The organism is Corynebacterium aquilae DSM 44791 (genome assembly GCF_001941445.1).
GTDB classification, from domain to species: Bacteria; Actinomycetota; Actinomycetes; order Mycobacteriales; family Mycobacteriaceae; genus Corynebacterium; species Corynebacterium aquilae.
In genome coordinates, this window is sequence record NZ_CP009245.1 from 1,383,855 (window position 1) to 1,614,540 (window position 230,686).

At 60.7% G+C, this 230,686-nt stretch carries 191 protein-coding genes, 2 tRNA genes and 2 pseudogenes (2 of these 195 only partly in view); 67 read left to right on the forward strand and 128 right to left on the reverse strand.

From position 1 onward, the window contains the following. The 14 genes from recN to der form a co-directional block, all read left to right on the forward strand. On the forward strand, positions 1–969 hold the 3' portion of the coding sequence (recN, locus tag CAQU_RS05850) for a DNA repair protein RecN (protein ID WP_075726048.1). The gene continues 759 nt to the left of window position 1, outside the view; only the last 969 of its 1,728 coding nucleotides appear in the window; its start codon lies beyond the left edge, outside the window; the stop codon is at positions 967–969. A 93-nt stretch (positions 970–1,062) separates the two neighbouring features. Further along, the gene (gene steA / locus CAQU_RS05855; protein WP_075726050.1) at positions 1,063–2,250 is read left to right on the forward strand and encodes a putative cytokinetic ring protein SteA; all 1,188 of its coding nucleotides are present in this window, start codon (positions 1,063–1,065) and stop codon (positions 2,248–2,250) included. Positions 2,251–2,321: 71 nt separating this feature from the next. After that, the gene (locus CAQU_RS05860; RefSeq protein ID WP_075726052.1) at positions 2,322–3,263 is read left to right on the forward strand and encodes a copper transporter; all 942 of its coding nucleotides are present in this window, start codon (positions 2,322–2,324) and stop codon (positions 3,261–3,263) included. A 405-nt stretch (positions 3,264–3,668) separates the two neighbouring features. Continuing rightward, on the forward strand, positions 3,669–5,333 hold the full coding sequence (locus tag CAQU_RS05865; RefSeq protein ID WP_075726054.1) for a CTP synthase: 1,665 nt from the start codon (positions 3,669–3,671) through the stop codon (positions 5,331–5,333). Between the two features lie 131 nt (positions 5,334–5,464). Further along, the gene (locus tag CAQU_RS05870) at positions 5,465–6,148 is read left to right on the forward strand and encodes an NUDIX domain-containing protein (RefSeq protein WP_245797303.1); all 684 of its coding nucleotides are present in this window, start codon (positions 5,465–5,467) and stop codon (positions 6,146–6,148) included. Continuing rightward, positions 6,148–7,131: a site-specific tyrosine recombinase XerD gene (locus CAQU_RS05875; RefSeq protein ID WP_075726055.1), complete on the forward strand. Its 984-nt coding sequence runs from the start codon at positions 6,148–6,150 to the stop codon at positions 7,129–7,131. The genes CAQU_RS05870 and CAQU_RS05875 overlap by 1 nt, the downstream gene beginning before the upstream one ends. A 121-nt stretch (positions 7,132–7,252) precedes the next feature. Then, positions 7,253–8,122, forward strand: a complete 870-nt coding sequence (locus CAQU_RS05880; protein ID WP_075726057.1) for a ParA family protein — start codon at positions 7,253–7,255, stop codon at positions 8,120–8,122. A 53-nt stretch (positions 8,123–8,175) separates the two neighbouring features. Next, positions 8,176–9,009: a segregation and condensation protein A gene (locus CAQU_RS05885; protein ID WP_084563182.1), complete on the forward strand. Its 834-nt coding sequence runs from the start codon at positions 8,176–8,178 to the stop codon at positions 9,007–9,009. A gap of 60 nt (positions 9,010–9,069) precedes the next feature. Beyond that, positions 9,070–9,903 (forward strand): sulfurtransferase, encoded by an 834-nt coding sequence (locus CAQU_RS05890; protein ID WP_075726059.1) that lies wholly within the window; start codon positions 9,070–9,072, stop codon positions 9,901–9,903. A 59-nt stretch (positions 9,904–9,962) separates the two neighbouring features. Beyond that, on the forward strand, positions 9,963–10,610 hold the full coding sequence (scpB, locus tag CAQU_RS05895; RefSeq protein WP_084563184.1) for an SMC-Scp complex subunit ScpB: 648 nt from the start codon (positions 9,963–9,965) through the stop codon (positions 10,608–10,610). Positions 10,611–10,829: 219 nt separating this feature from the next. After that, positions 10,830–12,119, forward strand: a complete 1,290-nt coding sequence (locus tag CAQU_RS05900) for an adenosylmethionine--8-amino-7-oxononanoate transaminase (RefSeq protein WP_075726061.1) — start codon at positions 10,830–10,832, stop codon at positions 12,117–12,119. A gap of 27 nt (positions 12,120–12,146) precedes the next feature. Beyond that, entirely contained in the window at positions 12,147–12,824 is a 678-nt protein-coding gene (gene bioD, locus CAQU_RS05905; RefSeq protein ID WP_075726063.1) for a dethiobiotin synthase, read from the forward strand. Between the two features lie 309 nt (positions 12,825–13,133). Further along, complete coding sequence (locus CAQU_RS05910) at positions 13,134–14,009, forward strand: pseudouridine synthase (RefSeq protein ID WP_075726065.1); 876 nt, start codon at positions 13,134–13,136, stop codon at positions 14,007–14,009. Continuing rightward, on the forward strand, positions 14,006–16,198 hold the full coding sequence (gene der, locus CAQU_RS05915; protein WP_075726067.1) for a bifunctional cytidylate kinase/GTPase Der: 2,193 nt from the start codon (positions 14,006–14,008) through the stop codon (positions 16,196–16,198). Before CAQU_RS05910 ends, der begins: the two co-directional genes overlap by 4 nt. A gap of 112 nt (positions 16,199–16,310) precedes the next feature. On the opposite strand, the gene CAQU_RS05920 is transcribed toward der, so the two are convergent. Then, positions 16,311–17,534 (reverse strand): IS30 family transposase, encoded by a 1,224-nt coding sequence (locus CAQU_RS05920; RefSeq protein WP_157109042.1) that lies wholly within the window; start codon positions 17,532–17,534, stop codon positions 16,311–16,313. A 399-nt stretch (positions 17,535–17,933) separates the two neighbouring features. Between CAQU_RS05920 and CAQU_RS05925 the strand changes: the two genes are divergently transcribed. After that, a complete protein-coding gene (locus tag CAQU_RS05925) occupies positions 17,934–19,109 on the forward strand; it encodes an IS1249 family transposase (protein ID WP_075726069.1) in 1,176 nt (391 codons plus the stop codon). Between the two features lie 292 nt (positions 19,110–19,401). Here CAQU_RS05925 and CAQU_RS05930 read toward each other — a convergent pair. From CAQU_RS05930 to CAQU_RS05940, 3 genes and pseudogenes are all read right to left on the reverse strand, one after another. After that, positions 19,402–19,478 (reverse strand) — tRNA-Pro (locus tag CAQU_RS05930). 175 nt (positions 19,479–19,653) lie between these two features. Next, positions 19,654–20,088 (reverse strand): YchJ family protein, encoded by a 435-nt coding sequence (locus CAQU_RS05935; protein WP_075726071.1) that lies wholly within the window; start codon positions 20,086–20,088, stop codon positions 19,654–19,656. An 18-nt stretch (positions 20,089–20,106) separates the two neighbouring features. Further along, positions 20,107–20,862 (reverse strand): annotated as a pseudogene (locus CAQU_RS05940) (alpha/beta hydrolase family protein); the annotation flags it as partial. A gap of 442 nt (positions 20,863–21,304) precedes the next feature. On the opposite strand from CAQU_RS05940, the gene secA2 reads away from it, so the two are divergent. From secA2 to CAQU_RS05965, 5 genes are all read left to right on the forward strand, one after another. After that, positions 21,305–23,626: an accessory Sec system translocase SecA2 gene (gene secA2 / locus CAQU_RS05945; protein WP_075726073.1), complete on the forward strand. Its 2,322-nt coding sequence runs from the start codon at positions 21,305–21,307 to the stop codon at positions 23,624–23,626. 485 nt (positions 23,627–24,111) lie between these two features. Next, entirely contained in the window at positions 24,112–24,537 is a 426-nt protein-coding gene (gene odhI / locus CAQU_RS05950; protein WP_075726075.1) for an oxoglutarate dehydrogenase inhibitor Odhl, read from the forward strand. A 284-nt stretch (positions 24,538–24,821) separates the two neighbouring features. Next, positions 24,822–25,556, forward strand: coding sequence for a transcriptional regulator FtsR (gene ftsR, locus CAQU_RS05955; RefSeq protein ID WP_075726077.1), 735 nt, complete (start codon positions 24,822–24,824; stop codon positions 25,554–25,556). Next, positions 25,553–26,194 carry a bifunctional nuclease family protein gene (locus tag CAQU_RS05960; RefSeq protein ID WP_075726079.1) on the forward strand — a complete coding sequence of 214 codons (642 nt, stop codon included), beginning with the start codon at positions 25,553–25,555 and terminating at the stop codon, positions 26,192–26,194. The genes ftsR and CAQU_RS05960 overlap by 4 nt, the downstream gene beginning before the upstream one ends. 244 nt (positions 26,195–26,438) lie before the next feature. Beyond that, positions 26,439–26,996: a MerR family transcriptional regulator gene (locus CAQU_RS05965; RefSeq protein WP_075726081.1), complete on the forward strand. Its 558-nt coding sequence runs from the start codon at positions 26,439–26,441 to the stop codon at positions 26,994–26,996. Positions 26,997–27,044: 48 nt separating this feature from the next. Here the strand turns inward: CAQU_RS05965 and CAQU_RS05970 are convergent, their stop codons facing one another. The 6 genes from CAQU_RS05970 to gndA form a co-directional block, all read right to left on the reverse strand. After that, positions 27,045–28,187 (reverse strand): hypothetical protein, encoded by a 1,143-nt coding sequence (locus CAQU_RS05970; protein ID WP_075726083.1) that lies wholly within the window; start codon positions 28,185–28,187, stop codon positions 27,045–27,047. 250 nt (positions 28,188–28,437) lie between these two features. Beyond that, positions 28,438–29,313, reverse strand: coding sequence for a 3-methyladenine DNA glycosylase (locus CAQU_RS05975; RefSeq protein ID WP_075728453.1), 876 nt, complete (start codon positions 29,311–29,313; stop codon positions 28,438–28,440). A 92-nt stretch (positions 29,314–29,405) separates the two neighbouring features. Then, on the reverse strand, positions 29,406–30,485 hold the full coding sequence (locus CAQU_RS05980) for a hemolysin family protein (protein WP_075726085.1): 1,080 nt from the start codon (positions 30,483–30,485) through the stop codon (positions 29,406–29,408). A gap of 2 nt (positions 30,486–30,487) precedes the next feature. Beyond that, entirely contained in the window at positions 30,488–31,861 is a 1,374-nt protein-coding gene (locus tag CAQU_RS05985; protein WP_075726087.1) for a hemolysin family protein, read from the reverse strand. Between the two features lie 108 nt (positions 31,862–31,969). Then, positions 31,970–33,499: a DEAD/DEAH box helicase gene (locus CAQU_RS05990; RefSeq protein ID WP_075726089.1), complete on the reverse strand. Its 1,530-nt coding sequence runs from the start codon at positions 33,497–33,499 to the stop codon at positions 31,970–31,972. Next, positions 33,500–34,948, reverse strand: a complete 1,449-nt coding sequence (gene gndA, locus CAQU_RS05995; RefSeq protein ID WP_075726091.1) for an NADP-dependent phosphogluconate dehydrogenase — start codon at positions 34,946–34,948, stop codon at positions 33,500–33,502. 59 nt (positions 34,949–35,007) lie between these two features. On the opposite strand from gndA, the gene CAQU_RS06000 reads away from it, so the two are divergent. Continuing rightward, positions 35,008–35,442 carry a PaaI family thioesterase gene (locus CAQU_RS06000; RefSeq protein ID WP_245797306.1) on the forward strand — a complete coding sequence of 145 codons (435 nt, stop codon included), beginning with the start codon at positions 35,008–35,010 and terminating at the stop codon, positions 35,440–35,442. Between the two features lie 48 nt (positions 35,443–35,490). Here CAQU_RS06000 and CAQU_RS06005 read toward each other — a convergent pair whose 3' ends face one another. Further along, the gene (locus CAQU_RS06005; RefSeq protein ID WP_075728455.1) at positions 35,491–36,228 is read right to left on the reverse strand and encodes a YggS family pyridoxal phosphate-dependent enzyme; all 738 of its coding nucleotides are present in this window, start codon (positions 36,226–36,228) and stop codon (positions 35,491–35,493) included. 59 nt (positions 36,229–36,287) lie between these two features. Further along, positions 36,288–37,166, reverse strand: coding sequence for a bifunctional hydroxymethylpyrimidine kinase/phosphomethylpyrimidine kinase (gene thiD / locus CAQU_RS06010; RefSeq protein WP_075726095.1), 879 nt, complete (start codon positions 37,164–37,166; stop codon positions 36,288–36,290). A gap of 128 nt (positions 37,167–37,294) precedes the next feature. On the opposite strand from thiD, the gene CAQU_RS06015 reads away from it, so the two are divergent. Next, positions 37,295–37,879, forward strand: a complete 585-nt coding sequence (locus tag CAQU_RS06015; protein ID WP_075726097.1) for a class I SAM-dependent methyltransferase — start codon at positions 37,295–37,297, stop codon at positions 37,877–37,879. Positions 37,880–37,959: 80 nt separating this feature from the next. Here the strand turns inward: CAQU_RS06015 and CAQU_RS06020 are convergent, their stop codons facing one another. Both CAQU_RS06020 and CAQU_RS06025 read right to left on the reverse strand, forming a co-directional pair. Next, positions 37,960–39,174 (reverse strand): glycosyltransferase 87 family protein, encoded by a 1,215-nt coding sequence (locus CAQU_RS06020; RefSeq protein ID WP_075726099.1) that lies wholly within the window; start codon positions 39,172–39,174, stop codon positions 37,960–37,962. 158 nt (positions 39,175–39,332) lie between these two features. Further along, complete coding sequence (locus CAQU_RS06025; protein ID WP_075726101.1) at positions 39,333–40,730, reverse strand: NAD(P)/FAD-dependent oxidoreductase; 1,398 nt, start codon at positions 40,728–40,730, stop codon at positions 39,333–39,335. Between the two features lie 576 nt (positions 40,731–41,306). On the opposite strand from CAQU_RS06025, the gene CAQU_RS06030 reads away from it, so the two are divergent. Next, positions 41,307–42,620 (forward strand): class I SAM-dependent methyltransferase, encoded by a 1,314-nt coding sequence (locus CAQU_RS06030; protein ID WP_075726104.1) that lies wholly within the window; start codon positions 41,307–41,309, stop codon positions 42,618–42,620. 97 nt (positions 42,621–42,717) lie between these two features. On the opposite strand, the gene CAQU_RS06035 is transcribed toward CAQU_RS06030, so the two are convergent. Together CAQU_RS06035 and CAQU_RS06040 are read right to left on the reverse strand one after the other, a co-directional pair. After that, positions 42,718–43,371: a DedA family protein gene (locus tag CAQU_RS06035; protein WP_075726106.1), complete on the reverse strand. Its 654-nt coding sequence runs from the start codon at positions 43,369–43,371 to the stop codon at positions 42,718–42,720. 246 nt (positions 43,372–43,617) lie between these two features. Further along, on the reverse strand, positions 43,618–46,557 hold the full coding sequence (locus CAQU_RS06040; protein ID WP_075726108.1) for an FAD-binding and (Fe-S)-binding domain-containing protein: 2,940 nt from the start codon (positions 46,555–46,557) through the stop codon (positions 43,618–43,620). 366 nt (positions 46,558–46,923) lie between these two features. Between CAQU_RS06040 and CAQU_RS06045 the strand changes: the two genes are divergently transcribed. Beyond that, a complete protein-coding gene (locus CAQU_RS06045) occupies positions 46,924–47,898 on the forward strand; it encodes a bile acid:sodium symporter family protein (RefSeq protein WP_075726110.1) in 975 nt (324 codons plus the stop codon). A gap of 83 nt (positions 47,899–47,981) precedes the next feature. On the opposite strand, the gene CAQU_RS06050 is transcribed toward CAQU_RS06045, so the two are convergent. From CAQU_RS06050 to CAQU_RS06065, 4 genes are all read right to left on the reverse strand, one after another. After that, a complete protein-coding gene (locus tag CAQU_RS06050; RefSeq protein WP_075726112.1) occupies positions 47,982–49,466 on the reverse strand; it encodes an SDR family oxidoreductase in 1,485 nt (494 codons plus the stop codon). Between the two features lie 1,006 nt (positions 49,467–50,472). Then, positions 50,473–50,679, reverse strand: coding sequence for a hypothetical protein (locus CAQU_RS06055; RefSeq protein WP_075726114.1), 207 nt, complete (start codon positions 50,677–50,679; stop codon positions 50,473–50,475). Positions 50,680–50,691: 12 nt separating this feature from the next. Next, a complete protein-coding gene (locus CAQU_RS06060) occupies positions 50,692–51,375 on the reverse strand; it encodes a YceI family protein (RefSeq protein WP_075726116.1) in 684 nt (227 codons plus the stop codon). 124 nt (positions 51,376–51,499) lie between these two features. Beyond that, positions 51,500–51,844 (reverse strand): hypothetical protein, encoded by a 345-nt coding sequence (locus CAQU_RS06065; protein WP_075726118.1) that lies wholly within the window; start codon positions 51,842–51,844, stop codon positions 51,500–51,502. A gap of 379 nt (positions 51,845–52,223) precedes the next feature. Here CAQU_RS06065 and CAQU_RS06070 point away from each other — a divergent pair, with 379 nt between their 5' ends. Next, entirely contained in the window at positions 52,224–52,625 is a 402-nt protein-coding gene (locus CAQU_RS06070; RefSeq protein ID WP_075726120.1) for an RNA polymerase-binding protein RbpA, read from the forward strand. Positions 52,626–52,793: 168 nt separating this feature from the next. Here the strand turns inward: CAQU_RS06070 and CAQU_RS06075 are convergent, their stop codons facing one another. The 5 genes from CAQU_RS06075 to cobN form a co-directional block, all read right to left on the reverse strand. Beyond that, complete coding sequence (locus tag CAQU_RS06075; protein ID WP_075726122.1) at positions 52,794–53,408, reverse strand: GNAT family N-acetyltransferase; 615 nt, start codon at positions 53,406–53,408, stop codon at positions 52,794–52,796. A 205-nt stretch (positions 53,409–53,613) separates the two neighbouring features. After that, entirely contained in the window at positions 53,614–54,399 is a 786-nt protein-coding gene (locus CAQU_RS06080; RefSeq protein ID WP_075726124.1) for a polyprenol monophosphomannose synthase, read from the reverse strand. 55 nt (positions 54,400–54,454) lie between these two features. Continuing rightward, positions 54,455–56,005 carry an apolipoprotein N-acyltransferase gene (gene lnt, locus CAQU_RS06085; protein WP_075726126.1) on the reverse strand — a complete coding sequence of 517 codons (1,551 nt, stop codon included), beginning with the start codon at positions 56,003–56,005 and terminating at the stop codon, positions 54,455–54,457. Beyond that, entirely contained in the window at positions 56,005–56,538 is a 534-nt protein-coding gene (locus CAQU_RS06090; protein WP_075726128.1) for an FxsA family protein, read from the reverse strand. The genes lnt and CAQU_RS06090 overlap by 1 nt, the downstream gene beginning before the upstream one ends. A gap of 70 nt (positions 56,539–56,608) precedes the next feature. Beyond that, positions 56,609–60,226: a cobaltochelatase subunit CobN gene (gene cobN, locus CAQU_RS06095; RefSeq protein ID WP_075726130.1), complete on the reverse strand. Its 3,618-nt coding sequence runs from the start codon at positions 60,224–60,226 to the stop codon at positions 56,609–56,611. A 533-nt stretch (positions 60,227–60,759) separates the two neighbouring features. On the opposite strand from cobN, the gene CAQU_RS06100 reads away from it, so the two are divergent. The 4 genes from CAQU_RS06100 (at position 60,760) to CAQU_RS06115 (ending at position 64,990) form a co-directional block, all read left to right on the forward strand. Continuing rightward, on the forward strand, positions 60,760–62,130 hold the full coding sequence (locus CAQU_RS06100) for a precorrin-3B synthase (protein WP_157108929.1): 1,371 nt from the start codon (positions 60,760–60,762) through the stop codon (positions 62,128–62,130). Positions 62,131–62,183: 53 nt separating this feature from the next. Beyond that, complete coding sequence (locus CAQU_RS06105; protein ID WP_075726132.1) at positions 62,184–62,831, forward strand: precorrin-8X methylmutase; 648 nt, start codon at positions 62,184–62,186, stop codon at positions 62,829–62,831. Next, positions 62,828–64,399 carry a precorrin-3B C(17)-methyltransferase gene (gene cobJ, locus CAQU_RS06110; RefSeq protein ID WP_075726134.1) on the forward strand — a complete coding sequence of 524 codons (1,572 nt, stop codon included), beginning with the start codon at positions 62,828–62,830 and terminating at the stop codon, positions 64,397–64,399. Before CAQU_RS06105 ends, cobJ begins: the two co-directional genes overlap by 4 nt. A 171-nt stretch (positions 64,400–64,570) precedes the next feature. After that, the gene (locus CAQU_RS06115; RefSeq protein ID WP_075726136.1) at positions 64,571–64,990 is read left to right on the forward strand and encodes a hypothetical protein; all 420 of its coding nucleotides are present in this window, start codon (positions 64,571–64,573) and stop codon (positions 64,988–64,990) included. 102 nt (positions 64,991–65,092) lie between these two features. On the opposite strand, the gene CAQU_RS06120 is transcribed toward CAQU_RS06115, so the two are convergent. The 11 genes from CAQU_RS06120 to CAQU_RS06170 all read right to left on the reverse strand — a co-directional run bounded on the left by CAQU_RS06120 (position 65,093) and on the right by CAQU_RS06170 (position 78,843). Further along, on the reverse strand, positions 65,093–65,830 hold the full coding sequence (locus CAQU_RS06120) for a cobalt-precorrin-6A reductase (protein ID WP_075726138.1): 738 nt from the start codon (positions 65,828–65,830) through the stop codon (positions 65,093–65,095). Further along, positions 65,818–66,594, reverse strand: a complete 777-nt coding sequence (gene cobM / locus CAQU_RS06125; protein ID WP_075726140.1) for a precorrin-4 C(11)-methyltransferase — start codon at positions 66,592–66,594, stop codon at positions 65,818–65,820. The genes CAQU_RS06120 and cobM overlap by 13 nt, the downstream gene beginning before the upstream one ends. 181 nt (positions 66,595–66,775) lie before the next feature. After that, the gene (cbiE, locus tag CAQU_RS06130; protein WP_075726142.1) at positions 66,776–68,071 is read right to left on the reverse strand and encodes a precorrin-6y C5,15-methyltransferase (decarboxylating) subunit CbiE; all 1,296 of its coding nucleotides are present in this window, start codon (positions 68,069–68,071) and stop codon (positions 66,776–66,778) included. A gap of 45 nt (positions 68,072–68,116) precedes the next feature. Beyond that, the gene (locus CAQU_RS06135; RefSeq protein WP_075726144.1) at positions 68,117–68,902 is read right to left on the reverse strand and encodes an SDR family NAD(P)-dependent oxidoreductase; all 786 of its coding nucleotides are present in this window, start codon (positions 68,900–68,902) and stop codon (positions 68,117–68,119) included. Positions 68,903–68,984: 82 nt separating this feature from the next. Next, positions 68,985–70,106 (reverse strand): M24 family metallopeptidase, encoded by a 1,122-nt coding sequence (locus tag CAQU_RS06140; protein WP_075726146.1) that lies wholly within the window; start codon positions 70,104–70,106, stop codon positions 68,985–68,987. Positions 70,107–70,195: 89 nt separating this feature from the next. Beyond that, positions 70,196–73,120 carry a DEAD/DEAH box helicase gene (locus CAQU_RS06145; protein WP_075728459.1) on the reverse strand — a complete coding sequence of 975 codons (2,925 nt, stop codon included), beginning with the start codon at positions 73,118–73,120 and terminating at the stop codon, positions 70,196–70,198. Positions 73,121–73,327: 207 nt separating this feature from the next. Further along, positions 73,328–74,446: a twin-arginine translocase subunit TatC gene (tatC, locus tag CAQU_RS06150; protein WP_075726148.1), complete on the reverse strand. Its 1,119-nt coding sequence runs from the start codon at positions 74,444–74,446 to the stop codon at positions 73,328–73,330. Between the two features lie 149 nt (positions 74,447–74,595). After that, entirely contained in the window at positions 74,596–74,904 is a 309-nt protein-coding gene (gene tatA, locus CAQU_RS06155; protein ID WP_075726150.1) for a Sec-independent protein translocase subunit TatA, read from the reverse strand. A 116-nt stretch (positions 74,905–75,020) separates the two neighbouring features. Further along, positions 75,021–77,210: a helix-turn-helix transcriptional regulator gene (locus CAQU_RS06160; RefSeq protein ID WP_075726152.1), complete on the reverse strand. Its 2,190-nt coding sequence runs from the start codon at positions 77,208–77,210 to the stop codon at positions 75,021–75,023. 31 nt (positions 77,211–77,241) lie between these two features. Beyond that, a complete protein-coding gene (gene pafA / locus CAQU_RS06165) occupies positions 77,242–78,651 on the reverse strand; it encodes a Pup--protein ligase (protein WP_075726154.1) in 1,410 nt (469 codons plus the stop codon). Positions 78,652–78,654: 3 nt separating this feature from the next. Beyond that, positions 78,655–78,843, reverse strand: a complete 189-nt coding sequence (locus CAQU_RS06170; RefSeq protein WP_075726156.1) for a ubiquitin-like protein Pup — start codon at positions 78,841–78,843, stop codon at positions 78,655–78,657. 448 nt (positions 78,844–79,291) lie between these two features. On the opposite strand from CAQU_RS06170, the gene CAQU_RS13200 reads away from it, so the two are divergent. Continuing rightward, positions 79,292–81,526, forward strand: a complete 2,235-nt coding sequence (locus CAQU_RS13200) for an HtaA domain-containing protein (RefSeq protein ID WP_075726158.1) — start codon at positions 79,292–79,294, stop codon at positions 81,524–81,526. A gap of 79 nt (positions 81,527–81,605) precedes the next feature. Here the strand turns inward: CAQU_RS13200 and dop are convergent, their stop codons facing one another. From dop to CAQU_RS06195, 4 genes are all read right to left on the reverse strand, one after another. Continuing rightward, positions 81,606–83,150, reverse strand: a complete 1,545-nt coding sequence (gene dop / locus CAQU_RS06180; RefSeq protein ID WP_075726160.1) for a depupylase/deamidase Dop — start codon at positions 83,148–83,150, stop codon at positions 81,606–81,608. A gap of 30 nt (positions 83,151–83,180) precedes the next feature. Then, the gene (arc, locus tag CAQU_RS06185; RefSeq protein ID WP_084562838.1) at positions 83,181–84,737 is read right to left on the reverse strand and encodes a proteasome ATPase; all 1,557 of its coding nucleotides are present in this window, start codon (positions 84,735–84,737) and stop codon (positions 83,181–83,183) included. A gap of 57 nt (positions 84,738–84,794) precedes the next feature. Further along, positions 84,795–85,634 carry a tRNA (adenine-N1)-methyltransferase gene (locus CAQU_RS06190; protein ID WP_075726162.1) on the reverse strand — a complete coding sequence of 280 codons (840 nt, stop codon included), beginning with the start codon at positions 85,632–85,634 and terminating at the stop codon, positions 84,795–84,797. A 99-nt stretch (positions 85,635–85,733) separates the two neighbouring features. After that, positions 85,734–86,966 carry a M18 family aminopeptidase gene (locus CAQU_RS06195; RefSeq protein WP_075726164.1) on the reverse strand — a complete coding sequence of 411 codons (1,233 nt, stop codon included), beginning with the start codon at positions 86,964–86,966 and terminating at the stop codon, positions 85,734–85,736. 112 nt (positions 86,967–87,078) lie between these two features. On the opposite strand from CAQU_RS06195, the gene CAQU_RS06200 reads away from it, so the two are divergent. Continuing rightward, positions 87,079–87,933 carry a RecB family exonuclease gene (locus tag CAQU_RS06200; RefSeq protein ID WP_075726166.1) on the forward strand — a complete coding sequence of 285 codons (855 nt, stop codon included), beginning with the start codon at positions 87,079–87,081 and terminating at the stop codon, positions 87,931–87,933. A 94-nt stretch (positions 87,934–88,027) separates the two neighbouring features. Here CAQU_RS06200 and aspA read toward each other — a convergent pair whose 3' ends face one another. The 9 genes from aspA to CAQU_RS06240 all read right to left on the reverse strand — a co-directional run bounded on the left by aspA (position 88,028) and on the right by CAQU_RS06240 (position 99,373). Further along, entirely contained in the window at positions 88,028–89,680 is a 1,653-nt protein-coding gene (aspA, locus tag CAQU_RS06205; protein ID WP_157108930.1) for an aspartate ammonia-lyase, read from the reverse strand. A gap of 344 nt (positions 89,681–90,024) precedes the next feature. Further along, positions 90,025–90,870 carry an ATP phosphoribosyltransferase gene (gene hisG, locus CAQU_RS06210; RefSeq protein WP_075726168.1) on the reverse strand — a complete coding sequence of 282 codons (846 nt, stop codon included), beginning with the start codon at positions 90,868–90,870 and terminating at the stop codon, positions 90,025–90,027. Between the two features lie 88 nt (positions 90,871–90,958). Continuing rightward, positions 90,959–91,222, reverse strand: a complete 264-nt coding sequence (locus tag CAQU_RS12940) for a phosphoribosyl-ATP diphosphatase (protein WP_211276105.1) — start codon at positions 91,220–91,222, stop codon at positions 90,959–90,961. Positions 91,223–91,336: 114 nt separating this feature from the next. Continuing rightward, positions 91,337–92,014 carry an HAD family hydrolase gene (locus CAQU_RS12945; protein ID WP_211276106.1) on the reverse strand — a complete coding sequence of 226 codons (678 nt, stop codon included), beginning with the start codon at positions 92,012–92,014 and terminating at the stop codon, positions 91,337–91,339. 105 nt (positions 92,015–92,119) lie between these two features. Next, positions 92,120–95,812 carry a methionine synthase gene (gene metH, locus CAQU_RS06220; RefSeq protein WP_075726170.1) on the reverse strand — a complete coding sequence of 1,231 codons (3,693 nt, stop codon included), beginning with the start codon at positions 95,810–95,812 and terminating at the stop codon, positions 92,120–92,122. A 173-nt stretch (positions 95,813–95,985) separates the two neighbouring features. Further along, the gene (locus tag CAQU_RS13090) at positions 95,986–96,408 is read right to left on the reverse strand and encodes a rhodanese-like domain-containing protein (RefSeq protein ID WP_075726172.1); all 423 of its coding nucleotides are present in this window, start codon (positions 96,406–96,408) and stop codon (positions 95,986–95,988) included. A 175-nt stretch (positions 96,409–96,583) separates the two neighbouring features. After that, a complete protein-coding gene (locus tag CAQU_RS06230) occupies positions 96,584–97,027 on the reverse strand; it encodes a hypothetical protein (protein WP_075726174.1) in 444 nt (147 codons plus the stop codon). After that, positions 97,024–98,289: a cysteine--1-D-myo-inosityl 2-amino-2-deoxy-alpha-D-glucopyranoside ligase gene (mshC, locus tag CAQU_RS06235; protein ID WP_075726176.1), complete on the reverse strand. Its 1,266-nt coding sequence runs from the start codon at positions 98,287–98,289 to the stop codon at positions 97,024–97,026. The genes CAQU_RS06230 and mshC overlap by 4 nt, the downstream gene beginning before the upstream one ends. 211 nt (positions 98,290–98,500) lie before the next feature. Continuing rightward, positions 98,501–99,373, reverse strand: a complete 873-nt coding sequence (locus CAQU_RS06240) for an undecaprenyl-diphosphate phosphatase (protein WP_211276107.1) — start codon at positions 99,371–99,373, stop codon at positions 98,501–98,503. Positions 99,374–99,518: 145 nt separating this feature from the next. Here CAQU_RS06240 and CAQU_RS06245 point away from each other — a divergent pair, with 145 nt between their 5' ends. The 3 genes from CAQU_RS06245 (at position 99,519) to CAQU_RS06255 (ending at position 103,021) form a co-directional block, all read left to right on the forward strand. Next, on the forward strand, positions 99,519–100,469 hold the full coding sequence (locus CAQU_RS06245) for an aldo/keto reductase (protein WP_075728465.1): 951 nt from the start codon (positions 99,519–99,521) through the stop codon (positions 100,467–100,469). A gap of 89 nt (positions 100,470–100,558) precedes the next feature. Continuing rightward, positions 100,559–101,725: a YncE family protein gene (locus CAQU_RS06250; protein ID WP_157108931.1), complete on the forward strand. Its 1,167-nt coding sequence runs from the start codon at positions 100,559–100,561 to the stop codon at positions 101,723–101,725. Positions 101,726–101,917: 192 nt separating this feature from the next. Next, on the forward strand, positions 101,918–103,021 hold the full coding sequence (locus tag CAQU_RS06255) for a quinone-dependent dihydroorotate dehydrogenase (protein ID WP_075726182.1): 1,104 nt from the start codon (positions 101,918–101,920) through the stop codon (positions 103,019–103,021). Positions 103,022–103,123: 102 nt separating this feature from the next. On the opposite strand, the gene CAQU_RS06260 is transcribed toward CAQU_RS06255, so the two are convergent. From CAQU_RS06260 to CAQU_RS06275, 4 genes are all read right to left on the reverse strand, one after another. Further along, entirely contained in the window at positions 103,124–103,507 is a 384-nt protein-coding gene (locus CAQU_RS06260) for a hypothetical protein (protein ID WP_075726184.1), read from the reverse strand. Between the two features lie 129 nt (positions 103,508–103,636). Next, entirely contained in the window at positions 103,637–104,170 is a 534-nt protein-coding gene (locus tag CAQU_RS06265; RefSeq protein ID WP_075728467.1) for a YbhB/YbcL family Raf kinase inhibitor-like protein, read from the reverse strand. A 50-nt stretch (positions 104,171–104,220) separates the two neighbouring features. Continuing rightward, positions 104,221–106,005 carry an ABC transporter ATP-binding protein gene (locus CAQU_RS06270; RefSeq protein WP_245797213.1) on the reverse strand — a complete coding sequence of 595 codons (1,785 nt, stop codon included), beginning with the start codon at positions 106,003–106,005 and terminating at the stop codon, positions 104,221–104,223. Between the two features lie 78 nt (positions 106,006–106,083). Further along, positions 106,084–107,757: an ABC transporter transmembrane domain-containing protein gene (locus tag CAQU_RS06275; protein WP_084562840.1), complete on the reverse strand. Its 1,674-nt coding sequence runs from the start codon at positions 107,755–107,757 to the stop codon at positions 106,084–106,086. A gap of 128 nt (positions 107,758–107,885) precedes the next feature. Between CAQU_RS06275 and CAQU_RS06280 the strand changes: the two genes are divergently transcribed. Further along, positions 107,886–107,971 (forward strand) — tRNA-Leu (locus CAQU_RS06280). 169 nt (positions 107,972–108,140) lie between these two features. Here the strand turns inward: CAQU_RS06280 and CAQU_RS12635 are convergent. The 4 genes and pseudogenes from CAQU_RS12635 to CAQU_RS06300 all read right to left on the reverse strand — a co-directional run. Next, positions 108,141–108,353 (reverse strand): annotated as a pseudogene (locus CAQU_RS12635) (IS256 family transposase); the annotation flags it as partial. Positions 108,354–108,422: 69 nt separating this feature from the next. After that, a complete protein-coding gene (locus CAQU_RS06290; RefSeq protein ID WP_075726190.1) occupies positions 108,423–109,676 on the reverse strand; it encodes an IS1249 family transposase in 1,254 nt (417 codons plus the stop codon). A 56-nt stretch (positions 109,677–109,732) separates the two neighbouring features. Beyond that, positions 109,733–111,070, reverse strand: a complete 1,338-nt coding sequence (locus CAQU_RS06295) for an IS481 family transposase (protein WP_245797214.1) — start codon at positions 111,068–111,070, stop codon at positions 109,733–109,735. Between the two features lie 366 nt (positions 111,071–111,436). Then, positions 111,437–111,961, reverse strand: a complete 525-nt coding sequence (locus CAQU_RS06300) for a YceI family protein (protein ID WP_075726194.1) — start codon at positions 111,959–111,961, stop codon at positions 111,437–111,439. A 190-nt stretch (positions 111,962–112,151) separates the two neighbouring features. Here CAQU_RS06300 and CAQU_RS06305 point away from each other — a divergent pair, with 190 nt between their 5' ends. The 4 genes from CAQU_RS06305 to CAQU_RS06320 all read left to right on the forward strand — a co-directional run bounded on the left by CAQU_RS06305 (position 112,152) and on the right by CAQU_RS06320 (position 115,123). After that, on the forward strand, positions 112,152–112,619 hold the full coding sequence (locus CAQU_RS06305) for a MarR family winged helix-turn-helix transcriptional regulator (protein ID WP_075726196.1): 468 nt from the start codon (positions 112,152–112,154) through the stop codon (positions 112,617–112,619). A 67-nt stretch (positions 112,620–112,686) separates the two neighbouring features. Then, positions 112,687–113,238 (forward strand): DinB family protein, encoded by a 552-nt coding sequence (locus CAQU_RS06310; protein ID WP_084562844.1) that lies wholly within the window; start codon positions 112,687–112,689, stop codon positions 113,236–113,238. A 188-nt stretch (positions 113,239–113,426) separates the two neighbouring features. Next, complete coding sequence (locus tag CAQU_RS06315; protein WP_075726198.1) at positions 113,427–113,780, forward strand: hypothetical protein; 354 nt, start codon at positions 113,427–113,429, stop codon at positions 113,778–113,780. After that, positions 113,777–115,123, forward strand: a complete 1,347-nt coding sequence (locus tag CAQU_RS06320) for a DUF418 domain-containing protein (protein ID WP_075726200.1) — start codon at positions 113,777–113,779, stop codon at positions 115,121–115,123. The genes CAQU_RS06315 and CAQU_RS06320 overlap by 4 nt, the downstream gene beginning before the upstream one ends. A 58-nt stretch (positions 115,124–115,181) precedes the next feature. Here the strand turns inward: CAQU_RS06320 and meaB are convergent, their stop codons facing one another. The 3 genes from meaB to CAQU_RS06335 form a co-directional block, all read right to left on the reverse strand. Further along, positions 115,182–116,309: a methylmalonyl Co-A mutase-associated GTPase MeaB gene (gene meaB, locus CAQU_RS06325; protein ID WP_075726202.1), complete on the reverse strand. Its 1,128-nt coding sequence runs from the start codon at positions 116,307–116,309 to the stop codon at positions 115,182–115,184. 308 nt (positions 116,310–116,617) lie between these two features. Next, positions 116,618–118,843, reverse strand: a complete 2,226-nt coding sequence (gene scpA / locus CAQU_RS06330) for a methylmalonyl-CoA mutase (protein ID WP_075726204.1) — start codon at positions 118,841–118,843, stop codon at positions 116,618–116,620. A gap of 7 nt (positions 118,844–118,850) precedes the next feature. After that, the gene (locus CAQU_RS06335) at positions 118,851–120,716 is read right to left on the reverse strand and encodes a methylmalonyl-CoA mutase family protein (RefSeq protein WP_075726206.1); all 1,866 of its coding nucleotides are present in this window, start codon (positions 120,714–120,716) and stop codon (positions 118,851–118,853) included. Positions 120,717–121,242: 526 nt separating this feature from the next. Here CAQU_RS06335 and CAQU_RS06340 point away from each other — a divergent pair. Together CAQU_RS06340 and CAQU_RS06345 are read left to right on the forward strand one after the other, a co-directional pair. After that, positions 121,243–121,926, forward strand: a complete 684-nt coding sequence (locus CAQU_RS06340) for a TVP38/TMEM64 family protein (RefSeq protein ID WP_075728473.1) — start codon at positions 121,243–121,245, stop codon at positions 121,924–121,926. A 26-nt stretch (positions 121,927–121,952) separates the two neighbouring features. Beyond that, a complete protein-coding gene (locus CAQU_RS06345) occupies positions 121,953–122,549 on the forward strand; it encodes a hypothetical protein (protein WP_075726208.1) in 597 nt (198 codons plus the stop codon). A gap of 41 nt (positions 122,550–122,590) precedes the next feature. On the opposite strand, the gene CAQU_RS06350 is transcribed toward CAQU_RS06345, so the two are convergent. After that, a complete protein-coding gene (locus CAQU_RS06350; RefSeq protein WP_075728475.1) occupies positions 122,591–123,433 on the reverse strand; it encodes a DUF3097 domain-containing protein in 843 nt (280 codons plus the stop codon). Positions 123,434–123,594: 161 nt separating this feature from the next. On the opposite strand from CAQU_RS06350, the gene CAQU_RS06355 reads away from it, so the two are divergent. Next, complete coding sequence (locus CAQU_RS06355; RefSeq protein WP_075726210.1) at positions 123,595–124,308, forward strand: hypothetical protein; 714 nt, start codon at positions 123,595–123,597, stop codon at positions 124,306–124,308. A gap of 14 nt (positions 124,309–124,322) precedes the next feature. Here CAQU_RS06355 and CAQU_RS06360 read toward each other — a convergent pair whose 3' ends face one another. The 4 genes from CAQU_RS06360 to CAQU_RS06375 form a co-directional block, all read right to left on the reverse strand. After that, positions 124,323–125,330 (reverse strand): chymotrypsin family serine protease, encoded by a 1,008-nt coding sequence (locus CAQU_RS06360; RefSeq protein ID WP_075726212.1) that lies wholly within the window; start codon positions 125,328–125,330, stop codon positions 124,323–124,325. Between the two features lie 180 nt (positions 125,331–125,510). After that, positions 125,511–126,587 carry a ferrochelatase gene (locus CAQU_RS06365; protein ID WP_075726214.1) on the reverse strand — a complete coding sequence of 359 codons (1,077 nt, stop codon included), beginning with the start codon at positions 126,585–126,587 and terminating at the stop codon, positions 125,511–125,513. A 130-nt stretch (positions 126,588–126,717) separates the two neighbouring features. Further along, a complete protein-coding gene (locus CAQU_RS06370) occupies positions 126,718–128,736 on the reverse strand; it encodes a DIP1281 family NlpC/P60 protein (RefSeq protein WP_245797216.1) in 2,019 nt (672 codons plus the stop codon). A 904-nt stretch (positions 128,737–129,640) separates the two neighbouring features. Next, complete coding sequence (locus CAQU_RS06375; RefSeq protein WP_075726218.1) at positions 129,641–130,180, reverse strand: Rv1476 family membrane protein; 540 nt, start codon at positions 130,178–130,180, stop codon at positions 129,641–129,643. 1,035 nt (positions 130,181–131,215) lie between these two features. On the opposite strand from CAQU_RS06375, the gene acnA reads away from it, so the two are divergent. From acnA to CAQU_RS06395, 4 genes are all read left to right on the forward strand, one after another. Continuing rightward, entirely contained in the window at positions 131,216–134,029 is a 2,814-nt protein-coding gene (gene acnA / locus CAQU_RS06380; protein ID WP_075726220.1) for an aconitate hydratase AcnA, read from the forward strand. A 330-nt stretch (positions 134,030–134,359) separates the two neighbouring features. Beyond that, positions 134,360–134,926 (forward strand): TetR/AcrR family transcriptional regulator, encoded by a 567-nt coding sequence (locus tag CAQU_RS06385; protein ID WP_075726222.1) that lies wholly within the window; start codon positions 134,360–134,362, stop codon positions 134,924–134,926. A gap of 47 nt (positions 134,927–134,973) precedes the next feature. Continuing rightward, entirely contained in the window at positions 134,974–135,699 is a 726-nt protein-coding gene (locus tag CAQU_RS06390; protein ID WP_075726224.1) for a glutamine amidotransferase, read from the forward strand. A 73-nt stretch (positions 135,700–135,772) separates the two neighbouring features. Then, positions 135,773–136,552, forward strand: coding sequence for a glutamine amidotransferase (locus CAQU_RS06395; protein WP_075726226.1), 780 nt, complete (start codon positions 135,773–135,775; stop codon positions 136,550–136,552). Here CAQU_RS06395 and CAQU_RS06400 read toward each other — a convergent pair. From CAQU_RS06400 to CAQU_RS06415, 4 genes are all read right to left on the reverse strand, one after another. Beyond that, on the reverse strand, positions 136,525–137,055 hold the full coding sequence (locus tag CAQU_RS06400; protein ID WP_169836030.1) for a DUF1990 domain-containing protein: 531 nt from the start codon (positions 137,053–137,055) through the stop codon (positions 136,525–136,527). The genes CAQU_RS06395 and CAQU_RS06400 overlap by 28 nt on opposite strands. 120 nt (positions 137,056–137,175) lie before the next feature. After that, complete coding sequence (locus CAQU_RS06405) at positions 137,176–137,328, reverse strand: methionine/alanine import family NSS transporter small subunit (RefSeq protein WP_084562850.1); 153 nt, start codon at positions 137,326–137,328, stop codon at positions 137,176–137,178. Between the two features lie 42 nt (positions 137,329–137,370). Continuing rightward, the gene (locus CAQU_RS06410) at positions 137,371–139,020 is read right to left on the reverse strand and encodes a sodium-dependent transporter (protein WP_084562852.1); all 1,650 of its coding nucleotides are present in this window, start codon (positions 139,018–139,020) and stop codon (positions 137,371–137,373) included. Positions 139,021–139,335: 315 nt separating this feature from the next. Continuing rightward, positions 139,336–140,967 (reverse strand): ABC-F family ATP-binding cassette domain-containing protein, encoded by a 1,632-nt coding sequence (locus CAQU_RS06415; protein WP_075726230.1) that lies wholly within the window; start codon positions 140,965–140,967, stop codon positions 139,336–139,338. Positions 140,968–141,205: 238 nt separating this feature from the next. Between CAQU_RS06415 and ald the strand changes: the two genes are divergently transcribed. Both ald and CAQU_RS06425 read left to right on the forward strand, forming a co-directional pair. Next, positions 141,206–142,285, forward strand: a complete 1,080-nt coding sequence (ald, locus tag CAQU_RS06420; protein ID WP_075726232.1) for an alanine dehydrogenase — start codon at positions 141,206–141,208, stop codon at positions 142,283–142,285. 80 nt (positions 142,286–142,365) lie between these two features. Further along, positions 142,366–143,484, forward strand: coding sequence for a lycopene cyclase family protein (locus CAQU_RS06425; protein ID WP_075726234.1), 1,119 nt, complete (start codon positions 142,366–142,368; stop codon positions 143,482–143,484). Positions 143,485–143,592: 108 nt separating this feature from the next. On the opposite strand, the gene CAQU_RS06430 is transcribed toward CAQU_RS06425, so the two are convergent. The 13 genes from CAQU_RS06430 to CAQU_RS06490 all read right to left on the reverse strand — a co-directional run bounded on the left by CAQU_RS06430 (position 143,593) and on the right by CAQU_RS06490 (position 160,466). Continuing rightward, the gene (locus tag CAQU_RS06430; protein WP_075726236.1) at positions 143,593–147,261 is read right to left on the reverse strand and encodes a choice-of-anchor M domain-containing protein; all 3,669 of its coding nucleotides are present in this window, start codon (positions 147,259–147,261) and stop codon (positions 143,593–143,595) included. Between the two features lie 53 nt (positions 147,262–147,314). Then, a complete protein-coding gene (locus tag CAQU_RS06435; RefSeq protein ID WP_075726238.1) occupies positions 147,315–148,322 on the reverse strand; it encodes an anchored repeat-type ABC transporter permease subunit in 1,008 nt (335 codons plus the stop codon). Continuing rightward, positions 148,319–149,074 (reverse strand): anchored repeat-type ABC transporter ATP-binding subunit, encoded by a 756-nt coding sequence (locus CAQU_RS06440; protein ID WP_075726240.1) that lies wholly within the window; start codon positions 149,072–149,074, stop codon positions 148,319–148,321. Before CAQU_RS06440 ends, CAQU_RS06435 begins: the two co-directional genes overlap by 4 nt. Positions 149,075–149,079: 5 nt before the next feature. Further along, entirely contained in the window at positions 149,080–150,108 is a 1,029-nt protein-coding gene (locus tag CAQU_RS06445; protein WP_075726242.1) for a choice-of-anchor M domain-containing protein, read from the reverse strand. A 28-nt stretch (positions 150,109–150,136) separates the two neighbouring features. Next, complete coding sequence (locus CAQU_RS06450; RefSeq protein WP_157108933.1) at positions 150,137–151,870, reverse strand: metal ABC transporter solute-binding protein, Zn/Mn family; 1,734 nt, start codon at positions 151,868–151,870, stop codon at positions 150,137–150,139. Then, entirely contained in the window at positions 151,867–153,636 is a 1,770-nt protein-coding gene (locus CAQU_RS06455) for a TIGR03773 family transporter-associated surface protein (protein WP_075726244.1), read from the reverse strand. The genes CAQU_RS06450 and CAQU_RS06455 overlap by 4 nt, the downstream gene beginning before the upstream one ends. A 391-nt stretch (positions 153,637–154,027) precedes the next feature. After that, complete coding sequence (locus CAQU_RS06460; protein ID WP_075728479.1) at positions 154,028–154,411, reverse strand: metal-sulfur cluster assembly factor; 384 nt, start codon at positions 154,409–154,411, stop codon at positions 154,028–154,030. 111 nt (positions 154,412–154,522) lie between these two features. Next, positions 154,523–154,978, reverse strand: coding sequence for a Fe-S cluster assembly sulfur transfer protein SufU (gene sufU, locus CAQU_RS06465; protein WP_075726246.1), 456 nt, complete (start codon positions 154,976–154,978; stop codon positions 154,523–154,525). A 78-nt stretch (positions 154,979–155,056) separates the two neighbouring features. Beyond that, on the reverse strand, positions 155,057–156,310 hold the full coding sequence (locus CAQU_RS06470; RefSeq protein WP_075726248.1) for a cysteine desulfurase: 1,254 nt from the start codon (positions 156,308–156,310) through the stop codon (positions 155,057–155,059). Then, positions 156,310–157,065 (reverse strand): Fe-S cluster assembly ATPase SufC, encoded by a 756-nt coding sequence (gene sufC / locus CAQU_RS06475; RefSeq protein WP_075726250.1) that lies wholly within the window; start codon positions 157,063–157,065, stop codon positions 156,310–156,312. Before sufC ends, CAQU_RS06470 begins: the two co-directional genes overlap by 1 nt. Before the next feature lie 50 nt (positions 157,066–157,115). After that, entirely contained in the window at positions 157,116–158,300 is a 1,185-nt protein-coding gene (sufD, locus tag CAQU_RS06480; RefSeq protein ID WP_075726252.1) for a Fe-S cluster assembly protein SufD, read from the reverse strand. A 4-nt stretch (positions 158,301–158,304) separates the two neighbouring features. Beyond that, the gene (gene sufB, locus CAQU_RS06485; RefSeq protein ID WP_075726254.1) at positions 158,305–159,747 is read right to left on the reverse strand and encodes a Fe-S cluster assembly protein SufB; all 1,443 of its coding nucleotides are present in this window, start codon (positions 159,745–159,747) and stop codon (positions 158,305–158,307) included. Positions 159,748–159,764: 17 nt separating this feature from the next. After that, the gene (locus CAQU_RS06490) at positions 159,765–160,466 is read right to left on the reverse strand and encodes a helix-turn-helix transcriptional regulator (protein WP_075728481.1); all 702 of its coding nucleotides are present in this window, start codon (positions 160,464–160,466) and stop codon (positions 159,765–159,767) included. Positions 160,467–161,031: 565 nt separating this feature from the next. Between CAQU_RS06490 and mptB the strand changes: the two genes are divergently transcribed. The 5 genes from mptB to CAQU_RS06515 all read left to right on the forward strand — a co-directional run bounded on the left by mptB (position 161,032) and on the right by CAQU_RS06515 (position 166,902). Then, positions 161,032–162,855, forward strand: a complete 1,824-nt coding sequence (gene mptB, locus CAQU_RS06495) for a polyprenol phosphomannose-dependent alpha 1,6 mannosyltransferase MptB (RefSeq protein WP_075728483.1) — start codon at positions 161,032–161,034, stop codon at positions 162,853–162,855. 93 nt (positions 162,856–162,948) lie between these two features. Beyond that, positions 162,949–163,896 (forward strand): ABC transporter ATP-binding protein, encoded by a 948-nt coding sequence (locus CAQU_RS06500; protein ID WP_211276108.1) that lies wholly within the window; start codon positions 162,949–162,951, stop codon positions 163,894–163,896. Positions 163,897–163,902: 6 nt separating this feature from the next. Further along, positions 163,903–164,682: an ABC transporter permease gene (locus CAQU_RS06505; protein WP_075726256.1), complete on the forward strand. Its 780-nt coding sequence runs from the start codon at positions 163,903–163,905 to the stop codon at positions 164,680–164,682. Between the two features lie 146 nt (positions 164,683–164,828). After that, complete coding sequence (locus tag CAQU_RS06510) at positions 164,829–165,815, forward strand: COX15/CtaA family protein (RefSeq protein WP_075726258.1); 987 nt, start codon at positions 164,829–164,831, stop codon at positions 165,813–165,815. A gap of 115 nt (positions 165,816–165,930) precedes the next feature. Beyond that, positions 165,931–166,902, forward strand: coding sequence for a quinone oxidoreductase family protein (locus tag CAQU_RS06515; protein WP_075726260.1), 972 nt, complete (start codon positions 165,931–165,933; stop codon positions 166,900–166,902). An 83-nt stretch (positions 166,903–166,985) separates the two neighbouring features. Here the strand turns inward: CAQU_RS06515 and CAQU_RS06520 are convergent, their stop codons facing one another. Then, positions 166,986–167,921: a heme o synthase gene (locus tag CAQU_RS06520; protein ID WP_075726262.1), complete on the reverse strand. Its 936-nt coding sequence runs from the start codon at positions 167,919–167,921 to the stop codon at positions 166,986–166,988. 594 nt (positions 167,922–168,515) lie between these two features. On the opposite strand from CAQU_RS06520, the gene tkt reads away from it, so the two are divergent. The 5 genes from tkt to pgl all read left to right on the forward strand — a co-directional run bounded on the left by tkt (position 168,516) and on the right by pgl (position 175,494). Next, positions 168,516–170,615, forward strand: coding sequence for a transketolase (gene tkt / locus CAQU_RS06525; protein WP_075726264.1), 2,100 nt, complete (start codon positions 168,516–168,518; stop codon positions 170,613–170,615). 236 nt (positions 170,616–170,851) lie between these two features. Next, the gene (tal, locus tag CAQU_RS06530; RefSeq protein ID WP_075726266.1) at positions 170,852–171,949 is read left to right on the forward strand and encodes a transaldolase; all 1,098 of its coding nucleotides are present in this window, start codon (positions 170,852–170,854) and stop codon (positions 171,947–171,949) included. 162 nt (positions 171,950–172,111) lie between these two features. Next, a complete protein-coding gene (zwf, locus tag CAQU_RS06535) occupies positions 172,112–173,668 on the forward strand; it encodes a glucose-6-phosphate dehydrogenase (protein ID WP_245797218.1) in 1,557 nt (518 codons plus the stop codon). Positions 173,669–173,723: 55 nt separating this feature from the next. Then, positions 173,724–174,692 carry a glucose-6-phosphate dehydrogenase assembly protein OpcA gene (locus tag CAQU_RS06540; RefSeq protein ID WP_075726270.1) on the forward strand — a complete coding sequence of 323 codons (969 nt, stop codon included), beginning with the start codon at positions 173,724–173,726 and terminating at the stop codon, positions 174,690–174,692. 10 nt (positions 174,693–174,702) lie between these two features. Continuing rightward, complete coding sequence (gene pgl / locus CAQU_RS06545; RefSeq protein ID WP_245797219.1) at positions 174,703–175,494, forward strand: 6-phosphogluconolactonase; 792 nt, start codon at positions 174,703–174,705, stop codon at positions 175,492–175,494. 67 nt (positions 175,495–175,561) lie between these two features. Here pgl and CAQU_RS12830 read toward each other — a convergent pair whose 3' ends face one another. Both CAQU_RS12830 and secG read right to left on the reverse strand, forming a co-directional pair. Next, on the reverse strand, positions 175,562–176,197 hold the full coding sequence (locus CAQU_RS12830) for an endonuclease/exonuclease/phosphatase family protein (RefSeq protein WP_169836031.1): 636 nt from the start codon (positions 176,195–176,197) through the stop codon (positions 175,562–175,564). A gap of 750 nt (positions 176,198–176,947) precedes the next feature. Further along, on the reverse strand, positions 176,948–177,181 hold the full coding sequence (gene secG, locus CAQU_RS06555) for a preprotein translocase subunit SecG (RefSeq protein ID WP_075726274.1): 234 nt from the start codon (positions 177,179–177,181) through the stop codon (positions 176,948–176,950). Positions 177,182–177,286: 105 nt separating this feature from the next. On the opposite strand from secG, the gene CAQU_RS12640 reads away from it, so the two are divergent. Continuing rightward, complete coding sequence (locus CAQU_RS12640; RefSeq protein WP_157108935.1) at positions 177,287–177,427, forward strand: hypothetical protein; 141 nt, start codon at positions 177,287–177,289, stop codon at positions 177,425–177,427. Here the strand turns inward: CAQU_RS12640 and ppc are convergent. From ppc to mihF, 24 genes are all read right to left on the reverse strand, one after another. After that, the gene (gene ppc / locus CAQU_RS06560) at positions 177,410–180,160 is read right to left on the reverse strand and encodes a phosphoenolpyruvate carboxylase (RefSeq protein WP_075726276.1); all 2,751 of its coding nucleotides are present in this window, start codon (positions 180,158–180,160) and stop codon (positions 177,410–177,412) included. The genes CAQU_RS12640 and ppc overlap by 18 nt on opposite strands. A 162-nt stretch (positions 180,161–180,322) precedes the next feature. Continuing rightward, positions 180,323–181,102 carry a triose-phosphate isomerase gene (gene tpiA / locus CAQU_RS06565; protein ID WP_075726278.1) on the reverse strand — a complete coding sequence of 260 codons (780 nt, stop codon included), beginning with the start codon at positions 181,100–181,102 and terminating at the stop codon, positions 180,323–180,325. Positions 181,103–181,205: 103 nt separating this feature from the next. Next, entirely contained in the window at positions 181,206–182,420 is a 1,215-nt protein-coding gene (locus CAQU_RS06570) for a phosphoglycerate kinase (RefSeq protein WP_075726280.1), read from the reverse strand. A gap of 381 nt (positions 182,421–182,801) precedes the next feature. Next, a complete protein-coding gene (gap, locus tag CAQU_RS06575; protein WP_075726282.1) occupies positions 182,802–183,806 on the reverse strand; it encodes a type I glyceraldehyde-3-phosphate dehydrogenase in 1,005 nt (334 codons plus the stop codon). A gap of 601 nt (positions 183,807–184,407) precedes the next feature. Beyond that, positions 184,408–185,403: a DNA-binding protein WhiA gene (gene whiA / locus CAQU_RS06580; RefSeq protein ID WP_075726284.1), complete on the reverse strand. Its 996-nt coding sequence runs from the start codon at positions 185,401–185,403 to the stop codon at positions 184,408–184,410. Positions 185,404–185,511: 108 nt separating this feature from the next. Next, complete coding sequence (locus tag CAQU_RS06585; RefSeq protein ID WP_075726286.1) at positions 185,512–186,495, reverse strand: gluconeogenesis factor YvcK family protein; 984 nt, start codon at positions 186,493–186,495, stop codon at positions 185,512–185,514. A 23-nt stretch (positions 186,496–186,518) separates the two neighbouring features. Continuing rightward, entirely contained in the window at positions 186,519–187,424 is a 906-nt protein-coding gene (rapZ, locus tag CAQU_RS06590) for an RNase adapter RapZ (RefSeq protein ID WP_075726288.1), read from the reverse strand. 85 nt (positions 187,425–187,509) lie between these two features. Next, a complete protein-coding gene (gene uvrC / locus CAQU_RS06595; protein ID WP_075728489.1) occupies positions 187,510–189,684 on the reverse strand; it encodes an excinuclease ABC subunit UvrC in 2,175 nt (724 codons plus the stop codon). A gap of 74 nt (positions 189,685–189,758) precedes the next feature. Next, on the reverse strand, positions 189,759–190,274 hold the full coding sequence (locus CAQU_RS06600; RefSeq protein ID WP_084562860.1) for a PH domain-containing protein: 516 nt from the start codon (positions 190,272–190,274) through the stop codon (positions 189,759–189,761). 192 nt (positions 190,275–190,466) lie between these two features. Further along, positions 190,467–190,943 (reverse strand): 6,7-dimethyl-8-ribityllumazine synthase, encoded by a 477-nt coding sequence (gene ribH, locus CAQU_RS06605; RefSeq protein WP_075726290.1) that lies wholly within the window; start codon positions 190,941–190,943, stop codon positions 190,467–190,469. Positions 190,944–190,988: 45 nt separating this feature from the next. Beyond that, a complete protein-coding gene (locus CAQU_RS06610; protein ID WP_075726292.1) occupies positions 190,989–192,248 on the reverse strand; it encodes a bifunctional 3,4-dihydroxy-2-butanone-4-phosphate synthase/GTP cyclohydrolase II in 1,260 nt (419 codons plus the stop codon). Beyond that, positions 192,245–192,856: a riboflavin synthase gene (locus tag CAQU_RS06615; RefSeq protein ID WP_075726294.1), complete on the reverse strand. Its 612-nt coding sequence runs from the start codon at positions 192,854–192,856 to the stop codon at positions 192,245–192,247. The genes CAQU_RS06610 and CAQU_RS06615 overlap by 4 nt, the downstream gene beginning before the upstream one ends. A 7-nt stretch (positions 192,857–192,863) precedes the next feature. Beyond that, the gene (ribD, locus tag CAQU_RS06620) at positions 192,864–193,901 is read right to left on the reverse strand and encodes a bifunctional diaminohydroxyphosphoribosylaminopyrimidine deaminase/5-amino-6-(5-phosphoribosylamino)uracil reductase RibD (RefSeq protein WP_075726296.1); all 1,038 of its coding nucleotides are present in this window, start codon (positions 193,899–193,901) and stop codon (positions 192,864–192,866) included. Next, complete coding sequence (gene rpe, locus CAQU_RS06625) at positions 193,898–194,596, reverse strand: ribulose-phosphate 3-epimerase (protein ID WP_075726298.1); 699 nt, start codon at positions 194,594–194,596, stop codon at positions 193,898–193,900. Before rpe ends, ribD begins: the two co-directional genes overlap by 4 nt. Positions 194,597–194,746: 150 nt before the next feature. Further along, positions 194,747–196,084 carry an RsmB/NOP family class I SAM-dependent RNA methyltransferase gene (locus tag CAQU_RS06630; protein ID WP_245797221.1) on the reverse strand — a complete coding sequence of 446 codons (1,338 nt, stop codon included), beginning with the start codon at positions 196,082–196,084 and terminating at the stop codon, positions 194,747–194,749. Then, positions 196,012–196,347, reverse strand: coding sequence for a hypothetical protein (locus CAQU_RS13095; RefSeq protein WP_245797222.1), 336 nt, complete (start codon positions 196,345–196,347; stop codon positions 196,012–196,014). Before CAQU_RS13095 ends, CAQU_RS06630 begins: the two co-directional genes overlap by 73 nt. 3 nt (positions 196,348–196,350) lie before the next feature. Continuing rightward, entirely contained in the window at positions 196,351–197,328 is a 978-nt protein-coding gene (fmt, locus tag CAQU_RS06635; RefSeq protein ID WP_075726302.1) for a methionyl-tRNA formyltransferase, read from the reverse strand. 57 nt (positions 197,329–197,385) lie between these two features. Beyond that, positions 197,386–197,910: a peptide deformylase gene (def, locus tag CAQU_RS06640; RefSeq protein WP_075726304.1), complete on the reverse strand. Its 525-nt coding sequence runs from the start codon at positions 197,908–197,910 to the stop codon at positions 197,386–197,388. Positions 197,911–198,043: 133 nt separating this feature from the next. Then, positions 198,044–200,116, reverse strand: a complete 2,073-nt coding sequence (locus CAQU_RS06645) for a primosomal protein N' (protein ID WP_075726306.1) — start codon at positions 200,114–200,116, stop codon at positions 198,044–198,046. Positions 200,117–200,256: 140 nt separating this feature from the next. Further along, on the reverse strand, positions 200,257–201,486 hold the full coding sequence (gene metK / locus CAQU_RS06650) for a methionine adenosyltransferase (RefSeq protein WP_075726308.1): 1,230 nt from the start codon (positions 201,484–201,486) through the stop codon (positions 200,257–200,259). 283 nt (positions 201,487–201,769) lie between these two features. Further along, on the reverse strand, positions 201,770–203,035 hold the full coding sequence (gene coaBC, locus CAQU_RS06655; RefSeq protein WP_075726310.1) for a bifunctional phosphopantothenoylcysteine decarboxylase/phosphopantothenate--cysteine ligase CoaBC: 1,266 nt from the start codon (positions 203,033–203,035) through the stop codon (positions 201,770–201,772). Between the two features lie 247 nt (positions 203,036–203,282). After that, positions 203,283–203,543, reverse strand: coding sequence for a DNA-directed RNA polymerase subunit omega (gene rpoZ / locus CAQU_RS06660; RefSeq protein WP_245797329.1), 261 nt, complete (start codon positions 203,541–203,543; stop codon positions 203,283–203,285). Between the two features lie 160 nt (positions 203,544–203,703). Then, entirely contained in the window at positions 203,704–204,279 is a 576-nt protein-coding gene (gene gmk, locus CAQU_RS06665; protein ID WP_075726312.1) for a guanylate kinase, read from the reverse strand. 2 nt (positions 204,280–204,281) lie between these two features. Then, positions 204,282–204,608 (reverse strand): integration host factor, actinobacterial type, encoded by a 327-nt coding sequence (mihF, locus tag CAQU_RS06670; RefSeq protein ID WP_075726314.1) that lies wholly within the window; start codon positions 204,606–204,608, stop codon positions 204,282–204,284. A 599-nt stretch (positions 204,609–205,207) separates the two neighbouring features. Here mihF and CAQU_RS06675 point away from each other — a divergent pair. The 5 genes from CAQU_RS06675 (at position 205,208) to CAQU_RS06695 (ending at position 208,444) form a co-directional block, all read left to right on the forward strand. Continuing rightward, complete coding sequence (locus tag CAQU_RS06675) at positions 205,208–206,116, forward strand: AEC family transporter (RefSeq protein ID WP_075726316.1); 909 nt, start codon at positions 205,208–205,210, stop codon at positions 206,114–206,116. Positions 206,117–206,199: 83 nt separating this feature from the next. Beyond that, entirely contained in the window at positions 206,200–206,571 is a 372-nt protein-coding gene (locus CAQU_RS06680) for a PH domain-containing protein (protein ID WP_075726318.1), read from the forward strand. A 100-nt stretch (positions 206,572–206,671) separates the two neighbouring features. Continuing rightward, entirely contained in the window at positions 206,672–207,181 is a 510-nt protein-coding gene (locus CAQU_RS06685) for an ArsR/SmtB family transcription factor (RefSeq protein WP_211276109.1), read from the forward strand. Continuing rightward, positions 207,178–208,176, forward strand: coding sequence for a serine hydrolase domain-containing protein (locus CAQU_RS06690; RefSeq protein ID WP_075726322.1), 999 nt, complete (start codon positions 207,178–207,180; stop codon positions 208,174–208,176). The genes CAQU_RS06685 and CAQU_RS06690 overlap by 4 nt, the downstream gene beginning before the upstream one ends. Positions 208,177–208,180: 4 nt before the next feature. Further along, positions 208,181–208,444: a hypothetical protein gene (locus CAQU_RS06695; RefSeq protein ID WP_075726324.1), complete on the forward strand. Its 264-nt coding sequence runs from the start codon at positions 208,181–208,183 to the stop codon at positions 208,442–208,444. A 76-nt stretch (positions 208,445–208,520) separates the two neighbouring features. Here the strand turns inward: CAQU_RS06695 and pyrF are convergent, their stop codons facing one another. From pyrF to pyrR, 6 genes are read right to left on the reverse strand one after another with little or no spacing between them, the layout of a single operon-like run. Next, positions 208,521–209,363: an orotidine-5'-phosphate decarboxylase gene (pyrF, locus tag CAQU_RS06700; RefSeq protein WP_075726326.1), complete on the reverse strand. Its 843-nt coding sequence runs from the start codon at positions 209,361–209,363 to the stop codon at positions 208,521–208,523. Next, entirely contained in the window at positions 209,363–212,746 is a 3,384-nt protein-coding gene (carB, locus tag CAQU_RS06705; protein ID WP_075726328.1) for a carbamoyl-phosphate synthase large subunit, read from the reverse strand. Before carB ends, pyrF begins: the two co-directional genes overlap by 1 nt. Further along, complete coding sequence (gene carA, locus CAQU_RS06710; RefSeq protein ID WP_075726330.1) at positions 212,747–213,877, reverse strand: glutamine-hydrolyzing carbamoyl-phosphate synthase small subunit; 1,131 nt, start codon at positions 213,875–213,877, stop codon at positions 212,747–212,749. 30 nt (positions 213,878–213,907) lie between these two features. Continuing rightward, positions 213,908–215,314, reverse strand: a complete 1,407-nt coding sequence (locus CAQU_RS06715; RefSeq protein WP_084562866.1) for a dihydroorotase — start codon at positions 215,312–215,314, stop codon at positions 213,908–213,910. Positions 215,315–215,325: 11 nt separating this feature from the next. Then, positions 215,326–216,249 carry an aspartate carbamoyltransferase catalytic subunit gene (locus CAQU_RS06720; protein WP_075726332.1) on the reverse strand — a complete coding sequence of 308 codons (924 nt, stop codon included), beginning with the start codon at positions 216,247–216,249 and terminating at the stop codon, positions 215,326–215,328. 4 nt (positions 216,250–216,253) lie between these two features. Then, complete coding sequence (gene pyrR, locus CAQU_RS06725; protein WP_075726334.1) at positions 216,254–216,823, reverse strand: bifunctional pyr operon transcriptional regulator/uracil phosphoribosyltransferase PyrR; 570 nt, start codon at positions 216,821–216,823, stop codon at positions 216,254–216,256. A gap of 267 nt (positions 216,824–217,090) precedes the next feature. Here pyrR and CAQU_RS06730 point away from each other — a divergent pair, with 267 nt between their 5' ends. From CAQU_RS06730 to CAQU_RS06740, 3 genes are read left to right on the forward strand one after another with little or no spacing between them, the layout of a single operon-like run. After that, positions 217,091–218,479 carry a TIGR01777 family oxidoreductase gene (locus CAQU_RS06730; RefSeq protein ID WP_075726336.1) on the forward strand — a complete coding sequence of 463 codons (1,389 nt, stop codon included), beginning with the start codon at positions 217,091–217,093 and terminating at the stop codon, positions 218,477–218,479. Next, entirely contained in the window at positions 218,476–218,991 is a 516-nt protein-coding gene (locus CAQU_RS06735; RefSeq protein ID WP_075726338.1) for a type III secretion system chaperone family protein, read from the forward strand. The genes CAQU_RS06730 and CAQU_RS06735 overlap by 4 nt, the downstream gene beginning before the upstream one ends. A gap of 3 nt (positions 218,992–218,994) precedes the next feature. Next, the gene (locus CAQU_RS06740) at positions 218,995–219,441 is read left to right on the forward strand and encodes a hypothetical protein (RefSeq protein WP_075726340.1); all 447 of its coding nucleotides are present in this window, start codon (positions 218,995–218,997) and stop codon (positions 219,439–219,441) included. A gap of 161 nt (positions 219,442–219,602) precedes the next feature. Here CAQU_RS06740 and CAQU_RS06745 read toward each other — a convergent pair whose 3' ends face one another. The 13 genes from CAQU_RS06745 to alaS all read right to left on the reverse strand — a co-directional run. Beyond that, positions 219,603–220,454, reverse strand: coding sequence for a PPK2 family polyphosphate kinase (locus tag CAQU_RS06745; protein WP_075728497.1), 852 nt, complete (start codon positions 220,452–220,454; stop codon positions 219,603–219,605). A 120-nt stretch (positions 220,455–220,574) separates the two neighbouring features. Continuing rightward, a complete protein-coding gene (nusB, locus tag CAQU_RS06750) occupies positions 220,575–221,204 on the reverse strand; it encodes a transcription antitermination factor NusB (RefSeq protein WP_075726342.1) in 630 nt (209 codons plus the stop codon). Continuing rightward, positions 221,204–221,767, reverse strand: coding sequence for an elongation factor P (gene efp, locus CAQU_RS06755; RefSeq protein ID WP_075726344.1), 564 nt, complete (start codon positions 221,765–221,767; stop codon positions 221,204–221,206). The genes nusB and efp overlap by 1 nt, the downstream gene beginning before the upstream one ends. 41 nt (positions 221,768–221,808) lie before the next feature. Then, positions 221,809–222,897, reverse strand: coding sequence for an aminopeptidase P family protein (locus CAQU_RS06760; RefSeq protein ID WP_157108937.1), 1,089 nt, complete (start codon positions 222,895–222,897; stop codon positions 221,809–221,811). A 242-nt stretch (positions 222,898–223,139) separates the two neighbouring features. Further along, positions 223,140–223,577 (reverse strand): type II 3-dehydroquinate dehydratase, encoded by a 438-nt coding sequence (gene aroQ / locus CAQU_RS06765; RefSeq protein WP_075728499.1) that lies wholly within the window; start codon positions 223,575–223,577, stop codon positions 223,140–223,142. 66 nt (positions 223,578–223,643) lie between these two features. Beyond that, complete coding sequence (gene aroB, locus CAQU_RS06770; RefSeq protein WP_075726348.1) at positions 223,644–224,711, reverse strand: 3-dehydroquinate synthase; 1,068 nt, start codon at positions 224,709–224,711, stop codon at positions 223,644–223,646. Between the two features lie 111 nt (positions 224,712–224,822). Continuing rightward, complete coding sequence (locus CAQU_RS06775) at positions 224,823–225,338, reverse strand: shikimate kinase (protein WP_157109046.1); 516 nt, start codon at positions 225,336–225,338, stop codon at positions 224,823–224,825. Continuing rightward, positions 225,338–226,549 carry a chorismate synthase gene (aroC, locus tag CAQU_RS06780; protein WP_075726352.1) on the reverse strand — a complete coding sequence of 404 codons (1,212 nt, stop codon included), beginning with the start codon at positions 226,547–226,549 and terminating at the stop codon, positions 225,338–225,340. Before aroC ends, CAQU_RS06775 begins: the two co-directional genes overlap by 1 nt. Before the next feature lie 106 nt (positions 226,550–226,655). Continuing rightward, the gene (locus tag CAQU_RS06785) at positions 226,656–227,102 is read right to left on the reverse strand and encodes a prepilin peptidase (protein WP_084562868.1); all 447 of its coding nucleotides are present in this window, start codon (positions 227,100–227,102) and stop codon (positions 226,656–226,658) included. A 216-nt stretch (positions 227,103–227,318) separates the two neighbouring features. Then, positions 227,319–228,146, reverse strand: a complete 828-nt coding sequence (locus tag CAQU_RS06790; protein WP_075726354.1) for a shikimate dehydrogenase — start codon at positions 228,144–228,146, stop codon at positions 227,319–227,321. 475 nt (positions 228,147–228,621) lie between these two features. Next, positions 228,622–229,770, reverse strand: coding sequence for an endolytic transglycosylase MltG (mltG, locus tag CAQU_RS06795; protein ID WP_075726356.1), 1,149 nt, complete (start codon positions 229,768–229,770; stop codon positions 228,622–228,624). 29 nt (positions 229,771–229,799) lie between these two features. Further along, complete coding sequence (gene ruvX / locus CAQU_RS06800) at positions 229,800–230,384, reverse strand: Holliday junction resolvase RuvX (RefSeq protein ID WP_084562870.1); 585 nt, start codon at positions 230,382–230,384, stop codon at positions 229,800–229,802. A gap of 116 nt (positions 230,385–230,500) precedes the next feature. Beyond that, positions 230,501–230,686: the 3' portion of an alanine--tRNA ligase gene (gene alaS / locus CAQU_RS06805; RefSeq protein WP_075726358.1), read on the reverse strand. The gene runs 2,481 nt beyond the window's last position; the window shows 186 of its 2,667 coding nt (coding positions 2,482–2,667); its start codon lies beyond the right edge, outside the window; its stop codon occupies positions 230,501–230,503.

Below are 230,686 nucleotides of genomic sequence, written 5' to 3' on the forward strand. Positions count from 1 at the left end.
CTCTCCGGGGCCAACGACCTACTCGGCCAAGCACTCGGCAGCCTCACCGGCGTCAATGACGAAGCACTCGCACAAATCGCCGACAGAATTGGCTCCATCACCGTCGCCCTGTCAGACATCTCCGCAGAACTCGGCAGCTTCTTGTCCAAACTGCCCAGCGACCCCGATGCGCTGGAAAAAATGCTCACCCGCCAACAGGCGCTGAAAAACCTCACCCGCAAATACGCCCCCGATGTGGCGGGCGTGAACGCCTGGCGTGAAAAAGCAGAGAAAAAACTCGCCCGTATCGACGTGTCACCTACCGCCATCGAAGAGCTGAAAAAACAGGTCGTCGCCGCGGAGAAAACGCTGCACACCGCAGCAAAGAAGCTCTCACAGGCCCGCGCCCGCGCCGCACAAGAACTAGGGGAGAAAGTCACCGAGGAACTCCACGGCCTGGCCATGCCCAAAGCCGTATTCACCGTCGCGATCACCCCCACCGAGCCCGGCCCACACGGTGCCGACATCATCGACTTCCGGCTCGCACCCGCCCCGAAACTCGAAGCCAAACCGCTAGCGACCTCCGCATCCGGCGGCGAGCTGTCCCGTGTCATGCTCGCCCTCGAAGTCATCGTCTCCGCCACCCACTCCGGAACCACCCTCGTTTTCGACGAAGTCGATGCCGGCGTCGGTGGCCGCGCCGCCGTGGAAATCGGTCGCCGGCTCGCGCGGCTGGCCCGGCACAACCAAGTCATCGTCGTCACCCACCTGCCGCAAGTCGCGGCCTTCGCCGACACCCACATCCACGTCTCCAAAGACGTCGGCGACGAATCAGTGACCTCAGCAGTGCAACAACTCAGCGACCAGCAACGCGTAGAAGAACTCGCCCGCATGCTGGCTGGCCTCGACGACACCGACACCGGTCGCGCCCACGCCAAAGAACTCCTCGCCACAGCACAAGCGGAGAAAAACACCACCGACCGGGCCTGAGCGGCCCATTGGGGGGCACAAACCTCGCTCTAACATCTCGGTTTGGCGTGTCATTACCGCCGTTTAGCTTACGAAGACAGCACACTAAGCGGCATGAGTCTGTTCTCCCGCAATAATGACCTGCCCGGCCTGCAGGCGCCCGTCCGTGACTGCACACCGATGGGTAAAGGAATGCGCAAACTTGGCGCCGGCGACATCGCCCTGATCGACGCCACCAACATCAACCGCGCATTCGCCCAGCAGCTCATCGACGCCGGCGTCGCCGCCGTGCTCAACATCGCCCGCGCGGGAGCCGCCACGGTGCCCAGCTTCGGCCCCCAACTGCTCATCGACGCGGGCATCACCCTCGTCGATGACCTCGGCCCAGAAGTTCGCACCCACTTCAAAGACGGCAAAAAAGGCCGCCTCACCGACGAGGGTGAGTTGTTCTACGGCGACAAATTGCTGGCCAGCGGCACGGTGCTGTCGGCCGCTGCAGTCGACGCGCAATGGGAATCCGCCCAACAGCAGCTGCTGGACCACATGGAGGCCTTCTTCGGTAACACCACCGAGTTCATCCGCTCCGAGGCGCCCCTGCTGGTCGATGGTTTAGGTATTCCCGCCACCGGCGTCGAACTCGACAACCGCAAAGTCGTCGTCGTCAGCCCCGCCGTCGACCTGGACGCCCAGCTGAAATCCTTGCGGAACTTCCTGCGCGAATACTCTCCCGCAATTATCGCCGTTAACGAAGCCGCCGACACTCTCGTCAAGGCCGGCTACAGCCCCGACATCATTATCGGCGACCCCGCCCGCATCGAGGTCGAAACCATGCGCGGTGGTGCGTTAATGGTTCTTCCCGCCGACACAAGCGGCCACGCCATCGGCATGGAGCGCATCCAGGATCTCGGGATCGGGGCAATGACCTTCCCCTCCGCCATCACTGACGCCACCGATCTGGCCATTCTGCTGGCGGAATACCACGGGGCGAGCTTGATCGTGAATGTGGGCGCCCCCATTGACCTCAACGGGGTTTTCGCCGACGCTGCCGGCGCACAACCCTCCGGGCTGCTGGCCCGCCTGAAAGCCGGCACCAAGCTGGTTGATGGTAAAGCCATCGTCGAGCTGTACACTGTGCGCTCCAACTTCAGCTTCCACTGGCTGTGGGCGCTACTCGGAGTGCTGGTGCTCATCGCAACCATCGTCGCCATCGCAGGTTTCAATGGGGATGGTAGCTTCGTCGACAACCTCATCGACACCTGGAATAACATCGCCGTCGAGGTGCGTTCCTGGGTAGGTATGTAAAGCCCATCCGGGCATGACCCCACCCCAGAATCACCACTGATCGCTTCTCAACAGAAAGACTGCCCACGCAAATGTCTTCCACCCGCCCCGGAAATGTCATCGCCGGCCTCACGCTGGGATTGGCCGCAGGTGTCGCGGCAGGCGCCCTGTTGCTCGCCCCCAACCTGGCTGACGGTGGTAACTCCCAACTGCGCAGCACCTCCACCGAACTCGATGACCTCAAAGTCGCCAACGAGCTCACCGTGGCGGAAGCGGACGCCGCAGACAGCTACATTGCATCGACAGCGCCCGCAACCGTGGCCGGCATTTTGGACAACACCCCCGTCATGGTGATCACCACTGCCACCGCAGAACAAGACGATGTCGACGCCGTGGAGGCGTTGTTGCGCGATGCCAAAGCTATCGATGCTGGACATATCGCCCTCACGGACAAGTTCTTCTCCAAGGATTCTGCTGATCGCCTCAAGTCGATCGTTGCCACCACCCTGCCCGCAGGTGCCCAGTTGTCCGTAGACAAACTGGACCCCGGTACCCATGCCGGTCAAGCACTCGGTGCTGCCCTGTATGCGCCGGCCGAAGGCAAACCGGAAACGCCACAAGAAGATCGAGCCTTGCTGCTCAATGCTCTTTCTGGTGCCGGCATGATCCAGGTGGATCCGGCAGCGATCAAGCCGGCTAAGGCCATCGTGATTATTACCGGGGGTGAAGACGGCACCGGCAAGGATGAGTTCGAGGCGCACAACCTGGCGTCTTTCGCGATGGCGTTGGGTGGCTTTGACGGTGGATCCATCCTGGCTGGCCGGATCACCGCTGCCACCTCGACTGGGCCCATTGGTCAGGTGCGATCCGATGGGGGAGATGGCTTGAAGGTGTCCACCATCGACTCGGTATCGATGGCTTATGGTCGCTTGGCGACGGTTTTGGCCACTCGGGAACAAATCGATGGCGGTTCCGGCGCGTATGGGGCGGCTTCTTCGGCGGAAGCTGCCAGCCCGGCGCCTCCGCGACGCTAAGTCTTTTGCCCTCTTAACACAGCCCCAACCCCACGGCTTCACCTTTGCGGTAGCGTCGTGGGGTTGGTGCTGTGTTAAGCTGAACTCCCGTGGGTTCTTCGATTGCAACCCGTTTCAGTTAATTTTCTGCACCATATCAGTGTGGGGATGATACTTAAACGCCATGAACTTTTCAGTGCAATCGAAAGGTTAGCCTGCGGGTTTTGCTTTCTAAGACCTTGCTGCACGCGTTCCTGCCGCCCGAGTCAAAGAAGTTTTTGGCTAGCGTGGTGGATCCACAGTATTGCTACATAATTTCAGTTGCTTGGCGTCTGACCAGCCTTGTCTGGGCGAGAATCCACCGTGTTTTTCTCCCTTTGAGCAGTGGTTGGATGCGGGGCATCTCTAAGGATCCAGGAGTGTGGATTGTCTCCGAAGCGCGGTTCAAACACCGAAACCAAGTACATTTTCGTCACAGGCGGTGTTGCCTCCTCCCTGGGTAAGGGACTGACGGCCTCCAGCCTGGGGCAGCTGCTGACTGCTCGCGGCTTGAAAGTCACGATGCAGAAGCTGGATCCCTACCTCAACGTCGATCCTGGCACCATGAATCCCTTCGAGCACGGCGAAGTGTTCGTCACTGAGGATGGCGCGGAAACCGACCTGGACTTGGGTCACTATGAGCGCTTCTTGGATCGCAACCTAACCGCGAACGCGAACGTCACCACCGGCCAGGTGTACTCCACCGTGATCGCCAAGGAACGTCGAGGCGAATTCCTGGGACACACCGTGCAGGTTATCCCGCACATCACGGATGAGATTAAGCGTCGCGTATTGTCCATGGGTGAGCCGGACGAGCAGGGGGAGCGCCCCGATATTGTGATCACCGAAATCGGTGGCACCGTCGGCGACATCGAGTCGCAGCCCTTCCTGGAGGCAGCCCGCCAAGCCCGCCACGATGTGGGACGCGACAACATTTTCTTCATCCACGTCTCTCTGGTTCCCTATTTGGCTCCGTCAGGTGAGCTGAAGACTAAGCCGACCCAGCACTCGGTGGCTGCCTTGCGTTCGATTGGTATCGTGCCGGACGCGCTGGTGTTGCGTTGTGATCGGGAGGTTCCGGAGGCGCTGAAATCGAAGATCGCGTTGATGTGCGATGTCGACCAAGAGGGCGTGATTTCCTGTGCGGATGCCGCCAGCATTTACGACATCCCGAAGGTGCTGCACCGCGAGCACCTGGATTCTTTCCTGATTCGTCGTCTGGACTTGCCTTTCCGTGATGTGGATTGGTCTGTGTGGGGAGATTTGCTTGAGCGCGTCCACCAGCCCGTCGATGAGGTCAATATCGCTTTGGTGGGTAAGTACATTGATTTGCCCGACGCCTACCTGTCGGTGACTGAGGCTATTCGCGCGGGTGCTTTCGGTAACAAGGTGCGCGCCAACATCAGCTGGGTTCCCTCTGACTCTTGTGAAACCCCGGAGGGCGCCCGGGAGGCGCTCGCCGGGATTCACGGTGTGGTCGTCCCCGGTGGTTTCGGCATCCGTGGCATCGAGGGCAAGATTGGCGCGGTGCGGTTCTGCCGCGAAAATAAAATCCCCATGTTGGGCCTTTGCTTGGGCATGCAGATGACGGTGATTGAGGCTGCCCGCGCTGCCGGTATCGAGGGTGCTTCCTCGACCGAGTTCGATCCGAATACTCCCGCACCGGTGATTTCGACGATGGCGGAGCAGCAGGCCGCCGTCAGTGGTTCCGCCGACCTGGGTGGCACCATGCGCCTGGGTGCTTACCCGGCAACCCTTCAGGAGGGCTCCGTGGTGGCAGCTACTTATGGCAGCACCGAAGTTTCCGAGCGTCACCGCCACCGCTATGAGGTCAATAACGACTACAAGGACGCCATTACGCAAGGTTCCGGTCTGGTGTTCTCCGGTACTTCCCCGGATGGGCAGCTGGTGGAGTTCGTGGAGTACCCCAAGCAGATGCACCCCTACCTGGTTGCAACCCAGGGCCACCCCGAGTACAAGTCCCGTCCCACCCGCCCGCACCCGCTGTTTGCCGGTTTGATTTCCGCGGCGTTGGATTTTAAACGCAACTAGCCGGTGGGATTTCGGCGTACGGGAGTGCGCCGTATCGGCGGTAGAGTAGAACGCATCTTCCACGCTCACGTTGTGAGTTGGTGGGAGGTGCGTTTTGCTGTCGTAGTGTTGTGCACAGGGAGTGTTTGGCCGTGAAAGATGAGTCGTCAAAGGGCGAATCGGTGGATGTGAGCTCGGGGCGTCATCAGTTCGAGGTTGTTGATTCTGAAGTGCTGGTTGATGCCGCGATCATCGCGGTGCGGCGCGACACGGTGAAGATGCCTCAGGGGCGTCAAGCCTTCCGCGAAGTGGTGGAACACTTTGGGGCTGTCGCGGTGGTGGCGGTCAACGATCAGGGGCAGGTGGCGTTAATCAATCAGTATCGCCGCCCGGTGGATGCTCATTTGTGGGAGCTGCCCGCGGGATTGATGGATGTGCCGGGGGAGGATCCTGTGCGGTGCGCGCAACGCGAGTTGGCGGAGGAAGCCGGATTGGTTGCTGCCCGGTGGGATTTGGTGACCGATATTTACACCACGCCTGGGATTATGGATGAGGCGGTGCGTATTTTTCTTGCCTCTGAGTTGGGGGAGATCCCAGCGGAGGCCCGCGAGGAGGCTGTCGATGAGGAGGCTGATGTGCGGGTGCAGTGGGTCGATTTTGATGAGGCAGTCGGCTGGGTGTGTAGCGGAAAAGTGCGTAACGCTATTGCAGCAACCGGTTTGATGGTGGCGCACCGGATGTGGTCTGCACAGGCGCCGTTGCGGTCGGTGGATGAGCCTTTTACTTCCCGCCCCACCGCTTTGGCGCGTCGTCGCGCTCAGGAAAGTCGCTCGTGATGGGGGCGGATGTGCGGGATTTGCCGCCCGATCATGTTGATGTGGTGGCCGCTGAGTTTGTGCAGTTTTTGGTGGTGGAAAAGCAGTCGTCGAGGCATACGGTGTCTAATTATCGGCGTGATGTTCAACGGTATGCATCGTGGTTGAAGGAGGTAGTGGGGCAGCCACGTCTGGGCGCGGTTACTGATGCGATGGTGGAGGATTATGTGGGGTATGTGCGTACTGGGGATCCTGCCCGCAACGTGGCTCCGTTGGCGCTGAGTTCGGCGAATAGGGCGTTGGTGGTGGTTCGCCAGCTGCATGCGTTTGGGGTGCGAGAGCAGGTGTTGTCCCAGAATGTGGCTAAGGGGGTGCAGCCGGCGAAAACTCCGCAGCATTTTCCGGATACGTTGACGGTGGAGCAGGTGATGGGGCTGATCGATGCGATTCCTAGTGGTGAGGCTGCTAGTGCGACGGATTTGCGGGATCGGGCCTTGTTGGAGGTTTTGTATGGGACGGGGGCTCGGATTTCTGAGGTGTTGGCGCTTTCGGTGCAGCATGTGCGGGGGGATGGTGATTTTTTGACGTTGACTGGTAAGGGCAATAAGCAGCGGCAGGTTCCGGTGGGGGAGTATGCACGGCATGCGGTTGATGCGTATGTGGTGCGGGCGCGGCCGAGTTTTGCTCAAAAGGCTGGTTCTGGCAGTACGGATGCGTTGTTTTTGAATCAGCGTGGTGGCCCGTTGTCGCGGCAGAGTGCGTGGGCGATCATTCAGGATCGGGCGCATCGGGCGGGGATTGAGGAGCAGATTTCTCCGCACACGTTTCGGCATTCTTATGCGACTCATTTGGTGCAGCGGGGCGTGGATGTGCGGACGGTGCAGGAGCTGTTGGGGCATTCTGCGGTGACGACGACGCAGCTGTATATGCATATGAATGCCGAGGGTGTGGCACAGAAATGGGCTAAGGCTCACCCGCGCTCTGGTGGTGTTGGTAGTCTGTAATAGTTGTTACGCATGGCAGGCGTGCTACGCCCCGGCGCTGTGTTTGAGTGTTTGGGGTTTATGAGTCCAGCGAAGCCCACGGGTATGAAAAACTGTGGTTGTCAAGGGAGATTGATTGACTGTGAATGGTCCGGGGTTGTTTGACAAGCCGGAGTCCCAGTATGGGCTGACCGGGCGTCCTCTGCGCGCCATTCCGGAACCGAAGCCTGTGGATCGTCATGGGCCGGCGACGATTTTGTCGATGTGTAATCAAAAGGGCGGGGTGGGTAAGACCACGTCGACGATTAATCTTGGCGCGTGCTTGGCTGAGGCTGGGCGCAAGGTGCTGTTGGTGGATTTGGATCCACAGGGCGCGTTGTCTGCTGGGTTGGGGATTCCTCATGAGGAGTTGGACCTGACTGTTTATAACTTGTTGGTCGATAATGAGACCTCAATTTTGAATGCGATTCATTCGACCCCGGTGGCGGGGTTGGATTTGGTGCCGGCCAATATTGATCTGTCGGCTGCTGAGATTCAGTTGGTCAATGAGGTGGGGCGTGAGCAGGCGTTGGCGCGTGCGTTGCGGCCGGTGATGAAGGATTATGACTACATTTTGTTGGATTGTCAGCCTTCGTTGGGCTTGTTGACGGTGAATGCGTTGGCGTGTTCGCAGGGTGTGATTATTCCGATGGAGTGCGAGTATTTCTCTTTGCGTGGGTTGGCGCTGTTGACTGACACGGTGGAGAAGGTGCGGGATCGGTTGAATTTCAACTTGGATATCGTGGGTATTTTGGTCACGATGTTTGATCGCCGCACTTCCCATGCGCGTGAGGTGATGAGCCGTGTGGTTGAGGTGTTTGGGGAGCAGGTGTTTGACACGGTGATTACGCGGACGGTGCGTTTCCCGGAGACGTCGGTGGCGGGTGAGCCGATTATTACGTGGGCGCCGAGTTCGCAGGGGGCGGAGCAGTACCGGAATTTGGCGCGTGAAGTGATTGAGCGCACCTCTTAAGGGGGCTATGGTGCTTGCGGTGGCGGGTGTGGTTGTGATTGTTGGGCGGTGCTGTGGCTGATCGGGCTCGTTTGGAGGCAGCTGCGCCTGGGGAGCAGTTAACGCTGCCTGGGTTCAGTGTGGCTTTGGGCAATTTTGAGGGGCCTTTCGATCTGTTGTTGCAGTTGATTGGGGCGAAGAAGCTTGATGTGACCGAGATTGCTTTGTCTGAGGTTACGGATGAGTTCATCGCGTATACCCGGCATTTGGGGGAGCAGAGTTCGTTGGATGAGGTCACTGAGTTTTTGGTGATTGCTGCGACGTTGTTGGATGTGAAGACGGCGCGGCTGTTGCCGCGGGGCGAAGTGGATGATGAAGAGGATCTGGCGTTGCTGGAGTCTCGGGATATTTTGTTTGCGAAGCTGTTGCAGTATCAGGCGTATAAGAAGGCTGCGGAGTTGTTTGGGCGGTGGCAGACGCAGGCGCAGCGGCGGTATCCGCGGGCGGTGTCTTTGGAGCCGCGTTTTGCGGATTTGTTGCCGCCGGTGCAGTTGGGGATGGATAAGGATCAGTTTGCGCAGTTTGCGGCGAGTGTGTTTCGTCCGAAGCCGCCGGAGGAGGTGGCGACGGGGCATATTCATCAGGTGGCGGTGTCGGTGCCGGAGCAGGCGGGTAAGTTGTTGGATGCGTTGCGTTTGGCGGGTGCGGATACGTGGGTGGCGTTTGGGCGGTTGACCAGTGATTGTCGGCTGAATATGGAGGTTGTGGGGCGTTTTTTGGCGCTGTTGGAGTTGTTTAAGGCTCGTGCGGTCAGTTTGGATCAGCCGGAACCTTTGGGGGATTTGGCGGTGAGTTGGACTGGGGTGGATGTTGATCCTGCGGTGGTGGCTGCCGCGAATTGGCAGTAGTTGGGGATTTTTTCGCCAAAGTGTGTTCTGCTTCACCGTTTTGTTGTTAGTGTTGCGGGCATGAATAGTGCTTGCTTGTCTTTGCCGACTCCTGTTGTTGATGTTGAGTGGCTTTTGGCCCATCGGGATGATCCGCGGGTGGTGGTGTTGTGCGCGTCGATGGGTAATCCTGCTAAATCGCTAGCGCGTGGTATTCCGGGGGCGGTGTTGGCTGATATTGAGGGGCCTTTCAGCCAGGCGGGGGCCGAGTTTCCGCATACTGTGCCTGATGATGTGCAGGCCCCGTTTGAGGCTTGTGGGGTCAGTGATGATTCTTTGGTGGTGGTTTATGACCGTCATGGCATGATGTGTGCGCCGCGGGTGTGGTGGTTGGCGCGGGTGGCGGGGTTGCGTTCGGTGGCGGTGTTGGATGGTGGTTTGCCTGCTTGGGAGGCTGCGGGTGGCCAGGTGGTGGAGATTTCTTCCCCGCCGGTAGCTATGGGGTCGATTACGGCTGCGTCTCGGCCGGAGTTGTTGGTGGGGGCGCGCGAGGTGGCCCAGTGGTCGCGTGATGGCGGGCGCCGCATTGTGGATGCGCGGAGTGCGCAGCGTTTTGCGGGTACTGCCCCGGAGCCGCGCCCGGGGATGAAGGCCGGGCATATTCCGTCGAGTGTGAGTCTTCCTTTCGAGTCTTTGTTGACGGAGGACAAAAAGCTGTTGTCGCCTGAGCGTTTGCGGGCGCTGATTGGTGATGTGGTGGGGCCGGGGCCTGTGGTGACCTCGTGTGGTTCGGGGGTGACGGCGTGCGTGGACGCGTTGGCGATGATGTATGCCGGTCATGAGGATGTGGTGGTCTATGACGGGTCGTGGTCGCAGTGGGGAAGTGAGAAGGAGAACTTCCCGTTCGAAAGGTAGCTGCCGGTGGGGGAGGGTGGCCGTGGTGGGCGGGGATGCGGTTAGACTGGCAGGCTGTGATGACCTCTGCTGACGATGCTGCTTTTTCCGACTCCTCTGCTTCTCACCCGACCGGGCGGGAGGGGGCCGTGCCTGCTGGCGCGGGGGTGGATGCTGGCGGGTATGGGCGGATCTCGCGGCTGCGTTCGCAGGTGGAGTCGGTGCTGTTGGTGACGGATTCACCGGTGACGGTGAAGGCGTTGGCGCAGGCCACCGAGGTGCCGGAGGCGACGGTTGCGGGGGTGTTGCGGGAGATTGCCCAGGAGTTTGACCAGCGGGGAAGTGGTTTTTGTCTGTCGGAGTCTGCTGAGGGGTGGCGGCTGTATACCCGTCGTGACAATGCGGGGGTGGTGGAGCGGTTGTTGTTGGGTTCTTCGCAGACGAAGTTGACTCGGGCGGCCCTGGAGACGCTGGCGGTGGTGGCCTATCGTCAGCCGGTGACCAGGGCGCAGGTGGCGGCGATTCGTGGGGTGAATGTGGATGGGGTGATGCGCACGCTGGTGTTGCGTGGTTTGGTGCGGGAGGACCATACGGATCCGGCGACGGGGGCGCATGTGTATGTGACCACGGAGCTGTTTTTGGAGCAGTTGGGCATTGAGGACTTGTCGGTGTTGCCGAACTTGGCGCCGTTGTTGCCGGATGTGGATGCGATTGAAGAGTTTGATTAGCGTGCGAGGTTAGGCGACGAGCAGGTGGTGGGGGAATTGGGCTGGCGGTCGGTGTGGCGGTGTGGTGGGCGATTGTGGGGGCTAAAGGTGTGACAGGTGCGGTGCCAGGAATATGATTGAACACTGTACAAGTCGGTGCTGGTGCTGGGAGCTGACCTACCGCCACCGGCGATGACTCAACCCCACACCAGTGACTCCCCACCCCCAAAGCCCTTAAAGATGAACACCCACGACATCATCACCTTCGACCAACGCCACCTCTGGCACCCCTACAGCCCCACCCCAGCGGCCATGGACCCCATCCCCATCGCCACCGCCCGCGGGGTACTCCTCACCACCACCGACGGGCAGGAACTCATCGACGGGATGAGTTCCTGGTGGGCCGCCGCACACGGACACAGCCACCCCCACCTGGTGCAGGCGGCCCGCGATCAAATCGACAAGATGAGCCACGTCATGTTCGGCGGGCTTACCCACCAGCCGGCCGTCGACGCTGCCCGCAAGCTCCTCGCGCTCACCGACGAGTCGCTCACCAAAGTCTTTTTCGCCGACTCGGGCTCCGTCAGCGTCGAAGTCGCCATCAAAATGGCGCTCCAATACCAGCGCGGCCACGGACACCCCGAACGCACCAAGCTGTTGACCTGGCGTTCCGGATACCACGGCGACACCTTCGGGCCGATGAGCGTGTGCGACCCCGACGGCGGGATGCACTCCCTGTGGAAAGGCGCCCTCAGCGAACAAATATTTGCCCCCGCACCCCCGGTACGGGGCAGCAGCCCCGCGGTGATCGCCGACTACCTCGCAACCGTCGAATCCCTCATCACCGACAGCGTCGCCGCCATCATCATCGAACCCGTCGTCCAAGGCGCCGGTGGAATGCGCTTCCACGACCCGGAAACCGTGGCCGGAATCCGTGCCCTGTGCGACGCCCATGACCTAGTGATGATTGCCGACGAAATCGCCACCGGATTCGGGCGCACCGGGGATGTTTTTACCACCCAAGCCGCCGGCATCACCCCCGACATTCTCTGCGTCGGCAAAGCGCTGACCGGTGGATTCATGACACTGGCCGCCACGCTAGCCACCGACGATATTGCCGCCGCCATCGACACCGACGACGGCGGAGGGGCCCTCATGCACGGGCCCACCTTCATGGCCAACCCCCTGGCCTGCGCTGTCGCCAGCGCCGCACTCGACCTCATCCAGGACGGCTACTGGAAAACCGCCGTCGCGCGCATCGAAAAAGAACTCGAGCAAAACCTCGCCCCACTACGCGATGACCCCCGCGTTGCCGACGTGCGCGTCCTCGGGGCCATCGGGGTCGTCGAACTCATCCAGCCCTGCGACATGAAAACCGCCACCCGCGCCGCCACCGACCACGGTGTGTGGCTGCGCCCCTTCGGCAAACTCATCTACACCATGCCGCCCTACATCGCCACCACCGAAGACGTCGCCACCATCTGCACCGCCATCCACGCCGCCGTCGACGCCCAACCACACCCCGCCTAAACCCCCACCTCACCCAAGGAGCCCACCATGCCCATCATCGTCATCACCGGCACCAACACCGATGTCGGAAAAACCATCGCCACCGCCGCCCTGGCCACCAACCTGCACAAGCACGGCAAAAAAGTCCACGTCATCAAACCCGCACAAACCGGCGAACCCGACGGTCATGGCGATCGCTACACCGTCGAAAAACTCCTCGGAGAACCCATCACTACCTCCGAATACGCCCGCTACCCGGAACCACTGGCCCCCAACCTCTCAGCCCGGCGCGCCGGAATGCCCCAACTCGACCTGAATGATGTGGCCACGCGCATCCGCACGGCCGACAGCCCCGACACCTTCGTCCTCGTCGAAGGCGCCGGTGGCCTCCTGGTCCGTATCGCTGACGACTGGACCATTTGCGACCTGGCACACGAGCTTGAGGCTCCGTTGATCGTGGTGACCTCCACCCAATTGGGCAGCCTGAACCTGGCTGAGCTCACCGTGAAAACCGCCGAAAGGAAGGGCGTGCGCACCCTGGGGCTAATTGGTGGTAGCCTGCCGCAGCACCCGGATCTAGCCACCGAACTTAATGTGACGGAACTGCCTGTCGTTACTGGAGTGCCGCTGCTGGGCTGTTTGCCCGAAGGTGCGGGCAAGCTTTCGCCGGAAGAATTCGCCGCGGCCTGCCCGCTCGAGGTGACACCGCTGCTTGATCTGGGCTAAGCTGGTGAAACGATTCATTTCTGCGTTCCCTTATGAGGGGGCAGTGAAGGAATCACCCCAACTTTCGCCCCGCAGTGGTGCGGCGTGAGCACAACAACCCCCCACCACAGGGTCACGGTTGTTGCCTTGACTTTCTAAGGCCAGGTGCTGCGCACGAGACGCGGCACCTGGCCTTTTTCGGCCCCCACTGGTGTTGCCCACGCCCCATCGCCCACTACACCCAGCCGAGGTGGCAGCCACCGTTGCCGCCTGGGTGCGTGCGTTTACTGCGGAGCATTCACACACCCTGATATGTAAGGACACGGCATCGTGACCCCACCCGCTCGCCGAGACGGCACACCGGATAAGCGCCCCGAGCGCAGCAAACAAAAAGCAGCAGACATCTACGTCTCCAAAGCGAAACCCGCCCGCCACCAGCACGTTGACCGCGACCGGTCCGTGCAGCCTTCGGGCGAAGGCATCCGCCTGCAAAAAGTCCTCGCCCAAGCGGGCGTGGCTTCTCGCCGCATGGCGGAAAAACTCATTGATGACGGCCGCGTCGAAGTAGACGGCAACATCGTCACCACCCAGGGCATGCGCATCGACCCCAACACCGCCGTTGTCCGCGTCGATGGCGCCCGCGTGCGCATCAACGAGGACATGGTGTACTTCGTGCTGAACAAGCCGCGGGGCATTCACTCCACCATGAGCGATGACATGGGTCGTCCCTGCGTGGGCGACATCGTTGGCGAAAAACTCGATGCGGGACAGCGCCTGTTCCACGTCGGCCGACTCGACGCCGCCACCGAAGGTCTGCTCCTTTTGACCAACGACGGCGGACTAGCCAACCGGCTGATGCACCCGCGCTACGAGGTGTCCAAAACCTATCTCGCCACCGTCGTTGGTGAAGCAGACCGCGAACTGATCCGCACCCTGAAAGCCGGCGTCGAACTCGACGACGGCCCCGCCAAGGCCGACTACGTGCAAATCGTCGACACCTGGCAAGGCAAATCCATCGTGCGGGTCGAACTGCACGAAGGGCGCAAACACATTGTGCGTCGCATGCTCAAAGCGGCGGGTTTCCCCGTCGAACGCCTCGTGCGCACCAAAATCCACACTGTTCAGCTGGGTGAACAAACACCCGGCACCATCCGAGCTCTCAACAGTGCTGAGCTCACAAGCTTGTACAAGGCGGTGGGAATGTGATTTCCAACATCGATAACCAAGGTCTCCTCGTCGCCGTCGACGGGCCCAGCGGCGCCGGCAAGTCCACCGCCTGCCGAGCGGTCGCCCGCGCCCTTGACGCAAAATACCTCGACACTGGTGCCATGTACCGCGTCGCCACCCTGCACGTGCTCAACCAGGGCATTGACCCGGCGGACACCCAGGCAGTTATTGCGGCGACCGCCCAACTGCCGCTGACCGTCAACGATGATCCCGACTCCCGGGAAGTGCTACTCGGTGGGGTAGATGTCTCCGCTGACATCCGCACCCCCGAGGTCACCACCGCAGTGTCCGCGGTGTCCGCAATTCCGGCAGTCCGCGAAAACCTCGTCGCCGCCCAGCGCGACCTCGCCGCCCGGGCCGGACGCTGCGTGCTCGACGGCCGCGATATCGGCACCAACGTCTTCCCCGACGCGCCTGCAAAAATCTTCCTCACCGCCTCCGCGCAGGTGCGCGCCCGCCGCCGCCACAATGAGCTCGAACAAGCCGGCCATGCCATCACTTTCGAGGAGGTCCTCGCCGACGTGGAGCGCCGCGATCACCTGGACTCCACCCGCGCGACCAACCCGCTGGCGCCGGCCGACGATGCCTACCTGCTCGACAGCAGCGACATGAGCCTTGATGAGGTCATCGCAACCATGCTGGCCATCATCGAGGACTCCTGCGAGGAGTACGCCGACAACGGTGCCGACGATGATTACGAGGAGCTCAGCGACACCGAGTACACCATCCTCGACGAATCCGACTTCGACGAGTCCGAATTCGGCGACGCCGACTTCGGTGAAGACTTCACCGAAGAGCAATGGCAGGAGATGGAAAAAGCCTTCGGCATCAACCCCGACGGCCACGTACAGGAAAACCTGTGCACCGTCGCCATCGTCGGCCGCCCCAACGTTGGTAAATCCTCCCTCGTCAACCGCTTCCTCGGACGCCGCGAAGCCGTCGTAGAGGACTTCCCCGGCGTGACCCGCGACCGCATCTCCTACATTGCAGACTGGGGCGGGCGCCGCTTCTGGGTGCAAGACACCGGCGGCTGGGACCCCGACGCCAAAGGCATCCACGGTGCAATCGCCCGCCAGGCAGAAACCGCCATGGCCACCGCAGACGTCATCGTCTTCGTGGTCGACACCAAAGTCGGCATCACCGAAACCGACGAAGTCATGGCGCGCAAACTGCAGCGCAGCGACGTGCCCGTCATCCTCGTGGCCAACAAGTTCGACTCCGACAGCCAATACGGCGATATGGCCGAGTTCTACGCCCTCGGCCTCGGTGACCCGTACCCCGTGTCCGCACAGCACGGCCGCGGTGGCGCAGACGTGCTGGACCAGATTCTCAAGGAATTCCCCGACAGCCCCCGCCACCCCTCCATCGTCGACGGCCCGCGCCGTGTCGCCCTGGTCGGAAAGCCCAACGTCGGCAAGTCCTCCCTGCTCAACAAGATCTCCGGTGAGGAACGTTCCGTCGTCGACAACGTCGCCGGCACCACCGTCGACCCGGTGGACTCCCTGGTTCAACTCGACCAGCAGTTGTGGAAGTTCATCGACACCGCCGGACTGCGCCGCAAGGTGAAAAACGCCCAAGGCCACGAGTACTACGCGTCGCTGCGCACCAAGAGCGCCATTGATGCCGCCGAGGTTTGCGTGTTCATGCTCGACGCCTCAGAGCCCGTCAGTGAACAAGACCAAAAAGTCCTCAACATGATCGTCGAATCCGGCCGCGCGCTGGTCATTGCGTTCAACAAGTGGGACCTGATGGACGAAGACCGACGAGAGCTTCTCGACCGCGAAATCGACCTGCAGCTCGCCCACATCCCCTGGGCCCGCCGCATCAACATTTCCGCCAAGACAGGGCGTGCTCTCCAGCGTCTGGAGCCCGCCATGATTGAAGCACTCGAATCCTGGGATCAGCGCGTCACCACCGGCCAGCTCAACAACTGGTTGCGCCAAACCATCGCGCAGAACCCGCCGCCCATGCGAGGCGGCCGCCTGCCCCGAGTGCTGTTCGCAACCCAGGCATCCACCCGCCCGCCAGTGATCGTGCTGTTCACCACCGGCTTCCTGGAGGCCGGATACCGCCGCTACCTGGAGCGTCGATTCCGTGAAACCTTCGGCTTTGAAGGCTCCCCGGTGCGTATCGCCGTGCGCGTCCGTGAAAAGCGCAAGCGGAAGTAACGCACAGTAAGCGAAGAAGGGCTCATTTTCCGGCGATGACACCGGAAAATGAGCCCTTCTTGCGTTGAATAGCCTGTGCGGTGAAAGCCGAAGCCAAAGCTGTGGGCGGATTCTAGCGGTCGTTGCAACAATCGTCCTGGATTAGTTTAGCCAGGCATCGTGATGGTTTTTGGTAACCGAGTGTTTTTCTGGGCCGGTCGTTGAGTTCATGAGCAACCGCGTCGAGCTCTTCTGGACCATATACGGACAGATCAGTGCCCTTCGGGAAATACTGCCGTAGCAGCCCATTGGTGTTTTCGTTCGTACCCCGCTGCCATGGCGAACCAGGGTTACAGAAATACACCGGGCAGTCAGTTGCCACGGTGAACGCTTTATGACCTGCCATTTCACTGCCTTGATCCCAGGTCAATGACTGCCGCAAATGTTGTGGTAACTGCCGAATCTTTGCAATAAGTGCGTCACGGACAGCTTCAGCACTATGCCCATCTGGCAGGTGCAACAGCATGGTATACCGCGTGGTGCGTTCAACCAGTGTGCCGATAGCTGTTTTATTACCTGCCCCCAGGATGAGATCGCCTTCCCAGTGGCCTGGTATAGCACGGTCATCAACTTCGGCAGGCCGATCAGCAATCATCACCATGTCATCGACGAACCGTTTGCGTGGCTTGCGTTGCCCTCTTGTGACACGATGGGCTCTGCCTTGGCGCAGTGCTTGTGTAATTTCTTTGCGAAGACTGCCTCGGGCTTGGAAGTAGAGCATCTGATAGATCGTTTCATGGCACACATGCATAGTGTCATCGTCTGGATACTCCAGACGCAATTCACCAGCGATTTGTTCCGGCGAATAGCACTTGGCCAGACGCTGGTAAATCGCTTCTGCAAGCTGCGGATTGGCATCAACTTTGCGTTGTTTCGGACGCAGTCGCTTCGCCACACTTTTTCGGTGAGCATAATGCGGGCGATATAACCCAAACTCGTCACTACCACGACTTAGTTCCCTGCTGATGGTAGAGACATTGCGCCCCATCTTCCGCGCAATTGCGCGCATTGAGTACCCCTGGCGATACAGGTCAGCGATGGTTTCGCGATCTTCAACGTGTAAAAACCTGTCGCTGATCGTCTTCTCAACTTTGTGCAACGGTAGCTGTTGCACCGCAACTGCGACCCGACCATCGACGTACTCCAACGATTGCATAAGTCTGTTATAAAGCCTGACATCAGGCCCTGCAGGCGCAAACGGAATCCGCTTTTTGCCGACTTTGAGTAATCCTTTATCAATATCCAGTGCGCAACGCACATTGATACCGACAGCACGGGCAGCATCAGTCCGGCCCATCGCTGAGACTCGAAGCAGCAAATACGCACACCGTCGACGTGTTGCCATTGCTCGTTTTGGCAGCGGTGCTTTCTGCCAACAACCATGCGCGATACCAACGCGATACACCGTGGACGGATTCACACCCACCAAACGAGAGATATCCATTGGTGCCTGGCCAGCACGAAACAGATCCACAATCGTGTCTACAACACCGGCAGTCGTACTGCGTTTGCTGCGGAGCGGTAAACCGAGCTCATGTGCGATCGCGGGGTAAGCCTCAAAAAGTGTGTGTGATTCCCTGATTTTTTGTGCCCTGTACTGGGGGAATAGTGATTTTATACGGTTGATGACCGTATAAAATGTGCTACCTGCTGAAATCCAACACTTTGGCATCAAGGTGTGCTATGCGCTATTTGCATGTCCAAAAACCGACCTCTTTGCCCCCTCTGTGCAGGCAAAATGATAAAAAATGGCACAACAACAGCGGGCACCACCAGATGGCGCTGCAAAACCTGCGGCATCTCAGACACAAAACGACGAACAGACGTCACTGACGCCAAATGGTTCGCCTTGTTCATCAACCATGTCACAGGCAACGCAACACGCGCTGACATCGCCAAACGCACCAACACAAGCCTGGCAACCGTTGACCGAAAATTTCTCCCCTATTGGCTGGTGCAAGTACCAGCCAATATCGACCATCAACGTATCTACGATCAAGTCTTTCTCGATGGCACCTACCTCGCCGGCGGATGCCTGTTGATCGTGTCGACCACCAAACACATCCTGAACTGGCGCTGGTGCAAACAAGAAACCAAACACGACTACACCGAACTGATCAAGCCACTGGCACCACCACTGATCGCCACCATCGACGGTGGTAGAGGCGCCTTTGGCGCCATCCGCGAAGTCTGGGGAACCAACACCGTCATCCAACGCTGCACCTTCCACGTCTTCAACCAAGTCAAGCGCCGAACAACCACCAGATCACGCACCCCGCAAGGCCGCCAACTCTACGCAATAGCCAAACAACTGCCCACCATCAAAAACAAAGAACAAACCGTCCGATGGCAATACCTCCTCCACGAATTCGGCACCGTACACAAACAATGGCTCAATGAAAAAAGCATCATCATCGATGCCAACGGCAACAAGAAAGAAGAATTCACCCACTACCGAGTCCGTAAAGGCTACACAGGCCTAGTGTCACTGATACAGCGAAACCTACTGTTTCACTACATCAACCAGCCCAAAGGCATCATCGACCCAAAAAACATCAAAGCCACCACCAACTGCCTTGAAGGTGGTTTCAACGCCCCCATCAAACGACTAGCAGACCACCACCGCGGAAGAACCGCCGAACGACAACGAACCATGATCGACTGGTGGCTCTACCTCCACACAGAACTGCCTGGCGATCCGAACAAGATCGCCAGGCAGCAACAATGGGGCCGTCACGTACTCGCCAAAGTCAAAACGGACACCCAAACAAAGCACACAGCCAACCACGACGATGGTCGACCAGCACTCTACGACAACGCAATCGACCGAGAATACAACCACTCAGTCGGAATACGTCAAGGCCAATTCTAAACAACCCAACAAACACACCACGACACAAACCACACCCCAAAAAAACACACTTTTTGAGGCTTAACCCGCGATCGCATACGCACGAGACTGTGCCAAACCCAATTTCAAGGCCGCTGCGCGCACAGATAATCCTTGGCCAACCGCCTGCGCCAATAACTGCGCTTGCTGATCAGTCCAGTAACCCAAAGCAAAACCTCCTGATAGGTAGGTGTTGCAACGATCACTAGAACTTAAGGTGGGGGAGAAGCAAAGAAAAACCCGGCGGTGTATTTCTACACCGCCGGGTTTATTGTGGTCGGACTGACAGGATTTGAACCTGCGACCCCTTGACCCCCAGTCAAGTGCGCTACCAAGCTGCGCCACAGTCCGTGAAATTATTGCCACAAGAACACCCGGATAACTTATCCGTTCGCTCTGTGCGACTGGTATAGGTTACAACATTGTGCTTGCTCGACCCTAATCGGCTGGTCACCGCCATGTTTGTCGCGAAAAAGGTGGCCTGGAAAGCCGTGCGAACTACATGGCGGTGGTTTATAACAGCGTTCTAGGCTTCGCCGATGTAGAACCAGCGTCCTGCAGCCTTGGCGAATTGGGAATGCTCCCTTTGGGAACCACGATGCTCCCCAACCCTGTAGAAGGCTTCAAAATCCACCGAGCCGCGATCGTCGAAAGGCCCTCCAGCCGTAGTGGAGTGAATGTCGAGGCGGTAGAACACCACACTGGGATCCAGATGCAGGGTTTCCGGTGCGGTCTCCCCGAGCCAGGTAGACAGCAAGTAGTCGCTGTTGCCAACGACGAAAGCGGAAAACCGAGACCGCATCAACGCTTCAGCGGTGGGAGCGACGCTGCTACCGCAGTGAAAACGCCCGCAACACTGGCCATAGGTGTCGCCGCTGGTGCACGGACACTTGTCGGAGTCGCCGACGACGGGAAAGCCGGCGGCGTTGAGCAGCTCGCTGGAGGAATCGGAGTCGGTCATGTTTTAGTTCGTTTTCTGCACGAAGTAGGGATCCGCCCAGGTGTGGATCAACTTTGCGACCCGCTGCGCGGTGCCCTGACGGGTCACCAAGTGGTCAACCTTGTCGATCGCGACCAAAGACTTCGGGTAGCGGGCGCACATGAAAATTTTCTGGGCGTTATCAATGCCGACGGTCTGGTCAGTAGGGGAGTGCAAAATCATCAGAGGGCGACGCAGCCGGTGGATGTATTCCTCCGGGTTGATCTCTGCGAGATCTTCCAGGTAGTGCCGGGAAATCTCGATGTCGCGGCCACCGAGTGTCAAGGTGACGGAGCCGTGCTCGTCGACATCGGAAATCCGGTCGGCGAAGTGAAGCACGGCGTGTGCCGGGTCGAAGGGGGCGCCGATGGTTGCTACAGCCTTGAGCTCAGGCATGTGTGCCGCTGCCTTCAGGGCGGCGGCACCGCCCAAAGAGTGTCCAATCAACAATTGGGGAGCCTCGTGATTGAAGCGCAGCCACTCGTAGGCGGCGACCAGATCACGGACGTTTTCATTGAAGGACGTTTCGGGGAAGTTGCCCTCGGATTGACCCAAGCCCGGGTAGTCGAAGCGTAGGCAGGCAATGCCTTCGCTGGCAAGGGTTTTGCAGACACGTGCCGCGGCCGGGGTGAAGCGGGAGCCGGTGAAGCAATGCGAAAACATTGCCCACGCTTTAGGCGTGTCATCGGGCATGTCAATGGTGGCGGCCATGTTGAGGCCGGTGCTGGAGGGAACCTTCGCGCTGATGGATCGCATTGCACCACAGTAAACCAGTGTGGCGGGCGCATGCGTAGGCCAGATTGTTAAGCTTGAGGAGGTTATCGTTTCACCCCTGCTTTCCCCACGCTTCATGCTTGGTGCGGGGGAGGAAACAATATTGACTTCAACACTGGCATTCCCCCAGGTTGTCGCCGGTTTTAGCAGGCGCTTTGGTGTTGGGTGCTCGTGGCTATGCATGGTTTGAAAAAGCCCAGATGCGTTGCCATCGTGTTAAGCCTTCAACAACCCCACGGTGGCTGTGATTTTTACCGCACATGCGGCGGGTGCGTTGTTTTTGCTGGGCATGGCGAGATGGTGTTGGAGTTTTCAAACGGGTGCCCAAGGGTATCGACTCGATGCAGCGGATGGTTTGCGCCTTAGCTGTGGCAAGAGCGCTGACGGATTCTTGCATTTTGTGAAAGGTGAGTAAACGCGGATTATGGCTGGTTTGAACTGGTTGTGGAAGGCCCTTGGAGATTCTTCGGGGCGGAACCAAAAGAGGAGCCAGGGCATTGTGGCGCAGGCTGAAAAGCAGTCTGCCCAGCTGCAAGCGTTGGATGATGCTGCATTGGCGGCCAAGGCCCGTGAGGTTACTGCCGGCGGAACAATGAAGGATCCGGCCGTCTTTTTGGCGGTGCTCGGGGAGGCTTCGCGCCGTACCTTGGGGTTGAGTCCTTTCAGTGTGCAGTCGCAGGCGACGCTGCGTTTGCTGGAGGGCGACGTCGTACACATGGCTACCGGTGAGGGCAAAACTCTGGTGGGGGCGATGGCGGCGACCGGTTTTGCATTGATGGGTAAAACTGTTCACTCGATCACGGTCAATGACTACCTTGCGCATCGTGATGCCGAGTGGATGCGCCCGCTGGTGGAGTTTTTCGGGCTGAGTGTCGGTTCAATCGGTGAAAAGCTCAACTCTGAGCAGCGTCGCGAGGTCTATCGTTGTGACATCGTGTATGGGCCGGTTGCGGAAATCGGTTTCGACGTGTTGCGCGACCAGCTGATCACTGATCGCAAGGATGCGGTTCAGCATGGTGCGGATGTCGCCATTGTGGATGAGGCTGACAGTGTGCTGGTCGATGAAGCACTGGTGCCGTTGGTGTTGGCAGGAAACGAGGAAAGCCAAGCGCCAACCGGGAAGATCACCGCTGTGGTTCGCCTGCTGAAAGAAGGGGAGCATTTTACAGCCGACGAGGACCGACGCAATGTCTTTCTCACTGATCGGGGTGCCCGTCGGGTGGAGGATCTCCTTGGCATCGACAGTTTGTATACCGAGGATATGGCTGATGTGCTCGTCCAGGTCAATCTGGCCCTGCACGCGAAGGAACTAGTACAGCGGGATGTGCACTACATCGTGCGTGATGGCAAGGTGCAGCTGATTGATGCTTCCCGTGGTCGCGTGGCGGATTTGCAGCGCTGGCCGGATGGGTTGCAGGCCGCGGTGGAGGCGAAGGAAGGCCTCGCCGTGAGCGATTCTGGGCGAATTTTGGACACCATCACGTTGCAGGCATTGATGGGGCGTTACCCGATGGTGTGCGGCATGACCGGTACCGCGGTGGAGGCAACGGATCAGCTGCGTCAGTTCTACGATCTGCGGGTGTCAGTGATTGATCGCAATCACGAGTTGCAGCGTTTTGATGAGCAGGATCGCGTGTACGCGACCCTGGATGAGAAGAATCGCGCCATCGTGGAGGAGATCGCGGTGCTGCATGCTGAGGGGCGCCCGGTGCTCGTCGGAACTCATGATGTTGCTGAGTCGGAGCAGTTGGCCGCGGAATTGCATGACCGGGGCATTGAGGTCAGCGTGTTGAACGCGAAAAATGACGCGGAGGAAGCCAAAATCATCGCCGAAGCCGGCGATCTTGGGCGGGTGACTGTGTCGACGCAGATGGCCGGCCGTGGCACTGATATCAAGTTGGGCGGTGCCGATGAGCGGGACCGGCAACAGGTAGTTGATCGTGGGGGTCTGGCGGTGATTGGCACCGGCCGGCACCGGACTTCACGTTTGGATAATCAGCTGCGTGGTCGTGCTGGCCGCCAGGGAGATCCCGGGTTGTCGCTATTTTTTGTGTCCCTTGAGGACGATGTGGTCTCCGTGGGTGGTGCGGGTGAATCCTTTGCCGCGCAGCCGGCTCCGGATGGTCGTATCGATAACAAGCGTGTCTACGACTTCGTCAATCACTGTCAGCGCGTCACCGAGGGGCAGTTGTTGGAGATCCACGCGCAGACGTGGAAGTACAACAAGCTGATTAGCGACCAGCGCAAAATTATTGATGAGCGGCGTGCTCGTCTGCTGGATACGGAGCAGGCGTGGGAAGAACTGAGTCAACGCTCGCCCCGTCGAGCTCAGGAGCTTCAAGCCTCCGTTGATCATGAGACGTTGGTGAAAGCTGCACGCGTCATCATGCTGTACCACCTCGATGAGGGGTGGAGTGAGCACCTGGGCATGCTTGACGATGTGCGTGAATCTATTCACCTGCGGGCTATTGCTCGAGAGACGCCGATCGACGAGTTCCACCGGATTGCGGTGTCGGAGTTTAAGCTACTGGCGCAACGCGCGGTCGATGATGCGGTCGAAACGTTTAATAGCGTCACCATTGATGCTGACGGCGCCCACATGGATGATCATGGGTTGCATCGGCCGTCGTCGACGTGGACCTATATGGTCAACGACAACCCGTTGAGTGGCAATGGGCAGAAGGCGTTGAAGAAGATTGCGAGTATGTTTGGTCGTCGCCGCGAAGACGACGAGGAGGAGAACTAGGCGAGCAAAGGGTGGATTGGCGGGGTTGGAAAGAGCTGTCACTTGCTTGAATTATTGGTTGAAGTTTCGACTTCAAGCTGAAGCTTTACCCCCGACCCCCACCGCGAAGACAAGTCTTTGCCCTTGATAGTGGTACTAAAGCGTCGCGACTTCGCGGGTTGGCGCTATGATAACCAAGTAATACGCAATAAGAAGTTCACTGAGGCGCGCGTGTGGTTCAGTTGTTCGTAGCGGGTTGCCCAACCCCCAAAAATGTTCGCCCAAGCGGGTGAGGGTGGGATCGGGGTTTCTCGCACGGCTGAACTGCCCATCGTGGCGTGATTAGACAGCTCGGGCTGGAGATCTCCCACGTGCATTCGGTGAACTGTTGCTGTGATTAACGTGAAGCACCCCAGCTTCAACGTCCGCATCCCGTGGGCACACTGACGTGTGCTTGCCGGAGGGGGACTTTGTTTCCGGAGTGCCCAATGTGAAAAGGAAGCGTAATGAGCGAAAACCAGAACCCCGCGCCGCAGATGGAGACCACTAGCGTCCTGCGTGCCGACCTGTTGAAGGAGATGGAGTCGGGCAACCAGGCGCCGGCTTCCACTGGGGCTGAGAATCTTCCAGAGGGTGCTGCGCTGCTGGTTGTTAAGCGTGGCCCGAACGCAGGTTCTCGCTTCCTGCTGGATCAGTCCACCACCACCGTGGGCCGTCACCCCGAGTCCGACATTTTCCTGGATGACGTGACCGTTTCGCGCCGTCACGCCGAGTTCCGTCTCAACGACGGTGAGTTCGAGGTGGTCGATGTGGGAAGCCTCAACGGCACCTACGTCAACCGTGAGCCTAAGGATGCTGAGACCCTGTCTACTGGTGACGAGGTTCAGATCGGTAAGTTCCGTCTGGTCTTTTTGGCCGGGCCGAAGGCTTAACGCCTTAGCGGTTCCCTCTTTTTCTTTCCGTCCACTGTGGTGCGGGAGGAGTTTCGGTGGCGCTGTGGCGGCACCGCAAACGACCTGGTTTGGCCAGTTGTGCTTGGAGCCTGGGTCGTGACTTTCGCTTTTCGCTCCATCTGGTTGCGAAAAAGGTGAGTGTCACTCGTTGCGATGCCTCGCTGGTTAACCCCACGAGGTTGTCGTAGCCGGAAAAACTTGTACCCCCAAAGTTTTTTTAAGTGTGGCGTAGGGGTTGATGACGTAATGGAAGGACAGCGAATATGGCAGCTGCAGCGCAGGGCGTAAATGCCCACGTTCAGCCGATCAAACGCCGTGAGAAAACGGTGTCGATCGGTAGCGCTTTGGAGACGATGAAACGAGAGTTTCCCGATCTCACCCTGTCTAAGATTCGCTTCCTGGAGTCCGAAGGCCTGCTGACTGTCAAGCGTTCGCCTTCTGGATACCGTCGCTTCGGTCAGGATGATTTGGCTCGTTTGCGTCGCGTGTTGTTGATGCAAAAAGAGCAGCACCTCCCGTTGAAGGTGATTCGCGAACGCTTGAATGCTGAAGACGATGCGGGGGTGACCCAGCTTCTGGGTGCGGGGGTCGAACCGCTCATCGATCCTGACAAGATGCGTCCGGTAGCTCCGGCGCTGCTGACTGACGTTGATGTCGCTCACGCGGCTAATGTCGACGTCGAGTTCGTTCGCGAAATGGCTGGCGTGGGGGTCGTTTCTTCCAACGCTTCGGGTTTCTTCAGCCAAGACGACGTCACCAATATTGTTACTGCAAAGCAGCTGACGGATCATGGTGTTGATGCCCGCATGCTGAAAACCTTGCGTCTGGCGGCGCAACGGCAGGCGGGCGTGATCTCCATGGTTGCGCACCCGCTTGCTCACGCCAAGGATGATTCCGCCAAGGAGCGCGCATTTGAATTCGCCACCGAGCTCAGCGCCATGGTTATTTCGCTGCATGCAGGAATGGTGAAAAAGGAACTGCGGGGCGAATTCGGATGAGTGAGGCCGATTCCGGCGCCAATGCCCCGGAAGAAGTGTTTTACGCCGGTGTGCATACGGCCGGACCGGAAAATTTTCCCTGCATCGTGCTGTTTAGTCAGACACGTCAAGTAATTTTCCCGGTGTGGGTGAGCCCGGAGGGTGCAGCCCAGGTGTTGGCGCATGAATCCGGCGGGGGCAATCGTCGACCTGACATGGTGGATGTGCTCAAAGATCTGGCTGAGCAAGTGGGGTGTGAGCCCCAAAACGTGCAGATCACTGACTATAACAAGGGCGTTGCATACGCCTATATCAGCCTCAGCCCAGATTATTTGGTCGATGCGCGACCCAGTGATGCGATTTCTTTCGCCCGCTTGGCTGATATTCCGATCTTGGTGACGCCTTCGTTGCTGAGCCAATATGGAATCCCGTTGGACACCTTTGCCGGTGATGTTCCTTTTGATATGTCCAATTGGATCGAGCCCGAGGATGTATACCCAGATTTGTCCGCTCGGCTTTCGGCAGTGGGGGATGAAGATGCTGATGCTTCTTTTGCTGAAATGATGAAAAATTTGGGTTTCGATGAGGATGATCTCATCGCCGAGATGTCCGATGAGCTGGGAGAAGATCCCCAGGGGGAGGATAGGAAGGACAGCTAGTTGCAGCTCACGCACCACCTGTTACGGGTGTGAATATTGGGGCTAGAGGTGACAATCGTTCCAATAAGGCTTAAGCTTCAACTTGAGGTTTAAGGTTTTGGGCGTGTCGCCCGCCTTAGCGTTGCCCGGCTCAGTAACCTAACCGGAGTAACGCAGCAGTAAAAATCCTATTCACAACCCGTGTAATTACAGCTAGGATTTTTCTCGATGCGCTTTCGCGCAACAACAAAAGGGAGAAAATACCGTGAGCACTGAACAGCCCGTACAGCAGTCTCTGTTCGACATCAGCGAACTTGCCGGCGGCGGTCCTGACGAAGAGGTCGGCTACCGCGTGCCGATTGCCTGCCAGGTCGCTGGCATCACCTACCGCCAGCTCGACTACTGGGCTCGCACAAAACTCGTGGTTCCCTCCATTCGCGGTGCGCGCGGATCCGGATCCCAGCGCCTGTACTCCTTCAAGGACATCCTTGTCCTCAAGATCGTCAAGGGACTGCTCGACACCGGCATCTCCCTGCAAAACATTCGCCAGGCCGTCGAAAGCCTACGCGATCGTGGCGTCCACGATTTGGCAACCATCACCTTGGTCTCTGACGGGAAAACCGTCTACGAGTGCCGCTCCAACGAAGAAGTCATTGACCTTCTCGGTGGCGGCCAAGGTGTGTTCGGCATTGCCGTCCCGGGTATTATGCGCGAGCTGACCGGCACCATTTCCGCGTTCCCCTCCGAGCGCATCGACGCCTCCGTCCAGGAACCGGTGCACGACGATCTGGCAGCACGACGCGCTGCCCGCAAAATTTCCTAAATCTCTTTCAACAGTCCGCGCTTAGATACGTCTGCGTACTGAGAGAAGCTAAAAGGGCCCGAACTTTTCACGTTCCTGAACGGCGAGACACACCACAGGTTTTTCTTCCTCCTGTTGTGCGTCTCGCCGTTGGCATATGTCCAGGATCTTTTTTGACGGCTGCGCGACATGAGACCTGAGTGCGGCGGGGCGCACGGATGCCCGCCGAGAAAGATGCGCCTCAGACTGTGTCGACGTTGCTTTCTCCCCGGCGTGCGGTGCGGCAGGAGCCGGGCTAGGTTCAGCCGACTGATTCTCCAAAGGGGAAATAGATGGGTACTGGCCATCCACCGTGGGGGTAGTCGCATGCTCCCGAGCTGAGGTACGGGGAGTGGAGTCCATCTCCCGCAATTGCTCAGGGGATTCAGTCGATTCAAAAGCGAGGTTATAGACCACATCAGCGCTCGGCAGAATGTCCTCGGTCACCAGATTGGGATCCTGAGGGATGTTTTCTCGCAGAAAATCCAACAGCGCCTTGGCCGCGCGCGATTGGCTTTCATCGACCGAGGCGGTAGCTGTCAGCGCAACAGCTCGAAACGGTACTGACACATCATCGAAAATTTCCGCAGTCACATGAGGCGGAACCACTGATTCGCCCATAGCCAATGGTGCATTGGCATCCTCCGGGCGTTTGGTGATGTCGACAGCATGATCGACCTTCTTGTCGGCTAGCGCGGTCGCAGCCATTGCACGAAGCATGGGCGGCTCATCGCTTTTAATGGTCGCCCGGGCTTCCGCCGCAGTCCACGACGCAAAACTATGGGGCTTCGCGGTAGCTAGCACAATCGATTCCCAAAAAGCCACGGGCCACTTGTCCTCGGCAGAGGAACTCGAACGCCCACTGGCGGAGAGGCGGTGCTCGACGTGGCGGGCAGGATCCGAGGTGATCATCACGGCTGCTTCCGGCAAGGTATCCACCATCGTGGCCGTCACACAGTGATCATCGACGATTGGGTTAGAAGCACTAAAGGCTCGTAACAGCTTTTCGACCACGTTTTCCCGCCCATCCGCATACACCGGAAGGGTCACATTGCCCTCAAAGCACTCTAGCGCTCGAGCATGTTCCTGTTGCGCCTCATCGCGCACCCCCATCCAGGCGCCCCCCGAAATAGCAAGCACGACAGCGATCAAAATGGCGACGATCGGCCACATCGCAATCCGAAATTGGTGGCGACCATTAGAATGCCGAGGCACTGACAGATCCCGCCTTTCCACGCTCCAAGAGCACCTTCGCCTGCGACGCGCGATGCCGTGTCTAACGAACCCAGTCTAGTTGACGGCCACCGCAGATGACACGATGTTGCGCTAAAGATTCAATAACGCATCTTTGGGTACACCCACCGGCACAGCACTAACGGCAACCGGGGAAGGCGTCTCGCACCGGAACTTGCTGCCATGGAATCTACCGGGAGACCCCCGGTGTTTGTGCGCCGACAGCACACATCGCGGTTGCGTCACGGGCAGAATTGATGATCTGAACCAGTCGTGCTCGTAGCTGCGAACCGCGTTCAGCGAACTGTCGCTGGCGCGCCACATACCTGGCCTTGCCTTCGGCGGTTTCGATTGGAACACAACTAAAACCTAAGTCGCGGCAATCGTAGGGCGAAGCCTCCATGTCCAGACAGCGCACGTCCCTGGCGAGTTCAAACGCATCCAACACAACATCGCCTGGGACCAGCGCCCCCAACTTCGTCGCCCACTTATACAGATCCATTGTGGCGTGCAAACAACCTCGCTGTTCACACACAGTCTGGGATTCGCGAGTCAGCAGTTGACTATTGTGACTGCGCGCCGCAGGAGTGAAAAACCGAAACGCATCGTAATGGGTACACCGGATGGCATGGCTATCGACCACCTGATCGGTTCCCGTTCCACCCAAGCGCAGTGGCAGCGCGTGGCGGGTTTCATCCGCCCGATACACCATTGCCCATTCGTGCAGCCCAAAACAATCGAAGTGTGCGGGATTGCTTTCGGTGCGCGCAAGAAGCTCAGCCATGAACTCCCAAGCTTGACCGCGCCGCTTCGTGGCAGCGGGAATGTTCACGCAGCGCAGACGACCGCCGGAAAAATGCGGGTCGTCGAAAACCACGTAGTCTTTTTCCGCATCCAGCGGAAAATCTGCCGGGACCGCGACACCGACACCTGGATGCCACTGGGCAAGCTTGCTCGGCGACAAAGAGTAGTACTCGAAAAGGAAATCCCACACGGGGTGTTTTACACCGCGGGCTCGCCTGGCCCGATGAGCTGCCGTGAGGCGCATCGCACGTAAGTGGTGCATGTGTGAGCGCCGCGCGGCCTCAGCGGCGGGTAAAACCTCCACCGAAGCGCCCCACGGGGTGGTGGCGGTGGGAAAAGAACTCGTGGTCGTGGTCATGCGCGGGCAGGGGATTGGTCGTCATCCTCGTGGGTCCAGTCCCTCACGGTACCCACGTATTCCTCAATGAGGTCTTCCAAGGTCACGATCCCCAAGAGAGTGCCCGCTGAACGGACTTGGGCGATGTGAACGCTGCGGCGACGCATGTCACGCATCGCCTCATCCAGCGACGCATCGCCGTCGATGGTGGTCAGGGTGCGGATCTCGGAGCGGGAGATGATCTGGTCGCTGGAATCACCTGGGGCGACCAGCCGGTCAAGGATGTCCTTAATGTGCACGTATCCGATGAAAGACCCCGAGCCACCGGTGACGGGGAAGCGGGAGTACCCGGTTTCCTCGACGGCGTGCTCGATGGCGGCCAGCGTCGGGCCCTTGGTGCCGAATTCGACGTTGCGAACCTGGGCTAGGGGGACGAGCACCTCCTTGACCTGTCGGTTTTCTTGACGCAGGGCCTTTTTCAGGCGGGCGTGTTCTTCGGCGTCGAGAAGCCCTTCGGAGCGGGATTCGGTGATCATTGAGGCCAGCTGTTTGGGGTTGACCGTGGAGTCGAGTTCGTCTTTTTGTTCAATGCCAAACATTTTGAGGGTGACTCCGGCCATCCAGTTCATAGCCACGATGATGGGCCGGGTGAAGCGAACGAAGATGACATGGGTGGGTACCAGCAGCATGGCCACGGATTCCGGTCCGGCCAAGGCAATGTTTTTGGGCACCATTTCGCCGGCGATGATGTGGAGGAATGTGACGATGCCGAGGGCAAGTGCGAACGCCACTGGGTGCAGCAGCGTGTCGGGCAGGCCTACGGCGTGTGCGGGGCCTTCGATGAGGTGGGCGATGGCAGGCTCGCCGACTTTACCGAGCAGAAGCGATGCGATGGTGATGCCGAATTGGGCGCCGGCCAGCATCATCGATAGATGTTCGGTTGCCTCCAACACGGTGCGAGCCCGGGTCTTTCCCTGGGCGATCAACGCGTCGAGTCGGTCCCTGCGGGATGAGATGAGGGCGAATTCGGCGCCGACGAAAAAGGCGTTGACGCCGAGCAACAAGATGGTCAAAACGATTGCTTCGAAGCCACCCATTTTTAACTACCTTCCTTCGGGTCGGGCAGTGGTGTCAAAAGGGCACGTTCGATGCGACGACCATCCATTTCGGTGACCTGCGCTTGCCAACGGTTGTGATAGCCGGAGGAGAAATTGTCCATCGCTTCGTGGTGGCTGGCAGGCAGGGTGACGGTGTCGCCAACGTCCGGGATCCGGCCGAGAGTGGCCATGATGACTCCGCCAAGTGTCTCGTAGGGTCCTTCGGGTGGGGTGTAGCCGACGCGTTCGGGCAGTTCGTCGATGCGCATGAGGCCCACGACTTCGAAGGAAGCGCCCATACGGCGAACTTCGCGTTCTTGGTCGGCGTCATCGTATTCGTCATAGACTGCGCCGAGAATTTCTTCGACGACATCTTCGATGGTGACGATGCCGGCGGTGCCGCCATATTCGTCCGCAACAAGCACCACCTGTGAGCCCGCGGAGCGGACTCGGTTGAGTACCGCGTCGCCATCGAGGGAGGCGGGAACGACCGGGACGGGGCGGGCGAGCCGCCGCAGTTGTACATGGGGCCGCTTGGGCGCTGGCACGGCGAAGGCATCTTTAACGTGCACCACGCCAACCGTTGCGTCCAGGTCACCTTCGACGACGGGGAAGCGGGAGTGCCCGGTTTCTAAAGCCATATTGAGTAGGTCCGCGACAGAGTCATCCACCCCGAGGTATTCGATGGTGGAGCGGGGCGTCATGAAGTCCTCGGCGGTGGCTTCACCGAATTTCAGGGAGCGGTCCAGCATTTCAGCTTGCGACTGCTCGATGCCGCCTTGCTTGGCGGAGTTGCGGACCAGCGCGACGAGTTCTTGGGCGCTGCGCGCCGAAGCGAGTTCTTCGGCGGGCTCCATGCCGAGTTTGCGGACCACCGCATTAGCGCAAGCATTTAAGGCTTTGATGGCCCAGCCGAAGACTTTGTTGAAGCCGCGCACGGGAAGCACGGTGATGCGGGCGACGCGCAGGGGGTCGGTGATCGCAAAGTTTTTCGGCACCAGCTCGCCATAGACCATCGACAGCATGGTGGCGACGATCAGGGCGAGTGCGAGGGCAAGTTTGGAGGAGAGCTCCGGGGAAAGATGGGCGAGTTCCAACAGGGGCTGGAAGTAGCGCGATAGCACCGGTTCTGCGAGGAAACCGGTGGCCAGGGTGGTCATCGTGATGCCGAGTTGGGCGCCGGATAGCTCGAAGGAGAGGTCGTTGTGGGCGCGCTGAATCGCAAGCGCGCGGGCATCGCCTTTGGCGTGGGCATGTTCGTCAATGGTGGAACGTTCCATGCCCGTCAGGGCGAATTCGATGGCGACGAATAGACCCGTCGCGGCGGTCAAAGCCACGAAGCCAACAAGGGCGACGATGGATAAAAGAATCTCCATAACGTTTCTAAATATTAGGGATAAAACGAGGATGTGCAGCTTCAGGCACGCCGATGACGTTTGGGATGATCATGTCGGCGTGCCTGAACAGCTACAACGAATGGCAGGCTAGAAGCGCCGGCGGCGCCGTGGCTTCGTCTGTCGCGGCCCACCGACCGCGGTGCCGTCAGCGCGCACCTTAGTGACCGCCGTGCGAGCTTTGCGACCTTGAGCGCCGGCAGCCGGTTTGTCTGCGCGGCTCTCGTGGGTGCTGTCACCGCGCCGTGCGTCTTTTGTACGGGAGCCGGACTTTTTATCCTCGTGGCGTGCACGATCGGCCCGGCCGCGCCCCCGCCCCCGTTCGCGACTATTGTCGCGTGAGGAGTCGTCTTGTGCGCCGCGTTCGCGACGCTGGGGGCGTCGGCGACCTCCAGAGGTATTCTTTGGCGAGCCGGTAGCGTTCGCCGGTGCGCCAAACGGGGCGAGGGGTTCACCCGAAGAAGCCTTGGCGCCAGTGATTTTGGCCAAGATCGGGGAATCTGGGGTGACATTGTGCTCAGCGGGGTTAATACCGGCGGCTCTACACAGTGCGGCAACATCCTTGCGCTGTTCTGGCAGCACGAGGGTCACCACGGTGCCTTGGGCACCGGCGCGGGCGGTGCGCCCGGCGCGGTGCACATAGGCTTTATGTTCCGCCGGGGGATCGATGTGAACCACCAGGTCGACGGCCGCGACATCAATGCCGCGGGCCGCAATGTCGGTGGCAACCAGCACGGGAACCGACCCATCGGAAAAGCCTTCCAAGGCGCGAGTTCGCGCGCCCTGTCCCTTATCGCCATGAAGGCCGGCAGCATTGATGCCGACTCGGCGCAGCTTTTTGACCTGCCTGTCAACGGCATGTTTGGTGCGCATGAACATGATCGTGGTGCCGGCGCGGGCAGCGATGCGTTCCACGACTGCGAAGCGGGCGGTTTTGTCCTCCACGTGCAGCAGGAAATGCTCCATACGATCCACCGTCGCCTGGGCGGGGGCGGTGGAAAAAGTCACTGGGTCGGTAAGGAATTCCTTAACCAGGGTGTTGATGTCGCCGTCGAGGGTGGCGGAAAACAGCAAGCGTTGGCCATCGGAGGGCATCGCCCGCAGCAGCTTGCGAACCTGCGGCAAAAATCCCATGTCGGCCATCTGGTCCGCTTCATCAACCGCGCAAATCTCGACCTCAGAGAAGTCAAGAATGCGCTGGTTGAGAAGGTCTTGGGCGCGACCCGGGGTAGCGACCAGCAGGTCGACGGGCGCCGCCAATGAGGTGATGTTGCGTTTAATGTTGACGCCACCAACCACCTCAAGCACCCGCAACCCCACGGAGGCTGCGGGATCTGCCAAACGTTGAGAAACCTGGGCCGCTAGTTCGCGGGTGGGAACTAGCACCACGGCGCGGGGGCGGCCCGGGCGGGACGATCCACCACTGGCCAGACGAGCCAGCATCGGCAAACCGAAAGTAAAAGTTTTGCCGCTACCCGTGGGCCCACGGCCGAGCACATCCTTGCATGCAAGCACCGCCGGGATGGCTTGGCTTTGAATGGGGAAAGGATGCTCGATGCCGATGGACGACAGATTCTGGCAGATGGGTAGTGGTAGACCTAAGTCCCGAAAAGTTTTCACCTAGGCTTCGACCTCAGTTCGATCGCCACTCCACAAGGTGTGGAAGTGGCCATCCTTGTCGGTGCGCTCGTAGGTGTGAGCACCGAAGAAGTCGCGCTGGCCCTGAATCAGGGCTGCGGGCAGGCGCTCAGCGCGCAGGGAGTCATAGTAGGACAGGGAAGAAGCGAACACCGGGATCGGCAGCCCGCGGGTGGTGGCCTCAACTACGATGCGACGCCAGGAGTCAATCAGCCCGGACATCTCATTGTTGAAGTACGGGTCGAGCAGCAAAGACTCGACTTCCGGGTTGTTGTTGTAGGCCTCAACGATGCGGTTGAGGAACTTGGCGCGGATGATGCAACCGCCACGCCAAATGGTGGCCAGGTCGCGGGGATCGACGTTCCAGCCGTGCTCCTGGGAGCCGGCCTTGATCTCGTCGAAGCCCTGGGCGTAAGCCACCAGCTTGGAGGCGTACAGGGCGCGACGCACATCCTCGATAAATGCAGCGCGATCTTTGACGCCTTCAGCGACGAGCTGACCAGCGGGAAGGTTAGCGATGGTGGCTGCACGCTGCGCGCGGGCGCCCGAGAGGGCGCGGGCGAACACGGCTTCGCCAATGCCGGTGGTGGGGATACCCAAATCGAGGGCGGCTTTCACCGTCCAGCGACCGGTGCCCTTTTGTCCTGCGGAATCCACGATGACGTCGATCAACGGCTTGCCGGTTTCGGCATCAACCTGGCTGAGCACCTCAGCGGTGATTTCCACCAGGTAGGAGTCGAGGTCACCGGAGTTCCACTCGCGGAACACCTCAGCGATCTCCTGCGGATCCATCCCAGCGGCGTAGCGCAGCAGGTGGTAGGCCTCGCCAATGACCTGCATGTCGGCGTACTCGATGCCGTTGTGCACCATCTTCACAAAGTGGCCAGCACCATTGGGGCCGATGTGGGTGCAGCAGGGAGTGCCGTCCACCTTGGCGGACACGCTCTCCAGCAGCGGACCCAAGGACTCATAAGACTCCTCAGGGCCACCCGGCATGATGGAGGGGCCGTTCAGGGCGCCCTCCTCGCCACCGGAAATACCGGCGCCGACGAAGTTCAAGCCACGCTCGGACATTTCAGCTTCGCGACGAATGGTGTCGGTGTAGAGGGAGTTGCCACCATCGATGATGATGTCGCCGGGCTCCATCGCGTCAGCGAGCTGCTCGATGACGGCGTCGGTGGGGCCACCGGCTTTCACCATGATCAGGGCGCGGCGGGGGCGCTCCAGGGAATTGACGAAAGACTCGATGCTGTCAGCGGGAATGAAGTCGCCCTCGGAGGCGAAATTTTCCATAAAGTGCTCGGTCTTGTCGTGGCTGCGGTTGTACACCGCAACGGTGTGGCCGTGGCGGGCGAAGTTCCGGGCGATATTCGAACCCATCACTGCCAAACCTACGACACCAATCTGTGCCAGTTTCTTCTGCTCAGTCATGGTTGCCAACTCTACCCGTTACACGCCCAAAGGCGATGTTTGGCCGTAAGCTGTCGGCCATGGACATCCAAAACCTCACCGCACACCCTGTTGGATTAGATGCACACCTCGGGGTTCGCTACCACAGCGTTAGCCCCACTGAACTCGTGGCATCAATGGTCGTCTCCGAGCATCACCTGCAACCAGCCGGACTGGTGCACGGCGGCGTGTATTGCGCCTTGGCGGAATCCGCCGGATCCGTGCTGGGCATGGCCGTGCTGCAAGCCCGCGGAGAAGAAGACGCCGACGCGATGGTTGTGGGCGTCAACAACAGCACAGACTTCCTGCACCCGGTCAAAAGTGGGGTCATCGACGTCGTAGCGACCGTCATCACCGCAGGTCGTCGCACTCAACTGCTCAATATCGAGATGCGAAACCGCGACCGGCTGGTAGCACGCACCACGCTGCGCACCATGGTGGTGCCCACCGTCGTCGACAAGGAACGCACCCAATAGCCCCAACCCTGCAATACGGCCAAGGGAGTCGGTGGATTTAGCTGCAGGCTAGCCGCGAGGCCCGAAAATCGCCTGGCCGATGCGCACACAGGTAGAGCCATGTGCGATAGCTAGTTCAAAGTCGCCGGACATGCCCATAGATAATTCGGAGAAGTCCAGGTTGGGAAACTGGGCAGCGAGCGCGTCGCGGGTGTCAGCAAGCAAAGAAAAACATGCGCCTACGCGCTTGGGATCTGGGCCGTTGACAGCCACCGTCATCAAGCCCCTGATCTTCAGGCGCGGAAATTGCTCCATCGCGGCAACGAATTCCGCCGCCTCAGCGGGGTGAATTCCGGACTTTTGGGGCTCGCCCGAGGTGTTGACCTGAATCAACACATCGAGCACCCGGTCGGCGCTTTCCAGCCGGCGTTGCAACGCGCCAGCTACCTTCACGCTGTCAAGCGCCTGAAATTCTGTAGCGTATTCCGCCACAATCTTGGCTTTATTGGTCTGCAATTGACCAATGTGCACCAGCTGTGCCCCCGCACAGGCGGAAGACAAGGCCTTCTCCTTGATTTCCTGGGGGCGGTTTTCGCCAAATTCATGCATGCCGGCTTGCATAGCCCGTCCCAGAACCTCCGGGGGGTAAGTCTTCGACACCGGTAGCAGGCGGACGGAATCCGCATTGCGACCAGCAGCCTTGCAGGCGGTGGCGATTGCGTCGAGCACCGCCTGATGATTCGTGCGGAGCTGCTCCACCGACGGCGAAGCTGCGGACTTATTCTCGGCTGGTTCGGTGGTGTTCATGATGGTCAAGCATAGGCGGATAGTGGCCCCCGTGCCCCTAGAGCAGCTGACGCAAACTATTAGCGCAAGGGGTTTCTGGTGGGATCCAGCCAGCCGTGCTCGGGTCTGATGTGCGCGAAATGGTCGACCGGACCGTGCCCGTGACCCACGGATAGCGCTTCGCCGCAGGCGATGGCATGCCGCAACCAGCGTGTTGACCACACAGTGGCCTGATAGAGACTGTCGCCTGCCCCGATGCGGGTAGCAAGCGCTGAGGATAGGGAGCAGCCTGTGCCGTGAGTTGCGGTCGAATCAACCCGTGCTGAAGAGCAATGCTGGATGGCTCCTGCACGATCGAACACCGTGTTTCCCACGTCTGTTGCGTCTAAGTGGCCGCCCTTGGCGATCACCGATATGTTGTGCTGTTGCATCACCGCCCGGGCGGCTTGGCCCACATCTTCCCGGCATGTCAGACTGCCGGTGTCGGCACCACAGAGGATCTCTAATTCCGGCACGTTTGGGGTGAGCACATCGGCTTGTGAAAGTAGTGCGCGCAATGCATCCACAGCACCCTCAGACAGCAGGCGATGCCCGGAGGTCGACACCATCACCGGATCCACCACAATGGGAACGGAGCCATGAAGGTGGCGGAGAAAAGGCGCCACTGCGGCGATGGTGTCCTCATCGCCGAGCATTCCGACCTTGACGGCATCAATGCTGACATCATCAACGACCGCCTGGATTTGCTGCTCAATGACTTGTGGGGGAAGTGGAAAAACGGCGTTGACGCCCCGCGTGTTTTGGCTGACGATGGCGGTAACCGCCCCCATGGCGTACCCGCCGGCGGCCGAAATGGACTTAATGTCCGCATGGATTCCCGCGCCCCCGGAGGGGTCAGTTCCGGCAATCGCCAGCACGCGTGGGACGCGAGTTGGCTGGTGCGTGGATGGCGTAGTCATGGCGTACAGCCTAGAGGACAAACACTACGTTCTGCCCTAAAAACAACATTGATAGTTCCGGTTTCGGGGGTGGTTGGGGGTGATTTCCTCTGCTGTTTATGCATGAGTAAACATGTAGCCTTTAAGCCATGCCCACATGGAACGACTTGATTTCGAACAATCCAGCCCACTCGCAGAACTACGCCGAACGGTGGGATCGCTTTGAAAACCAGGGCGAAGACATTGTTGGTGAGGCACGACTCATTGACGCCATGGCTTCGCGCGGCGCCAAAATCCTCGACGCCGGCTGCGGGCAGGGGCGCATCGGCGGATACTTGGCGCAAGCCGGACACGACGTCACCGGCATTGATCTCGACCCGTATTTGGTCGAAATCGCCCGGGCCAAATACCCCGAAGCTGTATTCGTCGTTGGAGACCTCAGCGCCGATGAAATGCCAGGCGGACCCTACGAGCTGATCGTTTCCGCAGGAAACGTGGTCGCTTTCCTCGAGGAAGATGGGCGCCTGCCCGCGCTCAAAGCTCTCGCACGGGTTCTCGACCGCAACGGCCGACTGGTCATCGGTTTTGGCTCCGGCCGTGGCTACACCTTCGAAGAATTCCTCGCAGATGCCCACAGTGCGGGCCTGCGCGAGCAAAACCGCTACTCCTCCTGGGATCTGCAGCCGTTTAGCGAGGACTCCACCTTTCTGGTGAGCGTCTTGGTCCACGCATAACGCGCCAGGTCACTTTCGCTCGAAGGCCTTGCCCCCAGATTCTTGGGGGCAAGGCCTTCGAGCTTTTAAAAGTTGTGAGTTTAGTATTTGCGAGTTGCTGGGTGGCGATCGGTGATCTTGGTGGCCCAGAAGATCATCACCACGATGGCCACCAGCATCGTCACCGATTGGATCTCGCCAAAGACCCGCTGCCAGGTCGCGAAGTGGCGGTCGGGATCCAACAGGAAGTTCGGCCCCCACCACTGAATAGCGCCAAACGCCAAAGCAGCCCACCTGGTGGCGTGACCGATGGCAAACAACCAGATCACGACAGCAACCCAGATGATCCCAATCGCCCAGTGATGGGTTACCGCATAGGGCTGCAGGTAACACAGCAGCAAAATAAACATGGCAAGGGATAGCAGGGGGAAACCGCGACGGGAGTAACGGATCATCGCCCACAATCCCACCGCGCCGATGACCAGGGCAAAGCCTGCCCACAACACGGTGAATGTTGTGGTGTCGGGGGCGGTGATGTTGCGGGCAATGAAACCAGACAGCGCTTGGTTTCGGAAGAAGTCCTTTTGACCCGCGCGGTCGGTGTTCCACATTTCCACCAGCCAAAAATGTTTGGAATCGTGGGGGCGGACGATAAAACCGATGACCAGGGTGGCCACTCCCATCGCTACGCTTCGGGCGGCGGCGCCGAAATCGCGTCTGATGAGAAACACCAGACCAAATGCTGCCGGGGTGACCTTGATGCCGGCGGCCAGGCCCACCCCGAGTCCCCGGAACTTGCGTGGCAGGATCCCGGCCACATCGGCGATGACCAGCATTGCCAGATAGGTGTCAATTTGGCCGAATCCCATGCCATTGCGGATGGGTTCTGCGCTCATTGCCACGCCCAAGGCGCAGAAAGAATAGATAGCGCTGGTGCGCTTATCGAACCCGGCGAGGTAGAGGCCCGCGCCAACGATGGTGAAAACGCAGAAGAACTGGCCCAGGTTCCATCCCAGCTGCAAGGCGGTTTGCGGAATATAGGCCAACGGGGCCATAAGGAGCGCGGCAAAAGGTGGGTAGATAAAGGCGAAACCGCTGCGGGAATCGAAACCATCGAACAGGGGGCCACCGGTGCGGAATGCGCGGCCGGCGTCCTGGAAGACCTGCAGATCCATGAGGAAACCGTCGGTGGCGAGCAGGAAGTTGGTTTTCAGCGCCCACAGCAGCAGCCCCACACCAATGCCGCACACAACGAGAGTGCGTTGGTCGGGGTTAAGACGCGAAGCGGCGTGGGGAAGTCGGGTGTCGACGGGCACGGGCGGCAGATTCCTTTGGGTGGTGGTGTCGAAGAGGCAACGCCGTGGCGAAGCGGGGGACAAAAGCTGAACATTATCAAACCCCCGCAGGCGGGTACGTGGTGTACGCGCGTGCGGGGGCTTGTTTTTAAGGCCTACGGGCCCAGGCGTGTGGGGGATTAACCGCCGTAACGCTCGGTGTCCTTGAGCTCAATCGGGGTATCAGCACCGGCGGCGCAATCTTTAAGCTTGCCCAAAGCGGTGCGGGCGTGCAGCTGCTGGCGGGTGGTGACCAGCTGCCAGCGGTCACGGGATACGGAGTTCAGGCCCCAGGCAATAGCGGAGACGAAGCGGTTGCGGAAGCCCACCAGGAACATCAGGTGGACGGCCAGCCAGAGCAGCCAGCCGACGAAACCGGTGACCTCAACCTTGCCGAGCTTCACCACAGCAGAGAAGCGGGAGATGGTGGCCATGGAGCCCTTATCGAAGTACTCGAAAGCTTCGCGAGAGTTCGCGGGACGGCCATCGGCCTCGGCGGCGAGGTTCTCGGCGACGTACTCGCCGGCCTGGATGGCGACCTGGGCAACGCCGGGCAGCTGGTTGTAGCTCATCATGTCGCCGATGACGAACACATCGGAGTGATCGCCGACGGACAGATCCGGGTTGACCGGAACACGACCTGCGCGGTCAACTTCCACGCCACACTGGTCGGCGACGAGCTTGCCCAGGGGGCTGGCCTGGACACCGGCGGACCAGATCTTGCAGAAGCTGTGGATGGTCTCCTCGGAGTCGTCCTTGGTGGACTTGTAGGTCACCGAGGTTTCGTCAACGTTGGTGACAATGCTGTTGAGCTTCACAGTGACGCCGAGCTTTTCCAGCTGGCGCTGAGCGTTGCGGCCCAGGCGCTTGCCGAAGGGCGGCAGGACCTGCGGGGCACCATCGAGGAGGATGATCTTGGCGCTGGCGGGATCGAAGTTGGAGTATTCGCCCTTTAGCGTGCGGTGGGCCATCTCGGCGAGCTGGCCGGCCAGCTCGACACCGGTGGGGCCGGCACCGACCACGACGAAGGTGAGCAGGCGTTCCCGCTCGGCCGGATCGTTGCACAGCTCGGCACGTTCGAATGCGCCGATGATGCGTGCGCGCAGCTCCAGGGCGTCGTCGATGGACTTCATGCCCGGCGCGTACTGGGCGAAGTGGTCGTTGCCGAAGTAGGACTGGGAGGCACCGGCGGCGACGATGAGGGAGTCGTATTCGTAGGTGCGGGTGAAGTCGCCGAGTCGGGTGGTGACGATCTTGGAGTCGACGTTGATGTCGACGACCTCGCCCTTGACGACGTTGGCGTTGTCCTGATCTTTGAGGATCTGGCGGGTGGAGGGGGCGATTTCGCCGGAGGACAGGATGCCGGTTGCCACCTGGTACAGCAGCGGTTGGAACAGGTGGTGGTTGGTGCGGTCGATCAGGGTGACGTCGACGTCGGCTTTGGCCAGCTTGTGGGTGGCGAAGAGGCCGCCGAAACCGGAACCGATGATGACAACGTGGTGACGCCCACCTTCGGGGCGAAACGGCTTGTCAGTCATGTGTTTTGAGCTCTCCTTTGAGAATGTTTTTGTTTCAGCGAGTGTGTTCTCGTTGTTTGCCCCCGGGGCACGGGTGGCGCGGGTGTGGGTGGTGCGCGCGGGCCCGTGTGGGGTTTGGGTTGATGATAGCGGTTGTTGTCGGATAACTCACACTCGTTTTGGGTGGTTTTTCTGTGTGTGGGGGAGTAGGTGCTTGGTTTGTGGGGGTGGGGTGGTTGTGTGGGGCTGGTGTGGGGGGTGTGGCCTGGTCTCTGGGGTGTTCTTGTGTGTGGGTTTGTGACATTTTGCACTCGGAACAATCGGAGTGAATTATGCCTCAGGTATGGGTGGTGGGGTGTTTTGGTGCTCCGGTGGGATGGGGTTGTGTGGAGAGAGTTTTGGTGCTTGTCGGCATGGTGTGCCAGCTGCTGGGGTGGTGCTGTGGAAGAGTGTTGGGTGTTGTTCCATGTTGGTGATCTGTGTGGTTGCCGGGTGCCGTGTGTGCTGGGTTTTGGGCCTGGTGCGGGTGGTGTGACGCTTAGTGTTGGGGCGTTGTGGAGTGTCTTTTGGCGTGAATAAGTGTGAGGTTTTGGTGCTGTGACTTTTTCTCATTTGTCTGGGATTGATGCGGCTGTGTGGCCGGATGTGGTGGAGGTTCCACAGGTGCCGTTTTCTCGTCAGGCGGTGCGTCAGGCGGAGGGGGAGCTGGCGCGCGCGTGTCGGGAGGCGGGGATCAATGTTGATCCTGAGGTGGATGCGCCGTTGAGTTTGGTGGTCCATCATGATGCGGTGTTTGCGCGGATGGCGGCGCGTGGCTGGTTGGGTTTTGTGGAGGGGTTTTTGGCGGGCGAGTGGGATTGCCCGGATGTGGAGTCGGTGTTGGCGGCGTTGATGGATGTTGATTTTTCACCGGGTGGTTCGCGGTTGCGGAAGCCGCCGGCGCCGCGGTCGCCGTTGCCGCGTCATGCTGGCGGTGATTTGCCGTGGGATGTGGTGTCTTTGTATTCGCCGATGTCTGTTCCTGCGGAGTTGTCGGGGATGTATGCCTCTGGGGTGGCGACGACGGTGCGGGAGGAGATCGATAATGTGGCGCCGAATGCGGGGAAAAATGGGGTGCCGTCGAAGGTGTTTGTGGATGTGACGACGGTGCAGGCGCCGGTGGGGGTGGAGCGTGCTGATTTGGCTGCGGCGCAGGCCCGGAGTGTGGAGTCGCTGTTGGATTTGGCGTGGGTGACGCGGGGATCTGATGTGTTGGATATTCCGTCGACGACGCCGATGGTGGCTTTGTTGGCTAGTGAGCGGGGGGCGATTGTGGATTGTTTGTGTATGGATGAGCAGGTTGCGCACGATATGGCTGATGCGGTGGGGGAGCGCGCGACGGTGGAGTGGTGTGCGGATGTGATTCCTTCCCGTAATCAGTGGCGGGGTCGTTATGAGGCGATTGTGTCGGCGGCCCGTTTGGAGGTGTTGGGTCCTGCGGGGCGCAAGGAGTTCGCGGCGATGCTGGATCGTTTGTTGGGTCCTGCGGGGCGGGCTGCGGTGCAGACGTTGTGTACGAAGCGGGCGTTGGCGCGTTGTGAGTTGGCGGCGTTGGAGCCACTGTTGCGGTATGTGTGGCCGGCGTTTGATCCGGTGTCGGTGGATAGTTTGCGGCGTACTTTTGATGGGTCGACGGGGGTGCGGATCGTTGCGGAGAAGCATTTTGGGTCGCATTTGGAGTTGACGACGCGGTTGCAGGCGCAGTTGTTTGCGGCGCATGAGCGTAAGGCTGCGGCGGCGGGTATTGATGTGGTCACTAGGCGCCTGTGGCGTTATTGCTTTGCGTTGATTGCGGTGTTGGCGCAGCGGGAGGCTTTTGATGTGGTGCAGTTGGGGATTGCCCGTAAGCCGCGGGCGGTAACGCGCCGCTAGTGCGAGGCGGGGGTGTTGGAAAGCTTAAGGGTTGGGCTACGAAGAGTTAGGGCATGAAAAAATCCGTGACCGGTGGTGTGTCACGGATTGTGGGGGTTTAGCTTTGGTTGGGGGTTGTGGCTTCGGCGGGGGTTGGTGGTGTGTGGTTTTGGTGTTGGCGTTGCTTTTTGATGATGTTGTACACCTGGTAGCCGAAGGGGATGAGCAGGGTTGCGAGTCCTGCGAGGATGAACCAGTGCATGTATTTTTGCACGATGGGAATTTCGCCGAGCAGATAGCCGAATAGTGGGATGAGTCCGCCCCAGGCTGCGGATCCGAGCACCGAGTAGAAGGTGAATTTTCGGTGGTCCATGTGGCTGAATCCGGCGACGACGGGGGTGACGGTGCGGACGACGGCGATGAAGCGTGCGAGGAATACCGTGGCGGCGCCGAAGCGGTCGAAGAAGTGGTGGGATTTTTCTACCGCTTCGGGTCCGATCCATTGCATGGCGCGGGTGTGGATGATGGCGGGGCCGACTTTGCGGCCGATGAAGTAGCCGAGTTGGTCGCCGAGCATGGCGGCAATGGGGATGCCGACCATGAGGGTCCATAGGGGGGTGAAGGGCGGGTCGGCGTGGGCCATCATGCCGGCGGTGAAAAGGAGGGTGTCGCCGGGGAAGATGAAGCCGATGAGAAGTCCGGTTTCCATGAAGACGATGATGAGGATGCCGAGAAGCCCAAAGGAGCTCAGCAGCATATCAACGTCGAACATGATAAAAGTCCGTCAACTTTCTAGACTTGACTATTCCGGTGGGCGGTGGCTCTTTCGGGGGTTTGTGAAAGAGTCCTGCACCGCAACCGGTGGTGCCACAGGTGTGGTTGCTTGTGGTTTTGACTCTACCGCACGGGTGAGGGCTGGCGCACAGCTGCCCAGCACACAGGCCCGCACCGCGTGACTTTTGTGCGGCCTTTTAGGCGCAAGCTTGTCACGGGTGCGGGCGGGATGTCTCAACCCAGGCTAGGGGGTGACGACCGGGCGGGAGGCGCGTTCGAGGAAGATCGCGATGTTTTCGAAGGGTTTGCCGGCGATCATTTCCAGCCCCATCTCGCAGGTGCGGTTGTCGGAGACAAAAGCGTCAAAGTCGCGGGCGTCCAGCGTGCGGCGTTCCTCGCGGGTGGCGGACTCCACGAGCTCGGGGTGCAAAAGTCCACGGTCACCGGCGGTGCCACAGCAGCTGGTGCCCACCGGCACCACAACGTCCTCAGTGCACAGGGCGACCAGGTCGGTGAGCTGATCGTTGATGCCCATGTGCGTAGTCGAACACGTGGGGTGGACGGCCACCGCCTGGTAGTGCTCGGTGAAGGTCAGCGCCTCGCCGACCTCCCGGTGCAGCCACTCGACGATGTCGAGAATCTCCAGGGACTCGAACTTGTTCTTTAGTTCCCCGGTCAGCACCTCCGGGACATTGTCGATGATGCCGTGGGTACACGAGGCGGCATCGACGATGATGGGCAGCTTGCCTCCCTCGGACCACTCCCACAGATCCTGGGCGATTTTTTCGGCCTGGTAGCGGAAGCCATCCTTGTAGCCCTTCGACGACCACGGGGTTCCACAGCAATCATCCTTGACATCTGCCGGAATCCACACCGGACGGCCGGCGCGCCGGCCCAACTCCACCACAGCTTCCGGCAGCTGCAGGCCGGGTTTGCCGTGGGGAGTGCCGAAAATGCGGTTAATGCAGGCGGGGAAGTACACGGCGGTGGCGCCTTCGCGGAAAGTTTCCGGCAGGTGGGCCTCACCGGGGCCGGGCAGCGCACCCGGCACCGTCGGCAGCAGATCGCGGCTGATAACGGTGCGCAAAGTATCGGCCACCGCGGCCAAGGCCCGATAGCCGAAGGCGCGCTGCACCACTCCCGCGGCCCCCACGCCCAGGCGCAGCGAACGGGCGATCGCGCCCCAGTTTTTCGCCACCACCAAGGCCGCCTTATTGGCCGCATCGCTGACCTGCTGGGCGCGCAGGCCCTTCATCACCTTGCCGGTGTCGATGGACACCGGGCAGGCCACGGAGCACACCCCATCGGCGGCACACATATCGATCGCGTCGTACTGGTACTCGTCCTGCAGCACCTTCAGCAGCGGAGAATTTTCCGGCTGACGGGCCATCTCACGGCGCAACACGATGCGCTGGCGGGGAGTCACCGTCACGTGGCGGGAAGGACACACCGGCTCGCAGAACCCGCACTCCACACAATCATTGATCTCGTCTTCCACCTTCGGGAAAGACTTGAAATTGTTCAAGTGCACATCCTGATGGCGGGTCAGCTTCACATCCGGGGCCAAAATGCCGGCCGGATCCAGCAGATCCTTGACCCGCCACATGTAGCCAAAGGCCTTCGAGCCCCACTCGTACTCCACGAACGGTGCCATATTCACGCCGGTACCGTGCTCCGCCTTCAGTGAGCCCTGGTATTTGCCAATCACCAGCTCCGCCAGCTCATCCAAGAATTGGGCATAAGCCTTGCGTTCCTCCTCCACCGCCAGGCGGGGAAGCAAGAAGAAGTGCAAGTTGCCGAACGCGGCGTGGCCCATCACCATCTGCGGATAGCCGAACTTACCCAACAAATCGATCAGATCCGACGAGGCCTCGCCCACATCCGCCGGCGGGAAACACACGTCCTCCGTAATCAGGGCGGTGCCCTGCGGGCGGTCCGCACCAATCAAGCCGAACAGGCCATTACGGATCTGCCAAGCACCAGCCATGCCAGCGGCGGTGGAATCAAACTCCAGCGGGGCAGTCAACTCCGCGCCTTCGAGCACCTTCTCCACCGCCTGGCAAGCAGCAGCCAAACCATCCTCGTCAGCGCCGCCAACCTCAACCAGCAAGGCAGCCTCATTGTCGTCAATATCCGCCCACTCTTTCGGAGCCTGGGGGAAATTGCCCACCGAGCGCTTCATCACCGGCGCCACCAGCAGCTCACAGGCCAACGCGCCAGCCTCCATGATGGAGTGCACATACCGGGCCGCCTGCTTCAGATCAGGCAGCATCACCCATGCCACAGCCTTCTTGCGGGGCAGCTCCACCGTGCGGATCACCGCCTCAGTCAGCGCGCCGAAAGTACCCTCAGCGGACACCATGAGCTTCAGCAAAATATCGACCGGGCGATCCTCATCCAAAAACGCATCCAAACGAATGCCGTTGGTGTTACGGATAGAAAACTTCCGCTTCAGCAGCGCCACCAACTCATCGTCCCCGCGAATCTCATCGCGCAACGCCAGCAGGCCCTCATAAATGCCGGGCTCCAGGGCTCGCAGCTGCTCATCCGCGTCCGCGGCCGCAGTGTCAATGATCGAGCCACTAGGAAGCACGATCGTGGCAGATTCCAAGGTGTGGTAGCTGTCGCGCTCCACCGAACACCGCATGCCACCTGAGTTGCAGGACAACACACCGCCGATGGTGCATACCGAGGTCGAGCCCGGATCCGCACCAATCATGTAGCCATGCCGGGCCAGCACCGCCTGCGCATCCCCCAGAATCACGCCCGGGCGAGCCCAAATGCGTTTCCCGCCGTCACGCACCTCCATGCCACGGAAGTGGGTCTTAGTATCGACCAAAATGTCATCGGTCATGGCCTGGCCATTGAGGGAGGTGCCACCACTGCGGAACACCAAATTGCGCTTGTGCTCGCGAGCAAAAACCATCAACTTCGACAGATCGGTGGCGTTGCGGGGCTGCACAACAACCTGCGGCACCTGTCGATAGGGGCTGGCGTCGGAGGCATAGCGCACCAGGTCGCTAATGCGAGTTAAGACATTGTCCGGGCCAAGCAGCTCAATGAGGTCATTTTTCAACTGCTCGGGGGTACCGGCCCAGCGAGAAGCGGGCACCGCGTCGGGCAACGGTGTGGCACCGGCGGGCTGGCCGATACGCTGCGGATTCGGGGAAAGGAGTTGAGTCATGCATAGGAGCATACCGCGAGACCCCTCACATCTTGGGGCTAACCCTACTGAAAATTATGCAAACTACTGCATAGTGACCTATAGTAGGGGAGAACCAGGGGTACACCTTATCCCCACTACCACCCGCACCAGCATCAGGTGCGGGTGCGACCTTTCCATCCGAAGCTACACCCGAAGAAAAACTCGGATGCGAAACGCATGCCCGGCGCCCACCCGCAGCGTCCTGAGGCAAACCCGCGATCCGCACTGCGCTCAACCTCATTAGGTTCGACCGTACTGTGGGCCCGCGACCCCCCGGTAGGGAAGCGCGGCATGAATGGATCCTCGCCGAAGAACACACTGAGCAAGAAGAAGGGACGCCGACCGATGAGTCTGCTCGACACCCCCAGCGTGCACGATGCGCGCGATGAGACCAAAGAGGACATGTCCGCCAAGCTGGCGGTCGCCGTGTTTCCTCTCGTCGTCATCGTCGGCGCAATTTTCGCGTACCTGAACCCCACCCCGATGCTGGGATTCAAACCGCACCTGACCAACCTGCTGATGGTCATCATGTTCTGCATGGGCCTGACCCTGACGCTGCCGGACATTAGTGAGGTGCTGCGTCGCCCTTGGCCCATCTTCCTAGGGGTGGCAGCACAATACATCGTGATGCCGGCTTCCGCTCTGATGGTGTCGAAGATGCTGGGCTTCGGCCCGGAGCTGGCGATCGGCTTGCTGCTTTTGGGCAGTGTGCCGGGTGGAACGGCCTCCAACGTCATTGCCTACCTGGCTAAAGGCGATGTGGCGTTGTCGGTGGCCATGACCAGCGTGTCGACGCTGCTGTCGCCGCTGCTGACTCCGGTGATCATGCTGTGGCTTGCCGATGCCGAAACCCAAGTTAATGCCGGCGGCATGATGATTTCGCTGGTCAAAACCGTGCTGGTTCCCGTGGTGGGCGGCTTGTTGCTGCGTGTGATCGCTAACCGTTTGGTGACCGCGCTGCTGCCGGTGCTGCCGTGGTTGTCGATCATCGTCATCGGAATCGTGCTGATGACCGTGGTGGCAGTTAACTCTGAGCGTTTGGCCACCGTTGGTCTGATCGTGGTTGTTGGCGTGGCCATCCAAAACTTGGTGGGCTTCATCATCGGCTACTTTGCTCCGAAGCTGCTCAAGCAGCGTGAGGCGGCCTGTAGGACCACCTCCATCGAGGTGGCCACCCAAAACTCGGCCCTGGCCAGTGCCATGGCAACCCAGTTCTTTAGCGCCGAGGCGGCAATCCCGGGCGCAGTCGCCGCCGTCTACGCCAACGTCTCCGGCGCGGTATATGCGGCCATCGTCCGCCGCCGTCCCATGACTGACTAGATCCACACGCTCGCAGGCAAAACCGAGTCGACTCCCTTCACCGCATCCTTGGTCCCTAGTCGCCCAGGAAGTGGTGAAGGGTTTTATTTGTCTTTAGGGTGGTGTTGTTCGGCGGCAGCGACGATGTTGCTGGCCATGGTTGGAAAGACCAGGCCATGGGCGGGGAGAATGGAATACCAGTAGGCCAGACCGGCCACGCCACGGGGAAAGAAAATCGCGCGCTGCCGGTAGGTGACCGCCCCGGTGTCCTCATCCTTATCAGCGATGAGCTCCAGCCAGGCATCCCCAGAGACCTTCATATCCGCCCGCAAACGCAGCAGCCGCGGCCTTTCGATGGCTTCCACCGTCCACCAATCCACGGCGTCGCCGAGGCGTACATGGTCCCGGCTTCGTCGACCCCGCGCCAGGCCGGGCCCGCGCATTGCCCGATCAAGCCATCCGCGAATCCGCCACAGCAGGGGAGTGGAGTACCATCCGTGCTCGCCGCCAATGGATTCGATGACCGCAAACAAGTCTTCTTGGCTGGCGCTGGTGGCCTTACTGCGCTCATCGACAAAAACTTTGCGGCCCGCCCATTCGGGATCGCTGGGCAGCGGCTCGGCCTCGAAGGTGCGGTCATCAGTCCACCTGGTGACGATGTTGTCCGCCCGCACATCGGCGAGGCTACGGCGAATGGTTTCCTCATACGGGGTCAGCCCGCCGGGCGGTGGGGGAATATAGGCATCGATATCACGCTCGGTGACCACAGCGTTGACGGCCAGCGAATGAATAAGGGGCTTGGCGATGCCGGAGGGAACCGGGGTGATCACGCCCACCCAGTGGGAGGCTAGCCAGGGGCTGAACACCGGTACCGGAATCATCGGACGCTTTTTCAAACCGGCAACCTTGGCATAACGATTCATCATCTCGCCGTAAGAATAGGCCTGAGGACCGCCGATGTCCCACGTGCGTGAACCGGGGAAATCCGCGGTTGCAGCACGGGTGAGGTAGTGCAAAACATCGTCAATGCCGATGGGTTGGACCTGGTTACGCACGAACTTTGGGGTGATCATGATGGGCAGCCGCTCGGTGAGATGGCGGATCATCTCGAAGGAGGTGCTGCCAGAGCCGACGACGATTCCCGCCTGAAAAACCACCGCATTAAGCGTCGAATCGAGAAACACCCGGCCAACGGCGTGGCGTGAGTCCATATGATTGCTGCGCGCCTGATGTGGATCGGTTAGGCCTGAAAGATAGATAATGCGCTCGCAACCCGCATTTTCTGCAGCATTGACCATGGCATGCGCGCATTCGAGTTCAGTGCGGGCGAATTCCTTGGAGTCGCCCATCGAATGCACGAGGTAATAGATCACGTCAATATCAGTGACGGCGTCTCGCAGAGACTCCGGTTTGGTGAGATCGCCTTCGATGATTGTGACGTTGCCTGCCCAGGGAACCTCCGCCAGTCGGCTGGGCGTGCGCACTAGAACGGAGACGTCGTGTCCGGCGTCTAACAGCGACGGCACCAGGCGGCCGCCAACGTAGCCGGTGGCTCCGGTGACGAGAATCTTTTTGCGGTCGTTGCTCATGGCGCCCACCGTACCAAAGGCTACCGCCAATGGTGTTATCAAAGGATGTGCCGGGCGGAAAGCATCAGGCGAGGTGGGGTACAACTTGCCAAATATAAAATGACATAATGTACATTATCGGACAATTACGGAGAAGTGCCGGTGCAGTGCCAATTATTTACCTCAGCGTCACGCCTCCGAGATTGCTGTGCAAAGCTCGTACTGGTCTACAGTATCTGCAGTCGCGATTTTCGCGGCTTGCTGGCGTGAAGGCTTTGATCCATCTCGTGCTCTGCATGTCGGCCACAGTCTGTATGTCGTGCTGGATCTGTGACGCATCCTCGCCCGTAGGTTTGTAGATCGGGCTTTTATACCTGAGGCGTGATTGACCGGAGGCTGTCTTGTGGAGCTTGGCTAATGGGCGTTATGGCCCTGTCGGTGACTTGTGGGGTGACGTTGAGGTCCATGGCGGCCACTAGTCCCCATTTTTTACCGTGCTGCCGAGTGTCCTATATATGTCACTCTGACGAAAAGAAAGCCATTGAGGCCTGTTGGCTCTGTGTTTTCCGCTTCGTCGATGGTGCCTTCTCCATGGGTGACGTGGAGTCGTCACGGGTGAATCGACCATTGTCGTCGTTGACGTCACCTGCGGCTCGCAAGGGCTGGATGCGCTGCGGGCTGGTGTAACGAGACAAACTGTGCGTGCGGATCAAGCGGAATCTCCAGGCGCCGGCCCGCCCCGTTTGGCCTCGGCGCGAAGGTTTTTGTGCGCAATGCGCGCGCCCTCGAAAGTCATAAGGTGCGCTGTAGAATCCGCTTCCCCAAGTGCCTCGCATATCAGCGTGGCAATATTATGTCACTTTTGCTCTTTCGCTTCTATTGCAACGAGAACCCTTTGAGGCTACGACTGTGAACGCCGCCCCCAAGGCCTCACTGTGCCCGGAGAACCACTCAACGCCGCCGCCGAAGCATTCCAGGTGGCGGCGTCAGCGCGATACAAGTTCTACACATCTTGTTCTACACGCTTTTAGGTGTTGCGCTCGCGACGATGAACCGGGTCGCTATCCCGCATCAACTCCGCGTGACGGATAGCCCGATACATCTGTAGCAACGTCAAAACCACAAACACCAGGCCTATAGCGATCGCCCACACCTCGGCGCGCAACAAGTAAATAAACACCCCAAGTGCGACCAAACGGATCGCTAAAACGCCCAGCTGAATCTGCGTATTCATCGCGTGCCGCCGCTACTTCTTTTCCAAGGCGAGGCGGATATTGAGCACGCCATTTTCGTCAATTTTGGCGGCCACAAAATCTGGCGAATCCACCCCGAACTCAGTCCTGTTAAACGGCAAATCACCAGCGACGACGACGCGTTCCCCGGTGCGCAAAACATCAAACTCCCCCGTGACAGGCTTCGTCGTGCCGTGCAGGGTCAAAGATCCCTTCAGCGTGACATGGCCGGTCGAGCCGTCCCCCGGAATCTGTGCCACATCGACCGGCTGATCCAGCGTAAACGTCGCGGTGGGAAAATCATCGGTGTGCAAAATGTTGCGGCGCACGTTGATGTCGCGCTTTTCCACATCGGTCTTAATGTTGCGCAGATCAACGGTGACCTCCCCCGAGGTCAGCGTCTGGCCCTCCACCACCACATCACCAGTGACATCGTGAGTAGTGCCGGAGGTTTCCTTCTCCTGGCCGGGCAAAATCTCGTGGAAGGTGTAGCCCACGGCGGTGGTGTTTCGGCCCGAGCCCTTCACCACATGCCAATCCCCATCGATATCAACGCTCGCGGGCAAGGCCCCCTCGGCCGATAGTCCTTCAGTTTTCAAACCAGTCGACGTCAAGGCCTTATAGGCAACAGGTCCGACGCTGGCCAGGGCCAGCACAACGATCGCGATAACGGTTAGGGCCACAATAGGCTTTCTCATGGTTGGTCATTCTATCGTGTTCGCATAGCCCTAGTCACTCAGCCCACCAGCCCCAATTTAAAAGCTTGTGGCCGGCCCCTTCTCCCCTGCTGGGCTAGTGCGCAACAGATAGTGTGGGCGGTCGTCATTCGCGAATGCGGAGTTGTTCAACATTTTTGGCCAGGTCAACCAGCTCATTGCATAGCTGGCGGATATCGCGCGGGTCTTCATGTTCTTCAACCGCGGTAGCGATATCTTCCGCCGAACACCGCAACTCAAAGAGCTTGTCGATTAATTCCTCGGCGCGATCCGGATGCAAAATCACCGCGTTGTGCGGAATCGAAGTGCCCTTGACGTTATTGCGCTGCTCGTAGGCGCGTTGGCGACACGATTGGCTGCAATACTTCTTCGGCCGGCCGCGAGTGCTTGCCTCAAGCTCTCGTCCGCACCACGAACACGCCGGTGGTTTTAGCTTCCCTTGTGCTTTCACAGTTGCTCACCTTATGCCCGTAAACCTCAGCCATGCAAAGCCCACCTTGTGCAGGCTGTGGATAGCTCACCGGTATGTGGAGGCTTGGAATCGTCGAAGATGCGAGTCTGTTCTTATTCTTTGGCCGAAGACGGAATACGCTTGGGTGGGTGAAAACTCCCCTCAACGTCTCGCGCCTGCAAGTTTTGGCTATACTGGTGGTTCTGTGTCGTGCCACACCCGGCTTTTCCCTGAGGTGGCTATGTGTCCGAGCGCCGAGAAAAGGCGATACACGGTGTAAAACCTGCTTTTCGGAAACATTTTTCCCATCTTGAGCGTTGGGACAGTTGTGGGTGGCACAACCCAAAGACTTTTGTCGATTGTGAAGGATTGATGCGTAATGGCAGATCGCGTTCTCCGTGGTAGCCGCATGGGTGCGGTCAGCTACGAGACTGATCGTGACCACGACCTGGCTCCCCGCCAGATGGTCAAGTACAAGACGGATGCCGGCGACGTGTTCGAAGTTCCCTTCGCCGATGACGCCGAGGTGCCCAACACCTGGCAGTGCAAAAACGGCCAAATGGGCACCCTGATGGAAGGCGAAGGGCTGGAAGCCAAGCCGGCTAAGCCTCCGCGGACCCACTGGGACATGCTCTGTGAGCGACGCTCCATGGAAGAACTCGATGTGTTGCTCGAAGAGCGCATCGAGATCCTGCGCAAGCGTCGCCGCAACGCCGCGCGCCTGCTCAAGCAGCAGGAAGAAGAAGCCGCAGCTGCCGCAGCAGCCGAGGCGGCGAAATAAACTCCCGCGGGTGAACACGCCACACCCGAGACCATAAAAAACCTCAACGGCCCCGCTGATGCGCATAAGCGTCAGCGGGGCCGTTGGCGTGGAATCTAGCAAGCCTAAATCGCGCAGCCCATAAAGTAACCCCACCCAAGGAAAACAATCCGTGGTGGGGGTGGGGTGCTACTCGCCTGCTCCGATGGTTGTGCTGTAGAGGAAGCAGCGAAAGCTGTGCGGTTTTCCTGCGTAGTTGAACTCCATGGTCTGCTCCCCCACCCGGTGAAAACCTTTACGGTTATAAAACTCAAAAGTGCAGCCCTCGTCGGTAAACAAATACAGGTGCTTGCCTTGAGCGACGGTGGCCACTTGCGACAACAACGCACTGCCGATGCCACGGACCCGATGCCGAGGATTAGCCGACAGCAAAAGGATTTCCCCATCGGTGCCGTGCTGGCGCTGATACTGCTCCAACAGCTGGGCATTGGTGCGGGCATAGGCGGCAATACCGTCTTCTTTTTTCTCCAGCTGGTGTACGACTGCGCTCAACGCCCGCGCCCACAGCGGCATCCCCTGCGGCTTGTGGCCGTCTAGACGCAACAACACCAGCCCCGCAAACTCACCATCGTCATAGGCTGCAAAAACATGGGTTGCCTGGGCGAGTTCCTCATAGAAGAAACTGCGGGCATGCAGCCGACGAATCAGCGGATTCGCGATGTATTTTTCGAGATGCATCTCCTTTTCGATGGTCTCGATGATGACTGCATGATCTGAGCGCTGCAATGGTGCAAAACTAACCATGGTGTTAAAACCGATCCTCTACGTCGTAGCGCCTGGCGCAGTACAGCCCGCTGGGCAGAGATTTTAGTTGCGGGAGTCCTGGCGCGGGCGGCTTGCCGGGGGCTGGCACGTGCCACACTCCGGCACAAGGGGTGGTGGATAAACAAAACCGGCTGCGGGGCCTGTTGAAAGGTTCCGCAGCCGATCGTTGAAGCCCTAGCGTGGGCTACTTACGGCGCTTGTCCACCTCGTGCTTGACGAGCTTTTTGGTTTCTTTGAAGAATTCCTTCGCCTGCTCGCTGCGGTGGGCGAAGCCCCACTTGGTGACCTCGGCGAGGGAGGAACCCACGAAGCTGCCATCGAGCTTGGATTCGCCGATCTCACGCTCGGTGAAGGTGATCGGAACCTCTCGCACATCGTAGCCTTCGCGCACGGCGCGCCAGGCCAGGTCGACCTGGAAGATGTAGCCGGCGTTGGACAGCTCATCCAGGTCGAGTGCCTCGATGACCTCGCGGCGGTACGCGCGGTAACCGGCGGTCATATCGGACAGGCCGGCACCCAGTGCCAAGCTGATGTACAGGTTGCCGCCACGGGAGAGCACATACCGCTTTTTCGGCCAGTTCACCACCTTGCCGCCGGGCACATAGCGGGAACCGATGACCAGATCGGCACCATCGTCGATGGCTTTGAGCAGGGTGTGAAGCTGCTCCGGGGCGTGGGACCCATCGGCATCCATCTCGCACATCACGGCGTAGTTGTGCTCAAGGCCCCAGCGGAAACCGGCAACATAGGCGCCGCACAGGCCGCCTTTGCCTTCGCGGTGGATGACGTGCAGCTGCTCGTCCTCACTGGCCATGGTGTCGGCAAGGTCGCCCGTGCCGTCGGGGCTGTTGTCGTCAACAATGAGAACATCAACCTCGGGGGCTGCCTGGCGGATACGGCCAACGATGAGCGGAAGGTTGTCCAGCTCGTTGTAGGTCGGGATGATAACCAGCGTGGGTGTGGCGGTCATAGCAAGCCTTTTTCAATCATCGAGGGTCTTTGTACACAGGTGGCTGCGGCTGAGCCTAAGCTGCGTTCGGGTTCCGGCGCAGTCGCTTTCCCCGCGTCGCATACAGCGCCGCGAGAGCACACAGAGAACCTATGATATCGAACCCGGCAGCAATTACTGAACCAGCCCTGGAAGCAATGGTGCGACTGTCTTTGAGCGGCAGCTCGTCTTCCAGCACCGCCGGGGTGAAAATCTTCGATTGCTGAAGCACTCGCCCTTCTGGGCTCACCAGGGCGGACACCCCGGAGGTCGCCGCCACCACGACCGCACGATCCATCTCTATGGCCCGCATCCGGCTCATTGCCAACTGCTGGTAGGTCATGTCGGTGAAACCGAAGGTCGCGTTGTTGGTGGGGGTGGTCAGAATTTGGGCGCCGTGGGCGATGGCATCCTGGGCGGAGGCATCAAAAGCGACCTCGTAGCAGGTGGAAATACCTACCGGAATCTCCCGGCCTGAGATCGCGGCTTTCATGTGCACCACACCGGTACCGTCACCGGGTTGAAAATTACCGGCCTGGTCGACCAGCGGGCTAAAACGGCGGAAGAAGTCCCGCATCGGCATGTACTCGCCGAAAGGCTGCAAGAACTTCTTGTGGTGGTGCTCCCCTACCGATGCGTCGGGGTTGATCACCACCATGGTGTTGCGATCCCCAACGGCGTCTTCGGTGATGGTGCCCACCAAAATGGGGGCGCGGGCAACACTTGCTGCGTGGTTGACCAAAATTCGGGCCTGCTCGTCGCGGAAAGGGTTCACATCGGAGGAATTTTCCGGCCAGATAACAATGTCGGCTTGGCGGGGGATGTTTTGGGTTTCTCGCACATGATTGGCCAGTACCGCGCGGCGCTGCGCGTTGAAATCCAATCCCATCCGGGGCACATTGCCCTGGACCGCGGCGACGGTGACTTCACCGATGGGCGCGGCTGTCGGCAGATGGGCGACCATCGCGGTGGCCGCGACGGGCACCGCCAACACCAGCGCTGCCCTGATCCGTTTGCTGAAAACCGCGATGACGGCTGCTGCCACCATCATCGTCGCTAGCGTCACGATGGTGGGCCCGGCGATGCGCGCCAGGATCGCCAGTGGCCCATCGACTTGGCCCCAGGCGATCCGGCCCCAGGCGAATCCCCCAAACGGCCAGGTCGATCGGAGCCATTCCACCGCGACTGCGATGAAGGGGGCGGCGTAAAGGCCCCATTTCAGGCGCAGGGCGCGGGCGGCCAGTAGTCCGAAGCCCATGCTGTAGAGAGCCTCGGTGATCGCCAGGGCGATGTAGGGCATGTTGCCGACGAATTCTCCGATCCAGGGCAACAGCAGCAGGTAGAGGGCTAGGCCGTGGGCCAGGCCGATCAGTAGAGACTGCCCGTAGCCCACGGAGTGTTGGCGCCACGGGGCGAGTGCGAACAGCCCCACCGCGCAGCCGGCGATGCCGAGCCACCACAAACCGAAGGGCTCGTAGGAGAAATACACCAGGGCGCCGCCGGCGGCTGCCAGTCCGAGGCGTGCAAGCAGAACCCACCACCGGCCGGCGGTGGTGGGCGAGGCTAGTTCCGGTGCCACAGCGGTCATTATTTGTGTCCGCGTTCGTCGCGCGGGTGATCTTCGAAGTCTTGGGGATCGACGTTTTTCGACCAGGTTTCAATGTCCTCGTCGGAGGGTTGCGGCTGCTGCTGTGGTTGCTCGTCGACGACGAAGCTGCCGTAGTTGGCGCGGGTGCCGTAGGAGGCCGCGGTTTCGTAGGCGTGGGTGCCGAACACTTCGATGCGTTGGCGGATTTTGCGGGCCATGATTTTGCGGACGATTGAGCGGGTGGGCCCGAAAATGAGCAGCAGACCGCCGATGGTGGTGATGAAGCCGGGGAGGGCAACCCCCATGGAGCCTGCCGCGATGAGCCCCAGATCGCCCATGGCGGTGCCTGGGGCGCGTTGGCCGTGGGCGGCCATGGTGGCGATGCGGCGCATTTCGATGGCTGCGATGAGCAGGCCGAAAAAGAAGCACAGCAGCAAAGCGAGGAGCGCCCACCCGGTGCCGATGAGTTTCGACACCAGGTAGAAGGCGAGGGCTTCGGCGAGAATGTAGGGAATTGCGATTGCTATAGGCACCCCACCACTGTAGACAATTTATGCCCGTTTTTTGCTGTGTGAAACGGGGTGGTGGGGTGTGTGGGGTGGGTTAGCGGTCTTCGAGTTTTCCTTCCGCTTCGAGGTAGGTGTTGCGCAGCAGTTCCAGTGCCTGGTCGCTGGGCTTTTCCCACAGGCCGCGTTCGGCGGCTTCGAGGAGGCGTTCGGAGATGTCTTTAAGCGCCCAGGGGTTGGACTTTTCGAAGAATTCCCGGTTGGTGGGATCACCGACGTAGGTGTCGGTGAGTTTTTCGTACATCCAGTCGTCCATCAGCCCGGTGGTGGCGTCGTAGCCGAATAGGTAGTCGACGGTGGCGGACATTTCGAAGGCGCCTTTGTAGCCGTGGTTGCGCATCGCTTCGATCCAGCGGGGGTTGACGACGCGGGCGCGGAAGACGCGGCGGGATTCTTCGTGGAGGGTGCGGGTTTTGACGGTTTCCTGGCGGGTGCTGTCGCCGATGTAGGCTTCCGGGTCTTTGCCGGTCAGGGCGCGGACGGTGGCGATCATGCCGCCGTGGTACTGGAAGTAGTCGTCGGAGTCGGCGATGTCGTGTTCTTGGGAGTCGACGTTTTTGGCGGCCACGGTGATGCGCTTGTAGGCGGTGCGCATTTGTTCTTCGGCTTTGACGCCGTTGAGGCCGCGGCCGTAGGTGTATCCGCCCCAGGTGGTGTAGACCTCGGCGAGGTCGGCGTCGTCGCGCCAGTTGCCGGATTCGATCAGTTCGAGCAGGCCGGCGCCGTAGGTGCCGGGTTTGGAGCCGAAGATGCGGGGGGTGTGGGTGTCGATGGTGCCGTCGTCGTGGGCGTGGGCGCGCACGTAGTTGTGTTCTGCGGGTTCGTCGAGGTTGGCGACCATTTGGACGGCGTCGTCGAGCAGGGCGAGAACGTGGGGGAAGGCGTCGCGGAAGAAGCCGGAGATGCGGACGGTGGTGTCGATGCGGGGGCGGCCGAGTTCTTCCAGCGGGATGACGGTTAGTTCGGTAACACGGCGGGAGGCTTCGTCCCAGACGGGGCGCACCCCGAGCAGGGCGAAGACTTCGGCGATGTCGTCGCCGCTGGTGCGCATGGCGGAGGTGCCCCATACGGAGATGCCGACGCTGCGGGGGTATTCGCCGTCGTGGTCGGCTTGGTAGCGCTCAATGAGGGAGTCGGCGAGCAGCTGGCCGGTTTCCCAGGCCAGGCGGCTGGGCAGCGATTTGGGGTCGACGGAGTAGAAGTTGCGGCCGGTGGGCAGCACGTTGATCAGGCCGCGCATGGGGGATCCGGAGGGGCCGGCTTCGATGAAGCGGCCGTCGAGGGCGCGCAGGATTTGGGTGATTTCCCGGCCGGTGCCGGCCAGCCGCGGCACGATTTCCTTGGCGGCGAATCGCAGGATGGCTGCGACTTCGTCGGGGTTGGTGCTGTCGGGCAGTTCGCCGGCGGCGAGTGCTTCGGCGACGATGCGTTCGGCTTGTTGGGCGTCCCAGCCGCAGGCGTCGAGGCGTTCGATGATGCCGCGGGCTGCTTGTTCGGCGGCGTCGACGGCGGCGCGGGTTTCGTCGCCGGCTTCGGACAGTCCGAGGGCTTCGCGCAGCCCGACGACGGCTTGTTCGCCGCCCCAGAGCTGGCGGGCGCGCAGCATAGCTAGGACCAGGTCGATGCGCATCTCCCCTTCGACGGGTTCGCCGAGAATGTGCAGGCCGCCGCGGATGGCGACGTCTTTGATTTCGCACAGCCAGCCGTCGATGTGCATCAGCATGTCGTCGAAGACTTCTTCGTCGGGGCGTTGTTCCCAGCCGAGGTCTTGGTCCATCTTCGCGGCGGTCAGCAGCGTCCAGATTTCCTGGCGGATGGCCGGCAGTTTCGCCGGATCCATGGCGGAGATGTTTTGGTGCTCGTCGAGCAGCTGCTCGAGGCGGGTGATGTCGCCGTAGGATTCGGCGCGCGCCATCGGCGGGATCATGTGGTCGACGAGGGTGGCGTGTGCGCGGCGTTTCGCCTGGGTGCCTTCGCCGGGGTCGTTGACCAGGAAGGGGTAGATCAGGGGCATGTCGGCGATGGCTTGGTCGGTGTAGCAGTCGGCGGACATGCCGACGGTTTTACCGGGCAGCCATTCCATGTTGCCGTGTTTGCCCATGTGGACGATGGCGTCGGCGCGGAAGATTTCCCGCAGCCAGAAGTAGGTGCCCAGGTAGTGGTGGTTGGCCGGCAGGTCGGGGTCGTGGTAGATGCCGACCGGGTTGTCGCCGAAGCCACGCGGGGGCTGCACCATCACCACCACGTTGCCGAAGGTGAGGCCGGCAACATAGATTTCCTGGGTTTCAGGGTTGACGTAGTGGGTGCCGGGGGCCTGCCCCCAGTGCTCCTGCATTTCTTCCTGCATGGTTTCGGGCAGGGTGGCGAAATAGCGCAGGTAGTCGTCTTTGGACAGTTTCAGGGGGTTGTTGTCCAACACCTCCTGGGTGAGCCATTCGGGGTCGTGGCCGCCGGCGTCGATGATGGCGTGCATGAGGGCGTCGCCGTCGAAGTCGTCGTAGCCGGGAATGCGGGAGGTATCACCCAGGTCGTAGCCGGCGTCGGCCATGGCGTGCAGCACCCGCAGCGTGGACAGCGGGGTGTCCAGCCCGACGGCGTTTCCGATGCGGGCGTGCTTGGTGGGGTACGCCGACAACATGACCACAATCTTTTTGTCCTGATTGTTCAGGTGGCGCAGCCGGGCGTGGCGGGCGGCAATACCCGCCAGGCGCTGGCAGCGTTCCGCATCCGGCACGTAGGCGAAAAGCCCGTCGGCGTCGTATTCCTTGAAGCTGAATGGAACAGAGATCACGCGCCCGTCGAACTCCGGCACCGCCACCTGGGTGGCCACATCCAGCGGTGTCAGCCCGTCGTCGTTGGCCTCCCAATCAGCCCGGGAGCTGGTCAGCGCCAAACCCTGAATGATGGGGATATCCAAGGCGGCCAGCGCCGCCACATCCCACGCCTCATCGTCGCCACCGCCGGAGGCGGTTGCCGGCTTAGTGCCACCGGCAGCCAGCACCGTGGTGATGGCGACATCGACCTCAGCCAGCTCGTCAAGCAGCTCCTGCGGGGCCTGACGCAAAGACGCCGCAAACATCGGCACCGGGCGCACCCCGTGGGCCTCCAAGGCGTCGGCCAACGCGTGCACATAGCCGACGTTGCCGGCCAGGTGCTGGGCGCGGTAGTACATGATCGCCACCTTCGGGGCGTCCGCGGGAAGATCCGCTCCCCGATCGCTGCGGTCCAGATGCCCCCAGAACGGCATCTTCTTCGGCGGTGCAAAACCAAACCCAGTCAACAGCACGGTGTCGGACAAAAAGTGGTGCATCTGCACCAGGTTTTCCGCCCCGCCCTCAGCCAGGTAGGTGTGGGTAGTGGTGACCACGCCCGCCGGAACCGTGGACAGATCCGTCAGCTCCGCGTCAACGGCCAACTCGCCGGACACAAACACCACCGGCTTGCCGGAAGCCACCAAAAAATCCACTCCCTGCTCCCACGCGCGACGCCCACCCAGCAGGCGCACCACCACCACATCGGCAGCCTCGGTATGCTCCGCGAGCATCTCCATGCTCATCCCATTGGGGTTGGCGTAGGAGTACTCCACATCCGCCGCCTCACAGGCGGCTTTAGCGGACAACAAGTCAGTATCGGAAGTGGTGAGAAGAAGAATCACGGGGACTCAACAAGCCTTTCTGGGGTAACGCGCCCCACGGACCCCCACCACCGCAGCCCAAAAACCGCAGGCAACGATGACGGTGGCCAACAATGACGCCAAAGCAACAACACATGGTCACATGCCCTTGGCCTCCCGCAGGGGAAGGTCTGGCTCCACCACCGCGCTCACACGCGGCCCCCACAACACAAGGGCCCACGCAACGCGGGGTGACACAGTGGCGCGACCGCCCCGGAATCTCACCGGGTTCTCCCCCACCTCGCCACAACCCCACCACCAGGCGGCGCTATGGCGTCAGGGCGCGAACAAGCCAAGGACACACATGTAGGGACAACCTTACCTGTATCGGTGGCCACAAACGGGCACTATCCCACCGCAATCTTCCAGCCCCACCCACACCCCAGCGGCCAAGCACACCACCCACACCCCCGCCAACCAGCTAAAGGCTGCCTGAGCAAGGTTTGCACCAGGCACCTTCAAACAGCAACAACCAAGATGAAAACACCATCAGCACCGGCGTAACCTCGACAGACATGAACGCAACACCCAAGGATGACCCCACCGCACACGGCACCCCAGGCGCGGCTGTAAACACAGCAAACACAGACACGGCCACAGCCACAGCCAACGGAAGCCTAGACACCTGCACCATCCTCGGCGACCGCAGCCGCGGCGACGGCTGCCCCGGCGCGATCCGGATGCACAAAGCCAGCGATGGGTATATCGGCCGGGTGCGTTTTCCGGGCGGTTTTCTCACCGCATCCGACTGGGAAAAGCTCGCCGCCACCGCCGCCACCTTTGGCGATGGGGATATTCACATGACCACCCGCGGCAACGTGCAAATCCGGGGGGTGCGCGACCAAGAAGGCTTAAGCGCGCACCTGGCTGGGTTGGGGTGGATTCCCAGCCCGGACCACGACAAGATGCGCAACATTATTACCGAGCCGCTCGACCCGGCCTGGGCGCCGTGGGCACGGCGGCTGGACGAAAAACTTCGGGCACAGCCCGCCGTAGCACCCCTGTCGGGGCGCACCCTGTTTGGGCTTGATGGTGGCTTCGGTCAGGTCACCCGCTTTGCGCCCGATTTTGGTCTGCAACGCGCAGCCGACTCAACCGGAGCGAACTCGTCTGCCCCCACCGGTGAACACGCAGTCCACCTGGTGCTGGCCGGTACGGTCTACCAGCCCACCGTCACCCTCGATGAGGCTCTCGACAGCATTGTTGCCATGGCCACCCTGTGGGCCGAGATTCGCGGCCCGCACTGGCGCGTCAAAGAACACCCCGACGCCCACCCGGAGCTACTTGCCGCCGCGGGACTCAAACACGCCACCCCACTGAACCCCACCGCGCCGGGGCATAACCGCCGCCCCGTCGGATGGTTTTCTGCCCACACCACCGAACAAAACAGCCAGGAAGACACCCCACAGGAAGACACCCCGACGGTGAGCCTCGGCATCGGGGTGCCCTTCGGGCGGATCAGCAACGAACAAGCACAACTACTAGCCGCCATCGGCCACGACACCACCGTCAGCCCCTGGCCGACCATCACCATCCACGCCCTCACCGAAGGCGAAGCCGAAGCCATCGTCAAAGTCATGGCGCCCCGCGGATTTGTCTTCCACGACGACAGCCCCCAACTGCGCATCACCGCCTGCACCGGCCAGCCAGGCTGCGACAAATCCGCCACCGACGTCCGCGCCGACGCCCACCACCTCATGAACCACCCCCACCTGATCACCGCCCACGCCGCCGACGCCTACGGTGACAGCCAACTACCCCAGCCCGAGGACAACAACCTCCTCATCCACTTCTCCGGCTGCCAACGCCGCTGCGGGCACCCCGGAGCCACCCACCTCGACTACACCGCCACCGCCGACGGCGAATACACCACCACCGTCCGCTAAGCACCCCCACCTCAACACCAGCCCACACCCCGCCCAGGACTACTGTTAAACCCATGCACGACTACATCACCGACGGGGCGGAAATCTACCGCCAATCCTTCGCCATGATCCGCGAAGAATCCGACCTCACACGCTTCGATGATGAACAAGCCCAAGTCGCCGTCCGCATGATCCACGCCGCCGGCCAAACCGACCTCGCGCACGACATCGAATTCTCCACCAACCTGGTCCCCGCAGCACGCACCGCACTGCGCAACGGCGCCCCCATCCTCACCGATGTCAACATGGTCGCCAGCGGAGTCACCCGCAAACGACTCCCCGCCAACAACGACATCATCTGCCTGCTCAAAGACCCCCGCACACCAGAACTAGCCAAACAACTCGGCACCACCCGCTCCGCCGCCGCCACCGAACTATGGGCAGAACACCTCGACGGCGCCATCGTCGCCATCGGCAACGCCCCCACCGCCCTGTTCCACCTACTCAACAACCTCGCCGAACACCCCACCATGCCGCGACCCGCAGCCATCATCGGCATCCCCGTCGGCTTCATCGGCGCCGCCGAATCAAAAACGGCCCTCTCCGACGTAGCCCAAGACCTCGGCGTCGAATTCGTCACCGTCCACGGACGCCGCGGCGGCAGCGCCATCACCTGCGCCGCCATCAACGCCCTCGCCACAGAAAAGGAAATCCTGCCGTGACCCACACCCCACCGACCGCAGGAACCCTCATCGGCGTCGGCGTCGGACCCGGCGACCCCAACCTACTCACCATCGCCGCCGTCAACGCCATCAAAAACGCCGACGTCATCGCCTACCACAGCAAACCCGGCGGACAATCCTCCGCCCGCGCAGCCGCCGCCCCCTACATACCCGCCGGCGCCATCGAAGAACACCTCGAATACCCCGTCACCACCGGCACCACCAACCACCCCGGCGGCTACGCAGGAGCACTCGCAGACTTCTACGCCACCGCCACCCACACCCTGGCCGCCCACCTCAACCAAGGTCGCACCGTCGCCGTCCTCGCCCTCGGCGACCCCATGCTCTACTCCTCATACCAACACCTGCACCGGGCACTCAAAGACCACGCCGCCCACGCCCACATCATCCCCGGCGTATCCGCCATGACCGCAGCCGGCGACGTCGCCGAAACCCCCCTAGCCGAAGACGACGACATCCTCACCATCCTCTCCGGCACCCTCAACGAGCAACAACTCACCAACGCCCTAGCCGCCACCGACAGCGCCGTCATCATGAAACTCGGCCGCACCTTCCCCACCGTCCTGCGCGCCCTCGCCGCCGCCGGACTGACCGAACGCGCACAACTCGTCGCCCGCGTCGGCATGGACGGACAAAGCGTCACCCCCGTCACGGAAGTCGACCCCACCAACGTCCCCTACTTCAGCGTCATCACCGTCAGCTCCCCCACCGCCACCACCCGCAGCCACAACGGCTACGCGGCCATCGACACCCACGTCACCACCACAGACACAACCCCCGAACACCACACCGAGCACACCACAACCGGCGAAGTCGTCGTCCTCGGACTCGGCCCCGGCGCCCACCGCTGGACCACCCCAGAAGTCACCGCCGAACTCGCCCACGCCACCGACATCATCGGCTACACCACCTACGTCAACCGCGTCCCCCTGCGCCCCGGCCAACGCCGCCACCCCAGCGACAACAAAGTCGAAGCAGAACGCGGCCTGATGGCACTCGATCTGGCGCGCCGAGGCAAACGCGTCGCGGTGGTCTCCTCCGGCGACCCGGGCGTGTTCGCCATGGCGGCAGCGGTGCTGGAAGTCGCCGACGAAAACAACATGACCGACATCCCCGTCCGCATCATCCCGGGCATGACCGCCGCCCAAGCAGTCGCCTCCCGGGTCGGCGCACCACTGGGCCACGACTTCGGCATGATCTCGCTATCCAACCGGCTCAAGCCCTGGGACATCGTCGAACAACGCATCCGGGCACTCGCCGGCGCCGACATGGCATTCGCCTGCTACAACCCCGCCTCCAAACAACGCCGCGACCAAGTCGCGTGGCTGCGCGACATCGTGCTGGAATACCAAGCGCCCGACACCCCCGTCATCGTCGCCCGCGCCGTGGGCAGTGAGCAGGAGAACGTAACGATTACGACCCTTGCAGCGTTTGACCCTGATGTAGTCGATATGCGGACGATGGTGATCATCGGAGCATCCACCACGAAAATCTACGACACCGACTTCGGCCCCCGGGTCTACACCTCCCGCCGATACCAAGGCTAAACGTGACATATGTCCGCCAGGTCGTAGATTTGCTCCACTGATTGCTACTCTTGACGAGTCTTCATATCGCACGCTGCTCCGTGAAAAGGTCGCAGCTTGTCCCCTGTTGGGTAAAACCTGGTTTTGCCGATTTCCCCATCGAGTTCACTTTAAGGAGTTGACCCCGCTCTCATGCGCATCAACAACACCAAGGCAGCTGTCGTCGCTGGCCTCACCGCCGTTTCCCTTTCCCTCGGTGCTGTCGCCCCCGTTCAGGCTGCCCCCAAGCCCGACTCGAAGGTTTCTCTGCCGAGTTCCTCCAACAGCAAAAACAAAAAGGGCAAGGCCGAAGGCTCCTCCGTTGACGAATTCACCAGCGGCCTGAGCAGCGACTCCAAGACCAGCAAGTCCAAGAAGACCTCCGCCAAAGACGGCGGCTACGAACAGCTGTCCGCCAAGGTCGGCCTCGACGGCGTGCAGGCCTGGTACAACAACTCCAACGAAACCGGCCAAACCATCTTGAAGATTGTCGGCGCCATCGCCCTGCTTGAAGTCGTCGGCTTCCTGTTCGGCCCCATCCGCTCCTTCATCTTCAACACCTTCCACGTCTAAAACACGGCAGGGCTTGAAAACATTCAAGGCCATCTTCGCCACGCAACCGCGCGTGACGAAGATGGCCTTCAGCGTTGTTTCTGCCTGCCCCGGCAGGGAACCTTATAACTTGTCGATAGCCTCCAGCGCCTCCGCCGGGGTCGACACCACCGTGATGCGACTGCCCCCGGGCAGCGTCGGCCGATTCACCATCACCACATCAATACCCAACGCCCGGGCAGCATCCAGCTTCGGTCTGGTCATCTCCCCACCCGAATCCTTGGTGACCAGACAATCAATCTGATTGCCCCGCATCAGCCGCTTCTCCTCATCGACACTAAACGGCCCCCGCGAATAAATCAGCCGATGCCGAGCAGGAAGCTCCACCCGCGGCGGATCCACACAACGGATCACATACAAATTGTGCTCATCAGCAGCAAAAGGCGCCAACTGCTGGCGGCCAATCGTCAAAAAAATGTGGTGATAGTCCCGCGCCACACGCTGCGCCGCCTCCTGCATGGAATCCACCCGAATCCACTTATCCCCCGGCCCCTCAGACCAGCCCGGCCTGTGCAAAGCAATCAACGGCACCCCCACCGCACGCGTCGCCTCCGCAGCGGAAACACTAATCCGCTCCGCAAATGGGTGCGTGGCATCAATCACCACCTCAATCGCCTCATCAATCAGATACCGGGCAAGCCCAGCCGGGCCGCCAAAACCCCCAATACGCACCTCCCCCACAGGAAGCTTCGGGTTTTTTACCCGCCCAGCCAAAGAACTGGTCACCCGCCACCCAGCATCCTTCAACAACTGCGCCACCTGACGGGCATGCGCAGTACCACCCAAAATCAGTGCACGCACGGCAACGTCCTTCCGTGCTCATCACGCGGGCGATCATCCGAATACAAGAAACTATCCGGAAAACCATCAGCCCCCAACGCCGGGCCCACCACAATGATGGCCGTGCGCACAATACCCGCCTCCTTCGTGCGGTGAGCGATATCAGCCAACTGGCCGCGCACAATCACCTCCTGCGGACGCGACGCATACGCCACCACCGCGGCCGGGCAGTGCTGCCCATAAGCCTCAACCAATTCGCCCACCACCCGATCAATATCATGCGCCGCCAAATGAATACACAAAGTCGCTGAACCAGACGCCGACAACGTCTGCAAATCCTCCCCCTCCGGCATCGCCGAAGCGCGCCCCGACACTCGGGTCAAAATCACCGTCTGCGCCACCGTCGGAACAGTCAACTCATGCCCCAACACCGCCGCAGCCGCCGCAAACGACGGCACCCCCGGCACAATCTCATAATCAATCCCCAGCGCCGTCAACCGGCGCGCCTGCTCAGCAACCGCCGAAAACACCGCCGGATCCCCAGACTGCAAACGGGCAACATCCTTACCCTGCGCATGGGCACTTGCAATAGTCTCCACAATGGTGTCCAACGGCATCCGGGCAGTATTAATCACCTCCGCACCTTCCGGACACAACGCCAACACATCGTCAGCAACAATACTGCCCGCATACATACACACCTGCGCGCGCTCAATGATGCGAGCAGCACGCACCGTCAACAAATCAGCAGCACCAGGGCCTGCACCAATAAAAAACACAGTCATGGTTAAGGAAAAACCCCTTTACAAAAAATCAAGAAAACACCGGCGCACACGAGCGCCACAACGAAACAACACACCCAGGCATCACAACGCCACCTGCGCAAGAAACGATGACACCAACTCTAAGTTAGGACACAACACAGCTGACACAACAACCCGCCCGGACCTATGTAGCACGCCACTTTTAAGAATCCCGCTCAGGGCGCGGTTTACGCACCCGCCACTGAGTCACCGGCAACGCCGGACGCATCGTCGTAAACGACCCCACCGCATGCTCCTGATACACCTCAATACGACGCAACTGCCCCCCATACGCCAACCGCAACGTCGCCAAACGCTGCTCACTTTCCAGCGTCACCGCATTAGCCACCAGTAGCCCACCTTCAACAAGGTGCTCCCAGGCCGACTCGAACACATTGTCAGCAGTCAAACCGCCACCAATGAACACAATGTCAGGACGCCGCACAGCCGCCTCCGCCGCCAAAGCCTCCGGAGCCGCACCCGCAACCTTTAAACGCGGGGTACCCAAACGCGAAGCATTAAACCGAATCCTCTCACCACGCACAGGATCCTTCTCAAAACACGTAGCGGAAGCGCTCGGAACCGCCCGCAGCACTTCAATGCCAATCGACCCCGAGCCGCCACCAATATCCCACAAATGGCACCCCGCATGCGGTTGCAAAGCACACACCGTCCACGCCCGAACATCCTGCTTCGTCAGCTGGCCATCATTGTCATACGCCTCATCATCCAACCCCGGAAGCAACGACCGGTACGGACCATGCGGCACGACAGCAATCACATTCAACGCACTCAGCGTCTGCGGAGGAGATGCAGCCGTCCCCTTCGCCACCACCTCACTTGGAGAGCCCAAATCACTCAACAACCACACATCGGCCTCCGCATGCCCCAAAGCACACAACAAAGCCCACACCTCATCCGGCGTCTGACGATCACGACCCAACACCACAAAAGGATGCCCCGACTCAACAGCCGGAATAATGCTCGCCACCGGCTGGGTAACACAACTGAGCGCCTGCGTCTCGTTCAACGCCCACCCCAACCGGGCACACGCCAAAGACACACTGGACGCAGACGGCCACACCCGCACCCGCTTTGGGCCAAACTCCCGAATCAACGTGGTACCAATGCCATGAAACATCGGATCACCCGAACCCAACACCACCACCGTCTGCCCCGCCAAACGCTCGAAAGTGGAATGCAAATTCGGCATCAAAGGACGCGGATAAGGCACCCGCTGCGCGGCCACATCCTCAGGCAACAAATCCAACTGCCGAGTCGACCCCATCACCGCATCCGCATCACGAATCAACGCCTGCGCACTCGCCCCCAACTCCGCAAAACCACCCGCACCAATGCCAATAACATCAATCACCGAATCCGAATGACGGTGCCTACCGCCACGGTTCGGACTGGAATCAACATCATTGGAACGGCCGTCGCCGGCGGGGATAGTCATACAAGAAAGTATAACCGGGGCGCCACACCAGCCCGAGACACCAAATCAGCGCGGCATCCGCCGCCACACACCACGCGGAACCACCGCCATCACATAAGCCAACCACCGCAACGCCGAAGGAATCCACAACGTGCCCCGCCGCCCGGAGGCAATAGCAGACACCACCGCATCCGCAACCTTATCGGGCGTCGTGCTCAACGGTGCAGGTTTCATCCCCGCCGTCATGGAACCAATCACAAACCCCGGGCGGGCAATGATCAGCTGCACCGCAGTGGAATGCAAACGATCCACCAATCCCTGACACAACGCGTCCACACCAGCCTTGGTCGACCCATACACAAAGTTTGCGCGCCTAGCCCGGAACCCAGCGATCGAAGAAAACGCAACAAGTGTGGCGGGTGTCTTTTGTTCGCTCAGCACCTTCGCAGACGCCATGATCGCGGCAACCTGGGCCGCATAATCCACCTCAGCGATCTGGTAGGCGTGGAAAGGATCATCTTCGGCGTCGTGCTGCGAGCCGAGAATGCCGAAAGCCACCACGATGCAGCTAATGAGACCCTGGTTGGCGGCATGACGAATCACGTGCACGATGCTGTCGATGTCTGTGGCCTCAAAAGCCACGATCTCCACGCTGCTAGCACCTGATGCCCGCAACTGCTCGGCGCGCTGTTGAGCAGCTTCAGGCCGGCGGGCGGCAAGAATTATGTGGCGGTTGGCGCACAGCAAGGTGGCGATTTCTCCGCCAATGTCGCTGGTCGCGCCCAAGATGAGGACGCTGCCCTCCCCCAGCCCGTTTTTGGACGTGTGATTGTTGCGGCGAGGAAAAATCATGACAGACTCCGTTGGCGTGAAATCTTTGGCTTATGCTGCGCCCCAGCGCTGGAGATGAACAACTGGGGCGGTGGAAAATTTTTTAGGACGCGTCTTCCGGGCTCGCGTCCAGGGTGCGGGGGCGTGAGTTCAGGCGACGAACTCCGTCTTCGGTGACCACAACGATGTCTTCGATGCGTGCACCACCGAGTTCGGAGATATAGATTCCCGGCTCGATGGAAAACGCCATGCCTGGCTCGAGAACCCGGTCGTTACCTGCAGCGATCGCGGGTTCTTCATGGGTGGACAGGCCAATGCCATGGCCGGTGCGGTGGAAGAAAAATTCTCCATACCCGGCCTCGGTGATGATGTCTCGGGCTGCGGCATCCACACTGCCGGCGGTGACCCCGGGTCGCGCTTGGGCCAGCGCGGCCCGCTGCGCCTGAGACAAAACGTCGTAGGCTGCTGCAAGGCGTTCATCGAGTTCGCCACCGGGGACGACGTAAGTGCGGGTGCAGTCGGAGCAATACCCCGACGGCATGGTGCCTCCGATGTCGACCACCACCATCTCGCCGGCGGCGAGAACACGATCCGAGTAATCATGGTGCGGCAGCGCACCATTGGGGCCCGAGCCAACGATGATGAAGTCGACGCTTGTGTGACGTTCGAGGATCAGGCGCTCAAGATCAGCTGCTACTTCCCTTTCCGTGCGGCCGGCGCGGAGCAACTCCGGAACCTGGGCGTGGACGGCATCAATGGCTTCGCCAGCTTCTGCCAGCGCTGCGATTTCGGCCTCATCCTTACAGGCCAGCAACTCCCCGAGAGCTTCTTCCGCCAGCAGCATGTCGGTTCCCACCACTTTTTGCAGGCGCAGAACGTGATCGGCGGTCAGTGCGGAACCGACGACGATGGGGCCGTCGGATTCAGCGCCACTAAGCGCCTCAGCTACCAGTGCGTAAGGGCTGGACCCGTCGGGCCAAGCCTTTTGCGTCAGGCCAAGACCCGGGTCGATGGTGGGCACATCGACCGCCGGCGAAATCAGGGTGGGTTCCCCGCCAAGAACCAGCGCGGTGAGCCGCTCGTGGGAGTCGATTTCCAGCCCGGTGAAGTATTTCATCAGCATGCCGGTAGGCACGACGAGTCCGCCGGTGCCGAGTTCCGCGCACAGCTTCTCGGCCTGGCGCATGCGGGCGACATAGACATCAGTTGCAAAAGTCTCACTCATACCGCCACACACTACGCTGCTCGCCTGGCGTGTTTCAGGACTGGGCAACCCGTGGCGGTGTGGCCTGCGCAAATGGTGATTGTGTGGGTCTACATTCCGAGCGCGACGACTCCACGGCGGATAGCTTCGCGGGCTTGGCGCGCCGAACGGCGAATCTCGTCGGTATACCCGGTGTCGGAGACCTGGTCGAGTGCGTCGACCACCTGCCGGCACTGGCGCACAAAATCACCCGGGGTCATTTGGGCACCCATCTGGTTGGCGGCTGCTAGCGCGTAACCTAGCGGCGCGCCGGCAGTCCACTGGTGGATTGCCAGCGCGAAACCCGGATCGGGGGCGGTGGTTGGATCCAGGTGTCGGCTGTTTTCTTCCCAGATCAGTTCCCGCCAAATATCGTGGGTGCGTCGCATTGCCTGGGCAAGGTTTTCCGTTGCCGCACACTGCTCGATGTCGTAGGACACCTCCTTTCGTGCTTCATAGGTGCACTGGGAGACCGCTGCCGCAAGCTCGGCTGGGTCAAGATCGTTGAAAATTCCGCGGCGCAAACACTGGGCGATGAGCAGATCGCTGGAGTTGTGGATGCGTGCTAGGCGTTCGCCTTCGTCGGTGGGCAGGTATACCCACTGGTCTTCATCGTGGTCTGCAGTAATGGTTTCAGCTGTCGTGCCGGACAGTGCGGCTTGTTGTTCGGCGCGCTGCTGTGCGTCTGCAATGGTGACTTTTTCGATGTAACCCAGGTGCTCGAGGAGGTCAACGATGTCGTCGAAGGTGCGTCCCAGGCTGTTTTGGGCGGAATCCATCTCGCGACGTAGAGCTTCCAGCTGTCCGACGGCTCGTTGGTAGTCGCGGGTTTTCGCGGCAAGCGCATCGGTATGCGGGTGGTTGTGCGCGGGGTGTTCGCGCATGGCGTTTCGGGTCTCTACGGCGCGGGCGCTGGGGCGAACCTTGACGGTGTTTTTCAACCGTCGGGGACGCTTGATATCCAGCCCACGCAACAGCTGGGCGGTTTTGCCGGCGTGTTTGCGGGGGTTTCTGGCGACGAAGGACGGCACCCGCAGGTCACCCAGGAACAGCGGAGGAATGGCCAAGTCTTCTGCGGAGATGCGGCCGCACCAGCCTTGTTCGGTGGTGATCGTGATGGTGGAACTGCCGCCGAACGCGGGTTCCATCACGCAAGCAATGATCGGGGATTTTTTGCCCGGCAACGCAATCACATCGCCGACACGGGCGCGTTTGAGTAACGCTTTGGTTTCTTTGCCGCGTTCGCTCAGGGCGCGTTTTTTGTCCGCTTTTTCGATCATCGACAGTTCTTGCCGCAACTGCAGATATTCAGCCAGGTCATTCACGCTGATGGGTGCGACGGGAGCGGAGGAATCCTGGTTAATTTCGTCCAGGGCCGTATCAAGCTGCTTTTTGAGCTGTTGCACCTTGGTGGCGAGGCGGGCTTCGTCGCGGGCGTGCGAGACCACGTCACCATCGAGTTGGAACTGCGCGAAGGAACGTTCAATCAGGCTGCGCCCCCGGGTGTATCCGATGGTGGCCAGCAGGTTGACGGTCATGTTGTAGCCGGGGCTAAACGTCGAGTCCAGGGGGTAGGTGCGGGTTGAGGCCAAGGAGGCGACGGCTACGGGATCCAGCCCGGGTTCCCACTGCACGACGGCGTGTCCGATGGTGTCGATTCCGCGGCGACCTGCGCGGCCGGTGAGCTGGGTGTACTGGCCGGGGGTGACATCGACAAATCCTTCGCCGTTGTATTTCACCAGTCGCTCGATCAGCACGGTGCGGGCGGGCATGTTGATGCCCAGTGCCAGGGTTTCAGTTGCAAAGACTGCCTTGACCAGTCCTTTGACGAATAGTTCTTCCACGATGTGGCGAAACGCCGGCAGCATACCGGCGTGGTGCGCGGCGAAGCCTCGCATGAGGTTGCTGCGCCACTGGCGGAAACCTAACACCTTGAGATCCTCATCGGGAATGCCTTCGACGCCGGCATCGATGATGGCGGCGATCTGCTGGCTTTCCTGCTGGGTGGTGAGGGTCAGTCGGCTGCGGGAGCATTGGATCAGGGCCTTGTCGCAACCTGAGCGGGAGAAGATGAAGAAGATGACCGGCAGCATCGAGTGGCTATCCAGCATTTCGATCACGTCGGTGCGTTTGATGGACGCAGCATATGCGCGGCCCCCGCCGGATCCACCACGAAAACCCCGGTCCCCGCCCTCGGCTGATCTCTCTGCCCGGCGCACCGCCTTATCAAGACGCGGGTTGAGCTGTGGTGCACTGTGTTGCGGGTCTAGTGTGGCGTCGGATTCCGATGCTGCTTGTGCAGCTTGGTTGTGGGCGCGGGCCATGTCGTCGATGGACAGGGGGCGCGACAGGCTGCGTTTGTCGGGATCTTTGTCGGCGGTGCTGTCCGAGGCGCGAATTAGTGGATTGTCTAGCTGATCGAACAGCGGGTAGAGCTGTCCTTTGACGATCATCCACTGCTCGAGCGGAATGGGTCGGTGATCGGTGACGACGACCTGGGTGTGGCCGCGCACGGTGGATAACCAGCGACCGAATTCTTCCGAGTTGCTCACGGTTGCGGACAGTCCGATGACTGCCACACTGTCGTCAAGGTTGAGGATGACTTCCTCCCAGACCGCGCCGCGGGATTTGTCGGCGAGGAAGTGGATTTCATCCATCACCACCGATTCCAGTCGGTTGAGTGCGGGGCTGGACGCGTAGATCATGTTGCGCAGCACTTCGGTGGTCATCACGACGATGTCGGCATCGCCGTTGATGGAGACATCGCCCGTTAATAGACCCACGCTGTCCTCGCCGTAGACGGCGACGAGATCGTGATACTTCTGATTGCTCAGCGCTTTAATAGGGGTGGTGTAAAAGCACTTGGCGCCGTGCTGCAATGCCTGGTAGACGGCGAATTCGCCGACAATGGTTTTACCGGCGCCGGTCGGTGCGCACACCAGCACGCCATCGCCCTCGGCGACGATATTGCATGCCGTGACCTGGAAAGGATCCATGGGAAACGACAGGCGGTCCGCGAATTGCGCCACCAATGGACTAGGGGTGGCTTCGGGTGTGGCGTTGTCGGCGGGTGCGGCATCGGCTGAACTCATGGGTTCCAAACTACCGGGATTTTCTCAAAAGCCCGCTATGCGGGGCGTGTGGGGCATAAAAGAAGACCTGCCCCGCTTGGTGCGGGGCAGGTCGTGGTGGGTGCTGAGGGTTTAAAGCACGTCGTCGAAGTCGCTTGTGGGGCGTTCGGCGAGATTACCGCGCTGTTCAGCGCCTTGCATGTTGGGCAGTCGCGGGTCGACGCGATTAACTCCGCCGGCGGTGGGGCGCTGGCTGGGGGTTACCGGTGACACCGGGGGCAGCGGTTCGGCCGCAATGGGGTCGGCGGGGTCGGCTCCTAGGGGGCTGGCTGCGCCGACGGGTGCAGGGGCTTCGATTCCTCCGGAGGCGCCGATTCCGCCGGCGGGGCTGATCGGCCCGGAGGCCTCATCGTCGTCGATGTCCATCCAGTCCGGGCGGTCCAGGTTGCGTCGTTTGTCGTTGAAGCGGCAGAACTGCAGCGACATTTCCACCAGGAAAGTCAACGCGAGCGCCAGCGCGGTCATGGAGTACGGGTCTTGGCCCGGGGTCATGAAGGCCGCGAAGACGAACACCAGCATGATGATGATGCGTCGCTTGCCTTTGATGGTGTCGTAGGTGAGGATGCCCAGGATGTTCAGGGTGGCGATGATCAGGGGAACTTCGAAGCTGACCCCGAAAATCAGCAGCAAGGAGAACAGGAAGTGGTAGTAGCGTTCACCGTTAAGTGCGGCGATCTGGGTGTTGTCACCCAGCGTCATCAGGAATTCCAGGCCAATGGACACCACGTAGTAGGCGAGGATGGCTCCGGCAACGAACAGGGCCACTGCCACAGAGATGAAAGCAAGGGCGCCGCGGCGCTCGTTTTTCAACAGGCCGGGGTTGATGAAGCCCCAGATTTGGGCCATCCAGAAGGGGCTCGTCAGCACAGCACCTGCCAGGGCGCCGACCTTGAGGCGCAGCATGAACATTTCGAACGGCGAGGTGGCCAGCAGGCGGCATTCGCCGTCGGCGGAGCTCATGATGCGTTTGCTCGGCGGGAGTTGGCAGTAGGGTTCGCGGAGCAGATCACCTAGGGTGGGCAGCCCAAAGAGGGAACGCTGGTACCAGATGTAGCCGACGACGGTGCCCACGGCGATGGCCAGCAGGCTGAGGATCAGTCGCCGTCGGAGCTCCTGGATGTGCTCGACGAGAGACATTGAGCCGTCGGCTGGGCGCTTGGTGCGCCGACGGCGTTTCGTGGTGGTGGACATGAGTGGAACTCACCTTTGCGTCGCAACGTCAGATAGCGGGGTGGCACCAAGTGCCGGAGGGGGTCCCGCTGACGAGAAAAGACAAACGCCGCAGCAGCATAAGATCCGCCAGGTGTGCTACCTGGTGGTTTGCCGTGCGGCGTGGAGCCCTAGTTGGAGGGCTGCTGGTATTGCTGCTGTTGCGGCTGTGCCGGCTGCTGGTACTGCTGGGTGGGCTGTTGTACCGGCTGCTGGACGGGTTGGGCAACCTGCTGCGGCTGGATCGGCTGCGGCTGGATTTGCTGCTGTGCCGGTGCCGGCAAGGCTTCGTCGTCCTTGCTCATTTCCTTGACCTCGGACTTGAAGATACGCATCGAGCGACCCAGGGAACGTGCGGCATCGGGTAGGCGGCGGGAGCCGAACAAGATGATGACGACGACGGCGATGATGATGAGCTCGGTGGGGCCCAGATTAGGCATTACTCGAACCTTTCGGTCGGGGTACGGCGCTTAGGTGGCTCGCGTGGTTTTGCGAGCCGGTGTTTTGAGCGCGTGTGTGGTTATAGGGGTGAGTCTACCCGGCGGGGACGTGTCTGTTACGCAGTGCCCTGGGTGGTTTTCCCGGGGCCCGGGTGGTTGTCAGACAAGTCGACGTGTTCATGATACGCCGAAAGGGCGTCGGTACAGCGATCTGCGACACGCTGGGCGATGTCTTTTCTTCTGCTCACATAGACGGCGTCGCCGTAGCTGATGAGGAAATCGTCGAGCCAGTCGTGGTCGACGACGTTCATGGTGGCTTTGATCCAGTGCCCGGCATCGAGCCCGGGGCCGTCGAAGGTGCCGGGGCTAAAGGTCATGGGGACCAGGTCGGCGAGCCAGGCTTTATCGGCGCGTAGTGCTAGTTCGATGGTTTCGCCGTGTTCGTCGAAGCCGAAGGGGTCGGCGGCGTTGAAGGTTCCGGCGTTGCGGGGGGTGTGTGGTGCGGGGGTGTCGGTGATGTCGCAGGTGAGCATCCGGTCGAGGCGGAAGGTGCGGGTGGCTCCTTGTCCCCCATCGCCGGCGTGGGGGTCCCATGCTGATAGGTAGCTGGTGGGGCCGACGGCGAAGATTCGGGTGGGGGCTATGGTGCGGCTGGTGGTGGCGCCTGCGGCGTTGCGGTAGTCGACGTGCACCATCAGCTGGCTGCGGATGGCGTCGCGCAGCGGGTCGGTGATGGTGGTGGGGACGTCGTGGGCGAAGTCTTCGGCCATGATGTCGGCGACGGGTAGTCGGTTGGGCATGAGGGCGCGGAGTTTGTCGGCGGCGGAGGCGACGGCTTGGGGGTCAGTGAGTTCGGGCATGGATTCTAGGGTTTCGAGCGCGAGCAGCAGGGTGGACGCTTCCAGGCGGGTGAGTCTGAGCGCGGTGGTCATGCCTTTGGCGTCGTGGACGGTGACGCTGGAGTAGTCGTGTTCGAGTTCGACGAGGTCGCCGGGGCCCAGGCCGGGTAGGCCGCAGCACCACAGGCGGTTGAGGTCGTTCAAGATTTCGCGTGGGCTGAGGCCGAGTTCGGCGGCGGCCATCATGATGGATGCGCCGGGGCGCCTGCTGAAGTAGGGAATCAGGTTGAGCATGCGCACGATGTCGGCGAGTCGGGCGGTGCTGAAGGTGGTTTTTTTCTCTGTGCTGGTGGCTGTGGGTTGTTCGGCGGGGCTAAATGGGGGGATGTGGTCTTTGAGGGTGGTGTGGGCGTGGTGGCGGGCGCTGCGGATGCGGGCGACGATCTCGGAGGTGATGTCGTCGGTGAGATCTGTGGGGGTGCTAGTGGTGCTGGGGGTGCTGGTGGTTTTGGTGGTGGGCGTGGGTGTTGGGCTGGCGTGGGTGGCGTGGGTGAGCCGGACTGCGGGGGCGTGTGCGGCAAGCGCGGCGATGAGTGCTTCGCGGTCGACTGCGCGCAGGGTTTTTGTGGTGGGGTGTTGGTTGGTGGTGGGCCGGTCGCCGAGGGCGTTGGCGCAGGCCGCGACGGCGGCTGCGGGGCCGGCGATGGTGGCGTCGACGATGCTGCGCAGCGCGATCAGGGAGTCCATGACGAGGCGGGCGGGGGTGGTGTCGGTTGGGGCTTGGTGGGTGGCGGTGCGGGCCCCGCCCAGGGTGATGTTGCTGATGCGGGTGATGCGGAAGCTGCGGGGCTCTGCGCGGTCGTTGTCGAATCCGAGGAGGTAGACCCGTTGTCTGAGGGGCACTAGTGCCCAGGGGTCCATGTCGCGTTGGGTGCTGGGCGCTGCGGGGTGGGCTTGGTAGGTGAAGGTGATGCGGCTTTTGCTGGCGATGGCGCGGCTGATGTTTTCGACGGTGGTGGCGGAGACGTGGCCGAGGTCGCCGTGGGCGAGGGCTGCGGGCTGGGTGGTGGTGTTGTTGCGGGCTCCGGAGGCGGCGATTTTGGTCCAGGCGGATTGTGCGAAGCTGCCGAGTTGTGCGGACAGTCCCAGGGTGGTGGTCAGTGCGATGACTGCGGCTTCTTCGGCGGTGAATTCGACCTGTTCGAGGCCGTATTTGTCGTTGGCGAGTTGGTATTGCTGTTCGGTGCTGCCGGGGATGGGTTGGGCGGCGACGGGAACGCCGACGAGTTTGAGGGTTTGGCGGTCTTTGCGGAAGGTCGTTTTGAAGCTTTGTTCGGTCAGGTGCCCGTAGCCGTGGACGTGGGTGCGAATCCATTCGCCGCTGCGCCAGGTGTGGTTGTCGCTGGCGTCTTTGAGGGCGAAGGTGAGGTTCGTGAGCCGTTCGAGGACGACGTTGGGTTCAGTCATGGCTGAGGGGGTTGGTCCTTGGGGTGGGTGGTTAGGGAGCGCCGGTGATGGTGTTGATGAGTTCGTCGAGTTCTGGGTAGTCGGTTTGGAAGGGGTCGAGCATGTCGACGCTTGCGGGCTCGGGGCGCGATATTGCGCAGCGGGTCCAGTCGACGCTGGCTGGGATGTCGCTTCCTTTGATGGCGTGGAGGAATTTGCCGCGGGCGTGGGCGCGGGTGGTGGTGGGTGCTTGTGTGACGGCGCTGGCGATGTCTTGGTCGCTGATGAAGGTGTCCATCAGGTTTTTCTGTGCCAGGATGCTGCCGAGCCCACGGCCGGGGCGGATGTCGTGGTAGGCCAAATCCAGGCGCAGCAGTTTGGGGTGGTCCAGGGGGAGGTTTTGGCTGTGTTGGTAGCGCTGGATGAGCTGGTATTTGATGATCCAGTCGATTTCGGTGCCGACTTCGTGTAGCTGACCGCTGTCGATGGCGTCGAGGGTGCGTTGCCACAGGTCGAGGGCGGCGGCGAGGTCTGGGTCGGGGGTGCGGTTGGCGTAGTAGGCGGTGGCCGCGTCGAGGAAGGTGCGTTGGACTGCGAGTGCGTTGGTGTGGGTTCCGTCTGCCAGCGCGATGGGGGTGGTGCCGGTGATGTCGCGGGCGATGTCGCGAATGGCGCGGGAGGGGTCGGCGAAGTCGAAGTCCAGCCCGGGGGTTTTGGCTTCCAGCATTTCGAGGACGAGCAGGGTGGAGCCAATTTTGAGGCGGGTGGTTGGTTGGGCGATGGTGGAGTCGCCGACGATGACGTGCAGCCGCCGGAAGCGGTGGGAATCGGCGTGGGGTTCGTCGCGGGTGTTGATGATGGGCCGGGAGCGGGTGGTGGCGCTGGACACGGCGTCCCACACGTGGTCGGCGCGCTGGGAGATGCAGAAGCCGAGCCCGTAGTCTTTGCTGGGGCTGGCGGGGTGCGGGCGGTAGATCTTGCCGGCCCCGCAGATCAGTTGCCGGGTGATCAAAAACGGCACGAGTTGCATGCTCAACGCTTTGAGGACGACGTCGCGGGCGACGAGGTAGTTTTCGTGGCAGCCGTAGGAGTTTCCCAGCGAGTCGACGTTGTTTTTGAACAGGCTGATCTCCCCGCCGATGCCTTCCCGGGCGAGTCGTTGTTCGGCGTCGATGGCTAGTTCGTTGAGGATGGCGTCCCCGGCGAGGTCGTAGGTGAGCAGCTGCCGGACGGAGTCGCACTCGGGGGTGGCGACTTCCGGGTGGGATCCGACGTCGAGGTAGAGCCGGGAGGAGTTGGGGGTGAAGATGTTGGAGGCCTGGTATTGCTCCACCACGGGGCGAAACAGGTAGCGGGCGCTGTCATCCGGGCTCAGGCGCCTGGATCCATCCTGGGTGCAGGTGATGCCGTATTCAGTTTCGATGCCCATGATGCGGCGCGTGAAAACGGATGACGGTGCCATGACTTATTGGCCTCCCTTTTGGACGTAGCCTCGCACGAATTCTTCGGCGTTGTTTTCGAGCAGGTCATCAATCTCGTCGAGCAGGTCGTCGGCGCCTTGGGTGTTGAGTTGGGCCTGACCTGCGTGCAGTTCCTCCGGGGTGTCGTCCTGGGGATCTTTGCCGCCGTGGAGATGGGTGTGCTGTGTGCCCATGCGTGCCGCCTTTCCTGGTTGTGGCTGCAGTGGCTGCAGTTACTGCAGTGGTTGGTCAATATGTCTAGTGAGGCTAGTGAACCTAGTGAACCTAGTAAACACTGCCATCTTGCCCTTTAAGCGCGGGTGGTGGGTTTCACCGCGCGCAGCGGGCACCGGAACTGTGGATGGTGTGCTTGATGTGAAAGTTGTGAAAGTTGGCGGTGTGACTTTATACGGTCCGGGGGTGAATGTGGGGGTAAGGCGGGTGCGGTGGGTAGCCCAGCTTGAGAAGTATTCGGATACGCTAACTTTGTTTGTGCCAAGCCTTACCTAGATTTGTGTTTGGTCAGGGGTTTAGTATTTCAGTCCCCTGGCCTCCCAAAAATTCCTAGACCACACTAGTGGTAGCGCGCAGCACACAGTTAAGACCCCCAACCACTCCCCGACCACGAAGGAACACCCCACAGTGTCCCACCGCCGTTTACGCCGCATCCTCCCCGCCTCGCTGGCCACCGCCGCCCTGATGAGCACCGGCATCATGCTCGCGCCGATTTCCGTTGCCCCCGCACATGCCGACCAGAACTCCACCATCGGGCTCGTTCCGGGCGACGGCCCACAGGATTACGCCGCCGAAACCCTGGCCTTAAAGTGGCAGATCCGCCCCTCCTTCAACTCCTACGTCGGGGGTCCCTCCCGGGTGCTTGACGGCCTGCGCTACGATGCCGGCACCTACTACTGGCCGTTTAAAGACGTCACCACCTCGGGCACCAAGGTCTCCTTCAACTATGGCGGCACCGTCAACTACCAGAAATACTGCGCCGACGCCGAAAACCCCAAGCGTGGCGCCTGCGACATGGACCTGACGATCTCCAACCCCAGCGTGGTGGTCGACACCGAAACCCACAAGGCTGTCCTGCAGGCCACCGTCCACACCATCGACTACACCAGCAAGCAGTGGTCGGGGCCCGCGATCGTAGAGCTCGCCGATGTGAAAATGCCCACCGGCAGCTTTAATGTCACCGGCAGTGGCGACAAAGCCATCACCACCTGGCGCGGCCTGTCCAGCACCCTGACCGCCGCCGGTAACAAGGCCTTTTCAAACTTCTACGAGGCCGGCTCCCCCATGGGTGATGTGGCCTTCAGCTACCAGGGCACGGTCGATGTCTCCGGGGAGGCCGCCCCGTACACCATCGCCAGCCACTTCAACACCAACAAGTCCTGGTCCAAAGCCAACGCCCTGTACACCACCACAAGCAACAAGCTGGTTCACATCACCGACGCCGGCTGGGATGGCGCGCGCATCGAACTGATCGACCCAGCCACCTCCACCATCGTCGCCTCCGAAGACACCGCACGCATCCCGGCTGCCTTCTCCGCCTTCGACCCCGCCAGCAACACCCTCTACTACCTCGTCAAGGGCGAAGACGAAAAGCCCAACACCGTCTACACCCGCACCATCAGCGACAGCGGCCTGGGCACTGAGGCAGTTCTCGGTGAGGTTCCTGGTGCAGCAACCGGCCTGGCCCTGTCCACCACCGGCAAACTCGCCGTACTGACCGGCGGCGACGACGCCGCCCTGACCGAACTGGACACCACCACCAAAGCCGCACAAACCTTCGCGCTGCCCGCCCCGTCGACCCTGTTCGACCTGGATGCGGAAAACTACTCCAACGACTTCTACGGCAGCACCTTCTTCGGCGCCGACAACAGCCCGCTGCGCGCCCTGCCCGACGGCAGCTACGTCTACGCCTACGGCCACCTGCTGCAGTTGCCCGGCGAGAAAACCAAGCCCGCCCCGCCGCTGCACATCATCCCCCGCAAAGACAACCCCGTCGTCCCCATCACCGCCGGCGAGAAGTTCGCTGAAGGCAACCGCAGTGCCCGCGGCGTCCAAGTACTCGGCAACAATATCGCCATCTACAACAGCTCCGCCGACACCAGCAGCAAAACCTACTCCGGTATCGACATCTACCGCTACGACAACGGCAACTTCACCCTGGTCAAAGCCCTGCGCGGCGAGCCCTACATGTCCAAGGTCGCAGGCTTCGAATTCACCCCCGAAGGCAAAGCCATCGTGGTCTCCGAAGCCGCCGGCACTGCCACCATCATCGATCCCACAACCGGTGACGCCGAAACCACCATCAACCTCGGCCCCGGAATGAAAGACACCGGCGGAAGCGGCGACGCCCTCGCCCTCGGTAAAAACGGCGAAATCTACATCGGTGAAATCTACACCGAAAACTACGAGGAATACTTCAGCCTCATCCGACTTGAGCCCACCAACACCGACGGCACCCAGCGCAACACCACCCTCAAGCCGGTACGCATGGGAGCCTTCGATGAGCCGATCGAAGACCCCAGCCCCGTCGAGACCACCCCGCCTAACACCGCGGATCCTGCGCCTCAGCCCACCACCCCGGCCGATAAACCTGCCGACAAACCGGCAGGAAAACCCGGAAAAAAGCCTGCCGACAAGCCCACCACCCCGGGCAAGGACAGCAACTCGACCACCCCGGGTGAGAACACCAGCAGCGGATCCAGCGAACAAACCTTCAAAAACTCCTGGTTCGATGCCACCGTCGCCTTCTTTGCCTCACTCGGTGCCCCCACCTGGCTGCAAACCTTCTTCGGCCAAATCTCCGGCGCCATCTACTGGCTTTTTGCACCACTAATGGCAACCATCAATAGCTTCTCCAGCTAAACCGCCACCACAACACCACGGGCCTGCACACAACACCTCACGGTGCGTGCAGGCCCGTAGTGTATCCCCGCCCGAAGGGCTAAGACCCCAACACCGTCACCCACTGCGGGCGCAGCCTGGTGAAAGCAGCAATGACCTCACCAACACTCACGCAATCATCCGCAGTGTCAAACAACGCCACCAGCTCTGACGGTAGATCCACCCCGTCACCAAGCGCCAAACGCACCAGCTCCCCGTCATCGTCACGGAGGATCACACTATCCCAATTGGCGGAAACCACCCGGTCAGCTACACAACGCATCAAACCCCCGCGCAGCGCCGCACGCGTCGAGGACGGTGCCTGCCGCATCGCCCGCACAATCTCATCCTCAGCAACCACAGTGCGCATCAACCCCCGCCGCACCAAGGCGTAATACAGCCCCTTTGTCGGATCCAGATCCGCATACTGCAAATCCACCAACTGCATCTTCGGGTCATCCCACGCAACACCTTGTGCGTGATAGCGGTTCAACAAACTCAGCTTCGCAGTCCAATCCAACATGTCGGCGGTCGACAAAGGATCCCGCTCCAACTTGTCGAGGACCTCCACCCACAACTCCACAATGCGGCGAGCCTCAGGCGAATCCGCCTTAACCCGGGCGGCATACTCGCGCTGAATCTCGATCGCAGTACGGGCGCGACCATCGGCCAACAACAAGGGAGTCTTCACCTCGAGATCCCGGGAGACCACCCGCACCGCATCCACCGGGCGAGCCAGCGAAAGATCCGAAAAATCCACCCCCGACTCAATCGCCGAAATCACCAACTCGCTCGTCCCCAACTTCAGCAAGTTAGAAAACTGCGACATATTCGCATCGCCAATGATGACGTGCAAACGCCCAAAGCGATCTTTATCGGCATGCGGCTCATCACGAGTATTGATAATGCCCCGGTTCAGCGTGGTCTCCAGGGAAATCTCCTGCTCGATATAGTCAGCGCGCTGACTGATCTGGAAACCCGCCTCCTGACTATGGGTGCCCAACCCCACCCGCCCGGCGCCACAAAAAATCTGGCGGGTAACAAAGAAAGGAATCAGGCCGGCAGCCAAGCAAGAAAAATCCGTCTCCCGCGAATACTGGTAATTCTCGTGGGACCCATAGCTGGCCCCCTTCCCATCGACGTTGTTTTTATAGATCTTCAACTCCGGGCACGGCGGATGCCCCTCCAACGCGGACTCCCCACGGGCAGAACGCCGCCCACACACCTCGGCGGCCTCCCACATGATGCGATCCCCCGCCTGGTCATACACCATCGCATCAAAAGCCGAGGTGGTCTCAGGGGCTGAATACTCCGGGTGCGCATGATCAACATAAAAGCGCGCCCCATTGCCCAACACCATGTTCGCCACCCCAATCCCATCGGCAGCAACCACCGGGGTGGAATGATAACGACGCAAATCAAATCCACGGGAGTCCTTCAACGGCGACTCCCCGGCGAAATCCCACTGGGTGCCCCTTGTCGCATGGGCCACGCTGTCAAGCGCATACCCCACCACAACATGAGTGGAGGTAATGATCGGGCTTGCGAACGCATCACCCGGGGTGGCGATACCGTACTCGGTTTCCGTACCCAAAATTCGGCCCATGACAACTCCTCGTGCTGGAATAAAAAGCTTTTAAGAAATAATGCGGGCGCTAACCACCCGAGCGCCACTACGGCCAGTAATCCGCGACCACTCCTCCGGATTAGAAGTATTCGGCAAGTGCTCATTTTCCGCGTGCTCAATATCCACAGCCGCCCGCATGTGCTGCGCACTCAGCCCCCGCGACACCCCAGAAAGCTCATCTTTAATGGCGAGCTTTTTCGCCCGATCCACCACATTGGCAATCATCGCCCCAGAGACAAAATCACCAGCATGCAGCACATCAACCGTGCCATCGGCGCGGGTGAGCTCCACCCACGGATTCGGAGCAAACATGCGCTCCACCCCCGCGGCAATGATCTCGCCCGCCGGCTGCGCCAGCGGCAAAGAATCATCCAGATGCCTCGCAAAAATATCGTGAGCAGTATCCTTGGTGGGCCGATCAACGCGGATTTTCACATCCAACCGCCCCGGGCGCAAAATAGCCGGATCAATCAACTCCTCCCGGTTGGTCGCCCCAATGACGATGACGTTCGCCAAAGACTCCACACCATCAAGCTCGGTGAGCAGCTGCGGCACCACCGTGGTCTCCATATCGGAACTCACCCCGGAACCACGCGTACGGAAAATCGACTCCATCTCATCAAAAAACACCACCACCGGGCGCCCCCCAGCAGCCAACTCCCGGGCGCGAGAAAAAATCAACCGGATGTGACGCTCGGTCTCGCCGACAAACTTATTCAACAGCTCCGGGCCCTTAACGTTAATAAAGTAGCTGCGCTGGCCGGAACCACCCGACAAAGAATGCGCCACGGCCTTAGCGATCAAGGTCTTGCCGCAACCGGGCGGGCCATACAGCAGCACACCCTTCGGCGGACGCAAGCGATAGCGCTGAAAAAGCTCCGGCTGGGAAAACGGCAACTCCACCGCGTCGTGGATAATCCCGATCTGTTCATCCAGACCGCCAATATCCTCATAGGACACCTCGGGCACTTCCTCCAGCACCAACTCGGCGATATCGGTTTGGGGAATCACCTCGAAAGCCACCGCGGCCTTTGGATCGACGAGAACGCTATCACCCACCTCCGCATCCCCGACCGGGATTGGGCCCCGCGAAACCACCCGCTCCTCCCCCGTTTGATCAGCCACAATCAAACGGCCGTCCTCCAGCGTATCGGTGACCTTCGCGATCTCACCGACCGCCTCATAGCCACAGGCCTGCACAATCTGCGTGCCCTCCCCCAGACGCACCCGTACGCCAGGCACCAACTGCGCCCTATCCACTAAAGGACTGACCGTGACCCGCATCCGCCGGCCAAGCGTAAAGATTTCCGCAGTCGGCGCCCCAGGAGTGTGCTCCAAAAACGTGCCATACGTCGACGGTGGAGCCGCCAACTCCTCCAGCTCGTGGGTCATCGCCTCCAGCTTGTCACGCGAAGACTTCAACAACTCCACCAGCTTGGTATTGCGCGCCGCCAACTGCGTGATCTGCCGGCGCAAGGCCGCCGGATCACTGGCATGGTTGGTATCAGCCTCACGCCGCGGTGAAGAAGCACCATCGGCAGTGAAAGAGCTTTGTTGAGAAGTCATCAGAACAACCCCAAAGAAGAGAAAACAGTAGGCAAAAGGTCAATATCGGCGAGGGATTTACTTCCTGGCGCGACGCTGCGGCCGCGGAGCCACCGTGCCGTCGGCCAGACGACGAGCCCACACCAAAAAAGCGGTGTGCGCATTCATACGATGCTCCGGACGAGTAGCAAGGCCCTCCACCTTCCACTCACGCACCAAAGACTCCCAGGCGCGAGGCTCCGTGAAGCACTTCTTCTCCCGAATGCCCTCCATGACGTTCATCAACTGCGGAACAGTCGCCACATACGTCATGAACACACCACCCGGAACCAACACATCACTAACCACGTCGAGGCATTCCCACGGCTCCAGCATGTCCAAAATGATGCGATCGACCGGCTGACCCCCCAAATCATCCAAAGTCACGTCCTTGAGATCACCCAAGCGCAAATCCCAGTTCTCCGGATGTCCGCCCATGTACTCCGACACGTTGTTTTCCGCATACTCCAAGTGATCCTCGCGGATCTCATAAGAAATCAGCGACCCCGTCGGGCCAATCATGCGCAGCAAACTCATCGACAACGCACCCGAACCAGCACCCGCCTCCAAAACGCGAGCTCCAGGGAAAATATCGCCCTCAACCAGGATCTGCGCCGAATCCTTCGGATAAATCACCGCGGCACCACGCGGCATCGACAACACATGATCAACCATGAGGTGGCGGAAACACAGATACTGCCCACCCTGAGAAGACGTAACCACGGTGCCCTCGTGTTGGCCGATGATGTCATCGTGCGCAATGCCACCTTTATGGGTGAAAAAGCTTTCCCCAGGAGTCAAAACGATGGTGAAATGGCGGCGTTTCGCGTCGGTAAGCTGCACTCGATCGCCGGGCTGAAAAGGGCCGGAATAAGCCATGAAAATAAAGTCTCCGAAAAGTAGAAAAAGAAAAAGACAGCACCACCCGCCTGGTCCTTCGCGCGCACCAAGGCACACGAACAACCAGGCGCCACGACACTAGTCCAGCGTGTAGAAGCTCAACAAAGCCTGCTCGAACCACTGAACGTCATAGACTCCACACATCTCACGAGCAGAGTGCATAGAAATCAGCGGAATACCCACATCCACCGTGGGGATACCCAAGCGGGTTGCGGTGATCGGGCCAATAGTCGACCCACACGGCACATCGTTATTACCAACAAACGCCTGCACCGGAACATCAGCCACCGCACACGCAGTCAAGAAACGATGCGCAGTCACAGCATCGGTGCCATAGTGCTGATTCGCATTGGACTTGATCACCGGACCCTGATTGATCAACGGCTGCGTCACCGGGTCGTGCTTGTCCTGATAATTCGGGTGCACAGAATGCGCCGCATCCGCCGATACACAGAAGGAACGCTGATACATCCGGCGCGTCTGATCAAAATCGGCCCCCAGCGCAGCAGCAATCCGCGACAACACATCCTCCAGGAAAGGCCCAGCAGCGCCAGTAGTGGTGCGCGAACCTACCTCCTCATGGTCAAAAGCAGCCAACACGAGAATGTCCTCACCCGCATAGCCCCCTTCTACGGCTGCCAACAAAGCCTGAAGGCTCGGATAAACACTCGACAAATTATCCAAACGGCCAGCCGCGAAGAAATCCTCATTCAAACCGAACACCGCCGGCGGCTGGGCATCAACCGTGATCAAATCATGGGACACCATCTCGGAACCAAGCACTTCACGCAACGGCTGCGACTCAGCTTCCGCCGCATACACCGGCTGCATGTGCTTCTGGCGACCCAACTTCATCTCATCTTCGCGATACAGATGAATGGCCAAAGACGGCAAACGCAAAATCGGGCCAGTATCCACCAGACGAACCGCCCCATCGGCATCAACCACCCGGCCAGCCAGCTTCAACTCCCGATCAAGCCACGTCGACAAAATCGGGCCACCATAGATCTCCACCGAAGCCTGCTGCCAGCCCGCAGAATCGAAACTCTCACCGGGCTTCAGCTTCAATCCGGGACTATCAGTGTGAGACCCCACGATCCTGAAACCCGCCGTGTCCACATCCACGGAATCCGGCACCACATACGCCATAATTGCGCCCCCACGAACCACATAGTGGCCGCCGGCCGAAGCATCAAATGCGTCGGTTTCCTCATGGCGAGTAAAACCAGCCTTATCCAAACGGCGCGCGACCTCAGCCGCGGCATGATACGAACTCGGCGATTCAACGAGAAAATCAATAAAATCCTGCATAGGAACAACCTTACCCTTAACAAATCTCCAGGCAGCCACCCAACGGGGTGGAAAAACCTAAAAGCAACAAAGTTTTTCCCCGCGTCCAATGCGACTACATTGTGTAGGCGATATGAACGCCCCGAAACCCCTCGCCTTATCCCCCTCCCGCGCCAGCGACTACCAGCAATGCCCGCTGCTCTACCGCTTCCGCGCCATCGACCGCCTTCCGGAACCCACCACCTACGCCCAAATCACCGGAACCCTGGTACACGCGGTGCTGGAAAACCTGCACCAGCTCCCCACCCCGGAACGCACCTACCCGGCGGCAGTCAAAATGATCAAACCCGAGTGGGAAAAGGCAGTCACCAAAGACCCCACCCTGCGAGGTGTCATCGGCGATACTCCCGACAAAGAACTCGATTTCTTCGTCACCTGCCGCTCCCTGGTACGCGGATACTTCGAGATGGAAAACCCGCAAGGCTTTAGTGCCGAAAAATGCGAGATGTACGTCAACACCACATTGCCCAACGGGGTCCCCGTACGAGGATTCATCGACCGTGTCGATGTTGCTCCGACCGGACAAGTCCGCGTCGTCGACTACAAAACAGGCAAGAAGCCACTGCCCCGTTATGCCGCGGCAGCCAGGTTTCAGATGCGCTTCTACGCGCTGGTCTATTGGCGGATGTTCAACATCATCCCCGACCAGTTGCGACTGATGTATCTCAAAGTGTCCGACTCGTTGATCTTGACTCCCAGCCAAGAAGAACTGGAATACTTCGAAAAAGACCTAGGACACTTGTGGTCCAACATTGAGGCAGACGGAAAATCCGGAAACTTCCGACCCAAAACCTCCAAATTGTGTGGCTGGTGCGCACACCAGGATCTCTGCCCGGAATTCGGGGGAACACCACCGGAATATCCCGGATGGCCCGGCAGCGTAGCAGAACCTGTCGAAAGTGATCCGGCGACCCAACTACCCTTCTAGGTTCGGAGGAGATAAAAACGCCGGGCGCCAAGCCCCTTTTATAGGGTTGGCGCCCGGCGTACAACGTAGACCCGCCGACGAGGGCTAGCGAAAGCTAGTTGTCCAGGTACAGCTTGCCGCGGAAGATCGGGTGCATCAGGTTCTCCTTGCTGAGCACCTGATCTAGGGTAGCTTCGTCCATCAGGCCCTTCTCGAGCACCAAATCGCGAACGCTGCGACCAGTCAGCGCAGCCTCCTTACCGATCAGATCACCCATGTGGTGGCCGATGAACGGGTTGAGGTAAGTGACGATACCGATGGAGTTTTCCACGTATGCGCGACAAACCTCTTCGTTGGCAGTAATGCCCTCCACGCACTTTTCACGCAACGCATTCGCAGCGTTTCCGAGCATACGAATCGACTGGAACAAAGCCTCACCGATAGCAGGCTCCATCACATTCAGCTGGAGCTGACCAGCCTCGGCCGCCATGGTGACGGTCAGATCATTACCGAAAACCTTGAAGCACACCTGGTTGACAACCTCGGGGATCACCGGGTTGACCTTGGCCGGCATGATAGAGGAACCAGCCTGGCGCGGCGGAAGATTAATCTCGCCCAGGCCCGCGCGCGGACCGGAAGACAGCAGGCGCAAGTCATTACAGATCTTGGACAGCTTCATGGCGGTGCGCTTGACTGCCCCATGTGCAAGCACATAAGCACCGGTGTCGGAAGTTGCTTCAATCAGGTCGCGGGCGGACTTGATCTCCAAGCCGGTGACCTCGCTTAGCGAAGCGACAACCTGGTGGCGGTAGCCGGAAGGAGTGTTCACGCCGGTACCAATAGCGGTGGCTCCCAAGTTGACCTCGAGCAGGCGCTCCTGGGCAGAACGCAGAACGCCCTGCTCCTCAGCCAGGTTGTGAGCAAAAGCGCGGAACTCTTCACCCAAAGTCATCGGCACGGCGTCCTGCAGCTGGGTGCGACCCATCTTCAAAATATCGACAAATTCAGCGCCCTTGGCGTTGAACGCAGCCTGCAACTCGTCAATACGGTTGATGAGTTCTTCCATCGCGGCATACACGCCGAGACGAAAACCAGTCGGGTAAGCATCGTTGGTGGACTGGCTCATATTGACGTCGTCGTTCGGGTTGATGACGTCGTAGGAGCCCTTTGGCAGCCCCAGGTATTCCAAAGCAAGGTTGGCAACAACCTCGTTGGTGTTCATGTTCAAAGATGTGCCGGCACCACCCTGGAACACGTCGATGGGGAACTGATCCATGCAACGACCCTCTTCGAGGATCTGATCGCAGGCCCAGACAATGGCGTCGCACTTTTCTTTCGGCAGGGTGTGCAGACGGCGGTTGGCCAGCGCTGTAGCCTTCTTCACCTGAACCATGCCGCGAATGAATTCCGGAACGTGGTTGATGGTGGTACGGGAAATTTGGAAATTGTCGACCGCACGCAAGGTGTGAATGCCGTAATAGGCATCGTCGGGAACTTCCATCTCGCCCAGAAGGTCAACTTCGACGCGGTAACCTTCCTCCGGAATGGTCTCCACTTCGGGGGTGAACTCGGGGGCAGAATCCGCAGTCTCTATGGTGCCGCTGGCAAGCTCATCGACCTTCGTTGTGTCGTCGGTAGCCGCACTGGCCTGGTCGCCATCGGTGAAGCTGAAAGCTGCGGGATCGGTGCCGAAGGAGTCGTCGTCAAAAGAAAAATCAGTAAACGAGGACTCGTCGAAAACGTCGCCGTTCTCGGTGTTCTTGGCCATGGGGTACCTCTTCTGGTCTGAAACCCCGCACGTCAGCGTCCGCAATCAGCGAAAAACTGGGCGTTGGTTAGACCGTGTCGATAAGCGTATGTTTCCTGTCGCTGCGCACAGCCGTTCAGGCAGACAAAATTTTTCCGCACAGAATGGCTGGTGTGCATGTACCCCACAATCATAGCCGTGACCGAGGTGTGATGGTGAACAAAATCACCACCCCCGGGACGAGGTACGCCGTCTCCGATGCTTACACCGGCCATAAATAGGGCAAACACCCAACAAATAGGCTCAACGGAAACGAAAGCCGCCTACCGGGAAACACGGCAGGCGGCAAAACCTCAGGCAGGAAATTAGAGACGGGCGATGCGGATTTCGGAGGCCAAAATGGCTTGGGCACCGAGTTCGGCCAGCTGATCCATGATCTTATTGGCTTCCTTGCGAGGAACCATTGCGCGAACAGCAACCCACTCGTTGGCAGTCAGCGGGGAAACCGTCGGACCGGAGATACCCGGGGTGATGGAGACTGCTTCTTCGAGCAGTGCTGACGGCACGTTGTAGTCGAGCATCAGGAAGTTTTGGGCGTGCAGAATACCTTCGATACGGCGCAGCAGACGCTTCATGTCATCGGTGAGCTCAACACCGGAACGGGCGACGATAACAGCCTCGGACTCGACCAGGACGTCCCCGAAGACTTCCAGGCCCTGCTTGGCGAGGGTACGGCCGGTAGAGACCACGTCTGCGATAGCATCGGCGACACCCAATTTGATGGAAATCTCCACCGCGCCGTCCAGGCGAATGACTTCCGCGTCGATGCCACGCTTTGCGAGGTCGACACGAACCAGGTTGGGGTAAGACGTGGCGATGCGGGCGCCTTCCAGGCGGTCGACAGACCAACCCTCACCCTTGGGTGCTGCGTAGCGGAAGGTGGAGGCCCCGAACCCCAGCGCGAGGACTTCGCTGACGGAGGAGAGGGAATCCCAGGCCAGATCGCGGCCGGTGATGCCGAGGTCGAGCTGGCCGCTGGCCACATAGATGGCAATGTCTTTGGGGCGCAGGAAGAAAAACTCGATGTCGTTGTCTTTATCTACGACGGTCAAAGCTTTGGAGTCTCCACGGCCTTTGTATCCGGCCTCAGCCAGGATGGTGGTGGCCATTTCAGACAGGGAGCCCTTGTTGGGCACAGCTACGCGCAGCATGTGGTTTCTTTCTTCAGCATGGGGTATCGACAAAGGAGGGTAAAGCTCAACCGCGTTCGGTTGTGCGGTGGAGACGACCTTCGTGGTTTTAGAGGTGGCGGTAGATGTCTTCGGGGGTGAGGCCACGCTCGAGCATGAGCACCTGAGCCCAGTACATCAGCTGGGAGAGTTCTTCGGCGAGTTCGGTGTCAGATTGGTACTCGGCAGCAATCCACACCTCGCCGGCTTCTTCGATGACTTTCTTGCCGATAAAGTGCACGCCCTTATCGAGGGCTTCCACGGTGCCGGAGCCCTCAGGGCGGGTCACGGCCTTATCGGCGAGTTCAGCGTAGAGAGAGTCGAAGTTCTTCACTCGGTTTATTCTTCCATATCGGGTGCGCGCGAAGTTTTTTGGCGCAGTGTTTTCGAAGGGGGATGGGGGCTGTTGGTGGATTGGGGGGTACCTAGGTGGTGCCGGATTGAAGCATTAGAAGCTGGCGTAGAAGCGTTCAATGTCCTCGACTGTCACGGTGGCGAAGGAGTTTTCCCCATGAATGTCTGCTAGTAGCTTTACCCCGTCAGGGATTGGAACGTCTGCGTGGGCGGGTAGTCCGATAACGCGGCAGCCCGCTGTGCGAGCTGCTTGCATTCCGGTGGCGGAGTCTTCGAAGACGAGACAGCGCTCTGGATTGACTCCTACCCGGCGCGCTGCCTCGAGGTAGAGGTCCGGGGCGGGTTTGCCGTGTGCCACGTCGTCGCCGGCGAGGGTGTCGACGAATAGGTGTTCTCCAATGGCGCGGAAACATCCTTCGGCGACGTCTCGCACGGTGTTAGTTACGATCAGCATGGGAATGCCGGCAGCGTGCAGTTCCTTGAGTAGCCGTTTGACGCCGGGGTTGAAAGGTAGCCCGGTGGCGAACAATTCGTTCATGGTGTCGACGGTGCGCTGGTACTCGAGGGCTTCACGTTCTGGGGTGGGGTTGAAGCCGGCGTGTTGCGCGCAGATGGTGAAGGTGTTGTGAAAACTTCCGCCGATGGTTTTTTCTCGCACTTCTGGGGTGAGCTTTCGCCCCAACCTCTCCCCCATCGCGTAGGTCGCGATTTCCCATAAGGGCTCGGAGTCTACGAGGGTGCCGTCCATGTCCCATAGGATTGCGTCAACCATAGTTACTCACTCTAACGTTGTCTTCCCTGGCCGGTGGCTGCTGCCCGGGTTGGGTGCAGTGGCAGCCACCGTGAGCTATGCGTTGTGTTGGGGTGTTGGGGCAAGCTACACGTTGAAGTAGCTGGCTTCGGGGTGGTACAGGACGAAGGCGTCGGTGGACTGTTCGGGGTGTAATTGCAGCTCTTCGGACAGTTCCACGCCGATGCGGCCGGCATCGAGGAGTTTGACCAGCGTTGCCCGGTCTTCCAGGTTGGGGCAGGATCCGTAGCCGAAGGAGTAGCGGGCGCCGCGGTATTCCAGGTCGAAGAAGCGTCGGGGGTCTGTGGCGTCGAAATCGCCGACTGCGACGCCGCTGCCCAGGTCGAGTTCTTCGCGTACGCGGGCGTGCCAGTACTCGGCGAGTGCTTCGGTGAGCTGCACGCCGATGCCGTGGACTTCGAGGTAGTCGCGGTATTCATTGGCGGCGAACAGCTCGTTGGCGAAGTCTGCGATGGGTTGCCCCATGGTGACCAGCTGGAAGGGCATCACGTCGACGGTGTTGGTTTCCAGGGCAGTGTTTTTGTCCAGGATGAAGTCGGCGATGCACAGGAATTTGCCGCGCTGTTGGCGGGGGAAGCTGAAGCGGGCAATTTCTTTGGCGTCTGGGCGTGGTTCGTCGAGGATGATGACGTCGGTTCCGTCGCTGATGGCTGGGAAGTAGCCGTAGACTACGGCGGCGTGGTCAAGGATGCGTTGAGCTTTGAGCTTGTCGATCCATGCGCGCAGTCGGGGGCGGCCCTCGGTTTCGACGAGTTCGTCGTAGTCGGGTCCGTCGCCTCCGCGGGTGGGTTTGAGTCCCCATTGACCCATGAACAGGGCGCGTTCGTCGAGGGTTGGTAGGTAGTCGGCTAGCGGCAGGCCCTTGACGATGCGGGTGCCCCAGAACGGCGGGGTGGCGCGGGGGACGTCGGCTGCGACGTCGGAACGGTCGGGCACCTCCACTGGTGCGGATTCCGCTTTACGTTTTTCGGCGATCCGCTTGCTGCGCTCGTGGCGTGCTTTTCGTTGCTGTTTCTTTTCTTCGGCGGCCTGTTTGATGGCGAGAGCCTCTGCGGACAGGTCGCCGTTGTCGCCGAGGCGTTTGGCGGCCATGATGTCGTCCATGAGTTTCAGGCCTTCGAAGGCGTCGCGGGCGTAGTGCACTTCGCCTTCGTAGAGTTCGTCGAGGTCGTTTTCGACGAAGGTGCGGGTGAGTGCGGCGCCACCGAGCAGCACCGGAATGTCTGATGCGCCCTGGGCGTTCATTTCAGCCAGGTTTTCTTTCATAACGACGGTGGATTTGACCAGTAGGCCGGACATGCCGACCACGTCGGCGCCGGCGTCGCGGGCGGCGGAAATGATGGTGGAGATGGGTTGTTTGATGCCGAGGTTGACGACGTCGTAGCCGTTGTTGCTCAGGATGATGTCGACGAGGTTTTTGCCGATGTCGTGTACGTCGCCCTTGACGGTGGCAAGCACAATCTTGCCTTTGGAGCCGGTGTTGTCGGAGGCTTCCATGAATTGCTCGAGGTAGGCCACGGCGGCTTTCATGGTTTCGGCGGATTGCAGGACGAAGGGAAGCTGCATGCGTCCTGAACCGAAGAGTTCGCCGACGGTTTTCATGCCGCCGAGTAGGTCTTCGTTGATGATTTGCAGCGGGGTTTTTTCTTTCATGCCGGCGTCGAGGTCGGCTTCGAGTCCGTTTTTCTCTCCGTCGATGATGCGTTGGGAGAGGCGTTCGAACAGTGGCATCGCGGCGAGAGCTTCGGCGCGCGCGTCTTTAGCGGAGGCGGCGGACACGCCTTCGAACAGTTCCATGAAGGTCTGCAGCGGATCGTAGCCTTCGCGACGGCGGTCGTAGACCATGTCGAGGGCGACTTCGCGTTGGCGTTCGTCGATGCGGTTCATCGGCAGGATCTTTGAGGAGTGCGCGATGGCGGTGTCCAGTCCTGCTTCGATGCATTCGTTGAGGAAGACGGAGTTGAGCACCTGGCGGGCGGCGGGGTTGAGTCCGAAGGAGATGTTGGACAGGCCCAGGGTGGTGTGGACTTCCGGGTAGAGCTGTTTGAGCTGGCGGATGGCTTCGATGGTTTCGATGCCGTCGCGGCGGGTTTCTTCTTGGCCGGTGGAGATTGGGAAGGTGAGGCAGTCAACGATGATGTCGCGGTGTTTGAGTCCCCAGGTGCCGGTGATGTCTTCGATGAGGCGGGTGGCGATGGCGACTTTTTTCTCGGCGGTGCGGGCTTGGCCTTCTTCGTCGATGGTGAGCGCTACGACGGCGGCGCCGTGGTCTTTGACCAGGCGCATGATGCGTTGGTAGCGGGAGTCGGGGCCGTCGCCGTCTTCGAAGTTGACGGAGTTGACGGCGCAGCGTCCGCCGAGGTGTTCAAGTCCGACGCGGATGACCTCGGGTTCGGTGGAGTCGATCATCAGAGGCAGGGTGGAGCTGGTGGCGAGCAGTCCTGCCAGGGTTGCCATGTCTTCGCGGCCGTCGCGGCCGACGTAGTCGACGCACAGGTCGAGCATGTGGCTGCCGTCGCGGGTTTGTTGCTTGGCGATTTCGAGGCAGGTTTCGGTGTCGCCGGCCAGCATTGCTTCGCGGAAGGCTTTGGAGCCGTTGGCGTTGGTGCGTTCACCGATCATGGTGACGCCGAGTTCTTGGGTCAGCGGCTGTGAGGTGTACAGGGAGCTGACGGCGTCGCCGGCGGTGGGGGTGCGTTCGGCGCGGATTGCGGGGGTGTCGGGGAGCTCAACTCCGGTGGCGGCGATTTGTTGCTTGACGGCGTCGTCGATCTCGTCCGGGGTGTGGTTTTCGGGGACGCCGAGGACGGCGTCGCGGACTGCGCGGATGTGTGCGGGGGTGGTGCCACAGCATCCGCCGACCATGCTGAGGCCGAATTCTTGGACGAATTGGTGGAGCGCGACGGCGAGTTCGGGCGCTGTGAGCGGGTATTCGGCGCCGTTTGCGCCCAGGATGGGCAGGCCGGCGTTGGGCATGACGGATACTGGGATGGTGGCGTTGGCGGAGAGGTAGCGGAGGTGTTCGCTCATTTCCGCCGGCCCGGTGGCGCAGTTCAGCCCGATCATGTCGATGCCGAGGGGTTCCAGGGCGGTGAGTGCGGCGCCGATTTCTGAGCCGAGCAGCATGGTGCCGGTGGTTTCCACGGTGACGTGGCAGAGGATCGGGATGCTGGTGCCGAGTTCTGCGAAGGCTTCGTGGCAGCCTAAGACGGCGGCTTTGACCTGTAGGAGGTCTTGGGCGGTTTCTACCAGGATGGCGTCGGCGCCGGCGCGCACCATGCCGCGGGCTGCGAGGGCGTAGTGGCCTTTGAGGTCGGCGTAGGGGGCGTGCCCGAGGGAGGGCAGTTTGGTGCCGGGGCCCATGGAGCCGACAACGAAACGGGGGGTGCCGTCGGCGCTGGGGCCCATCTCGTCGGCGACTTCGCGGGCGATGGCGACGCCTTTGTAAGCGAGTTCTTCGCAGCGGTCGGCGATGTCGTAGTCGGCGAGGTTGGGAAGGTTGCAGCCGAAGGTGTTGGTTTCAACAAGGTCGGCGCCTGCTTCGAAGTAGGCGCGGTGGATTTCGCGGAGAACGTCGGGGCGGGTGTGGTTGAGGATTTCGTTGCAGCCCTCAAGGCCCAGGAAGTCTTCGTCGACGTCCAGGTCAAAGCTTTGCAGCTGGGTGCCCATGGCGCCGTCGCCGATGAGGACGCGACGCTGTAGTGCTTCGATGAGCGGGTGGGGCGTGTGGGTGGCGGCTGCCGGCAACGAATCAGTCATGAATAGACAGCTTAGTTCAGTTTGCGCTACTCCCCCAACCTCGCCCCAATTTTAAGCGCCCATCTGGCTGAAAGCCTGTGGGTTTTCCCCAATTGGCCCCCTGGCTGCCCGCGGGGTGCGGGCAAGCTTGTTGGCTCCGTAAGCGTGTCAATCGGGGCGCGGATGGGGCTGCGTTAGTTGGTGCCGGTGACGACGGGGATGTCGAGTTGTTGGCTGGCCTGTTTGACGCTGCCGGCGTTGGAGACGTCCGCAAAGCCCATATCTTCCATTTTCTTCAGGGCTTGTCCTGCCCGGTTTCCGGAGCGGCAGTACAACACGTAGGAGGCGTCTCGGTCGAGAGTTTCGATCTCGGAGGTGAAGTTCGCGCCGTTGAAGTCGATATTGCGCGCGCCCTCCAGGTGTCCGTCGGCGAATTCGCCGGGGGTGCGAACGTCGATCACGATGGGTTTTTCCGCGTGGGTGCCGGCGGTGGTGTCGCTTGCGGCGGTGGTGGTTGGCGCGGTGGTTTCGGTGTTTGTGCTGCACGCTTGCAGGCAGGTGGCAAGGGCGAGGGAGGTTGCGCCGACGGTGAGGGTGCGCAGAACGGTGGTGGCCATGGCGGATCTTTCTGGTGGGAAATGACGGGGTTGGGGCTAACGATAGCGAGGTTTAGGCTGCAGGTGTGCGGTCAGGGGTGGCGGGTTCTCCCCCGCTGCGTGGGGTGGGCAGGCTCGTGATGGGTAGAAAAAAATCCGCCCACCGGGGTATACGGTGGGCGGATTGGCTGGTGTTTTAGAGCGACTCGATAGTGATGTCGTCTTCGTCGTAGGGGTCGGATTGTTCGAAGGTGGGCAGGTTCGCGCATTCGCTGTCGCTGAGGCCGAGGTGGCGGGCGAGGGAGGTGAAGAAGTCTGCCAGTTCTTGTTCTTCTTCGGGTTCGATGACTGCGTCACCAAAGACGGCGTTGATGCGGCCGAGTTCGTCGATGGCGGCGCCGATCAATTTGGACACCGTCGGCGCTGCCACGGGGCTGGTCAGTTCTTCGGCGGCGTCTACCAGGCCGGTGAGGGTGCGTTCGACTTCGGCAATCGCGTCGGTGTCGAAGGGCTGATCCCAGTCTTGCTTTTCCTCGTCTTTGAGGTAGGAGCCGTTGGCGAAGGTGGTGAGATCGGAGATGAACTCGCCAATGAAACCGTGCAGATCGTCGATGGTCGGGGTTCCGTGAACGTCGGTCATAGGGTGATTCCCATCAGGGCGTCGAGGGCTTGGGCGACGAGTGCGCCTGGCCCGGTGAGTTCGGTGGATGCGTTGGATGCATCCTTGGCGCCCACAATACCTGCGGCCCAGCTATCGACGGCGGCGATGGCGCCCGGCGTATCGAGGTCTTCGGCCAGGTGTTTGATGACGGTATCGATGAGGGTGCGGGCTGCGCTGTCATCGTCTGCCCTCCGTACGGCCTGCATCCAGGTGTCCAGGCGGGATTCCGCTTGTGCGAGAACCGCGGTGGAAAAGTCTCGGTTTTGGCGGTAGTGGGAGGCGTACACTGCCAGCCTGATGGCGGAGGGGCGGGCGCCTTGTTCGGTGAGCTTGGAGACGAAGACGAGGTTGCCCAACGACTTCGACATTTTGACTCCGTCGAGGGAGATCATGCCGGTGTGGACGTAGTGGCCGGCCATGCGAGGCTCATTGCAGGCGGCTTCGATGTGCGCTGCTGAGTACTCGTGGTGCGGGAAAATCAGGTCCGATCCACCACCCTGGATGGCAAAGGTGGATCCCAAAAAACGGCGGGCGATGGCGGCGCATTCGATGTGCCAGCCGGGACGGCCTTGCCCGAAGGGCGAGTCCCACCAGGGTTCGCCTTCGCGGCGGGCTTTCCAGATCAAAGCATCCAGCGGGTCGTGTTTGCCTGGGCGGGTGGGATCCCCGCCGCGTTCGGCGAAAAATTCCGCCATGGTCTGCTCGTCATAGTTGGACTCGTAGCCGAACTGCGGTGTGGCGTCCCGGCGCGCGTAAATGTCGGGGTGTGCGGGGTCGTCGACGATGTAGGCTGCGCCGTTGTCGAGGAGTTGTTGGACGACGTCGATGACGTCGTCGATGGATTCTTGGACGCCGATGTAGTGCTGCGGGGGGATGACGCGCAGGTTTTCCATGTCGGAGCGGAATAGGTCGATTTGGCTGGTGCCGAGGTGGCGCCAGTCGACGTTGTCGCGTTCGGCGCGTTCAAAAAGTGGGTCGTCGACGTCGGTGATGTTTTGAACGAAGGTGACGTCGCGGCCGGTGGCGAGAAGCAGGCGGTGGATGAGGTCGAAGGCGAGGTAGGTTGCGCCGTGTCCGAGGTGGGTGGCGTCGTAGGGGGTGATGCCACAGACGTACATTCCAACGGGCCCGGTGGCGGGCATGTGGACTGGTTTGATCACTTGGTCTGCGGTGTCGAACAGGCGAAGTTGAAAGTCCGCGGTGGTGATGGTGGGGACTTCTGGGCGGGGCCAAGACTTCACGGTGTACGTCACGCTCCTCGGGGCGGTGGTGTGGGGTCGGTGGTGTGGTGGCGGGCTGTGGTGTGGGGTGCCGCCTGTTTAGGCTAACGCCACCAGACAGTACGCCTATTCCCCGGGGTGGTCTTTATTGGCGGGTGGTTTATCCGGTGGCGGGTATGGGAAAACCGCGCCGCAGGTGGTCTGTGAACTGCGACGCGGTTGGGGTGGGGCGTTAGGTGGCGTTGAGCATGCCGGTGGCGAGCAGGCCCATGACGGCGAGGCCGACGGGGATGCGGTAGGCGGCGAACCAGCTGAAGGAGTGGTTGGAGACGAATTTCAGCAGCCAGGCGATCGAGGCGTAGCCGAAGGCGAAGGCGATACCGGTTCCGACGAGCAGCTGTGCGCCGCTGGCGGCCTGGCCGGCTTCAGGGTTGAAGGCGTCGGGGAGGGAGAATAGTCCGCTGGCGAGCACGGCGGGGATGGCCAGCAGGAAGCTGAAGCGGGCGGCGACTTCGCGCTCTAAGCCCATAAATAGGCCGGCGGAGATGGTGCCGCCGGATCGGGACACACCTGGAATCAGGGCCAAGCACTGTGCGAAGCCCATGACGACGGCATCTTTCATGGTGAGCTTGTCGAAGCTGCGCTTCTTTTTGCCGTAGCGTTCGGCGGCGATGAACACGACCGAGAATGCGACGAGCACGCCAGCGGTGATCCACAGGTTGCGCAGCCCTTCGCGGATGGCGTCTTTGGCGAGGAACCCGATGACGGATACCGGCAGGGTGCCGACGATAACCATCCAGCCCATGCGGTAGTCGAAGTCTCGGAGGGCGGGGTTTTTCAGGCCTTTGAACCAGGCGGTAATGATGCGCACGATGTCGCGCCAGAAATACACCAACACAGCAGCTTCGGTGCCGAGTTGGACGACGGCGGTAAAGGATGCGCCGGCGTCGTTGCCGTAGAGCAGTTCGGAGATGATCCGCAGGTGTCCGGAGGAGGAGATCGGCAGGAATTCCGTGAGTCCCTGGACGATGGAGAGCATGATCGTTTGCCCCCAGGTTACGGTCTGCTCGTTGGCTGCAGCGGCGAGAACGCTTGAATCAATCACCCCTGGCACGCTACCAGTAGTGGGGCGCAGGTGGTGGGTGTGACCGGCTGTTTGCTGGGAAGTTCACAGGGAATTGTGGTGTTGATGTGTGACACACCCTGTGGGTGTGGTGGTGTTGGTGGGGTGCGCCGGTAGCATGTGGGCAATGAAGCAGCGCACGGTTGGACATTCTGGACTTCGAGTCAGTTCTCAGGGTTTGGGGACGGTGACGTGGGGGGATCAGACAGGTGAGGATGTGGCGCGTGCGCAGGTGTCGTTGTTTCGGGATCATGGGGGCACGTTGATTGATGTGGCGCCCTCCTATAACGGGGGTGCGGCGTTGCATATTTTGGGGCGTGTTTTGTCGAGCACTGATCGTGATGATGTGGTGTTGTCGACTGCTAGTGGGGTTGATCCGACTCAGCCGTTGGGGCGGCGGGTGGATTGTTCGCGACGGAATTTGATTGCCAGTTTGGATGCAACGTTGAGCACTATTGGCACGGATTTTGTGGATTTGTGGTCGGTGGAGTTTTGGGATCCGCGGACGTCGCCGGAGGAGGTTGCCGACACGTTGGATTATGCGGTGCGCACTGGTCGCGCCCGGTATGCGGGGGTGCGTTCTTATGCTGGTTGGCAGTTGGCGGTGACGCATGCTGCGGCTAATCATGCGGCTGCTTCTGCCCGACCCATCGTCGCGGCCCAGAGTGAATACAACTTGTTGGTGCGGCGTGCAGAAGAAGAACTGTTGCCCGCCACAGCACACCTGGGGGTGGGATTTTTTGCTGCGGCTGGGCTGGCCCAGGGGGTGCTTACTGGAAAATATCGGCATGCAATCCCCGAGTGTTCTCGGGGTGCAAGCCCGCAGCGGCTTGCGGAGGTGCATGGGTATTTGGATGATCGGACCGACGCTATTACGCACGCGGTTGCTACCGCCGCGCAAGGCCTGGGAGTCAGCGCCGCTATGGTGTCTGCCGCCTGGTTGCGGGACGCCCCGGGGGTTACTTCCTACATCATTGGTGCGCGCTCAGTGGAACAGCTCAAGGAGAATCTGGAGTCGGAAAATCTGGTGCTACCCGTAGCGATCCGGGAAGCTTTCGACGAGATTTCGCGCTCTTAAAGACTGGTGGTCACGATCCCTGTGGCGGGGCGTGTTCCAACCGGTCCCAAGCAGTGCCGTTGCTTGTCGACAAGCTAAGCTTGTGCCTTGTGAAAAACTCGCGTGTGTCTTCCTCCCGTCGCAAGCTCATCTTCGCAGGGCTAGCTCTCCCCCTCGCTGGCATTGTTTCTGCCTGTAACCAGGCTCCAGGAGGGTTGGAGGCCGCTGATTTTACGCTGGCCACTCGGGTTGCCTCGCCACCGCAAGAGCAGCCGGCGGGTGCCGCGGTTGCTGTCGACGACGCGCTCAAAACTGTCGACCACGTCGTTGCATCAGGCAAGGATGTTGCGGTCAGCAATGGCGGTTACCTCGCTATCGCCTCTGCCGCGGAGGTGGAAGCTGGAAAGCTTTCTCCCCTAACCCTTCCCGACGGCTGCGGCGCCCCCACCGCTTCCGTGGCAAAGCCCGGCACGTTTGTTCTCGCCTGCGCCGAGGGTGATGCCCAAGGCGAAGTTTTCCTGATTGATGCGAACACGACGCAGCTTAAGCCTTTGGCAACGGTTGATTTTCCGGTGACTACTGCAGTCCAAACTGCTGCCGGGCGTGTGTTGGCAGCGGGTAAGACCAGCACCACCGTGGTTGCGTTGGATGAAAACAGTGGTGAGGAAGTGGGGCGTACCACCGTCGACCGCCCCGTTGATCAGCTGGTCGCTGTTGCGGCCTCAAGTTTCACTGATCGCGCCACAGAAACCGACGAAGACGGCACTGATGCCGATGGTGACGCGGTCGTCGCTATCAATGCTTCTGAAACCGTCATCCAGGGGGTGAAGGTCGCTAGCGGTAAACCTGGTGCCGCCCTAAGGATTGGCACTGGCGTGGGGGCGACGGCACCCGGCGGCGACAACATGGTCTTGGCCACCAACACCCCCGGCAATCAGGTTTTCGTCTACACCGTCGAACCAGTCATTCGCCTGCACCAGGTCGGAAACACTGGCGAGGGTCCGTGGGCGGTCACCTACGACGCCGTGCGTAAGCTCGGGTGGGTGTCAACCACCGGCGATAACAAGATCACCGCCTACCGTTTCGGCAGTGGTGTTCCCGAAGTTGTAGGCAGCCTGGATGCTCCCGCAAACGCCACGTCGTTGGCTGTGGTGGATGGTGATCTGGTTGTCGGGGCAGATGGTGATCGTCCGCTGACCGTCATCAAGGCAGCCGATGTTGACGCCGCCATCAAGGATCTTGGTCGCACCGACATGTCCCCCACGGACGTCACCTAGCCCGAGACTACGGGTGTGCTCCCCTGCCTGTGCAGAGCAATACAGACGCAACATCGCGCCTTTGCTTTGACTGCACAGAGGTTACACTCATTGTCAACGAAACCTAGATGGGTTCTCGCGTGTGAACGCGCCCCATCTCCACAGCCCCCTGTTTCTTCATAACCGACACTCCAAGGGAAGTCGAGCCGACGTATGCCTCACCCGATTCGCGCCGCTTTGTACAACACCGCTCTGAAGGGAATGTTTACCCTTCCGCCAGAGCGAATCCACGAGATCATCAGTGACGGATTGGGGCTGTTGAACCTGGCGACGCCGGTCAACCGTCTGCTGGGCAAAGTTGTTCCCGTCAACGATCCGGTCTTGACGCAGGAAGTTTTCGGCGTCACCTTCCCCCGCCCGATGGGGCTGGCTGCCGGGTTCGATAAGAACGCATCTGCGCCCGACGCGTGGACTTCGGTGGGCTTCGGTTATGCCGAACTGGGTACCGTCACCGCTTCCCCGCAGCCCGGAAACCCCACTCCGCGCCTGTTTCGGCTGCCCAAGGACAAGGCCATCTTGAACCGCATGGGCTTTAACAATAAGGGTGCCGCGGCGGTGGCAACCAACCTGCGGCGCCGGGCCAGCAACGACATCATCGGTATCAACATCGGCAAAACCAAGGTGGTTCCCGCCGAACAAGCCGTCGATGACTATCGCCGGAGTGCCTCGCTTCTCGGCAACCTCGCTGACTACCTCGTGGTCAACGTGTCCTCCCCCAATACTCCCGGATTGCGCGATCTTCAGGCAGTGGAGTCCCTGCGCCCGATTCTTGCGGAAGTCAAGTCTGTGACCGACTCCCCGGTGTTGGTCAAGATCGCCCCGGATCTCAGCGACGAGGATATCGACGCGGTCGCAGATCTCGCCGTCGAGTTGGAACTTGCCGGGATTGTCGCCACCAACACCACCATCAGCCGCGAAGGCTTGAACACCCCGGCCGCCGAAGTAGAGCGCATGGGGGCCGGTGGCATTTCGGGCCGTCCGGTTGCGCAGCGTTCCCTGGAGGTTCTCAAGCGCCTGCATGCGCGAGTTGGTGACCAGCTGGTTCTGGTCAGCGTCGGCGGTATCGAAACCCCGCAGCAGGCGTGGGAGCGCATCGCCCATGGCGCGAGCCTTCTGCAGGGCTACACCGGATTTATCTACGGCGGCCCTGATTGGATTCGCGACATTCACCTCGGCATTGCCGCCCAGATTCGCCACCACGGCATGAGCAACATCAGCGAGGCTGTTGGCTGCGGCTTGGAATACGTCGAGCTTTAAGCCTGAAATAAAAAATTAAGGTTCTGCCCACCACGTTCAACACATCGTGGTGGGCAGAACCAATTTGTCTATATGCCTAGGCCACTGGCGGGATGACAGCCTTTAAGGCTTCATGGTTTGCCGCCGCAAAATGAGGCTCGCCAGGAGGAAAAGGATGGCGTAGGCGACCAGCCACCCCTGCTCAACAACATAGAAGGTGGGATTCGGCACGAAGCGGCTACCGATAGCCAGCACCACCGCGAGGAAAAGCGCGACGATGCGCGAGGTGGAGTCGCGGCGTCCAGCAGCGGCGGGCGCAAAGGCCCCGATGAGGGCTGCGGCGAGCACAATGCACAGTAGGCGGGGGTTGATCTCGGCGGTGCTAAAAATTCCGCGGGTGCTCATACCGATAAACACCATCACGGCGAGCACAACTGCGACAGCCATAAAAGCTCCGCCGAGGCGGATAGCTGGGTGGACACGGACAGCTTGAGGCTTTTCAGTCATGAGGGATGTTGCGACTTTTCGTGGTTGAGGGATGCGCCATGGAAGGTGGGGTCTTTGGGGCAGGCAGAGTGATACCCGACTGCAGTTCACGGTGCGTATGACCCTACTGCAGTCGGGAGTAAACCATGCCTAGTTGTTTTCGTACCAGCCCCACAGAATCGTTCGGGCAATGCTGTGGAAGTACAGATTAAAGCCCAAGACGGTGGGGGTAGCATCTGCCGGGATATCGAGCGAGTCCACATCGACGGCGTGAACGGCGAACAGGTAACGGTGCGGGCCGTGCCCCGCAGGAGGCTGCGGGCCGTAGTAGTCGGCCATGCCGGAGTCGCCCTTGAGGACGACTGCGCCGTCAATGTCCGCGAGATCCCCGGCGCCGGTTGGCAATTCGGTGACGTCGGCTGGGATATTGAAAGCCGCCCAATGCCAGAAACCAGCTGCGGTCGGCGCATCCGGATCGAAGCAGGTCACCGCCAGGGACTTCGTGCCTTCGGGCAGATCGCTCCACGACAGCTGGGGGCTGATGTTTGACGGTGCCGCGTGAGCATCGGGAATTCTTTCACCATTGCTGAGATCGCTGGACGTCAGGGTGAATTCCGGCAAATCTTTCAAGGGGGCATATGGGTCGGGGCCAGGAAAACGGGGATCATTGTATGCGGTGCTCATGGTCACATTGTACGAATTTTATTGTTCCCCGTCACATTATTGGCGACCTTTTATTCCCCACCCCCGCTTTCGGGCCGCGCATCGCCGCTATGTGCCCACGCTGAATACAGTCGGGCGTAGCTGCCACCAACGTCCAACAATTCTTGATGGGTGCCATCCTCGATGACTGCCCCCTGATCCATGACGATAATGCGATCCGCTCCAGCGGCCTGGTCCAGCCGGTGCGCAATCACGATGCTCGTGCGCCCCTTCGTTGCCTCCTGCGCGGCGGATTCCAACATCTTGGCAGCATCACTCCCAGCCTCGCTGGTTGCTTCATCCATAATCAGCACGGGAGGATCCACCAGCAGCACGCGAGCCAGCGATAGCTGCTGTTCAATTGCTGCCGGCAAATCTTCTGCGCCCGTGCCTACCCGAGTATCAAGTCCTTCGGGGAAGTTCCTCATGAAGTCCACGGAAGTTTTCGACAGGCCAACCGCGTGGAGGGCGGAAAGCAGTTGCTCGTCGGAGGCGCCTGGCTTTGCCAGTAACAAATCGTCGCGCAAAGTTCCGGAGAAAATATGGACTTCTTGGCTCATTAGAGTCACGTGCCGGGCAGTCCATTCGTCGCTCACAGTTGCGGTGTCCACGTCACCGACGCGCACAGTTCCCGATGTGGGAACGTTGATGCCAGCGATGATGGAGGCAAGCGTTGATTTGCCCGCGCCAGAAGCACCAACAATCGCGGTGGTAGTTCCCGCAGCAAAAGTGAGGGTGATGTCCTCCATGATCGGCGGGCCATCTTGGTAGCCGAAGGTCACATGGTCGACGATAACTTCCGGCGCCTGAGTGATGTCTGCCGTTGTGGACGTCACCGCGCCTTCAGAGATCTTGGCAAGGGATACGGCTCGACCGAGGCTAGTAAAGGCTTCTTGAACACGACCAAGCATTAACACCGCATTAAAGATCGGCATTTCCATGCGCATAACCACCATCACCGCCGCAGTAGCCTGCCCAGGAGTCATGATGCCCCTGTAGGTTAAAAATCCTGCCAGGGCGATCACGCTCATGAGGTAGCCACCGTAGATGACGTAGGCATAGCCAATGAGGCGAGCAAAAATTGGCGCGGTATATAGACGAGCCCGCACGGCGCGCCAGGACGAGCTTTGCAGGCGCTTATGCGCCCACTGATGCAGTCCGAGGGACTTGATGGTGGGCAATGCCCTGATGGAGTCCAAAAGAATATTGTTCATTTGGCCTTCGCGGCTTGCCACAACGTTTGCTGCCTGGGGCAACAATGCAGTATTTCGCTTTACGGGCACCCACACCAAAGCCACTAGTACAACGAAAGGTATCAAGAGTCGTAGATCAATGGCTCCGAGGGCAAACAATGATGCCGGAAACATCAAGACGGCAAGGGCGACCCTGAACGCCATGTTGCCCATGGTGTTGACGAAGTCATCGATGTCTTTGGTCAGGCGCGTCATCACGTTGCCGGTTCCCAACTCCATGATGCGTGGGATGGGAGCTGCCAACGTAGCCTTCAGACAAGCTTGACGAAGATCCACACTTATTTGGCGCAAATTCAAAGAGATGACATAGCGTCCGAGGGTGCGCCCCAATTGATCCGCAACGTAAGACACCGCAAGCACGATAATCGCGCCGATCACGGCTTTTTCGCCCGTGCCGAGCAAGGGGAGCGAACCCCCTTGGAAAACATCGACGAGTCGGCCCGTCAACCAGGCTGAACCAATCAGCGACACCAAAGTCACACCGAAAGCGAAAGCCAAACTCGCGTGAGTTGCCCACCGCGGCGCATGCGGCATCGAGGAAAGAAAACGCAGGCTCTGCCTCAAAGAGGCCGGAGCCAATGCGTCAGGCAAGCTATCCGCATCGCTACTCGTGGAAGGATGAGCCTTCGACGTCATCGGCCGTTACACCACCTTTCCCTGTTGATCTTTGGCGTCTGCTTCGCCGGTTGCATAGCGCGATAACTCATATCCACTCAGCACCCGGTTTGCTGCAGTGGCCCACAGTCGCGAAGTAGAAATCACCACCGTGCTTCGTGTCGCACGGGAGGCAGCAACCGCTTGGGCGACGTTATTCAACGTCACGGCGTCTAGCCCGTTGGTTGGCTCATCGAGAACCATCACAGGAGGATCCATGGCGATGATGCGTGCCAGAGCTAAGCGTTGGCGTTGGCCACCAGACAGGTTCAAGCCTGCCTCGCCGATCGGGGTTGTTGGCAGGGAACCATCAGCGCCAAAACCGCCCAGCCTGCGGACGATATCGCCACATTGCGCGGCTTCCAAAGCGGCAGCAACCGTGGCGGGATCAATGGCCCCAACCGGGTTGATGTTGTCTTGCAGCGAGCCTTCGAAAATGCTCACCGCATGTGGAGAAGCCAATGCACCATCAGCTGCCGCCACAGCTTCGGCGAGAGCGCGGGCGCCGGAAAATTCCGCTGGTGTAGTCGGTGCGAGCACCACGAGCCCCGGCTCAGAGACGATGTCACCAGCTGCTGCCAGAACTGCTGGCGAAAACTGATGGCGGGTCTCCAACGGGATGGATTTTTCAAAAGCAATGATGCGTTCCATGCTTGCCGTCGCCCGCGCCCAGGTGTCGGTCAGAAGACCCAAAGAAATACCCATTGCGGAAAAAGACGGTGGCACGATCATGGAAACAGTGACCATCTCGCCGGGGCTAATGGTCCCCGAAAACGCCATCCACGCCGTTACCGCTAACACCGCAGCACTCGCGGTTCCGGGTACGACCTGTCGAACCAAAGACGCCCAGGCGCCGACCTTAACGTCTTTGATCATCGCTTCTAACGCTTCATCGGCGGCTTGATCGAATCTTTGCGACGTAAATTGTGTTGCGCCCAAGCCTTTGATGACCCGCACACCCTGGGCGTAGTCGGTTGCCAATGCAGTTGTTTTGGCTTCTTTGGCGCGACGAAGCTTAGAAACCTCGCGCACTGGTGCCGCTGTGAGTTTGGAAGCAAGCATTGTCGCTAGTCCCCCGACGAGAACCATCAGGGATAAGCGCCAATCAATAGGGGTAATCACGGCGATAGCGGCGATCAAGGTCACCAGCATTGACAGCGGAAAGCTGAAAGCAAACTTAATCATCGCCGCTGTTTCCGTGTCCTGGTCGAGTGTATTGAGTACCTCGCCGGGGGTTTTCTTCATCTCGCCGCCAGAAGCAACCTTTTTGAGCAGGTCCACGCGCATAGCGTGGCGTAGGCGTTGAATGGCCAAGCCATTGAAGTTTTCCAGGATGGATTCGAAAACCCACTGTGCGACAAAAAGGAAAAACAGGACCGCGAGCAGTGCGGCGATGAGGGTGCTGTGCCCGGGCTCGAAGATAGTGTCAGTCGCTTTGCCCAGCAGTTTTGAAATTGCAATGGAAATGACGGGCACCAATTGCGCAACAAAAACCCACGCAACGGTCCGTGGGTAGCTAAAAGCTGCCGCGATGGTTGCTTTTTTCGGCGTGTGTGCAACATCCACCGCGACGTGCGTATCCTCTGGAACCTCCTGGGGAGCGATCCAATTCCATGGAGCCCGCGGCGGTTTCTTTAATTTCTCCGTGGTGGGCGTGGTCATAGGCAACACAGTACACGAATTACAGTGTTGCAATCAGGGGAAAACGTGCCCCTAACTGCAGATTTGTTTTCTCTAGGGGCTGTTGACTACAGTAGTGCAAGTGCCAAGCCGAAAGGCTTAAACACCCAGCCCGGGTGGCGGAATGGCAGACGCGCTAGCTTGAGGTGCTAGTGTCCTATTAACGGACGTGGGGGTTCAAGTCCCCCCTCGGGCACATTGTGATGTCTCGGGACATGCTTGACAGCGTGTCCCGAGACATTCTTTTTTTCTGGTTTTTGGTTTAGGCCTGCCTCGTTCGTTGTGGGGGCGGGTTTTTGGGCTATAGGACAAAAAGTGTGTCTGCACGGCGTGTCGTGGATATAGGACAAAAAGTGTGTCCGGTTTTAGCGGGGTTGGCCTTTTCGGATTCCTATAGAGTGGGTGTAGCCGGTGTCGATACCGGTGTCGTATTCGGCAGGAGCTCCAGTGGGGTTGCTGTCGGTTAGTGCTTCGGTGGCTGTTTTAACTTTGGCGAGTTGGTTAGTCCCGAAGTCGTGTTGCCTGGCGATTTCTATGAGGTCGCCAGGCTTTTTCGTTCTGCTTAGCAGCCACCATTCGCGGGCTATAGGACAAAATGTGTGTCTGCACGGCGTGTCGTGGATATAGGACAAAAAGTGTGTCCGGTTTTAGCGGGGTTGGCCTTTTCGGATTCCTATAGAGTGGGTGTAGCCGGTGTCGATACCGGTGTCGTATTCGGCAGGAGCTCCAGTGGGGTTGCTGTCGGTTAGTGCTTCGGTGGCTGTTTTAACTTTGGCGAGTTGGTTAGTCCCGAAGTCGTGTTGCCTGGCGATTTCTATGAGGTCGCCAGGCTTTTTCGTTCTGCTTAGCAGCCACCATTCGCAGAGTTTTCTTTGGCGTTCTGCGGGTAGTCCTCTGTGTGCGTGCAGCAGTGCTTTCAAGGGGCTGTTGATGCCGCCTTCTAGGCTGTTGGTGCTGGATTGGTAGATCGCCTCGTAGATGGTGTTGGGGCTGTCGGTGTCTGTGCCGATGACCGCGATGGATTGTTCGATGAAGGCGAACAGGTGGTTTCGCCGGGTTTGTTCCATCAGGATGCGGTGGGCGCTGCGTGCACGGTCGTGGGTGTACCAGTAGTGCTTGTTTTTCCTTTTGTTGTTGGGGATAAGCACTTTGGGGCAGCTGTCGATGTAGGTTTTTTCATCCAGCCAGTCGCGGTATTGGTTGCTGACCTGGTGAAAGAGAGTGACCCATTGTGCTGCTTGTTGGTTGTTGGTGACTTTCAGCAGTTTTAGCGATAGGGCGCGTAGGGCTTTGCCGCAGTTGGATTGGGGGCGTGTTGTGACGTATCGCTGGACGTTGCGTTTGATGTGGATCAGGCAGCGTTGGATGTGGGTGTGGGCTTGTGGGGTGGCTGGATCGTTTGGGAAGACGTCGTTGATTGCTGATAGTGCGGCATTGCACCCATCTGTGGTGATCAGTCGGGGGCGTTGGATTCGGTGGAGGAGGTGTTGGTATGCCCGGGTGTTTTCGCTGTGTGACCAGTGCCAGGTCAGTACTTTGTTGGTGGTTGATGCGATGAGCAGGCATTGCTGTTTGTTGAAGTAGGTGGCGTCGATAAAGACTTGTTCGTCGTAGTTGTTGTCGCCTGTGGGGGTGGGGATGGGGATGAGCCAGAAAGGTTCGAACCAGCGTTGTAGTGTGCGTCGGCTGAGTTGGTGGTGGCGGGCGAAGTCTGCCAGTGATTGGGTGGATTGGACCCAGGACAAAAACAGTGTGAAGCGAACGAGTTGTGTGTGGGCTGTATTTGTTTGTGTGAAGGAGTGTCCGCAGTGTTTGCAGCGCCATCGTTGGCGGTTTTTGCTGGTTGAGCCGTTTTTCTTTGTGGGTGATTGGCAGATGGGGCAAGTAGGTGATGTTGGCATTTACCCCGCATACCACATGTTGTTTGAAAAACGGGGATATTTGACCTGAGGCTGGTTTAGCTCCTTGTCAGGAGATGAAAAACGCCTTTATCGCAGGTCAGCACTTGAAAAAACATACTTACAGACACACTTTTTGTCCTATAGCCCGGGTTTTTTGGTTTTTTCGGGCCAGGTATCGGCCGGCCGGGTGGGGGTGGGTACTTCTCGTAGGGAGTTTGGTACTGCTTGGTTGGGTCGAGGCTGTGGCGCGCGATGATGGTGCCTGTTGATGTTTCGACAACGGTCGTGTCTTGGTCGGCGATGATGATGGTGATGGGGGTGTGTCGCCAGGATCTTCCGATGCCGAGTTTGAGGAGTTTACCTGCGTGGCGTAGTGTGCATTTGCCTGATGCGTCGACGATGTCGGTGCGGATTCTGTGGTCGGTGTCGGGGTCGTAGGTGGGGTCGGGGACGGCTTTGGGGGCGCTGGTGTAAACCTTCATGGGGATTGTTCGGCCGAGGGATTTGTGGGGTCGTCGGGTGTTGTATTCCTCGACGACTTCATCGATTTGGTGCTGCAGTTGCTCGATGGTTTCCGCTGGTGGTTTGGCTTTGAGTGCTTTTTTGAATGTTTGGTGCCAGCGTTCGATTTTGCCTTGGGTTTGGAGGTGTCCCGGGCGGCCGTTTTTCTGCTTGATGTGGTGTTTGTACAGCAGTTGCTCGAATCCGTTGCGGGTGCCGGGGCTGCCGGTTAGTCGGGATGTGAAGACCATGCCGTTGTCGGTGAGGGTGGATTGCGGTAGGCCGTAGGTGTCGAAGGCGCGTGTGACGAAGGCGACGACGATGGGGCCGGTGACTACGGGGTAGGCCTGTGCGCCGATGATGAGGCGTGAGTAGTCGTCGATACAGTCGAGGATTTCAGCTTTTGTGCCGTCTTTGAGGGGGTATTCGGTGACGTCGAGTTGCCAGCATTCGTTGGGTAGTTCCGCTTGGAAGCGTATGTAGCTGCTTTTGGGGCGGCGTTTGGGGTGTGGGGTGACGAGGCCTTCTTTGGTGAGGATGCGGTGGATGGTGGATGCCGCGGGCGCGTGGTGTCCTTGTTGGATTAGGTGCCAGCGGATGGTTTCGGGGCCTGCGTCAAGGCCTTGCTGTGTCAGTGTGCGGCGCAGATTGATGATGCGTGTGATGGTGGTGGGGGTGGTGCGTTGCGGGCTGGTGTGGGGGCGTGTGGATTGTGGTTTGAGTCCTTGTTCGCCGTGTTGTTCGTAGGCGCGGAGAATGGTGTAGATGGTTTGGCGGCTGAGGTTGAGCGCTTTGGCGATGGCGGTGACGGATTGGCCGTTGCGGTGCCTGACGATGATGGCTTTGTTGCGGTTGTATGTGGTGTTGCGTCGGGGTTTTTGGGGGATGTTCATGGTTGCCATCGTTGTGGCTTGGCAACGTGGTTGTGTCAGATATGTCCCGAGACATGTGTCAAATATGTTTGGTGCTGGTTGTGTTAGGTATGTCTAGGGACATGTGGGGGGTTGTGTGGGGGGTTGTGCTGGTGGGCGGTGTCAGATATGTCCCCGAACTTCACACCCCCTCGGGCACATTCGAAGTGGTGCGACATTGTTAGTAACAATGTCGCACCACTTTTTGCATATCCCCCTTTCTTTACTGTTGGCCTGTTAGTTTGTTTGGGTCATGCAGAATGCTCCCCGCTTGCTGTCCGATTTCTCGGTTCGGTAAACGGGGAGCATTTCAATGATTAGATGACGGGTGGGACTTTTATCCAGGTCTTAGCTCTGCTTGATGGCGGAGCCAGAGATTTCAATCCCAATTTTCTCACTGATGAGCACGCCGCCGGTTTTCAGGGGCGCGTTGAAGTCGATGCCGAAGTCGGTGCGGTTAATGCTCGTTGTTGCTTCGAAGCCTTGGCGGACGTTTCCGAAAGGGTCTTCCGATTCGCCTAGGAATTCAACGTCGAGCTCGACAGGCTTGGTGACGCCTTTGATGGTGAGCTCGCCGGCGATCTTGGTGTTGCCGGTGGTTGAGCTCGGTGCGGGCATCTGTGCAACGAACGTCATGGTGGGGAACTGTGCCACATCAAAGAAGTCCTCCCCCTTAACGTGGTTATCGCGGTCGGCGTTTCCAGTGTTGATGCTTGCGGTTTGGATGGTGGCGTTGATGGTTGCCTGGTTGCTGTCGTCGACGTTGACAGTGGCTTCGTAGTCGGTGAACTGCCCGCGAACCTTGGTAATCATGGCGTGGCGTGCGGTGAAGCCGATGCTGGAGTGGGATTGGTCCATGGTGTAGGTGGTCATTGTGTTTCCTTTCGGGATTCTGGATTCAAGGCCAACCAGTTATTGACGTGTCACACATATTAGGGCCAATCTAGTTGACCTGTCAACTAATGTGGTGATGGCCCGTACATGCTTCGAAAAAATGCAGGTTATTGCTCCTAGCGGCAGCGCCTAACCAAAGCCTCCTCCCCCATCCGCTAGGGTTGAAAACATGACCGACACTCATTGGCTCACCCCAGAACAGCAACGAATGTGGCGACTGCTCCTGGATGCGCATGCGGTCATCTTTCGCCGTATTGACGAACAACTCCACACGGATTCCGAGCTGGGCAGCAGCGAGTATTCAGTACTCGTTCGCCTCAGTGAAGCCCCCGAGACCACGCTCCGCCTTAATCAAATTGGAACCTACTTGGGATGGGATCGCTCCCGGTGCTCTCACCTAATCCGGCGTATGGAAAAACGCGGCCTCGTGGACAAGAAAACCTGTGCCGAAGACGGCCGCGGGATCCTGGTATCGCTCACTGATCTTGGAGCCGAAAGGCTCAGTGCTGCAGCACCAGGCCATGCCGATCTGGTGAAATCCATGATTTTTAGCGACCTAAGCTCCGACGATATCGAGACTCTGAGCACCTTTTATCGCCGGATCATTGAACGCCGTGATTTAGGCAATCGCCCCTAAACAACGAGTCGATAATGAGCGGGATAGCAGCGCCGACCACGATCTAGCGGTGCTTTATATTGGGGGCATGACCGCTTCTCAACCGCAATGCTGGCAGCCCGTCACCTGGGATGGAGTAGAAAATGCAGATCTCCATGCCCGCATTTTCGCCGAATTTTGCAGCCGGGCAATAGAACAACTACGGCAGCTCGCAACGCTTCGCGATGAGCAGCTGGATGCCACCCTGGGCAACCACGTCAATCATGTGGGCTGGTTGCTGTGGCATGCCGGCCGGCAAATGGATATGCAGCTTTCGGATATCTCCGGCCAGCCGCAAATCTGGACCAACTTCTCCCCCATCCTTGATTTAGGCCCGCTGGGCGACACCATGGGTTATGGCCACACCCCCGCTCAGGTTCACGCGATTAGGCCCCGAAACGCCGCAGTGCTTGTCGAATACGTCGATAAGTGCCTGCGCGCCACCGTCGCCTATGCCACAAGCCTCACCCCGGAATCCTGGGCTGACATCGTTGACGATTCCTGGCAGCCGCCAGTTACCCGCCTGATGCGATTGGTGAGCATCGTCGACGATTGCACCCAACACCTAGCCCAAGCACTATTTATTGCTGGCGCCGGGTAAAACCACCCCCAAATAGCTTTAGATTCGCCGCGACGACGGTATCCTGTCACACACGTAAAGCTCGACGCATGTAGAGGAAACCCGTGCAGCAACCCCACCACATACGCAGCCAGTATCTCCCGCCCCAACCAGGCGCCTACGGTTACGAGGGAGCCCGTGGGGCTAGGAACTTACCGGCAACCCTGGCCGTGACTTGCGCGGGCGTTGCGGTTTTTCTCGGTCTGTCCCCGCTGACTCTACTAGCTGGGCTCCCGCTGATTGTCGCGACCTTCATTTTCGTCTATCGTGCCCGGGCTATCTCCCCCACTTTGGCACCGGTCTACGCCGCCCGAACCAAAATCACGACAGCGAAATGGTTGGGTGTGGCGGCAGCAGTGCTGTGGGTGTTTTGGTTACTGCTACTGGTGGCGCTCGGCTGGATCTTTTTCTCCAGTGTCCAGGAGTGTGTGGACGATCGCGGTGGCCAATGGGACTCCGATTGCATCAACCATGTGCTGGGTCTTGATGAAGAAGCAACCGGCGCCGAAGGAGAGCAATCATGACGCAACCTCAACATACGGCACATCGCCCACGTACTGGCGCACTGAAGGTTCACCACGCAACCGCCCACCGTCTCATAGCCCCCGACATCGCCCGTGGTCTGACCTTGTTGGGCATCGCCATTGCCAACGTGACCACAATTTGGCTAGCCACCCCAGGCTTAGGACAAACATTCGGCGGCGTCGTAGACAACAGCATCTGGGACAAAGTGGCCATTGTCTTCGGCGCAATCTTCGTTCACGTGCGCGGGTTGCCCATGTTTACCTTCCTACTGGGCTACGGTGTCGCAATGGTCGCAGGGTCCCTGTGGACCCGAGGCTATCCCCTCGATGAGGCGCGCGGGATCATTCTGCGCCGCTATGCCTGGCTCGGGGCATTCGGTATCGCACACATGGTGGCCCTGTTTTTCGGCGACATCCTTTTGCCCTACGCGGCGATCGTGATCGTGTTCGCCACCATGCTGCACTTGAGGAACAAAACGCTTCTGGTCATCGCGGGCGTCTTCGCGGCCCTGGGTCTAGTTTTCACCCTGATGGTCATCGCCGCCGATGTGACTTCACCGACCGGGGAAACCTCCTTGTCGATGAACCCCAACGAGTTCTTCGAATCAAGCTATCTCGAATCTTTGGTCCTCGGACTCGCCTCGGTTCCTTTCATCTTCCTCCTCGTTCCTGTTGCCGCACTCCCCCTTTTTCCGGTCTTTGTACTCGGATTTGTCGCCGGCCGACTGCGCATGATGACGCAGCCAGCGCGCTACCGGCGCTGGATGTGGGCCGCAGTCGGGCTAGCTGTGGCCATCATGGCCGGGGTGGGACTTCCCATGGGGTTGCAAGCGATCGGGGTTTTGTCCAGCCCAGTTGATTGGGACTTCGTCAATCACGTCATTGGAATGTGGACAGGACCAGGCATCGTTGCTGCGGTTGTTTTGGCATGCACGCCGCTACAAACCTCCGCGCAACGCGCTGCCGACAACAACCAGCCATGGCGCCCGCCTGCTTTTCTGGTGCCGATGATCGCCCTGGGTAAGCGTTCGCTCAGCGGCTATTTAATGCAGTCTGTGGTGTGCCTACTGGTGGTCTCCCCGTACTCGGCGTTGAAGCTAGGCCGGGGAATGGGCGCAGCGGAGGCAACAGTGATTGCGGTTGGGGTGTGGCTGCTGACGCTCGCATGTGCGGCTTTGCTGGAATATTGGCGCCTGCCAGGGCCGGCAGAATGGCTGCACCGACGCCTGTCCTATGGGGCTAAAGGGCTGCAATCGCGGTGGAAAGATTCGAATACCGGGGCCTATATGGCTGTTGAGCAAACCGCATCGCCATCCGGTCCTGGGATGTGGCGTAATCACTAATGAGCACAGCCTCGGCGCCCCTTTGAAAAAGCTTGGGGCTGGCCGAGGCTTTGTGAGGTTATTTTTCGCTGGTGATGCTGGTTGCTGGAACCTCGACTCCATCGAAGGCAGCAAGTACGCGTTCTGCAGCTAGCGTTGGGGTAATTTGCCCATGGCGCAACTGATCCTCCACCAATTCCCGCACGGTGCGGACATCCTCGTTAGTGTTCAGGCGTTGCAGAATCGTTTCGTGAACCATCGACCACATCCAGCCAACCTGCTGTTCGCGACGGTTGTGCTCAAATCGGCCGGATTCCAGCATCTTCTGGTGATGCTCGGTGACGGTGTTCCAAAACTCGTCAACGCCCTCGTGCTCCAGGGCGCTCATAGTGATGGTCGGCGGGTGCCACAAGGAATCCTCACTGCGCACCATGCGCATGGCGGCGGCAAGTTCGCGGGCGGCCCGCTTGGCGTTTTTCAGGTTCGGCCCGTCGGCTTTGTTAATGGCCACCAGGTCGGCCATCTCGAGCACACCCTTTTTGATGCCCTGCAGTTGGTCGCCCGCGCCGGCGAGAGCCAGGAAGGTGAAGCAGTCGACCATGTTGGACACCGCAACCTCTGACTGTCCGACGCCGACCGTTTCGACCAGGATGGTGTCATAGCCGGCGGCTTCAAACACCACCATGGATTCGCGGGTGGCTTTGGCGACACCACCCAAAGTTCCGGCGGAGGGCGAGGGGCGGATGAATGCGTCGTCTTCGGCAGACAACTTCGCCATACGGGTCTTATCGCCCAGAATGGAACCGCGTGTCTTCGTCGAGGACGGGTCGATGGCGAGCACCGCGACCTTGTGGCCCTCGCCGATGAGTTTCATGCCGAGCGCTTCGATGAAGGTCGACTTACCAACACCCGGTACGCCGGTAATGCCGACGCGCAGAGCGTTTCCGCTAAACGGTAGGAGACGAACCAGCAGTTCTTGGGCGAGCACCCGGTGGGCGGCAGCGTTGGACTCAAGCAGCGTGATAGCGCGAGAGATCTTGGTGCGATCGCCTGCACGGACGCCGTCAAACAATTCGTCGACATCAATGCGGCGCCGGGCCTTCTTCACGACTTCCGGCGCGACAGCGGTGGAACTGCCTAAGTCAGTTCCTGCGGTGGTCATCAGGGAACCGAGGTGGTGTTCAAGGTATTCGTTGTCGACGCTCATGGTTACTCACGATCCTTCGCAACTGTCGCGGGTGGTCATCCCCTACAAGGGCGAGCAGGTCAGCTATGCCCCTGGGGTGAACGGTGTGCATGAAACCCTTGACTGGCGCCGAGGGCGAGCCAGGTCAAAAAGTTTCAAGTCTGGAGTGATGAAAATCAGTAATAGTGGCCACTATGCGGTGAAATATTGCTTCACCGCATAGCTGGGCTGTGCTTTGGCGCGCAGTACCCATCCGGATTTCTTGGGCGAAATTCGGGGCCAGATGGCCCACCCGCGCTAAACGAGGGTGGGCCAGTGGTCGAGGCAGGTTAGGCCTCTTCCGGAACCTCGAGGTCGAAACCGAGGTTGGCGGCAAGCTTCGTCATCATGTCGATGGCGGAGTCCGCGATGACGGTGCCAGGCGGGTAGATGGCGGCTGCGCCGTCATCGTAGAGCTCCTGGAAGTCACCCGGCGGGATCACACCGCCGACGACGATCATGATGTCTTCGCGACCAAGCTTTGCCAGCTCCTCCTTCAGCGCGGGCACCAGGGTGAGGTGGCCGGCAGCGAGGGAGGACACGCCGACGACGTGTACGTCGGCGTCGACAGCGGAGCGTGCTGCCTCTGCGGGGGTTTGGAACAGCGGTCCCACATCGACGTCCATGCCGAGGTCGGCGTAGGCGGATGCGACGACCTTCTGGCCACGGTCGTGGCCGTCCTGGCCCATCTTGGCGATGAAGATACGCGGGCGGCGACCTTCCTCAGCTTCGAAGGCGTCGGCCATGGCGATGGCCTTGGAGACGTTCGACACGGTTCCCTCCTTGGCAACCTCGTCCTTGTACACGCCGGACAGGGTGCGGATTTCCGCCTCGTGGCGGCCAAAGACCTTCTCCAGGGCGTAGGAGATTTCGCCGACGGTGGCCTTGGCGCGGGCGGCGTCCACGGACAGCTTCAGCAGGTTGGTTTCCAGGTCGCCGGGGGTGCGCTCGGTGAGCTTGGCAGCCTCGGTGAGCTTGTCGAGAGCTTCCTGCACTGCGGCCTCGTCACGCTCGGCGCGCAGCTGCTTGAGCTTTTCTAGCTGCTCGTGGCGCACCTTGGTGTTGTCGACCTTGAGGACCTCGATCTGCTCGTCTTCCTCGACGACGTACTTGTTGACGCCGATCAGGGCCTGGCGGCCGGAGTCGATGCGGGCCTGGGTGCGGGCTGCGGATTCCTCGATGCGTAGCTTCGGAATGCCTTCGATGGTGGCCTGGGCCATACCGCCGGCTGCCTCGACCTCTTCGATGTGCTTGCGGGCACGGTTGGCCAGCTCGTTGGTCAGCCACTCGATGTAGTAGGAACCAGCCCACGGGTCGACGGGGCGGACGGTGCCGGACTCCTGCTGCAGCAGCAGCTGGGTGTTACGGGCGATACGTGCGGAGAAGTCGGTCGGCAGGGCCAGCGCCTCGTCGAGGGCGTTGGTGTGCAGCGACTGGGTGTGGCCCTGGGTGGCGGCCATGGCTTCGATGCAGGTACGCGGCACGTTGTTGAAGACGTCCTGGGCGGTCAGGGACCAGCCGGAGGTCTGGGAGTGGGTACGCAGCGACTGGGACTTCTTGTTCTTGGGGTCGAACTTGGCGACCAGTTCGCTCCACAGCAGACGGCCGGCACGCAGCTTGGCGATCTCCATGAAGGTGTACATCGAAATGCCCCAGAAGAAGGACAGGCGCGGGGCGAACTTGTCGACGTCCAGGCCCACTTCCTTACCGGCGCGGATGTACTCCACACCGTCGGCGAGGGTGTAGGCGAGCTCCAGGTCGGCGGTCGCGCCGGCTTCCTGGATGTGGTAGCCGGAGATCGAAATGGAGTTGAAGCGCGGCATCATCATCGAGGTGTACTCGAAGATGTTGGAGATGATGCGCATCGACGGCTTCGGCGGGTAGATGTAGGTGTTACGGACCATGAACTCCTTCAGAATGTCGTTCTGAATGGTGCCTGCGAGGCGGTCCGGGGTCACACCCTGTTCTTCGGCGGCGACGATGTAGAGCGCCAGCACCGGCAGCACGGCGCCGTTCATGGTCATCGACACGGACACGCTGCCCAGGTCGATGCCTTCGAACAGCTGGCGCATGTCCAGGATGGAGTCGATGGCCACACCGGCCATGCCGACGTCACCGACGACGCGTTCGTTGTCGGAGTCGTAGCCGCGGTGGGTTGCCAGGTCGAATGCGACCGACAGGCCCTTCTGGCCGGCGGCCAGGTTGCGGCGGTAGAAGGCGTTGGATTCCGCAGCGGTGGAGAAGCCGGCGTACTGGCGGATGGTCCACGGCTGGTTGGTGTACATGGTGGGGTACGGGCCACGCATGAACGGGGGCATGCCGGGGAAGGAATCCAGCGGGTGCGCGGGGCGTTCCTCGGTGGCTTCCAGGGCGGCGTTGCGGTCCTCGCGGGTGTAGACCCGCTTGACGTCGATGCCTTCGGGGGTTGCCCAGACGTCGGTGGAGGTGGTGGCCTGGGTGTCAGCGGCGGCTTCGCTTGCGCGGCTGACGTCAGAGAAATTCGGGATGGTGGTCATTAGATTCCTACGCTCCCAACGTGGTCAGCAGATCAGCCAGCGTTGCGGCGGCGTCGATCTTGAGGTTGAGGTAGTCATCCGGGGCGTTTGCTGCGCCTTCGAAGGACTTCGGTGCTCCTGCGAGCAGGACGTGTTTAACGCCAGCGGCGCGCAGAGCCTTGACGGCTTCTTCGCCGCTTTCGGCGTACTCGGCGTCGGTACCGCAGATCACGGCGATGTCGGCGGCCTTGGCTGCCTCGTCGAATTCCGGGGTGCCCGGAACGACCTGGCCCGGGTTGAGGGCTTCGATGCCGCCGGAGGCCAGCAGGTTGGTGGCGAAACCGGTGCGGACGTTGTGCTTAGCCAGCGGGCCGAGCGGAATCAGGCCGGCCTGGGGGCGGGTGCCCTTGGCCTCGAGGAAAGCATCCGAACGGTTGCGCAGTGCCTCGAACTCTGCAGCCCAGCGGCGCACACCGGCCGGCTCTACCCGCAGGTCGGCGGGCAGCGGCTTTTCAGACAAGTTCGGGAACTCGTTGATGCCGGTGACCTTCTTGACGCGGTGGGCAATGTCGTTGCGCTGCGCCTCGTAGGACTTGTCGAGGATGGACTGGATGGTGCCATCTTCGGTGGCGGCGATGAAGCCACCCTTGGCCTCAACGTCGGTGAACACAGCCCACGCCTTGTCGGCGAGCTCGTCGGTCAGTGCTTCCACGAAGTAGGAGCCGCCGGCCGGGTCGATGACGTGGCCGAGGTGCGACTCCTCCAGGAGCAGCAGGTTGGTGTTGCGGGCGATGCGGTGGGCGAAACCGCGGCTGGTGCCGGGCAGACCCCCCTTGACGGCGGCGTCGAAAGGCAAAACCTCAACGTCGGAGGCGCCACCAACACCAGCGGCGAATGCTGCCACGGTGCTGCGGAGCATGTTGACCCAGGGGTCGCGCTGGCTAAACATCACCGGAGCGGTGACGGCATGCTGCGGGGCGACGGCGTCTTCGGTGTCGCCGACGACCTCGCACACGCGCGCCCACAGTGCGCGGGCAACGCGGAATTTCGCGATCTGGGCAAATTGGTCGTCGGTAGCGGCATAGCGGAAGGACAGCTGGTGTGCAGCTTCCTTCACGCTCAAGCCAGCGTCGGTGAGCTTGCGGAGGTACTCCACAGCTGCCGCAAGTGCGAAACCAACTTCTTCGGCGTCGGTGGCACCCTGGTTGGACAGCGACACCGCATCGACGGTGATGGCGCGCACGGATCCGGCACGATCCTTGGCGGCCTTGGCCAATGCAATGGCTTCGTCCAGGCTGACGGTGGCGGAGTCGTCAAAACCAGCGGTCAGCGGGGCTGCCTGCAGTTCGATGACGGACTTGTCGGCTGCGCCGGCAGCATCGACCAAGTCGTACAGCGCCTGGGCGGCCTCGGCGACATCTGCGCCGGCCTTCAAACGAATCGGAGCCAGGTCGAGGTAGACGCCCTCGAGCAAAGCCTGAAGGTCGGAAGCTTTAAGACCGTTTTCCAGGTCGATGATGATGTCGGTTGCACCATTGGTCAAAGCACCCAGCAACAGGGCGTTCGCGGCCTTCACATCGCCAGTGGACCCGAAAGTCTCAGCAACGCCCCAGCCGGCAGCCTCAGAATCTGCGGAACGGGTGCCACGCAAGTACGGGAACTTGCCCGGGACGCTAGCCTCGGCCAGCTCGTCGCGGCGGGTGTACAACGGACGAACGTCGATCCCGTCGTAGGTGGTCTTGATCAGTTTCTTCCAGATGTCGAGCGGCACATCGGCGACATCCTTCTTCTGCACGCGGGCGAAAACCCCGGCCACCGCCTTGTACCAGGCATCATAAGTGCCATCGAAGTCGGCGGGAAGGGCGCCCGGTGCGGCGGGCTTGGTGTCAGTCACTTGGTGGACCTACTCCCCTTTGAGATGTGGATTGATGAATAAAGATGTTCTTTTTTCATAACCGCGACACCCTCTGCCTCCACGGGAAAACTCCCGGCCACTGCCCGCAAGCGCGGGCGCGGTGACGGGGAATTCCACCCGGCGGGTGGGCTCCAACGTGTGTCACGGCTGCTGTTGCAGTTCTGTGAGTTACCAAGAACACAACAATGTGCTCCAGTCTAGTCCCGCACAGCACCCACTTGGGGGCATAACTCGGAAGGTGGTGAAAGTACGCGCTGGTCAGGGGTGGAGATGGGGGTAAAAACGAGAGATATCCCACTTCGCACCTGTCTAAAAATCGGACACAAAACCCACACGTTTTCCCCAAAACGGACAAAACGGGCATTGCTCGTTGCGGGCAGACCCCTCATGTGGGTTGCTCAACCGGCACGAGGTCGGCGGTACAGTAAACCCCGTGCCCACGCCCCGCCAACACCCCAAGACGCCCCCGCTGCGCCACCGCGCCGCAGGCTTCGTCAAGGCAACCATCGGTGCCGGCTGGGACGCCTTCAGCACCTGGCCCCGAGGCCGACAAATCACACTCGCCCTGGTCGTCATCATCGGCGCAGCGATAGTCCTTTTTGTCGATGTCCCCTCACTACACACACTCCGGGCCTGGTCACAGCACTTTGGCCCCTGGTTCCCCGTGGTCTTTTTCTTCCTCTATATCGGCATCACCCAATTCCCCATCCCCCGCACCCTGCTGACCCTCTCCTCGGGGATTCTCTTTGGCCCACTTATCGGGTGCATCATCGCTTTAAGCGCGACCACTGTGTCGGCAACCATTTCTCTGATGGGGGTGCGCTTTATCATTGGCGATCGTATCCGGGCGCGGCTCACCCATCCCGCAGTAACCACGATCGACGCCCGGCTTCGCGCCCGCGGGTGGTTGGCGGTGGCGAGTCTGCGCATGATTGCCGCGGTGCCGTTTAGCGTCCTTAACTACACCGCCGCGATGACCTCGGTGCGCGTGGTTCCCTTCGCACTGGCCACCCTGGTCGGTTCGGCGCCCGGAACCATCGCCACGGTCATCCTGGGCGACGCACTAGTGGGGCGCCCCAACCCCGTGATGCTAGCCATCACCGCAGGCCTTTTCTGCCTCGGAATGCTGGGGTTATTTATCGACAGCAAGCTCCCCACCCCCACCACAAACGTCAAGTCGGAGAACTAGACAACTTCTGTCTATGATGGCTAGTTATGTATGCAGTTCAGGCCCGCTACCGAGGACGTGAAAAACGTCGCGGAGCATTCGTTTCCCGTGTCGCCCAAGCACTCTCCAACCTTGTTGACGGGCCGTGCAAAGTCGACGGCATCGACGAGCTTTCCCTAGCAACGACCAACCCCCGCAACATAGCTGACGCCATCATGGCTCTCGTCGCCACCGGCGAATGGGTCGTTGGGGTTGGCATTACTCACCAAGCTGGAATCGCCGATACCGAACGCGCCCACAACGTAGCGTGCACCGCACTGGGCCGCGTGCGCAGAGCCGGCGCCGTCAGCGTCAAAATCGATGGGCGAGCCCATGGGCTAGACAAAAAACTGCCCGAAGACATTGCCGCCACCTTCGAAATGCTGCGCTTCGTCGCCTCCCGCCGCACTCCCGAAGGACAAGAAGCCACCCGCCTCGTGCGCACCGGCATGACCCAACTAGAGGCAGCCACCGAACTCGGAATCAGCAAACAAGCCATGTCACAGCGCCTGCAGGCCGCCGGCTGGCAAGCAGAAAAAGTTGGCTTCGAACTCGCTATCCGACAACTCGCCCGCGCCCACGGCGACACGGAAATCCCCGACTAGGCCCCCACCGGCCCGCTGCGGGACGCCCCACCGACCGCGGCCTACAGCAGATCTTCCTTGCTCAACTCCGGCACCGTCACAAAATCAATAAGGCGCTCCACGGCACCCACTAAAGTCGGGTCGACATCGCGGAAACCATTGACCGCGCGATAAACCCGATTCCACCCTTCCTTCGGATCAGACCAGCCAAGACGTGCACAAATACCGGTCTTCCAGTCCTCACCACGGGGCACCTGCGGCCACTGCCGGAAACCGAGACGCTCCGGCTTCACAGCCGCCCAAATATCGATAAAGGGGTGGCCAGTCACCATCACATCAGGGCCCAACCCCTGCGTCATCCGGGTCTCCTTCGACCCCGTTACCAGGTGATCCGCCAACACCCCCACCCGGCGGCCAGGACCCGGCTGAAACTCAGCCAAGCGCTGTTCAAGATTGTCCAGGCCCTCCAAGTACTCCACCACCACACCCTCCACGCGCAGGTCGTGCCCCCAAATCTTTTCCACGATCGCCGCATCATGGATGCCCTCCACCCAAATGCGCGACGGGGCGGCAACCTTGGCTTCCACACCCGCAACCCGCCGAGACCCGGAGTTACTCTGTGCCGGGGCGGAGGGAGCCACATAGCGGGTCAAAGTCACCGGCTGTCCCTCAAACAGGAAACCCCCGTTGCGAAGCTTAAACAGCCTCTCGCGACCGTGGCGATCCTCCAACCGAATGAAGTCGCCATCATAGGTGCGTTCGAAGCCGACTACTGCCCCACAGAAACCATCGGCCCGCGACTCCACCACCAAACCCGGTTTTGCGGGCATCGTCGGAAAGGTGGGCTTGTGGTTTCGGGCATGGCCGGACAGGATGTCGCCACTATAACGATCAGCTGGAGTCATAGGGCAAAACTGTACTGCGTGAGCGCCGTGGACCGGCGGACCCGCGCCAAAATTGCCCAAAACTCAACCCCACGGCTCCATTTTCTCGCTGCATCGGCCAAGGTTTAGAGTGTCCCGTTGAGACCATAAAACCGTGTACAACCCAGCTAAAGGAACGTCGCTTGCTTGCTTTCCCCGATTCCGTGGACGCCTCCGCTATCGATCCTGCATTCGCGGTCTGGGCCACCAGCTGGCTGGCCGGAGACGTAGCAACCGACGACTTTCTCGACGAGGTACGCCAGGGCCTATACCTAGCCGATGTGAAGCTGTGGGCACAGGTGCGCGAACACCTGCACACCGCAGAATATTTTCCCGAAACAGCCGATATGGCCATAGATCCGCATCGGCAGACCCCCATCCGGCTGGTGCTCAATGGTGCCGGCCGGGTCAACGCGCTTGCCGACGGGCTCTATATTGCTGGGGCGGCGGGCACGGGCCTGTATCGCATCCAGGTTGGTGCGGTGGATTTCCTTCCAGATGCCGAATTGCCAACCGCACCTCCCCTAGGAGCAGGGGATGCGTTGTATGCGATGGGTGATGCTGCCGACCGGGCCGCCACAATTATTGAAAACCTCGGATTTCGGCCCATCCAGGCAGGCAGCAAATGGTCTAGCGCCCGGGCGGCAGGCCCGGCTGTGGCACAAGACCTGCCACCAGGGGCCCCGGTGCGGTGTTTGGAGATCTTTTCCCGGGCGGCAACACTGCACAATATCGTGCTCACGGTGCGCGAAAACCTAGAGGACACCAGCCTGGATCCCATGCTGCTGCCCTTGGGGGCCGCGTTGCGTCAGGGCTATGAGGCCGCCGTGGAGGTCACCGCCCGCACCTTGCTGTAAAAGGCGGTGCGTGGTCACCAGGACCACGTGGTGTGGTGCCCCATCTGCGTCAGGCGCTGAATGGGAGGATCGAAGCGAACTGCCTGCACGACTTGCGGGATGGAATTGTTTCGCGAAACCGGATGCCCATGGATAACACCCACCAGGGATAGGGTGTCGGGGCCGGTCTTGACATAGACCAGGCCACCAGAATCGCCGCCGATGGCGTTTCCTTCAAATTCGAAGATGTGCTTCCCGGTGGCAATAATCGCTCCGCACAACTGGCCGGAACGGTAGCCGACCATGCATACCTGCTGTCCGGCGGCGAGATCGTGCAGCATGACTGCTCCGCGAGGGCTGATGCTTCCGTCCAGACGTGGTGAGACGTGAGTGCGGTTCCATTGCGTATCGGTGAGGTGGAACACCGCCCAGTCAGGCCGGTCGGGGTCAAAGTCATTGGGCGGGGCGTCGCGCACAAGCAGTTGCCCTGGTACGCGAACCAGCCCACTGTTCGACACGTAGTACAGCGCCACATCTGTGGGGACATTGTTGAAGCAGTGGCCGGCGGTTACCAGATACATGCTGCCGTCTTCGGTGTTGGATCCAAAAAACCCGGCGGTACAGGACAGTGAGGTTCTGTGCGGATCACCGATGATGATGTGGGAGCCCGGTTGCAGTGTGGGGGTAGCGAAGGTGTTGCGGTTTTTGCTGCCGGGTCGTTGGCCGGTGCCGTAGCGCTCGAGCAGGAGCCTGTTGAACGCGGAGTGCACCACGGTGGAGGCCGGGATGCGCCCAGCATCGAGGGCTTGCTGCGCTTGCTCGCGCAGATTCACGCTGTTGGCACCGTTGGTGTCTGGCGGCGTGCCGAAGGGGCTGTCGCTGGACAGCTCGGCGGATCCTAGGGTGGCCTGGGTCAGTGGCTGCTGCGGCGTGGTTTGGGGTGCTGACAGCTGTGCGGATGCCAGCCCGAGGGCCAGCAGCGTGGCTGCTGCGCCTTTAAGGGCGGCGAGAAGCCCCCGGGTGCGGAAGCGATGTAGGGTCACGAAAAATCCACCGGTTTCTTTTCGTCTCTTTCATGTGCCGTCGGGCACGTGGCCAGGTGTGGGGTGAGCCGAGAAAGAATTTTAGTTAGCGCAAGCTATCCGGTGGATGTTTTTGGTGCCTATTTTTCTGTGGTACTTACCTCATGCGAGATGGCACCGAAGACGCTGGGGAATGCATTTTTAGGATGCGGTAGGTCGGCGGGAGGGCGCACAGCAGCCTTCGGCGCAGGCTTGCCCGTTGACGGTGCACCCGCGGGCGGGAACCTCACCGAGTCGGGCCCAAGGACTGTTGTTGGTTTGTTCCTCAATCAGGTCCACGATCATGTCGGCGAACTCCGGCTCAGCACCCGCGGTGCGGCAGCGGTAGATGGGAATGTTGTACTCTTGCGCTTCCCGGGCGAGTTCGGTATCGAGATCCCACACCACCTCGATGTGGTCGGAGACAAAACCGATGGGGCACACCACTGCGCCGGTGGCGTGGCCTTTTTCGTAGATCTCTGTCACGTGATCGACGATGTCAGGTTCTAGCCAGGGGATGTGTGGGGCGCCCGAGCGGGATTGCCAAACTACGTCGAAGTCGTCGATACCGACGCGTTCTGCGACGAGCCGGGCTGCTTCGCGCACCTGGGTGGAATACAGGGGACCATCGGAGGCGATGCCGGAGTTGTTGTCGGCGGCGGTGGGGATGGAGTGCGCGGTAAATACGAGTCGGGTGCCGGCTTTGTGTTCGGTGTCGATGTGGGTGAAGCCTTCTTGCACACTGTCGACCATGAGATCAATGAAGTGGGGGTGGTCGAAAAACTGTCGCAGCTTGGTGAAGGTTACTTCTGGCAGCCCTTGGTCTTTGAGGTGCTGGCGGATTCTTTGGATGTCTTCGTTGTATTGTCGGCAGCCCGAGTATCCGCCCCAGGCGCTGGTGGCGAAGACGACCACGTTACGGTGGCCGTCGCGGGCGAGGCGTTCGGCGGCTTCTTCGGCGAAGGGGTGCCAGTTGCGGTTGCCGAAGTAGATCGGCATGTCGAAGCCGCGTTTTTTCAGTGCGGTTTCCAGCCGGTCGATGATGTCGCGGTTGAGGTCGTTTAGGGGGCTTTTGCCCCCGAAGTTGAAGTAGTGTGCACCGACTTCATCGAGTCGCTCCGGGGGAATGCCGCGACCGCGGGTGACGTTTTCGAGGAAGGGGCGAACATCGTCGGGCCCTTCGGGGCCGCCGAAAGAAAGGAAGAGGACTGCATCGAATGGTTGAGTCTGCGGCTGCATAAAAGTTAGGTTACCGCGAATGGTCCCACCTACAGAATTGGGTGGTTTACCCAGGCTGGCGTGCGACAGTAGGCGGCGGGCAATGAAAACCTCCAAGGGGTTACCTTGGAGGTTTTCTTCTAACCTGGGTTTAGATCAGGCGGACGACCTTCGGGGACATTCCGCCCCAGCGAACCGGGCTGATGTGCACGGTGGAGCCGGACTGCGGGGCCTCAATCATTTGGCCGTCGCCGAGGTAGATGGCGACGTGGTTTTCGGCGTTGGGGCCGTAGAAGATCAGATCACCGCGTTGCATCTGGCTGGGATCAACCTTGGTGCCTCGCTGGTATTGGTATCCGGTGTAGTGCGGAAGGGCGATGCCGACACCGGCGAAGGCGTAGAGGGTCAGGCCGGAGCAGTCGAAGCCGATCTTGTTGTAGTCGCCGTGGGCGTCGGCGACACCGCCGTCGCGGATGCCCTTGGTGGGGCCGTTGGCGTCGCCGCCACCCCAGGCGTAGGGGGTGCCGATTTGGCTCATGGCGCGGGCGATGACCTTTTCGATCTTTTCTTCCCTGCTGCCGGAGACCACGGTGGAGGCGGTGTTGGTGACCTCTTTGAGGCTGCCGGGTTTGGTGGTGTTGGTCAGCTGGTCAAGCAGGTTGAGCAGGTCCCCGCTGTTGTCGCCCAACTCGGTGGCGTTCGACTCGGGTTCCGCGGGAGTTGCGGTGGTCGTGGCCGGGGCTTGCGGGGCGCGGGTGGTGGTGGTCGGCGTGGTGGTGTTGGGGGTTGCCGTCCGGGTGGGTGCGAGCCCGTTGACGTCGATGGTGTCGTCGTTGTTGGTGGCGGCGACGGGGACGTCGTCGGCTTCGGGGTCGTTCGGGTAGGGGTTGTCGACCTCGGTGTGGTTGGGGGCTGCGATGGCGACCAGAGCGGCCGCGGCTAGGGAGGCGGCTACTTCGGCTGCTTTGCGGGCATCCTCGGCGGCTTTTTCATCGGCGGCGCGCTGCTGGGCTTCGCGTTCTGCGGCGGCTGCTGCCTCTGCGGCTTGGCGGGCCGCCTCAGCGGCTTTTTGGCGCTCCTGGGTGGCGGTGTCGGCTGCGGCAGTGGTTGCGGTCTCCGGCTGGGTCTGCGGGGTGGCGGGTTGCGCCGGCTGTGCAGGAGCAGCGGGCGCTGCAGATGCGGTGCCTGCAGCCGCCGGGGTGTTGGCGGTGTGGGCTTCGGCCTTCTTGGAGGCTTCGGCGGCAGCCTGCCGTTTCGCCTCGGCGTCGGCTGCTGCTGCGGCCCGGGCGGCGGCGGCCTCTTGGGCGGCCTTGTCTGCTTTGGCTTTTTCGGCCAGGGCGGCCTGGAACTGCTCGTATTCCTTGCGCTGGTTGAGCAGTTGGCCGGCGTGGCTGCGGGAGGCGTCGAGCTTTTGCTGGGCTGCGTCGCGCTCGGCGACGAGTTGGTCGCGTTCGGCGGTGCGCTGCTGGATCTTGGCGGAGTTTTCCTCGATCTTGGTGCGGGCGACGCGTTCCGCTTCCTGGGCGGCGGCGGCTCGTTCGTCGGCGAGGTTGCGGGCTAGGCGCAGGGCGGATTCGTTGTTGGCTTTTTCGGTGCGCAGCCGGTCGAGTTCCGCAATGGCTTTTTCTTGGGCTTCCGCTGTGGTGCGGATGTAGGTCTTGCGGTCAAGGGCGTCGCGGGCGGCGTCAGCGCCGGCGACGGTGGTGATTCCGGGGGTGGTGGCGCCCTGTTTGTAGGCGGCGCGGGACAGCTCGTCGAGTCGGGCCTGGGCTACTTCCATTTCCGACTGGGTGCGATCGAGGTCTTCGCGGGCCTCTTTGGCTTTTTGTCGGGCTTCCTCGGCGCTAGCTTGGGCGTCGTGCAGGTCGACGAGGGCCTTGTTGACCGCTTCGCGCAGGCCACCCATTTCATTTTCCAGCGCCGCAATGTCGGATTCGGCCTGGGTGAGGGTGGCGACCAGATCGGCGACCTCTTTGTCGGAGGCGGCTACCTGCGCGTCAGCGGTGGCAATGGCGGCGTCGTCGGGGTTGGCCGGATCCGCAAAGGATGGCGACGTGAGGGTGGTGGTGACGACCGCGCTGGACAGCGCGATGGCGAGGAGGCGACGGCTGAAACGTGCCTTGGGGCGTGGTGCACCGCTAAGGCGGTGCATACGGGGATCACGGTTCAAGGGGATTACTCCTAGGGGGCGCGCCAGCACGCGAAGTTTCGGCGCATCTGCCGCGGTGGGGTGGATGCGTCGATAACCGCCGCCGGTCGACCTAATGGTGGTGACGTGGGGCGACTCACGGGGCCAAGCAGTTGCGCCGCGGCCCCGCCCTTGGGGCTGGGATGTGCGTAATCGCTGTACGCCAGTGCCTGTTGCTGGGGATGCTGGAAGCGTTGCCGCTTCCGGCTGAAATCCCGGCAAAGCCCAAGATTTTCCCATTGTCTAGCCCAGGGGCTAGACCTTAAGAAAATTTAGCGGGCCACTCCCCTAGCTATTCCCCTTGCGTATGTGCCTTCTGCTGCGCGCTTCCCCACGTGCATAGATCGGCCTCATCGAGAGGGTAGTTCGGGGTAAACATGGTTACTGGCGGGGCGAAAGTGGCTACTTAAGCCTCGTGAGCCAACAACTGAACATTAAGTCACAACAGCACCACAAGGGAACTTCTCTACCGATATTCTCAGGAGTCAAGTCAATAAGCATGACCTTGTTGACCTACCCTCTCCCACTCCACCAGCGAAAACGTCTCACCGTGCGTTACATGTTAAATATGTCACATTCTTAGGTGGGTGCGGCGTGTTGCCAGCCCTTATGGGCGGTCATGATGAAAAAGCGGGGCTAAAAACCAGCCTGAAGAAAGGGGAGGTCCCAACGAAAATAGTAAAGCTTTCAGGCTAGACACATCCTGCGATGGCCGATACATGCACTTGCTTTCCGCAGGACTGTGGCCCCACAGTCCAAGCGGTTCGCAGACGAAAAAACCCACGGCCGGCTGGCTGTGGGTTTGTTGTGTGGTGACTAGTGGGTTTCCGCGGGGCAAAACGGGGTCGACTGACGCTGGGGGCCGAGTGCCCCCTTTTGGGGCGCGCTAGATGGTTGAGTGCTGTGTGACCGCCTGGTCTGGCGCTGCCGGCTGGGGTGCTGCGCTTTGACGGCGGCGCCAGGTTGACCATGCCGTGGTCACGATGGTGAGGGCAACCACCACGCCAATGCCGAGATTAATTTCCTGCCACGGGGTGGTGTCCTCACGGACATCCGCCAGGAACGCCTGAGTTGAACTGATGTAGTCGGGATTGCCGTACATCGCTTTTTCGGCCTGCTCGATAGATTTCCGCGAGTACTGGTCGGAGACTACTGCCCCAGTTCCGGGGGACCGCACGATCACAGTGTCCGCCCCGGTGCGCTGTTGAATTTCATAGGCAATGTCACGCAGGTCGGCAGGTTGCGCCGGGGTTCGATCGAGGACGACGATTTTCACATCTCCCACACCGGTGCTGCGCGCCTGGTTGGTGATGTCGATCAGGCCGGCCTCGGTGCCGGGGTAGGCAGCTTCGAGACCATCGATCGCGACATTGTCGGCTTCGACTTGCTGTGCCAGGTCGTCAAGGTTGACGTAGTCGGGGATCATGAAAGTCCTCTCGCGGCCAGGGGGAAGGGTCGGGGCAATATCTTAAAGCCCCGTGCGCCCGCGACGGTTACGGCGCGCCCTGAGCTTCCCAATGCCGTTCGTTTTAGCGAGCGCGACCCCGCAGGTGTCTTGGGGCTGGGTTCGAACCCTGGCGAAGTGAAAATCGGAGCGCTTAACAGTCCCCAGCCTTAAGCCTCAGCCGCGCCTGGCCGGCTCAGAGTTTCAAGCGTTACCTCCCAGTCGCGCAACCGGGGCGATTCCCAATGAGGAGTTTGCTCAAGAAGGGCGCACGCTTATGCCCACTGGCATGTCCACTGGGCTGGCCGATGCCGACTGCTGATTCTTTATGTCTTTGTGGGGGCTCACGGCGGGTGCAGCGTGGAGCTCACGCGACCTTCCCCCCACTTTGGGGTAGCAATCCACATCGCAGTCCAATCACATAAGCATTTGTGATCAACTACGCATCGATACTTTCCTGTGGTGGAGTTAACAACTTGAGGACCTTGGCGATGACGCAGAGCATTTTCAGCGCGCCGCGGCTGGCTCGTGATTTTGTGCCACGTTTTGTCGGCGGTTGGTCCACGCTTTGCCGGGGGAACATTTAGACGAAGGCGTAAACGGCCTGTGTGGGCGCACCATCGACCAATGACTGCTGGGCGCAAGGTGGATAGTCGGGGCGGAGAGGTTATGGAACGACTGTGGCAGATGTGACAACAAAGGGTGCGGAAACTTGAACGCCAGTCCCGGCCCAAGATAGATGAGGGTTGCCTTTCCTGCTGGTTGCTCGGGGTTTTGGTGGCAGCAGAAGGTGGGGTGATGCGTGTCAAAACTGCACAACATAACGCCCGTACTGTTAAACTTGGCCGCAAGACCTTCCGGCTATATGACTCACCCATGTCGTGATGCCGGACCGTGGTTTGCCGTCAGGCGCCACACGGTCGCGCCCTTCGTGAGAGCCTGAACGCTTTCGGTGGCGCACCGGTGCCAAGCGCCTGCACACTCACCCAATTACCTCTAAAGGAAGCGGAGCTCACTTTGTCTGAAAGCAAAAACTCCTTCAACGCCAAGAGCACTTTGACCGTCGGCGAGAAGTCCTACGACTTCTTCGACATCAACGCAGTCAAGGGCATGGAGAAGCTGCCCTACTCGCTGAAGGTTCTCGGCGAGAACCTGCTGCGCACCGAAGACGGCGCAAACATCACCCCCGAGCACATCGAGGCCATCGCCAACTGGGATCCGTCCGCCGAGCCCAGCATCGAAATCCAGTTCACCCCGGCCCGCGTCCTCATGCAGGACTTCACCGGTGTGCCCTGTGTCGTCGACCTGGCCACCATGCGCGAGGCCGTCAAGACCCTCGGTGGCGACCCGGACAAGGTGAACCCGCTCAACCCGGCCGAGATGGTCATCGACCACTCCGTCATTATTGAGGCATTCGGCTCCGAGGACTCCCTCGCCAAGAACGTCGAGATCGAGTACGAGCGCAACGAAGAGCGCTACCAGTTCCTGCGCTGGGGCTCCAAGGCCTTCTCCAACTTCCGCGTCGTCCCCCCGGGAACCGGCATCGTCCACCAGGTCAACATTGAGAACCTGGCCCGCGTCGTCTTCGACATGGATGGCCTGGCATACCCGGACACCTGTATCGGCACCGACTCCCACACCACCATGGAAAACGGCCTGGGCATCCTGGGCTGGGGCGTTGGCGGCATCGAGGCCGAGGCTGCCATGCTCGGCCAGCCGGTCTCCATGCTCATCCCCCGCGTCGTCGGCTTCAAGCTCACCGGTGAAATCCCCGCCGGCGTGACCGCCACCGACGTCGTGCTCACCATCACCGAAATGCTCCGTGAGCACGGTGTGGTCCAGAAGTTCGTCGAATTCTACGGCTCCGGCGTCAAGGCTGTTCCGCTCGCCAACCGTGCCACCATCGGCAACATGTCCCCCGAGTTCGGCTCCACCTGTGCGATCTTCCCGATCGACGAGGAGACCACCAAGTACATGCGCCTGACCGGCCGCCCCGAGGAGCAGATCGCCCTCGTCGAGGCTTACGCCAAGGCCCAGGGCATGTGGCTCGACGCCGACTCCCCCGAGGCCGAGTACTCCGAGTACCTCGAGCTCGACCTGTCCACCGTCGTCCCCTCCATCGCCGGCCCGAAGCGCCCGCAGGACCGCATCCTGCTCACCGAGGCCAAGGAACAGTTCCGCAAGGACCTGCCCACCTACACCAACGACCCGGTCAACGAGGACGAGTCCCCCGCCGCCATCCGCATGGGTGCCGAAGGCGAAGATCAGACCGAGGGTGCAGACCTCAGCGCTGACTACAACTCCTCCCGCGAGGGCCACGGCGAAACCGCCGCACTGACCCCGAAGGGCCGCGCCTCCAAGCCGGTCGTCGTCCAGTCCCCCAACGGTGGCGAGTACACCCTCGACCACGGCATGGTGGCCATCGCCTCCATCACCTCCTGCACCAACACCTCCAACCCCTCTGTGATGATTGGTGCCGGCCTGATCGCCCGCAAGGCCGCCGAAAAGGGCCTGAAGGCAAAGCCCTGGGTCAAGACCATCTGCGCCCCCGGCTCCCAGGTCGTCGACGGCTACTACAAGCGCGCCGACCTCTGGAAGGACCTCGAGGCCCTCGGCTTCTACCTCTCCGGCTTCGGCTGCACCACCTGCATCGGTAACTCCGGCCCGCTGCCCACTGAGGTCTCCAAGGCCATCAACGAGCACGACCTGACCGCCACCGCAGTGCTGTCCGGTAACCGTAACTTCGAGGGACGTATCTCCCCCGACGTGAAGATGAACTACCTGGCATCCCCGATCATGGTGATCGCCTACGCCATCGCCGGCACCATGGACTTCGACTTCGAAACCCAGCCGCTCGGCCAGGATAAGGACGGCAACGACGTCTTCCTGACCGACATCTGGCCCTCCACCGAGGAAATCGAAGCCACCATCGAGCAGGCCATCTCCCGCGAACTCTACGAAGCTGACTACGCCGACGTCTTCAAGGGCGACGAGCAGTGGCAGAACCTGCCCACCCCGGAGGGCAAGACCTTCGCTTGGGACGAGAAGTCCACCTACATCCGCAAGGCACCGTACTTCGACGGCATGACCATGGACGTCGAGCCCGTCTCCGACATCAAGGGCGCCCGCGTCCTGGCCAAGCTCGGCGACTCCGTCACCACCGACCACATCTCCCCCGCTTCCTCCATCAAGCCCGGCACCCCCGCCGCGCAGTACCTGGACGAAAACGGCGTGGCCCGCAACGACTACAACTCCCTGGGTTCCCGTCGCGGTAACCACGAGGTCATGATGCGTGGCACCTTCGCCAACATCCGCCTCCAGAACCAGCTGGTCGACGTCGCCGGTGGCTACACCCTCGACTTCACCCAGGAAGGCAACCCCCAGGCCTTCATCTTCGATGCCTGCCAGAACTACAAGGCCGCCGGAATCCCGCTGGTCGTTCTCGGTGGCAAGGAGTACGGCACCGGTTCCTCCCGTGACTGGGCCGCCAAGGGCACCAACCTGCTCGGCGTTAAGGCCGTCATCACCGAGAGCTTCGAGCGTATCCACCGCTCCAACCTCATCGGCATGGGCGTTATCCCGCTGCAGTTCCCCGCCGGCGAATCCCACGAGTCCCTCGGCCTGACCGGCCACGAAACCTTCGACATCGAAGGCATCGAGGAGCTCAACAACGGCACCACCCCGAAGACCGTGCACGTCACCGCCACCGCTGAAGACGGCACCACCACCGAGTTCGACGCCATCGTGCGCATCGACACCCCCGGTGAGGCCGACTACTACCGCAACGGCGGCATCCTGCAGTACGTTCTGCGCAACATGGCTAAGGCCTAACACCTAGCCACCCCGGATCGCATAGCGATCCTTTAGGCGCCCGGGGCAGCACCAGCCGCACCGGCTAAGCTGCCCCGGCGCCACAACCCACCCCCGTTCGCCAAGCACAGCGACGACGCCAACCACCCACACCGTGGGCACGAAGCGTTGGTAGCGCGCCGCGGGCGGGGGTGCGTCTTTCCCTCAGCCGAACACCAGGTGCTCGTGAGTTTTCTGGCCGCACCCCACACCGGCGCGCCCACAACACCGTGAACACCTACCGGGCCCCAAGCGCCCAACCCCATCCAGCCCAAACCAGCCCAACGCGTTGAAGGTGGTGACCTCTCCGACATGCCCAAAGTCAGCGAAGGCGACCTCGTCCAACGCCGCAAAGACATCCTCGAAGGCGCCCGCACCTGCTTCGCCGAACACGGCTACGAAGGCGCCACCGTCAGAAGACTCGAAGAAGCCACCGGCAAATCCCGCGGCGCAATCTTCCACCACTTCGGCGACAAAGAAAACCTCTTCCTCGCCCTCGCCCGCGAAGACGCCGCCCGCATGGCAGACGTCGTCGCCGACGAAGGCCTCGTCGAAGTCATGCGCGACATGCTCGCCCACCCCACCCGCTACGACTGGCTGGCCACCCGGCTAGAAATCACCCGGCTGCTGCGCACCGACCCCATCTTCCGGGCCCGCTGGCAACAACACCAAGCCATCCTCGACGATGCAGTGCGCGCCCGCCTCGAAGCCAACGCCGCCGCCGGACGCATGCGCGACGACGTCGACGTCGCAGTCCTCCACACCTACCTGGACACCGTCATGGAAGGCTTCATCTCCCGGCTCGCCAGCGGCGAACCCACCGAAGGCCTCGACCAAGTCCTCAACCTCGTCGAAGACTCCGTGCGCAAACACAACTAAAACGCCCAGCCAGCACCCCGACACCCCCACACCCAAAGGTTGCCCACATGCCCGCACGTTTCCTGCTTGTCTCCCCACGCAGCGGCGAAGAAATCGCCCGCGCCGAACGAGGTGACTTCCTCCGCGCCACCGGCCTGAAAGAGGAACAACTCGACCAAGTCATGCTCGACACCTGCGACGCCACCATCGGCCCCCTCGACCCCTACGCCGGGGTCTTCGTCGGCGGCAGCCCCCTAAACATCACCACCGACACCTACGACGAATACCAACAGGCCGTCCACGCCCAACTGCGCACCCTGATCGACGGACCCGTTCCCACCATGTTCGTCTGCTTCGGCGCCGGATTCATCACCCACGAACTCGGCGGACACGTCGGCCGCACCCACCCCGAATCCGCCGGCCCCTCCACCGTGGAACTCACCGCCGACGGCCGCAAAGACCCCCTGCTCAAAAACCTCCCCGCAGAGTTCAGCACCCTCACCGGCCACACCGAAAACATCATCATTCCCCCGCTGCAAGCCGTCGTCCTCGCCACCGCCCCCAGCTGCCCCACCCAAATGATCCGCTACGGGCAACACACCTGGGCCTGCCAATTCCACGCCGACATGGATCCCGCCGCCATGAAAGCCCGCATGGACTTCTACTACGACTACGGATACTTCTCCCCCGCAGACTACGACGACATCGTCTCCGTCCTGCCCGGCGTCGACACCCAGCACTCCAACGCGATCCTGCACAACTTCGTCACCTACTGCACCAAAGACCACGACTAAACCCCACCCTGGGTGCCCCCGCGGGTGCACCGCACGTCGACGCCGATAGTTTCGATTAACTACCATGAGACGAATGTCGCGCATCCGCCCCTTCCTCCTGATCTCTACCCGCCCCGAAGACGCAGCCGCCACAGGCGAATACGAATCCTTCCGCACCGTCATGGGGCTCACACCAGATCAGCTGGAACACCACCGGCTGGAACAAACCCCGCTCGGCCACATCCGCCTCGACGACTTCAGCGGCATCATCATCGGCGGCGGCCCCTACAACAACACCGACGAGGACAAGCACCACACCCAAATCCGGGTCGAAAAAGAACTCGATGAACTCGTCACCCGGATCCTCGCGCGCGACTATCCCCTATTTGCCGCCTGCTACGGCATCGGCATCGTCGGCACCGCCATCGGCGCCGAACTATCCCGCAACCACGCCGAAGATGCGCAAGCGATCACCGTCAGCCTCTGCCAGGGCGCACACCGCGACCCCATCTTGGCCACCACCCCACCACAGTTCGACACCCTGGTGGGGCACAAAGAAAACTGCGAAGCGCTGCCCTCAAACTACACTCGCGCCGACGGCACCACCATGCCAGTCACCCACCTGGCCCGGGGGTACAACTGCCCCATCCACATGTTTAAAGTCGGCCACAACACCTACGTCACCCAGTTCCACCCGGAACTCGACCACGACAGTTTCGCCGAACGCGTTCGCATCTACCAGGATCAGGGATACTTCCCTCCCACCGCGGCCGAAGAAGTCATCGCACAGGCCCGCACCCACGACGTGGCGCAATCCCAATCCATGCTGCGCGCCTTCTCCGAGCGCTACGGGCGAACCATGGCGCGCACATAGGCGGCGGCAGCAGCTTTTTGCATCCGCTGCGCCAGCGGCCGGCCGCATTTCGCTACCCACCACGCTTGCCTACTGAACGCCACGCACCGGCCGACCACCGTCCCGTCGGTGTGCAAAGTCAGCACAAAAGCTTCCTCCCCACATTCGGCGTGGCCATCAAGGGTGCCGTAAATCAACGCCCGCACACAGCTGCCATCCGGCTCGACCGTGTCGACCACATCGACAACCACGCAAGGATTGTTGCGCGGCCCAACGCGCACGCCCCCTGGGCGAAACTGGATGGAAACCACCTGCCCCACCTCAGCCGGTGGCTGATCCCCCACATGCGCCGCAGTGCAGTTATGCATCTGCCAGGTGCGCACCCGATCCCACGCCGCATCAAAGACGTCCTCCCCGCAGCCTAAGACCTGCTGCACGTCCGTCAGATGCCAGCCCCTCGGACACGACGCGTGCCCCCGCGCCATCGCCAAAGTCCGCCCCACGAAAACCGCAGGATAGCTCACCTCGGTTGTGCTTCGAAGCTGTGCTTGGGAAAAACGCTGCATATTCCACAGCATAGTGGCATGAAAACGGCGGCCAGCAAGGATACTGGCCGCCGCAGGTGTGGGTGTCTTTAGTGGGATCTAGACGTACATCGGCATCTCGTCGATGTCAGTGCTACCCAAAGTTCCGCACTCCTCGTCATTGGTTTTACCCAAGTGGCGTGCAGCAACAGCCAAAAGCCCCCACACGACGGCCAAATAGACCGTCATCATAATCAGTGCCTGCAAAGTCATGGCGTATCTACCTTTTCAATCAGTGGCTTAACACAACTGGCCCTAGTGGGCGTTTGTGTTGTGAGAGCTCGGACCAGCGTGCTGGAATTCGGGCTTAAGAACAGCGGAGTGTGCCGGAGCGTGCGGATCGACAAGGTGCTGCCCGAAAGGGGCTCCCTTACCGGACAGCGGAACCCCGAAATCGCCCGCGGGCGGCCCATCGACGATGGTGCCCCGCGGCCACTTCTTCAGCGACAACAGCACCGCACCGCCATAGAGCACGACCGCCAGCGCCCAGCCGAACCACACAATCTTCGAGGAACTGTAACCGCCGTAGCCGTCGCGAACCAGGGCGGTGACCTCCAGCACGAAGGTGATGCCCAAAATAGCCGGGGTAATCACCACCAGTGAAATATCCCACCAGCGGCCCAGCTTCAAACTGGACACCGCATTGACGTGGTTGCGCAATTCGCCAGTGCGGCGCAACACCCAACCGATGGTGACAATCGAGATCACCGCAATCGCGACAATGCCGAGCACGTTGACGAACTTGTCGACGATATCCAAAGAAGCCAAACCGGTCGCGACTGGGAACAGTGCCAGGGAGGGCACCGCACACAACACGCCGACCACGATGGAGGCCTTCCGGCGCGGCATCGCAAACTTATCCTGCACGCTGGACACCACCACCTCCACAATCGTCACCAGGGAGGTGAAACCGGCGATAAACAGGGAACCAAAGAACAAGATGCCGAAGATCGGCCCACCCGGCATCTGGTTGATGATGGTCGGGAACGCAATAAAGGCGAGGCCGATGCCGGAGGAAGCAACCTCATCAACGGATGTGCCGTTGGCGGTAGCCATGAAGCCCAAAGTGGCGAACACGCCAATGCCCGCGAGCACTTCGAAGCCAGAGTTCGCCAGGCCCACCACCGCGCCCAGGCCGGAAAGATTACTGCGGCGCTTGAGATAAGAAGCCTGAGTCATCATGATGCCAAAAGCAATGGCCAAGGAGTAGAAAATCTGCCCATAAGCAGCCATCCACACCTGCGGATCCGCCAGCGCGTCCCAGCGCGGGGTAAAGAAGGCTTCCAAGCCGAAACCGGCGCCCTCAAGGAACAGGGAACGCACCACGAGCACCAAAAACAGAGCGATGAGCATGGGAACGAACACACTGGACAGCATGCCGGTGCCTTTACGCACACCCAACGCCATCACCGCGATAATCAGCACCCACACCACGGCCAGGGTGATGAAAATAGGCCAAATGATGTGTGCCGAATGCACCGAATCGTTATCGGCGCTGAGGAAGTCGTTGATGAAAAATGACTCCGGGTCTTCGCCCCACGCCAGCTTCACGCTGAACCAGGTGTACGCCGCAGACCATGCCAGAATCACCGCATAATACACAGCAATGATGTAGGTGATAATGGTCTGCACCCAACCGATAGCTTCAGTTTTGGGGCTGATGCGTCGCCACACGAGCGGTGCGGAACCGCGGAAACGGTGCCCCAATACATAATCCAGAATCAGCACCGGAACACCGGCGGTAATCAAAGCAACAACGTAGGGCAGCAAAAACGCGCCACCGCCGTTGTCGTAGGCGATATAGGGGAATCGCCAGATGTTTCCCAAGCCAATGGCGGAGCCAATAGCTGCGAAAAGGAACATACTTCTGCCGGCCCAAGTGGCGCGGCGTTGGGGTTGGCTCATAAACGTCCGAGAGGTGTGTCGGGCTTTCACAAGCAGCAAATGGTGGCGCCGCACGTGAAAGCGATGGTCACGGAAAGTGGGTGTAAAGAACTATGAAAATGCGAAAAGCACTCCGCGGCGTCTGCCGAGGAGCTCACTTTTCGCCGCATCCGCCCATCATCGGTTTGAGATGTAGATGCGTAGTGGCGTGCGCGTAGACCTGCTACACGCCGCGCGTCGCCCCCGCCCAGGAAGCGATTGTGCAATAGTTCTAGCTGAATTTAGCACGCAGACCAGGAAAAATAGCAATCCTAGCCGTGGTTGACCTAGGTCAGCCTATGCCAATTCAACAATTTCCATGTACTCGTCATTCCACAAATCCTCAGTGCCATCCGGCAGCACGATCACCCGCTCCGGATCCAAGGCCTTCACAGCACCCGGATCGTGGGTAACGAGCACCACCGCGCCGGTGTAAGAGCGCAACGCATCCAACACCTGCTCACGAGAAATCGGATCCAGGTTGTTGGTGGGCTCATCCAACAGCAACACGTTGGCGCGACTCGACACCAACGCAGCAAGAGCCAAGCGAGTCTTCTCACCACCAGAAAGAGTTCCCGCCGGCTGCTCAAGCTGTTCCCCGGAAAACATAAACGCACCCAACAAGCTGCGCAGGTCCTGTTCAGCAGCGTCGGGGCAAGCCCTGATGGTGTTCTCCCACACGCTGAGGTCACCATCAATGGTGTCGTGCTCCTGCGCGAAATAGCCGATCTTCAACCCATGGCCGGACACAATTCCGCCCTCCCCATCGGTGCGTTCCACCCCGGCCAACAACTTCAACAAAGTCGTCTTACCGGCACCGTTGAATCCAAGCACCACCACCCGGCTGCCCTTATCAATAGCCAAGTCGACCCCCGCAAACACCTCCAAGCTGCCATACATTTTGGTCAGGCCAGTAGCGTTGAGCGGCGTCTTGCCACACGGGGCGGGCTCTGGGAAAGAAATGTGCGCCACCTTGTCAGCCACACGCAACTCGTCCGTCGAACTGACCATTCGCTCTGCGCGAGCCAACATTTGCTTCGCCGCAGCAGCCTTGGTGGCCTTCGCACCCAACTTTGCCGCCTGCTGCTTCAACGCGGCAGCCTTCTTCTCGGCATTGGCGCGCTCGCGGCGACGACGAGCCTCATCCGTGGCCCGGGCGTCCAAATACTTCTTCCACCCCATGTTGTACACGTCGGCCTCGGCTCGCACGGCATCAAGGAACCACACCTTGTTACAGACCGCCTCAAGCAGCTCGACGTCGTGCGAGATCATAATCAGCCCGCCTTCGTGCTTGGACAAAAAGTCTCGCAACCACGCAATCGAGTCAGCATCCAGGTGGTTAGTCGGCTCATCAAGCAGCAAAGTAGTTTGGGACTTACCACTACCAGCCGACGCTGCAAACAGGATGCGCGCAAGCTCGACACGACGACGCTGACCACCCGAGAGCGTTTTGAGTTGCTGATCCAAAATTCGCGCCGGCAGCCCCAAGGCATCGCAAATTCGAGCCGCCTCACTAGAAGCCTCATATCCGCCCTTGGCGTGATACTGCTCCTCCAGCCGGGAATACTTGCGGATCGCCGCATCGCGTTTGCGGTCATCCTCAGTGGTTTCCATGATCTCTTGCTGGCGATCCATCGACGCCATAATCTGATCCAAACCACGGGCAGACAACACCCGATCCCGGGCGGTGACCTCAATATTGCCCTCGCGGGGGTCCTGGGGAAGGTAACCAATGTCGCCACTACGTGTCACGGTGCCGCCATAAGGCTCGGACTCGCCAGCCAAGATACGCATCGTGGTGGTCTTGCCAGCGCCATTGCGGCCCACCAAACCAATGCGGTCACCTGGCTGCACCCTTAAATGCTGGCCGGGTGCATTTAAGAGGGTGCGGGCTCCGACACGGACTTCGAAATCGTTGACGACAATCACGGTTGCACACCTTATCGCACTTCAAGCGAACCTCCACGTCAGGCGCTGCAGGAGCGCCCAATGAGCGCCCGCATCGCAGCAGCCGGCTGAAAGTCAGCAGAGTTTTTTGTTTTCAAAACCACCCCCGCCCTATGATGGGTGACACACTCCACACCCGCGAGTGTTTCATCACACCTAAAGGGCAGTTTCCTCACCAACGGATAACAGCCCCGAATCTCTCTGAAGGAGATCCCTCACCATGCGCATCGGCATCCCCACCGAACTGAAAGACAACGAACGCCGGGTCGGCATGATCCCCGACGGCGTCGCACAACTGGTCAAGCATGGGCACGAGGTGGTCATTCAAAGCGGCGCCGGCGAAGGTTCGGGATACCTCGACGTTGACTACGTTTCCCGCGGCGCCACCATCGGCACCCAGAAAGACGTTTGGGACTGCGATCTCGTCGTCAAGGTCAAAGAACCCATCGAATCGGAATACCCCTTCCTCCGCGAGGATCTGGTTCTCTTCTGTTACCTGCACCTTGCCGCCGAACCGGAACTCACTCGGGCACTGGTCGACGCAGGAACCACTGCTATCGCATTCGAAACCGTCACTTCCGCTCGCGGGGATCTGCCGCTACTCACCCCGATGTCTGAAATCGCAGGCCGTCTGTCGGTACAGACCGGCGCTCAACTGCTCACCGCCCCCGCGGGTGGCCCCGGCATGCTGCTCGGCGGTATCGCCGGTGTCGCACCCGTGAACGTGACCGTGGTCGGCGGTGGCGTTGCCGGCGCACAAGCTGTGGATGTCGCAGTCGGTCTCGGTGCCCAGGTCACGGTTCTCGACATCAATACCGCTACCCTGCGTGCTTTCAATCAGCGCTATGAGGGCAAGGTGCGCACCATCGCTTCCACCCCCGACAACATTGCCGAAGAACTCCGACGCAGCCACTTGGTCATCGGTTCTGTGCTCGTCCCTGGCGCAAAAGCCCCGAAGGTTGTCACCGAAGAACACCTGCGCTCCATGCCGGAAGGCGCAGTCGTTGTCGACATCGCGATCGACCAAGGTGGCTGCACGGCCGCATCACAGCCCACCAGCCACTCCAACCCCATCTTCTCTTTTGGCCCGGTCACCATGTACTGCGTGACCAACATGCCTGGCGCCGCACCCAAAACCGCCACCATCGCACTAGCCAACGAAACCCTGCCTTTCGTCGTGCAACTTGCCAACCAAGGCGCCGAACAAGCACTCCAAAACAACATCCACCTCAAGGCTGGCTTAAACGTCGCCCAACACGAAGTCGTCCACGAAGCCGTTAAAGACGCACTCGGGCTCTAACCAGCCGACTCCAATCGGACTGACCTCAGCAGCTAACGGCACCACAAAGTCATAGCACACACTTCGATACCCTGAGACCCATGAACTCTCAACGTTTCGATCTCATCGTGCTCGGCCTAGGCCCCGCTGGTCTCCTGCTCGCCCATCGAGCACACCAGCGGGGCTTGCGCGTACTCGGCGTTGACGATAAAAACCAGCTAACCAACACCTACGGCATCTTCGCCGACGAGCTTCCCACCTGGCTACCCCCCATCAAAGCAAGCCACAGCCAACCCTTCGTGATCACCCGACGGGGGCAAAGACGCTTCCAACGTCGCTATCTCGTTTTCGATTCCGAAGACTTGCTCACCAAACTGAGCACCTTCCCAAAGATCACGGGCACCGGCACCGCCACATCCCCCACCACGATCACCGTCAACGGCACCACCTACACAGCGCGCAAAATTGTTGATTGCCGAGGAATCAACCCCGCCACCTCCCACTACATCCAGCAAGCAGCAGGCACCTTTCTGCAGCCTCCCGCAAACCCCCAGCCCCTCAACGACACTGAGCAGACAGCCGCGGCGCTCCGGGCAGGTGAATCTTTGTGGATGGATTTTTCATCCCCCGACGCCGACACTTTCACCTACGCAGTCCACACCCCCAAAGGACTCCTTGTCGAGCACACCCTTCTGGCAGGCCCACCCATGGACCAGCAACAACTTCAGCAAGAAACCCACAGCTTCATCAATACCCACGGACTGCAAAACTGGCCCATCGTAGGCGAGGAAACCGTCACCATAGCCCTCGACAGACCACACCCCGAACACCGCCTCGACTGCTTCGGCGCCCGAGCAGGAGCAATCAACCCGATCACTGGGTACTCCGTGGGAACCTCAGCACGCATGGTCGACAAATTCCTCGACTATGTACTTTGTGCAAAAACAAAAAATCCATTCACATCCTGGTCGTGGATGCTTGACGAAAAACTCTTAAATGCAGGACAAAAAGTTCTCATCCACCTGCTGAAGACCCCCGGAAACACGGCAATCTTTTTCGACACCGTGTTGCATTTGCCGGAACATATCCTGTGGCCGATGCTGACCCAAGGCCGTCCCGGAGGAACCCTCGTAGCGATGGCCAAGGTTTTCCTACGCCTTGACCGGCGGATGAAAGCCCACATCCTCGCAGCTCTACTCCCCCTCCCCGGGCGGACCTAATGCCAGACGGGGGAAAACACCCCAACACACCAAAGCGCCCCACCGGTGAGCTGAAAACTCGCCTGCGGGGCGCCAAAAGCTAAGGAGTTCGTTGAGCGTCGATGCGTATCAGCGGCGACGAGTGGAATACAGCGTGCTGCCGACAATCAGGACAGCCCCCAGCATTGCCATCACACCAACCCCAACCAGGACTCCCTCCATGTAGCTGCTGTTGGAAGCATTACGGATGCTTTCCAACTCTTTTTCGCTTGCTTGATTATGCGGTGCAGCCAGAGCCGCCGGTGCTTCCTGACCGTCTACCGGGGTCAACGGAAGTGCCTGGGCAGCAGACTCGGACGTTGCAGCCAGCGGAATAACGGCCGGTTTACCCTCTTGAGCACCCTGGGTCTCTACTGTTGCTGCCGGTGCCGGTGCCGGGCCAGCGACAGCGGCCGCTGGCCGAGAAAGCGACGACCCGGAAGACACAGGAACCGAAATGGATCCATTGGAACGCTGCCCTTCAGGGGTCGGTTCCTGACCACCGCCACCACCAGGGGCGGCATTCACCGTGACTGGAGCAGCAGTTGCGGTAGCCGTCACGACCACGTTTTTCGCCGCGGGACCAAGGCCAACCAATTCGAGCAAGTGAGCTAAAAGATTTCCGAACTGAGCGCTAACGGTGTTGATCACCTTCACCAAAGCAACAACCACACTGAGCAGACCAGACACAGCAGACATACTCCAGCTGTCTCCGTCACTAGAGCTTGAGGCACTAGAATCCGGGGCCTTAACAACGCTTGAGGTGGTGGTTTGGGTTTCTACCGGTCGGATCCCCTGAGCCTTCGAAGGCGCAGGTTGAGTAGGCGCAACCGTGGCCGTTGGCCGCAAGGTCGGCTGGCTAGGAACACCCGGCGTAACTGGAGCGCCGGGTCGGACAGCGGTCGGCGTCGGGGCGGCGGGATCTTCAGGCACAGCAGGATCCTCCGGCGCGGGCACGACGACGGACGGCTGCGTGGGGTTCGGTGCGGTCGGGGGCAAACCACCCGCGGCCACTAGTTCGCGTGCTGCTTTGTCATGGTGGCGTCCCACCGCAAAGAAAACTTCCAGGGGCTCGCTATGGCTGGTGCCGTTCACATCAGTCCAGGAGTAGTTCAGTACTGCACGATAAGCTCCGGGTTTGTTGAACAGGAAGTATTGGTGATCGTGGGAGCCGGTTTGGTACCTGATCACCGCAGAGGAGTTGGCGGAGTCCAAGCCTGGGGTGAACTTTCCAAGGAAGTCCATGTGACCCGTGATCATGCGTCCTGGACCGGTGAATTCTTTCAGCGAAACGGTCACACCTTCGCCATTGATGCTGGAGTAATCAGAACGGTCAGTGGAGAATCCCACCCACGGGAGTCCACTGTCTTGAACCTGCGGCAGGTACCAACCTTCTCCGGCAAAATCATTCGCGTAATTGACGATTGCCGGGGGCATTTCTCCGCGCGTCTTTTCCGGCACGAGGATGACGAAGCTACCACTTGGGCGCAATTGCTGAGCGGACGGGATAGCGTCATCAATGAGTACCGTCTTCTTGTTTGCACTTTGAGGGTCATCAATCAACGCCAAGTCCATGTGCCCCTGGGTGATGACAGCATCCGGGGTCTGAGAACCCCATAGCGCCAAGAAATCCTGCTGGGCTGCACTTGGTGACGGTGCAGGCTGCGGAGCCGGTTGCGTAATGGTTGGTGCAGGTTGGGGCTCCGGCTTCGGGTCAGGCTTCGGCGCAGGCTGTTCCTTCTTGGTGCTCGACGGCGCGGGCTCCGGCTTCGGATCAGGCTTCGGCGCAGGCTGTTCCTTCTTGGTGCTCGACGGTGCGGGCTCCGGCTTCGGGTCAGGCTTGGGCGCTGGTTCTTCCTTCTTGGTGCTCGACGGTGCGGGCTCCGGCTTCGGGTCAGGCTTGGGCGCTGGTTCTTCCTTCTTGGTGCTCGACGGTGCGGGCTCCGGCTTCGGGTCAGGCTTGGGCGCTGGTTCTTCCTTCTTGGTGCTCGACGGTGCGGGCTCCGGCTTCGGCTCAGGCTGAGGTTCTGGGGCTACGGTCGGTTCAGGTTCGGGCAGTGGCTGGTCTTCTACTCCAGGAAGCTGGGGGTAGTAGAAGGGGTTTGCGCCAGAGATTGTCCGATCGCCACAGCTGCGGTCGCCTCCGGTGGGCAGCATCTCGGATTGACCATTTTTCTTTCGCCAAGCGTTGATTGCTTCGTTGCCGACAAGGAAGACCCATTCGGTACCGGCCGACATGAAGGTGTTTTCTTGCTTTTCAACCCGGAAGGTGGGCGTTGCGGTGTAGACGCCGGGGGTGCTGAAGCCGTACTGGGTGGGGTAGACGCCTTTTTCTGGGAACATGAAGCTGCGGTTGGAGCCACCGCCGTTTTTGGCTACTGGGATAAAGCCTTGTCCGTTGTCGATTCCTCCGATGTAGTAGCCACCGACGGGGCCTTCAAATGCGACAGACAGGCTGGCCTTGGATCCGGATTCAAGGGCATCGTAGTCGATGCCGGTGGTGTCCACACCGAAAGACGGGGCGCCGTTGGTGGCGCGGGCGGGCGAAAGATACATTGCCCGACTTCCGGTGTCTCTGACCCAGGATCCTAGGTAGGGGTCAGCTGGGTCGACACAGGTGACGGTGCTGTCGGGGATTTCCAGGACTGGGTAGCTGCCGAAGTTGTCGGTGGGGTCGACGCTGGTGTTGGTGAGCGTGGGCTTTTGGCTTCCTTCGCTCCAGGAAAGGTTGGCGGTTGCGGTGCCGCGGGAAATGATGCCGTCGGGGTCTTCCTCGTAGAAGGCGTTGTCGGCTTGCCTTTGGATGGCTTCCGTGTCAGCAGTCGGCGGGATGTCTTTGGGTTGTGGTGTTGGTACGGGGTCGTCGGAGGGAGCTTTGAGGCCCATGTCTTTGCGGGCATCTTCGGCGGTGTAGCTGATGCTGGTCAACCCTCGGGTGGTGCCTTTGGGGAGGTGAACCTGTTCATCGGTGCCGACGAGCCAGTATTGGGTGGTCGGTTCGCTTCGTTCGATGGTTCCGTCGTAGTGGCGGCCGGTTGCTTGCCAGGTCAGTGCGTAAATGCCTGGCTTGCTGAAGGTCCAGTCGTAGTGGCCGTGTCCACCGACGTCGATGGTGGTCTTTTTCTGGGTGCGGGAGCTGAAGTGTCGGCGCGGGGTTTTCCATCCGGAGATGTAGTTGAAGATTTCCATGTCTCCGGGGCCGGAGAAGTCCACGAGTTCGAGGTCGATGCCGTTGCCGACAAAGTCGTTGGGAACTTTCCACTCGTGGTGTTGGTCGAATGCGCCGAAGCCGGCCCAGATGGGAATGTGTCCGAGGTAGTAGGTGAAGGGGGCGTGCCACAGGATGGTGCCGGGTTTGCCGAGGAAGCTCAAGGCGGGGTCATCAGGGACCACCATGCGGGAGACTTCTTTGCCGTTGTGGCCGAAGGGGGCCAGGCGCATGCAGGAACTTTCCGAGGGGACGACTTCGGTGCCGTCCACCGTCATGATGGCGAGCTTGCCCTGGTGGCGGGTGATGTAGGTGGCGTCGATGTGGGCGCCATAGAGGAGGTTTTTGTCGGCGCAGGGGTGGGCTTTTCCGTCGATTGTGACGTCGGCGGGGACGTGTACTTCGTCAGATCTGCTTCCTGGTCGGTGTTCAGTTGCAGGTGCCGGGTCGGCGTTGATGGCCGGCGCCTGGGCGATGCCGAGCGCGAGTGCAGCGATGACTGCCATGGTTGCGCGCGCCAGCCGCCGTTGGGGCGTGTGGGGGGTGTGCATGGTGTGGTGTGTCCTCGTTTGTTTTGGAAGTTCAGGGGCCGGGTTGTTTTCGCTTAGGCGTGTTGTCGTTCGACGGCCTGAGTATGGGCTGGGTATCGGGTGGTGGGTTGGGGCGCTTCTGTGCCTGGGTCGGGATGTGGTTGCTCCGAGTCGGCTGCGGGCTGTGTGCGACTGTGGTCTGTGTGCGCCTGTGGGCTGCGGGTAGTTGGAGTGCGCTTGGTGCGCGCCAAGGTGGTGATCAGGGGCCCAGCTGCCCAGGCCAGCAAGAAGATTGCTGTGGCTACCAGCACGATGGTCGCCCCTGTGGGGATGTCAAGTGCCCAGGAAAGATACAGGCCGACGAGGGCGCTGAAGCTTCCGATGGCAGCTGCGGACAGCATCATGGGGATGAGTCGCTTGTGCAGGATTCGGGCGGTCGCCGCAGGGGTCACCAACAGTGCCAGCACGAGGATGTTTCCTACGGTCCGAACGCTGACGACGACGGTGGTGGCGATGATGGTGTAGAGCACCATGTCGACAAGCAGCACGGGGATTCCGAGTGCCGCCGAGGTTTCCCGGTCGAGGCTGACTGCGATGATGAGCCTGCCGAAAATCAGTAGTGTCGCGATGGTGATGATCAGGGCGGCTGCGGTGACCAGGATGTCCGTCGGCGATACACCGGTGATGGATCCAAACAGGAAGCTGGTGACGTTGGCTGTGTAGGTGGGGGTTTTCGCCAGAATCACCAGCCCGATGGCAAAAGCTGCGGCGAAAAAGATTCCGATGGCCGAGTCGTGGGCAACTGCCTTGCGGTGGGCGACGATGGCGATGATGATCGCGACGCTGATACCGGCGGCTGCGCCGCCGAGGAGCAGGGAACCGCCGGTGATGAAGGCAATGGCGAGTCCGGGAAAGACTGCGTGGGCGACGGCGTCACCGATAAAAGCCATGCCGCGCAGCACCACCAGCGTTCCGACGATTCCGCAGAGAATTGCGGAGAGTACGGCGACGAGGAGTGCTTGGGGCAGGAAAGCCAGCTGCGGGTTGGCTAGGTCTGCCAAAAAGTCGATGGGGGTAATCATGTGCGGGCTCCTACGGTGCGCAGCAGGGCGGCGTCCGCGCTGACGCCGAAGACCCGTTGCCATAGCTCGGGATCTTTCAGGTCTTGTGGGGGCGCGTAGGCATGAACTGTGCCTTTGAGAATCAGGAGCTTGTCGCACAGGTCGACTGCCTGCCCCAGGTCGTGGGTGGCCATGATGATCGTGGTGCCACCGTGGGAGAGTTGTTTGACTAGGTCGCCGAGCATTTCTTGGTTGGGAACGTCCAGCCCGGTCAGCGGCTCGTCGAGTAACAGCACGCGCGGGTTGCATGCCAAGGCCCGCGCGATGAGTACCCGCTGCCGTTGGCCGCCGGATAATTCTGCGATGCTGCGGTCCGCGAGCTCCGCCATCGCGGTGCGTGCCAGGGCCTGGTGGGCGTGCTCGTAGTCGGCGCGCCCGGCAGGGCGGAATTTGTGTAGGTGGGCGCGGCCGTTGAGGACCGCCTGGAAAACACTGATGGGGAAATCCCAGGCGACGTGTGCCCGCTGCGGGACATATCCGACGGCCCGGCGGGGGCAATGCACGGTTCCCCGCCGAGGTGCGATGGCACCGCTGAGACACCGCAGAAGGGTGGTTTTGCCGGCACCATTGGGGCCGATCAATCCGACGAGTTCGCCGGGGGCGAAATCAACCGTGATGTCGGTGAGAACATCCCGGCCACCCAGTCGAACATGCACACCGTCGACGAAGCAGGAAGCTTTCGAGCGGGTGTTACTGTTGGTGGGGGCGGTCATGGCAGCTACTCCCCTGCGCCCGGCTGCTGCTGGTTAGCGGATTGGGCGGCGTGTGCCCGGTGGTTTTTCGCCCGCGCCCACACCACCGCAGCAATGATGAGTACGAGTGCTCCGACAGCGAAGACAACACCGGCTAGCAACGAGGTCTGGGATGAGCTGCTGGTGGCGGCAGCTTCGGGGGTGTCGGGTTGGGTCGGGCTGGCGGTATTCGGGGCCAGACCCTGTTGGGTATCGCTTGCAGCCTGCGGCGTGTGCCCCGGCACGAACTCGCTTTTTGCCTCCAGGGTTTGCTGCATATCCGCTCCACCGACTGCGAAACGCAGCGTCGCATGAATCGGCTCTCCGCTGCTTCCGTCCGCGTTGTTGGGGGTGGCGGTGATGTCAAGTACATGGGAACCAGGCTCGGTGAACACCCAGTTGGCGTGCACGTGAGTATTCGGCTCGATCCACATGTTTTGGGGCAGCGGCTTGGTGGCGTCTACCAAAGCCTGCGGTGCCGCGAAACCACCGGATTGCACGAAAAGACTAAACGCGCCGGGGCCGGTGTGGTGGTCGACGGTGAGCGTTAAGCCTTGAGGGTTAGTTTCCAAAAAGCTGGGGGCCTGGGTGTTCCACCCCAACCAGGGAACGTCCGCGATTTGGTTTTGGGGAATCGCCCACACTTCCGCGCCGGCCGGGGCAGCAACGAATCCATAGTCGCCACCGCCCGGCAGTGTCTGCTTGGCTTCGTCGCCGAGGACGAAGACCGTGTCATTGGGGTGCCGCCACACGGGAGGGTGCACCGAGTCGTCACGGATCAAGATCTGGGACTTTCCTTCACTAACGACCGGGCCGAAATCGAAATGCCCCGCAACGACTGCAACTGGGTTTCCGGCAGCCGCGATCTGCTCATTCGCATCGACGGTTTGCACGAGCGCCGGGTCGGTTTGGGCTTGAACCACGACCGGGCTGCTGAGAGTCAGCGCGCTTGCGGCTCCAATAGCTGCCAGGGCGCTGGCCCAGCGGGAGGGGGTTGCTAGTGATGTGAAAGACATGGGTGGTGAGTGTCCTTGCGTTGATTTCTTAGTCGTTGGAGGTGTTGTCGTGGATGGTTTGTGGCGGGCTGATAAGGCAGGAGCGGATGCTCTCGGCGTCAGCGGTGAGCACATCCAGGTAGGAGTTCACGCCATCATCGGGGCTGAGTGTGTCGCCAAAAATCGGACATGTCGCAACCTCGTTGTCTGCTGCGATGCGGATCAGTGTTGCGTGATGCGCAGTTGCCTGGGGTTCAATGAACACCGCCGGCACTTTGAGATCCCGCAGGGCGCTGGACACCGCTGCCACATCGCGTGGTGATGGCTCGGTTTCCGCATTCGGGGAAATCACCCCGGCAACTTTGAGCCCATAGCGTTCGGCCAGGTAGCCGTAGCCGTCGTGGGTGGTGACCATGTTGCGACGCGCTGGATCAACGCTGGCCACGGCCGCAAACAATGAAGCGTCGGCGGCCTGTATTTGGGCGCGGTAGCGACTCAGCCGGGATTGGTAGTAGGCCGCGTTGTCGGGGTCGATATCGCTGAGGGTGGCAGCGATTGCTTGCGCGTAGGCTTCGCCGTTGTTGGCGTCGAGCCAAGCGTGGGGGTCCGTGTCGCCGTGCACATGTTTGCCAACGACCGCTTGACGCAGCATGTACACCTGTTGTTGTCCCCGGTTTCCGGTGAGCTTGCTAAGCCACGCACGCCACCCTGTGGCGGCGGGTTGCGGGTGCGGTTCAGCGGCTTCCTGTGGATTGTTTTGGGTGTACAAAAAGCGGTATTCGGGGCCGGGTGGAATCGGCGTCAGCGTTTTAGCTGGCACAGAAATCACGGCCTGAGCTGGGTCGAAAACCGGTCGGGGCGCATGTGGAGCCTCTGGGTCGCCAACCAAGGTGATGGTGTGTTGCCCTTCATCGACGGTGATATCCAAATGTCCGGCATCAGCTACATGAGGTGTGGTGCCAGACACCGCGGGGTGGCCATAAGGATCGACGCCAACCGCAAAGTTCACAGTGCCGGAAGCTACGGGCACGTACTGGCGCTGCGGGGCGCCACCAGATGCCACAACTCCAGCCGACTCGCCCGCCGCAGCAGCGAAAGTCATGCTGTAGTACCCCGGGGCGGTTGCCGCCCAGGACAGGTGTGTGTGGGCATCGAGCGGAATATCGGTGTGCTGTGCACTATCCCGGCTGTCCACCACCACTTCGGGGGCGCCGAAGGTGCTGGTGGTGTAGGCAACAAGTGCTGCGCCGGGTGGGGTGTCAGCGGCTTGAGCATTGATGCGCATCCGCCCGCTGGCCACGTCAGTACGACCCGAATCAGCGATAACTCGCAAGCCCAACCACACCGTGTCAAGGGTGTTGTCCTCTACCAGGGGCAAAAGAGCGCCACCGTACCGAGGTAGTTGTTCCGCGAGGGCTACGACTGGGGTGTTGGGAGAAGCGGTGTGAGCAATCGTGCGGGTCAGCGACTGCTGCTCTAACAGCAGCCCATTGGTGAATACAGCGTCCGCATGGGCGGTGTCCCGCACAGCTTTGAGACCGGGTTCAAAGGTGTGCGGATCCGCCCCCAATGGGATCAGTGAGGTCACCACTGCGCGATCACCGGCGATATTTTCCACCATGTCGGCGATCAGCGGGGTGGTCGCCACGATGCTCAACGTCTCGGGTTCCTTCTGCGTAGGAATCCGGGCCGCCTCCGCAGCGTGACAACTGACCACTGCGAGCGCCGACAGTCCCACAACCACTGCCCGTGCGGTAGCAGTCAGGAAGCGACGGGTGGTCACTTGATGCCTTTCACTCCCAGGATTTTCAAGCCACCGTGGGTGGCGGCGTGGATCAGGGCAGCTCCCAGTCCGAGCAGGCCCAAAGCCGCCACGATGAGGGCCACCCACGTTTGGCTGACGCCGGTGGCAGCCAGGCTGCTGTTAGACGCTTGGTTGTTGGTGCCGGTAGTCCCGCCGGCGCCTGGGGCTGCCCCGCCCGCCGAAGGGGTGCAGGCGGTGCCGTCGGGCAGGGTGTAGGCGGTCGCGCCTGCGCTGACCACGGTGGAGCCAAGGTCAAAGTGACCGTTGGTGATGCCTTGGCTGCTGCCCACAGCAAACCGCAAGGTGGTGTCGGCGGAGATGGGGGTGCCGTCGGTGCGGGTAGCGGTCTGGCGCAGGCCCAAGGTGTACACGCCCGGCTGGGTAAAGAGCCAGTTCGGGTGGACGTGGGTATTGCGCCTGATAGCGATCGAACCGCGGGGAGTATTGTTCGCGCCACTAAACCATGTCGTGCCAACAACATTGCCGAAGTTTCCACTGGTGAAAACCTCCATGCTGCCCGGCCCGCTAAAGCTGGTCAGCTCGAAAGTGACGTCACCGGTGGTTGCGTTGAGCAAGGCTTCATCCATGGTGTTGGCGCCCAACCACGGGACTCCCTGCACCTGCGTTGCGCCGATGCTGTACACGGTGCTTCCCGCCGCAATGCCACCGATGGTGGTGTTGATGGTGCTCTTCGAGTTCTCACCGAGCGCAAAAGTGAGGCTGGCCGGATCCCGATACACGGCCGGGTGCACCGAATCATCCTTGACCACTGCCTTCAGGCCGGCGCCGGTGGTGGGGCGCGCCTGGCACTGATCGTTTGCGGCAACGCCACCAGTTTCGGCGATCGCTCGCATCCCGCCGGTGCCATCGTCGGAGGACCCGGAGCTGCCGGAGGACCCGGATTCGCTGCGCCCCGGCTGCTGCGTGACAGTGGGAGTCACCGTCGTGGTGGTGGTTGTAGTGGTAGGAGTCTTGGTGAATTCTGCCCCACCAGGGTTCGGAGCAGGGTTGGGGCGCTGCGGAGAGGGAGCCTGCACGCCCGGCGCCGTCGGATTGTCGCCCGGGGTGGCGGCAGAGCCTACCGCCCAGGTGTAACGATGCGTAGCGCTAGTAGCCTTACCGGCCGGCCCGTCACCTTCTGCCCGCACATCCATGGTGTAGATGCCGGGTTCGGTGAACATCCAATAGGCGTGGGTGTGAGCGGGTTCCGCCTGGTGCCGTACGCTACCGCTCGTCAATTCGAGTCGGCCGTCGCTCAAAAGTGGGACCAGGTCCTGGCTGAAGTTCTTCTGGGAGAACAGGAAAACCTTGCCGGGGCCGGAGACGTTGTCAAAGACAATGTCGATGGCGTTGAACCCAGTGCCCGAGACCTCCAGGGTGTCCCAGCCGGGCCACAGCAAGCCGGGCTGCTGAGTTAGTGGCAGCAAGTAGCCGGAAGTGCCGATCTCCGGCTGGGCAGCCAGGTCGCTGGACAAGGCCGCGTCATTCACCCGCAATACGACGTCTTCGGGACGGTGGCGCACTCCGAGACCCGTGATGTCTTCCTTGACTTCGAGGCTGAGCTCTGTGCCCTGGGCAGCCACCGTAAAGGCGTCAACGTGCCCGTCGGAGAGCTCAACTGTGCTGGCATGGGCTGCGGTGGCGTTGAAGGCAACCAGTCCCACTGCTGCGAGGATGGCGATGACAATGCGGTGGGCGCGCCCGATGGGGGTGCGCGCGCCGGGGGGTGATTTAGGGTGCGACATGCGTGTCCTTTGTGGTCAAGCCGAAGCGAAAGAGGGTGGCCAAAGGGTCTTTTTCACCTGATTTCAGTAATGAGAACAGGTGTCAATACGCACAGGCTACAAACAGTTGAAAACGTTTGCAATATAGTGAAAATGCAGTCAATGGGGAGTGAAAATCAACCACCCCCGATAGCACTTTTGCCATCATCTTTTGGGCAAATTACCTCCCACTTTTCCCCTGTTAGCCTTGGGTCTTATTGACAACGATTACCCCCGATTAGTGAAAACCCACCCATCACATGCGTCACAGGTCACCCTTTGCCAACCGTGGCTCGTCACAGACCGCACAACGCAAACAACCCGCCCTCACCACAAGAGGTGAAAACGGGTTGCCTAAAAGCGTGACGACGAACTACACGGAGAAACCGAGGGCGCGCAGCTGCTCGCGACCATCCTCGGTGATCATCGCCGGGGTCCACGGCGGATTCCACACCCACTTGATCGTCAGCTTGCTGGCTGCTTTGTTACCCACCACAGCCTGCTCTGCTTGATCCTCCAGCACATCCGTCAGCGGACAGGCAGGAGAGGTCAACGTCATCTCAACGACGGCTTCATCACCGTTGTGGATCCAAATGTCATAGACCAAACCCAGATCGACAACGTTGATGCCCAGCTCGGGGTCGATCACATCGCGCATGTACTCTTCGACGTCAAAGGCGCGAGCCTCATCAGCTTCGCTTTGCTCAGGCTTGACCAACTCCGCAGCGGCTGCGCGCTCAGCGGTGCGGTCTTCCATGGCAGAACCCGCAGTGGGCTCCTGCTCGGGATTCGTCTCATTCGACATAAAAGCCACCTCTCGTAGGGTGAAAGAAAAATTATGGGCTAAGGACTAGAAGGACTACTAGCCTTAAGCGTCTTCGCGGGACTCTAATGCATCACTCGTGGCGGCCTGGAAGGCTTTCCATCCCAACAACGCGCATTTCACACGGGCCGGGTACTTAGAGACACCGCCGAAGGCGACACCGTCACCGATGACCTCCGGATCGCCCTCGATCTGGCCACGGGAGGTGACCATCTCTTCGAAAGCGGCCAGCTTTTCCATCGCTTCACCAACGGGAAGACCTACGATCTCATCGGCCATCACGCTGGTGGATGCCTGGCTGATCGAACAGCCGGTGGCGTCGTAGGAAATATCCTTGACCGTCTCGCCGGACTCGTCGAGCAGCACGCGCAGGGTCAGCTCGTCGCCACAGGAGGTGTTGACGTGATGAACTTCTGCATCAAAGTCGTCTTTGAGTCCCGCATGTGAGGGGTGGCGGTAGTGATCCAGGATCACTTCCTGGTACATCGCTTCGAGGTTCAACAATCCTCCTTGAAAATAATCCCTCCATAGACCCCAGGAAGCCGGAACCTATGGAAGGAATCGTGAAAGAACCTGCGGTTACAGGCTGAAAAACTCCTTGGCGCGGGCCACCGCGGCCGCGAGACGTTCGACCTCTTCGTGAGTGTTGTAGAGGTAGAACGAGGCGCGCGCTGTGGCCTGTGCATCGAGTGCACGGTGTGCCGGCCAGGCGCAGTGATGACCGACGCGAATTGCGACGCCCTCGTCGTCGAGCACCTGACCCATGTCGTGCGGGTGCACTCCATCGAGAACGAAGCTTACGGCAGAGCCGCGCAGGTGCATATCACGAGGGCCGACGATGCGGACCCCGTCGATGGCCTGCAAGGCCTCCAGCGCATGCTCGACCAAGGCGTGCTCATGAGCGGCGATGTTATCCATCCCCAACTCGGTGAGGTAGTTTACCGCCGCCCCCAAACCGACAACCTGGCTGGTCATTTGGGTTCCCGCCTCAAAGCGTTGCGGCGGAGGCGCGTAGGTGGACGACTCCATCTTCACGATCTCAATCATGGAGCCACCAGTGAGAAACGGCGGAAGCTGCTTCAGCAAGGATCGTTTCCCGTACAGGACTCCCACCCCGCTCGGGCCGCACATTTTATGGCCAGAAAAAGCCATAAAGTCCACGTCCAAAGCGCGCACATCGACGCTCATGTGAGGCACCGATTGGCAGGCATCCAGCACGACGAGCGCGTCGACCGCGCGGGCCCGACGCACCACCTCGGCCACATCCGTGACCGCACCGGTCACGTTGGACTGGTGAGTCACGGCCACGACCTTGACACTGTCATCGAGTTCGAGGGAGTCGAGGTCGATGCGCCCATCCGGGGTTGCGGTGTACCACTTCAGGGTGGCACCAGTGCGCCGGCACAGCTCTTGCCACGGAACCAGGTTCGCGTGGTGTTCGAGCTCGCTGACCACAACGGTGTCGCCTTCGCCGACCGCCAACGCGCCTGCGCGGGAATCACCCAACACGTAGGAGATTTCATTGAGCGCGTGGGTTGCGTTCATGGTGAACGCGATTTCATCGTCGTCGGCCCCAATGAACCGTGCGATGGCTAGCCGGGCCGATTCATAGGCGTCGGTTGCTTCCTCAGCCATCTCGTAGGCGCCGCGATGCACCGGGGCGTTGCAGCCGAGCACGAAGTCGCGCTCAGCTTCCCACACGGGCAGCGGACGTTGGCTGGTGGCCCCGGAATCGAGGTAGGCCAGCGTTTTTCCGCCACGAACCGTGCGACTCAGGATGGGGAATTGAGCACGCACCGCGTCCAGGTCGTATGCCGGGGTGGGGTACGTCATCACAGGAAGCGGTCGTAACCGTGTGCCTCGAGCTCGTCGGCGAGTTCCGGACCGCCGGAGGTGACGATCTTGCCGTCGGCGAACACGTGCACGTAGTCGGGGTGGACGTAGTTCAGGATGCGCTTGTAGTGGGTGATCATTAGCACGCCACCGTTGTTGCGCTCCTTGTATTTGTTGATGCCTTCGGACACGACGCGCAAAGCGTCGACGTCCAGGCCGGAGTCGGTCTCGTCAAGCACGGCGAACTTCGGCTTCAGCAGGCCCAGCTGCAGAACTTCGTGGCGCTTCTTTTCGCCACCGGAGAAACCTTCGTTGACGGAACGCTCGGAGAAGGCCTTGTCGATGGACAGTTCTTCCTGGGCTTCGCGAACTTCTTTGACCCAGTCGCGCAGCTTCGGAGCCTCACCACGCACGGCGGTGGCGGCGGTGCGCAGGAAGTTAGCCATGGACACGCCGGGAACCTCGACCGGGTACTGCATGGCGAGGAACAGGCCGGCGCGGGCGCGCTCGTCGACGTCAAGGTCGAGCAGGTTGACGCCGTCGAGCAGAACTTCACCTTCGGTGACTTCGTACTTGGGGTGTCCGGCGATGGTGTAGGACAGGGTGGACTTGCCGGAGCCGTTGGGGCCCATGATGGCGTGGGTCTCACCGGAGTTGATGGTCAGGTTGACGCCCTTGAGGATTTGCTTGGGCTCGGCGCCGTCTTCGGTGGGGCGCACCTGTGCGTGCAGGTTTTTGATTTCGAGGGTGCTCATAGCGGTTGAAAAGTCCTTAGCTTTATGAGTTTTAAGGATGGAAATCCGGTTTACAGCGGGGTGTTTTCGAGTTCTTCGGCGATGCGGTCTTCAAGCTTTTCGCGCAGTGAAGCTACCGGGATACGGCCGATGACCTCAGAGAAGAAGCCACGCACGATGAGGCGGCGGGCCGCGTCGGCGGGGATACCGCGGGAGAGCATGTAGAACAGCTGCTCGTCGTCGAAGCGTCCGACGGTGGCGGCGTGACCGGCGCCGGCGATTTCACCGGTTTCGATTTCCAGGTTGGGAACCGCATCAGCGCGCGCACCCTCGGTGAGCACCAGGTTGCGGTTCACTTCGTAGGTGTCGGTGCCTTGGGCGTTGGAGCGGATCAGCACGTCGCCGACCCAGGCGGTGCGGGCCTCCGGCTTGTCGGAGTCCGGATCGGCCTGCAAAGCGCCCTTGTACATGACGTTGGAGCGGCAGTTCGGGACGGCGTGGTCGACCAGCAGGCGCTGTTCGAAGAACTGTCCATCGTCGGCGAAGTAGACGCCCAGCAGTTCGGCGTCGCCACCGGGCTCGGTGAACTTCACCTGGGGGACGTTGCGGACAACGCCACCGCCGAAGCAGGCCACGGTGTGGCGGAAGACGGAATCGCGGCCGAGGATGGCGCGTTCACCGGCGCAGTGCACAGCATCGTCGTCCCAGTCCTCGTGGACGACGACGGTGAGGCGGGCGTTATCGCCGACTAAGTACTCGTGGTTGTCTGCGTGGGTGCCGGTTCCGACGAAGTGGAGGTTGACGAAGGCTTCTGCGCCTTCTTCCAGCTCGATGACCAGGGCGCCGAAGGTGGTGACGTCCGGGCCTTTGCCGGTGACGGTGATGGTGATGGGCTGGTCAACGGACACACCCTTGGCGATGTGAACCAGCTGACCGCCGGGGGCGCTGCTCCAGGCTTGTGCGCCGATGCGGTCGACGGCTCCGCCGGCGCGGCCCAGGCGTGCGTCGCCCTTGGCGAGCTTTTCGACGGTGACGCCGTCTACGCCCTCAGGCACGTCGACGACGACGTCGGGGCCTTCGGCGGGTGCGAAGGTTCCGTCGTGCAGGCCACGCAGCCTGCGCAGCGGCACGAAGCGCCATACCTCGTCGCGTCCACGGGGCACCTCGAAGTCGTTGACATCGAAGGAGGTGAACAGGTCACCTTTGTTGTTGTGGTAGGTGGCGTTTTTTACGGGAGTGATTTCTGGGGTGGTCACTTTTTTAGCCCACCGATCCTTCCATCTGAAGTTCAATGAGTCGGTTGAGCTCGAGGGCGTACTCCATCGGCAGCTCCTTGGCGATCGGCTCGACGAAGCCGCGAACGATCATCGCCATCGCTTCGTCTTCGGCGACACCGCGGCTCATCAGGTAGAACAGCTGGTCTTCGCTGACCTGCGACACGGTTGCTTCGTGGCCCAGGGAGACGTGGTCGTTGCGGATGTCGTTGTAGGGGTAGGTGTCCGACCGCGAGATGTTGTCCACCAGCAGCGCGTCGCATTCGACGTTGGAGGTGGAGTGGTGTGCGTCCTTATTGACCTGGACGAGACCGCGGTAGGCGGCGCGTCCACCGCCACGGGCGACGGACTTGGACACGATGTTGGAGGAGGTGTGCGGTGCCATGTGCACCATTTTTGCGCCGGTGTCCTGGAACTGGCCTTCGCCGGCGAACGCCACGGACAGCACCTCGCCCTTGGCGTGCGGGCCGGTCATCCACACGGCCGGGTATTTCATGGTCACCTTGGAGCCGATGTTGCCATCGACCCATTCCATGGTGGCGCCCTCTTCGCACTTGGTGCGCTTGGTGACCAGGTTGTAGACGTTGTTCGACCAGTTCTGGATCGTGGTGTAGCGGCAGCGGCCACCCTTTTTCACGATGATTTCGACGACTGCGGAGTGCAGGGAGTCGGACTTGTAGATCGGAGCGGTGCAGCCCTCGACGTAGTGCACGTAGGCGTCTTCGTCGACGATGATCAGGGTGCGCTCGAACTGGCCCATGTTTTCCGTGTTGATGCGGAAGTAGGCCTGCAGCGGAATATCGACGTGCACGCCCTTGGGCACGTAGATGAAGGAGCCACCGGACCACACGGCGGTGTTCAACGCGGAGAACTTGTTGTCACCGGCGGGGATGACGGTGCCGAAGTATTCCTTGAACAGCTCGGGGTGTTCTTTGAGTGCGGAGTCGGTGTCGAGGAAGATCACGCCCTGCTTTTCCAGGTCCTCGCGGATCTGGTGGTAGACCACCTCGGACTCGTACTGAGCTGCAACACCGGCGACCAGGCGCTGCTTTTCCGCCTCCGGGATACCGAGTTTGTCGTAGGTGTTTTTAATATCCTCCGGAAGCTCTTCCCAGCTGGTTGCCTGCTTCTCGGTGGAACGAACGAAGTATTTGATGTTGTCGAAGTCGATGCCCGACAGGTCGGCGCCCCAGGTCGGCATGGGCTTCTTTTCGAAGATCTCCAGGGCCTTGAGGCGGTTGTTGAGCATCCACTCGGGTTCGTTCTTCTTGGCGGAGATGTCGGCGACGACATCTCGGCTCAGGCCACGCTGTGCGGCCGCACCGGCGGCATCGGAGTCGTGCCAACCGTAGTTGTAGGCACCAATGGACTCGATGATTTCGTCGTCAGTGCGTGGCGCGTCGGCGACCTTGTCAGCAGCTCTAGTCACGTAGGCGCTCCCTTCGTTTAAGGAGTATGGGTGATGGGCGTCAGGGGAATCAGATTCCCGTTGACCTTTGCGGGAATATGCGTGGTGCAAATGTCGTGTCCGTCAGCGATCGACGCCAGGGGTTGAATGTGCTGGCCGAACAGTTCAGCAAGGGCTTCATGTTCTGCTTCGCACAACTCCGGGTGGGCGCTAGCCACTTCACTGATGGGGCAGTGATGCTGGCATAGCTGCACTCCCCTGTCGGTGGCGCGCACCTCGGCGGCGTAGCCGTGCCGGGAGAGCACATCGGCGATGCGTTGGGCTTTTTCTTCCGGTGTCAGCGATTCGGTGTCGACCGCCTCGTTGACTTCCTGAAGAATTTTTTTCACTCGTTTGCGCGCAAATTCTTTCACCGCTTTTTCCCCGCCGGTTTCCCGCAGTGTTTCCACTGCCAGGCTCGCCAGGGAGTCGTAGTCGTGGCCGAAGCGGTCGCGACCTTTCACGGTTAGCCTAAAGGCTTTAGCCGGGCGCCCGCGCCCCTTGTTGGGTTGGCGGGCGGGGCAGGTTTCGACGAGTTCTTCCCAGGTGAGGTTGTCGAGGTGACGCCTCACGCCGGCAGCGGCTAGCCCCAGGCGCGAACTGATGTCCGCGGTGGTCAGGGGGCCGCTGGTCAGCAGGGTGCGCAGAATTGCCTGGCGGGTGTCGCCCTCAACGGTGCGATTGGCTCCTTGGGTGCTCACTGCCAGCTCAACTCCTTCCTTGCTGTTGACGCCGTCAAAACCGCCGCGCGCGCTGCACTCGGCGGTGCGGGCACGGGCGACAGCCTTCGGCAGGCACGGCACTGGTTTCGTGCGCGTGGGGCTGGAGTCGAATGCCGTCGCGATTGTGTTGCGGTGCACCCCTCGGGTGCGCGCGTGCGGTAGCGGTGGTCAAAGGTTTTTGACAACACTAGTGTTCCTTAAATCCTTCGGTAGTGCAATACGCCAGCGCACGCGCATGTTTTTTCTTAATCAATTCCCCATCAATCATTTGCTTTACTTGTTTTCCCTCACCACAGCACACTTCGAATGATGTTCAATGCCGTTGATCCCGCGGCGATATCCCCGCAACGGGATCAGCCCCAGGCAACGGCAGCCAAGCTGTCGGCTCTCCTTACCGACCGGACGCCGCGTCGAAGTTTTCCTTCAACCCTTAACAGGCGCCTGCTCGCTGCAGCGCTGCTCCCGCACGGCTGGAAAACTCCTCCGGCGCACTCCGAGTGGCATGAGCCGGCGCACACCCAGCGCCGACTACACTGAGCCGGTAATGAAGATTGTGGACAGATTGTTGAAGTTGGCGCGTGGCGACGCCCCGCGTCTCGGCACGGCCGGCTCCCGATCGCGCAGCCTGCACGTTGATGATCCGTCCTATCCCCGCACCACGATTGTTGTCGACAACTCCCCCACTGCGACCCCGGGCGGAGAAGGCGCCATGGTGCGTGCGGTCGTCGGTCACGATCTCATCCCCGTAGCAACGGCCCCCGACACCCCTGCCCCATCGCTACAACAACGCCTGCACCATCCCGGCGCACGCTTGTCCCGCCCACAGCGGGCGATGCGCTACGAGGAGCTGACCCGCTTCGCCATCATCCGGTGGCTGGGAACTCTTGGGGCTGTGTTGCTTGGTTTCGGGGCGTTGGGCGCCGGCGCGCTGCCGGTCGTCGACAATCCTTATACTCATTTCCCCGGCGGCTCGATTATGGCCCGCATGCTGCAGACATCCTCGGTGCTCTGCTACGTCGGGGTGGGCTGCATCGTCGTTGCATGGTTGCTGATGGGCCCCTTTGTCGGGGTTCGCTTCACCAGACCTGACGAACCTCCCCTACTCACCTTGTCGCTGCTACGCCGCACCGCCGCCGCCTGGATTCTTCCCTTGGCGATTTCGGCGCCCATGTTCACCCAAGATATTTATTCTTACTTAGCGCAAGGCTCGATCGTCGCCCAGGGAATCGACCCCTACAGTGCCGGGCCGGTGGACATTCTCGGTATCGAAAACCCCCTCGCCCGCAGCGTCCCGCTGATTTGGTCGCATTCCCCCTCACCCTACGGGCCGGTCGCTCTGGGCCTCGCCGCAGCAATATCGACCATCACACACGATTCCATCGTGTGGGGCATTTTTCTCCACCGCTTCATCAGCATTGTGGGTGTCGCCACCGCCGGGTGGGCCGTCTACCACTTGGCCGTCCGCTGCCGCGTGGATGCCCAGGCCGCCCTCTGGATGAGCCTGCTTAACCCCCTAGTCATCCTGCATCTAGTGGGAGGCATCCACAACGAAGCACTCTTGATCGGCTTCATGCTCGTCGGCATTGAGGTCGGGATGCGCGGTGTCGACAACCTCAAAATGAACTTGGTCGGACGGGCATGGGCGCTGCTCAGCCTCAGCGCTGCCCTCATTACTTGCGCGGGTCTCGTCAAGGTCACCGGCTTTATCGCCCTCGGATTTACCGGCATGTGGCTGGCCCGCGAACTCCGCGGCCGACAGTGGCATACCGTCACCGCGATCGGGTGCGCCGCCAGCTTCCAAATCGCCATCATGACGGCAACCATTGCCGTCGCCTCCCGGCTCACCGGCATCGGTTTGGGTTGGGTCACCGGCCAAGGAGGCGCCGCCACCATTCGCAGTTGGATGTCCATCACCACTGACGTGGGCGTCATCAGCGGCTATCTCGGCATGCTGCTCAACCTCGGCGACCACACGGAAACCATCCTGCCGCTGACCCGTGGCGCCGGACTCGCACTGGTCGGACTATTCATGCTGCGCATGCTGTGGGCCACTTATCGCGGCGCAATCCCCCCAGTTGGCGGACTCGGGGTCTCCATGTTCCTCCTCGTCATCTTCTTCCCCGTGGTCCACCCCTGGTATTTGATCTGGGCCATCATCCCGCTGGCCGCCTTCGCCAACCGCCCCCTGTTTCGCACCCCAGCCATCGCGTATTCGGCGATCGTCTCACTGCTGGTTCTGCCCCGCGGCTTGGCGCTACCCGCCAGCACCACCGCCTGGATCTACATCACCGCCGCGTTGGTGTTCAGCATCCTGATGGGCATCCTGTGGATGGTGCTGCGCAAACGCGGCATTATCAGTCTCAGCTAAACCCATCCCGACACCCCACAAAACCCCCAACTTCGGCCACCCACGCGCGTCCGAAATACTCACACATCCCAGATACGCCTAGACTGGTTCCTCGTGATTAAGACCCCAGGCACGCGTCCGGCACTCGAACTCGTCGACGTCACCAAAACTTTCGGCTCCGTTACCGCCGTCGACGGGCTCAGTTTCAGCGCCCCACCTGCCACCGTCACAGCCCTTCTCGGCCCCAACGGTGCCGGCAAAACCACCACCATCGAAATGTGCGAAGGTTTCGCCACCCCCGACCGCGGCACCATCAGTGTCCTCGGTCTTGACCCCAGCAAAGATCCCCAAGCCGTCCGCCGACGCATCGGCATCATGCTCCAAGGTGGCGGCGCCTACCCAGGCATCCGGGTCAAAGAAATGCTGCAACTGGTCGCCTCCTACAGCGCCCACCCCCTCGATGTGGATTGGCTGCTCGAAACGGTCGGGCTGAGCAAACACGCCCGCACCAACTACCGGCGTCTCTCCGGTGGCCAACAACAAAGACTCAGCCTCGCCTGCGCCCTCGTCGGCAGGCCCGAATTGGTCTTCCTCGACGAACCCACCGCCGGCATGGACGCCCAGTCTCGGCTCGCAGTATGGGAGATGATCTCCAGCCTGCGCCAAGACGGGGTCACCACCATCTTGACCACCCACCTCATGGACGAAGCTGAAGCGCTCGCCGACAACGTCGTCATCATCGACCACGGACAACTCGTCGCCCAGGGCACCCCGGACGAGCTCACCGCCAGCACCGCCGCCGGGCAACTTTCCCTAGCCACCACCAGCGCCCTCGACCTCGAGCGCGCCAACACCACCCTGCGAGCCAGTGGAGTCGACAGCCAGCTCACCCCCACCCGCCCCTTGAGCTACCGGGTAGACAGTCCCCCCACCCCAAAACTCATCAAAGCCATCGCCACAGCCGCCGCCGAACAAAACGTTCTTATTAAGGACTTCAGCGCAGCACACCGTAGCCTCGAGGACGTCTTCCTCAACATCACCGGAACGAAGATGAGGAACTAAAACACCATGAGCGACACCACCACCTTCGCACCCGGAACCTTCACCCCGGACACCAGGCGATCCAGCATCGCCTCCATGGTCGCCTCGCAGGCCATGATCGAATCCAAACTGTTTCTCCGCCACGGCGAACAACAACTGCTGAGCTTGATCATTCCGCTGCTTTCGCTGATCGCCCTGGCGAAAACCTCAGTGATCGACACCCCCAACCCCATCGATGTGGCCTTCCCCCTCACCCTGGCGATCTCCGTAATGTCCAGCGGTTTCACCGGACAGGCCATCGCCGTCGCCTTCGATCGCCGCTATGGCGCCCTCAAACGCATCGGCGCCTCCGGAGTACCGCCCTGGACCATCATCTCCGGAAAAATCGTCGCCGTCATCGCCGTCGCAATCGTGCAAACGATCATCCTCACCATCACCGCCCTCATCCTCGGCTGGCACCCCACCGCCACAGGTGTGGCCACAGCCCTGGTAGTGCTGCTGTTTGGAGTGGCAGCCTTCACCGGGCTGGGGCTGCTCGTCGGCGGCACTTTGAACGCCGAAGTCGTCCTGGCGCTGGCCAACCTCATCTGGTTTGTTCTCGTCGGCCTATCCAGCTTTGTGGTGGTGCGCTCCGCGGGCGACATTCACCCGATGCTCAACATCGTTCCCTCCGTAGCCCTCGCCGACGGCTTCGAGGAAGCTTTCATGGGCCACCTGCCCCTGATGCACATTGGCGTGCTTGCGATCTGGGCCATCCTCGGTGGCGCCGCCGCCACCAAGTTCTTCCGCTTCACCTCCAAGGACTAACGATTCACCAACGACCCAAAGACGTTCAGCTTGGCCCGCCCGGCACAGCCGGGCGGGTTTTTCGCCCCGTGAGATCGGGCACACCCGGGTGTCAGCGTCGCGCGAGAGATGCCCGAACAAAAATCATCACGCTACACTGATGTGCTGTGACTAGCACTCCAGACAACACCACCAACCCGGCCTTCGTCCCCAGCGGCTTCAGCAACCTCAAGCGCCAAAAAATCGGCGCAATGCTGGTGCTTTTGTCGCAAGCCGGCATCGTCGTGACCGGCTCCATCGTCCGCGTTACCGCCTCTGGCCTGGGCTGTGTCACCTGGCCAAACTGCCAGCCCGGATCGCTGGTGCCCGTCAAGGGTGCTGCCCCGGCACTTCACCAGGCCATCGAGTGGGGAAACCGCCTGCTCACCTTCGTCGTGGCTGCCGCAGCCCTCTACTGCTTCATTCAGGTCATGCGCGCTGGTCGCCGCAAAGAGATCAAACTTTTCGCCTTCCTGGAAGGCATCGGCGTGATCGTGCAGGCAATCATCGGTGGTATCAGCGTGCACCTGGAACTGCGATGGTGGATCGTGGCCCTGCACTTCCTGCCATCAATGATCCTGGTGTGGATGGCGGCGCTGCTCTACGAGTGGGTCAAACAGCCCGATAACGGCACCAAGGTGCAGTTCTTCCCCACCCCGCTGAAATACCTCGCCGCCGGCACCGCCACAGCGTTGGCCCTGGTCATTATCACCGGCACCATGGTCACTGGTGCCGGCCAACACTCCGGCGACACCGGGGTGGGCATGGATGGTCGACTCGATATTGACCTGGTTGCTATCGCTCACATCCACGCGCACTTCATGTACCTCTACCTGGGCTTGACCGTTGGTCTTGTGGTGGCGCTGTTCACGGTGAAAACCGCGGCAAAAACCACCCGTCTTGGGGTGATCCTCATTGGCTTCACCATCGTGCAAGCAGCGATTGGCATTATCCAATACAACTGGGGCGTGCCCCGGTGGACGGTGCCTTTCCACGTCGGACTCTCGGGGGTCGTCGTAGCCTACATGGGCTTCCTGTACGCCCAGGGCGAAAAACTCGTTGCCCCAGATGACGCCGTCGACGTGCCGGAAGAAACCACCCCGGCCTTGGTATAACCGCCTCCACGAGGTTTACTCAAAACCCACGCCACTGCGTGCTTGGCTGCAACAGTCAGGCACGCAGTGGCGTTTTCGCGACGAAAAGCCCCTGGGTGCTTATACAGTGGAAGGCATGAAAGCTCTCCACGTCAGCCGCCACGGCGGCCCCGAAGTACTCACAATCGTCGATGTTGCGGCCCCCACCCCGAACGACGACGAGGTTCTTGTCGAGGTCCTCGTCGCCGGGGTGAACTACATTGACACTTACTTCCGCGAAGGCGTCTACCGCGCCGAACCACCGTTTATCCCAGGCTTTGAGGGCACCGGGCGTGTCTTGCACGATCCGGCCGGGCAGATCGCCGAAGGAACACTAGTGGCCTGGTGTGACGCTTTCGGTTCATACGCGGAGCAGGTCTGTGTTCCCAGGGATCGGCTGGTGGCGGTTCCCCGGGGAATGGATGTAGAGGTCGCCGCCAGCATGCTGCTGCAAGGGATCACCGCCCACTATCTCACCCACGGGGTATACGAGCTGGATGAAGGGTCCTCCTGCGTTATCACCGCCGGGGCCGGTGGGGTGGGTCGCCTGGTCACCCAATTCGCCCGGCACCTTGGGGCCGATGTGTACTCGGTAGTCTCCACCGACGACAAGGAAGCCATTGCGCGCGCCGCGGGTGCCACGGAAGTCTTTCGCTACGGCGACGACCTTGCCGAGCGAATCCGCCGCGCCAACGGCGACAAGGGCGTCGACGTGGTCTACGACGGAGTCGGAAAAGATACCTTCCAAGAATCCCTCGAAGTGGTTCGCCCCCGCGGCACGGTATGCCTGTTTGGCGCCGCCTCCGGCCCGGTCGATCCGATCGATCCGCAGGTGCTCAACACCCATGGCAGCATTTTCCTCACCCGACCCAGCATCGGGGCCTGGACGGCCCAACCCGGAGAATTTAGAATGCGCGCCCAAGCGGTCACCCAGGCCATCGCCGAAGGAGTGCTCGACATTCAGGTGGGCGCCTCCTACCCGCTGGAAGACGCCGCGCAAGCTCACCGGGATTTGGAGTCGCGTAAAACCACCGGCTCGATCGTGCTGCGCATCAAAGAGGATTCCTAACCTCCCCGAGACGAAAAAAATAAGGCCGTGTGCTTCCCCCAATTCTGTGGGGCGCACACGGCCTTAAAAATGTCTTCAGCGCACTAAACAAACAGCGACGATGTCCAACCCAGCATGTTTGCCACCGTCTCCAGGCCCAAGATGGCATCAACAGACAGGGCAACGAACACCACAGCAAGGTAGTTATTCGACAGGATAAACAACTTCAAGGGCTTGACTTCGACTCCCCGCTTCACGCCCTCGTGAAGGCGAATTGCCATCACCAAGAACCACACGCCCGCGATGATTGCAGTGGCGGCATATACCCAACCGGCTGCCGGGATCAGCAGGAAGGTGGTCACCACGGTTGCCCAGGTGTATCCGACAATCTGGCGGGTCACCTCAACCTCGGATCGAACCACCGGCATCATCGGCACCCCAGCGGCGCGATAGTCTTCCTTATAACGCATGGCCAGAGCCCACGTGTGGGGCGGAGTCCAGAAGAAGATGATCATGAACAAAACGATCGCCTGCCACCAATGGGGGTTCATTCCGGCGGGCTGATTATCGACGATTACCGCCCAGCCGACCAGTGTCGGCATGCAGCCGGCCGCCCCACCCCACACAATGTTGAGTGGCGTGGTGCGCTTCAGCCATTTCGTGTAGACGAAAATGTAAAACGCGATCGTCATCATCACGAATACAGCGGCAAGCAAAGAGTGACACAGCAGCCACAGCCACAGGAAACTCACCACGGTGAGCGTCCAGGCAAAGATTGTTGCGTTGCGGTTGCTGACCGTCATCTTGGCCAAGGGGCGGCGCTCGGTCCGCTTCATCACCTTGTCGATGTCGGAATCCGCGACCATGTTAAAAGTGTTGGCCGCAGCGGCTCCCATCCACCCGCCAATAACGGTAAGCAAAATCAGGCCGATGTGGTTGGAACCACGTTCGGCCTGCAGCATGGCGGGGAATGTAGCCACCAGCAGGAGTTCAATGACCCGCGGCTTTGTCAGCGCTACGTAGGCCTTGATTGTCTCCACCTAGAGGATCCCTTCAGTGTGAAAAGTGCGCTTCCCGCAGCCCACAAAATTCGGGCGAGGAAAGCTCAACAAAAACGGCGGCGTGAGACCGCAAAGAAAATAGTCGTACGGACAGCGCTAAAAGTTCCCGCCGATTCCAACATTCCGCCTCGGGCAACCACTTTTCTGGGCATAAACCCCAGGTGGCCCCCTTCGCTAGGGCGGGCTAGTTTTCGGCGACAACGGTGCGGAACCGCATCGACCGTCCCCTAGCCTAGTCCCCCGCCGGGGCAGTTGACACTTTGGCACGCGGGGAATGCCGGAAAAGGGGGTGGTCGGTGTTTCTTACTGACCGCGCCTCTCAGGACGTCGTGACAGGCAACCCTTGGCCTGCACCAAGCGAGCTAGTTCACTATTGTTTAGGGCATGGCTTGTCCTTGCGCGCCCGACCACGATAGTGCGGGCGCTCCTGGCAAGGCACTGCCCCACACGCATCCCGCTGTCGGCGTTTAGCCTCGCGGGTGGCGGCGTGAGGAGTTCACCCAAAGAGGAGTTAGGTGGTCTCGCACAGGCGAGCCCCTTACTCATTTTCCGAACCTCATTTAAGGACCCGATGTGACCAAGTCTCGCGATTTTGACGAACTGACGAAGGCCCACTACCCCAGCGACTGGACCGACACCGACACCCTGGCGGTTGATACCGCCCGCGTCTTGGCTGCCGACGCAGTGCAGAATTGCGGCTCCGGGCACCCTGGTACCGCGATGAGCCTGGCTCCCCTCGCTTACACCTTGTACCAGCGAGTGATGCGCCACGACCCCACCGACACTGAGTGGGTTGGTCGCGACCGTTTCGTGCTTTCCTGTGGCCACAGCTCCCTGACGCAATACATCCAGCTGTACTTGGGTGGTTTCGGTCTGGAGATGGATGACCTCAAGGCGCTGCGCACTTGGGGTTCTTTGACTCCGGGCCACCCGGAGTACCGCCACACCAAGGGCGTTGAAATCACCACCGGCCCGCTGGGCCAAGGCTTGGCGTCCGCCGTCGGTATGGCGATGGCTGCCCGCCGGGAGCGTGGCCTGTTCGATCCCACTGCGCCCGCCGGGGAGTCCCCCTTCGACCACTACATTTACGTGATCGCCTCCGATGGTGACATGGAGGAAGGCGTCACCGCTGAAGCGTGCTCCCTGGCGGGCACCCAGCAGCTGGGCAACCTGATTGTCTTCTGGGACGATAACCGGATCTCCATTGAGGAGGACACTCGCATCGCGTTCACCGAGGACGTCGTGGCCCGCTACGAGTCCTACGGTTGGCAGACGCTGGAGGTCACCGGCGGTGAGAACGTCGCCGGCATCCTGCAGGCGGTCGAGGATGCCAAGCGTGATCCGCGCCCCACCTTCATTCGCCTGTCGACCGTGATTGGTTACCCGGCCCCGAACAAGATGGACACCGGCTCCGTGCACGGTGCCGCCCTCGGCGATGATGAGGTTGCGGCCACCAAGAAGGCTCTCGGTTTCGATCCTGAGGTGCACTTCCCCGAGGACGCCGACATGCTGGCTCACACCCGCGGCCTGGTGGCACGCGGGCAAGAGGCCCACGCCCAGTGGCAGAAGTCCTTCGATGCGTGGTCTGCCGCCAACCCTGAGCAGTTTGCACTGTTCCAGCGCCTGTCTACGCGCGCACTGCCGGAAAACTTCGGCGAGGACCTGCCGACATGGGATGCAGATCCAAAGGGTGTGGCCACCCGCAAGGCTTCTGAAGCCACCTTGCAGGTCCTGGCTGCCCAGATGCCGGAACTGTGGGGAGGCTCCGCAGACCTCGCCGGAAGTAACAACACCGTCATCAAGGGTGCTCCCTCCTTCGGCCCCGAGGACATCACCACCGATACCTGGACCACCAGCCCCTACGGCCGCAACCTGCACTTCGGTATCCGCGAGCACGCCATGGGCGCGATCATTAACGGCATCGCCCTGCACGGCAACACCCGTGCCTACGGCGGCACCTTCCTGATCTTCTCCGAGTACATGCGTCCGGCGGTACGTCTGGCAGCGTTGATGGGCACGGACGCCTACTACGTGTGGACCCACGACTCCATCGGACTCGGCGAAGACGGACCGACCCACCAGCCGATCGAACAGATGGCTGCGTTGCGCGCCATTCCGAACCTGTCGATGCTGCGCCCCGCCGACGCCAACGAAACCGCGGCCGCATGGAAGGCCGCGTTGGAATACCGCGAATCCCCCAAGGGCCTGGCGTTGACCCGCCAGAACGTGCCCGTGTTGGAAGGCACCAAGGAAAAAGCCGCCGACGGTGTTGCCCGCGGCGCCTATGTCCTGGTGGAAGGCTCCAAGCCGACCCCGGATGTCATCCTGATCGCCACCGGTTCCGAAGTCCAACTGGCTGTCGAAGCAGCAAAACTTTTGGAAGCCGACGGCATTGGCGCCCGCGTCGTATCCATGCCGTGTATGGAATGGTTCGCGGAGCAGCCGGAAGCCTACCGCGAAGAGGTTCTGCCTTCCTCCGTCACCGCCCGCGTGTCCGTGGAAGCCGGCATCGCTATGCCGTGGCACCAGTGGATCGGTTCCGCCGGTCGCGCGGTCTCCCTCGAGCACTTCGGCGCCTCCGCCCCGTTTGAAAAGCTCTACGAGGAATTCGGAATCACCACCGAAGCTGTTATTGCCGCGGCACACGACAGCATCAAGGCATCCAAGAACTAGTCCCCAACCGCTAGAAACTCCTTCGCCTTAACCATCCCCGTGTCAGGCGAAAGCCCGTTCCCGGCCCGTTTACGCACCTTTTCCAGCGTCCGCCCAAGCCCCAAGCTTCGGCGCCGCAAGGAATGCGAGGGCCGGGAATTTTTTCGTCTCATATACGCTGTTAGCTAACAGTGGCCACCCGAGAAAACGGCCGTGGCCCAAACCAGAAACCCACCTGTGGGAAGGATCAAGCACATATGACTGCATTGCACACCCTGGCCACCATCGGCACCAGCACCTGGCTTGACGATCTCAGCCGCGACCGAATCAACAGCGGCAACCTCGAGAAAATGATCAACGAGGTGGGGATCCTCGGAGTAACCACCAACCCCGCCATCTTCGCCGCCGCCATGGGCCAAGGAACCGCCTACGATGAGCAGCTCGCATCCTTGAGCGCCACAGGCGTGAGCGCCGACGAAGCCGTGTACACCATGGCCATCGACGATGTGCGTGCCGCCTGCGACATTTTCGCCAACACCCACGCCCACACCGGCGGTGAGGACGGTTTCGTCTCCATTGAGGTCGACCCCCGAATCTCCGACGATGCTGCAGCCACGCTGACCCAAGCCCGTCAGCTCGCGGAACGTGTCGGCCGCGACAACGTCATGATCAAGATCCCCGCCACCGAAGGATCCCTGCCGGCCATCTCCGACGCACTCGCCGAAGGCATCAGCGTCAACGTGACCCTGATCTTCTCCGAAGCCCAGTACCGACAGGTCGTGGCCGCCTACATCGACGGCATCAACCGAGCCGCCGACGCCGGCATCGACGTATCAACCATTCGCTCGGTCGCCTCCGTCTTCGTGTCCCGAATCGACACCGAAGTAGATAAGCGCCTCGAAGCCATCGGCACCGACGAAGCGTTGGCGTTGCGCGGCACCGCCGGACTGGCCGGCGCACAGGCCTGCTACGCCGCCTTCAAGGAACTCTTCGACCAAGCAGACCTCCCCGAGGGCGCTCACCTGCAGCGCCCCCTGTGGGCCTCCACCGGAGTGAAAAACCCGGAATACCCGGACACCATGTACGTCACCGAGCTCGCCGGCCCCAACACCGTAAACACCATGCCGGAAGCCACCATCGACGCAGTGCTCGACCACGCCGAATTCTCCGGCGACACCCTCACCCCGGCCACCACCCAAGCCCGCGAAAAACTCGCCGCCCTCGATGCGGTTGGCATTGACCTGGCTGACGTGTACGCCACCGTCGAACGCGAAGGCGTCGAAAAATTCGTCGATTCCTGGACTGCACTACTGTCTGAGCTTGGCGACAAACTCGAATCCCACGCCCAAGGCTAGAATCAGTTCAGGTAACCCCGGCGAGACTCACCACCTTTGCGCCCACCCGGGCGCAGCATGGCGAGTCTCGCCCCCTGAACTTTTCCCACCCCTCCGATTCGCACTGCGCGAAATCGGCATCGATAAAGATGTTCTCGAAGAATCGACGCGGAAAAAACTATTGTGAATAACTCCCTGACCGGTATCCCCCACGGCGCCGAATGGTTCAACCCCCTGCGCGACACCGAAGACAAGCGCCTGCCCCGCATCGCCGGCCCCTGCGGCATGGTGATCTTCGGCGTCACCGGCGACTTGGCATACAAGAAGCTCCTTCCGGCGATCTACGATCTCGCCAACCGCGGGCTCTTACCTCCCGGATTCTCCCTCATCGGATATGGCCGCCGCGACTGGAGTAAACAAGACTTCGAGGAATACGTCCTCGGTGCCGTCAAAGACGGCGCCCGCACCGACTTCCGCGAAAACGTGTGGCAACGACTCGCCGAAGGCATGTTCTTCGTCAAGGGCAACTTCGACGACGACAAAGCCTTCGACACCCTAGCTGACACCCTCAAGGACCTCGACGACCAACGAGGAACCGCCGGCAACTGGGCCTTCTATCTGTCGGTGCCGCCAGACTACTTCTCTGACGTCTGTCACCAGCTGGAACGCTCCGGCATGGCCAAAGCCCAAGGATCCTCCTGGCGTCGTGTCATCATCGAAAAACCCTTCGGGCACGACCAAGAATCCGCCACGAAACTCAACGAGATCGTCAACAGCGTTTTCCCCGAGGATTCGGTGTTCCGCATCGACCACTACCTGGGTAAAGAAACAGTCCAGAACATCATGGCGCTGCGCTTCGCCAACCAGCTGTTCGACCCGCTGTGGAACAACCACTTCATCGACCACGTGCAAATCACGATGGCCGAAGACATCGGCCTGGGAGGCCGCGCCGGATACTACGACGGTATTGGCGCCGCCCGCGACGTCATCCAAAACCACCTCCTGCAGCTCCTAGCACTGGTGGCAATGGAAGAACCCATCGCTTTCACCCCCCAAGAACTCCAATCGGAAAAAATTAAAGTCCTTAAAGCCACCTCGCCGGTCTACCCCCTGGCGAAAACCACCGCCCGCGGCCAGTACGCGGCCGGCTGGCAAGGCAGTGAATATGTCGTCGGATTGCGGGAGGAAGAAGGCTTCGACCCGGAATCCACCACCGAAACCTACGCCGCCTGCACCCTGCAGATTTCCAACCGACGGTGGGCGGGCGTTCCTTTCTACCTGCGTACCGGCAAGCGTCTTGGCCGACGGGTCACCGAAATCGCGCTGGTGTTCAAGCCGGCACACCACCCCCCATTCGGAAACACTCAGGCACCAGAAGAACTGCATAACGCTGTGGTCATCCGGGTGCAGCCCGACGAGGGCATGCTGATGCGTTTCGGCTCGAAGGTCCCCGGCTCCACCATGGAAGTTCGAGACGTCAATATGGACTTTTCCTACTCGGAGGCTTTCACGGAGGAATCGCCCGAGGCCTACGAGCGGCTCATTCTAGACGCGCTGCTCGACGAATCCAGCCTGTTCCCCACCAACGAGGAAGTCGAATTGTCCTGGAAGATCCTCGACCCGATCCTCGAGTACTGGGGTCAGCGGGGCCGGCCGGAAGAATATCCCGCAGGCTCCTGGGGGCCGGAATCCGCAGAGCGGATGCTGGCACGAGACAACCGCACGTGGCGTCGTCCTTAAAGACGTCAACTCCCCTTTCAACGGAATTTTTGCTGCTACGCCTGAGGACAACGACGTGAAAATCGAACTACCCGACACCAGCACCCGAGATATCTCCAAAACTCTGGTGTCCATCAAGGAAACAGCCGGTCAGGTCGCGACCGGTCGCGTGCTAACGCTGATCGTTGTGGTCTCCAGCGACGACGACATCGATTGCCTGATTCATGCGACGTCCGAAGCTTCCCGAGAGCACCCTTCCCGCGTGCTGATGCTGGTCACCGGCGACGAAAACGCCGAAACCAGTCGCATCGACGCCAAGGTGCTCATCGGCGGCGACGCCGGAGCCAGTGAAATCGTGGTGATGAAACTGGAAGGTGAGGTGTCTGAGCATCTCGAATCTGTCGTCACTCCCCTGCTGTTACCGGATACTCCCATCGTCGCCTGGTGGCCGAGTGCCGCCCCGGTTGATCCCTCCGCCGACCCGATTGGTCGCATCGCCCAGCGGCGCATCACCGACGCGTTGTATGACCCGCCGGAGGACTCCATCTATCGACGACGCAACCACTACACTCCGGGTGACTCCGACATGGCGTGGGCGCGAATTACCCCGTGGCGGGGCATCGTCGCCTCCACCATGGATCAGCCCCCGCACGAAGAAGTACTCGACGCCCGAGTCTTTGGCCCCGCAGGCTCCCCTTCTGTGGATTTGGCGGCCGGCTGGCTAGCCGACCGGCTCGGCGTGAACATCGTGCGTGAGTCCACCGGCCAAGATCCAATCCCCCTCGACGCAGAAGGCAAGGGCTGTATCCCGCTGACCAAGGTGGAGTTGATCAGGAAAAATTCGATCATCACCATTGAGGTCACCGATGCGACAACGATGACCGTCAACGTCCCCGGTAAAGCCCCTGCGCTTGTCGCGTTGACCCGCCGTAGCCAAGCGGATTGCCTGGCCGAAGAACTCCGCCATCTCGACCCCGATTTGGCCTATGGGCGAGCACTTCGCGGACTCAACCGGGTGCGCTACGTCGACACCTTCAACCTCTAAGGATCCTTTCGTGTCTTTGTCTGCTCCGACCAGCTCCGCATACACCGATGTTTCCGTGTTAGCGCGCCACGCGGCCGCCCAGCTCAACGAACTGATCGCGATCGCCCAAACCACCGGTGGCGTCCACGGCGATCATCATGCGCGCGTCGTCCTTACCGGCGGTACTGCCGGCATCGCGACGCTGAAGGCGATGCGGGAAATTTTCGACGAACAACAGGCCGGAGGTGGCGCCAGCCACCAACTCATCGACTATTCCCGGGTGCATTTCTTCTTCGGCGATGAGCGCAACGTAGCAGTTGATCATCCCGATTCCAACGAAGGTCAAGCCCGCCAGGCGTGGCTGGATCACGTGCCCGTGCCCGAGGCCAACATTCATAGTTTCCAGCTAGGCACTTTGAGCCTTGAGGATTCTGTTTCTGCCATGCAGGAAAAGATCGCAAACTTCGCCCCCCAAGGCTTCGATGTTCACCTGCTCGGAATGGGCGGTGAGGGGCACATTAATTCCTTGTTCCCCCATACCGCGGCCTTGGCAGAACAAGACCAGCTCGTCGTTGCTGTCACTGACTCTCCTAAGCCCCCCGCCGAGCGCGCTACCCTGACGCTGCCTGCAGTCAACCGTTCCGCGAAGGTGTGGTTCCTCATCGCTGGGGCAGGTAAAGAAGAAGCACTATCCGCGGTACTTGATCGTGGCGATGCTGCCCAATGGCCGGCAGCAGGCGCCGCAGGATTGCAGTCCACACACGTATTCGCCACTGAAGATGCCTTCGATGCTACCTACCGCCCGGCAGTGATCATCGACTAACAGCCATTGGCTCACTTTGACCTCCCCTTCCCGCGTAAGCACTTGCGGGTACGGGGAGGTTTTCAGCTCATCGGCCGTTTTCAGCGAATGACACCACCACCATGGCGTGATCTGATTTTTCACCAGGTCGAACTAGCGCTTTGGTGACGGTGAAGTCTTGGGTGCTGTAGAGCACGTGGTCGATGACGGTGCGGGCTAGCTTTGGCCGATTTGCATCCCAGGTGCCTCGGTTGAGGGGGCTGACGGCGTCCAAAGCATCAGAGACCCCGCCTAAGGTGGCCATGGGACCGTGGCGGTTGGTGGCGTTGAAGTCCCCCATCACGATGGTGGGTCCTTCCGCCTTGGCCACCAGATCGCTGATTTCCTGCAAATCACCCCGCCACTGCTCCATCCCATAGGGCACCGGTGCCATGGTGTGAATGCCGATAAACGTTGGTGCGGTGGGCGTGTCAGGGGCAGATAGTTTTAGGGTGCCCCAGGTCATGAGTTCACAGTGCTGCTCGAATTTCATGCTTCGATAAGCACCGCGCCGAATCACGGTGACTGGCCTGGCCCCGCTGCCGAAAAATTCGGTCTGATCGATGGAGTACTCGGCGGGTCGCAGCCCCGCTTCCGCAAGCAATGCCGCGGTGGAGTCGTTTTCTCCAGGGGCAAAACCCCACTCCGGGATTACTGCGATGTCTGCATTGTGGGTGGTAAACATGACTCGCAGATCGCGTGGGGTGAGGTTTGCTTGGGCGTTGTAGGCAACAACCGTGAGTGTCGGTTTCCTGGTGGGATCAACCGCGGGCGTGGGGTATGGGGAGATAAACACCGCAGCCATCCAGCACGCCGCCGCTAGCAGAAGCACGAGTGGAGAGGCCCATCGGCTTAACTTGGGCGCAGGTATGCGCCCCTTGGGGCGCCGCACGACAATGATCAGCGACCACACGACCGCAACAGCGAGGCTTGCGGCACAGAGCAGCTGGGGAAAACTGAGCAGCTGGGCGCCGAAAAGTTGGGTGCTTAACCACTGCGACAACGCTCCTGCTGGAAGAAAAGCGAAGGATATTGCGAGGAAAAGCCAGCCCGTGGCGCATACGAGTCCCGCTAGCCACACGCCAAAACTGAAACGGTCATTGCGTCGTTCCGGAGTGCCCCGGTTGTCAGTCGCGCGCGTGGTCATTGCGTACCCCTGGGTGCTGTTGTTGGACACAGCGAAGCTTGGCGTTTGTCGTCACTACAAACCTTAATGACTCTGGCATTATTTAGGGTGCTTTTTGCCCTCATACCCCCAAATGGTGCACCACACGTGCTGTCACCCTAAGGAGCGATGGCATCGGGGCATAGAAAAATCCCCAACGCCTGCGGCTAACCATTAAAAATAACGGTGACCGCCAAGGCGCGGGGAGGTTTCGGAACTCGCTGGAAGCGCAGCCCATCCTGAGCAGATGAGTGTGAGCTTCTAGGCGTTTTAGGCGTAGGCCTGGATCAGGTTCAGTCCGATGATGCAGCCCAGCCAGATCAACGCGGTGATGATCGTGACGATGTCAAGGTTTTTCTCAACCACGGTCGAACCGGACAGGTTCGACTGGACGCCGCCGCCGAACAGGCTAGACAGGCCGCCACCTTTGCCCTTGTGAAGCAGGACAAACATGGTCATCAGCAGGGAAGAGATCACGAGAACGATCTCGAGGGCAAGAGTCATGAAGATTATTCCTTGACGAGTTTATGGGTCGGTGCGCGACGCCACGTACTGTAAATCAGAGTAGAACTGTATTTCTTTTGGGGCCGCGTCGCCTTTGGGCGCCGCATGTCCACAATCAACTCCAGCCACTATACACCACCACTGTGGTGGGGCGATGGTTTGGCTGGGGCGTGGCGCACCCGCATCGACGCTGCTGACACGGGTGCTACGCGTGTGAATGATGTGGCACTATCCGCTGTTGCGTAGCGCCGTCGCCAAACCGTTCATGGTGAGTCGAATACCGGTGGACACAATCTCCCGTTCGTCTCCGGCGCGGTAGCGGCGCAGCAATTCCAGCTGGATGACGTTCAGGGGCAACAGGTAGGGGTAGCGAGTTCGCACGCTACGCGCCAGCATCGGGTTGTCCTCCAGGAGACTTTCGGCGCCAGTAACGGCGAAGAACATGTCCTTGGTCAGCTCGTATTCTTCCGCGATTTTGCCGAAGATTCGTTCACGGGTGTCCACGTCGGCAACCAGGGTGCTGTACAGCCCAGAGACGTTCATGTCTGCTTTGCTCATCACCTGGGCCATGTTCGACATCACGGAGCTGAAAAATGGCCAGGTGCGGTTGAGTGTTTGCAGCTCTTCCAGGCGGGTGGCGTCGTCGCCGACCCACTGTTTGATGGCGGTGCCGACACCGAACCAGCCGGGCAGCATGGCGCGAGATTGCGACCACGACAGCACCCAGGGGATGGCGCGCAGATCGGAGATGCTGTTGGTCTGCTTGCGCGACGCCGGCCGGGAGCCGATGTTCAGTGATCCGATCTCTTGCAGCGGCGTTGAAGTCGTGAAGTACTCGATGAAACCAGGGTCTTCATGCATGAGGTTGCTGTAGACCTGGCGCGATGCTTCGGCGATCTCCGCGACGATGCGGTAGGCCCGCTCAGGGTCGGTGAGATCGTTGACCGACAGCAGTGATGCTTCCAGGGTGGCGGCAACGAGCGCTTCGAGGTTTTTGCGCGCAGAAAGAGGGTCGCCGTATTTGGCGGAGATGATTTCACCTTGTTCGGTGACGCGCACTGCGCCCCGCACAGCCCCTTCCGGTTGGGCGAGGATGGCGTCGTAGGTGGGCCCGCCACCTCGGCCGACGGTGCCGCCACGGCCGTGGAAGAAACGCAGCCGCACATCGTTATCCCGGCAGGCTGCGACGATGGCCAGTTCCGCGTCGTAGAGCGCCCAGTTGGCGGCCAGGTATCCGCCGTCCTTGTTGGAGTCGGAGTATCCCAACATCACCTCTTGCAGGTTGTTGCGCTGCTCCAGGTAGTCGCGGTAAACCTCAACGGACCAGAGCGCGCGCAAAATATCTGCGCCGGCGGCAAGGTCGTCGATGGTTTCAAATAGGGGGATGATGTCGATGTCGCCGCGCAGGCGGGTGCCGTCGACGCTGATCATGCCGAATTCTTTGGCCAGCACCATCGGCTCGAGAATGTCGGACACGGAGGTGGCCATCGAGATGATGACGTGTGGGATCATGCGGGGCCCGAAGGTGTTAACGAGCTGGCTGGCGGTGCGGAAGATTCCGAGTTCGCGCTCCACGGCCTCGCTGAACGGGGCGTGTATCCGCGGGATAAGCGGGCGGGGGCTGAGCAGCTCCCTGCTCAACAGTGCGATCTTGTCCTCCTCCCCTAGTGCTGCATAGTTTTGGCAGACCCCGGCTGTGGCGAATACTTCACCCAGGGTTTGTTCAAAGGAGTCGGAGTTTTGGCGCAGATCCATCGAGTACAGGTGGAAGCCGAAACTGTCGACTGCGGAACGGATTCGGGCGAGTCGGTCGTCTGCAATCAGCCCGTCGTGGTTGTGTCGCAGGGAGTGGTCGATGATGGCGAGGTCGTTGGCGAATTCTTCCGCGCTGTTGTAGGGCTCGTGGACGCGGTACCAGGTGCCTTCGACGGCGGTGTCGCCGAGCGCTTGGGCTTTGGTGGCGTTCATTCTGCCCCGCAGGCCATGCACTGCCCGCCGGTAGGGCTCGTCGACTCGGCTGGGAACGTCGTCGTGTCCTTTGGTGGCCAAGGCGACCAGTTCGACTGTGGGGTTGGTTAGCCGGTCCGAGAGGCTGAGTTCGTGTTCTAGGGCGTGGAGTTGCTCGATGTAGAAGGTGAGGACGGTGTCTGCCGCGCGGGTGGTGGCGTAGGTGAGGGTGTCGGCGGTGACGTAGGGGTTGCCGTCGTGGTCGCCACCGATCCAGCTTCCAGGCTGGATCATGGGGGTGCGCGGGATGTCTTTGCCGTAAAGTTTTTCCAGCATGACGGCGACGTCATGGTTGATCGCGGGGATTTGTTCGAGCAGGCTAAGCGTGTAGTAGCGCAGCCCGACGTCGACTTCGTCTTCGATACGGGGCCGGGCGACACGGATCAGTGCTGTTTGGAGCAGCATGGAGATTCGCCGGCGCATGTCTTTTTCGATGTCGGCGAGGTGTTTGTCGGTGCGGGCGCCGTGCGGTTTGGCCAGGATTTCGTGGCGTTTGGCCAATAGTTCCAGGATGTGGGCTTGGGCGTCGAAGACGGTACGGCGCCGCGTTTCGGTGGGGTGTGCGGTGAGCACTGGGGCGACTTCTGCGTGGCGCATGATGTCGGCGACGTGGTGGGCGGGCACCTCGGATTGGGCAAGTTTTGTGGCGGTGGCTTCCAAGGAGGAGTTGGGGGCCGGCTGCCCTTCGTCGAGGGCCCGTTGGGCTGCTTCGTAGTCGTGGAGGTCTTCGACGACGTTAACTAGGAGCGCGAAGTGGGAGAAGGCACGAACCACGGGCAGCATGGCTTGGGGTTCGAGGTTGTTGAATAGTTGTTGCAGCTCGGAGATGTCGGCGTCACCGCGGGCGATGGCGAAGCTGGTGCGGCGGGCGGTTTCGACGAGGTTGAAGGTGTCGTCGCCTTCTTGTTCACGGATGGTGTCGCCGAGGATGCGGCCCAGGAGTCGAATGTCTTCGCGGAATAGGTCGTGCATGGTTTTCGAACTTTCCAGGGGGTTGGGGTGGGTGGCCGAGAATGGTTCAAGCCGCCCGTTGCTGGCCTGTGGGTGTTCCCGCTCCCGGGCGGGAGTGGTCCATGGTTGACGCAGCGTGGGGCGGCTTGACGCTTTTCAGCCTAGGTGGCTGTGGTGGGTTTGTTAGATCGCGGTGGCAGCGTTGGCTGCCAGCTTGGCGAATGCTTCGCCGTCGAGGGATGCGCCACCGACGAGGCCACCGTCGACGTCGGGCTGGCCTACGATTTCGGCGACGGAGTCGGCCTTGACGGAGCCACCGTAGAGGATGCGCATGCCGGCGGCGACGTCGTCGTTAGCGAGTTCGGCGATGGTTTCGCGGATGGCTTTGCAGACCTCTTGTGCATCGGCGGCGGAGGCAACTTTGCCGGTGCCGATGGCCCATACGGGCTCGTAGGCGATGACGGTCTTGGCCAGGTCCTCGGCGTTCAGGCCGGCAAGCGAGGCTTTGGTTTGGGTGACCACGTAGTCGACGTGGGTGCCGGCTTCGCGAATGTCGAGGGGTTCGCCGACGCAGACGATGGGGCTGATGCCGTTGTCGAGGGCGGCGCGGGCTTTGGCGGCGACGAGTTCGTCGGTTTCGTGGTGGTATTCGCGACGCTCGGAGTGTCCGACGACAACCCAGGTGCAGCCGAGCTTGTTGAGCATTTCGCCGGAGATTTCGCCGGTGTATGCGCCGGAGGCGTGCTGGGAGAGGTCCTGTGCGCCGTAGGTGATCTGCAGGGAGTCTGCTTCGATGAGGGTTTGGACGCTGCGCAGGTCGGTAAACGGTACGGTGACGGCGACGTCGACCTTTTCGTAGTATTCCTTGGGCAGTGCGAAGGCGAGTTTTTGGACGGTGTGGACGGCCTCAAGGTGGTTGAGGTTCATTTTCCAGTTGCCGGCGATCAGCGGTTTACGTGCCATAGGTGGTCACTTGTCCTTGTGTTGGGGGTTGGGGTGTGGGTTTGGTGGGCGGGCCCCGATGCCCGTTGGTGGGTGTGGGGCCCGCGTGGTGTGGGTGGGGTGCTTACTCGGAGAGCACTGCCACGCCGGGCAGGGTTTTACCTTCGAGGAATTCCAGGGAGGCGCCGCCGCCGGTGGAGATGTGGCTGAAGCCCTCTTCGTTGAGGCCGAGGGTGCGCACGGAGGCGGCGGAGTCGCCGCCGCCGACGACGCTGAAGCAGCCGTTGGCGGTGGCTTCGATGATGGCTTGGGCGACGCCGCGGGTGCCGTCAGCGAAGGCCGGGAATTCGAAGACGCCCATGGGGCCGTTCCAGAACACGGTCTTGGCGTCGTGGAGGATTGCGGCAAACTTCTTGACGGTTTCGGGTCCGACGTCCAGGGACATCCAGCCGGCGGGGATGCCGTCGAGGTCGACGATCTTCTTTTCTGCGTCCTTGTCGAACTTTTCGGCGGCGACCAGGTCGACGGGCAGCTGGATCTTGTCACCGTAGGTGTCGAGCAGCTTCTTGCAGGTGTCGATCATTTCTTCCTGCAGGAGGGATTCTTGGACGTTGTGGCCCTGGGCGGCCAGGAAGGTGTAGCACATGCCGCCACCGATGATGAGGGTGTCGGTTTTGGGGGCGAGTGCTTCGATGACGCCGAGCTTGTCGGAGACTTTGGAGCCACCGAGGACGACGACGTAGGGCTTGGCCGGTTCGTCGGCGACCTTGTGCAGGACGGTGATTTCTTTTTCAACCAGTCCGCCGGCGTAGTGCGGCAGGCGCTTGGCAACATCGTAGACGGATGCTTGGGCGCGGTGGACGACGCCGAAGCCGTCGGAGACGAAGGCGCCACCTTCGTCGGTCAGGGCGACGAGCTGGTCGGCGAAGGCGCCGCGCTCTGCTTCGTCCTTGGAGGTCTCCCGGGGGTCGAAGCGGACGTTTTCGAGCAGCAGGATGTCGCCGTCGTTGAGACCGTTGGCGCGCTCGTGGGCGTCTTCGCCGACGACGTCGCTGGCCAGGGCAACGTACTGGCCGAGAGCTTCGGACAGTGCTTCGGCGACCGGGGCGAGGGAGAATTTCTCGTTGACTTCACCCTTGGGGCGGCCGAGGTGGGCCATGACGATGACTTTGGCGCCGGCCTCGGACAGGGCCTTGAGGGTGGGCAGGGATGCGTTGATACGACCAGCGTCGGTGATTTCGCGGTTGTCGTTCAGCGGCACGTTAAAGTCGCTGCGAACCAGCACGTAGCGCCCTTCGACACCGTCGTTGATCAGATCTTGCACGTTTTTCACAGCCATGAACTCTCCTCAAGGATGGCTTCCGCCCCTGTTGGGGCGAAAAAAGTTTTGTTTTTTGGGGTGTTGCTGGGGTTTTCCCGACCGACGACAATCTGCGCTGTGCGCGGTGTGCGCGCGGTGCTTTGTGGCGCGCCCCGGTGTGGGTTGGGGTGACCCCATGCCGTATTCGATTATCCCAGATATGGCTACGGCCCGGGGTCGGTGTGCCGGAGCACACCCCCGGGCCGTTAGCGGTGGGTGACGCCGCGCGCGGTGGACGCTGCGGAATCAACGGGTGAATAGTTCCTGCGGGCTGCGGGCACCGCTGTTTAGCGGTGAGGGCAGGCCCGGGAAGGGTCACCCAACGCGCTACCAGCGCGTTGGGTGGAGGGTGCGCGCGAGTTAGAGGCGCTCTGCGACGTACTCGGTGAGGGTGACCAGCTGGTTGGAGTAGCCCCACTCGTTGTCGTACCAGGACACAACCTTGACCTGGTCGCCGATGACCTTGGTCAGGCCGGCGTCGAAGATGGAGGCGTGCGGGTCGGTGACGATGTCGGTGGAGACCAGCGGATCCTCGGAGTAAGCCAGGATGCCCTTGAGGTCGCCCTCAGCGGCTTCCTTGATGGCAGCGTTGACGTCTTCCACGGTGACCGGCTTGGCGGCGGTGAAGGTCAGGTCGGTGGCGGAGCCGGTGGGAACCGGAACGCGCATAGCGTAGCCGTCGAGCTTGCCTTTGAGCTCCGGGAGGACCAGGGCGACAGCCTTAGCTGCACCGGTGGAGGTCGGAACCATGTTGATGGCGGCAGCGCGGGCGCGACGCAGGTCGCGGTGCGGTGCGTCCAGCAGACGCTGGTCGCCGGTGTAGGCGTGAACGGTGGTCATCAGGCCACGCTCGATGCCGAACTTGTCGTTGAGCACCTTTGCCATCGGGGCGAGGCAGTTGGTGGTGCAGGATGCGTTGGAGATGACGTTGTGGTTCTCCGGATCGTAGTCGGTGTGGTTAACACCGACGACGAAGGTGGCGTCCTCGTTCTTGGCGGGAGCGGAGATGATGACCTTCTTGGCGCCGGCCTCGAGGTGGGCCTTGGCGGCGTTGGCGTCGGTGAAGAAGCCAGTGGACTCGATGACGATGTCGACGTTGTGCTCGCCCCACTTCAGATCCTTGGGATCGCGCTCTGCGGAGACGAAGATGCGGTGGCCGTCGACGGTGATGGACTCGTCGTCGAAGGTGACCTCCTTGCCCAGGCGACCCAGGGTGGAGTCGTACTTGAGGAGGTGGGCCAGGGTCTTGTTATCGGTCAGGTCGTTGACAGCAACGATCTCGAGGTCGGCGCCACGCTCAGCGGCGGCGCGGAAGAAGTTACGGCCGATACGACCGAAGCCGTTAATACCAACACGAACAGTCACAGTGTTCTCCTAAGTAGGGTTCGAGGGTTCGCACTCGAGTCGATGCCGGTGGCACCGTTCGGGTGAAAGCCCCATGTGGGAAGATGTCCGGTTTCGTTCACTACTTCGTTGTGTGGCGTCCGGCCATCCGTTGGTTCCCACTGTACTGACGCGCCCCACACGCCGTCGTTCGCGCGCCACGAAAGACCGCTTCACGGGGCTTGCCACGCCCCCATGGGTTTTTTCAACTGTGGTTTCGGGGAATTTTTTGTGGACTTCGAACGCCGGCCAACGCGCCACTCCCCCGTCTCGTACTGGCGTTTTCACCGACACGCACCCTAGTTTGGGGGTGAGGAGAGTGCACGACTCCATATTTTCGGACACTCAGGTGTGTCCCTCAACAACCACCCCACAACCACTGTGAGACTAGACACAATTTGAGCAATAGCCGGTTTCCGACACTCCACACTGTCGTTTTTGGTTCTGCCCGATTGTGTGTGAAACGTGTCCGGATGTGTTCGATCCCCCTCCCCACACGACACCCCACCGGCCACCCAGCCCGTCGCCCCCGCCCCGGGCGCCACCCCAATCCGCCACGGGTCACCCCCACACGGCGCAGCCCCTACTCGTTATCCGCATCCTCCTCCAGCGCCCGCACCGCGGCCTGCGTATCCGGGATCCCCAAATCCTTCGCCCGCTTATCCGCCATGGAAAACAGGCGGCGAATACGGCCCGCGATCGCATCCTTAGTCAACGGTGGATCAGCCAAATGGCCCAACTCCTCCAACGAGGCTTGGCGATGCTCCACACGCAACGCACCCGCCTCCGCCAGGTGCGCCGGCACATCCTCAGCCAAAATCTCCAACGCCCGCTGCGCACGCGCCGCCGAATGCTCCGCAGCCCGCGCCGAACGCCGCGTATTGGCATCATCAAAATTCGCCAAACGATTATTCGGCGCACTCGCCTGCCGGGTGAGACGATGATCCTCCCACATAATCCGGGAAGAATGCGCACCCAAGCGGGTCAACAACGCAGCCACACTATCCGCATCCCGCACTACAACCCGATCCGCACCCCGGGTCTCCTTCGCCTTGCACGCCACATTCAACCGGCGCCCAAAACCCACAAAAGCCATCGCCACCTCAGCACAGGGGCACACCACCTCCAGCGCCGAAGAACGACCCGGATCAGTAATCGACCCCCGCGCCAACAACGCGCCCCGCCAAGCGGCCTCAGCATCACTAATCGTGCCGGTCACCACCGCCGGCGGCATCCCCTTGACCAAAAAACCACTGCGGGTCACAAGGCCCAACTCCCGCACAATCGTCGGCACCTTATCGTGCACATGCAACTCAAAACGCGCAGGCTTACGCCCCGTCCCTGGAATATCCTTCATCGTGGTGTTGCGCACCCCGAACTCCTGCACAAACAACTGCTGCACATATTCAGCGATCGCGCGCGTCGGAAAATCCACACTCAACACCTGCTGTGGCACCTCAGCAGGAGTCATCGACGCCACCCGCACGATGGCAGCCAATTCCGACCGCACGCACTCCTGCGAGTGAGATGCGAGAGCCAGCAGCTCATCTTTCAAAGCGTAGGTGATATCCACAACCAAAAATTTCCTGTTGAATCCAACAAACCGACAAGGCACGTCGCCAAAACAACGTCCGTTCATCATGCCAGAAACCGCACAAAGCCTGCGGCCCCAGGCCACCAACTACCCCTAGCGGGCACACTCCGCAGCCAACGCACGCGCCAGCTTCACCGGATCATGCCGACCGGTCAACGCGCCCGACGCATCCATCTCAGCCACATCGTGCATACACACCGACGCACCCACCCCCGCCGCCGCGCGCGCCAAATGCGTGCGCTCCGACGTGGAGGGAATCGCATTCGAATCGACCACAATCCGATCCACCCTCAAGGCCGGCGCATGCTGCGCCAACATGTGAATGTGGCGTTCGGCCGAAAAACCAGCGGTCTCCCCAGGCTCCGACATCAAATTCAGCACCACCACCTTCAACGCCTGAGAACGAGCAATAGCCTGCACCACATCATCGACCAACACGTGCGGAATCACCGAAGTAAACCACGAGCCGGGGCCCAAGGTCACCATGTCGGCACGCATAATCGCATCCACGGCATCCGGGCAAGCCCGCGGCGAATCCGGAATCAACCGCACCCTCCGCACCCGACCCGGCGTCGACGCCACCGACACCTGGCCGCGCACCGGACGCATAATCCGCGGATCATCATCCAGCCCAGACACATCGGCTTCAATATCCAACGGCTGATCCACCACCGGAACCACCCGCCCGCGACAACGCGCCAACTCGGCCACCCGATCCAACGCAGCCACCCGGGAACCCAACACGTCAGTCAAACCGGCAATCAACAAATTCCCCACCGCGTGCCCCGCCAACGCACCATGGCCACCAAATCGGTGCTGCAACACCTCCTCCCACAAGCGACCATCCGGCGAATCAGCACTCAGCGCCGCAATAGCCATCCGCAAATCACCCGGCGGAATCTGCCCCAACTCCCGCCGAATCCGGCCCGAAGAACCGCCATCATCCGCCACGGTCACCACCGCAGTGATATCCGGCAAATCCAAATACCGCGCCGCCCGCAACGTCTGAAACAACCCATGGCCACCACCCAACGCCGCCAAAGACTGCAACCGACAATCAGAACCGTTGTCTACCATGTCCAAACCTTTCCGCGCTGCCACTAATCCCGATTGATGTCGCGGTGAATCACCGACACATCCAAACCGTCCTGGCTGGACAAACGCTTCGCCAAAGCCTCAGCCACAGCCACAGAACGGTGATGGCCACCAGTACAACCCACCCCCACCGTCACGAAATTCTTCCCCTCCCGCGCATAACCCGGCATCATATTCGTCAACATCGTCACAAAAGAATCCAAAAAGTTCTGCGCCTCAGGGCGACTCAACACATACTCGGCCACCGGCGCATCAACACCGCGGCCACCACGCAACTCAGGCACCCAATAAGGATTCGGCAAAAAACGCATATCCACCACAATGTCCGCATCCTGCGGAGCACCGTGCTTAAAGCCGAAGGACTGCACCGTCACATGCTGACGCTGCGAAGCCAACGTCGCAAACGAGGACTCCAACGTGCGCCGCAAGTCATGAATGGACAACTCCGAAGTATCCACCACGATGTCCGCCGACTCCTTCAACTGCGACAGCGACACCCGCTCCTTAGAAATCCCCGACAACAAACTGCCGTCCCCCTGCAGCGGATGTGTCCTACGCACCGTGTCGAAACGACGCACCAACACATCATCCCGGGCCTCCATAAACACCACCGTCGGATTACATCCCGAAGACCGCAACGTCTCCAACGCCTCCGCCAGAGAACCCAACACCTCCTGCGAACGCACATCAGAAACGAACGCCAACTTTTCAATCGGCTCCCCATCAGGGCCGGTGAGATGATCCACCGTCTGCAAAAAATGCACAATCAAATTCGGTGGCAAATTCTGCGTCACAAACCACCCCATGTCCTCCAACACCCGGGCTGCCGTGGACAGACCCGCGCCAGACATACCAGTGATGATGACAGGTTCCTGATCAATAGCGTGATTGCACGCAGCCTTGGTGTTCATGCGCACCAGTCTAGCTATTCTGGCGCCCCAAGCTCAGCACAATGGGGCCACCAATCACAGCAACCCACCAACCCACACACCCCCACTAGCCCGAAGACGGGTGCAACGCCCGAAAGACCTCCTCCGCCAACCGCGGACCAAAACCCTTGACCTGGGCAATATCCTCCACACTGGCTTTTTTCAGCTGCGCAACCGAACCAAAATGCTTTACCAACTCGGTACGACGCACCGCCCCCAAGCCCTTAATTCCGTCTAGCTGACTCGACCGCATCCGCTTCGACCGCTGCTGACGGTGGAAAGTGATCGCGAAACGGTGCGCCTCATCACGAATATGCTGCAACAAAAACAGGCCCTGGGAATTACGCGGCAAAATCACCGGATCTTCCTCCCCCGGCAACCACACCTCCTCCAAGCGCTTCGCCAAACCAATCAACATCACATCACCCACCCCCAATTCATCAAAAACCTCCGCGGCCGCATTGACCTGCGGCAAGCCACCATCGACGATGAACAACTGCGGCGGATACGCAAACGCCTTACCCGTCACAGACTGCTCCTCCACCTGCACCTTTTCATCGGCAAAACGCGAGCCATCAAACTCTGATTCCTCCGGCACCTCGGTCGCACCCTTACGATGCCGCAAAAACCTCCGCCTGGTGACCTCGCGAATGCTGCCCACATCATCCGAACGTCCATCCCCCGCGGCCTGGGAAATCTTGTACCGGCGGTAGTCGGACTTCTTCGGCAAGCCATCCTCAAACACCACCAAGGAGGCCACCACATCAGTGCCCTGGATATGGGAAATATCGGTGCACTCAATGCGCAGCGGGGCCTGATCCATCCCCAACGCCTCCTGGATCTCATGCAGCGCCGCACTGCGGGCGGTCAAATCCCCCACCCGCTTCAGCTTATGCTGCTTCAAAGCCTCCAATGCGTTACGCGCCACCGTGTCCATGAGCGCCTTTTTATCGCCCCGCTGCGGCACCCTCACCGACACCTGAGAACCACGCAGATCCGACAGATAACCCGTCATCATCTCGACGTCCGCCGGCAATACCTGCACCAAAACCTCACGAGGGATCGGACTTTCCTCCACCGCCTCATGGGACTGCTGATCCACCCCACGACGCGCAACAGGGCCATCCCCGGTATCTGTGCTCGCCCCGGAGGCCTGAAGCTCCAGTTTCTGATCCAGTTCGCGTTCCTCCCGCGCCCGGGTGACAGAATCACCATAAAACTGGGCCAAAAAATCCTGCAACAATTGCGCCACCGCAGGATCAGCGCCCGAAATATCGCCCACACCGCGCACCGCGGCCGGCAGTTCTTGTTCCTGGCTATCGCCGCTGGGGGCAGGTTGTGAGCCACCGGGGATTGCCGTCACGTCCGGCTTTTCGACCACCCAGCCGCGCTGACCGCGAATACGCCCGGCCCGCACGTGAAAAATCTGTACCGAAGCCTCAAGCTCATCGACCGCAACAGCGATCACATCAGCATCAGTACCGTCGCCCAACACCACGGCCTGCTGCTCCATCGCCCGTTTCACCGCGCCCACGTCATCACGCAAGCGCGCAGCTTTTTCAAAGTCCAACTCCTCAGCCGCCGCATGCATCTCCTTTTCCAAGGAACGCACCACCCGGTCAGTATTGCCTGCCATGAAAGAGACAAACCCACCAACGATTTCGGCGTACTCGGCAGCACTCACCCGCCCCACACACGGGGCCGCACACTTATCGATATAGCCCAACAAACAGGGGCGCTCCAGGCGTTCATGCCGCCGATACACTCCCGGGGCACAGGTACGCACCGGAAAGACCCGCAACAACAAATCGAGCGTCTCGCGAATCGCCCACGCATGAGAATAGGGGCCAAAATAGCGCACGCCTTTACGACGCGGACCGCGATACACGAAAGCGCGCGGCACCTTCTCCCCCGTTGAGACCGCCAGGAGCGGATAAGTTTTATCGTCGCGATACTTGACGTTAAACCGCGGGTCGAAGCGCTTGATCCAGGTGTATTCCAGCTGCAGTGCCTCCACCTCGGAGGCCACCACGGTCCATTCCACCGAACACGCCGTCGTCACCATGGTGCGGGTGCGCGGATGCAGTTGTGAAAGGTCTTGAAAATAGTTCGACAGTCGGGCAGCCAAGTTCTTGGCCTTTCCGACATAAATCACCCGCCCAGAATCGTCACGGAATTTATACACCCCCGGTTCCGACGGAATCGTGCCCGGCGCCGGTCGGTACGTAGTCGGATCAGCCACAACGACAACCTCTCTCACATACAAAACCCCATGGTTTTCGACTCAAACCACGGGGTAAACAACAGCTTTAGAGACTAGTCCTCCGGCATGTACCGGTCTTCCAGCTCTCGGAACTTGCGCACATCCTCGACCACGGTCTTTTTATCCCCAGCCTGGAACGCCATCATCGAAACAAACTCAAAATCGGGCAACTCCAACCGTGCCCAGTGGTCACCCTTCGGGAAAGACAATCCGTAGATGAGCTCCCAGGGGTAAAACTGGGGAGCCAGAAAATTACGCACCTCAACGCCATCGCAATTGACGCGCACCCGCGGGCGCAGCATGAGCAGCAAAGCGCCGGAAATCACCAAACCGATTCCGGTGAATGCGAATTGGTCGACCACATCGACTTTGGCGCCGGTATCACCCGCGACGACAGCAAAGGCCATGAAAATGTGAATCAGCATGACGATCACGATCGCGATGATCATCCGAATCTTCAGCACTCGACTGGTCACCACCAATTCCCATGGTTTCGTGGTGGTGGTCACGGGATTCGCGGCGACGAGGCGGCCAACCTGCCGAATGTTGTCCGAAGTGGTGTTATCCATGATTACGCTGAAAAGTTCTCTTTCGTCAGGTGCGCTAACACTTGCAGTGAATACAATATGCGCCACCGATAGCTCTGCGCTGAACTGCGGCGATGGCATAGGCAGGCGTGCATGTGTGGCTGCGCCCGCGCGCCATCGACGCGAAGCAATGATGCCAGCTTAGTACGCCGTGCACCACCTGGTGGGTTTTGGCTAGAGTTGCTGGTCCAACTGGCGCAGCGTCACAGCGGTGTGCAGCGCCGCCAACGTCGCCTCCCGACCTTTATCTTCCGCCGCGCCGGGCGCACCGCTGCGCGCGACTGCTTGCTCGTGGGTGTTGCAGGTTAATACCCCATTGCCGACGGGCACCCCGGTGTCGAGTGCGATGCGGGTCAGTGCCTGGGTAACCGAGTCACACACGTAATCAAAGTGGGGAGTACCACCCTTGATGACGCAGCCGTTTGCCACGACGGCATCACAGTGGGTGGCGAGCTTTTGGGCGACGACAGATAGTTCCAGTGCGCCAACCACACGAGTCTCGATTACGGAGGCGCCGCACTGTTGAGCGGCGTCAATTGCGTGCTGATGCAGCCGGTCACAGATGTCGGCGTTCCACAGCGCGGTGACGATGCCAACGGTAAGCCCTTGGGCGTCGACTGTTTCTACGGCGGGCAGTCCTGCACCACTCATAGTTTTTCTCCTTGCAGCTTGTTGATTGTTGTCTCGGTGGCTGGGTTAGTCCAGGCCGGGCAGTTCGTGTCCCATGCGGTCGCGTTTGGTGCGCAGATAGTTCACGTTGTCTTCGTGGACTTCGATGGGAATGGCGGTGCGGCCGGTGATGTCCAACCCGTAGCCGGATAGGCCTGCGCGTTTGGTGGGATTGTTGCTGATCAGATTGATGCTTCTGATCCCGAGGTCGACCAGGATTTGTGCGCCGGTGCCGAAATCTCGGGCGTCTGCGGGCAGCCCTAGCGCGAGGTTTGCGTCCACGGTGTCTGCGCCTTGGTCTTGGAGGGCGTAGGCCTGCAGTTTCGACATCAGCCCGATGCCTCGGCCTTCGTGCCCCCGCATGTACAGGATCACACCGCGTCCGGCTTCTTGGACCAGGCGCATCGCTTTGTCTAACTGTTGGCCGCAATCGCAGCGACGGGATCCGAAAACATCTCCGGTGAGGCATTCGGAGTGGACGCGCACCAGCACGTCTTGGCCGTTGTTGGAGCTAATGTCCCCGACGACCAGGGCGACGTGTTCGAGTCCGTCGTGGGCGCGGTAGCCGTAGGCGGTGAACTCCCCGTATTCCGTGGGCAGGCGGGTGGTGGCCACCCGGGTGACCAGCGACTCGGTGCGACGACGGTATTCAATGAGCTGGGCGATCGACACCAGCGCCAGGTCGTGTTCGTCGCAGAATTGACGCAGTTCGGGGGTGCGGGCCATATCGGTGGGGTCGGCGATGCCGACGACCTCACACAGCACACCGGCTGGGCGTAGTCCTGCTAATCGGGCAAAGTCGACAGCCGCTTCGGTGTGGCCGGCACGCCTGAGCACGCCTCCCGGTACGGCCCGCAGCGGCACCACGTGGCCGGGGCGGGTGAAATCGGCGGGCGTGGTGTTCGGGTCGGCCAGGCGGCGGATGGTCTCGGCGCGTGATGCCGCACTGATGCCGGTCGATCCGGTGTTGGCGTCAACGGTGACGGTGTACGCGGTACCGCGGGCATCCTGGTTGTAGGCGACCATGGGTGGCAGGTTCAGCCGTTCGCAGTCTGCGCTTTCCAGGGAGGCGCACACATACCCGCTGGAGTGCCGCACCATGAAAGCCAGTAGTTCCGGGGTGGCTTTTTCGGCCGCGAAGATAATGTCGCCTTCGTTTTCCCGGTCCTCGTCGTCGATGACGACGATGGCTTTTCCGGCCTTGATGTCGGCGATGGCGCGCTCGATGCTGTCGAGCCGAACGCCTTCGTTGTCATTGGCTGCGGGATTGGTGATGGTGGTGGTCATTTGCTTTCGCTTTCTCGGGTACCGGCAGCCAGCAATCTCTCGACGTACTTGCCGATGATGTCGACCTCAATGTTGACGGTGTCTCCAGGCTGTAGGTCGCCCAAGATCGTTTCCTCTAGCGTCACCGGGATCAGGGACACCTCGAAGAAATCATCGCCCACGGCGCTGACCGTCAAGGAGGTGCCGGACACTGTGATGGATCCCTTTTCCACCACATATCGGGCAATGGTTGGGTCTAGGCTGAACCGGACAACGTCCCAATGCTCACTCGGGCTCCGAGAAATCAGGCTCGCCCGGGTATCGACGTGGCCCTGCACAATGTGTCCGCCGAGGCGGGAATCCACCCGTGCTGCGCGTTCAAGGTTGACGGGATCACCCACAGCAAGCTCGCCCAAGGACGAACGATCAAGGGTTTCTTGCATGCAGTCCGCAGCAAACCATCCCTCACCCTTGTCCGCGACGGTCAAGCACACACCGTTGACAGCGATGGAATCTCCGTGGCTGGCGTCATCAAGAACGGTCGTTGCTCCGACCGTCAAACGCACGCTATCTCCAAGTTTTTCGACGCCTTTAACGACGCCTTTTTCTTCGACAATGCCGGTAAACATGAGCTGCTCACTGTCTCCTTAGTACTAGCCGAAGGTCTGGCCCAAGCGGCGTAGTTTCTACTATCTCAAATTGTTGCGCGTCACTAAGCGTCGACCCCACAACTCCCCCAATCATGGGGGTTCCCTTCCCCAGGATCTTCGGTGCAATATAGGCGTGAATCTCGTCGACCATTGCCTGGGACAGCAGACTGTGGGCAAGTCCTGCTCCCCCTTCGACCAACACGTTCGCGTGCCCCTGCGCGCCGAGGTATTCCCATGCTTGCTCAATGGACGAAAATTGACGTACGCCCCTAGTTGCCAGGTGGAAAGAGTCTGGAATCGGGCGTCCACCTATAACAATGGGTTCTGGTTGCCGTTCCAAAAGGCTGCCGTCAGTATCCCTGGCTGTCAGCCGAGGATTGTCGGCCAACACTGTTCCCGTACCGACGACGATGGCATCCCGGTGCGCGCGGTCTACGTGGGCTGCCGCGCGCGCCTGCTCAGAGGTGATCCACTGGCTGGTGCCATCCTCGGCAGCAATAAAACCATCCAGCGTGTGGGCAACCTTCCAGGTCACCCACGGGCGGCCGGTTGTTACCCAGTGCAGCCAAGGGCGCAGAGCCTCCGACACAATATCCAGCACGATCACCTCAATCCCCGCGGCGATCAGACTGGAAATCCCACCGGCAGCGTGCGGATTGGGGTCGGTTGTGCCGATCACGACACGAGCAACACCAGCGTCGATCAAGGCCTTGGAACACGGTCCGGTACGACCGGTATGGTTACACGGTTCCAAGGTGACGACTGCGGTAGCGCCACGCGCAGCCGTACCCGCCTGGTGCAACGCCATGATTTCAGCATGGGCAGACCCCGGGGGCTGGGTGTGTCCTTGTCCACACACCTGCCCGTTCGGGCTGATGATGACAGCACCTACTGGCGGATTGGGGCGCGTTGATCCCACAGCACGCAGGCCTTGTTCTAGGGCACAGTGCCAGGCTCGCGTGTGTGCAGGATCGGCGAGCCAATCCTGTGCGGTGCACCGGGGGACGGCGCCGCGCTGAATCATCGAGGAAGGGCTGCAGAGGCCAACTCGTGCAGACGCACGACCTCCGCGTCAGGGTTATCCGCCTTGTAGACGGCAGACCCGGCGACGAAGGCGTCACAGCCCGCAGCGGCAGCCTGTTCGATGGTTTTGGCAGAAATGCCACCATCGATTTCGATGATGGTGTTCAACCCTCGAGCATCGATCTCACGGCGCAAGGTAGCAACTTTTTCGACCTGATCCGGCATGAAAGACTGCCCACCGAAGCCAGGTTCCACGCTCATAACCAACACCAAGTCGAAGTGCTCCAGGTCGCCGAGATAATCCTCAATCGGGGTGCCAGGTTTGACCGAGATACCAGCGCGGACGCCACGCTCGCGAAGACTATCGGCCAGCGCTACCGGATCGTTCGTAGCCTCAACGTGGAAAATGACGCAGTCGGCCCCAGCATCGATGTAGTTTTGCACCCACTTTTCCGGATTCTCAATCATCAAGTGAACGTCGAGGATTTTGTCTGTGCTGCGCCGCGTAGCCGCCACGATATCTGCACCAAAAGACAGGTTCGGCACGAAGTGCCCATCCATCACATCAACGTGAATCCAACCAGCAGAAGACACTGCCTGGACTTCCTCCGCGAGGCGCGAAAAATCACACGCCAGAATCGACGGGGCGATGATAGGAAACTCTGGAATGGGGCGAGAAGATGCGGGAGAATTCATATCCCCCATCCTAACCGCAAATCAGTGGCGAACAGCACACATGAGCTTCCTTTTCATCAACATCACCTACCTGTCCCCAACCAGACGAACACCCCGACCATTCAGTGCGCAGTGAGCACGATGGTCGGGGTGTATCAGACACAGAAGCTGCTAAGCCTGCGCCTTGTTCGGGTCTACGACCCTCAGCACAGAAAAGAACATGGCATCAGTGCCGTGCCTGTGCGGCCAAAGCTGGACGGAGGGGTAGTCGCCGAGATCTTGCGCACCGCACGCGAAATCGTGGGCATTGAGCTCCTCCACCGAGCCACTAGCAAGCACCTTTTCCACCACTTCGCGCGTTTCGCGCAGATCCGGCGAACAGGTCGAATAGACGACGACACCGCCCGGGCGCGCCAAAGCAATTCCGGAACGCAGCAATTGTTCCTGCAACACCACCAGTTCAGCGATATCTGCTTCCTGCTTGCGCCAACGCGCCTCCGGCCTGCGGCGCAGCGCTCCCAGGCCCGAGCACGGAGCGTCCACGAGCACACGGTCAACTCCCGGTTCAATGCCACTGTCGCGGCCGTCGGCCACGCGCACCGTCACGGGAAGACCTGCACAGGCCTTTTCCACTAGCTGGGCGCGGTGCTTTTGCAGCTCGACTGCGTCCACATGAGCACCATCGACAGCTGCCAGCGCACCAATCAGGGCGCTCTTGCCTCCCGGGCCGGCACACAGGTCGACCCAGCGGCCGGAATCTGTCCCCTCGACGGGGGCTTCAACCAGCGCCCGGCCGATCAGCTGCGAGCCTTCGTCCTGCACGTGAGCCATCTTTTGCGCGACTGCTTCGACATCACCCGGGTCACCACCGGGCAGGATCACCGCGTACGGAGAGAACTCGCCAATCTCACCGCCGGTCATCGCGGCGAGTTCTTCCGCGCTCATTTCGCCGGGCCGGGCTGCCAAGTGGACCACGGGGCGCACGGAATCGCCCTCGAGAGCGTCCGGCAAGTCCACCATGCCCAGCACCCGGGCAAAGGATGCAGCGATCCATTCTGGGTGCGCATGATCAAACGCAATTCCCGCGAGTTCTCCGCTCGGGCGGGCTTTAACTCGCAGGGATTCTCCGGCACGCGAGCAACTGCGCAGAATGCCATTGGTGAAGCCGGCAGCGCGATCTTGACCGCTACCCTTGACCAAATTCACGCTGGCGTCCACGCAGGCATAGTCATCAACGCGAGTAAACAGCATCTGATACAACCCCAGGCGCAACGCCACCAGTACCTCGACGGCCAGTGTTTCAACCGGACGACTGGAGACCACGTCGAGCATCCGATCTAGGCTTCCCTGCTGGCGCAGCGTGCCGTAACACAACTCCGTGGCAAAAGCCGCGTCACGACCCGACAAGCCGGCATCTCTGAGCGCCCCCGGCAACACTAGGTTGGCGTATGCACCATCGCGTTCGACCTGGCACAGTACGTCGAAAACGACACTGCGGGCAACATCCACACCACGGTATGGGCGATATCCGGGCTTTCGTTCGGATCGTTTGCCGCCACGCTGACCGCGCGATTGGTTGCGGTCATCGCGACCACGGGTTTCCCGTGAACCGCGACGATCATCCCGCGAAGCCTCACTGCGCCGTTGCGGACGTTGACCGCGTGACGCATTCCCCTCGGACGCACGTTCGCCCGAACGCTTGAGACGGCCAGAAGGCTTCTCCCCTGAGGATTGTTGGTTGCCCGCACCACGGGCACGACTGCGAAAGCCACCACTCATTGAAGTCTCCTGTACGGATAGTCTCGACCATCGATCTGAATCAGCTCTTCACCTGGCTGCTGGCTTCGGCCCCAGTCCGCCGCAGGCACAAACTTTTTGCCGGGAACTTGGATCGTGGATAGCACCACGGGGGTCGTACCCGTCCCCACTAGCACCTGCTTTTTCTGCAGGACCATGAGGCCCGGGTCCAACACGACATCCAATTCGCCCCCATATTCGGTCACAGGCCCCAACTTGATGCGCTGGTCACCCATTTCACACCAGGCGCCGGGAGCTGGAGTAACGGCACGAATATGACAGGACACGTCGTGGGCGCAGCGAGTGAAGTCGATGCGGGCATCGTCGGTGGTGATCTTATGCGCATAAGACGCCTCACCCACCTGCTCCTTCAGCGTGATGTCACCACGCTCAAGGGCGCTAAAGGTGTCCACCATCAACTGCCCACCTTCCTCGGCCAACCGCGAAAGAAGAGTCTCAGTGGTGTCGTCATCATCGATGGTTGTGGTCATCGTGGACAACACCGGACCAGTATCCAGGCCTTCGTCGATGCGGAACACCGTCGCACCGGTTTCCTTCTGGCCGGCTGCAATAGCCGCCTGTACAGGTGCGGCACCGCGCCACTGCGGCAGCACAGAAAAATGCAGATTGACCCACCCGTGCTCCACGACATCCAGCAAGTCCTTGGGAACCAGCGCGCCGTAAGCGACGACCGGGATGCAATCCGGGGCGATCTCCGCCAAACGTTGACGCACAACTGCCCCGCCTTCATCCTCCGCTGTGAGCTTTGCGGCTTTTAACACCTCAATGCCGTGCTTTTCTGCCAGCTCTGCAACTGGTGAGGGGTGCAGGGTTCGACCACGCCCCTTGCGGGCATCGGGGCGAGTAATGACCGCCTCGACTGTGTGGTCAGAGTCAATAAGGTGAGCAAGAACTGCTGCCGCGGGTTCGGGGGTACCGGCAAAAACTAGGCGCATAAAAGACTTTCAAAACTAGTCAAGGGAAAAATTTGAAAAGAAACAGTGTTTAGAGGTTTAGACGGATTCAACACCATCGATAAACCACTGGGTATTCCGCATTTCTTTCATCGCAGCTTTTCGGCGCTCCGGGGTCAAACGCTTGAAGAACAACACGCCGTCAAGGTGGTCGGTTTCGTGCTGCACGCAGCGCGCCAGCAAGCCTTCCGCATCAAACTCCACCGGATTTCCCTCGCAGTCGACACCTGTGACGGTGACTTCCGCATAACGCTCGACATCGGCGTGAATATCGGGGATCGACAGGCATCCCTCTTCTTTCAGCACGGTGTCGTCTCCCTTGGGCTTCCACACGGGATTGATGACGTGTCCGCGTGCCCCAGGGGTTTCGTGGCTGCAGTCGTAAACAAAGATGCGCTTCAACAAACCAATTTGGTTTGCTGCCAGGCCCACACCGCCATGCACATCCATCGTTTCAAGCATGTCTTCGACGAGCTGCTTGAGAGAATCATCGAACTCGGTGATTTCTTCGGCTTCGCTCTTGAGCACCGGATCGCCAAACAGTCGGACGGGACGTACAGCCATGGAACGCTAGATCTCTTTCTCACAGGGCAGGGTGGAACGCGGACACGGGGTGGACCGCTGGTGCCCGAGGGCAACCGAATGAACAGTGACCAGGCTACCGCCTGGATTGGGCAAAACGCTAAGCCAAGCCCGTTTAGCCGAATTGGATGGGGTTGACTTGCAGCCGTATGGGCAGTTCGTCTTTCTGCGCGGCGCGTTGCGACATTGCGTGCTTGAGGGCACGTGCGAGGGCGGCGCGTTGGGAGATGGGAGCTCGCACGAGCAGTCGTTGGGCGGGACCAAAGCGCTTCTCGTCGTACTCGCCTGGGAGTTTCACACCCAGTGGCAGATCTGTCGGGCCGAGGTACACACTCCCGGGAGGAAGTTCGATGAGTTGCTGGATAGCATCCAGGCTGCGACCAGGGCCGTCGATGGCAGCCATCGACACGCTTGGCGGTAGTTCAGTATCGCGGCGGGTTGCTAGTTCCGCTGCCGCAGCGCCGGCAGCGTCGAAGCGAATGAGTCGCTGCACGACAGGCAGCGCCGGATCAGCCATGATGACGACTTGCCCACCGTGATCGTGCGGAGCGACGAGAGCTGCAGCATCCAGCCAACGCTTCAGGGCACGCTCTGTTGCCCGCAGATCTTGAAGCATCAGCAAGGCCCAGGTGTCGAGAAAGACAGCAGCGCCGTAGGATGCGTACGCGGCATCAGGTGAATCGGTGTCTTTGTCCGGCACTGCCACCCGGGGTTCGGCTCCCGGGGTGGAGATCACTAGCGCCGCTTTAGCTGGTACTTCGTCGAGCACTCGGGATCCGCCACTGCTAAGAACCGGTATCTGCGGGAAAGCTCGTCCCAGTTCTTCTGCGGTGCGTGCCGCACCAGTGACGTGTGCGCGCAGCCCGGATTGTCCGCACTCGTTGCACACATAATGGCCGTCGGGGCGACCACACCACCGACATTCCGGGAGCGCATAGTCTTGCCCGCCTGGGCCCGCTGAACCCGACGGGATCGCCAAGGGGCCATGGCAGTGGCGACACCGCGCCGGGGTTCGGCAGTGGCCGCACTGCAAACTTGGCATGTATCCCGTGCGGGGAACCTGCACGAGAACTGGCCGATCGTCGGCAAGCGCTTTGCGCATGGCGTCGAAGGCTTGGCGGGGGATGCGCGCTACCCGCGCGAGGGGATCGCGCGCCATTTCAAAGTCGTTATCACCGCTGGCGCGGATCAGTGGCATGCGGGAGCGCAGGACTTCTCTGGGGGCGACCAGTTCGTGTGCCCATCCCGTTTCCACTAGCAGCTGTGCTTCTGCGGTGCGCGCGAATCCACCAATGATGAAGGCACATCCGGTGTGCGCGCTGCGGGTTGCCAGGACTTCTCGGGCATGGGGGTAGGGAGAAAGCCGGTCGACGAGGTTGTCGTTGCCATCGTCGAGCAGAACACACAGCCGAAGATTGTGCACTGGCGCAAACATGGCGGAACGCGTGCCGACGACAAGTCTTCCCTGACCATGGAGAATGGAAAGGAATCGACGGTAGCGGGCCTGGGGGCCTAAAGAAGCGGACAGTTCCGTGATCTGTTTCGCGCCTACGTGGCTCTTGAGTTCTTTTACCGTTCGATCCAAGGTTTTTTGGTCGGGAACGACGATGAGCACTCCCCCGCCACCGGCAGCAACTTTGGTGGCAAGTGCTGCTAGTGCTTGCATGTGGCTGTCGTGGGGAATCCACTGCCAGACGGCACGCGCGGGCTGCCCAGCCAGTACAGCGTCCACGAAGGATTCGCCGTACCGGTAGGTCAACCAGTCTGAAAGGTCGGGCTCGGTGACACTACCCAGTTCTTCCCATGCGGTTGTAGTGTCGGAGCTTTCGGCACCGGCGTGTCGTGGCGGTATGGCCAGTCGAATGACGTCGCTGCGGGTGCCGGCGTAGCGTTCGGCGACGGCTTCGACGAGCCTTAGAGAGTCTGGGGGTAGAACGACTTCCGGTGAGATGACCTTTTCGATCCAGGCCAGTTTGCCGTCGTACTCGGCCTCGGCGGATCGGGAGAGGATGATGCCATCGACGCGACGCCCGTGGAAGAAGATCCTGACTTTCACGCCAGGCTGCGCGATGTCGTGTTGTTCTTCTTTGACGTGGTAGTCAAACGCCCGGTCCAGGTGCGCCAGCGGCAGCAGCGGAAGCACTTGGGCAACCGGCAAATGTGGCGCGGGGATTCGGGAGGTTGGCATGCGAATAACTCTAATGGTTGGGGCGCAATCGCGAGCAAAGGCCTGCAATTATTGATCTGCCAGCTGTTTTTGGGCGCGCATGCGCCAAGGGACGCCACTGGTCGTGGCGTCCCTTGGTGTTGGAGGTGCGGGCCGGCTATTTAGAGGCCGGCGGCTGCGCGCAGTTGCTCGGCGCGATCCGTGCGCTCCCACGGCACATCTAGGTCGGTGCGGCCGAAGTGGCCGTACGCGGCGGTCTGTGCGTAGATCGGGCGCAGCAGGTCGAGCTCGCGGATGATGCTGGCGGGGCGCAGGTCGAAGACCTTTTCCACAGCCTGCTGGATGTCGGAGTCTTTCAGTCCGTTTTTCGCGGTGCCGAAGGTCTCAACGTACAGGCCGACGGGGTTGGCGCGGCCAATGGCGTAGGCGACCTGAACCTCAGCGCGGTCAGCAAGGCCTGCAGCCACGATGTTTTTGGCAACCCAGCGCATTGCGTAGGCGCCGGAACGGTCAACCTTGCTGGGATCCTTGCCGGAGAAAGCACCACCGCCGTGGCGGGCCATGCCGCCATAGGTGTCGACGATGATCTTGCGGCCGGTCAGTCCTGCATCCCCCATGGGGCCACCCAGGATGAAGCTTCCGGAGGGGTTGACGAACAGCTGCAGTTCGTCGTCGACGAGGTGCTGTACGCCAGCCTGCTCGAGAACATAGTCGACAACCTGGGTGCGGATCTGATCCTTGAGCCGCTCCTGGGTTACTTCACGGTCGTGCTGGGTCGACACGACGATGGTGTCGATGCGCACGGGGCGGTTCTGGTCGTCGTAGGCGATGGTGACCTGGGTTTTGCCGTCGGGCCGCAGGTTGCTCACGATGTCGTTTTTGCGGACGTCGGTCAGTCGGCGGGCCAGCTGGTGCGCGATGGAGATCGGCAGCGGCATGTATTCCGGGGTTTCGTTGGTGGCGTAGCCGAACATCAGGCCCTGGTCGCCGGCACCAATCTGGCCGTCGGCCTGCTCGTCGGTGTGATCGGCTTTGTCGGTGGGGGTGGAAACACCGGCACCGATTTCGCCCGACTGCTCGCCAATGGCGACGGAAACGCCGCAGGAGTTGCCGTCGAATCCAACATCGGAACTGGTGAATCCGATGTCGCACAGTTTGTTACGCACCAGGCGGGGAATTTCGACGTAGCCGCTGGTCTTTACTTCGCCGACGACCTGTACCAGACCGGTGGTGACGACGGTTTCTACTGCGACGCGGGCGTTGGGGTCCTGGGCAAGCATGGCGTCCAGGATGGTGTCGGAGATGGCGTCGCAAATTTTGTCCGGGTGGCCTTCAGTGACGGACTCACTGGTAAACAGGCGGAGATTCTGGGAGTTGTTACCCACGTGCATGTTCCAATCGAAAAGAAAGAAGTTGAGTGTGTGACGGGCGCCGGCGTTCGGGAACGTGTGCGTAATGCGCTGTACGGGGCGTGTGCCGTCGTGGAGGTTTTCTGGCCGATGCACCGAGCATTGTCGACTGAATGTCTGGCTCACACAGGACATGGGGGCATACGGCAGCTACACAAAGCAAATATAGACTAAGCGGTCTAGCTAGTCAATTCCCTTGTGACTAATTGCTGGCCACGCCTCTGCCCAAAAGGCCTTTTATCTGGCCTTTTCTTTGGGCAAGCTGTTAGTTTTGGGCTGCGCGGTGCGCGACGACCGCGTCCAGGATTTGGGAAGCTACCTGATATTTTGTGCCTGCCGGAACTAGTTGTTCTGCACCGCGAGAGTCCAGCAGCCACCCCTGGTTGGTGGCTTGTCCGAAGACTTTTCCTTCCCCAACTTCGTTGACCATGAGGATGTCGCAGCCTTTTTTGGCTAGTTTGATCCGCCCGTAGTCGGCGGCGGTTTTTTGGGTGTCGCCGGTTTCTGCGGCGAAGCCGACGATGGTGGTGTCGGCGGGGATGGCGCCTTGGTGGCGTGTGGCGACAACTCCGGCGAGAATGTCGGGGTTTTCGACGAGGTCGATGTGCGACAGCGCGTCGCTGGATTGGCCTTTTTTGAGTTTGGAGTTGGCTGCGTGGTGGGGTCGGAAGTCGGCTACTGCTGCGGCCATCACGATGATGTCGTTGCGTGGGGCTAGCTCGTTGATTTTTTCTTCGAGCTCAAGCGCGCTGGTGACGGGAATAACTTGCGCCCCGATTGGGGTGGGCATCTCGACGGTGGCGCCTTTGACAACGGTGACCCGGGCGCCGCGTTGGGCGGCGATTTCGGCCAGGGCGAAGCCTTGTTTTCCGGAGGAATGGTTGCCGATGAAACGTACCGGGTCGATAGCTTCGCGGGTGCCACCGGCAGAGATCACCACGTTGAGACCTTCCATGTCACGGGGCAGTGCTCCCGCCTGGCGAACGTATTCGGTGAGCGCAAAAATTTGTTCGGGATCCGGCAGCCGGCCGGGCCCGGTGTCTTTACCGGTGAGGCGACCGTGGGCCGGCTCGAGGACTGTCAGGCCGCGGCGTCGCAGAGTGGCCACGTTGTCCTGGGTGGCTGGGTTGTTCCACATTTCTGTGTGCATGGCGGGTGCGACCACGATTGGGCAGGTCGCGACGAGACAGGTCGCGGTCAGGAGGTCGTCTGCGCGCCCTGCCGCCAGGCGGGCGATGACGTCTGCGGTCGCTGGCGCGATCACGACCACATCAGCCTGCTGGCCGACGGCGACGTGGCGCACCTCGTCGACGGCATCAAACACGGTGGTTGATACGGGGTTTCCGGACAGCGCTTCGAAGGTGGCTTTGCCAACGAATTCCAGGGCTGCTGGGGTGGGGACCACGCGCACATCGTGCCCGGTTTCACCAAAAAGCCGCACGAGGTGGCACGCCTTGTAGGCGGCGATTCCGCCGGCGACGCCGACCACAACGCGAACGGGTGCGGGGACTTCAGGTGTGGATTGAGACATGTCGATGGTGATCCTTAAAAAACAGCAATCGTGAAACGGCCGCTGGCGCTGCGGTGGCGCGCAGGCTCATGGGCAATTGCCCCTACCCTACCCAACCGTTTGTCACAACATCTTCAGGTAGTGCACTTTGGTTCCTGTCGCCGGCGGGCTTGGCGGCGTGCGCTGGTGGATAAAAGCGCGCTGGGGACACAAAAAGGGCCTTACCGGCACGGTGTGTGCGGCAAGACCCATTGGGTGTCGGCCGTGTTTAGCCTTCCTGGTGCTCCAGGAGGCCGCGGTCGATCTCACGCAGTGCGATCGTCAGCGGCTTTTCTTCCTTAGTGTGGTTCACCAGGGGACCCACGTACTCGAAGACGCCTTCCTCCTGCTGCAGCTCGTAGCTGTTGATCTGGCGAGCACGCTTCGCAGCGAAAATCACCAGCGCGTACTTGGAAGACACGTGTTTCAGCAGATTGTCGATCGGCGGAGCGGTAATACCTACCGGCGGATCGAAGATCTCGTCGTTCACTGCCCGGTCGTGGGCGAGCTTCAGGTCAGTTGCAACGTCAGTCACGTCAACTCGTTTTCGTGGTTGTTTGAAAATGATTCGTTCAGCGCACCAGCTTAGCTGGTTAAAGCCACCACGCACCATCCTAAGAGACGGTGCGGTGGCTTCTAGTGCGCCTGGTCTAGACTTCGCCCATCAAAATGGCGCGAATCTGGCTCACTGCGTCATCGACGTTGTCGTTGACAACGATGTGGCGGAACTCGTCTTGTGCGGCGAGTTCACCTCGCGCAGTTTCCAGACGACGGTCGATGACATCCTGCGGCTCGGTTCCGCGACCGGTGAGGCGTTCAACGAGAACGTCCCAGGACGGCGGCGCCAGGAAAACGGTGTGTGCTTCTGGCTTGAGTGCAGCAATGGCGCGGGCGCCGATCAGGTCGACTTCAACCAGAACGGGTCGTCCCTGGCCCAGCGCATCTTCGACAGGCTGGGCTGGGGTGCCGGATCGCTGCAGACCGCCGTGGATGTCTGCCCATTCCAACATGCGACCTTGGTCGATGTTTTCCTGGAATTGCTCCGGGGTGACGTAGAAGTAGTCAACTCCGTCCTGTTCCCCGGGGCGGGGTGCGCGGGTGGTCATCGACACCGAGAAGTACATCTCGGGGATTTCCTCGCGCAGGCGATGAACCACCGTGGACTTACCAACGGCAGAGGGGCCGGCCAGAACGACCAGCTGTCCCTTGGGGTTATCGCCGGACATTTTTAGTCCTCGGAAGCGAAGCCGAAACGCTCCAGCAGGGCACGACGCTGACGCTCACCCAGGCCACGCAGGCGACGGGTCTGAGCAATCTCCAGCTCGTCCATGATTTCCTTAGCCTTGACCTTGCCGACCTTGGGCAGAGCCTCCAGCAGGGCAGAGACCTTGGTCTTGCCGATGATCTCGTCGCTCTGAGCCTTGTCCAGAACTTCCTTGAGGTTGGTGTTGCCGCGCTTGAGGTTCTCCTTCAGCTCAGCGCGTGCCTTGCGAGCCTCAGCGGCCTTCGCGAGGGCTTCCTTGCGCTGCTCGTCGGTCAACTTGGGAAGGGCCACGGGGTTTCCTCCATCTAAAAATTTTCGGATGTCCACACGCCACACATCCCGCGAGATACAGGGAGCAAGCAACGCATTGAAAGGCGTTGTAAAAAAGCTCCCGCACTAACGCTATGTGCGACCTGGACTTTTGTACATGTTTCACGGCCGTAACCTGCTAAATTTCAAGCATGTCGGCTGCGAAGCTTCAGCTAGTCTAGCACTGCACCGACAAAAACCAAGGTGAACCCCCCCAAGTACCTGGTGAAAGCCACTTCATCAACTCCCGGCGAAGAATCTATCCACGCAGGTCATGGCGGCTTTTCCAGGATTAAAGATTCTCACGACACGCGAGAAGATTTTCCGGGCACCTCTCCCCCACCACAGACACTCCTTGCCCGCACCGTTCACCCCAAGTGACCTGCACAAACATTCACTTCCACCACATGGGCACCATTCGGCACAACCGTGGCGTCGTCTGCAGACACAAAGAAGACAGCGAATGCCGGCTTTTATGCACTCCGACCCACGCCCCTGAAGGAAGCAACCCAGCGACTAGCTCAGCGCGACAACCAAGCGGCCACACCGACATAAAATGCCACCAGAGTAAAGTAATGCCAATGATTGGCGTTATTGAAGGTTTCAGCATCATCTTCGCAGTGATCGCGGTGGGCTACATCCTGTCACGCACGGGGATTATCGCCAATGACTCTCAGCGTCTTGTGCTTAACAAGGTGGCCTTTTACGCCGCCACGCCCGCCCTGCTGTTTAGCGTCGTCTCCCACTCCGCCCCCAACCACCTCTTCTCACCGGTCATCGGCGTTCAGGCACTCTCCGCGGCAATAACCGCCAGCATTTTCGCCGCGATATCTCTCCTCGTGTTTCGCACCGATAAAGAATCCACCGTGATGGGCGCCGCTGCGAGTTGCTATGTCAATTCCAATAACATCGGTCTTCCTGTCGGCATCTACGTTTTGGGCAACGCCGCCTATGTTCCCCCACTGCTGGTAGTCCAGCTCACCGTCTTTACCCCTATTATTTTGGCGCTCATTGCTCCCGGCTCCGTCGGTAGCGCACTGCGCCAGGCGCTATTGAGCCCCATCGTGGTGGCCAGCGCGGCGGGCGTCGCGGTAAGCCTAGGTGGAGTGCACCTCCCAGAGGTGATCGATGAGCCACTGAAGATTCTTGGCGGAGCCTCGATTCCCATGATCCTGATCAGCTTTGGCGCTTCCCTGCACGATGCGCGCCCTCTGCGGGATGCCACGGAAAGGGCAGCCGCACTAACTTCGACTGGTTTGAAGATCCTGGCGATGCCTGCAATTTCAGCCCTCCTGGCTCTCACCTTTGGCCTGCGTGGCGACGCCCTGTACGCCTGCGTCATTTTGGCAGCATTGCCCACCGCCCAAAACGTGTACAACTATGCCGCAACCTATCAAAAAGGAATGGTCGTCGCTCGCGATACCATCTTGCTTACGACCTTCATATCCCTCCCGGCCATGCTGGCGGTGGCCGTAATTTTTGGCAGGTAGCCCTTGCAAGTAGTGCAGTTTGGCCCTGAGAAACTTGGCATTTTTCCAGCGCACAAGCGCCCGTTCGGCCTAGATTACTGGGTATGGAAATGAAAGCAATCACAGAGTGGACCCTGCTCAGCGAGATCCCTATCCCCCAAGACGTCACCCAGCTTCTGGTTCAAGGCGAGGTCGCTTACGCAGCCTTTAAAACCTTTCGCGACAGCGCAATCTTTACGAACAAACGCCTCATCGTCAGGGACGCGCAAGGAATCACCGGCAAGAAGGTGGAGATCTACTCTCTGCCGTACAGCTCAATCAACATGTGGTCTACGGAAAACGCCGGCACCATGGACTTCAATGCCGAGGTCGAATTGTGGACCAGGGCCGGGCACATCAAAATCAAGCTCGGTCGGGGCGTCGATGTGAGACGCTTTGACCAGATGATTGCCCACGCCGTACTCATCGGCGGGTAGTTCACACTTTCATACACGCAACACCAGGAGCAGTCCTTGCTCCTGGTGTTTTTTCGCAAAAGCCCGTCAACAAGTTACGTATTTACGTATTCTTTGAAGCATGATGGCTTTTGACGACCTCGAATCACGACTCGCAGCACTCGAACGCCGAGTTCACGCCCTAGAACACCACCACCCCGCAGACCCCACGACTAACACCACAGAAGCCCCCAACACCACAGGCACCTTCTGGTTGTTGGACGGCATCGAAAAACACCACCAGCAAGACTCCGTCATCTACGGCGGCATCGACGGCACAATCCGCTGGCAAATGGGCGCCACCATCGACTCGCTAGAAGCAGCCGACTGGAGCCAGAACGCCGAAACCATTGCCGCCCTTGGGCACCCCGTCCGCCTCCAAGTACTCCACATGATCTCCCAAGGCATCACCACCGTCCGCGAACTCGCCGACAACAGCACCCTAGGAACCACCGGACAGATCTACCACCACATCAAACAACTCCGCGCCGCCGGATGGCTCACCGCCGGCGACAACCACAACTGGGTCATCCCCGCCGCCCGCAGAATCCCCCTCCTCGTCATCCTGTCGGCAACCAAGGATCCCTCATGAAAAACGCCAAATACGTTCTCTTTGTCCTCGCAGCGGTCATTCTCATCACCGGCATCATCAAACGCCCGCACACAGCAACGATGCCGGATCTCGAGGGGCTCAATGGCACACGTGGCGCCATCGTTCACATCAAACCGGGTACACAACCGAACATTCGTTCCATCGAAGACGATTCTTGCGGCCAACTCTACGAGGTGGGGTCCTTAAGCAAAGCCATGACTGGCCTTGTCCTGGCGGATGCCATCGACAAGGGTGAACTCAGCTTGGACACGCCGCTACCCAGCCGCCCGGAAATCACAGTCAAAGATCTCGTCACACACACCTCAGGGTTGCCCCGGCTGAGCAACAAACCAACAGCCATCTTTAGCTCACTCATCAACGCAACACTGGGACGCAATCCCTACGCTTTCGACGAAGGCTCACTTTCCCACCACATCAACGAAGCGACACTAGGAGACCGCACTTACGAGTACTCAAATCTGGGCGCGGCTGCCACCTACGAACTCTTCCCCAAGTATCTCGGAGGCGATTACGCGACGGTGATGAAAAAACGCCTGTTTGAGCCATTGGGAATGAACAACACGGAGGTCCAGACTGCTGATTCGAAGGTCTGCACTGGCCAAAACGAGGCCGGAGTCAGCCAACAGCGATGGACCATGACTGAATACGCACCAGCCGGAGGCATCGTCTCCACCCCGCAAGATTTAGCTCTCCTCGCCCAAGCACTCGCCACTAACTCTGCCCCTGGTCAATCTGCGCTTGAGCCTCTGACAAAACGATCTGAGAACTCCTCGGCCGGTGTGTTTTGGGTCATCGACTCCCCCACCGACACCAACCCGAACACTCCCCCAATCACCTGGCATAACGGTGCGACCGGAGGCTACGGCAGCTTTCTGGGACTCAACCCCGACACTGGCGAAGCCGTCGTGGTCGTCAGCAACACCCCAGGAAATCAAACCGCCATCGGCAAGAAGCTGTTAGGAAAGGAAGCCTAGAACCATGTTCGTCCCCCTCATCCTGGCAGCGCTGTGCGCAGAATCTTTCTACACCATCAACAAACTGTGGCGAGCTGACAAACAACCACTCACCATCCGAAGCGGGTTATCGATACTGCTCAGCATCTTCGTCCTAATCGTCATGCGCCCCGCTGCCACCACTCAACTTGCACAGTGGCTTTGGCTGCTCTACCTCCTGGCCATCGCAGCCCACATTGTGACAATCGCTCTGCGCTCCACCTCAACTTCCCACATAACACGCGACTAAAACACCAAGCGGCCCTCACCTCTTTTCTGTAAAAAGGTGAGGGCCGCTGGCACGTTTTTAGGTCATCATCGCCGCGTTAGCGCACCGGGAAATCCGCTGCTGCATCGATAACCGCTTGACGCAAAGCCTCAACGTCTGGCCCGTGAGACAACACAGACCGCGACACATTTGGGAACGCAAGGTGTGCGCACTCGCCGCTGATCCGGTCGACATCGGCGGGGCTTCCGCCCTGGGCGCCCACGCCCGGCATCAAGATCGGACCATTCAGAGCATCCATGACTGGTGGCTGAGACAGCGTAGCGCCCACAACAACACCCATGTTTCCTGCACGGCCGGCCGCTGCGTGAGCGGCGTTAGTCTCGGCTGCGAGGTCAATGATCTGCTGCGACACCGTCACACCCTGAGCATCCACGTTGTCTTGGACCTGCCGGCCCTCCGGATTCGAGGTCGCGGCCAACACGAAGATGCCACGTCCCGTTGCCTCTGCCAGCTCGATCGCAGGGTCGAGGCTGTGGTAGCCCAAAAACGGCGACAAGGTCACAGCATCACTGCACAGCGGGCTGGAATCATCCAGCCACGCGGTGGCATAGCCAGCCATAGTCGAGCCGATATCGCCGCGCTTGGCATCAGCAACCACCAGGGCGCCAGCTGCACGCAGCTCACCGATCGTTTCTTCCAGGACAGCCAGGCCCTGCGAACCGAAAGCCTCAAAGAAAGCAACCTGGGGTTTCACCAAAGCCGCCGAATCCTTAAATGCTTCGACACAGATGCGGGAAAACTCAGCGACACCACGAACATCAACGCTTAAGCCCCACTTCTCCAGCAGGCTCGCGTGCGGATCGATGCCGACACACAGACGGCCACCGCGTTGCCGGGATGCCTCCAGCAAGCGATCGCCAAAGGTCTGCGGGTGAGTCATTACTGCTGCACCTTCTCTTCGGGAGCGCCGTCACCGGAGTGATCGATTTCCTGCAGGGCGCGAACCGTCAGGTCGCCAGCACGCAGTGCCTCGATACCCTGCACGGCCGCGGTAACACCTTGCACGGTGGTCACCAGGGTGACGCCCACGTTGACGGCAGCTGCACGAATGTCATAGCCATCGTGGCGAGCACCGGAAGAACCTGCCGGGGTATTCAGGATCAGGTCGATTTCGCCGGCCTTGATGATGTCCACAATGGAGCGAGCATTCGGGTCGATGCCCTTTTCTTCCGCCTGCTTCACATCGGACTGCTTCAACACGGTCTCACAGTCGACACCATTGCGACGCAGCATCTTCGCGGTGCCGGCGGTCGCCATCATCTTGAAGCCCATGGCGGCCAGACGCTGAATCGGGAAAATCAGGGTGCGCTTGTCACGGTTGGCGACGGAGACGAAGACCGTGCCTTCGGTCGGCAATGCGCCGTAGGCACCAGACTCGGCCTTGGCGTAGGCAGCGCCGAAGTTGTCGGCGAGCCCCATGACCTCACCGGTGGACTTCATTTCCGGAGACAGCAAGGTATCCAGCATCTGGCCCTCGGTGGTGCGGAAACGGTTGAACGGAAGAACAGCTTCCTTCACCGCGATCGGGGCATCCAACGGCAGAGATCCACCGTCGTGATCGGTCGGGATCATGCCTTCGTTCTGCAACTGCTCGATGGTTGCACCCATCATGATGCGGGAAGCAGCCTTAGCCAACGGAACACCGGTGGCCTTGGAGACGAACGGTACGGTGCGGGATGCGCGGGGGTTAGCCTCAATGACGTAGAGGATGTCGTCCTTCAGTGCGAACTGAACGTTCATCAGGCCCTTAACGCCAATGCCGTGGGCCAGCGCCTCGGTGGAGCGACGAACGTTGTTGATGTCTTCTTCACCAAGTGTCATCGGAGGCAGTGCACAGGCGGAGTCACCGGAGTGAATACCGGCTTCCTCGATGTGCTCCATCACGCCGGCCAGGTACACGTTTTCGCCATCGCAGAGAGCATCGACGTCGATCTCGATTGCGTTGTCCAGGAAGCGGTCAACCAGAACCGGGTGATCGCTGGTGATCTCGGTCGCGCGCTGGATGTAGTCCTTCAGAGCAGACTCGTCATAAACGATTTCCATGCCACGGCCGCCCAGCACGTAGGAGGGGCGCACCAGCACCGGGTAGCCGATGGACTCAGCAACCGCGCGCGCCTCATCGAAAGAGGTAGCGGTGCCAAAGGCGGGTGCCGGAAGTTCGGCGGTACGCAGCACCTCGCCGAACTCGCCGCGGTCTTCGGCCAGGTTAATGGCCTCGGGCGAGGTACCCACCACCGGCACACCAGCGTTGCGCAGCTGATCAGCCAGGCCCAGCGGGGTTTGACCACCGAGCTGAACAATAACGCCTGCGACGGTGCCGGACTGGCTTTCCGCGTGGTAGACCTCCATGACGTCTTCGAAGGTCAGCGGCTCGAAGTAGAGACGGTCAGCGGTGTCGTAGTCGGTGGAGACAGTCTCCGGGTTGCAGTTGACCATCACGGTCTCATAGCCAACGCGGGACAGTTCGAGGGCAGCGTGAACGCAGGAGTAGTCGAACTCGATGCCCTGACCAATACGGTTCGGGCCAGAACCGAGGATGATGACCTTCTCGCGCTCGGTTTGCGGCGCAACCTCGGACTCAGCCGCGGGATCCAGCTCATAGGCCGAGTAGTGGTAGGGAGTTTTCGCCTCAAACTCCGCAGCACAGGTGTCCACGGTTTTGAAGACCGGGCGAATGCCCAGGGACCAGCGCAAGCGACGCACGCCGTCCTCACCGGCGAACTCGGGGCGCAGTGCAGCGATCTGCTTGTCGGAAAGCCCAAAGACCTTGGCGCGACGCAGCAGGTCCTGGTCGAGGACCGGGGCAGCAACCAGTTCTTCGCGGAAGTCCACCAGGGCCTGAAGTTCCGCCAGGAACCAGGGGTCGATGCCGGAAGCTTCGTACACCTCGTCAATGGTGGCGCCCAGACGCAGAGCAAGCTCCGCGTCGTAGAGGCGTCCCTCGGTGGGGCGCTTGAGGTCCTCCAGCACAGCGGCCTTGTCGGTGGCGCGCTCGCCAGCGAAGGTCTCGTCCGGGACGGTCCAGAAGCCGGCCTGCTTGTTCTCCAAAGAACGCATGACTTTGCCAAGGGCAGCGATGTAGTTGCGACCCAGGGCCATGGCTTCGCCGACGGACTTCATGGTGGTGGTCAGGGTGTCGTCCGCACCGACGAACTTTTCGAAAGCAAAGCGAGGAGCCTTGACCACGACGTAGTCCAGGGTCGGCTCGAAGGCAGCGGGGGTGACACCGGTGATGTCGTTGGTGATCTCATCCAGGGTGTAGCCGATGGCGAGCTTCGCAGCAATCTTCGCGATCGGGAAGCCGGTGGCCTTCGATGCGAGTGCGGAGGAACGAGACACACGGGGGTTCATCTCGATGGTGATCAGGCGACCGTCGCGGGGGTTGATGGCGAACTGGATGTTGCAGCCGCCGGTGTCCACGCCGACCTCGCGGAGGATGGCGATGCCCTGGTTACGCATGATCTGGAACTCGCGGTCGGTCAGCGTCATGGAGGGGGCAACGGTGACGGAGTCACCGGTGTGGACGCCGAGTGCGTCAACGTTTTCGATGGAGCAGACCACCACGCAGTTGTCGTTGGCATCGCGCATGAGCTCCAGCTCGTATTCTTTCCAACCGAGGATGGATTCCTCGATCAGCACGTTAGCCTCCGGCGATGCGGCCAGGCCGCCACCGGCGATGCGCTCGAGGTCCTCGTCTGTGAACGCCAGGCCGGAGCCAAGACCGCCCATGGTGAACGAGGGACGAACCACGACCGGCAGGCCGAGTTCCTTGACTGTTTCGCGGACTTCGTCCATGTTGTGGCACACGCGGGAACGTGCGGATTCGCCACCAATCTTCGCGACGATGTCCTTGAACTTCTGGCGGTCTTCGCCGCGTTCAATGGCGTCGATGTCGGCACCGATGAGTTCAACGCCGTACTTCTTGAGGCTGCCGCGGCGATCCAGGGCGATGGCCGCGTTGAGAGCGGTCTGGCCACCCAGGGTCGCCAGGACGGCATCGATGGGGTGGCCCTGCTCGATTTCGCGTTCGAAGATCTTCTCGATGAACTCGGGCTGGATGGGTTCCACGTAGGTGTGGTCGGCGAACTCCGGGTCCGTCATGATGGTGGCGGGGTTGGAGTTAATCAGGGTGACGCGCAGCCCCTCCTCCTTGAGCACGCGGCACGCCTGGGTGCCGGAGTAGTCGAACTCGCAGGCCTGGCCGATGACGATCGGGCCGGAGCCGATGACCAGGACGTGATTGATGTCTGAGCGCTTCGGCATTTACTTTGCACCTTCCAGGAGAGCGATGAACTGGTCGAACAGGGGGTTGGCGTCGTGGGGGCCGGCGGCGGCCTCCGGGTGGTACTGGACGCTGTAGGCGCGACCGGATTCGAGGGCTACGCCTTCGACCACGCCGTCGTTGAGACAGGTGTGGGTGACGATGGCGGGGCCGAAATCAGTGTCAAACGGCTTACCCGGTTCACCCTTGAGGGCAAAGCCGTGGTTCTGGGCGGTGATGTCAATCTTGCCGGTGAGGTGGTTTTTCACCGGCACGTTGATGCCACGGTGGCCGAATTTCAGCTTGTAGGTTTCCATGCCCAGGGCGCGGCCAAGGATCTGGTTGCCGAAGCAGATACCGAAGAACGGGATGTCGGCTTTGAGCACATCGCGCACCACGGCCACCATGTCGTCGGCGGTGGCGGGGTCACCGGGTCCGTTGGAGACAAACACGCCGTCCGGGTTGTATTCCTTGATCTTGTCGAAGGGGGTGCCGGAGGGCACAACGACGGTGCGGATGCCGCGGGCAGCGAAGTTGCGCGGGGTGTTGGTCTTGATGCCCATGTCGTAGGCGACGACCGTGAAGCGGTGCTCGCCTTCGGGTTCGACGATGTATGCCTCGTCGGCGGAGACATCGCCGGCCAGGTCAGCGCCGGCCATTTCGGGCTGGGAGCGCACGATCTCGACGAGTTCTTCGTCGCTGCGCTCAGCATCGTCGCCGGAGAAAATACCGGCGGAGATGGAACCTTCGGTGCGCAGGCGGCGGGTCAGGGCGCGGGTGTCGACGCCCTTGATGCCGATGATGTTTTGGGCCTGCATTTCTTCTTCGAGGGTGCGGGCTGCGCGCCAGTTGGATACGCGGTGCGCGAGGTCCCGGATGACCAGGCCGGCGACCCAGATGTGGTCGCCGCGGGATTCGCCGTCTTCGTCGTTCCAGCCGGTGTTGCCGATTTGCGGTGCGGTGCACACGACAATTTGGCGGTGGTAGGACGGGTCGGTCATGGTTTCCTGGTAGCCGGTCATGCCGGTGGTAAAGACTGCTTCACCCAGGGTGGTGCCGGTGGCGCCGAAGCCGGTGCCGCGGAAAACTTCGCCGCTGGCGAGCACGAGCTTGGCGGGGTTGGGGGTGGTCACAAATGTGCCTTTCGGTCTCGGTGGGCGGGGTTAGTTACGGGCGGCCGGCTGGCCGTCGCGGCAGGTGATGTGGCCACGCAGGATGGTGGTGGTCACCTTGGTGGAAAACTCCATACCTTCGTAGGGGGTGTTGCTTGCCTTGGATGCCATCTCTTCACCGTGGGCGGTCCAGGTGTCGTTTTGGCTGACCAGGGTCAGGTTGGCGGGTTCTCCGACGGCGATGGGGCGGCCGTGGCCGGGCAGCTTGGTGATTTGGGCGGGTCGTTCGCTCATCACCTTGGCGACGAAGCGCCAATCGGCCAGGCCGGTCCGGACGAAGATGTCGGCGATGATGGCCAGGGAGGTTTCCAGGCCGAGCATGCCGGGGCGGGCGTTTTCAAATTCGCAGCATTTGTCTTCGCTGCCGTGGGGCGCGTGGTCGGTTGCTACGCAGTCGATGGTGCCGTCGAGCAGGGCGTCGCGCAGTGCCAGGGTGTCGGATTCTTCGCGCAGTGGCGGGTTAACCCGGTTGACGCCGTCGTAGGTTTCCAGCCGCTTGTCGGTGAGCAGCAGGTGGTGGGGGGTGACTTCTGCGGTGAGGGTCATGCCTTGGCTTTTTGCCCAGCGCAGGAGTTCGACGGTGCCTTTGGTGGAGGCGTGGCAGATGTGGACGCGTCCGCCGTAGTCGCGGTGCAGTAGCGCATCCCGGGCGACGATTGCTTCCTCTGCTGCGCGGGGCCAGCCGCGTAGGCCGAGACGGGCGGCGACTTCGCCTTCGTGGGCGACGGCGCCTTCGGTGAGTTTGGGTTCTTCGCAGTGTTGTGCGAGGAGCACGTCGGCGGCGCGGGAGTATTCCACGGCGCGGCGCATCAGTTGGGGGTTGGCTACGCAGACGCCGTCGTCGGAGAACATGCGGACTTTGGCTTCGCTGCGGGCCATCATGCCGAACTCGGTGAGTTCTTTGCCTTGGAGGCCTTTGGTGATGGAGCCGACGGGGTGGACGTCGCAGAGGCCGATCTCTTGGCCTTTGAACCATACGCCTTCGGCGATGACGGGTTGGTCCATCACTGGGGTGGTGTTTGCCATGGTGAACACGGCGGTGAACCCGCCTTTGGCGGCTGCGGCGGAGCCGGTGGCGATGGTTTCGGTGTCTTCGCGTCCGGGTTCGCGCAGGTGGACGTGCATGTCGACGAGTCCGGGCAGCAGGATTTGCCCGTCTGCCTCGATGCGTTCGTCGGCGGGGGTGTCGGCGGGGGCGTTGAGGTCGGCGATGATTCCGTTTTCAATGAGAACGTTGGTGTTGTCGCCTTCGCCGTAGGGTTTGACGCCGATAAGCAGGACGCGGCCGGGGTTGGGTGCGGCGAGCGCGCCGGTGGCTGGGTAGCTGTCGTCGCTGGTTGCTGGTGCGTGTGTGTCAGTCACCTGTGCGCCTTTCGGGGTTTTGTGGGTGTGTGCCATCGTCGTTCGCCTTACTTTTCTTCCTGGCCCACCAGCAGGGTGAACAGGACGGCCATGCGGACGTGGACACCGTTGTTGACCTGTTGCAGGACGGCGGTTTGGGGGGCGTCGGCGACGGCGTAGTTGATTTCCATGCCGCGCAGCATTGGCCCGGGGTGCATGACGATGGCGGTGTCTTTGAGTTTGGCGAGCCGGTCTTTGGATAGCCCGTAGAGGGTGGCGTATTCGCGGTGGGAGGGGAAGAATCCGCCGAGCATGCGTTCCTGTTGGACGCGCAGCATCATGACTGCGTCGGCGTCGGCGATTTCTGCGTCCATGTCGTAGGCGTAGCGCACGGGCCAGTTGTCGACTCCGGCGGGCAGCAGGGTGGGCGGTGCGATGAGGACGACTTCTGCGCCGAGGGTGGACAGGAGGTCTACGTTGGAGCGCACCACGCGGGAGTGAAGGCAGTCACCAACGATGACGACTTTGCGGCCGTTGATACCGCCGAGTCGTTGGCGCATGGTCACTGCGTCCAGCAGGGCTTGGGTGGGGTGCTGGTGGGCACCATCACCGGCGTTGATGACGCTGGGCCCGTCTACCCATTCGGCGAGTTGTTGTGCTGCGCCGGAGGAGGGGTGGCGGATGATCAGCGCGTCGGCGCCGATGGATTGCAGTGTTAGGCCGGTGTCTTTGAGGGATTCTCCTTTTTTCACCGAGGATGAGGAGGCGGAGATGTTGATGACATCGGCGCTCATCCATTTGCCTGCGGTTTCGAAGGAGGACCGGGTGCGGGTGGAGTTTTCGTAGAAGACGGTGAAGATGGTTCGCCCGCGCAGGGTGGGAAGCTTCTTGACTTCGCGGTCTTGTAGGGCGAGGCGGAAGCGGTCTGCTTCGTCCATCAGGCCGACGATCTCGTCGGCGCTCAAATCGGCGATGCTGAGGAGGTGTTTCATGGTCTTAGACCTCGTCCCGGCGAGTCAGCGTCACCGCATCCTCGCCATCGATTTCGCGGAGGGACACGGTGACGTCCTCGGCGCGGGAGGTGGGTAGGTTTTTACCGACGTAGTCCGCACGGATCGGCAGTTGTCGGTGGCCGCGGTCGACGAGGACGGCGAGTTGGATTTCTTCGGGGCGTCCGACGTCGCGCAGCGCGTCGAGTGCGGCGCGGATGGTGCGGCCCGAATACAAAACATCGTCGACGAGAATCACGGTCGTGCCATCGATTCCCTCGACGGGGATGTTGGTGGGCTGCAGCGCCCGGTGGGGGGTGCGACGAAGGTCGTCGCGGTAGAGGGTGATGTCCAGGGCCCCGCAGAAGACGTCGGTGCCGGAGAATTGGGCGATGTTGGCGGCGAGGCGCTCCGCTAGCGGAACACCCCCCGACGGGATCCCTAGCAGAACCACGCGACGAGCCTCTGGGGCGTCCAGCGCGGTTTTTTCAATGATTTGGTGCGCGATGCGTGCGACAGTGCGGTTGACATCGTCAGCGGAGATAATTTCCGTGACATTCGCTGCAGTTTCGCTCATCGTGACCTCCTTCCCCGCCTCACAGTGCGGTCCGTTAAAGGATGTCGAAAATAAAATTTTGGATGAAAACTGGCGCGGTCCGATGGTTCGCCGTGGCTGCCCGCAGCCGGGGCGTTTTAGCCGGCGATTTTTCACCCAACTTTGCCGAAAATTTTCCTCTCCCACCCTAGCATGATGCCCACGGCGTGTCAGTGTCGTCCTCCCCACCTTTCACCCCCTTGATTTCGCACCGGCTTTCCATCCCCGACAGTCGATACAATGGCCGCCATGAGTCTTACGACAAGTCACTTCCTGCCCTACCCTCGACGCGACGTGTGGGATTGGCACACGCGCCCCGGCGCCGTGGTGCGTCTCAGTCCGCCGTTTGTGCCCATGCAGGCGATTAAGCAGGCGGATAATCTCGCCGATGGTTTGACCCGTTTTTCTTTGCCCGCCGGGCTGAAATGGGATGCCCGCCACGACTTGTCGGGTTTTCACGAAGGGCGCCAATTTAGCGATGTGTGTGTTTCCGCCCCGTTGAAGGCGTTGGCGAATTGGCGCCACGTGCACTTTTTCGACGATGAGGGGGAGGGCACCCGCATCACCGACCAGGTGACCACCCGACTGCCGGGTCGGGCGATGCACTCGATGTTCGCTTATCGCCAGCACCAGCTGCTCGGCGACCTGCAAGCCATTGAGCGCAGCCACCACTATGCCGGGCAGCAGTTCCGCGCCGCGGACGGCAGCCTTGCCCCAGTGACTTTCGCGGTGACCGGTAGTGGCGGCACCATTGGCACCGCCCTGTGCGCCCAATTGACCACGGCGGGGCATCGCGTAATCCGCCTGACTCGCAGCGTGGGCAGCGGCAGCAGCGATGATGTGCGCCTGTGGGATCCCAACCACCCCGCACCAAACCTGCTTGACGGGGTTGATGTGCTCATCCACCTGGCGGGCGAGCCCCTTTTGGGCCGGTTCAACGACGACCACAAAGAGGCTATCTATTCCTCCCGGGTGGAGCCCACCCGCAAGCTAGCGCAACTGGTCGCCGACAGCAGCACCTGCAACACCATGGTGGTGGCCTCGGCCATTGGTTTTTACGGCCACGACCGCGGCGATGAGGTCTTAAGCGAGGATTCCGCCACCGGCGAAGGTTTCCTGGCGCACGTGTGCCGCGACTGGGAGGCAGCCTGCCAGCCCGCCCGGGACGCCGGAAAGCGGGTCGTTAACGTTCGTACCGGTATCGTGCTGTCGGGTCGCGGCGGGGTGCTCCCGGTGCTTCGGGTGCTGTTTTCCGCGGGCCTGGGCGGCAAATTCGGCGACGGCACCGCCTGGTTTTCCTGGATCGCCATCGATGACCTCACCGATATTTATCTCCGCGCATCCCTCGACCCAGCAGTCTCCGGACCGATCAACGCAACCGGCCCGAACCCCGTGCAGAACAAGGACATGGTGCAGGCGCTGGCCAAGGAGCTCAAGCGCCCCGCGGTGATTCCGATTCCGTCCCTGGGACCTAAACTCATTCTCGGCGAGCAAGGCGCCCAAGAGCTCGCCTTGGCCAACCAGCGGGTGGTGCCGGAGGCACTGCTCGGACTCGACCACACTTTCCGCTACACCACCATTGAAGCTGCTCTCGCGCACGAACTTGGTGGCGAAGAACTTTTTGAGGAACCGAAGTGACACAATCCCCCACCCCGGTGACCCCGGAACGCATCGGCGAAATCCTCGACGGTGAAGGCATCGCCTACGACATCATGGGCGACACCGTCATCGTCACCTACCCCCAGTTCGGCATCTACTTCGGCTGCTTCGAGCAAGCGCTGGGAGCTGCCGGCACCTGGACCGGCGCGGTCGGCCCCGAGCTGGTCACCGTCGCATTGGGCGCGAGCAACGAATGGAATCTGACCCAACTGACGCCGATGTTGGGCTTTAGCATCGTCGGCCCCGATGCGGAGGCTACCCCCACCGATGATCACGCCCCCGCCGCGGAGGACATCATCAATTTCTCTTTCCGGCGCACCGCGCTGACCGGTGAGGGCATGAGCCGCAACCAGCTGGGTGCGTGGATCATGACCACCATCGAAACCACCGTGGCCTGCGTCGGCTGGCTGGAAACCCAGTTTCCGGACACCACCACCACGATTCTCGGCGGGGAATACTTGCCGCTTTCAGCCATGCAGGAGGACAAATAACCCATGACTGCTGCCAGTGAAGTCACCATGGACCGCGTCATCGCTGCGATGCGCGCCTTCGATGTAGAACTCGGCGAACCTCAGTCCACCGCCGTGCCCGGCGCCGTGGTCACCGGCATCAACCTCAACGGTTTCGACGTGCATTTCATCCTGATGGGCGGCTATCTCATCGTGCGCGCCGACAAGCCCACCGGTGAGAAAACCGACGACGCGAATCCCGCATTGTTCCTGTCCTGCCAAAACGTCAACCAGGGTTCTCCCCTGCCGAAATCCGTGGTGATTGACCGCACCCCCGAATTGATTGTGCGCAGTGAAGTAGAGATCCTCATCGGCGCCGGCATGACCGATGAGCAGCTGGGCCTAAACCTTGGCGCCGCCGTGGATGGGGTGCTGGAAGCCCAGCAAAAAGTGGCCGAGGTTCGTGCCACCTTCGCCACCGCCGAAAGCTAGACCACCCATCTAGCGCCGAAAAGACCTGCCCCGGTATCACCATGGCAGGTCTTTTTGTGCCTTTTCCGGCAACACACGCCAAGCACCAGACACGCCCCAGATGGCGCTGTCAGGCCCCTAGTGGGCTGTGGGCAGCTGATATCGCGACGCGTGCATAAGCGTTAGGAGTTGCGCACCCTGTGAAGTTCTTCTTCCACGTCGAAGTGCGCGGGTGGCCAGTCAAGATCCATGTCCCTCAGGGCACCCAACAGCAGGTATTTAACGACCATGCGGGCATAAGGCTTATTGTCGCTGGGCACCACGTACCAGGGCGCATAGTCGGTGGTGGTGCGCCGCAAGGCGATCTCGTAGGCCTGCTGGTATTGCTCCCACAGGGCACGCTCGTCGACGTCGCCGGGGTTGTACTTCCAGTATTTGGTGGGGTCTTCGAGCCGCTCAAGCAGGTTTTGCTTTTGGAACTGCTGGGAGATGTGCAGCATGACCTTGATGATCTTGACTCCGCGTTGCGTCAGCTGCGCTTCGAAGTCGTTGATCGCCCCGTAACGGCGTTCGATTTCTTCCGGCGGGGACAGTTTCCGCACCCGGTGGATGAGAACATCTTCGTAGTGGGAGCGGTCGAACACGCCGATCATGCCGGGGCCTGGGACTTTCGGGGCGATCCGCCACAAAAAGTCGTGGGCTTTTTCTTCCTCGGTGGGTTTTCCAAACGCTGCGTGCACCACCCCTTGGGGGTCGAAGGCCCGAAACACGTGCCGAACCTGCCCGCCTTTGCCGGAGGTGTCCATACCCTGCAGGACAAGAAGCACCGCACCCGTGTTGGGCATGTCAGCGCGCGCGTTGGCGTACAGCTTGCGCTGCAGCTCGTCGAGCTCCTCATCGATTTCGGTGAACTCGTGGGTCAGTTTCTTTTTCGACCCGTCGAAATGAGGTGTCGAGGCGGGATCAATATCCGCCAGCACCACCTGCGGCCCCACGGCCAGCGCACGAGCATCGTCTACGGAAAAATTAGCCATGCCACCCATCGTAGCTGCCCGACTATCAGCAGCAGCGCGGAAAACACACACGCCACCGAGCCGCCCCCGTTGAAGGGGGCTGGTTCGGTGGCGTGCAGCAAAAGCACAAGCCTTTGGGCGCTACTTGGTGTCGTCCTCGTGCGGCGCTTCAGCCGGCGCGGCGGACTCAAGAGTGTCGGGCTGGTCGTAATCCGTTTCGAACTCGATGCCCGCAAATTCGGGATCTTCCGCTTCACCCTCGGCGAAATCCGAGGCATCGCCAAGTTCCAGGGTGGCGAAAGGATCAATCGCACCACTACGAACGTCTTCGGCATAGCCGGCGATAGCGTCAAGCACCCCGTTGATGTACGGCGGCGCCGCATCGGTGGAATACGTCGCAGCCAACTCAATACCCTCGACTACGGCCGCCCGGACGGGAACCTCAGAGTTGCGCAGCAACTCCCAGGTCGACACGCGCAAAATAGCGCGATCCACCGCCGGCAAGCGATCCAACTGCCAGTCCTGGGCCAAATGCTTGGAGATGGTGTCGTCGATGCCATCCAAATCCACCGCCACACCTTCAACGATGGCGGCGGTGTACTCCCCCACGGGAGGAACCACCGGGTCGGGGCGCTTAGCCAACTCCACCCGATCGCGCACCACCGCAACCGGGTCGACGTCGCGGGCCTCCGCCTCAAACAGGATGTCGACGGCACGGCTGCGCGCCTTAAAGCGGGAGCCGTGTCGACGGAATCGTGCGTTATCAGCCATTAGTTGTTAACGCGGGAGAGGTACTCACCGGTGCGGGTATCGACCTTGAGGACGTTACCGGTCTCGATGAACAACGGAACCTGAATCTCAGCGCCGGTCTCCAAGGTGGCGGGCTTGGTGCCACCAGTGGAGCGGTCGCCCTGCAGGCCCGGATCAGTGTGAGCAACCTTGAGCTCCACAGAAATCGGCAGCTCAGCAAACAGCGGCTCACCCTCGTGGAAGGACACCTGCACGGTGGTTTCCTCCAACAGGAAACGGCCAGCATCGCCCACCAGGTGGGGAGCCAACTCGATCTGCTCGAAAGTCTTGGCATCCATCATGACGTAGGAGGTGCCATCGTTGTACAGGTAGGTCATGTCACGACGGTCGACGGTGGCGGTCTCCACCTTCACGCCCGCGTTGAAGGTCTTGTCGGTGACCTTGCCGGACACCACGTCCTTGAGCTTGGTACGCACGAAAGCGGGGCCCTTGCCCGGCTTCACGTGCTGGAACTCAGTGATCTGCTGCAGCTTGCCATCGATCTTGAGGACAAGACCGTTCTTGAAATCAGCGGTAGTTGCCACTAGTGATACTCCCTAAAGAAAAGCGATGTGGGGTGAAAACTCTACAAGACTACCAAGTCTTTACTCGTGGTCGTAATAACCTCCGGCGCACCCTGGGTAATGATGAGGGTGTCCTCGATGCGGACACCGCCCTTACCAGGCACATAAATACCCGGCTCGATGGTCAAGGTCATGCCGGGCTGCAGCACCCCCTGGCCACTGACAGACGCCGACGGGGCCTCGTGCACATCCAAACCAATGCCATGTCCAGTCGAGTGCACAAAGAACTCCCCATAGCCAGCCTCAGTGATGATGTCGCGGCACGCCTTATCCACATCCACCAAGGCAGTACCCGGGGTAGCCGCCTCAACCCCCGCGAGCTGCGCCCGCAACACGATGTCGTAAATCTCCTGAGTGAACTCAGTGGTGTGCCCCATGATCACGGTGCGTGTCATATCAGAGTTGAATCCCAAACGGTGCGCACCAAAGTCAATCGTCACCAAATCCCCCGCCTCAATGACCCGGTCAGAGGCATCATGGTGTGGCTTAGCCGAGTTCGGGCCCGAGGCAACAATGGTGTCAAAAGACACACGCTCCGAGCCGGCCATCCGCATCCGGTACTCCAAATCCGCCGCCACCTGACGCTCCGTACGGCCCACCGCAAGCTCGCCCGCCGCCAACAAATCCTCAAAGGCCTTCGACGCCAGCGCCGCAACCTCCTTCAAACGAGTCTGCTCCAGCGGCTCCTTAATCAAACGAATCTTCTCAATCACCCCCGACACCGGCACCAAAGTCACGTCCTCACCACATGCGGCCTGCAAACGCTCAAACTCGCTGACCGAGACAAAATCCGCCTCAAAGCCAACACGGCGCACCCCGGACACCTTCTCCAGCAACGCCGTGGCGCACTGGCGGGCATTGACGGCCTCCAAATCAGGGACCTCCTCAGCCACCTGGGTGAGATACCGCCCGTCCGTAGAAATCTGGGCCGACAGATCCTTATTCACGATCAGCGCACCATTCGAGCCGGAAAAACCACTCAAATAGCGCACATGCTGCAAATGGGTCACCAGCATGCTATCGATGCGCTGCGCAGCAAGCGCCGCAGCCAAAGTACGACGACGGGTAGAAAAACGAGTATCAGCAAGCATGACGATCCTTTACACAAACACCAAACAGCACCAAAAGCGCCGAACAACGGTGAATAACGGTGAACAACGATAAAAACAACTCAGAGGGCACCCACCCAGGCACAACCGCACCCAGGCAGGCACCCACCCGCAACACACCGCCAACGGGCGCGCACGGGCAAAGTCTTCCCCACCAACTCTAACCGCACCCGCCACACGGCGACACCACCCCCACAAAACAGGCCGAAACCTACCCCAAGCGACTAGCGCTGCGGCAGCACCCGCTCATCAACAAAACGCAACGCCAGGTCATAGCCCGCAGTACCCAAACCGGCAATAACCCCCAGCGCAATCGGCGAAAGATACGAGTGACCACGGAACGCCTCACGGGCATGCACATTGGAGATATGCACCTCCACAAAACCCGCCCCATCGGCGATCTCCGCTAGCGCATCCCGCAACACCACAGACGTGTGAGTCAACCCTCCAGGGTTGATAATGATGGCCGCGCCATGGTCGGCGCACTCATGCACCTTATCGATAATCTCACCCTCATGGTTGGACTGAAAAAAGCCCACCCGACGGCCCAGCTGCGCAGCCAAAGCAGACAACCGCTCCTGCACATCCGCCAGGGTCTCACTGCCATACACCTCAGGCTGCCGCTTACCCAAACGATCCAAATTCGGGCCATTAATCACCATGACCTCAACAAAATCCTGGCCATTCACTGCACAAACCTCCTCAACAAACCAACTACACGCACAACACTAGGCACTGATGCGCGCATACGCCTTTTCCAAGCTCTCCCGCGACGGCCCCTCCAACCGAGTCGGCTGACCAGCAGCCGTCAACGCCACAAAACGAATCATCCCATCACGGTTCTTCTTATCGCGCGTCATACCCGTCAACAACTGCTCAAACACACCAGCCCGATACTTGGTCGGCAACCCAATGCTGGCCAAAATCCGCTCATGACGAACAACCAGATCCTCATCAATCAAACCCTCAATCTGGGCCAAGTTCGCAATAAACATCATCCCTACCGCCACAGCATTGCCGTGCCGCCACTCAAAATGCTCATTGAGCTCCACCGCATGGCCGAACGTGTGGCCATAGTTCAAAATCTCCCGCAGCCCCGATTCCTTCAAATCAGACGCCACCACCCGCGCCTTGACCGACACCGAGCGCTCAATCAACTCCGGCAGAAAACCATCAACCCGCAAACACGCCTCCGGATCCGCCTCATAACGATCCAGAATCACCGTGTCAGAAATAAAACCAGTCTTGATGATCTCAGCAGAACCCGCCACCAGCTCACTACGCGGCAGCGTCGCAATCCTATCTAGGTCAATAAACACAGCAGCGGGCTCGTGGAAAGCACCCACCAGATTTTTGCCCGCAGCGGTATTAATCCCCGTCTTACCCCCCACCGCGGCATCAACCATGGCCAACAACGTCGTAGGAACCTGCACCACCTTAATTCCCCGCATCCACCCAGCTGCCACAAAGCCCGCCAAATCAGTAGCAGCACCACCACCAAAACCAATCACGCAATCGCGGCGAGTAAAACCCTCCCCGCCCATCACATCCCACAGGTGCCCGCAGGTCGCCAAAGACTTACCCTCCTCGGCATCCGGAATAGGCATAGGCACCACACGCAGCCCCCGCGACTGCAACGCCGACACCAAACCCGCGGGATCCAACGACGGCTGAAACACCACCCCAACGGTATGACAACCATCAAGACCAGCCACGAAATCAGCAATCCGCCCATCAAGACCGGAATCAATATGAACCTCATAGGGGGCCTGGGAAGCAACAGTCACACTAGCCATGACATGGTTCTCTTTTCTGCAACAGAAGGAAAAAAATTTTACAAATGGAAAAAGAACGCGGACCCGACAAGACATTCACCACGAAAGTCGAGTCAGATCCGCGCCCAACCATCACAACAACTCAGTGATGATGGAATCAACAATATCGGCAGGTGCACGCCCATCCGTGACCACCCGGGCCGTCGCCACCTCCGTGTACAACGGCTCGCGGGTAACAAACAGCTGACGATAACGCTGCGCCGGATCCTCAGCATTGAGCACCGGGCGCGTATTTTCCGCCATCGTGCGGCGCACCCCCTCCTCCACCGACACATCAATCCACGCCACCGTGTGACGCTTCAACAACTGTCGTGTCGAGGCCGTAACAACCGCGCCCCCGCCCAACGACACCACACCATGGCGCGTCAACGCCTCCGCCACGACGCGCGCCTCCAACTCCCTAAAAGCAGGCTCGCCAAGCTCGGTAAACACATCACCACACGCTTTACCGGACTCCTGCTCAATCATGAGATCAGAATCCACAAAAGGCTGCCCCAAACGCTGCGCCAACAACCGACCAATAGTCGACTTACCGGCGCCCGGAAGCCCCACCAACACCACCGTGGGGCCCTCAGGCTGCGCCGTCATCATTGACCAAACTCCAAACGACGATTGACCTCAGCAACATAGCCCGCAATGTTGCGCTTAGTCTCCTCCAAGCTATCCCCACCAAACTTGGCCAACACGTTACGAGCCAGCACCAACGCGACCATGGCCTCAGCCACAACACCGGCCGCCGGCACCGCACACACATCAGAGCGCTGGTGAATCGCAGAAGCCGCCTCACCAGAAGCCATATCAACCGTCTTCAACGCACGCGGCACCGTCGAAATCGGCTTCATAGCAGCACGCACCACCAAAGGCTGACCATTAGTCATGCCGCCCTCAACACCGCCAGCACGATTCGACAAACGGGTCACAGCACCATCATCAGTGCGCACCATCTCATCATGAGCCTCACTACCGCGGCGACGAGCCTCCTCAAAACCATCGCCCACCTCGACGCCCTTGATTGCCTGAATACCCATCAACGCCGCAGCCAACTGCGCATCCAAACGATCCTCGCCCGAAATATGAGAACCAAGACCAATCGGCAAACCATGCACTACGACCTCAACCACGCCCCCCAACGTGTCGCCGGCCTTCTTCGCAGCCTCAATCTCCGCAATCATCGATGCTTCAGCGTCCTTATGGAAAGCACGCACCGGAGACTCATCAATCGCCTCCAGATCAGCGAAAGTCGGCAACTGACCACGCACTTCCTCACTACGGCCAATCGAGACCACATGGCTCAACACCTCGACCCCAAGGGTCTCCCGCAAGAAATTCCGCGCCACCGTGGCCGCAGCCACACGAGCAGCCGTCTCACGCGCCGACGCCCGCTCCAACACCGGACGAGCCTCGTCGAAACCGTACTTCAACATGCCAGCAAAATCCGCGTGACCCGGGCGCGGGCGCGTCAACTTCGCGCCCCGACCCGAAGCGAACGCCGCCTGCACCTCAGGATCGTTCTCATCCACCGCATCAGCAGCCATCAGGGTGGTCCACTTCGGCCACTCCGTGTTCCCAATCATGATGGCCAGCGGAGAACCCAAAGTACGACCATGACGCACACCGGTGAGCATGGTCACCTCGTCCGCCTCAAACTTCATGCGGGCGCCACGGCCATAGCCCAAACGACGCCGCGCAAGCTGATAAGAAATATCCTCGGTAGCAATCGGCACACCAGCAGGAAGGTGCTCTACAAGCGCGACCAGAGCCTGGCCGTGGCTTTCTCCAGAAGTAGTCCATCGAAACATATCGGCTATTCTGCCATGCCCACCCACGCACCAGTTCGCCCACCCCCTCAACAGCTTTGCCCCAGCAACTTCTCCCCCACACGCAATCGGCCACCACCCATTGTTTTCAGCCAAATATGACCCCACACACCGCAGCCGCCAACATGTGCGGACCATGCGCAACGCGCCTGCGACGACACCACACCGCCTCAGCCACCGTCGTCACCTGAGCCAACAAAACCACCCACACAACTACCCCCACCCCCTGCTGCGCCACCAACACCCCCAACCCACACGCAAGCTTGATATCACCCCCACCAACCCCCTTGTAAAAAGCCCACACCAACAGATACAACCCCGGCCACACTAAACCCATCACCAGCTGACCTAAAGACCCGCCCACCAAACCCATCCCCCACAAAGCCACCACCCCGGGATAGACCACCACGTTCGGCAGCCGCAAATACCTTCGGTCCCACCACCACAACACCCCGGCCCACACCGCGAACGCCAGCCAACCAACGAATTCCACGGCCAATGCCACCTGCTGCGTGATTCCAGAAAAAGAATCCATACTTCCTGCCCTACGACGCGCTCCACAGTCCTTAAGACCGTGAAACTAACCGCACAGCTGCCCAGCACGCACAAGGAGAACCCAGCCTTCCACAGGCGTCGTTGTCTCCATAAAAAGACGTTGCGAGTTTTCCCCAGCAAGACACCGCAAGGTTTGCACCATCAACAAAGCCCACCGCACACACAACGTGTGCGGTGGGCGGAAATTAAGGCGCGACTAGAACCGGTCCATCAAAGCAGCCCACATGGATTCCTCCGGGGCCGCCAAACCAGTGAACTGTTCAAACTGAGAAAACGCCTGATGCGCGAGCATCACGTGACCACCAGCCACCGGGTGGCCCTTAGCGCGCACAGCCTTTGCCAGCGGCGTCGGCCAAGGATTGTAAATCACGTCAAACAAGGGCGCATTGGAACACGCTTCAACCACATCGGTCGTTCCGTCGACCGGAACGGTATTGATGACAACGCTGGCGCGCTCAACGACCGGCTCCAGATCGGCGTGCGGGGGCAACCACTCAAACTCAGCGCCGGTGCGAGTCACCAAAGGCGACAACTCATCACTACGGTCGGTGCGATTAATCACCGTCACCTTGCTGCACCCCAACTCCGCCATCGTCCACAGCACCGTACGGGCAGTACCGCCACCACCGATAAGAACTGCTTCAGAACCCTCCGCTGCGACAGTGGGCGCATCCACACGCAGCCGTTCCAAAGCGGCGCGAATGCCGTCAACGTCGGTGTTGTCGGCCCGCCAACCAGTAGGGGTCCGTACCAAAGTATTGCCGGAGCCAATGTCCTCACAACGCGGACTAATTTCCTCAGCGATATCCAGCATGGCGAATTTACCCGGCATCGTCACCGACAGTCCGACATAAGTGTCGTCCAAGCTCGCCACCAGATCAGCCAGACCCGCCGCATCACACTCGAAACTGCCGTACTCCCAATCGTCCATGCCCAAAGCGGCATAACCCGCGTTGTGCAGCACAGGTGACAGGGAATGCCCAATAGGTTTTCCAACAATCGCAGCACGGTGCGTGATAGCCAAGATTAAAACTCCTTTAGTACTCCGCAAACAGCAGACCCACGCCAGCAAATGCAGCGTCAAACCCGCCACATGCGGGCGAACACATCTGCATCGCTAACGCACAGCACCGCGTACGGCTGCAATAGCAGCACACGAGCCGAAACCCTCGGCGACAACGGCCAGGCTGCGAGAAAAACCGCCTGCGCCGTGGCGCCACCAGTTAGCGTCGCGAAAAGTAGGGATGGTGACAATAGGGCAATTCAGTGATCCGCACAAAGGATACGGTCGTCGAAAAACCACTAGAACCAAGATACCCCGTCGCACCCGGGATACAGATTTTTCCTTCAGTTGGGGGATGCTTGCGCCCGGCTTCGGGGGGATTATTCGCCAAAATCCTGGGCAAACAAACACCCCGTATCCAAGGCACTGTGGTTAGTGCCCTCAATACGGGGTGAAAATGCGTGCTGGTCACGCAATAAATGACCAGCTTCAGTGTTTAACGCTGCGAATCGAGCACACCATTTTCAATGGACTCCTGTGTCGCGCGCTGGTGTTCATCAAAGGTCCGGTTGAACACCGTCGTACCGTCCTTATCGATGGTCACAAAGAACAACCAATCGCCGTCTGCAGGATTCTCCATCGCCTCAATGGCTTCCAAAGAGGGAGAGGCGATAGGGGTTTCCGGGAGACCATCCTTCGCGTAGGTGTTCCACGGAGTAACCCGGGCGCGATCCTCGTCGGTCGTGGCGACTTCCTGATTCGGAAGGTCATAGTTGACGGTCGAGTCGAACTCTAGGCGCATCGGCTCCTGCAGGCGGTTCAAGATCACCCGGGCGACCTTCGGGAAGTCACCGGCAGGCGATTCGCGCTCCACCAAAGAAGCAGCAATCAACAGCTCGTAGGGGGTCAAACCGACGGCCTGAGCGCGCCCCACAATGTTGGTCTCGTTTTCTTTCTCCGCGCTGGCGGTGATCAGGCTGCGTAGGACTTCAGCCGCGTTCTGTTCCGGATTGACGACGTACTCACCCGGCATGATCAGACCCTCGATACGACGCGGGTCGTTACCGCGAGCACGCACCGCATCAACGGCCCATTCGGGAACCCCGAGTTCGACCGGGTCTACCCCACCAGCAGCTTGCTTCAGCGCGGCAACAGTCAGGCAATTGGATGCGCCTTCAGCACAGGTGACCTGGCTGATCTGGGAGAAAATACCCGGACGGGTTTTACCACCAACGACAACCACGTCGTTGAGCGTGGCGCCGCCGGGGATGTCGAGGGTTTGCACCTTATTGGCGGGATTCAGCAGTGCCTCAACAGCGGACTCAGCAGACATCTCCCCCTGCAGACGGTAGATACCAGGCTGCACCTTGGCGGCGTTCGGGTTTGCCCCGGCAGCCTTCTGGAAAGCGCCGTTGGATTTCACGATGTCGCGCTCAACAAGCTCGGGTCCGAGTTCACTCACCGAGGAGCCGGGCTTAATCTCGACAAGTTCAACCTGGCCGTTTCCGGTGGTGGTGTAGTCGGCTGGAGTTTTCATGTTGTTGCGTTCGATGGCGATGTACACCACGGATCCGATGATCAGCAGCAACGTGACAATCAGAACCGCGAGGCCCCTTTGACGACGTTTCACGTACGTCGACTCCATGCGACGTGAGGGGGCGGGGCGATGAGTACTCAACGGCCTAGTGTCTCGCTTTCATGGTGGGATGCAGCCTCAGGGGTGTCCTGAGGCTGGTCTGCCTGTTCAGCGTTATCGGCAGCAGCTAGAGCGCGGTGACGTCCGTCGAGCCAGCTTTGCAGGATTTCGACGGCCGCGGCCTGATCGATGACGGCGCGAGAATTTCTCGCACTGACACCGCTGGCGCGTAGCGCTTGTGTGGCAACTACTGTAGTCAGCCTTTCGTCCGCCAGCCTGACCGGCACGGCTTTTTCAGCACGTTTTAATCTTCTTTTCACCCGCCGGGCGATTTCGGAAGCTTGTTTCGCCGACTGCGAGCCGTTTCCTTTCAAGTCCCGGGGTAGCCCGACAACGACCTCAACCGCGCCATAGTCAGAGATGATTTCCATGATGCGGTCGATATCTTCGCCATCCGCCCCGCGCATTTTGGTTTTGCGGGCGACGGTTTCGACGGGCATCGCCATGGTGGCTTCCCGGTTTGATCGGGCGACCCCGATGCGCACACTGCCCACATCTAAACCGATTCGGCAGCCAGGACCTGGATCATCGACGCCTGGGGTGTCGGGAAAAATTGCTGGCATGGTGACCTTTCGAGGGATGGAAGGTTGTCGGACTCTTGTAAGGACTGTGGCCCCACCCACGCACGGTGGGTGGGGCCACTCCCCAATGGGGCGTTATCTAGCCTGTGGGCCAGATTTTAGCGCTGCGCCAATTCCTCAGCTACAGCCGCGAAAGCTGCGTCCAAGCCGGCAGCATTAGCACCAGAGCCTTGCGCCATATCGGGCTTGCCGCCACCGCGGCCATCAATGTAGGTACCCATCAGCTTGACTAGGTCGCCGGACTTAACGCCAGCATCGACTGCGGATGCGGTGGCAGCGACGAT

Excerpts from the sequence above, each read along its gene's own strand:
- CAQU_RS06445 (WP_075726242.1), bottom strand. The coding sequence starts at position 150,108 with ATGTCTTTCACATCACTAGCAACCCCCTCCCGCTGGGCCAGCGCCCTG.
- ald (WP_075726232.1), top strand. The coding sequence starts at position 141,206 with ATGCGCATCGGCATCCCCACCGAACTGAAAGACAACGAACGCCGGGTC.
- CAQU_RS06470 (WP_075726248.1), bottom strand. The coding sequence starts at position 156,310 with ATGACGTACCCCACCCCGGCATACGACCTGGACGCGGTGCGTGCTCAA.
- ribD (WP_075726296.1), bottom strand. The coding sequence starts at position 193,901 with ATGATTCAGCGCGGCGCCGTCCCCCGGTGCACCGCACAGGATTGGCTC.
- CAQU_RS06775 (WP_157109046.1), bottom strand. The coding sequence starts at position 225,338 with ATGACGGCGCAGCCTGAGGGCCCCACGGTGGTGTTGGTGGGGCTTCCG.
- dop (WP_075726160.1), bottom strand. The coding sequence starts at position 83,150 with ATGGGCCGAATTTTGGGTACGGAAACCGAGTACGGTATCGCCACCCCG.
- CAQU_RS06190 (WP_075726162.1), bottom strand. The coding sequence starts at position 85,634 with ATGGCTTATTCCGGCCCTTTTCAGCCCGGCGATCGAGTGCAGCTTACC.
- CAQU_RS05960 (WP_075726079.1), top strand. The coding sequence starts at position 25,553 with ATGAGTGAGGCCGATTCCGGCGCCAATGCCCCGGAAGAAGTGTTTTAC.
- tatA (WP_075726150.1), bottom strand. The coding sequence starts at position 74,904 with ATGCCTAATCTGGGCCCCACCGAGCTCATCATCATCGCCGTCGTCGTC.
- CAQU_RS06600 (WP_084562860.1), bottom strand. The coding sequence starts at position 190,274 with ATGGATAACACCACTTCGGACAACATTCGGCAGGTTGGCCGCCTCGTC.
- CAQU_RS06145 (WP_075728459.1), bottom strand. The coding sequence starts at position 73,120 with ATGGATCCTTTCCAGGTCACGGCATGCAATATCGTCGCCGAGGGCGAT.
- CAQU_RS06075 (WP_075726122.1), bottom strand. The coding sequence starts at position 53,408 with ATGGTTAGTTTTGCACCATTGCAGCGCTCAGATCATGCAGTCATCATC.
- CAQU_RS06275 (WP_084562840.1), bottom strand. The coding sequence starts at position 107,757 with ATGACCACGCCCACCACGGAGAAATTAAAGAAACCGCCGCGGGCTCCA.
- bioD (WP_075726063.1), top strand. The coding sequence starts at position 12,147 with ATGCCCATCATCGTCATCACCGGCACCAACACCGATGTCGGAAAAACC.
- meaB (WP_075726202.1), bottom strand. The coding sequence starts at position 116,309 with ATGAGCGTCGACAACGAATACCTTGAACACCACCTCGGTTCCCTGATG.
- CAQU_RS05985 (WP_075726087.1), bottom strand. The coding sequence starts at position 31,861 with ATGGAGATTCTTTTATCCATCGTCGCCCTTGTTGGCTTCGTGGCTTTG.
- CAQU_RS06070 (WP_075726120.1), top strand. The coding sequence starts at position 52,224 with ATGGCAGATCGCGTTCTCCGTGGTAGCCGCATGGGTGCGGTCAGCTAC.
- CAQU_RS06430 (WP_075726236.1), bottom strand. The coding sequence starts at position 147,261 with ATGCACACCCCCCACACGCCCCAACGGCGGCTGGCGCGCGCAACCATG.
- lnt (WP_075726126.1), bottom strand. The coding sequence starts at position 56,005 with ATGACCGCTGTGGCACCGGAACTAGCCTCGCCCACCACCGCCGGCCGG.
- CAQU_RS06300 (WP_075726194.1), bottom strand. The coding sequence starts at position 111,961 with ATGACCACCTACACCATGGACCAATCCCACTCCAGCATCGGCTTCACC.
- CAQU_RS06170 (WP_075726156.1), bottom strand. The coding sequence starts at position 78,843 with ATGGGCACACAGCACACCCATCTCCACGGCGGCAAAGATCCCCAGGAC.
- CAQU_RS06570 (WP_075726280.1), bottom strand. The coding sequence starts at position 182,420 with ATGGCTGTGAAAAACGTGCAAGATCTGATCAACGACGGTGTCGAAGGG.
- tal (WP_075726266.1), top strand. The coding sequence starts at position 170,852 with ATGACTGCATTGCACACCCTGGCCACCATCGGCACCAGCACCTGGCTT.
- CAQU_RS06395 (WP_075726226.1), top strand. The coding sequence starts at position 135,773 with ATGTCGCGCATCCGCCCCTTCCTCCTGATCTCTACCCGCCCCGAAGAC.
- aroB (WP_075726348.1), bottom strand. The coding sequence starts at position 224,711 with ATGGCTAGTGTGACTGTTGCTTCCCAGGCCCCCTATGAGGTTCATATT.
- CAQU_RS06610 (WP_075726292.1), bottom strand. The coding sequence starts at position 192,248 with ATGACCACCACCATCACCAATCCCGCAGCCAATGACAACGAAGGCGTT.
- coaBC (WP_075726310.1), bottom strand. The coding sequence starts at position 203,035 with ATGTCTCAATCCACACCTGAAGTCCCCGCACCCGTTCGCGTTGTGGTC.
- CAQU_RS06160 (WP_075726152.1), bottom strand. The coding sequence starts at position 77,210 with ATGACTGAACCCAACGTCGTCCTCGAACGGCTCACGAACCTCACCTTC.
- tpiA (WP_075726278.1), bottom strand. The coding sequence starts at position 181,102 with ATGGCACGTAAACCGCTGATCGCCGGCAACTGGAAAATGAACCTCAAC.
- CAQU_RS06435 (WP_075726238.1), bottom strand. The coding sequence starts at position 148,322 with ATGATTACCCCCATCGACTTTTTGGCAGACCTAGCCAACCCGCAGCTG.
- CAQU_RS06080 (WP_075726124.1), bottom strand. The coding sequence starts at position 54,399 with ATGACCGCCACACCCACGCTGGTTATCATCCCGACCTACAACGAGCTG.
- CAQU_RS06045 (WP_075726110.1), top strand. The coding sequence starts at position 46,924 with ATGAGTCTGCTCGACACCCCCAGCGTGCACGATGCGCGCGATGAGACC.
- arc (WP_084562838.1), bottom strand. The coding sequence starts at position 84,737 with ATGACTTCTCAACAAAGCTCTTTCACTGCCGATGGTGCTTCTTCACCG.
- CAQU_RS06245 (WP_075728465.1), top strand. The coding sequence starts at position 99,519 with ATGAAGCAGCGCACGGTTGGACATTCTGGACTTCGAGTCAGTTCTCAG.
- CAQU_RS06740 (WP_075726340.1), top strand. The coding sequence starts at position 218,995 with ATGACTGCTGCCAGTGAAGTCACCATGGACCGCGTCATCGCTGCGATG.
- CAQU_RS06255 (WP_075726182.1), top strand. The coding sequence starts at position 101,918 with ATGCCTCACCCGATTCGCGCCGCTTTGTACAACACCGCTCTGAAGGGA.
- CAQU_RS06005 (WP_075728455.1), bottom strand. The coding sequence starts at position 36,228 with ATGAACACCACCGAACCAGCCGAGAATAAGTCCGCAGCTTCGCCGTCG.
- CAQU_RS06195 (WP_075726164.1), bottom strand. The coding sequence starts at position 86,966 with ATGCAGGATTTTATTGATTTTCTCGTTGAATCGCCGAGTTCGTATCAT.
- CAQU_RS05875 (WP_075726055.1), top strand. The coding sequence starts at position 6,148 with ATGGGGGCGGATGTGCGGGATTTGCCGCCCGATCATGTTGATGTGGTG.
- sufC (WP_075726250.1), bottom strand. The coding sequence starts at position 157,065 with ATGAGCACCCTCGAAATCAAAAACCTGCACGCACAGGTGCGCCCCACC.
- CAQU_RS06645 (WP_075726306.1), bottom strand. The coding sequence starts at position 200,116 with ATGCCAACCTCCCGAATCCCCGCGCCACATTTGCCGGTTGCCCAAGTG.
- pyrR (WP_075726334.1), bottom strand. The coding sequence starts at position 216,823 with ATGAGCGAAACTGCAGCGAATGTCACGGAAATTATCTCCGCTGACGAT.
- hisG (WP_075726168.1), bottom strand. The coding sequence starts at position 90,870 with ATGCTGCGCGTAGCTGTGCCCAACAAGGGCTCCCTGTCTGAAATGGCC.
- steA (WP_075726050.1), top strand. The coding sequence starts at position 1,063 with ATGAGTCTGTTCTCCCGCAATAATGACCTGCCCGGCCTGCAGGCGCCC.
- CAQU_RS06055 (WP_075726114.1), bottom strand. The coding sequence starts at position 50,679 with ATGAATACGCAGATTCAGCTGGGCGTTTTAGCGATCCGTTTGGTCGCA.
- CAQU_RS06680 (WP_075726318.1), top strand. The coding sequence starts at position 206,200 with ATGGAAATGAAAGCAATCACAGAGTGGACCCTGCTCAGCGAGATCCCT.
- CAQU_RS13090 (WP_075726172.1), bottom strand. The coding sequence starts at position 96,408 with ATGGCCACCACCGTTCTGCGCACCCTCACCGTCGGCGCAACCTCCCTC.
- CAQU_RS06405 (WP_084562850.1), bottom strand. The coding sequence starts at position 137,328 with ATGACTTTGCAGGCACTGATTATGATGACGGTCTATTTGGCCGTCGTG.
- CAQU_RS12640 (WP_157108935.1), top strand. The coding sequence starts at position 177,287 with ATGTCCACAATCAACTCCAGCCACTATACACCACCACTGTGGTGGGGC.
- secG (WP_075726274.1), bottom strand. The coding sequence starts at position 177,181 with ATGACTCTTGCCCTCGAGATCGTTCTCGTGATCTCTTCCCTGCTGATG.
- CAQU_RS06390 (WP_075726224.1), top strand. The coding sequence starts at position 134,974 with ATGCCCGCACGTTTCCTGCTTGTCTCCCCACGCAGCGGCGAAGAAATC.
- CAQU_RS06455 (WP_075726244.1), bottom strand. The coding sequence starts at position 153,636 with ATGTCGCACCCTAAATCACCCCCCGGCGCGCGCACCCCCATCGGGCGC.
- tatC (WP_075726148.1), bottom strand. The coding sequence starts at position 74,446 with ATGTCCACCACCACGAAACGCCGTCGGCGCACCAAGCGCCCAGCCGAC.
- fmt (WP_075726302.1), bottom strand. The coding sequence starts at position 197,328 with ATGCGCCTAGTTTTTGCCGGTACCCCCGAACCCGCGGCAGCAGTTCTT.
- ppc (WP_075726276.1), bottom strand. The coding sequence starts at position 180,160 with ATGCACGACCTATTCCGCGAAGACATTCGACTCCTGGGCCGCATCCTC.
- mltG (WP_075726356.1), bottom strand. The coding sequence starts at position 229,770 with ATGGAGTCGACGTACGTGAAACGTCGTCAAAGGGGCCTCGCGGTTCTG.
- CAQU_RS06230 (WP_075726174.1), bottom strand. The coding sequence starts at position 97,027 with ATGACCGACGTTCACGGAACCCCGACCATCGACGATCTGCACGGTTTC.
- CAQU_RS06375 (WP_075726218.1), bottom strand. The coding sequence starts at position 130,180 with ATGATCCCCGACTACGTCAACCTTGACGACCTGGCACAGCAAGTCGAA.
- ribH (WP_075726290.1), bottom strand. The coding sequence starts at position 190,943 with ATGAGTGGTGCAGGACTGCCCGCCGTAGAAACAGTCGACGCCCAAGGG.
- CAQU_RS12945 (WP_211276106.1), bottom strand. The coding sequence starts at position 92,014 with ATGGTTGACGCAATCCTATGGGACATGGACGGCACCCTCGTAGACTCC.
- CAQU_RS06365 (WP_075726214.1), bottom strand. The coding sequence starts at position 126,587 with ATGCAGCCGCAGACTCAACCATTCGATGCAGTCCTCTTCCTTTCTTTC.
- CAQU_RS06760 (WP_157108937.1), bottom strand. The coding sequence starts at position 222,897 with ATGCTTGCTGATACTCGTTTTTCTACCCGTCGTCGTACTTTGGCTGCG.
- ftsR (WP_075726077.1), top strand. The coding sequence starts at position 24,822 with ATGGCAGCTGCAGCGCAGGGCGTAAATGCCCACGTTCAGCCGATCAAA.
- CAQU_RS06585 (WP_075726286.1), bottom strand. The coding sequence starts at position 186,495 with ATGGTAGACAACGGTTCTGATTGTCGGTTGCAGTCTTTGGCGGCGTTG.
- CAQU_RS06460 (WP_075728479.1), bottom strand. The coding sequence starts at position 154,411 with ATGGAAGACCGCACCGCTGAGCGCGCAGCCGCTGCGGAGTTGGTCAAG.
- CAQU_RS06265 (WP_075728467.1), bottom strand. The coding sequence starts at position 104,170 with ATGAGCACCGCATACAATGATCCCCGTTTTCCTGGCCCCGACCCATAT.
- CAQU_RS06385 (WP_075726222.1), top strand. The coding sequence starts at position 134,360 with ATGCCCAAAGTCAGCGAAGGCGACCTCGTCCAACGCCGCAAAGACATC.
- aroQ (WP_075728499.1), bottom strand. The coding sequence starts at position 223,577 with ATGGTGATTAATGGCCCGAATTTGGATCGTTTGGGTAAGCGGCAGCCT.
- CAQU_RS06060 (WP_075726116.1), bottom strand. The coding sequence starts at position 51,375 with ATGAGAAAGCCTATTGTGGCCCTAACCGTTATCGCGATCGTTGTGCTG.
- pafA (WP_075726154.1), bottom strand. The coding sequence starts at position 78,651 with ATGGCACCGTCATCCGTTTTCACGCGCCGCATCATGGGCATCGAAACT.
- CAQU_RS06695 (WP_075726324.1), top strand. The coding sequence starts at position 208,181 with ATGTTCGTCCCCCTCATCCTGGCAGCGCTGTGCGCAGAATCTTTCTAC.
- CAQU_RS06295 (WP_245797214.1), bottom strand. The coding sequence starts at position 111,070 with ATGAACATCCCCCAAAAACCCCGACGCAACACCACATACAACCGCAAC.
- CAQU_RS06015 (WP_075726097.1), top strand. The coding sequence starts at position 37,295 with ATGCCCACATGGAACGACTTGATTTCGAACAATCCAGCCCACTCGCAG.
- CAQU_RS05925 (WP_075726069.1), top strand. The coding sequence starts at position 17,934 with ATGTCCAAAAACCGACCTCTTTGCCCCCTCTGTGCAGGCAAAATGATA.
- secA2 (WP_075726073.1), top strand. The coding sequence starts at position 21,305 with ATGGCTGGTTTGAACTGGTTGTGGAAGGCCCTTGGAGATTCTTCGGGG.
- CAQU_RS06310 (WP_084562844.1), top strand. The coding sequence starts at position 112,687 with ATGACCGCTTCTCAACCGCAATGCTGGCAGCCCGTCACCTGGGATGGA.
- metH (WP_075726170.1), bottom strand. The coding sequence starts at position 95,812 with ATGACTGATTCGTTGCCGGCAGCCGCCACCCACACGCCCCACCCGCTC.
- cbiE (WP_075726142.1), bottom strand. The coding sequence starts at position 68,071 with ATGACTATCCCCGCCGGCGACGGCCGTTCCAATGATGTTGATTCCAGT.
- CAQU_RS05970 (WP_075726083.1), bottom strand. The coding sequence starts at position 28,187 with ATGTGGCCGATCGTCGCCATTTTGATCGCTGTCGTGCTTGCTATTTCG.
- CAQU_RS05920 (WP_157109042.1), bottom strand. The coding sequence starts at position 17,534 with ATGGGCCGGACTGATGCTGCCCGTGCTGTCGGTATCAATGTGCGTTGC.
- nusB (WP_075726342.1), bottom strand. The coding sequence starts at position 221,204 with ATGGCTGATAACGCACGATTCCGTCGACACGGCTCCCGCTTTAAGGCG.
- mptB (WP_075728483.1), top strand. The coding sequence starts at position 161,032 with ATGAAGATTGTGGACAGATTGTTGAAGTTGGCGCGTGGCGACGCCCCG.
- CAQU_RS05975 (WP_075728453.1), bottom strand. The coding sequence starts at position 29,313 with ATGCACCACTTACGTGCGATGCGCCTCACGGCAGCTCATCGGGCCAGG.
- cobM (WP_075726140.1), bottom strand. The coding sequence starts at position 66,594 with ATGACTGTGTTTTTTATTGGTGCAGGCCCTGGTGCTGCTGATTTGTTG.
- CAQU_RS05900 (WP_075726061.1), top strand. The coding sequence starts at position 10,830 with ATGAACACCCACGACATCATCACCTTCGACCAACGCCACCTCTGGCAC.
- CAQU_RS06000 (WP_245797306.1), top strand. The coding sequence starts at position 35,008 with ATGGACATCCAAAACCTCACCGCACACCCTGTTGGATTAGATGCACAC.
- rpe (WP_075726298.1), bottom strand. The coding sequence starts at position 194,596 with ATGAATTCTCCCGCATCTTCTCGCCCCATTCCAGAGTTTCCTATCATC.
- pyrF (WP_075726326.1), bottom strand. The coding sequence starts at position 209,363 with ATGACTCACCCGCAGACCTTTGGCGATCGCTTGCTGGAGGCATCCCGG.
- CAQU_RS06730 (WP_075726336.1), top strand. The coding sequence starts at position 217,091 with ATGAGTCTTACGACAAGTCACTTCCTGCCCTACCCTCGACGCGACGTG.
- CAQU_RS06320 (WP_075726200.1), top strand. The coding sequence starts at position 113,777 with ATGACGCAACCTCAACATACGGCACATCGCCCACGTACTGGCGCACTG.
- CAQU_RS06690 (WP_075726322.1), top strand. The coding sequence starts at position 207,178 with ATGAAAAACGCCAAATACGTTCTCTTTGTCCTCGCAGCGGTCATTCTC.
- rapZ (WP_075726288.1), bottom strand. The coding sequence starts at position 187,424 with ATGAACACCAAGGCTGCGTGCAATCACGCTATTGATCAGGAACCTGTC.
- CAQU_RS06425 (WP_075726234.1), top strand. The coding sequence starts at position 142,366 with ATGAACTCTCAACGTTTCGATCTCATCGTGCTCGGCCTAGGCCCCGCT.
- CAQU_RS06305 (WP_075726196.1), top strand. The coding sequence starts at position 112,152 with ATGACCGACACTCATTGGCTCACCCCAGAACAGCAACGAATGTGGCGA.
- scpB (WP_084563184.1), top strand. The coding sequence starts at position 9,963 with ATGACCTCTGCTGACGATGCTGCTTTTTCCGACTCCTCTGCTTCTCAC.
- CAQU_RS06685 (WP_211276109.1), top strand. The coding sequence starts at position 206,672 with ATGATGGCTTTTGACGACCTCGAATCACGACTCGCAGCACTCGAACGC.
- CAQU_RS05980 (WP_075726085.1), bottom strand. The coding sequence starts at position 30,485 with ATGGGTGGCTTCGAAGCAATCGTTTTGACCATCTTGTTGCTCGGCGTC.
- CAQU_RS06025 (WP_075726101.1), bottom strand. The coding sequence starts at position 40,730 with ATGACTGACAAGCCGTTTCGCCCCGAAGGTGGGCGTCACCACGTTGTC.
- gmk (WP_075726312.1), bottom strand. The coding sequence starts at position 204,279 with ATGTCCGGCGATAACCCCAAGGGACAGCTGGTCGTTCTGGCCGGCCCC.
- odhI (WP_075726075.1), top strand. The coding sequence starts at position 24,112 with ATGAGCGAAAACCAGAACCCCGCGCCGCAGATGGAGACCACTAGCGTC.
- CAQU_RS06260 (WP_075726184.1), bottom strand. The coding sequence starts at position 103,507 with ATGACTGAAAAGCCTCAAGCTGTCCGTGTCCACCCAGCTATCCGCCTC.
- carB (WP_075726328.1), bottom strand. The coding sequence starts at position 212,746 with ATGCCGAAGCGCTCAGACATCAATCACGTCCTGGTCATCGGCTCCGGC.
- metK (WP_075726308.1), bottom strand. The coding sequence starts at position 201,486 with ATGCACGTGGGTAACAACTCCCAGAATCTCCGCCTGTTTACCAGTGAG.
- CAQU_RS12830 (WP_169836031.1), bottom strand. The coding sequence starts at position 176,197 with ATGTTTACCACCCACAATGCAGACATCGCAGTAATCCCGGAGTGGGGT.
- CAQU_RS05890 (WP_075726059.1), top strand. The coding sequence starts at position 9,070 with ATGAATAGTGCTTGCTTGTCTTTGCCGACTCCTGTTGTTGATGTTGAG.
- CAQU_RS06410 (WP_084562852.1), bottom strand. The coding sequence starts at position 139,020 with ATGAGCCAACCCCAACGCCGCGCCACTTGGGCCGGCAGAAGTATGTTC.
- CAQU_RS06105 (WP_075726132.1), top strand. The coding sequence starts at position 62,184 with ATGCACGACTACATCACCGACGGGGCGGAAATCTACCGCCAATCCTTC.
- CAQU_RS06200 (WP_075726166.1), top strand. The coding sequence starts at position 87,079 with ATGAACGCCCCGAAACCCCTCGCCTTATCCCCCTCCCGCGCCAGCGAC.
- aroC (WP_075726352.1), bottom strand. The coding sequence starts at position 226,549 with ATGTTTCGATGGACTACTTCTGGAGAAAGCCACGGCCAGGCTCTGGTC.
- CAQU_RS06115 (WP_075726136.1), top strand. The coding sequence starts at position 64,571 with ATGCGCATCAACAACACCAAGGCAGCTGTCGTCGCTGGCCTCACCGCC.
- aspA (WP_157108930.1), bottom strand. The coding sequence starts at position 89,680 with ATGGCCAAGAACACCGAGAACGGCGACGTTTTCGACGAGTCCTCGTTT.
- CAQU_RS06615 (WP_075726294.1), bottom strand. The coding sequence starts at position 192,856 with ATGTTTACCGGCATTGTCGAAGAAAAAGGCGTCGTTAAAGGCGTCGAA.
- CAQU_RS06505 (WP_075726256.1), top strand. The coding sequence starts at position 163,903 with ATGAGCGACACCACCACCTTCGCACCCGGAACCTTCACCCCGGACACC.
- CAQU_RS06050 (WP_075726112.1), bottom strand. The coding sequence starts at position 49,466 with ATGAGCAACGACCGCAAAAAGATTCTCGTCACCGGAGCCACCGGCTAC.
- CAQU_RS06785 (WP_084562868.1), bottom strand. The coding sequence starts at position 227,102 with ATGGATTCTTTTTCTGGAATCACGCAGCAGGTGGCATTGGCCGTGGAA.
- CAQU_RS06440 (WP_075726240.1), bottom strand. The coding sequence starts at position 149,074 with ATGACCGCCCCCACCAACAGTAACACCCGCTCGAAAGCTTCCTGCTTC.
- CAQU_RS05935 (WP_075726071.1), bottom strand. The coding sequence starts at position 20,088 with ATGACCGACTCCGATTCCTCCAGCGAGCTGCTCAACGCCGCCGGCTTT.
- def (WP_075726304.1), bottom strand. The coding sequence starts at position 197,910 with ATGGCTGTACGTCCCGTCCGACTGTTTGGCGATCCGGTGCTCAAGAGC.
- gndA (WP_075726091.1), bottom strand. The coding sequence starts at position 34,948 with ATGACTGAGCAGAAGAAACTGGCACAGATTGGTGTCGTAGGTTTGGCA.
- thiD (WP_075726095.1), bottom strand. The coding sequence starts at position 37,166 with ATGACTACGCCATCCACGCACCAGCCAACTCGCGTCCCACGCGTGCTG.
- CAQU_RS06035 (WP_075726106.1), bottom strand. The coding sequence starts at position 43,371 with ATGTTCGACGTTGATATGCTGCTGAGCTCCTTTGGGCTTCTCGGCATC.
- scpA (WP_075726204.1), bottom strand. The coding sequence starts at position 118,843 with ATGACCACCATCCCGAATTTCTCTGACGTCAGCCGCGCAAGCGAAGCC.
- CAQU_RS06100 (WP_157108929.1), top strand. The coding sequence starts at position 60,760 with ATGAACGCAACACCCAAGGATGACCCCACCGCACACGGCACCCCAGGC.
- CAQU_RS06675 (WP_075726316.1), top strand. The coding sequence starts at position 205,208 with ATGATTGGCGTTATTGAAGGTTTCAGCATCATCTTCGCAGTGATCGCG.
- ruvX (WP_084562870.1), bottom strand. The coding sequence starts at position 230,384 with ATGCCAGCAATTTTTCCCGACACCCCAGGCGTCGATGATCCAGGTCCT.
- CAQU_RS06140 (WP_075726146.1), bottom strand. The coding sequence starts at position 70,106 with ATGAGTGAGACTTTTGCAACTGATGTCTATGTCGCCCGCATGCGCCAG.
- CAQU_RS06345 (WP_075726208.1), top strand. The coding sequence starts at position 121,953 with ATGTATGCAGTTCAGGCCCGCTACCGAGGACGTGAAAAACGTCGCGGA.
- CAQU_RS06720 (WP_075726332.1), bottom strand. The coding sequence starts at position 216,249 with ATGAAACACCTCCTCAGCATCGCCGATTTGAGCGCCGACGAGATCGTC.
- CAQU_RS06350 (WP_075728475.1), bottom strand. The coding sequence starts at position 123,433 with ATGACTCCAGCTGATCGTTATAGTGGCGACATCCTGTCCGGCCATGCC.
- CAQU_RS06290 (WP_075726190.1), bottom strand. The coding sequence starts at position 109,676 with ATGCCAACATCACCTACTTGCCCCATCTGCCAATCACCCACAAAGAAA.
- CAQU_RS06515 (WP_075726260.1), top strand. The coding sequence starts at position 165,931 with ATGAAAGCTCTCCACGTCAGCCGCCACGGCGGCCCCGAAGTACTCACA.
- CAQU_RS06135 (WP_075726144.1), bottom strand. The coding sequence starts at position 68,902 with ATGATTTTTCCTCGCCGCAACAATCACACGTCCAAAAACGGGCTGGGG.
- CAQU_RS05860 (WP_075726052.1), top strand. The coding sequence starts at position 2,322 with ATGTCTTCCACCCGCCCCGGAAATGTCATCGCCGGCCTCACGCTGGGA.
- CAQU_RS06040 (WP_075726108.1), bottom strand. The coding sequence starts at position 46,557 with ATGACTCAACTCCTTTCCCCGAATCCGCAGCGTATCGGCCAGCCCGCC.
- CAQU_RS06745 (WP_075728497.1), bottom strand. The coding sequence starts at position 220,454 with ATGGCTAATTTTTCCGTAGACGATGCTCGTGCGCTGGCCGTGGGGCCG.
- CAQU_RS06715 (WP_084562866.1), bottom strand. The coding sequence starts at position 215,314 with ATGGCACACACCCACAAAACCCCGAAAGGCGCACAGGTGACTGACACA.